General features: G+C 72.7%; 178 protein-coding genes, 2 tRNA genes, 4 pseudogenes and 1 riboswitch (1 of these 185 cut by a window edge). Of the genes and pseudogenes, 96 read left to right on the forward strand and 88 right to left on the reverse strand.

Annotated elements, in window-relative coordinates; all coding sequences use genetic code 11:
- Positions 1–395: 395 nt before the first annotated feature.
- A complete protein-coding gene (locus DEJ51_RS26010) occupies positions 396–1,736 on the forward strand; it encodes a transcriptional regulator (protein ID WP_150260028.1) in 1,341 nt (446 codons plus the stop codon).
- 397 nt (positions 1,737–2,133) lie between these two features.
- On the opposite strand, the gene DEJ51_RS26015 is transcribed toward DEJ51_RS26010, so the two are convergent.
- Entirely contained in the window at positions 2,134–3,663 is a 1,530-nt protein-coding gene (locus DEJ51_RS26015) for a helix-turn-helix domain-containing protein (RefSeq protein ID WP_150260029.1), read from the reverse strand.
- A 70-nt stretch (positions 3,664–3,733) separates the two neighbouring features.
- The gene (locus tag DEJ51_RS26020; protein ID WP_150260030.1) at positions 3,734–4,219 is read right to left on the reverse strand and encodes a MarR family winged helix-turn-helix transcriptional regulator; all 486 of its coding nucleotides are present in this window, start codon (positions 4,217–4,219) and stop codon (positions 3,734–3,736) included.
- A gap of 95 nt (positions 4,220–4,314) precedes the next feature.
- On the opposite strand from DEJ51_RS26020, the gene DEJ51_RS26025 reads away from it, so the two are divergent.
- Complete coding sequence (locus DEJ51_RS26025; protein ID WP_150260031.1) at positions 4,315–5,199, forward strand: haloalkane dehalogenase; 885 nt, start codon at positions 4,315–4,317, stop codon at positions 5,197–5,199.
- Positions 5,200–5,356: 157 nt separating this feature from the next.
- Here the strand turns inward: DEJ51_RS26025 and DEJ51_RS26030 are convergent, their stop codons facing one another.
- On the reverse strand, positions 5,357–7,276 hold the full coding sequence (locus DEJ51_RS26030) for an amidohydrolase (RefSeq protein ID WP_223835967.1): 1,920 nt from the start codon (positions 7,274–7,276) through the stop codon (positions 5,357–5,359).
- A 92-nt stretch (positions 7,277–7,368) separates the two neighbouring features.
- Here DEJ51_RS26030 and DEJ51_RS26035 point away from each other — a divergent pair, with 92 nt between their 5' ends.
- From DEJ51_RS26035 to DEJ51_RS26055, 5 genes are all read left to right on the forward strand, one after another.
- Entirely contained in the window at positions 7,369–8,490 is a 1,122-nt protein-coding gene (locus tag DEJ51_RS26035; protein ID WP_150260032.1) for a LacI family DNA-binding transcriptional regulator, read from the forward strand.
- 155 nt (positions 8,491–8,645) lie between these two features.
- Positions 8,646–11,360, forward strand: coding sequence for an aconitate hydratase AcnA (acnA, locus tag DEJ51_RS26040; protein WP_150262156.1), 2,715 nt, complete (start codon positions 8,646–8,648; stop codon positions 11,358–11,360).
- 300 nt (positions 11,361–11,660) lie between these two features.
- Positions 11,661–13,088, forward strand: a complete 1,428-nt coding sequence (ngcE, locus tag DEJ51_RS26045; RefSeq protein WP_411757352.1) for an N-acetylglucosamine/diacetylchitobiose ABC transporter substrate-binding protein — start codon at positions 11,661–11,663, stop codon at positions 13,086–13,088.
- Positions 13,089–13,107: 19 nt separating this feature from the next.
- On the forward strand, positions 13,108–14,052 hold the full coding sequence (locus DEJ51_RS26050) for a carbohydrate ABC transporter permease (protein WP_150260034.1): 945 nt from the start codon (positions 13,108–13,110) through the stop codon (positions 14,050–14,052).
- A 13-nt stretch (positions 14,053–14,065) separates the two neighbouring features.
- Positions 14,066–15,001: a carbohydrate ABC transporter permease gene (locus DEJ51_RS26055; RefSeq protein ID WP_150260035.1), complete on the forward strand. Its 936-nt coding sequence runs from the start codon at positions 14,066–14,068 to the stop codon at positions 14,999–15,001.
- Here the strand turns inward: DEJ51_RS26055 and DEJ51_RS26060 are convergent.
- Entirely contained in the window at positions 14,988–15,845 is an 858-nt protein-coding gene (locus DEJ51_RS26060) for a hypothetical protein (protein ID WP_150260036.1), read from the reverse strand. The genes DEJ51_RS26055 and DEJ51_RS26060 overlap by 14 nt on opposite strands.
- 123 nt (positions 15,846–15,968) lie before the next feature.
- Positions 15,969–18,716: a magnesium-translocating P-type ATPase gene (gene mgtA, locus DEJ51_RS26065; protein WP_150260037.1), complete on the reverse strand. Its 2,748-nt coding sequence runs from the start codon at positions 18,714–18,716 to the stop codon at positions 15,969–15,971.
- A gap of 595 nt (positions 18,717–19,311) precedes the next feature.
- On the opposite strand from mgtA, the gene DEJ51_RS26070 reads away from it, so the two are divergent.
- The 7 genes from DEJ51_RS26070 (at position 19,312) to DEJ51_RS26100 (ending at position 28,721) form a co-directional block, all read left to right on the forward strand.
- On the forward strand, positions 19,312–20,526 hold the full coding sequence (locus DEJ51_RS26070) for an ROK family transcriptional regulator (RefSeq protein WP_030008678.1): 1,215 nt from the start codon (positions 19,312–19,314) through the stop codon (positions 20,524–20,526).
- A gap of 117 nt (positions 20,527–20,643) precedes the next feature.
- Complete coding sequence (locus DEJ51_RS26075) at positions 20,644–21,756, forward strand: sugar ABC transporter substrate-binding protein (protein ID WP_190620642.1); 1,113 nt, start codon at positions 20,644–20,646, stop codon at positions 21,754–21,756.
- 159 nt (positions 21,757–21,915) lie between these two features.
- A complete protein-coding gene (locus DEJ51_RS26080) occupies positions 21,916–22,704 on the forward strand; it encodes an ATP-binding cassette domain-containing protein (protein WP_030036503.1) in 789 nt (262 codons plus the stop codon).
- Between the two features lie 26 nt (positions 22,705–22,730).
- Entirely contained in the window at positions 22,731–24,020 is a 1,290-nt protein-coding gene (locus DEJ51_RS26085; RefSeq protein ID WP_150262157.1) for a sugar ABC transporter permease, read from the forward strand.
- 263 nt (positions 24,021–24,283) lie between these two features.
- Complete coding sequence (gene dxs, locus DEJ51_RS26090) at positions 24,284–26,200, forward strand: 1-deoxy-D-xylulose-5-phosphate synthase (protein ID WP_150260039.1); 1,917 nt, start codon at positions 24,284–24,286, stop codon at positions 26,198–26,200.
- A gap of 123 nt (positions 26,201–26,323) precedes the next feature.
- A complete protein-coding gene (locus tag DEJ51_RS26095; RefSeq protein ID WP_150260040.1) occupies positions 26,324–27,823 on the forward strand; it encodes an amino acid permease in 1,500 nt (499 codons plus the stop codon).
- 88 nt (positions 27,824–27,911) lie between these two features.
- A complete protein-coding gene (locus DEJ51_RS26100; RefSeq protein ID WP_150260041.1) occupies positions 27,912–28,721 on the forward strand; it encodes a class I SAM-dependent methyltransferase in 810 nt (269 codons plus the stop codon).
- An 83-nt stretch (positions 28,722–28,804) separates the two neighbouring features.
- On the opposite strand, the gene DEJ51_RS26105 is transcribed toward DEJ51_RS26100, so the two are convergent.
- From DEJ51_RS26105 to DEJ51_RS26130, 6 genes are all read right to left on the reverse strand, one after another.
- On the reverse strand, positions 28,805–29,842 hold the full coding sequence (locus tag DEJ51_RS26105) for an LCP family protein (RefSeq protein ID WP_150260042.1): 1,038 nt from the start codon (positions 29,840–29,842) through the stop codon (positions 28,805–28,807).
- A gap of 91 nt (positions 29,843–29,933) precedes the next feature.
- Positions 29,934–32,072 carry a 3-hydroxyacyl-CoA dehydrogenase NAD-binding domain-containing protein gene (locus DEJ51_RS26110; protein WP_150260043.1) on the reverse strand — a complete coding sequence of 713 codons (2,139 nt, stop codon included), beginning with the start codon at positions 32,070–32,072 and terminating at the stop codon, positions 29,934–29,936.
- Positions 32,069–33,295, reverse strand: a complete 1,227-nt coding sequence (locus tag DEJ51_RS26115) for a thiolase family protein (RefSeq protein WP_125814944.1) — start codon at positions 33,293–33,295, stop codon at positions 32,069–32,071. Before DEJ51_RS26115 ends, DEJ51_RS26110 begins: the two co-directional genes overlap by 4 nt.
- Positions 33,296–33,516: 221 nt before the next feature.
- The gene (locus DEJ51_RS26120; protein ID WP_150260044.1) at positions 33,517–34,800 is read right to left on the reverse strand and encodes a ribonuclease D; all 1,284 of its coding nucleotides are present in this window, start codon (positions 34,798–34,800) and stop codon (positions 33,517–33,519) included.
- A 161-nt stretch (positions 34,801–34,961) separates the two neighbouring features.
- Positions 34,962–35,624, reverse strand: a complete 663-nt coding sequence (locus DEJ51_RS26125) for a helix-turn-helix transcriptional regulator (protein WP_007267191.1) — start codon at positions 35,622–35,624, stop codon at positions 34,962–34,964.
- Positions 35,625–35,897: 273 nt separating this feature from the next.
- On the reverse strand, positions 35,898–36,554 hold the full coding sequence (locus DEJ51_RS26130) for a DUF3000 domain-containing protein (protein ID WP_150260045.1): 657 nt from the start codon (positions 36,552–36,554) through the stop codon (positions 35,898–35,900).
- A 91-nt stretch (positions 36,555–36,645) separates the two neighbouring features.
- On the opposite strand from DEJ51_RS26130, the gene hemE reads away from it, so the two are divergent.
- Together hemE and DEJ51_RS26140 are read left to right on the forward strand one after the other, a co-directional pair.
- Positions 36,646–37,710 carry a uroporphyrinogen decarboxylase gene (hemE, locus tag DEJ51_RS26135; protein ID WP_150260046.1) on the forward strand — a complete coding sequence of 355 codons (1,065 nt, stop codon included), beginning with the start codon at positions 36,646–36,648 and terminating at the stop codon, positions 37,708–37,710.
- A 49-nt stretch (positions 37,711–37,759) separates the two neighbouring features.
- Entirely contained in the window at positions 37,760–38,983 is a 1,224-nt protein-coding gene (locus tag DEJ51_RS26140) for an NADAR family protein (protein ID WP_190620644.1), read from the forward strand.
- On the opposite strand, the gene DEJ51_RS26145 is transcribed toward DEJ51_RS26140, so the two are convergent.
- Positions 38,896–40,278 carry an FAD-dependent oxidoreductase gene (locus tag DEJ51_RS26145; protein ID WP_150260047.1) on the reverse strand — a complete coding sequence of 461 codons (1,383 nt, stop codon included), beginning with the start codon at positions 40,276–40,278 and terminating at the stop codon, positions 38,896–38,898. The two genes, DEJ51_RS26140 and DEJ51_RS26145, sit on opposite strands and share 88 nt — an antisense overlap.
- A gap of 59 nt (positions 40,279–40,337) precedes the next feature.
- Positions 40,338–41,333 (reverse strand): DUF4349 domain-containing protein, encoded by a 996-nt coding sequence (locus DEJ51_RS26150; RefSeq protein WP_150260048.1) that lies wholly within the window; start codon positions 41,331–41,333, stop codon positions 40,338–40,340.
- A 139-nt stretch (positions 41,334–41,472) separates the two neighbouring features.
- Here DEJ51_RS26150 and hemG point away from each other — a divergent pair, with 139 nt between their 5' ends.
- Positions 41,473–42,999 (forward strand): protoporphyrinogen oxidase, encoded by a 1,527-nt coding sequence (hemG, locus tag DEJ51_RS26155; protein ID WP_150260049.1) that lies wholly within the window; start codon positions 41,473–41,475, stop codon positions 42,997–42,999.
- Positions 43,000–43,003: 4 nt separating this feature from the next.
- Positions 43,004–43,717 carry a hydrogen peroxide-dependent heme synthase gene (gene hemQ / locus DEJ51_RS26160; protein WP_150260050.1) on the forward strand — a complete coding sequence of 238 codons (714 nt, stop codon included), beginning with the start codon at positions 43,004–43,006 and terminating at the stop codon, positions 43,715–43,717.
- Positions 43,718–43,847: 130 nt separating this feature from the next.
- Here hemQ and DEJ51_RS26165 read toward each other — a convergent pair whose 3' ends face one another.
- From DEJ51_RS26165 to DEJ51_RS26180, 4 genes are all read right to left on the reverse strand, one after another.
- On the reverse strand, positions 43,848–45,500 hold the full coding sequence (locus DEJ51_RS26165; RefSeq protein ID WP_150260051.1) for an alpha/beta hydrolase: 1,653 nt from the start codon (positions 45,498–45,500) through the stop codon (positions 43,848–43,850).
- 133 nt (positions 45,501–45,633) lie between these two features.
- Entirely contained in the window at positions 45,634–46,692 is a 1,059-nt protein-coding gene (locus DEJ51_RS26170) for a TIGR04222 domain-containing membrane protein (RefSeq protein WP_150260052.1), read from the reverse strand.
- Positions 46,689–48,011: a DUF692 domain-containing protein gene (locus DEJ51_RS26175; protein WP_150260053.1), complete on the reverse strand. Its 1,323-nt coding sequence runs from the start codon at positions 48,009–48,011 to the stop codon at positions 46,689–46,691. Before DEJ51_RS26175 ends, DEJ51_RS26170 begins: the two co-directional genes overlap by 4 nt.
- A 173-nt stretch (positions 48,012–48,184) precedes the next feature.
- Positions 48,185–48,937: an aminoacyl-tRNA hydrolase gene (locus DEJ51_RS26180; protein WP_150260054.1), complete on the reverse strand. Its 753-nt coding sequence runs from the start codon at positions 48,935–48,937 to the stop codon at positions 48,185–48,187.
- 71 nt (positions 48,938–49,008) lie between these two features.
- Between DEJ51_RS26180 and DEJ51_RS26185 the strand changes: the two genes are divergently transcribed.
- The 4 genes from DEJ51_RS26185 to DEJ51_RS26200 all read left to right on the forward strand — a co-directional run bounded on the left by DEJ51_RS26185 (position 49,009) and on the right by DEJ51_RS26200 (position 51,805).
- Positions 49,009–49,683 carry an AIM24 family protein gene (locus DEJ51_RS26185; protein WP_150260055.1) on the forward strand — a complete coding sequence of 225 codons (675 nt, stop codon included), beginning with the start codon at positions 49,009–49,011 and terminating at the stop codon, positions 49,681–49,683.
- On the forward strand, positions 49,680–50,489 hold the full coding sequence (locus DEJ51_RS26190) for an ATP-binding cassette domain-containing protein (RefSeq protein ID WP_150262158.1): 810 nt from the start codon (positions 49,680–49,682) through the stop codon (positions 50,487–50,489). Before DEJ51_RS26185 ends, DEJ51_RS26190 begins: the two co-directional genes overlap by 4 nt.
- Positions 50,486–51,136 (forward strand): ABC transporter, encoded by a 651-nt coding sequence (locus tag DEJ51_RS26195; RefSeq protein WP_150260056.1) that lies wholly within the window; start codon positions 50,486–50,488, stop codon positions 51,134–51,136. Before DEJ51_RS26190 ends, DEJ51_RS26195 begins: the two co-directional genes overlap by 4 nt.
- Before the next feature lie 168 nt (positions 51,137–51,304).
- Positions 51,305–51,805 (forward strand): hypothetical protein, encoded by a 501-nt coding sequence (locus DEJ51_RS26200; protein ID WP_150260057.1) that lies wholly within the window; start codon positions 51,305–51,307, stop codon positions 51,803–51,805.
- Between the two features lie 50 nt (positions 51,806–51,855).
- Here the strand turns inward: DEJ51_RS26200 and DEJ51_RS26205 are convergent, their stop codons facing one another.
- From DEJ51_RS26205 to DEJ51_RS26215, 3 genes are read right to left on the reverse strand one after another with little or no spacing between them, the layout of a single operon-like run.
- Positions 51,856–52,842 carry a hypothetical protein gene (locus tag DEJ51_RS26205; protein ID WP_150260058.1) on the reverse strand — a complete coding sequence of 329 codons (987 nt, stop codon included), beginning with the start codon at positions 52,840–52,842 and terminating at the stop codon, positions 51,856–51,858.
- Positions 52,839–54,125 carry an MFS transporter gene (locus tag DEJ51_RS26210; RefSeq protein WP_150260059.1) on the reverse strand — a complete coding sequence of 429 codons (1,287 nt, stop codon included), beginning with the start codon at positions 54,123–54,125 and terminating at the stop codon, positions 52,839–52,841. Before DEJ51_RS26210 ends, DEJ51_RS26205 begins: the two co-directional genes overlap by 4 nt.
- Complete coding sequence (locus DEJ51_RS26215; RefSeq protein WP_150260060.1) at positions 54,125–55,492, reverse strand: discoidin domain-containing protein; 1,368 nt, start codon at positions 55,490–55,492, stop codon at positions 54,125–54,127. Before DEJ51_RS26215 ends, DEJ51_RS26210 begins: the two co-directional genes overlap by 1 nt.
- Before the next feature lie 141 nt (positions 55,493–55,633).
- Here DEJ51_RS26215 and DEJ51_RS34655 point away from each other — a divergent pair, with 141 nt between their 5' ends.
- Both DEJ51_RS34655 and DEJ51_RS26220 read left to right on the forward strand, forming a co-directional pair.
- On the forward strand, positions 55,634–55,870 hold the full coding sequence (locus DEJ51_RS34655) for a hypothetical protein (RefSeq protein WP_190620646.1): 237 nt from the start codon (positions 55,634–55,636) through the stop codon (positions 55,868–55,870).
- 102 nt (positions 55,871–55,972) lie between these two features.
- Positions 55,973–56,845 carry an AraC family transcriptional regulator gene (locus DEJ51_RS26220; protein ID WP_150260061.1) on the forward strand — a complete coding sequence of 291 codons (873 nt, stop codon included), beginning with the start codon at positions 55,973–55,975 and terminating at the stop codon, positions 56,843–56,845.
- A gap of 22 nt (positions 56,846–56,867) precedes the next feature.
- Here DEJ51_RS26220 and DEJ51_RS26225 read toward each other — a convergent pair whose 3' ends face one another.
- The 4 genes from DEJ51_RS26225 to DEJ51_RS26240 all read right to left on the reverse strand — a co-directional run bounded on the left by DEJ51_RS26225 (position 56,868) and on the right by DEJ51_RS26240 (position 60,931).
- Entirely contained in the window at positions 56,868–57,773 is a 906-nt protein-coding gene (locus DEJ51_RS26225; protein WP_223835968.1) for a polysaccharide deacetylase family protein, read from the reverse strand.
- A gap of 59 nt (positions 57,774–57,832) precedes the next feature.
- A complete protein-coding gene (locus DEJ51_RS26230; RefSeq protein ID WP_150260062.1) occupies positions 57,833–58,918 on the reverse strand; it encodes a PPK2 family polyphosphate kinase in 1,086 nt (361 codons plus the stop codon).
- 64 nt (positions 58,919–58,982) lie between these two features.
- Positions 58,983–60,371, reverse strand: coding sequence for an alkaline phosphatase PhoX (locus DEJ51_RS26235; protein WP_150260063.1), 1,389 nt, complete (start codon positions 60,369–60,371; stop codon positions 58,983–58,985).
- Positions 60,371–60,931, reverse strand: coding sequence for a hypothetical protein (locus tag DEJ51_RS26240; RefSeq protein WP_150260064.1), 561 nt, complete (start codon positions 60,929–60,931; stop codon positions 60,371–60,373). Before DEJ51_RS26240 ends, DEJ51_RS26235 begins: the two co-directional genes overlap by 1 nt.
- 259 nt (positions 60,932–61,190) lie before the next feature.
- On the opposite strand from DEJ51_RS26240, the gene DEJ51_RS26245 reads away from it, so the two are divergent.
- A complete protein-coding gene (locus DEJ51_RS26245) occupies positions 61,191–62,504 on the forward strand; it encodes a cytochrome P450 family protein (protein WP_150260065.1) in 1,314 nt (437 codons plus the stop codon).
- 39 nt (positions 62,505–62,543) lie between these two features.
- Positions 62,544–63,719 (forward strand): amidohydrolase family protein, encoded by a 1,176-nt coding sequence (locus tag DEJ51_RS26250; RefSeq protein WP_150260066.1) that lies wholly within the window; start codon positions 62,544–62,546, stop codon positions 63,717–63,719.
- 76 nt (positions 63,720–63,795) lie between these two features.
- Here DEJ51_RS26250 and DEJ51_RS26255 read toward each other — a convergent pair whose 3' ends face one another.
- Together DEJ51_RS26255 and zapE are read right to left on the reverse strand one after the other, a co-directional pair.
- Entirely contained in the window at positions 63,796–64,221 is a 426-nt protein-coding gene (locus DEJ51_RS26255) for an OsmC family protein (RefSeq protein WP_150260067.1), read from the reverse strand.
- A 62-nt stretch (positions 64,222–64,283) separates the two neighbouring features.
- Positions 64,284–65,339 (reverse strand): cell division protein ZapE, encoded by a 1,056-nt coding sequence (gene zapE / locus DEJ51_RS26260; RefSeq protein WP_373038751.1) that lies wholly within the window; start codon positions 65,337–65,339, stop codon positions 64,284–64,286.
- 84 nt (positions 65,340–65,423) lie between these two features.
- Between zapE and DEJ51_RS26265 the strand changes: the two genes are divergently transcribed.
- The 4 genes from DEJ51_RS26265 (at position 65,424) to msrB (ending at position 68,712) form a co-directional block, all read left to right on the forward strand.
- Complete coding sequence (locus DEJ51_RS26265; protein WP_150260069.1) at positions 65,424–66,206, forward strand: pyrimidine reductase family protein; 783 nt, start codon at positions 65,424–65,426, stop codon at positions 66,204–66,206.
- Between the two features lie 148 nt (positions 66,207–66,354).
- Positions 66,355–66,822 carry an indole-3-glycerol phosphate synthase gene (locus DEJ51_RS26270; protein ID WP_150260070.1) on the forward strand — a complete coding sequence of 156 codons (468 nt, stop codon included), beginning with the start codon at positions 66,355–66,357 and terminating at the stop codon, positions 66,820–66,822.
- Positions 66,823–66,883: 61 nt separating this feature from the next.
- On the forward strand, positions 66,884–68,281 hold the full coding sequence (gene murC, locus DEJ51_RS26275) for a UDP-N-acetylmuramate--L-alanine ligase (protein ID WP_150260071.1): 1,398 nt from the start codon (positions 66,884–66,886) through the stop codon (positions 68,279–68,281).
- A 23-nt stretch (positions 68,282–68,304) separates the two neighbouring features.
- Positions 68,305–68,712: a peptide-methionine (R)-S-oxide reductase MsrB gene (gene msrB, locus DEJ51_RS26280; RefSeq protein ID WP_150260072.1), complete on the forward strand. Its 408-nt coding sequence runs from the start codon at positions 68,305–68,307 to the stop codon at positions 68,710–68,712.
- Positions 68,713–68,859: 147 nt separating this feature from the next.
- On the opposite strand, the gene DEJ51_RS26285 is transcribed toward msrB, so the two are convergent.
- The 3 genes from DEJ51_RS26285 to DEJ51_RS26295 form a co-directional block, all read right to left on the reverse strand.
- The gene (locus tag DEJ51_RS26285) at positions 68,860–69,300 is read right to left on the reverse strand and encodes a hypothetical protein (RefSeq protein WP_150260073.1); all 441 of its coding nucleotides are present in this window, start codon (positions 69,298–69,300) and stop codon (positions 68,860–68,862) included.
- 53 nt (positions 69,301–69,353) lie between these two features.
- Positions 69,354–69,426 (reverse strand) — tRNA-Ser (locus DEJ51_RS26290).
- 60 nt (positions 69,427–69,486) lie between these two features.
- The gene (locus DEJ51_RS26295) at positions 69,487–70,860 is read right to left on the reverse strand and encodes a hypothetical protein (protein ID WP_150260074.1); all 1,374 of its coding nucleotides are present in this window, start codon (positions 70,858–70,860) and stop codon (positions 69,487–69,489) included.
- 288 nt (positions 70,861–71,148) lie between these two features.
- Between DEJ51_RS26295 and DEJ51_RS26300 the strand changes: the two genes are divergently transcribed.
- The 6 genes from DEJ51_RS26300 (at position 71,149) to DEJ51_RS26325 (ending at position 76,754) form a co-directional block, all read left to right on the forward strand.
- Complete coding sequence (locus DEJ51_RS26300; RefSeq protein WP_223835969.1) at positions 71,149–73,464, forward strand: sensor histidine kinase; 2,316 nt, start codon at positions 71,149–71,151, stop codon at positions 73,462–73,464.
- Positions 73,461–73,877, forward strand: a complete 417-nt coding sequence (locus DEJ51_RS26305) for a roadblock/LC7 domain-containing protein (protein ID WP_150260076.1) — start codon at positions 73,461–73,463, stop codon at positions 73,875–73,877. Before DEJ51_RS26300 ends, DEJ51_RS26305 begins: the two co-directional genes overlap by 4 nt.
- Positions 73,877–74,260, forward strand: coding sequence for a DUF742 domain-containing protein (locus DEJ51_RS26310; protein WP_150260077.1), 384 nt, complete (start codon positions 73,877–73,879; stop codon positions 74,258–74,260). Before DEJ51_RS26305 ends, DEJ51_RS26310 begins: the two co-directional genes overlap by 1 nt.
- Complete coding sequence (locus DEJ51_RS26315; protein ID WP_150260078.1) at positions 74,247–74,846, forward strand: GTP-binding protein; 600 nt, start codon at positions 74,247–74,249, stop codon at positions 74,844–74,846. Before DEJ51_RS26310 ends, DEJ51_RS26315 begins: the two co-directional genes overlap by 14 nt.
- Before the next feature lie 80 nt (positions 74,847–74,926).
- Positions 74,927–76,408 carry a hypothetical protein gene (locus tag DEJ51_RS26320; RefSeq protein ID WP_150260079.1) on the forward strand — a complete coding sequence of 494 codons (1,482 nt, stop codon included), beginning with the start codon at positions 74,927–74,929 and terminating at the stop codon, positions 76,406–76,408.
- A 19-nt stretch (positions 76,409–76,427) separates the two neighbouring features.
- A complete protein-coding gene (locus tag DEJ51_RS26325; protein ID WP_150260080.1) occupies positions 76,428–76,754 on the forward strand; it encodes a hypothetical protein in 327 nt (108 codons plus the stop codon).
- Between the two features lie 9 nt (positions 76,755–76,763).
- Here DEJ51_RS26325 and DEJ51_RS26330 read toward each other — a convergent pair whose 3' ends face one another.
- The 8 genes from DEJ51_RS26330 to DEJ51_RS34660 are packed head-to-tail and all read right to left on the reverse strand — an operon-like array spanning position 76,764 to position 87,609.
- A complete protein-coding gene (locus DEJ51_RS26330) occupies positions 76,764–78,095 on the reverse strand; it encodes a protein kinase domain-containing protein (RefSeq protein ID WP_150260081.1) in 1,332 nt (443 codons plus the stop codon).
- Complete coding sequence (locus DEJ51_RS26335; protein WP_223835970.1) at positions 78,092–79,033, reverse strand: PP2C family serine/threonine-protein phosphatase; 942 nt, start codon at positions 79,031–79,033, stop codon at positions 78,092–78,094. The genes DEJ51_RS26330 and DEJ51_RS26335 overlap by 4 nt, the downstream gene beginning before the upstream one ends.
- Positions 79,030–79,692 (reverse strand): vWA domain-containing protein, encoded by a 663-nt coding sequence (locus DEJ51_RS26340; RefSeq protein ID WP_150262161.1) that lies wholly within the window; start codon positions 79,690–79,692, stop codon positions 79,030–79,032. The genes DEJ51_RS26335 and DEJ51_RS26340 overlap by 4 nt, the downstream gene beginning before the upstream one ends.
- A gap of 36 nt (positions 79,693–79,728) precedes the next feature.
- Complete coding sequence (locus tag DEJ51_RS35615; protein WP_263411717.1) at positions 79,729–79,857, reverse strand: hypothetical protein; 129 nt, start codon at positions 79,855–79,857, stop codon at positions 79,729–79,731.
- Positions 79,854–81,560, reverse strand: coding sequence for a TRAFAC clade GTPase domain-containing protein (locus DEJ51_RS26345; protein WP_190620648.1), 1,707 nt, complete (start codon positions 81,558–81,560; stop codon positions 79,854–79,856). Before DEJ51_RS26345 ends, DEJ51_RS35615 begins: the two co-directional genes overlap by 4 nt.
- A gap of 4 nt (positions 81,561–81,564) precedes the next feature.
- Complete coding sequence (locus DEJ51_RS26350) at positions 81,565–83,988, reverse strand: GTPase-associated protein 1-related protein (RefSeq protein WP_150260082.1); 2,424 nt, start codon at positions 83,986–83,988, stop codon at positions 81,565–81,567.
- Entirely contained in the window at positions 83,985–85,259 is a 1,275-nt protein-coding gene (locus DEJ51_RS26355; protein ID WP_150260083.1) for a TRAFAC clade GTPase domain-containing protein, read from the reverse strand. The genes DEJ51_RS26350 and DEJ51_RS26355 overlap by 4 nt, the downstream gene beginning before the upstream one ends.
- 1 nt (position 85,260) lies before the next feature.
- Positions 85,261–87,609, reverse strand: a complete 2,349-nt coding sequence (locus DEJ51_RS34660) for a hypothetical protein (RefSeq protein ID WP_190620650.1) — start codon at positions 87,607–87,609, stop codon at positions 85,261–85,263.
- 185 nt (positions 87,610–87,794) lie between these two features.
- Here DEJ51_RS34660 and DEJ51_RS26365 point away from each other — a divergent pair, with 185 nt between their 5' ends.
- The gene (locus DEJ51_RS26365; protein ID WP_150260084.1) at positions 87,795–89,855 is read left to right on the forward strand and encodes a phosphocholine-specific phospholipase C; all 2,061 of its coding nucleotides are present in this window, start codon (positions 87,795–87,797) and stop codon (positions 89,853–89,855) included.
- On the opposite strand, the gene DEJ51_RS26370 is transcribed toward DEJ51_RS26365, so the two are convergent.
- The gene (locus DEJ51_RS26370; RefSeq protein ID WP_150260085.1) at positions 89,842–90,546 is read right to left on the reverse strand and encodes a hypothetical protein; all 705 of its coding nucleotides are present in this window, start codon (positions 90,544–90,546) and stop codon (positions 89,842–89,844) included. The genes DEJ51_RS26365 and DEJ51_RS26370 overlap by 14 nt on opposite strands.
- Before the next feature lie 72 nt (positions 90,547–90,618).
- Between DEJ51_RS26370 and DEJ51_RS26375 the strand changes: the two genes are divergently transcribed.
- Positions 90,619–91,374, forward strand: coding sequence for an alpha/beta fold hydrolase (locus tag DEJ51_RS26375; protein WP_150260086.1), 756 nt, complete (start codon positions 90,619–90,621; stop codon positions 91,372–91,374).
- Positions 91,375–91,472: 98 nt separating this feature from the next.
- On the opposite strand, the gene DEJ51_RS26380 is transcribed toward DEJ51_RS26375, so the two are convergent.
- Positions 91,473–91,545, reverse strand: a tRNA-His gene (locus DEJ51_RS26380).
- A gap of 186 nt (positions 91,546–91,731) precedes the next feature.
- Between DEJ51_RS26380 and DEJ51_RS26385 the strand changes: the two genes are divergently transcribed.
- Positions 91,732–92,856 (forward strand): aminopeptidase P family protein, encoded by a 1,125-nt coding sequence (locus DEJ51_RS26385; RefSeq protein ID WP_150260087.1) that lies wholly within the window; start codon positions 91,732–91,734, stop codon positions 92,854–92,856.
- 3 nt (positions 92,857–92,859) lie between these two features.
- Here the strand turns inward: DEJ51_RS26385 and treZ are convergent, their stop codons facing one another.
- Positions 92,860–94,605 (reverse strand): malto-oligosyltrehalose trehalohydrolase, encoded by a 1,746-nt coding sequence (treZ, locus tag DEJ51_RS26390; protein ID WP_150260088.1) that lies wholly within the window; start codon positions 94,603–94,605, stop codon positions 92,860–92,862.
- A 110-nt stretch (positions 94,606–94,715) separates the two neighbouring features.
- Between treZ and DEJ51_RS26395 the strand changes: the two genes are divergently transcribed.
- Positions 94,716–95,279 carry a DUF1707 and FHA domain-containing protein gene (locus DEJ51_RS26395; RefSeq protein ID WP_150260089.1) on the forward strand — a complete coding sequence of 188 codons (564 nt, stop codon included), beginning with the start codon at positions 94,716–94,718 and terminating at the stop codon, positions 95,277–95,279.
- Between the two features lie 70 nt (positions 95,280–95,349).
- Here DEJ51_RS26395 and DEJ51_RS35870 read toward each other — a convergent pair whose 3' ends face one another.
- The 3 genes and pseudogenes from DEJ51_RS35870 to DEJ51_RS35875 form a co-directional block, all read right to left on the reverse strand.
- Positions 95,350–95,559 (reverse strand): DUF397 domain-containing protein, encoded by a 210-nt coding sequence (locus DEJ51_RS35870; RefSeq protein ID WP_411757353.1) that lies wholly within the window; start codon positions 95,557–95,559, stop codon positions 95,350–95,352.
- The gene (gene hemC / locus DEJ51_RS26405) at positions 95,477–96,421 is read right to left on the reverse strand and encodes a hydroxymethylbilane synthase (protein WP_150260091.1); all 945 of its coding nucleotides are present in this window, start codon (positions 96,419–96,421) and stop codon (positions 95,477–95,479) included. The genes DEJ51_RS35870 and hemC overlap by 83 nt, the downstream gene beginning before the upstream one ends.
- 123 nt (positions 96,422–96,544) lie before the next feature.
- Positions 96,545–96,681: pseudogene (locus tag DEJ51_RS35875) on the reverse strand (MerR family transcriptional regulator); the annotation flags it as partial.
- Positions 96,682–96,875: 194 nt separating this feature from the next.
- Between DEJ51_RS35875 and DEJ51_RS26415 the strand changes: the two are divergent.
- Positions 96,876–97,727: a 2OG-Fe(II) oxygenase gene (locus DEJ51_RS26415; RefSeq protein ID WP_150260092.1), complete on the forward strand. Its 852-nt coding sequence runs from the start codon at positions 96,876–96,878 to the stop codon at positions 97,725–97,727.
- 26 nt (positions 97,728–97,753) lie between these two features.
- On the opposite strand, the gene DEJ51_RS26420 is transcribed toward DEJ51_RS26415, so the two are convergent.
- Positions 97,754–99,058, reverse strand: a complete 1,305-nt coding sequence (locus tag DEJ51_RS26420; RefSeq protein ID WP_150262162.1) for a M14 family zinc carboxypeptidase — start codon at positions 99,056–99,058, stop codon at positions 97,754–97,756.
- A gap of 187 nt (positions 99,059–99,245) precedes the next feature.
- A pseudogene (lpdA, locus tag DEJ51_RS26425) lies at positions 99,246–100,657 on the reverse strand (dihydrolipoyl dehydrogenase).
- 84 nt (positions 100,658–100,741) lie between these two features.
- On the opposite strand from lpdA, the gene DEJ51_RS26430 reads away from it, so the two are divergent.
- The gene (locus DEJ51_RS26430; RefSeq protein WP_150260093.1) at positions 100,742–101,746 is read left to right on the forward strand and encodes a LysR family transcriptional regulator; all 1,005 of its coding nucleotides are present in this window, start codon (positions 100,742–100,744) and stop codon (positions 101,744–101,746) included.
- A 25-nt stretch (positions 101,747–101,771) separates the two neighbouring features.
- Here DEJ51_RS26430 and treY read toward each other — a convergent pair whose 3' ends face one another.
- Entirely contained in the window at positions 101,772–104,042 is a 2,271-nt protein-coding gene (gene treY / locus DEJ51_RS26435; RefSeq protein WP_150260094.1) for a malto-oligosyltrehalose synthase, read from the reverse strand.
- An 82-nt stretch (positions 104,043–104,124) separates the two neighbouring features.
- Here treY and DEJ51_RS26440 point away from each other — a divergent pair, with 82 nt between their 5' ends.
- On the forward strand, positions 104,125–105,417 hold the full coding sequence (locus DEJ51_RS26440) for an MFS transporter (RefSeq protein ID WP_150260095.1): 1,293 nt from the start codon (positions 104,125–104,127) through the stop codon (positions 105,415–105,417).
- A 90-nt stretch (positions 105,418–105,507) separates the two neighbouring features.
- Here the strand turns inward: DEJ51_RS26440 and glgX are convergent, their stop codons facing one another.
- Positions 105,508–107,622 (reverse strand): glycogen debranching protein GlgX, encoded by a 2,115-nt coding sequence (gene glgX / locus DEJ51_RS26445; RefSeq protein ID WP_150260096.1) that lies wholly within the window; start codon positions 107,620–107,622, stop codon positions 105,508–105,510.
- Between the two features lie 287 nt (positions 107,623–107,909).
- On the opposite strand from glgX, the gene DEJ51_RS26450 reads away from it, so the two are divergent.
- Entirely contained in the window at positions 107,910–109,187 is a 1,278-nt protein-coding gene (locus DEJ51_RS26450; protein ID WP_150260097.1) for an SAV2148 family HEPN domain-containing protein, read from the forward strand.
- Between the two features lie 121 nt (positions 109,188–109,308).
- A complete protein-coding gene (locus tag DEJ51_RS26455) occupies positions 109,309–110,049 on the forward strand; it encodes a 3'-5' exonuclease (RefSeq protein ID WP_411757354.1) in 741 nt (246 codons plus the stop codon).
- 334 nt (positions 110,050–110,383) lie between these two features.
- On the opposite strand, the gene DEJ51_RS26460 is transcribed toward DEJ51_RS26455, so the two are convergent.
- On the reverse strand, positions 110,384–111,247 hold the full coding sequence (locus tag DEJ51_RS26460; RefSeq protein ID WP_150260098.1) for an aminoglycoside phosphotransferase family protein: 864 nt from the start codon (positions 111,245–111,247) through the stop codon (positions 110,384–110,386).
- Positions 111,248–111,331: 84 nt separating this feature from the next.
- Here DEJ51_RS26460 and DEJ51_RS26465 point away from each other — a divergent pair, with 84 nt between their 5' ends.
- Entirely contained in the window at positions 111,332–113,500 is a 2,169-nt protein-coding gene (locus DEJ51_RS26465) for an FUSC family protein (RefSeq protein ID WP_150260099.1), read from the forward strand.
- 239 nt (positions 113,501–113,739) lie between these two features.
- Here the strand turns inward: DEJ51_RS26465 and DEJ51_RS35620 are convergent, their stop codons facing one another.
- Entirely contained in the window at positions 113,740–113,874 is a 135-nt protein-coding gene (locus DEJ51_RS35620) for a hypothetical protein (protein ID WP_263411718.1), read from the reverse strand.
- 177 nt (positions 113,875–114,051) lie between these two features.
- Between DEJ51_RS35620 and DEJ51_RS26470 the strand changes: the two genes are divergently transcribed.
- The gene (locus DEJ51_RS26470) at positions 114,052–116,070 is read left to right on the forward strand and encodes a helix-turn-helix domain-containing protein (RefSeq protein WP_150260100.1); all 2,019 of its coding nucleotides are present in this window, start codon (positions 114,052–114,054) and stop codon (positions 116,068–116,070) included.
- Positions 116,071–116,336: 266 nt separating this feature from the next.
- On the opposite strand, the gene DEJ51_RS26475 is transcribed toward DEJ51_RS26470, so the two are convergent.
- Positions 116,337–117,218 carry a GNAT family N-acetyltransferase gene (locus DEJ51_RS26475; RefSeq protein ID WP_150260101.1) on the reverse strand — a complete coding sequence of 294 codons (882 nt, stop codon included), beginning with the start codon at positions 117,216–117,218 and terminating at the stop codon, positions 116,337–116,339.
- 229 nt (positions 117,219–117,447) lie between these two features.
- Between DEJ51_RS26475 and mgt the strand changes: the two are divergent.
- The 7 genes and pseudogenes from mgt (at position 117,448) to DEJ51_RS26520 (ending at position 127,087) form a co-directional block, all read left to right on the forward strand.
- Positions 117,448–118,685, forward strand: a pseudogene (gene mgt, locus DEJ51_RS26480) (macrolide-inactivating glycosyltransferase).
- Between the two features lie 20 nt (positions 118,686–118,705).
- On the forward strand, positions 118,706–119,299 hold the full coding sequence (locus DEJ51_RS26485; protein ID WP_223835971.1) for a DUF1697 domain-containing protein: 594 nt from the start codon (positions 118,706–118,708) through the stop codon (positions 119,297–119,299).
- Between the two features lie 118 nt (positions 119,300–119,417).
- On the forward strand, positions 119,418–120,152 hold the full coding sequence (locus DEJ51_RS26490) for a DsbA family protein (protein ID WP_150260103.1): 735 nt from the start codon (positions 119,418–119,420) through the stop codon (positions 120,150–120,152).
- Between the two features lie 75 nt (positions 120,153–120,227).
- Complete coding sequence (locus DEJ51_RS26495) at positions 120,228–121,229, forward strand: ketopantoate reductase family protein (RefSeq protein ID WP_150260104.1); 1,002 nt, start codon at positions 120,228–120,230, stop codon at positions 121,227–121,229.
- Positions 121,230–122,560: 1,331 nt separating this feature from the next.
- Positions 122,561–123,391, forward strand: a complete 831-nt coding sequence (locus DEJ51_RS26510) for an FAD binding domain-containing protein (RefSeq protein ID WP_150260105.1) — start codon at positions 122,561–122,563, stop codon at positions 123,389–123,391.
- A complete protein-coding gene (locus DEJ51_RS26515; RefSeq protein WP_150260106.1) occupies positions 123,388–126,108 on the forward strand; it encodes a molybdopterin-dependent oxidoreductase in 2,721 nt (906 codons plus the stop codon). Before DEJ51_RS26510 ends, DEJ51_RS26515 begins: the two co-directional genes overlap by 4 nt.
- Before the next feature lie 4 nt (positions 126,109–126,112).
- Positions 126,113–127,087 carry an antibiotic biosynthesis monooxygenase gene (locus DEJ51_RS26520; RefSeq protein WP_150260107.1) on the forward strand — a complete coding sequence of 325 codons (975 nt, stop codon included), beginning with the start codon at positions 126,113–126,115 and terminating at the stop codon, positions 127,085–127,087.
- Between the two features lie 15 nt (positions 127,088–127,102).
- Here DEJ51_RS26520 and DEJ51_RS26525 read toward each other — a convergent pair whose 3' ends face one another.
- The 14 genes from DEJ51_RS26525 to DEJ51_RS26585 all read right to left on the reverse strand — a co-directional run bounded on the left by DEJ51_RS26525 (position 127,103) and on the right by DEJ51_RS26585 (position 140,791).
- Entirely contained in the window at positions 127,103–127,858 is a 756-nt protein-coding gene (locus DEJ51_RS26525; RefSeq protein ID WP_411757355.1) for a sirohydrochlorin chelatase, read from the reverse strand.
- Between the two features lie 5 nt (positions 127,859–127,863).
- Positions 127,864–128,760, reverse strand: a complete 897-nt coding sequence (locus DEJ51_RS26530; RefSeq protein ID WP_150260108.1) for an ABC transporter permease — start codon at positions 128,758–128,760, stop codon at positions 127,864–127,866.
- Positions 128,747–129,541, reverse strand: coding sequence for an ABC transporter ATP-binding protein (locus DEJ51_RS26535; RefSeq protein ID WP_150260109.1), 795 nt, complete (start codon positions 129,539–129,541; stop codon positions 128,747–128,749). The genes DEJ51_RS26530 and DEJ51_RS26535 overlap by 14 nt, the downstream gene beginning before the upstream one ends.
- 34 nt (positions 129,542–129,575) lie before the next feature.
- The gene (locus DEJ51_RS26540; RefSeq protein WP_150260110.1) at positions 129,576–130,694 is read right to left on the reverse strand and encodes an ABC transporter substrate-binding protein; all 1,119 of its coding nucleotides are present in this window, start codon (positions 130,692–130,694) and stop codon (positions 129,576–129,578) included.
- A gap of 214 nt (positions 130,695–130,908) precedes the next feature.
- Positions 130,909–132,258, reverse strand: a complete 1,350-nt coding sequence (locus tag DEJ51_RS26545; protein WP_150260111.1) for a sulfate adenylyltransferase subunit 1 — start codon at positions 132,256–132,258, stop codon at positions 130,909–130,911.
- A gap of 2 nt (positions 132,259–132,260) precedes the next feature.
- The gene (cysD, locus tag DEJ51_RS26550; RefSeq protein WP_150260112.1) at positions 132,261–133,199 is read right to left on the reverse strand and encodes a sulfate adenylyltransferase subunit CysD; all 939 of its coding nucleotides are present in this window, start codon (positions 133,197–133,199) and stop codon (positions 132,261–132,263) included.
- A complete protein-coding gene (gene cysC, locus DEJ51_RS26555; protein ID WP_054227921.1) occupies positions 133,196–133,741 on the reverse strand; it encodes an adenylyl-sulfate kinase in 546 nt (181 codons plus the stop codon). Before cysC ends, cysD begins: the two co-directional genes overlap by 4 nt.
- Before the next feature lie 38 nt (positions 133,742–133,779).
- A complete protein-coding gene (locus DEJ51_RS26560; protein ID WP_150260113.1) occupies positions 133,780–134,493 on the reverse strand; it encodes a phosphoadenylyl-sulfate reductase in 714 nt (237 codons plus the stop codon).
- The gene (locus DEJ51_RS35215; protein WP_150260114.1) at positions 134,490–134,687 is read right to left on the reverse strand and encodes a hypothetical protein; all 198 of its coding nucleotides are present in this window, start codon (positions 134,685–134,687) and stop codon (positions 134,490–134,492) included. The genes DEJ51_RS26560 and DEJ51_RS35215 overlap by 4 nt, the downstream gene beginning before the upstream one ends.
- Positions 134,684–136,390, reverse strand: a complete 1,707-nt coding sequence (locus tag DEJ51_RS26570) for a nitrite/sulfite reductase (protein ID WP_150260115.1) — start codon at positions 136,388–136,390, stop codon at positions 134,684–134,686. The genes DEJ51_RS35215 and DEJ51_RS26570 overlap by 4 nt, the downstream gene beginning before the upstream one ends.
- Before the next feature lie 217 nt (positions 136,391–136,607).
- On the reverse strand, positions 136,608–136,691 hold the full coding sequence (locus DEJ51_RS35760) for a putative leader peptide (RefSeq protein WP_312847410.1): 84 nt from the start codon (positions 136,689–136,691) through the stop codon (positions 136,608–136,610).
- 267 nt (positions 136,692–136,958) lie between these two features.
- Positions 136,959–137,522 (reverse strand): GNAT family N-acetyltransferase, encoded by a 564-nt coding sequence (locus tag DEJ51_RS26575; RefSeq protein WP_150260116.1) that lies wholly within the window; start codon positions 137,520–137,522, stop codon positions 136,959–136,961.
- 5 nt (positions 137,523–137,527) lie between these two features.
- On the reverse strand, positions 137,528–138,790 hold the full coding sequence (locus DEJ51_RS26580) for a GAF domain-containing protein (RefSeq protein ID WP_150262166.1): 1,263 nt from the start codon (positions 138,788–138,790) through the stop codon (positions 137,528–137,530).
- A 357-nt stretch (positions 138,791–139,147) separates the two neighbouring features.
- The gene (locus DEJ51_RS26585) at positions 139,148–140,791 is read right to left on the reverse strand and encodes an acyl-CoA dehydrogenase family protein (RefSeq protein ID WP_150260117.1); all 1,644 of its coding nucleotides are present in this window, start codon (positions 140,789–140,791) and stop codon (positions 139,148–139,150) included.
- A 17-nt stretch (positions 140,792–140,808) separates the two neighbouring features.
- Here DEJ51_RS26585 and DEJ51_RS26590 point away from each other — a divergent pair, with 17 nt between their 5' ends.
- On the forward strand, positions 140,809–141,924 hold the full coding sequence (locus DEJ51_RS26590) for a YihY/virulence factor BrkB family protein (RefSeq protein WP_150260118.1): 1,116 nt from the start codon (positions 140,809–140,811) through the stop codon (positions 141,922–141,924).
- Positions 141,925–141,949: 25 nt separating this feature from the next.
- Here the strand turns inward: DEJ51_RS26590 and DEJ51_RS26595 are convergent, their stop codons facing one another.
- A complete protein-coding gene (locus DEJ51_RS26595; RefSeq protein ID WP_223835972.1) occupies positions 141,950–142,783 on the reverse strand; it encodes a class I SAM-dependent methyltransferase in 834 nt (277 codons plus the stop codon).
- Between the two features lie 222 nt (positions 142,784–143,005).
- Here DEJ51_RS26595 and DEJ51_RS26600 point away from each other — a divergent pair, with 222 nt between their 5' ends.
- Positions 143,006–143,740: a helix-turn-helix domain-containing protein gene (locus tag DEJ51_RS26600; protein ID WP_150260119.1), complete on the forward strand. Its 735-nt coding sequence runs from the start codon at positions 143,006–143,008 to the stop codon at positions 143,738–143,740.
- Here DEJ51_RS26600 and DEJ51_RS26605 read toward each other — a convergent pair.
- Together DEJ51_RS26605 and DEJ51_RS26610 are read right to left on the reverse strand one after the other, a co-directional pair.
- Positions 143,671–144,072 (reverse strand): VOC family protein, encoded by a 402-nt coding sequence (locus tag DEJ51_RS26605; RefSeq protein ID WP_150260120.1) that lies wholly within the window; start codon positions 144,070–144,072, stop codon positions 143,671–143,673. The two genes, DEJ51_RS26600 and DEJ51_RS26605, sit on opposite strands and share 70 nt — an antisense overlap.
- A gap of 76 nt (positions 144,073–144,148) precedes the next feature.
- Positions 144,149–144,589 carry a hypothetical protein gene (locus DEJ51_RS26610; protein ID WP_223835973.1) on the reverse strand — a complete coding sequence of 147 codons (441 nt, stop codon included), beginning with the start codon at positions 144,587–144,589 and terminating at the stop codon, positions 144,149–144,151.
- A 175-nt stretch (positions 144,590–144,764) separates the two neighbouring features.
- Between DEJ51_RS26610 and DEJ51_RS26615 the strand changes: the two genes are divergently transcribed.
- The 4 genes from DEJ51_RS26615 to rsgA all read left to right on the forward strand — a co-directional run bounded on the left by DEJ51_RS26615 (position 144,765) and on the right by rsgA (position 148,926).
- Complete coding sequence (locus DEJ51_RS26615; RefSeq protein WP_150260121.1) at positions 144,765–146,042, forward strand: sensor histidine kinase; 1,278 nt, start codon at positions 144,765–144,767, stop codon at positions 146,040–146,042.
- Complete coding sequence (locus tag DEJ51_RS26620) at positions 146,030–146,686, forward strand: response regulator transcription factor (RefSeq protein WP_150260122.1); 657 nt, start codon at positions 146,030–146,032, stop codon at positions 146,684–146,686. Before DEJ51_RS26615 ends, DEJ51_RS26620 begins: the two co-directional genes overlap by 13 nt.
- On the forward strand, positions 146,683–147,522 hold the full coding sequence (locus DEJ51_RS26625) for a DUF4097 domain-containing protein (protein ID WP_150260123.1): 840 nt from the start codon (positions 146,683–146,685) through the stop codon (positions 147,520–147,522). Before DEJ51_RS26620 ends, DEJ51_RS26625 begins: the two co-directional genes overlap by 4 nt.
- A gap of 291 nt (positions 147,523–147,813) precedes the next feature.
- A complete protein-coding gene (rsgA, locus tag DEJ51_RS26630; RefSeq protein ID WP_150260124.1) occupies positions 147,814–148,926 on the forward strand; it encodes a ribosome small subunit-dependent GTPase A in 1,113 nt (370 codons plus the stop codon).
- Between the two features lie 67 nt (positions 148,927–148,993).
- On the opposite strand, the gene DEJ51_RS26635 is transcribed toward rsgA, so the two are convergent.
- Both DEJ51_RS26635 and DEJ51_RS26640 read right to left on the reverse strand, forming a co-directional pair.
- A complete protein-coding gene (locus tag DEJ51_RS26635) occupies positions 148,994–149,407 on the reverse strand; it encodes a hypothetical protein (RefSeq protein ID WP_150260125.1) in 414 nt (137 codons plus the stop codon).
- 233 nt (positions 149,408–149,640) lie between these two features.
- Positions 149,641–150,012 (reverse strand): PPOX class F420-dependent oxidoreductase, encoded by a 372-nt coding sequence (locus DEJ51_RS26640; protein ID WP_150260126.1) that lies wholly within the window; start codon positions 150,010–150,012, stop codon positions 149,641–149,643.
- Between the two features lie 276 nt (positions 150,013–150,288).
- Here DEJ51_RS26640 and DEJ51_RS26645 point away from each other — a divergent pair, with 276 nt between their 5' ends.
- Entirely contained in the window at positions 150,289–151,020 is a 732-nt protein-coding gene (locus DEJ51_RS26645; RefSeq protein ID WP_150260127.1) for a hypothetical protein, read from the forward strand.
- Positions 151,021–151,287: 267 nt separating this feature from the next.
- On the opposite strand, the gene DEJ51_RS34665 is transcribed toward DEJ51_RS26645, so the two are convergent.
- The 3 genes from DEJ51_RS34665 to DEJ51_RS26655 form a co-directional block, all read right to left on the reverse strand.
- Entirely contained in the window at positions 151,288–151,449 is a 162-nt protein-coding gene (locus DEJ51_RS34665) for a hypothetical protein (RefSeq protein ID WP_190620652.1), read from the reverse strand.
- A gap of 96 nt (positions 151,450–151,545) precedes the next feature.
- A complete protein-coding gene (locus tag DEJ51_RS26650; RefSeq protein ID WP_150260128.1) occupies positions 151,546–152,028 on the reverse strand; it encodes a DUF456 domain-containing protein in 483 nt (160 codons plus the stop codon).
- 24 nt (positions 152,029–152,052) lie between these two features.
- The gene (locus DEJ51_RS26655) at positions 152,053–153,030 is read right to left on the reverse strand and encodes a helix-turn-helix domain-containing protein (protein ID WP_150262169.1); all 978 of its coding nucleotides are present in this window, start codon (positions 153,028–153,030) and stop codon (positions 152,053–152,055) included.
- A gap of 198 nt (positions 153,031–153,228) precedes the next feature.
- Here DEJ51_RS26655 and DEJ51_RS26660 point away from each other — a divergent pair, with 198 nt between their 5' ends.
- Together DEJ51_RS26660 and DEJ51_RS26665 are read left to right on the forward strand one after the other, a co-directional pair.
- Positions 153,229–157,002, forward strand: coding sequence for a S8 family peptidase (locus DEJ51_RS26660; RefSeq protein WP_150260129.1), 3,774 nt, complete (start codon positions 153,229–153,231; stop codon positions 157,000–157,002).
- A gap of 102 nt (positions 157,003–157,104) precedes the next feature.
- Entirely contained in the window at positions 157,105–158,571 is a 1,467-nt protein-coding gene (locus tag DEJ51_RS26665) for a protein phosphatase 2C domain-containing protein (protein ID WP_150260130.1), read from the forward strand.
- Positions 158,572–158,728: 157 nt separating this feature from the next.
- Here the strand turns inward: DEJ51_RS26665 and DEJ51_RS26670 are convergent, their stop codons facing one another.
- A complete protein-coding gene (locus DEJ51_RS26670) occupies positions 158,729–158,932 on the reverse strand; it encodes a hypothetical protein (RefSeq protein WP_150260131.1) in 204 nt (67 codons plus the stop codon).
- 57 nt (positions 158,933–158,989) lie between these two features.
- Here DEJ51_RS26670 and DEJ51_RS35880 point away from each other — a divergent pair.
- A pseudogene (locus tag DEJ51_RS35880) lies at positions 158,990–159,529 on the forward strand (thiamine pyrophosphate-dependent enzyme); the annotation flags it as partial.
- Between the two features lie 387 nt (positions 159,530–159,916).
- Positions 159,917–160,297: an ATP-binding protein gene (locus DEJ51_RS35225; protein WP_411757402.1), complete on the forward strand. Its 381-nt coding sequence runs from the start codon at positions 159,917–159,919 to the stop codon at positions 160,295–160,297.
- Between the two features lie 46 nt (positions 160,298–160,343).
- Here the strand turns inward: DEJ51_RS35225 and DEJ51_RS26680 are convergent, their stop codons facing one another.
- Together DEJ51_RS26680 and DEJ51_RS26685 are read right to left on the reverse strand one after the other, a co-directional pair.
- Positions 160,344–161,399, reverse strand: a complete 1,056-nt coding sequence (locus DEJ51_RS26680) for a DUF2637 domain-containing protein (RefSeq protein ID WP_150260133.1) — start codon at positions 161,397–161,399, stop codon at positions 160,344–160,346.
- Positions 161,400–161,607: 208 nt separating this feature from the next.
- On the reverse strand, positions 161,608–162,468 hold the full coding sequence (locus DEJ51_RS26685) for a (2Fe-2S)-binding protein (RefSeq protein WP_150260134.1): 861 nt from the start codon (positions 162,466–162,468) through the stop codon (positions 161,608–161,610).
- Between the two features lie 138 nt (positions 162,469–162,606).
- Here DEJ51_RS26685 and DEJ51_RS26690 point away from each other — a divergent pair, with 138 nt between their 5' ends.
- Positions 162,607–163,272 (forward strand): GntR family transcriptional regulator, encoded by a 666-nt coding sequence (locus tag DEJ51_RS26690; RefSeq protein ID WP_223835974.1) that lies wholly within the window; start codon positions 162,607–162,609, stop codon positions 163,270–163,272.
- 174 nt (positions 163,273–163,446) lie between these two features.
- On the opposite strand, the gene DEJ51_RS26695 is transcribed toward DEJ51_RS26690, so the two are convergent.
- Positions 163,447–164,232 carry a hypothetical protein gene (locus tag DEJ51_RS26695; protein ID WP_190621010.1) on the reverse strand — a complete coding sequence of 262 codons (786 nt, stop codon included), beginning with the start codon at positions 164,230–164,232 and terminating at the stop codon, positions 163,447–163,449.
- Between the two features lie 181 nt (positions 164,233–164,413).
- The gene (locus tag DEJ51_RS26700; protein ID WP_150260136.1) at positions 164,414–166,093 is read right to left on the reverse strand and encodes a PucR family transcriptional regulator; all 1,680 of its coding nucleotides are present in this window, start codon (positions 166,091–166,093) and stop codon (positions 164,414–164,416) included.
- 253 nt (positions 166,094–166,346) lie between these two features.
- Here DEJ51_RS26700 and DEJ51_RS26705 point away from each other — a divergent pair, with 253 nt between their 5' ends.
- From DEJ51_RS26705 to DEJ51_RS26730, 6 genes are all read left to right on the forward strand, one after another.
- A complete protein-coding gene (locus tag DEJ51_RS26705; protein WP_150260137.1) occupies positions 166,347–167,243 on the forward strand; it encodes an FAD binding domain-containing protein in 897 nt (298 codons plus the stop codon).
- 2 nt (positions 167,244–167,245) lie between these two features.
- Positions 167,246–167,851 carry a (2Fe-2S)-binding protein gene (locus DEJ51_RS26710; protein WP_150260138.1) on the forward strand — a complete coding sequence of 202 codons (606 nt, stop codon included), beginning with the start codon at positions 167,246–167,248 and terminating at the stop codon, positions 167,849–167,851.
- Positions 167,852–167,853: 2 nt separating this feature from the next.
- Positions 167,854–170,256 (forward strand): xanthine dehydrogenase subunit D, encoded by a 2,403-nt coding sequence (gene pucD / locus DEJ51_RS26715; protein ID WP_150260139.1) that lies wholly within the window; start codon positions 167,854–167,856, stop codon positions 170,254–170,256.
- Between the two features lie 320 nt (positions 170,257–170,576).
- Positions 170,577–172,040: an NCS2 family permease gene (locus DEJ51_RS26720; protein WP_150260140.1), complete on the forward strand. Its 1,464-nt coding sequence runs from the start codon at positions 170,577–170,579 to the stop codon at positions 172,038–172,040.
- 103 nt (positions 172,041–172,143) lie between these two features.
- On the forward strand, positions 172,144–173,307 hold the full coding sequence (locus DEJ51_RS26725; protein ID WP_150260141.1) for an XdhC family protein: 1,164 nt from the start codon (positions 172,144–172,146) through the stop codon (positions 173,305–173,307).
- Between the two features lie 130 nt (positions 173,308–173,437).
- Positions 173,438–174,700 carry a YncE family protein gene (locus DEJ51_RS26730; RefSeq protein WP_150260142.1) on the forward strand — a complete coding sequence of 421 codons (1,263 nt, stop codon included), beginning with the start codon at positions 173,438–173,440 and terminating at the stop codon, positions 174,698–174,700.
- A gap of 74 nt (positions 174,701–174,774) precedes the next feature.
- On the opposite strand, the gene DEJ51_RS26735 is transcribed toward DEJ51_RS26730, so the two are convergent.
- Positions 174,775–175,242 carry an OsmC family protein gene (locus DEJ51_RS26735; protein ID WP_150260143.1) on the reverse strand — a complete coding sequence of 156 codons (468 nt, stop codon included), beginning with the start codon at positions 175,240–175,242 and terminating at the stop codon, positions 174,775–174,777.
- A gap of 242 nt (positions 175,243–175,484) precedes the next feature.
- Here DEJ51_RS26735 and DEJ51_RS26740 point away from each other — a divergent pair, with 242 nt between their 5' ends.
- A complete protein-coding gene (locus DEJ51_RS26740) occupies positions 175,485–176,726 on the forward strand; it encodes a GNAT family N-acetyltransferase (RefSeq protein ID WP_150260144.1) in 1,242 nt (413 codons plus the stop codon).
- Positions 176,727–176,792: 66 nt separating this feature from the next.
- On the opposite strand, the gene DEJ51_RS26745 is transcribed toward DEJ51_RS26740, so the two are convergent.
- Positions 176,793–179,009 (reverse strand): terpene synthase family protein, encoded by a 2,217-nt coding sequence (locus DEJ51_RS26745; protein ID WP_150260145.1) that lies wholly within the window; start codon positions 179,007–179,009, stop codon positions 176,793–176,795.
- Between the two features lie 230 nt (positions 179,010–179,239).
- On the reverse strand, positions 179,240–183,430 hold the full coding sequence (locus DEJ51_RS35625; RefSeq protein WP_150260146.1) for a ricin-type beta-trefoil lectin domain protein: 4,191 nt from the start codon (positions 183,428–183,430) through the stop codon (positions 179,240–179,242).
- A 530-nt stretch (positions 183,431–183,960) separates the two neighbouring features.
- Here DEJ51_RS35625 and DEJ51_RS26755 point away from each other — a divergent pair.
- The 3 genes from DEJ51_RS26755 to DEJ51_RS26765 all read left to right on the forward strand — a co-directional run bounded on the left by DEJ51_RS26755 (position 183,961) and on the right by DEJ51_RS26765 (position 192,924).
- Entirely contained in the window at positions 183,961–191,199 is a 7,239-nt protein-coding gene (locus DEJ51_RS26755; protein ID WP_150260147.1) for a polymorphic toxin-type HINT domain-containing protein, read from the forward strand.
- Between the two features lie 8 nt (positions 191,200–191,207).
- On the forward strand, positions 191,208–191,600 hold the full coding sequence (locus DEJ51_RS26760) for an Imm10 family immunity protein (RefSeq protein ID WP_223836221.1): 393 nt from the start codon (positions 191,208–191,210) through the stop codon (positions 191,598–191,600).
- A gap of 1,102 nt (positions 191,601–192,702) precedes the next feature.
- Positions 192,703–192,924: a hypothetical protein gene (locus tag DEJ51_RS26765; protein ID WP_030715088.1), complete on the forward strand. Its 222-nt coding sequence runs from the start codon at positions 192,703–192,705 to the stop codon at positions 192,922–192,924.
- Positions 192,925–193,033: 109 nt separating this feature from the next.
- On the opposite strand, the gene cobN is transcribed toward DEJ51_RS26765, so the two are convergent.
- Positions 193,034–196,651 carry a cobaltochelatase subunit CobN gene (cobN, locus tag DEJ51_RS26770; protein ID WP_150260149.1) on the reverse strand — a complete coding sequence of 1,206 codons (3,618 nt, stop codon included), beginning with the start codon at positions 196,649–196,651 and terminating at the stop codon, positions 193,034–193,036.
- Positions 196,652–196,706: 55 nt separating this feature from the next.
- A riboswitch (cobalamin riboswitch) is annotated at positions 196,707–196,790 on the reverse strand.
- A gap of 426 nt (positions 196,791–197,216) precedes the next feature.
- On the opposite strand from cobN, the gene cobG reads away from it, so the two are divergent.
- Genes cobG through DEJ51_RS26785 form a run of 3 tightly spaced genes read left to right on the forward strand, consistent with a single transcriptional unit; the run spans position 197,217 to position 200,658 of the window.
- Complete coding sequence (gene cobG, locus DEJ51_RS26775) at positions 197,217–198,512, forward strand: precorrin-3B synthase (protein WP_411757356.1); 1,296 nt, start codon at positions 197,217–197,219, stop codon at positions 198,510–198,512.
- Positions 198,509–199,156, forward strand: coding sequence for a precorrin-8X methylmutase (locus tag DEJ51_RS26780; RefSeq protein ID WP_150260150.1), 648 nt, complete (start codon positions 198,509–198,511; stop codon positions 199,154–199,156). Before cobG ends, DEJ51_RS26780 begins: the two co-directional genes overlap by 4 nt.
- Complete coding sequence (locus tag DEJ51_RS26785) at positions 199,153–200,658, forward strand: precorrin-2 C(20)-methyltransferase (RefSeq protein ID WP_150260151.1); 1,506 nt, start codon at positions 199,153–199,155, stop codon at positions 200,656–200,658. Before DEJ51_RS26780 ends, DEJ51_RS26785 begins: the two co-directional genes overlap by 4 nt.
- An 81-nt stretch (positions 200,659–200,739) precedes the next feature.
- Here the strand turns inward: DEJ51_RS26785 and DEJ51_RS26790 are convergent, their stop codons facing one another.
- The 6 genes from DEJ51_RS26790 to DEJ51_RS26815 all read right to left on the reverse strand — a co-directional run bounded on the left by DEJ51_RS26790 (position 200,740) and on the right by DEJ51_RS26815 (position 206,027).
- On the reverse strand, positions 200,740–201,321 hold the full coding sequence (locus DEJ51_RS26790) for a GNAT family N-acetyltransferase (RefSeq protein WP_150260152.1): 582 nt from the start codon (positions 201,319–201,321) through the stop codon (positions 200,740–200,742).
- A 75-nt stretch (positions 201,322–201,396) separates the two neighbouring features.
- Positions 201,397–202,176, reverse strand: coding sequence for a cobalt-precorrin-6A reductase (locus DEJ51_RS26795; RefSeq protein WP_150260153.1), 780 nt, complete (start codon positions 202,174–202,176; stop codon positions 201,397–201,399).
- Positions 202,166–202,915 (reverse strand): precorrin-4 C(11)-methyltransferase, encoded by a 750-nt coding sequence (gene cobM / locus DEJ51_RS26800; RefSeq protein ID WP_150260154.1) that lies wholly within the window; start codon positions 202,913–202,915, stop codon positions 202,166–202,168. Before cobM ends, DEJ51_RS26795 begins: the two co-directional genes overlap by 11 nt.
- On the reverse strand, positions 202,912–204,177 hold the full coding sequence (gene cbiE, locus DEJ51_RS26805; RefSeq protein ID WP_150262172.1) for a precorrin-6y C5,15-methyltransferase (decarboxylating) subunit CbiE: 1,266 nt from the start codon (positions 204,175–204,177) through the stop codon (positions 202,912–202,914). Before cbiE ends, cobM begins: the two co-directional genes overlap by 4 nt.
- 531 nt (positions 204,178–204,708) lie before the next feature.
- The gene (locus DEJ51_RS26810; RefSeq protein WP_150260155.1) at positions 204,709–204,960 is read right to left on the reverse strand and encodes a hypothetical protein; all 252 of its coding nucleotides are present in this window, start codon (positions 204,958–204,960) and stop codon (positions 204,709–204,711) included.
- Positions 204,961–205,061: 101 nt separating this feature from the next.
- On the reverse strand, positions 205,062–206,027 hold the full coding sequence (locus DEJ51_RS26815; protein WP_150260156.1) for a trypsin-like serine peptidase: 966 nt from the start codon (positions 206,025–206,027) through the stop codon (positions 205,062–205,064).
- Positions 206,028–206,254: 227 nt separating this feature from the next.
- Between DEJ51_RS26815 and DEJ51_RS26820 the strand changes: the two genes are divergently transcribed.
- From DEJ51_RS26820 to DEJ51_RS26835, 4 genes are read left to right on the forward strand one after another with little or no spacing between them, the layout of a single operon-like run.
- Positions 206,255–207,553, forward strand: a complete 1,299-nt coding sequence (locus tag DEJ51_RS26820; RefSeq protein ID WP_150260157.1) for a hypothetical protein — start codon at positions 206,255–206,257, stop codon at positions 207,551–207,553.
- Positions 207,550–209,664: a caspase family protein gene (locus DEJ51_RS26825; protein WP_150260158.1), complete on the forward strand. Its 2,115-nt coding sequence runs from the start codon at positions 207,550–207,552 to the stop codon at positions 209,662–209,664. Before DEJ51_RS26820 ends, DEJ51_RS26825 begins: the two co-directional genes overlap by 4 nt.
- 31 nt (positions 209,665–209,695) lie before the next feature.
- Positions 209,696–210,784 (forward strand): AAA family ATPase, encoded by a 1,089-nt coding sequence (locus DEJ51_RS26830; protein ID WP_150260159.1) that lies wholly within the window; start codon positions 209,696–209,698, stop codon positions 210,782–210,784.
- The gene (locus DEJ51_RS26835) at positions 210,781–214,380 is read left to right on the forward strand and encodes a pentapeptide repeat-containing protein (protein ID WP_150260160.1); all 3,600 of its coding nucleotides are present in this window, start codon (positions 210,781–210,783) and stop codon (positions 214,378–214,380) included. The genes DEJ51_RS26830 and DEJ51_RS26835 overlap by 4 nt, the downstream gene beginning before the upstream one ends.
- Before the next feature lie 15 nt (positions 214,381–214,395).
- Here the strand turns inward: DEJ51_RS26835 and DEJ51_RS26840 are convergent, their stop codons facing one another.
- Complete coding sequence (locus DEJ51_RS26840; protein ID WP_150260161.1) at positions 214,396–215,283, reverse strand: ion transporter; 888 nt, start codon at positions 215,281–215,283, stop codon at positions 214,396–214,398.
- Between the two features lie 326 nt (positions 215,284–215,609).
- Here DEJ51_RS26840 and DEJ51_RS26845 point away from each other — a divergent pair, with 326 nt between their 5' ends.
- From DEJ51_RS26845 to DEJ51_RS26905, 13 genes are all read left to right on the forward strand, one after another.
- Positions 215,610–216,209 carry an acyltransferase gene (locus DEJ51_RS26845; protein ID WP_150260162.1) on the forward strand — a complete coding sequence of 200 codons (600 nt, stop codon included), beginning with the start codon at positions 215,610–215,612 and terminating at the stop codon, positions 216,207–216,209.
- A gap of 431 nt (positions 216,210–216,640) precedes the next feature.
- The gene (locus DEJ51_RS26850) at positions 216,641–217,810 is read left to right on the forward strand and encodes a hypothetical protein (RefSeq protein ID WP_150260163.1); all 1,170 of its coding nucleotides are present in this window, start codon (positions 216,641–216,643) and stop codon (positions 217,808–217,810) included.
- Positions 217,807–218,577, forward strand: a complete 771-nt coding sequence (locus DEJ51_RS26855) for a WecB/TagA/CpsF family glycosyltransferase (protein ID WP_150260164.1) — start codon at positions 217,807–217,809, stop codon at positions 218,575–218,577. Before DEJ51_RS26850 ends, DEJ51_RS26855 begins: the two co-directional genes overlap by 4 nt.
- Positions 218,577–219,833, forward strand: a complete 1,257-nt coding sequence (locus tag DEJ51_RS26860) for a nucleotide sugar dehydrogenase (RefSeq protein ID WP_150260165.1) — start codon at positions 218,577–218,579, stop codon at positions 219,831–219,833. Before DEJ51_RS26855 ends, DEJ51_RS26860 begins: the two co-directional genes overlap by 1 nt.
- 4 nt (positions 219,834–219,837) lie before the next feature.
- A complete protein-coding gene (gene wecB, locus DEJ51_RS26865; RefSeq protein WP_150260166.1) occupies positions 219,838–220,980 on the forward strand; it encodes a non-hydrolyzing UDP-N-acetylglucosamine 2-epimerase in 1,143 nt (380 codons plus the stop codon).
- A 22-nt stretch (positions 220,981–221,002) separates the two neighbouring features.
- The gene (locus tag DEJ51_RS26870; protein WP_190620658.1) at positions 221,003–221,764 is read left to right on the forward strand and encodes a chain length determinant protein; all 762 of its coding nucleotides are present in this window, start codon (positions 221,003–221,005) and stop codon (positions 221,762–221,764) included.
- Positions 221,761–223,215: a lipopolysaccharide biosynthesis protein gene (locus DEJ51_RS26875; protein ID WP_223835975.1), complete on the forward strand. Its 1,455-nt coding sequence runs from the start codon at positions 221,761–221,763 to the stop codon at positions 223,213–223,215. Before DEJ51_RS26870 ends, DEJ51_RS26875 begins: the two co-directional genes overlap by 4 nt.
- Before the next feature lie 4 nt (positions 223,216–223,219).
- Complete coding sequence (locus DEJ51_RS34670) at positions 223,220–224,296, forward strand: hypothetical protein (RefSeq protein ID WP_190620660.1); 1,077 nt, start codon at positions 223,220–223,222, stop codon at positions 224,294–224,296.
- Positions 224,297–224,337: 41 nt separating this feature from the next.
- Positions 224,338–225,135 (forward strand): glycosyltransferase family 2 protein, encoded by a 798-nt coding sequence (locus DEJ51_RS26885; RefSeq protein ID WP_223835976.1) that lies wholly within the window; start codon positions 224,338–224,340, stop codon positions 225,133–225,135.
- Positions 225,136–225,200: 65 nt separating this feature from the next.
- On the forward strand, positions 225,201–226,388 hold the full coding sequence (locus DEJ51_RS26890) for an AAA family ATPase (protein WP_223835977.1): 1,188 nt from the start codon (positions 225,201–225,203) through the stop codon (positions 226,386–226,388).
- Entirely contained in the window at positions 226,385–226,879 is a 495-nt protein-coding gene (locus DEJ51_RS26895; protein WP_150260167.1) for a hypothetical protein, read from the forward strand. The genes DEJ51_RS26890 and DEJ51_RS26895 overlap by 4 nt, the downstream gene beginning before the upstream one ends.
- On the forward strand, positions 226,876–228,579 hold the full coding sequence (locus DEJ51_RS26900; RefSeq protein WP_150260168.1) for a hypothetical protein: 1,704 nt from the start codon (positions 226,876–226,878) through the stop codon (positions 228,577–228,579). The genes DEJ51_RS26895 and DEJ51_RS26900 overlap by 4 nt, the downstream gene beginning before the upstream one ends.
- Positions 228,576–230,686, forward strand: the 5' portion of a protein-coding gene (locus tag DEJ51_RS26905) for a bpX6 domain-containing protein (RefSeq protein WP_150260169.1). It continues 784 nt past the right edge of the window; only the first 2,111 of its 2,895 coding nucleotides appear in the window; it begins with the start codon at positions 228,576–228,578; its stop codon lies beyond the right edge, outside the window. Before DEJ51_RS26900 ends, DEJ51_RS26905 begins: the two co-directional genes overlap by 4 nt.

A 230,686-nucleotide genomic window follows, 5' to 3' on the forward strand; every position in this document is an offset into this window, starting at 1 on the left:
CCGGCGAGGACCAGGGCGACGACACCGACCGTGACGAAGACGACGTACACGAGGACGGCTAATCGCTGGCGCACCTCAGTGACGAAGCTCCTGCCCCCGGTGGCCGTGTCGGCGCAGTTCGACACCGGACCGGTCGGGGGATCCGGGAAGTCGGCTGGTCGGGGTCACGGTCGTGCTCCTGCCGTCGTCGTGGAAGACGGCTCTGCTCCCGGTAAGGGGGTGGCACAGGGGCAGAGCCGCCGGTCTTGGGGAGTTACTTGCGGAAATCGGCACGATTCAACGGCCGCTGCCGCACGCGGCGGAACGTTTCCAGGGGGTTTCGAGGCCGGAAGAAACCCCCGTTTCCCCGCAGGCGCGTAGCCTCGTCGCACGCCCTGAGGGGAAGGTGACTTCACGTGGACAACGCGCTGACGACGCACCCGTTGACGTACGTGCGGGAACGCAACGGGTGGGGGAAGGCCGAGCTGGCCCGGCTACTGTGCCGACGGGGAAGGCTGCTGGGGATTGCGCTGGCGACGAACCGGACGACGGTGTGGAAGTGGGAGAACGGGCAGGAGCCCGATGCGGACGCCCAGCACGTTCTTGCTGACCTGCTGGGTGTGGACCGGGGCCTGATCAAGTCGCTGGGCTGGCCGGGATGGCTGCCGGCGTGGGAGAAAACGAGCCTTCTCGCACCCTGGACCCGCGACGGTACCGTGTCGGTATTCGCCGAGCTGGTCAGGAGTGGACACATGGATCGACGGGGCTTCCTTTCCATCACAGGATCCGCGCTCGCGGGAGTCGCGGCGAACTGGGCCGCGGCACCTGAGGCGTTCGCGTCGGCCGTCGAAGGCGACCGCGTCACCGACGACATGGTCACCACCCTGGAAACCCGCGTCGCGACCCTGCGTACCCTCGATGACCAGATGGGCGGTGCGCGTCTACTGGAGCAGGCGACCGGCGACCTCTCCCTGATCACGAGCCTCCTCGAACACGGCACCTACACCAGCGCCGTCGAGCAGCGCCTGTACGGCATGGCGGCCCGCGTGTCCTACCTGGCCGGGTGGATGGCGTACGACAAGGGGCTCCGTTCGCTGGGCCAGCGCTACTACGTGGCGTCCTTGCGGAGTTCCCGTACCGCCGACGACACCGCGTTCGGGGCATTCATGCTCGCCGAGATGGGTGTGCACGTCTCCGACAGCGGCGACACCGCACAACGGGTCAACCTGATCGACACCGCCATCGACAACGCGCCCACCGCGCTCCCCCCGGCCGTTGCCTCGTACCTGCATCTGCACCATGCCGAGGCGCTCTCCCGCGACGGCCAGCATGAAGCCGCAGGGAAGGCACTGAACCGGGCCTACGACCGCTTCGGCGGGCACCAGGACGGCGATCAGCCCGACTGGCTCGCCTGGTACGGCGAGGCCCAGTTGAAGTCCACCGAGGGCAAGATCCTCCTCCGGTCCGGATTCCCGGAGCGAGCCACCACCGCTCTCGCGCTCTCCGTCGACCAGGCCGTCCCTCGCGACAAGGCCGTCCGGTCCGGCCGCCTGGCCACTGCCCGACTCGCCAGCCGCGACCTCGACGGCGCTCTTGACGCCGCCACCATCGGCCTTGCCCTCCTCGAAGGGAAGGTGCGCTCCGACCGCGCCCGCAGCAGGCTGACGAAGTTCAGCGGCTACCTCGAACCCCACGCCGACGCCCCCGCCGTCCGTGAATTCCGCGAACGCCTGCGCGCCCTTCCAGTAGCGGCCTGAACCGGATGAGCGCATTCGACTAGTGCGGGATTCCGGCCGTCATCACCGACGCCGACGTCTCGGACCCGAACGTGGTTGGCCCGAACACCGTGGAGGCGGTCTCCTCCTGCGACTCGTGTCGTTACCAGCGCCGGCGTTCCTGTCCGGGGCCTGGGCTTTTCTGGACAAGCGCGCATGAAAACACTGAGGCCCCATCGCTCTCCGTGAAGAGTGACGGGGCCTCGGTGGTGTGCTGCTGCGCACCTGGCGGAGCGTCAACCGAACGCCCTCGCGCAGCACGCTTCTTGCGCAAGGCGACGGAAGGCGTCGATGGGCTATGGAAGCTATTTCCGCAGGTCAGGGGCCTGTTTTCAAGGCTTAGAGTTATGCCCTGATTGATCCCTGTTTTTCCATGGGTCTAGATGTCGCGGAAGATCTCGATCTGGGCGCCCACCGAGTTGAGGCGCTCGGCCAGTTCCTCGTAGCCGCGGTTGATGACGTAGACGTTGCGCAGCACCGAGGTGCCCTCCGCCGCCATCATCGCCAGGAGGACCACCACCGCCGGGCGCAGGGCCGGCGGGCACATCATCTCCGCCGCGCGCCAGCGCGTGGGGCCCTCCACCAGGACGCGGTGGGGGTCGAGGAGCTGGAGGCGGCCGCCGAGGCGGTTCAGGTCCGTCAGGTAGATGGCCCGGTTGTCGTACACCCAGTCGTGGATCAGGGTCTGGCCCTGCGCCACGGCGGCGATGGCCGCGAAGAACGGCACGTTGTCGATGTTGAGCCCGGGGAACGGCATCGGGTGGATCTTGTCGATCGGGGCTTCGAGCTTCGAGGGGCGGACCGTGAGGTCGACCAGGCGGGTGCGGCCGTTGTCGGCGGTGTACTCCGCCGAGCGGTCGTGGTCCAGGCCCATCTCCTCCAGGACCGCGAGCTCGATCTCCATGAACTCGATCGGCACCCGGCGGATGGTGAGCTCCGACTCCGTGACGACCGCGGCGGCGAGCAGGCTCATCGCCTCGACCGGGTCCTCGGAGGGGGAGTAGTCCACGTCCACGTCGATGCTCGGGACACCGTGGACGGTGAGCGTGGTGGTGCCGACGCCGTCGACCCGGACGCCCAGGGCCTCCAGGAAGAAGCACAGGTCCTGGACCATGTAGTTGGAGGAGGCGTTGCGGATGACGGTCACGCCGTCGTGCCGGGCCGCGGCCAGCAGGGCGTTCTCGGTGACGGTGTCCCCGCGCTCGGTCAGCACGATCGGGCGGTCGGGGGAGATCCCGGGGACGACCTTCGCGTGGTAGATGCCCTCGGTCGCGGTGATGTCCAGGCCGAAGCGGCGCAGGGCGATCATGTGCGGCTCGATGGTGCGCGTGCCGAGGTCGCAGCCGCCCGCGTAGGGCAGACGGAACGTCTCCATCCGGTGCAGCAGCGGGCCCAGGAACATGATGATGCTCCGGGTCCGGCGGGCCGCGTCCGCGTCCATGGCCTCCATGTCGAGGCGGGCCGGCGGGATCAGCTCCAGGTCCACGCCGTCGTTGATCCAACGGGTGCGGACACCGATGGAGTTGAGGACCTCCAGGAGACGGTAGACCTCTTCGATGCGGGCCACTCGGCGCAGCACCGTACGGCCCTTGTTGAGCAACGAGGCGCAGAGCAGGGCGACACACGCGTTCTTGCTGGTCTTGACGTCGATGGCGCCGGACAGACGGCGGCCGCCCACCACGCGCAGGTGCATCGGGCCGGCGTAGCCCAGGGAGACGATCTCGCTGTCGAGCGCTTCGCCGATTCGGGCGATCATCTCAAGGCTGATGTTCTGGTTGCCGCGCTCGATCCGGTTCACTGCGCTCTGGCTGGTGCCGAGGGCGTCGGCGAGCTGACTCTGTGTCCAGCCCCGGTGCTGCCGGGCGTCACGGATGAGCCTGCCGATACGTACGAGGTAGTCGTCTGCCATGGGGGCACGCTATCTCAGATATGAGATGAACCCTCCGCCGGGTGCGGCAAATGGGTGAATTGAGTGGAACTTACCGTCCATCAGGCCTCACGGCCGGGTCTCCGTGCGCGTGATGGCCGACGATCCGGCCCAGCAGGGAGGTGAGCTGCTCCCGCTCCCCGGCGGACAGCGGAGCCAGCAGTTCGTCCTGGGCTGCGGCGAGGATCTGCTCCAGTCTGCGCAGCTGCCGCCGGCCGGGCGGTGTGAGGGTGATGACGTTTCGCCTGCGGTCCTCGGGGTCGGGGGTCCGCTCCACCAGTTCGCGTGCGGCGAGTTCGTTGATGACGGCGACCAGGTCGCTGCGGTGGATGCCGGTACGGGCGCTGAGGGTGGCCTGGCTCGCCGGACCGGACTCCTCCAGGGCGACCAGGGCCGCGTAGTGCCATTTGTGGGCATCTGCCCCGCTCAGGCCGTCGGTCACGATCCGCTGCGCCTGGGTGTTGGCCTGCCCCAGCAGTCGGCTGGGGAGTTCGCGCAGCCGTGCGGGGACGAGGGGGCCGTTCTCTTCCGGGGTCATGGAGCGATGTTACCCATTGCGTTAGTGGCACGAACGATATAGTTTCGTTTGCGTCACGAACGTTCGGTGCACCAACGATTACCGGAGGGGTTCCCATGCCCACGATCGACGTACTCGACTCGACGATGTACTACGAGGACCACGGAGCCGCCGGCACCCGGCCCGGCAGCGTCCCGTTCGTCTTCCTGCACGGCAACCCGACCTCCTCCCACCTCTGGCGGGGCGTCCTGCCCCGGATCGGGGGCGGTGTCCGGGTCCTGGCCCCGGACCTCATCGGGATGGGCCGCTCCGGAAAGCCGGGCGGCGAGTACCGCTTCGAGGACCACGCCCGCTACCTGGATGCGTGGTTCGACGCCCTCGGGCTCGACGAGGTGGTGCTGGTCGGCCAGGACTGGGGCGGGGCGCTCGCCTTCCACCGGGCCGCCCGCCACCCCGGGCGGGTCCGCGGCATCGCCTTCATGGAGACGATCGTGCGGCCGCTGGGCTGGGCGCAGTACCCGCCCGCCGCGCGGGCCCGGTTCGAGGCGATCCGCACCCCGGGCCTGGGGGAGGAGATGGTCCTGGACCGCAACATCTTCATCGAGGACAGCATCCGGCAGACGGTGCTGAACCCGATGAGCGAGGCGGACCACGCCGTCTACGCCGCCCCCTACCCGACCCCAGAGAGCAGGCGCCCCCTGCTGCGGTGGGCCCGCTCGCTGCCGATCGACGGCGATCCGGCCGACGTGCACGCCGTCGTCGAGAAGTACGACGCCTGGCTGTCCGACAGCCCGGACGTGCCCAAGCTGCTGCTCACCTTCGACGGCTCACCGGCCCTGATGACCGGCCCCGAGACGGTCGCCTGGTGCGAGGAGAACGTCTCGGCACTGGAGACCGAGTACTGCGGCCCGGCCGCCCACCTCTGCCCCGAGGACCGGCCCGAGGAGATCGCCGCCGCCCTCAACTCCTGGGCCGCCCGCCACGGCCTCGCGGCGGGCTGAGCCCCGCGGCGGCGAAGCGGCGGGCCGAGCCCGACAGCGGCCGCGCCCGACAGGACCGAGCCCCACAGCGCCGAGCCCGACAGACGCCGAACCCCACAGCGGCCGAACCCGACAGAGCCGAGCCCGACAGCGGCCGAGGCTGCCGCAGGCGCCCCGCTCAGTGCTTGCAGGCGTGGTGGCGCCCCCCGGCGTGCACCGTCGCGTACGAGGCCGGCCGCGGGCCCGAGGCGGCGCCCGCCACCCGCGCCGAGGCGGCCTTCCCCGACGCCGAGTCCGCGTCGTGCACCACCCGGCCGCCGACCAGGGTCATCCGTACCCCCGTCCCGCTGATGTCCGCCACAGGGCAGCGCGTCACGTCCCGGTCCAGCAGCACCAGGTCCGCCGCCCTGCCCGGTTCCACCGTGCCCGTGAGCTCCTCCTGGCGCAGTTGCCACGCCGTCCCCGACGTGTGCATCCGCAGGACCGAGTCCCGGCCGAGCCCCTCCAGTTCGCGGTACAGCGGCCCCTCCCCGAAGGCGCCCTGGCGGTCGACCGCGGTCCGCAGCTGGTTCCACACCTGGAGGGCGTCCACCGGCCAGTCGGAGCCGCCCGACAGCCGCGCCCCCGCCTTCTCCAGGCTGCGCGCCGGGTACATCCACCGGTGCCGCTCGGGCCCGATGTACGGAAGCAGTGCCTCCATCGTCCAGGTGTCCTTCGCCGCCCACTGGAGCTGCATGCACGCCGTGACTCCCAGCTGCGCGAAACGCCGCAGGTCGGCCGGGTCGACGAGCTGCAGGTGCGCCACCGCGTTGCGGGCGTCCCGCAGGCCCGTCACCCGCTTGGCGTACGCGTACCCGTCCAGAGCGGTGCGTACCGCACGGTCGCCGAGCCCGTGCGCGTGCATCTGCCAGCCCGCCCGGTTGAAGGCGGCGGCCAGCCGCCCGTAGTCCGCCGCGGAGGTGTAGAGCTCGCCCCGGTTGCCGGTCGGCCTGCCGTTGCCGTCGAGGTAGGGCTTCAGCAGCGCGGCGGTCTGCGCCGGATACTCGATCACCCCGTCCAGGAACACCTTGACCATCCCGAACCGCAGCCCCCGCACGCCCTCGAACTCCCGGCGCAGGCCGCGCGCGTACGCCAGTGACGCCGCCGGATCCTTGGTCTGCTCCGCCTCCAGCCGGATCGCCGGGACGATCCGCTGCGGCAGCCTGCCCGCCGCCGACAGGGCCTGGTAGAGCTCCAGTTCGTGCCGCCCCACCAGTGCGTCCATCATCGTCGTGACCCCGGAGGCGGCCGCCAGCTCCAGCACCTCGGCGCACGCCGCGACCAGGTCGGCCCGGGTGGGCTCCGGTACGTGCCGCCGGACCAGGGCCTGGGCGTCGTCCTTGAGGACGCCCGTCGGCCGTCCGTCCGCGCCCTTGACCACCTTGCCGCCGACCGGGTCGGGCGTCGCCGCCGTGATCCCGGCGATGTCCAGGGCCCGCTGGTTGGCCCACAGGTTGTGCCCGTCGCCGCCGACGAGGGCGATCGGCCGACGGGTCGGGAGCGCGTCCAGCATCGTGTGGTGGGGGGCGGTGCCCACGGGGAGCAGCCCGACCGGGTTCCAGTCCTCGACCACCAGCCAGCGGTCGGGTTCCGCGCCCGCGCCGCCCGTGTCGGCGAGGAAGCCGGTCAGGATCCCCTGGAGCTCGGCGAGGGTGGTCTCCGCGCCCTCCAGTGACGGGGACAGGGAGCGCTCGCCCGCGCCCAGCGGGTGGACGTGGCCGTCGTGGATGCCGCTCATGACCGTGTTGCCCCGGGCGTCGACGACCTCGGTGTCCCGGCCCACGTACCGGCGCAGCGCCGCGTTCGTCCCGGTGGCCAGGATCCTGCCGTCCCGGCCGACCGCGACGGCCTCGACGCGCGCCCGGGTGCCGGTCCCGGTGAACACCGAGGCGTCGTGGACCACCAGGGCCGCCGAACCGCGCCCGGTGGAGGAAGAGGCCGGGGGCGCCGGGGAGGCCGCGGCCGGGGAGGCCCCGAGCAGGCCCGCGGCCCCGGCGACTCCGGTGATCCCGGCGGCGGCGAGGAGTCCCCGGCGGGAAAGGTGCGAAGAAGACGTCATGCCCACTCCAAAGGTCGGTGTGGCCAGGACACTGTTTGATTAACCGCTTAACCAGAAGCCGCCTCCGGCGACGAAATCCGTACGATGGCCGCGTGCCAGAGCACCCACCCGCGCCGGGACCGACCCTCGCCGACATCGCGCGTGCCGCCGAGGTCTCCACCGCGACCGTCTCCCACGCGCTCAACGGCACCGGCCGCCTCGGCGAGTCCACCCGGCGCCGGGTCCGCGAGGTGGCGGGCGCGCTCGGCTACGGAGCCCGCCGCGGCCCGCGCACCCGCAGCCTCGGCGTCGCGGTCACCACCTACGCGGGGGACGCCTGGGACTTCGTCGGGATCGCCTACTTCTCCCGCCTGATCACCGCCGCGACCTCGGCGGCGCACGCGCACGGGTACGCCCTGACCACCCTGCCCGCCGACCGGGGCGCCGAGCCGCTGTGGCACACCCTCGCCGTGGACGGGATGCTGCTGCTCGACAGCCCCGCCGGCGACCCGGTGCTGCGGGCCCTGCGGGCGCGGGGCCTGCCGGTGGTCTTCGACGGACGGCCGCCCGACCCCTGGCCGGGGGACGTGTGGGTGGACAACGACCACACCTCCACCACCCGGGAGGTGCTCGACCACCTCGCCGCGTCCGGGGCCCGGCGGATAGCACTGCACTCGGGCTACGGCCGGGAGTTCTACACCGGGGCCGTCACCGCGGCCTACGAACAGTGGTGCGCCGAGCGCGGCCTGGCTCCGCTCCTGGTCCCCTTCGATCCGCAGGACACGGCGGGGCACGCCTTCGACGCCGCCTTCACCGGGCCGGACCGCCCGGACGCCGTGTACTGCGTGTACGACCCGGGAGGCCGGCAGGTGCTGGCGGCCGCCGCGCGCCACGGACTCCGCATACCCGGCGGACGCGGCGCACCCGACGTGCCCGGCACACCCGGCGCACCCGGCGCACCCGACGTGCCCGGCACACCTGGCGCACCCGGCGCGCCCGCGCGCTCAGGGCACGGCGCGGGTCTGCTGCTGGTCTGCGCGAGCGAGGATCCGGCGTACGGCGCGACCGAACCCGCCGTGACCACCGTCACTCTGAATCCGGAGCGGATCGCCGCTTCGGCGGTGTCCGTCCTGGTCAACCTGATCGAATCCGGGCATGCGGAATCGCCTGGTCAGCTGACGGTCCCGGCAGGACTGAGGGTGCGCGCCTCGTCCCTCCCCCCGGACATGTACTAGAGTTATCTCGACATCGAGATATCTGCCGAAGGCGTACCGCAGCCGCCCCCGCAGGTAAGGGTTACCTAACTTAGCCCTACCTTAGCGGATTGGCCAAGGGGCGTGGCGGCAGGATTGCGGTAATACGCGCGAATTCATGCATGAAGGAGACTGTCGTGTCGGCGAACAGCTTCGACGCCCGCAGCACGCTGCAGGTGGGCGACGAGTCGTACGAGATCTTCAAGCTGGACAAGGTCGAGGGCTCCGCCCGCCTTCCCTACAGCCTGAAGGTCCTGCTGGAGAACCTGCTTCGTACCGAGGACGGCGCGAACATCACCGCCGACCACATCCGGTCGCTCGGCAACTGGGACTCGCAGGCCCAGCCCAGCGAGGAGATCCAGTTCACGCCGGCCCGCGTGATCATGCAGGACTTCACCGGCGTCCCCTGCGTGGTGGACCTCGCCACCATGCGTGAGGCCGTCAAGGCCCTCGGCGGCGACCCGGCGAAGATCAACCCGCTCTCGCCCGCCGAGATGGTCATCGACCACTCGGTCATCGCCGACAAGTTCGGCACGAAGGACGCCTTCGCGCAGAACGTCGAGCTGGAGTACGGCCGCAACAAGGAGCGCTACCAGTTCCTGCGCTGGGGCCAGACCGCCTTCGACGACTTCAAGGTCGTCCCCCCGGGCACCGGCATCGTCCACCAGGTCAACATCGAGCACCTGGCCCGCACGGTCATGGTCCGAAACGGCCAGGCGTACCCCGACACCCTCGTCGGCACCGACTCGCACACGACCATGGTCAACGGCCTCGGCGTGCTGGGCTGGGGCGTCGGCGGCATCGAGGCCGAGGCCGCGATGCTCGGCCAGCCGGTCTCCATGCTGATCCCGCGCGTCGTCGGCTTCAAGCTGACCGGCGAGCTGCCGACCGGCACCACCGCCACCGACCTGGTGCTGACCATCACCGAGATGCTGCGCAAGCACGGCGTCGTCGGCAAGTTCGTCGAGTTCTACGGTGAGGGCGTCGCCGCCACCTCCCTCGCGAACCGCGCCACCATCGGCAACATGTCGCCGGAGTTCGGCTCCACCGCCGCGATCTTCCCGATCGACGACGAGACCCTGAAGTACCTGCGCCTGACCGGCCGCGACGCCCAGCAGGTCGCGCTCGTCGAGGCGTACGCCAAGGAGCAGGGCCTGTGGCTGGACCCGGCCGCCGAGCCGGACTTCTCCGAGAAGCTGGAGCTCGACCTCTCCACGGTCGTCCCCTCCATCGCCGGCCCGAAGCGCCCGCAGGACCGCATCGTCCTGGCCAACGCCGCCGAGCAGTTCGCCGTCGACGTACGCAACTACGTATCCGACGACGAGGAGGCCGGCAAGGAGTCCTTCCCGGCGTCCGACGCCCCGGCGTCCTCCAACGGTGTGCCCACCAAGCCCACCCTGGTGACCCTGGCCGACGGCACCTCCTTCGAGATCGACCACGGCGCCGTCACCGTGGCCGCGATCACCTCCTGCACCAACACCTCGAACCCCTACGTCATGGTCGCCGCGGCGCTCGTGGCCAAGAAGGCGGCCGAGAAGGGCCTGACCCGCAAGCCGTGGGTCAAGACCACCCTGGCCCCGGGCTCGAAGGTCGTCACCGACTACTTCGACAAGGCCGGCCTGACCCCGTACCTCGACAAGATGGGCTTCAACCTCGTCGGGTACGGCTGCACCACCTGCATCGGCAACTCCGGTCCGCTGGACGAGGAGATCTCGAAGGCGATCAACGAGGCCGACCTCGCGGTCACCTCGGTGCTCTCGGGCAACCGCAACTTCGAGGGCCGCATCAACCCCGACGTCAAGATGAACTACCTGGCCTCCCCGCCGCTGGTCGTCGCGTACGCCATCGCGGGCTCCATGAAGGTGGACATCACCAAGGACGCCCTGGGCACCGACACCGACGGCAAGCCGGTCTTCCTCGCGGACATCTGGCCCTCCGAGGCCGAGGTCAACGACGTCGTGGCGAACGCCATCGGCGAGGACATGTTCAGCAAGTCCTACCAGGACGTCTTCGCGGGCGACGCCCAGTGGCAGGCGCTGTCGATCCCGACGGGCAACACCTTCGAGTGGGACCCGCAGTCGACCTACGTCCGCAAGCCCCCCTACTTCGAGGGCATGACCATGGAGACCACCCCGGTCTCCGACATCGCCGGCGCGCGCGTGCTGGCGAAGCTGGGCGACTCGGTCACCACCGACCACATCTCCCCGGCCGGTGCGATCAAGGCCGACACCCCGGCCGGCAAGTACCTCACCGAGCACGGCGTCGAGCGCCGCGACTTCAACTCGTACGGTTCCCGCCGCGGCAACCACGAGGTCATGATCCGCGGTACCTTCGCCAACATCCGCCTGCGCAACCAGATCGCGCCGGGCACCGAGGGCGGCTTCACCCGCGACTTCACGGTCGACGGCGCGCCGGTCTCCTTCATCTACGACGCCTCGCAGAACTACCAGGCCGCCGGCATCCCGCTGGTCATCCTGGCGGGCAAGGAGTACGGCTCCGGCTCGTCCCGCGACTGGGCGGCCAAGGGCACCGCGCTGCTCGGCGTCAAGGCCGTCATCGCCGAGTCCTACGAGCGCATCCACCGCTCGAACCTGATCGGCATGGGCGTCCTCCCGCTGCAGTTCCCGGAGGGTGTCACCGCGGCCTCCCTGGGTCTGACCGGCGAGGAGACCTTCGCCTTCACCGGCGTGGAGGAGCTGAACAACGGCACCACCCCGCGCACGGTCAAGGTCACCACCGACACCGGTGTGGAGTTCGACGCGGTCGTCCGCATCGACACGCCGGGTGAGGCGGACTACTACCGCAACGGCGGCATCATGCAGTTCGTGCTCCGGAACCTCATCCGCGGCTGAGCCAGGCATCGGCGCCAAGAGGGCCGTATCCCCGTCAAAGGGGGTACGGCCCTTCCGCTTGTCCGGCGGCGTGTCCATGTGACGGACAGGTCTCAACTCGGAAAAACTGGTGGCCATAAATGTGCATGATCTTGCTCACACGAGCGGGAGTGGACTATACCTGTGCCCGTCCGGATCACCGCGAGACGAGTGGCTCCGGGCCGGGGGACGGGCGGGGACCTGTGGTGATGTCCGCATGCACGGCGACCACCGTGAATCTCCGGCCTCCTTCACACTTCTGACGAAGGCGAGGACATGAGCATGGGATCCACTGGTGAGGGCCTCGGACGCCGCGACCTGATCAAGCGCTCGGCCGCACTCGGACTGATCACGGTACCGACGATGAGCTTCCTGTCCGCCTGCGCCTCCGGCGGCGAGGAGACCTCCACGAAGGGCCCGGCCAAGGCGCCGGTGACCAAGGAGAACCCCTTCGGCGTCGGGAAGGGCGGCAAGCTGGACGTCGTCGTCTTCAAGGGCGGGTTCGGCGACGACTACGCGAAGGCCTGGGAGGCCGCCTTCGACAAGAAGTGGGGCACCACCAGCTCCCACCTGGGCACGCAGGAGATCACCGCCAAGCTCCAGCCGCGCTTCAACGGCGGCAACCCGCCGGACGTCGTGGACGACTCCGGCGCACAGCAGATCAAGCTGGACGTGCTCGCCAAGGGCAACCAGCTCGCCGACCTCACCGCCGTGCTCGACGCGCCCTCCCTCGACGACCCGAGCAAGAAGGTGCGCGACACCCTGGTCGAAGGCGCCTACGAACAAGGCCTGCAGGGCGGCAAGTTCGTCGTGCTGAAGTACGTCTACGCCGTGTTCGGGTTCTGGTACTCCGGCAAGCTCTTCAAGGAGAAGGGCTGGACGCCGCCGAAGACCTGGGACGAGTTCCTGGCCGTCTGCACCCAGGCCAAGGAGGCCGGCATCGGCGGCCTCGCCCACCAGGGCAAGTTTCCGTACTACATCAACGTCGTCATCATGGACCTGATCGCCAAGAAGGGCGGTCTGGAGGCCATGAAGGCGATCGACAACCTGGAGCCGAACGCCTTCGAGGGCAACCCGGCCGCCCTCGCCGCCGTCGAGGCGGTCTACGAGGTGGTCGAGAAGGGCCTGCTGATGCCGGGCACCAACGGCCTCACCCACACGGAGTCCCAGACCGCGTGGAACCAGTACAAGGCCGCCTTCATCCCCTCCGGCTCCTGGCTGGAGAACGAGCAGCTCAAGCAGACCCCGGAGGACTTCGACATGAAGTTCCTGCCGATGCCGCTGCTCGCCGACAGCAAGCTGCCCTTCGAGGCCGTCCGGGCCGGCGTCGACGAGCCCTTCATCGTCCCGGAGAAGGCCGCCAACAAGGCCGCGGGCCTGGAGTTCCTCCGCTCCATGCTGTCCCGCGAGTGGTCGACGATCTTCGCCCAGCAGGCCAACTCGCTCACCGTCGTCAAGGACGGCGTGGACCCGAGCGTCAAGCTGCGGCCGGGCACCCAGTCGGCGGTGGACGCGCTCAAGGCGGCGGGCGGCAACACCTTCAGCTACCGCTACCCCGACTGGTACAGCGAGATGGACAGCGAGATCCAGAACGCGTCCAATGAACTGATGGCCCAGCGGATCCAGCCGAAGGAGTGGATCAAGCGGGCCCAGGCCGCGGTGGACAAGGCCGCCAAGGACCCGAACGCCAAGAACAACAAGCGCGTCTGACATCGCGGGGACGGACACCATGAGCCAAGTAGCCCGGAGCAAGGGGCGGGCCGGTTTCATCACCGGCTTCCTCGTCGCGCCTCTCGCGCTGTACCTGACCTTCGTCATCTGGCCGTACGTACAGACGTTCGGCTACTCCTTCACCAACTGGAGCGGCCAGTCCCCGACGTTCGACTTCGTCGGCACGGACAACTACGCGACGTTGCTGAAGGACGAGGTCTTCCGCGGCGCCCTCTGGCACAACCTGCTGCTCCTGGTGTTCGTCCCGGTCGTCACCATCCTGCTCGCCCTCTTCTTCGCCTTCATGGTGAACGCGGGAGGGCGCAGCGGGGCCGGCGGGGTGCGGGGCGTCGGCGGATCACGCGTCTACAAGGTCGTCTACTTCTTCCCGCAGGTGCTCTCCCTCGCCATCCTCTCCGTGCTCTTCGGCGCGATCTACCGCAGCGACGAGGGCGGCCTGCTCAACGGCTTCCTCACCAGGATCGGCCTGATCGACGCGCAGCACCCGGTCGAATGGCTCAACGAGCCCGACTTCGTCCTGTGGGCCCTGCTGTTCGTGGTCGTCTGGCACGGGGTCGGCTTCTACCTCGTCCTGTTCTCGGCGGCCATGCAGTCCGTACCCAAGGACATCTACGAGGCGGCGCTGCTCGACGGCGCCGGGCGCGCCCAGACCTTCTTCAAGGTCACGCTGCCCCTGCTGTGGGACTCCGTGCAGACCTCCGCGGTCTACCTGGGCATCGCCGCGATGGACATGTTCGTGCTGGTGTCGACCATGACCTCCGGTCAGTTCGGCGGCGGACCCGACCACCACAGCGAGGTCATGTCGACGGTGCTGATGCGCAACTTCCTCTACTTCGGCAAGAGCGGTTACGCCTGCGCCATGGGCGTGGTCATGCTCGCCCTGACCATGATCCTCTCCATCGTCACGCTGCGCGCCACCCGCCGCGAGCGCATCGAGTTCTGAGCGGAGTTCCACGATGGCTGCACAGACCACAGTGATCAAGGCTCCGGGTGAGGACGCCGCGGAGCGGACGGGCGGCTCCGGCCGTCCGGGGGAGCGGCGCAAGCGGGACTCCGAGGGCATGGTGCTCAACGTCTTCTCGCACGGCTTCCTCATCCTCTGGGCGATAATGATCGTCCTGCCCCTGATCTGGCTCGCGCTCGGCTCCTTCAAGACGGACGCGCAGATCGGCGGCTCGGCCCTGAGCTGGCCCGGCAACTGGCACTTCGACGCCTTCGGCCGGGCCTGGGAGAAGGGCATCGGCGGCTACTTCGCCAACACCCTCATCGTGCTGGTGTTCTCGGTCCCGCTGACGATGCTGCTCGGCTCGATGGCCGCGTACGTTCTGGCCCGCTACCCCTTCACGGGCAACAGGGTCATCTACTACTTCTTCGTCAGCGGGGCGATGTTCCCGGTGTTCCTGGCGCTCGTACCGCTGTTCTTCATGGTCAAGCGCTTCGACATGCTGAACACCTATCAGGGCCTGATCCTGGTGTACGTCGCCTACTCGATGCCGTTCACCGTCTTCTTCATGCACTCCTTCTTCCGGACGCTGCCCACGGCGATACACGAGGCGGCGGTCATCGACGGGGCCTCCGACACCCGGATCTTCTTCCAGGTGATGCTGCCCATGGCCAAGCCCGGCCTGATCAGCGTCGGGATCTTCAACGTCCTGGGCCAGTGGAACCAGTACATCCTGCCCGCCGTGCTGATGCAGCCGCAGACGAGCGGCGAGCCGGAGCGCTACATGCTCACGCAGGGGCTCATCCAGCTCCAGTACCAGATGGGCTACGAGACGGACCTGCCGGTGCTGTTCGCCGGCGCCACCATCGCGATCATCCCCATGCTGGCGGTCTACCTCTCCTTCCAGCGGCAGATCCAGGCGGGTCTCACCTCGGCTACCTTGAAGTAGAGCCCCGGGGCCAGGAGCCGTCGGGGGCCTTGTCCAGCCTGAAGAGCGTTCCGGAATCCGGGTCGCCGATGCGCTGGAGGATCCGGGGCTCCTCGGCGGTGCCGCCGACGTCCCACACGGGCAAGGTGCACCCGGGGATGTCGACGCGGACCTTCTGCGTCCAGACGTCCCGGCCGCCCTCGTAGACCCAGGTCCCGGAGCCCGAGCAGCCCGGGAACGTGCCGGTGACCCGGCCGTCCGAGGTGAAGACCAGGTCGTGGCCCATGCGGTCGTTCCAGAGGCCGATCATGGTCTGCGGTTCGATGGCCGGCGGCTCGTACGCGGGCAGCAGACCGACGGCCAGCCCGAGCGCGCCGAACAGCCCCGTCCCCACCACCGCACCCGTGCCCCACCGCGCCACCCGCCCCAGCAGCCGGTCGTCCCGGGGCAGGGCGATCAGCGCGCCCGCCGAGAGCGAGGCCGTGGCCGAGACCCAGAAGAGCAGCGTGGCCCGCGTCTGCGTGTCGTTGTACGCCGCGTAGCCGAAGACGGGCGGCGTCAGCAGGGCCGCCACGATCAGCGGCGCCGACCACCAGGCAGCGTGCCTGCCGAGCCATCGGCCGAGGAGGTCGGCCAGCGCGACCGCCGGCAGGACGAAGACCAGCGACAGCAGGAAGGAGATGACGCCGATGAGGGGCGCGGTGGCGACCAGGTCCGCCCCGATCTCGACCCAGTCCGGGCCCCTGTCGGGCGGCGGCTGCGTCTGCACGTACAGCACGACCACCACGACGGTCAGCGCGACCTCCAGGCATCCCACCAGTGTCGAGACCACGACGACCAGCCCGTACGAACGTTTCTGACGCACGCTCGATCCCCCCTCGTCGCACGACGGACGAACGCGCCGGCCCGGCCGGCGGCGTCCCGCGTCCATACTGCCAGCCGGGCTGAACGTGTTCAATTCATTCTTCGGGCCTCCTCCGGCGGGCCCCTACAGCCAGGTGCCGAAGCGGCGGACGTACCAGGTCTTCACGAGCTGGGTCAGCGTGCAGTACGCGAGCAGCACGCCGATCAGCCACGGGAAGTAGCCCGCCGGCAGGGCCACGAAGCCCAGCGCGGGAGCCAGCGGCGAGAAGGGCAGCCAGAGCCCCGTCAGGACCGCGAGGACGGTCGCCACCATCACCGGCCGGGAGGCGCGGGACTGGACGAAGGGGATCTTCCGGGTGCGGATCATGTGGACGATCAGGGTCTGGGAGAGCAGGCCCTCGACGAACCAGCCGGACTGGAAGAGGGACTGGCTCGCCTCGCTGTCCGCCGCGAAGACGTGCCACATGATCAGGAACATCGCGATGTCGAAGACCGAGCTGATCGGACCGATGGTGACCATGAAGCGGCCGATGCCCCTGGCGTCCCAGTTGCGGGGCTCGCGCAGGTACTCCTCGTCCATCCGGTCCCACGGGGTGGCCAGCTGCGCGAGGTCGTAGACCAGGTTCTGGACCAGCAGCATGATCGCGAGCATCGGCTGGAAGGGGATGAAGGCGCTCGCCACCAGGACCGAGAAGACGTTGCCGAAGTTCGACGACGCGGTCATCTTGATGTACTTGATCGTGTTGCCGAAGGTGGTCCGGCCCTGGACGACGCCCTGCTCCAGGACGGTCAGGTCCTTCTCCAGCAGGATGATGTCGGCCGACTCCTTGGCGATGTCCACGGCGGTGTCCACCGAGATGCCGACATCGGCGTCGCGCAGCGCGGCGGCGTCGTTGATGCCGTCGCCGAGGAACCCGACGGTGTGTCCGCCGGCCTGCAGGGCCCGGACGATCCGGGCCTTCTGGACCGGGTTGACCTTGGCGAAGACCGTCGTACGGGCGGCCAGCGCGCGCAGTTCGGTGTCGTCGAGGGCGTCGGTCCCGGGGCCGAGCACGACCTGTCCGACGTCGATGCCGACGTCGGCGCAGACCCGGGCGGCGACGAGCTCGTTGTCGCCGGTGACGACCTTGACCGCGATGCCCTTGTCGGCGAGGCCCGTCAGGGCCCGGGCGGCGTCGGCCTTCGGCGGGTCGAGGAAGGCGAGGAAGCCGACCAGCGTGAGACCGTCCTCGTCGGCGACCGTGTAGGTCTCGCGCGGGCTGTCCATCGTGCGGGTGGCGACGGCGAGGACCCGCAGGCCACGGCGGTTGTTGTCCTCGGCGATCCGGGTGACCTGCCGCCGCAGCTGCTCGGTCAGCTCGACCGTCCCCGAGCCTTCGGCCGGGTGGGCCCCCTGACCGCGGTCCCTCATGTGGGTGCACCGGTCCAGGACCTCCTCCACGGCGCCCTTGGTGATCATGATGTGCTCGTGGCGGCCGAAGTCGCCGACCACGGAGTTGCGGTCCAGGACCACGGACATCCGGCGCCGGGCGAAGTCGAAGGGGATCTCGTCGACCATCGAGAACCGTGCGTCGACGACAACCTCCTCGGCCTCGTCCACGCGGTCGATGACCGCCTGGTCCATCAGGTTCCGCAGGCCGGTCTGGAAACGCGAGTTGAGGTAGCCGTACTCCAGCACCTCGTCGTCCTCGTCCCCGTGCACGTCCAGGTAGCGGTCCAGGACGATCCGGTCCTCGGTGAGGGTGCCGGTCTTGTCCGTGCAGAGCACGTCCATCGCGCCCAGGTTCTGGATCGCGTCGAGCCGCTTGACGACGACCTTGCGCCGGGACATGGCGACCGCGCCGCGCGCCAGGTTGGCGGAGACCACCATCGGCAGCATCTCGGGGGTCAGCCCTACGGCGACGGCGACGCCGAAGAGGAAGGCCTCGTCCCAGTCGCCCTTGGTCAGGCCGTTGACCATGAAGACGACGGGGACCATGACCAGCATGAAGCGGATCAGCAGGAAGCTGACCTTGCGCACACCCGTGTCGAAGTTGGTCCGAGGGCGCTCACCGACGAGCGAGCCGGCCATCGAGCCGAAGTAGGTGTCGGCGCCGGTGGCGACCACGATCCCGGTGGCGGTGCCCGAGGTGACCGAGGTGCCCATCAGGGCCAGGTTGTCGGCGTCCACGGGGTCGGAGGTCTCCTGCTGGCCGAGGTCCGGCGCCCGCGTGTCGGCCTTGGCCACCGGCAGGGACTCGCCGGACAGCGCGGCCTGGCTGACGCCCAGGTCCTTGGCCGTGACGATCCGCAGGTCGGCCGGGATCAGGTCGCCGGCCGCCAGCCTGACCACGTCGCCCGGCACCACCTGGTCCATGGGCACCTCGAACGTGGTGGGCGCGCAGCCGCTGCCGGCCCGGCGCTGCACCGCGCAGGTGGTGGTGACGAGCTTCCTGAGCGCGTCGGCGGCGCGGCCCGAGCGGAACTCCTGCCAGAAGCGCAGCAGACCGCTGATCCCCACCATCACGGAGAGGATGACGACGCCCGGATCCCCGGGGTCCTGCCAGTACATGACCGCCGCCAGGAAGACCAGGACGGCGATGAACGGGTTCCCGTACGCCTTCACCAGCTGGAGGTACCAGCGGGGGGCGCGCTCGTGGGCGACGGTGTTGGAGCCGTGCCGCTCCAGGCGCAGCGCGGCTTCGGCGGCGGTGAGGCCGGCCGTGGAGGTGTCCACCTCCTGCAGGACCTGGACGCCCGGGCGGGCGCTGATCCCGGCGAGGCGCTCGCCGACGAGCCGGGTCCGGGCCTGGAGCTCGGCGGCCCTGCGCTCGCGGCGGGAGGGGCCCGGCGGTGCCAGCGTGGCCGGGGTACGGGGGGTGAGCATGGTCATGACGAATACCTCCCTCCACGGTGTCCGGGCAGCACGGAGCCGCGCGGTCACGTGGAGTGATCGGGGTGCGGCGTGCGGGGACCACGATGGGCCGCGGGCACGCCGACGGGCATGGATGACGCACGCCCGGCGGAGTTGGCAGGGCATGCGGAAGGAAGGGAGTGTGGAAGGAAGAACGCGCAGCAACGCGAGCGCGCACGGGCACAGCGGTCCACCGCTGCCGTGCGTACGCAGGGAAAGGTCAGCCGGTCACAAGGTCAGCCGACGAGAGCGCTGCAAGGACTTCGATCGGGACTCATCCCGAACACCTCCTTGCGCAGCGCGGTCATTACGAAACGCCCGATCCGGCCGGAAAGGCCACAGATGATCGGCGTCCCAGCGACCGTAACACGAACCAGGGAGCCGCTTCTCTCCCCCTTTAGGTCAGTAGCGGCCGTTTCATGCCGCGTCAGCCTCTTGACGTCTGGATGCGCAAAGGCTCGACTTAAGGTTCACAAGTTGGAGAGATGCCGGGGTCTCGGAGCGTGAAGCCGTGACGCGCCCCCGGCCGGGGGGCGACGGCTCGCCGTCGCTAATGGGCAGGAGTGGATGAGTCGTGCAGACTCCCGGATCGCAGTCGTCGCTGCACCGCGCGAATCTCGAACGGGTCGTGCGGGCGGTGCGGCTCGCGGGATCGCTGACCCAGGCGGAGATCGCCCGCGCCACCGGACTGTCGGCGGCCACGGTCTCCAACATCGTCCGGGAGCTGAAGGACGGCGGGACCGTCGAGGTCACCGACACCTCGGCCGGCGGCCGCCGGGCGCGCAGCGTCTCGCTCAGCGGGGACGCGGGGATCGTGATCGGCGTCGACTTCGGCCACACCCATCTGCGGGTGGCGGTGGGGAACCTGGCCCACCAGGTGCTCGCCGAGGAGTCCGAGCCCCTGGACGTCGACGCGTCCTGGGCGGACGGCTTCGACCGGGCGGAGGCCCTGGTCGGACGGCTGATCGCGGACATCGGCGTGGGGCTGGAGAAGGTGATCGGCGTCGGGCTCGGCGTGCCCGGCCCGATCGACGTGGAGTCCGGGACCCTGGGCTCGACCGCGATCCTGCCGGGCTGGGCGGGCATCAACCCCCGCCAGGAGCTCTCGCAGCGCCTCGGGGTGCCCGTGTACGTGGACAACGACGCGAACCTCGGCGCCCTCGGTGAACTCGTTTGGGGGAGCGGGCGGGGGGTGAAGGACCTGGCCTACATCAAGGTGGCCAGCGGCGTCGGCGCGGGCCTCGTGATCAACGGCCAGATCTACCGCGGACCCGGTGGCACGGCGGGGGAGATCGGGCACATCACCCTGGACGAATCGGGCCCGGTCTGCCGCTGCGGCAACCGCGGCTGCCTGGAGACCTTCGCGGCCGCCCGGTACGTGCTGCCGCTGCTCCAGGGCACGCACGGCCCGGAGTTGACGATGGAGCGGGTGGTCGAACTGGCCAGGGAGGGGGACCCGGGCTGCCGCCGGGTGATCACGGACGTGGGCCGGCACATCGGCAGCGGCGTGGCCAGTCTGTGCAACCTCCTGAACCCCAGCCGGGTGGTGCTGGGCGGCTCGCTGGCGGAGGCGGGCGAACTGGTCCTCGCCCCCATCCGCGAATCGGTGGGGAGGTACGCGATCCCCAGCGCGGCCCGGCAGTTGTCGGTGCTCACGGGCAACCTGGGCGGACGGGCCGAGGTCCTGGGCGCACTGGCGCTCGTCCTCAGCGAGATGGGCGATTCGACACTTTTGTCAGATCATGGAAGTGGAGTGCGAGCTCCAGCCGTCTTGTCTTCAGGTAGATAACGAATGGCACCGTTGTCATCTCGTTAAGAATTCACTCCTTGACGGCAAAACGCGGCCGGGGTTGACTCACATCCACCTCGGCCGCGCCGCTGCGGCCTCGTCAGGGAGGTTCAAGTAATGAACACGCGTATGCGCAGAGCCGCCGTAGCTGTCGCCGCTGGTGCCATGGCCGTTTCGCTCGCCGCCTGTGGCAGTGCGAAGGAGGCCGGCGACACGACGAAGGCGTCCTCCGGCGCTGCCAAGGGCGATGCGATCAAGGTCGGTCTGCTCCTGCCGGAGAACCAGACCGCGCGTTACGAGAAGTTCGACAAGCCGCTGATCGAGAAGAAGGTCGCCGAGCTCACCGGCGGCAAGGGCGAGGTCGTCTACGCCAACGCCAAGCAGGACGCGACCACGCAGAACTCCCAGGTCGACACGATGATCACCAACAAGGTGGACGTCCTGATCATCGACGCGGTGGACTCCAAGGCCATCGCCGGCTCGGTCAAGAAGGCCAAGGACGCCGGCATCCCGGTCGTCTCCTACGACCGCCTGGCCGAGGGCCCGATCGACGCGTACACCTCCTTCGACAACGAAGAGGTCGGCAAGGTCCAGGGCAAGGCCCTCCTGGAGGCGCTGGGCGACAAGGCCAAGGACGGCCAGATCGTCATGATGAACGGTTCGGTCACCGACCCGAACGCCAAGCTCTTCAAGTCCGGTGCGCACTCCGAGCTCGACGGCAAGGTGAACGTCGGCAAGGAGTACGACACCGTCGAGTGGAAGCCGGAGAACGCCAACACCAACATGGCGGCCGCGCTCTCCGCGCTCGGCAAGGACAAGGTCATCGGCGTCTACTCCGCCAACGACGGCATGGCCGGCGGCATCATCACCGCCCTCAAGGCCGCCGGCGTCTCCCCCCTGCCGCCGGTCACCGGCCAGGACGCCGAGCTCGCCGGTGTGCAGCGGATCGTCGCGGGTGAGCAGTTCATGAGCGTCTACAAGCCGTACGCCCCCGAGGCCGAGGCCGCGGCGAAGATGGCCGTCGCCCTCGCCAAGGGCGGCAAGCCCGAGGGCACCACGTCCACGGTCGACAGCCCGACCGCCAAGGGCGTCCCCTCGGTCCTGATCCCGGTCGTCTCGCTGACCAAGGCCAACATCAAGGACACCGTCGTCAAGGACGGCGTCTACTCGGTGGACGAGATCTGCACCGACAAGTACGCGGCGGCCTGCGCCGCGGCCGGCCTGAAGTAGCGGCCCCCGCCGCCTCTCCCCGAGGCGGCCCCACGTACCTGACCGGCGCCCCGCCCCTCTCTCCCCGCCACCCGGCGGGGCGCCGGGCAGAAACGTTCCCCCATTCGCCCCGCTCCTGCTCTTCTGCACGACATCCCCGCCGGTCAGGCGGCGAAGGAGATGGTTCATGTGTCCGCTGCGCCCGTGCTGGCGTTGCGAGGGGTCTCGAAGCGGTTCGGCGCCGTTCAGGCCCTGACCGACGTAGAACTCGAGATCCACTCCGGTGAAGTGGTCGCCCTGGTCGGCGACAACGGTGCCGGCAAGTCCACGCTGGTCAAGACGATCGCCGGCGTGCACCCCATCGATGACGGAGTCATCGAGTGGGAGGGGCGCCCGGTTTCCATCGGCAAGCCCCACGACGCCCAGAACCTGGGCATCGCGACGGTCTACCAGGACCTGGCGCTGTGCGACAACATCGATGTCGTCGGCAACCTCTTCCTCGGCCGGGAGCTCAAGAAGTTCGGCGTCCTCGACGAGGTGGAGATGGAGCGGCGCGCCCGCGAGCTCCTGACCACCCTGTCCATCCGGATCCCCAGCGTCCGGATTCCCATCGCGTCCCTGTCCGGCGGCCAGCGCCAGACCGTGGCGATCGCGCGTTCCATGCTGGGCGAGCCCCAGCTCGTCATCCTCGACGAGCCCACCGCCGCCCTCGGCGTCGAGCAGACCGCACAGGTCCTCGACCTGGTGGAGCGGCTGCGTGAGCGCGGCCACGCCGTCATCCTCATCAGCCACAACATGGCCGATGTGAAGGCCGTCGCCGACAAGGTGGCGGTTCTGCGGCTGGGCCGCAACAACGGTGTCTTCAACGTCGCCGACACCTCGCAGGAAGAGATCATCTCCGCCATCACCGGTGCCACGGACAACGCCGTGACCCGCCGGGCGGCCCGCACCTCGGAGGCCGGCAAGTGAGCACCCAGAACCCTGCCACCGGTCCACTGGACAAGGGCTCGGTCGACCAGCAGGAGCACGTCGACCCGGTCAACCCCGCGGCCGCGCACGACGCGATCCCGGCCGTGGACCCCCGCCTGCTCGTCCGCGAGGAGGGCCTCGCCGGGTACGTGGGCGAGTTCAAGCGCAAGATGAAGGCCGGCGACCTGGGCTCCCTCCCGGTCGTCATCGGCCTGATCGTCATCTGGTCGATCTTCCAGGGGCTGAACTCGAACTTCCTCTCCCCGGAGAACCTGACCAACATCGCGATCACGATGACCGGCACCGGCATGATCGCCATCGGCATCATCTTCGTGCTGCTGCTCGGTGAGATCGACCTCTCGGTCGGCTCGGTCAGCGGTGTGTCGGGTGCGATCGTCGCCGTCCTCGCCGTCACCCACGGCGTGAACGAATGGCTGGCCATCGTCGCGGCCGTCGTGGGAGGCGCCCTGATCGGCTGCATCCACGGCTTCTTCTTCGCCAAGGTCGGCGCCCCGGCCTTCGCCGTCACCCTGTCGGGCCTGCTCTTCTGGCTCGGCGCGATGCTGCAGATCCTCGGCAGCAACGGCACGATCAACATCGACTCCGACGGTGTGGTCGGCCAGCTGACCACGTACTTCTTCTCGGACGTGGCCGTCGCCTACGGTCTGGCCGCGCTCGCGGTGGCCGGCTACTTCCTCGCGGCCTTCCTCGACGCGAGGCGCCGTGAGGCGGCGGGGATGCCCTCGCGGCCCCTCACCGAGATCCTGCTGCGCACCGGCCTGCTCGCGCTGTGCGCCTTCGGTCCCGCCGTGCTGTTCAACCAGTACAAGGGCCTGCCGCTCGCGGTGGTGCTCTTCCTGCTGGCCCTGGTCGTCACGGACTTCCTGCTGCGCCGCACGACCTTCGGACGGAACGTCTTCGCACTGGGCGGCAGCGTCGAGGCCTCCCGCCGCGCGGGCATCAACGTCACCCGGATCCGCATCACCGTCTTCGCGATCTCCAGCACCTTCGCCGCCATCGGCGGCCTGTTCTGGGCCTCCAAGATCGCGGCGGCCAACCAGAGCGCCGGCGCCGGCGACCTGCTGATGAACGTCATCGCGGCGGCCGTCATCGGCGGCACCAGCCTCTTCGGCGGCCGGGGCCGGACCTGGAACGCCCTCCTCGGCGTCATGGTCATCGTCTCGATCCAGTACGGTCTGGCTCTGGAAGGCATCGCGACGCCGATCCAGTACATGATCACCGGCGCGGTGCTGCTGGCGACCGTGGTGATCGACTCGGTGACGCGCAAGACCCAGAAGACGGCCGGACGCGCCTGACCGTGCGTCCGACCGCCCGCCGGAGTGACCTCCGGCGGTAAGACCGGTCACAGTGCCCGGCGCCACTTCTCGTGGCGCCGGGCATCTGTGCGTGCATGTACGAGGTACTCATGTGCGGGTATACGCCCGTATGTGATGTGTGGCCGTCAGGTCGTGCGTACATGTATGACAAAGGTGTGACTCCCTCGGGACGGCCCGATGACCGTGCCCGGGGGCGGAACATTAGACTCGACAGACCAGCAAGCAACTGCAAGGAGGCACGGGTGCTGCTGACCCGCATCAAGGGACCGCGCGATCTGGACCGGCTCAGCCAGGAGGAGCTGATCCAGCTCGCGGCAGAGATCAGGTCCTTCCTCGTCGACGCCGTCTCCAAGACCGGCGGGCACCTCGGCCCCAACCTCGGCGTGGTCGAACTGACGATCGCCCTGCACCGGGTCTTCGAATCGCCCAAGGACAAGGTCCTCTTCGACACCGGCCACCAGGCCTACGTCCACAAGCTGCTCACGGGCCGCCAGGACTTCGCCGGCCTGCGCACCAAGAACGGCCTGTCCGGCTACCCCTCGCGCGCCGAGTCCGACCACGACGTGATCGAGAACTCGCACGCCTCCACCGTGCTCGGCTGGGCCGACGGCCTCGCCAAGGCCAACGAGGTGCTGGGCCGCGAGGACCACCACGTCGCCGCCGTCATCGGCGACGGCGCGCTGACCGGCGGCATGGCCTGGGAGGCGCTGAACAACATCGCCGCCGCCAAGGACCGCCCGCTGGTCATCGTCGTCAACGACAACGAGCGCTCCTACGGCCCCACCATCGGCGGCCTCGCGAACCACCTGGCGACCCTGCGCACCACGGACGGCTACGAGCGCTTCCTGGCCCGTGGCAAGGAGATCCTGGAGCGCACCCCGGTCGTCGGGAAGCCGCTCTTCGAGACCCTGCACGGCGCCAAGAAGGGCCTCAAGGACTTCATCGCCCCGCAGGGCATGTTCGAGGACCTCGGGCTCAAGTACATCGGGCCCATCGACGGCCACGACATCGAGGCCCTGGAGTCCGCCCTGCAGCGCGCCAAGCGCTTCAGCGGCCCGGTCATCGTGCACTGCCTCACCCAGAAGGGCCGGGGCTACACCCCGGCCCTGGAGCACGAGGCGGACCGTTTCCACGCCGTCGGCGTGATCCACCCGGACACCGGCCTGCCGGTCAAGACCGCCGCCGCCAGCTGGACCTCCGTCTTCGCCGACGAGATGGTCAAGATCGGCCACGAGCGCCCGGACATCGTCGGCATCACCGCGGCCATGCTCCACCCGGTCGGCCTCAACAAGTTCGCCGAGGCCTTCCCGGACCGCATCTACGACGTCGGCATCGCCGAGCAGCACGGCGCGACCTCCGCGGCCGGCCTCGCCACCGGCGGCGTCCACCCCGTCTTCGCGGTGTACGCCACCTTCCTCAACCGCGCCTTCGACCAGGTCCTGATGGACGTCGCCCTGCACAAGTGCGGCGTCACCTTCGTCCTGGACCGCGCCGGTGTCACCGGCGACGACGGCGCCTCCCACAACGGCATGTGGGACATGTCCATCCTGCAGGTCGTCCCCGGCCTGCGCCTCGCCGCACCGCGCGACGCCGAGCAGCTGCGCGCCCAGCTCCGCGAGGCCGTCGAGGTCAAGGACGCCCCGACCGTGGTCCGCTTCTCCAAGGGCGTCGTCGGCCCGGCCGTCCCGGCCGTCGGCCGGATCGGCGGCATGGACGTGCTGCGCGCCCCGGGCGCCGAGGTCACCCGGCCGGACGTACTCCTCGTCTCGGTCGGCGCACTCGCCCCGATGTGCCTGGAGATCGCCGATCTGCTGGACAAGCAGGGCATCTCCACGACCGTGGTCGACCCCCGCTGGGTCAAGCCCGTGGACGAGGCCCTGGCCCCGCTCGCGGACCGGCACCGCGTCGTCGTCACCGTCGAGGACAACGGCCGCGCCGGCGGCGTGGGCTCCGCCGTCTCGCAGGCCCTGCGCGACGCGGGTGTCGACGTACCGCTGCGCGACTTCGGCATCCCGCAGCGCTTCCTCGACCACGCCCTCCGCAAGGAGATCCTGGCGGAGATCGGCCTGACCGCGCCGGACATCGCCCGGCAGGTCACCGGCCTCGTCGCCAAGCTGGACGGCCGCTACGACAGCGAGCCGGCCGCCGCCGTCGACTAGTACGGAACTAGCCCACGCGCCGTTCGTAGATCGACGCGCGGTTGCACGTCACGGGCCGGGAGATCACTCTTGAAGGGTGGGCCTCCCGGCCCGTTCGTGCGTCGTCACCTCTCGGAGGCGTCGGTGAGCAATGATCTGAACAGCCCCTTCCGTACCAAGACGGTGGAGCAGTCCATCCGCGACACGGAGGAGCCGGAACACGCGCTCCGGAAGTCGCTTTCCGCCTGGGACCTCACGGTCTTCGGTGTGGGCGTCATCATCGGCACCGGCATCTTCGTCCTCACGGGCATCGCAGCCCGGAACAACGCCGGTCCCGCCACCGCCCTGGCCTTCGTGGCCGCAGGCATCGTCTGTGCCCTCGCGGCGCTCTGCTACGCCGAGTTCGCGTCCACCGTCCCGGTGGCCGGGTCGGCGTACACGTTCTCGTACGCCTCGATCGGCGAGCTGCCCGCCTGGATCATCGGCTGGGACCTGGTGCTCGAATTCGCACTGGGCACGGCCGTCGTCGCGGTCGGCTGGTCCGGGTACGTACGCCACCTCATGGACACCAACCTGGGCTGGACGCTGCCGACGTCCCTGTCCGGCCCCGATGCCGGCGGGCACTTCGACCTGCTGGCGTTCCTGCTGGTCCTGGTGCTGACGTGGATCCTGGTCGTCGGGACGAAGCTCTCGGCCCGCATCACCGCGGTCGTCGTCGCCATCAAGGTCACGGTCGTGCTGCTGGTCATCGTCGCGGGCCTGTTCTTCATCAAGGCCGACAACTACTCGCCCTTCATCCCGCCCGCCCAGCCACAGGCCGAAGGCGTCAGCGGCTGGCACTCGCCCCTGGTCCAGCTGCTCTTCGGCTACGAGCCCACGAACTTCGGCGTCATGGGCATCTTCACGGCGGCCTCGCTCATCTTCTTCGCCTTCATCGGCTTCGACGTGGTGGCGACGGCGGCCGAGGAGACCAAGAACCCCCAGCGGGACATGCCGCGCGGCATCCTCGGCTCGCTGCTGATCTGCACGGTGCTCTACGTCGCCGTGACCCTGGTGGTCACGGGCATGCAGAAGTACTCGGAGATGTCCCCGACCGCGCCGCTCGCCGAAGCGTTCAAATCGGTGAACCAGCCGTTCTTCTCGGGTGCCATCAGCCTCGGCGCGGCCGTCGGCCTGATCACCGTGTGCATGATCCTGCTGCTCGGCCAGACCCGCGTGTTCTTCGCGATGAGCCGTGACGGTCTGCTGCCGCGGGTCTTCTCCGTGACGCACCCGAAGTACCGCACCCCCTACCGGGCGACCCTGCTGCTCGGCGGGATCATCGCGGTCGTCGCGGGCTTCACCAGCCTGGAGACCCTGGCGGAACTGGTGAACATCGGTACCCTGTTCGCCTTCGTGGTGGTCGCCCTCGGCGTGATCGTCCTGCGCAAGACCCGCCCCGACCTGCACCGGTCCTTCCGCACCCCGTGGGTGCCGTTCATCCCGATCGTGTCGATCGCGGCCTCGCTGTGGCTGATGCTCAACCTGCCGGCCGAGACCTGGCTGCGCTTCGGCATCTGGATGGTCATCGGCGTCATCGTCTACTTCGCCTACGGCTACCGCAACAGCCGCCTGCACAAGGTCGGCCAGAACGCGGAGTTCTAGCGGGCCGCCGGTCCGCTGCGGCGAACCGGCGAGGGCCGTACGGGTCGCCCGTACGGCCCTCGCCACGTGAGGACACGGCAGGACACCCATGACGCACAGGGAAGAGCACCGGTTCGACGTGTGGACGGCCGGCGCAGACTACGAGCGGTACATGGGACGGTGGAGCCGCCCCGTCGCGGAACGGTTCACAGGCTGGCTCGGCCTCCCCGGCCGACTGCTGTGGCTCGACGTGGGATGCGGCACCGGCGGGCTGTCGGCGACGGTGGCCGCCCGCTGCCGGCCCCGTACGGTCCTGGCGGTCGACCGGTCGCCGGGTTACGCGGCCTGGGCCAGGTCCGCGGCCACGGCCGGGACGCACGTCGCCGTGGCGGACGCGACGGCCCTGCCGGTGCGCGACGGGGCCTGCGACGCGGTGGTCAGCGGGCTGACCCTGAACTTCCTGGAACCGCCCGCCGCGGCCGTCGCCGAGATGGTCCGCGCGGTCCGCCCGGGCGGCCCGGTCGCGGCGTACGTGTGGGACTACGCGGGAGGCATGGACCTGCTGCGGCTCTTCTGGGGCGCGGCCACCCTGGCGGACCCGTCCGCGGCGGCGCTGGACGAGCGCCGGCGTTTTCCCCTGTGCCGTCCGGAGGCGCTGAGCGCGCTGTGGACGGGGGCGGGCCTGGGCGACGTGTCGGTCGTCCCGATCGAGGTGCCCATGGTGTTCGCCGACTTCGCGGACCTGTGGGAGCCGTTCCTGCGGGGACAGGGCCCGGCTCCGGGATACCTCGCCGCCCTGCCCGCGGCCGAACGGGAGCGGGTACGGGACACGCTCAGGGCGGCCGTCCCGTGCGGGCCGGACGGATCGGTCACCCTCACGGCCCGGGCCTGGGCGGTGAGGGGGTGGCGTGCCGGGTGAGGCGTCCCGCGGCCGCCCCGGAGGGCGCGGGCCCGGGGCCCCCGCCCCGCTCGGCCCGTGCCCCCGTGCGGCCCCGGCCCGGTTCAGCCCTTGGCGGGAGAGTTCTTCGCCGAGGCCGGGACCTTCTGGTCGTTGCGCAGGGCCTCCCACAGCTGGGTCGCCTGCGGTTCGGCCACGATCACGCGGTTCGGGTCCACCTTGTCGTAGGCGACCGGGAGCATGATCGTCTCCATCGTGTCCGGGTCGACGCCCTTCATGCTCTGCGCGAAGTCGGACAGCGCGGTGAGCGAGGCCAGGTCGGAGTCGGTCGTCAGCGACTTGGTCCCGGCGTCCGCGAGCTTGTACAGCCGCGCCGGGTTGCCGAGGGCGTCCTGCTTCTTGATCTCGGACAGCATCGCCATCATGAACTGCTGCTGCAGGCCGATGCGGCCGAGGTCGCTGCCGTCGCCGTAGCCGTAGCGGGTACGGACGAACTTCAGCGAGTCGGTGCCGTTCAGCCGGTGCGTGCCCGCGTCCAGCTTCAGGCCGCCCTTGGCGCCGCTCATCGGCTTGTCCAGGGTGACGGTGACCCCGCCCAGGGCGTCCACCAGGCCCTTGAAGCCGGCGAAGTCGACCTCGACGAAGTGGTCCACGCGCACACCGGACATCTGCTCGACCGTGTTGACCACACAGGCCGGACCGGCGAGCGAGTACACGGAGTTGAACATGACCCGCTTGGCGGACGGCAGGGTCTTGCCCTTGCCGTCCTTGCACTCGGGCCGGGTGATCAGGGTGTCGCGGGGGATGCTCACCGCGGTCGCCTTGGCCCGGCCCTCGGGTATGTGCACCAGCATCGCGGTGTCCGAGCGGGCGCCGCTGACATCGCCGTGGTCGAGGTCGGCATTGGCCCCGGCGCGCGAGTCGGAGCCGAGCACCAGGACGTTCTGGGCGTTCGCGACGACCTTCGGGGGCCGGTTGTCGCCGATCGCCTGGTCCAGGTCGACGCTGTCGATGTTCGAGTTGAGGTGGCTGTACGTCCACCAGCCGACCCCGGCCGTGCCCAGGATCAGCACGGCGACCAGCAGCAGGGTGATCCGCAGAACGCGGCGGCGGCGCTTGGGCCGCGCGTGCTTTTCCGTCATGGGGGTGAATCTTAGACAGGTATTCGAACGGCGTTGGCCCGCCCCCCGGAAGGGGCGGGCCGAGCCGTCGAACAGCCCTCCGAGACCCGGACTAGGCCGGGACGCTCGCGAGGCCGGGGGCGAGGAACTTCTTGCCGTTCACGCGCTCCGAGACGCCCTCACGGTCCAGGTACGGCGTGATGCCGCCCAGGTGGAAGGGCCAGCCGGCGCCCGTGATGAGGCAGAGGTCGATGTCCTGGGCCTCGGCCACGACACCCTCCTCCAGCATCAGGCCGATCTCCTGCGCCACCGCGTCCAGGACGCGGTCGCGGACCTGCTCCTCGGTCAGGACGACATCGCCCTGCACGAGGAGGGCGGCGACCTCGGGGTCCAGCTCCGGCTTGAAGCCGTTCTCGGCGGAGTAGACGTAGAAGCCGCGCTTGCCGGCCTTGACGACGGCCGCCAGGTTCGGGGAGACGGTGAAGCGCTCCGGGAAGGCGCGGTTCAGGGTCTCGGACACGTGCAGACCGATGGCCGGGCCCACGAGCTCCAGCAGCACCAGCGGGGACATCGGCAGGCCGAGCGGCTCGATGGCCTTCTCCGCCGTGACGACCGGGGTGCCCTCGTCGATGACGTTCTGGATCTCGCCCATGAAGCGGGTCAGGATGCGGTTCACGACGAACGCCGGGGCGTCCTTGGTGAGGACCGCGGTCTTCTTCAGCTTCTTGGCGACACCGAAGGCCGTGGCCAGCGAGGCGTCGTCGGTCTGCTCACCGCGGACGATCTCCAGCAGCGGGAGGATCGCGACCGGGTTGAAGAAGTGGAAGCCGACCACGCGCTCCGGGTGCTGGAGCTTCGAGGCCATCTCCGACACCGACAGCGAGGAGGTGTTGGTGGCGAGGATCGCGTGCGCCGGGGCGACCGCCTCGACCTCCGCGAACACCTTCTGCTTGACGGACATCTCCTCGAACACGGCCTCGATGATGAAGTCCGCGTCCGCGAAGCCCTCGGCCTTGTCGAGCACACCGGTCACCAGGGCGGTCAGGCGGTTGGCCTTGTCCTGGTTGATGCGGCCCTTGCCGAGCAGCTTCTGGATCTCGGCGTGGACGTAGCCCACACCCTTGTCCACGCGCTCCTGGTCGATGTCGGTGAGGACCACCGGCACCTCCAGGCGGCGCAGGAACAGCAGCGCCAGCTGCGAGGCCATCAGGCCCGCGCCGACGACGCCGACCTTGGTGACCGGACGGGCCAGGGACTTGTCCGGGGCGCCGGCCGGGCGCTTGGCGCGCTTCTGGACCAGGTTGAAGGCATAGATGCCCGAGCGCAGCTCGCCGCCCATGATGAGGTCGGCCAGGGCCGTGTCCTCGGCGTCGAAGCCGGCCTGCAGGTCGCCGTCCTTGGCCGCGGCGATGATGTCCAGCGCGCGGTAGGCGGCCGGAGCGGCGCCGTGCACCTTGGAGTCCGCGATGAAGCGGCCCTTGGCGACGGCCGCGTCCCAGGCCTCACCGCGGTCGATCTCGTCGCGGACGACCTCGGTGGTGCCGTTCAGGACGTTCGCGGTCCACAGGAGCGACTGCTCCAGGAAGTCCGCGCCCTCGAACAGGGCGTCCGCGATGCCCAGGTCGAAGACCTGCTTGCCGCGCAGCTGCTTGTTCTGGTTGAGCGAGTTCTCGATGATCACCGAGACTGCGCGCTCGGCGCCGATCAGGTTCGGCAGCAGGGCGCAGCCGCCCCAGCCGGGAACCAGGCCGAGGAAGACCTCGGGCAGCGAGAAGGCCGGGATGGCCTTCGAGACGGTGCGGTAGGTGCAGTGCAGACCGACCTCGACGCCGCCGCCCATCGCCGCGCCGTTGTAGTACGCGAAGGTCGGGACCGCCAGCGCCGAGAGGCGCTTGAAGACGTCGTGGCCGCCCTTGCCGATGGCGAGCGCCTCGTCGTGGTTCTTCAGCAGCTCGACACCCTTGAGGTCGGCGCCGACCGCGAAGATGAACGGCTTGCCGGTGATGCCCGCGCCGACGATGGAGCCCGCGAGGGCCTCCTGCTCGACCTGGTCGATCGCCGCGTTCAGGTTGGCGAGGGACTGCGGGCCGAAGGTGGTCGGCTTGGTGTGGTCGAAGCCGTTGTCCAGCGTGACGAGCGCGAAGCGCCCGGCGCCGAACGGCAGGTCCAGGTGGCGGACGTGCGCGGACGTGACGACCTCGTCCGGGAACAGCTCGGCCGCGCCCTTCAGGAGCTCAGCGGTGGTGCTCACTTGGAGTCTCCCTCGGCGTTGAAGTTCGGGTTCTCCCAGATGACGGTCGCGCCCATGCCGAAGCCGACGCACATGGTGGTCAGGCCGTAGCGGACGTGCGGCTGCTCCTCGAACTGACGGGCCAGCTGCGTCATCAGGCGCACGCCGGAGGAGGCCAGCGGGTGACCGAAGGCGATGGCGCCGCCGTACTGGTTCACGCGGGCGTCGTCGTCGGCGATGCCGTAGTGCTCCAGGAACGCGAGGACCTGGACCGCGAAGGCCTCGTTGATCTCGAAGAGACCGATGTCGTCGATCGTCAGACCGGCCTGGGCCAGGGCCTTCTCGGTGGCCGGGATCGGGCCGTAGCCCATGACCTCGGGCTCGACACCCGCGAAGGAGTACGAGACCAGGCGCATCTTGACCGGGAGGTTGTTCTCCCGGGCGAAGTCCTCGGACGCGATGATCGCGGCGGTGGCACCGTCGTTGAGACCGGCGGCGTTGCCCGCGGTGACCCGGCCGTGCGTACGGAACGGGGTCTTCAGGCCGGCCAGGTTCTCCAGCGTGGTGCCCGGGCGCATCGGCTCGTCGGTGGTGACCAGGCCCCAGCCCGTCTCACCGGCCGCCTCGTTGGTGTTGCGCACCGAGATCGGGACCAGGTCCTGCTGGATCTTGCCGTCGGCGTACGCCTTGGCGGCCTTCTCCTGCGAGCGCACGGCGTACTCGTCGGCGCGGAGCTTGGTGATCGTCGGGTACCGGTCGTGCAGGTTCTCGGCGGTCATGCCCATGAACAGGGCGGACTCGTCGACCAGCTTCTCGGAGACGAAGCGCGGGTTCGGGTCGACGCCCTCGCCCATGGGGTGACGGCCCATGTGCTCGACACCGCCGGCGAGGGCGACGTCGTACGCACCGAAGGCGACACCGCCCGCGACGGCGGTCACGGCGGTCAGCGCGCCGGCGCACATGCGGTCGATGGAGTAGCCCGGTACGGACTGCGGGAGACCCGCGAGAATGCCGGCGGTACGGCCCAGCGTGAGGCCCTGGTCACCGATCTGCGTGGTCGCGGCGATCGCGACCTCGTCGATCTTCTTGGGGTCCAGGTCCGGGTTGCGGCGCAGCAGCTCCCGGATCGCCTTCACGACGAGGTCGTCGGCGCGGGTCTCGTGGTAGATGCCCTTCGGGCCCGCCTTGCCGAACGGGGTGCGGACGCCGTCGACGAAGACGACGTCCCTGACGGTACGAGGCACGTTGGCTCTCCTCCAGGTGCGGGGTGGCACTGCTGCGCGGGGGCGCGTTCGGCATACGTTGCTGAGCGCCCGCTCACCCGACCATGCTACTTGCGGGTAACCAATGTGCACACCCCCTCCCGGAGGAGCGGCGAAGGTCACACTCGGCCCGCGCCGCCGGGGCGGGCGACGCAAGAGCCCCCGGCCGGGGGCCGGGGGCTCTTGTGCTGCACGGGAGGGGGTCAGGCCGTGGCGGCCAGGGCCGTGACCAGCGCCGGGGTCACCAGTTCGATCTGCCAGGGCCGGGCACCGTAGCCGGCCAGAGCCTCGGCCACCGCGTCGGCGTGGAGCCGCTGCGGCGGCTCCCAGCACAGCCGGCGGACCGTGTCCGGGGTGATCAGGTTCTCCTGCGGCAGGTTGAGCTCCTCCGCGAGCGCCGAGACGGCGGTACGGGCCGCCGACAGCCGGGCCGCGGCCGCCGGGTCCTTGTCCACCCAGGAGCGCGGCGGCGGGGGACCGGCCGGGGTGGCCCCGGGCTGCGGCAGTTCGTTCTCGGGCAGGGCCTTCGCCCGGTCCACGGCGGCCATCCACTGGTCCAGCTGGCGCCGGCCCATCCGCTGTCCGTAGCCGGGCAGGGCGGACAGGGTGTGCACGTTGGCCGGCAGGGCGAGAGCGGCCTCGACGATCGCGGCGTCGCCCAGCACCTTGCCCGGCGACACGTCACGCCGCTGCGCGATCCGGTCCCGGGACTCCCACAGCTCCCGTACGACCGCCATCTGCCGGCGCCGGCGCACCTTGTGCATACCGGACGTACGGCGCCACGGGTCCTTGCGGGGCGGGGCGGGCGGGGCCGAGGCGATGGCGTCGAACTCCTGGCGGGCCCATTCGAGCTTGCCCTGCCGGTCCAGTTCCTTCTCCAGGGCGTCCCGCAGGTCCACCAGCAGCTCCACGTCCAGGGCCGCGTAGCGCAGCCACGGCTCGGGGAGCGGGCGGGTGGACCAGTCGACGGCGGAGTGGCCCTTCTCCAGCGCGTAGCCGAGCACGCTCTCGACCATCGCGCCGAGCCCGACCCGCGGGAAGCCGGCGAGGCGGCCGGCCAGCTCGGTGTCGAAGAGGGAGGTGGGCACCATGCCTATTTCGCGCAGGCACGGCAGGTCCTGGGTGGCGGCGTGCAGGATCCATTCGGTACCCGACAGGGCTTCGCCCAGTGCGGACAGGTCGGGGCAGCCCACCGGGTCGATCAGTGCGGATCCCGCACCCTCGCGGCGCAGCTGCACGAGGTAGGCGCGCTGGCCGTAGCGGTACCCGGAGGCACGTTCGGCGTCGACGGCGACGGGGCCGGTGCCCGCGGCGAAGGCCGCGACCACTTCGGCGAGGGCGTCCGCGTCGGCGACCACCGGAGGAATCCCCTCACGGGGCTCCAGCAAGGGAGTCGGCAGCCCACCGGGCGGAACAACGACGTCGTCCGGGGGGCCGCCCCCGGTGGTGGTGCGCAGGTCTGCTGCGGGATCTTGGGCGTCGGTCACCGGTCAAGGGTATCCGTGTATACGACGCGCCCGTCGCCGGAACGTTCCGTCGACGGGCGCGAGCGGTATGCGGGGAGTTTCCCCGGGGTGTTCCGGGGGTCTCCCGGCAGGTTCCCCGGCAGCGGCCCCCGAGGCGGATATCCGGGGGCTCCGGCCCGCGGTCAGTGGATGATCCCGGTACGCAGCGCCACCGCGACCATTCCGGCGCGGTCGCCGGTGCCCAGCTTGCGGGCGATCCGGGCGAGGTGGGACTTGACGGTCAGGGCGGACAGGCCCATCGAGACGCCGATGGCCTTGTTGGACTGGCCCTCCGCGACGAGGCGCAGGACCTCGACCTCGCGGCCGGAGAGCTCGCGGTAGCCGCCCGGGTGGCTCGGGGCACCCGGGGGGCGGCGGTGCATACGGGCGGCGGCGGCACCGATGGGGGCGGCGCCGGGCCGGGTGGGGAGCCCGATGTTGGTGCGCGTACCGGTGACGACGTAGCCCTTGACGCCGCCCGCGAGGGCGTTGCGCACGGCGCCGATGTCGTCGGCGGCGGACAGGGCCAGGCCGTTGGGCCAGCCGGCGGCCCGGGTCTCGGAGAGCAGGGTGAGACCGGAACCGTCGGGCAGGTGTACGTCGGCCACGCAGATGTCGCGCGGGCTGCCGACGCGGGGGCGGGCCTCCGCGATGGACGACGCCTCGATCACGTCACGTACTCCGAGGGCCCACAGATGGCGGGTCACGGTGGAGCGGACGCGCGGGTCGGCCACGACGACCATGGCCGTCGGCTTGTTCGGGCGGTAGGCGACCAGGCTTGCGGGCTGCTCGAGAAGAACGGACACCTAGGCCTCCTGGGGGAGTGGCGGGACGGCCGGCTCGGGGAAGGAAGCCGGTGCGAACCGTGCGGATGGTCTCCCACTCCTTCGGCACGTCACCCGCCCGGCTTTAGGGAATGATCACGATTTGGTGAGTAACAATTCGGGCAATTCGGACGCACGATCGATCATCGGTTGATCAGAAGCCCGCAAGAGACACCGTCTTTCGACCGTCCGACCCGTTCTTCGATCGGCCGTTCCGTGTCCCGCGCATCTTCCGGCGGCCGTCCGGCCCCGTGGCTACGGGTGGTGCGGACCGCGGCGCTGTGGCAGGGAGACCACACCCGTCGCCGAGTCCGTCGGCCCCACCGGCGGCAGCCCGGCGATCTGGCACAGCAGCTCGCACCACGCCGCCAGGTGCGCCGAGGTGTCCGGCACCCCGCCCACGCCCTCGCGCGGCGTCCACGAGGCCCTGATCTCGATCTGCGTCGCCGGGCGCCGCTCCGCGAGCCCGCCGAAGTAGTGCGAGCCCGCCATGGTCACGGTGCCGCTCGCCTCCCCGTACGCCAGACCGCGCGCCTCCAGCGCCCCGGTCAGCCAGGACCAGCACACCTCGGGCAGCAGCGGGTCCGCGGCCATCTCGGGCTCCAGCTCCGCGCGCACCAGCGTCACCAGCCGGAAGGTCCCCTGCCAGGCGTCGTGCCCGGACGGATCGTGGAGCAGGATCAGCCGGCCGTCGGCCAGGTCCTCCTCGCCGTCCACCACCGCGGCCTCCAGCGCGTAGGCGTGCGGCGCCAGTCTCTGCGGTGGTTTCGTGGGGTCGATCTCGATCCCCGGACGCAGCCGGGCCTTCTTCAAGCCGTCGACCGCCCGACGGAACGGGAGCGGGACGGAGCTCTCCTTCGCGCTGTCCGTACCCTCGGCGCCATCTGAAAATCGTCCCTGAGCCGCAGCCATGCGGGGAAGACTAGGCGGAACGAGCGCCCGCGCGCCGCAGGGACACCCTCGCCGGGTCGGACACTTCTTCATACGTGCGAAGATTTGGGTCGTGAGCGCCAACACCCGCCCCCAGGGCCAGCCGAGTCAGACGTACGATTCCGCCTTCCTGAAGGCGTGCCGGCGGGAGCCGGTGCCGCACACCCCGGTGTGGTTCATGCGGCAGGCGGGGCGCTCGCTGCCGGAGTACCGCAAGCTGCGCGAGGGCACGCAGATGCTGGAGTCCTGCATGCGGCCCGACCTGGTCACCGAGATCACGCTGCAGCCGGTGCGCCGCCACAACGTGGACGCGGCGATCTTCTTCTCCGACATCGTGGTCCCGCTCAAGGCCATCGGCGTCGACCTGGACATCAAGCCGGGCATCGGCCCGGTCGTCGCCCAGCCGATCCGCCGCCGCGAGGACCTCGCACAGCTGCGCGACCTCACCCCTGAGGACGTCTCGTACGTCACCGAGGCGATCGGCATGCTCACGGGTGAACTGGGCACCACGCCGTTGATCGGATTCGCGGGCGCGCCTTTCACCCTCGCGAGCTACCTGGTCGAGGGCGGCCCGTCCAAGAACCACGAGCACACCAAGGCCCTCATGTACGGGGACCCCAAGCTGTGGGCCGAGCTCCTGGACCGCCTCGCGGAGATCACCTCCGCCTTCCTGAAGGTCCAGATCGAGGCCGGCGCCTCCGCCGTCCAGCTCTTCGACTCCTGGGTCGGCGCCCTCGCCCCGGCGGACTACCGCCGCTCGGTGATGCCCGCCTCCGCGAAGGTCCTGGAGTCCGTCGCCTCCTACGGGGTCCCCCGGATCCACTTCGGCGTGGGCACCGGCGAGCTCCTCGGCCTCATGGGCGAGGCCGGCGCGGACGTCATGGGCGTCGACTACCGGGTCCCGCTCGACGAGGCCGTGCGCCGGGTCGGCCCCGGCAAGGCCCTCCAGGGCAACCTGGACCCGGCCGTGCTCTTCTCCACCCCGGAGGCCGTCGAGGCCAAGACGGACGAGGTCCTCGCGGCCGCCGCCGGCCTGGAGGGCCACGTCTTCAACCTGGGCCACGGCGTCCTCCCGACGACCGACCCGGACGCGCTGACCCGCCTGGTGGACTACGTCCACACCAAGACGGCCCGCTGACCGGAAAACCGCACCCGGCCAAGATCGGAACGTCGGTACCGTGCCCTGCATGACCTGGCACGGACCGACGTTTCGCATATCCGACGGAGAACACATCGACGGGTCCTGGTGCCTCGTCTGGCGCAGGCACGACCTGGCGCACGAGTACTTCGTCGAGCACCTCTTCGTCTACGCGGACGGCAGGATCACCCGCGGCCAGTACGACGCGACCGACCTGGCGGGGCTGGAGCGGCTGCTCGCCACGGGGAAACTCGCCCTGGAACCGCCGGAGGCGCGCGAGCGGCGCGACGGGCCGCCCGAGGAGTCCAAGTGGGACACCCGGTACCCCGAGCCGCGGACCGACGAGAGTTTCGTCCTGGAGGTCGCCGACGAGATCTGCCGGCTGGCGGGGCGGCCGACCACGGCCGACCGCTGCCGGGAGGCCGTCCGGGCCTACGTGCAGCAGCCGACGGAGGAGCGGCGGCTGCTGCTGCGGGAGGCCTACCTGGCGGTCCCCGCCCACCGGCGGGTCTACCTCCTCGGCGACATGGACCGCCAGGACCGGCCGCTGCGGATCCTCGTGACGGACCTCGGGCTCCGCGTCGACGGCGACGGTCCGGTGGCGACGGAGGAACTGCACCAGGGCGCCCGGGACTACTTCGGCGCCGTGGACGCGGCCGTCGAGCGGCAGGAGGAGCGGCTGGCCGTCCTGCACGCCGACGAACCCGCCGGAGCCCCGCAGCCCCCGGTCGTCCTCCACGAGGTCGTGCATCCGAACGGCCCGCCCGCCGAGCCCGGCCTGTTCGTCCTGCGCAACGACTACGGAGCCGCCGTCACGTACGGGGGCGAGACCTACCCCAGCGTGCTCCACGGGTACTGGGCCCTCTCCGCGGCCGAACCCGCCGACCACGACCGGATCCGCGCCTGCGCGACGGCGCGTGAGGCGCAGGACGCCGGCGGGCTCGCGAAGCGGCGTACGGACTGGCCGGGCGTGCGGCTCGCGGTCATGGCGGGGCTCCTGCGGGCCAAGTTCGAGCAGCACCCGCCGCTCGCCGAGATCCTGCTCGCCACGGGGGATGCCGGCATCCGCTACACCGGCATCTTCGAGGCCCCCTTCTGGCGCGCGGACGGCCCCCGCGGCGGCCGGGACTGGACGGGCCGGCTGCTGGAACTGGTCCGCTCCGAACTGCGGGCCGCGCAGAGCGGTCAGACGCCCGCGGAGCGGACTGCGGCGACCGCCTTGCGGGCCGCTACCAGGACCGGGTCCCAGACCGGGGAGAACGGCGGGGCGTAGCCCAGGTCGAGGGAGACCACCTGGTCCACCGTCATGCCCGCCGTGAGGGCGACCGCCGCGATGTCCACCCGCTTCGCCGCGCCCGCGCCGCCGACGATCTGGACCCCGAGGAGACGGCCCGTACGGCGTTCCGCCAGCATCTTCACCGTCATCTCCGCGGCCCCCGGGTAGTAGCCCGCCGTGTTGGTGGAGGTGATGGTGGCCGTCACGAAGCGCAGGCCCGCCTCCAGCGCGTCCCGCTCGCGCAGCCCCGTACGGGCGATCTCCAGGTCGCAGACCTTGCTCACCGCCGTCCCGACCACCCCGGGGAACGTCGCGTAACCGCCGCCCACGCCCGAGCCGATGACCTGGCCGTGCTTGTTGGCGTGGGTGCCCAGCGGGATGTGCCGGGTACGGCCCGCGACCAGGTCCAGGACCTCCACGCAGTCACCGCCCGACCAGATGTTCCCGTGGCCCCGGACCCGCATCGAGAGGTCCGTGAGGATGCCGCCCGAAGGGCCCAGCGGGAGGCCGGCCGCGCGGGCGAGCGCGGTGCGGGGCTCCACGCCGATGCCGAGCACGACCACGTCCGCCGCGTACTCCTCGCCCGCCGACGTGGCCACCGCCCGGGCCCGGCCCTCCTCGTCGGTGAGGATCCTCGTCACCTCGGCGCGGGAGACCGTACGGATCCCCATCCGGTTCATCGCGCTGTGCACCAGGCCGCCCATGTCCGGGTCCAGCGTGGCCATCGGCTGCTCGCCCCGGTGCAGGACGGTGACCTCGAAGCCCCGCGCCACCAGGGCCTCCGCCATCTCCACGCCGATGTAGCCCGCGCCCACCACCACGGCCCGGCGGCCCTCGGTGCGCCGCAGGGTGTCCATCAGGCGCTGGCCGTCGTCCAGGGTCTGGATGCCGTGGACCCCGTGCGCGCCGATGCCGGGGAGCCGGGGGCGGACCGGGCGGGCGCCCGTCGCCAGGACCAGCTTGTCGTACTCCGTCCAGGATTCGGACCCGGTGTCCAGATCACGGGCACGGACCCGGGACCCGGAAAGGTCGAGCTCCACGACCTCCGTGCGCGTGCGCAGATCGATGTCCCGGGCCCGGTGCTCCTCGGGGGTACGGGCGATCAGGTCGTCGCGTCCGGCGACCTGACCACCGACCCAGTACGGGATCCCGCACGCCGAGTACGAGGTGAAGTGCCCGCGCTCGAAGGCCACGATCTCCAGCTCCGCCGGGCCCCTCAGCCTGCGGGCCTGTGACGCGGCGGACATCCCCGCCGCGTCACCGCCCACCACCACCAGTCGTTCCGTCGCCATCGCCCGTACCGCCCCTTCACCACCGTCGGATGGTGAACACGCTACGGCCGAACGCGCGTTCAGTCCTGCACGTCGGCCCCGGCGTCCGGAGCCGTCCGCGCCGCCGGTACCGTCGCCCGCCACGGCACCGGGGCCGGCTTCGGCCGCGCCGGACGCCACCGCCGGTACAGCCGGAACAGCAGCAGCCCCGCCACGGCCGTCAGCGCGAACGGCAGCACCGCGCCCACCGCCACCGTCAGATAGCGCACCACCTTGGTGAAGACGTCCCAGCCCCCGCCCAGGGCCCCCAGGAAGGTGGGCTCCTTCTTCTTCTCCTTCTTCTCGGCCTCCGGCTTCGCGGCCGGCTCCGAGACCTCCAGCGTGATCGTGCCCAGCGAGGTCTGGTCCTTCAGGGCCGTCTGCTGCGCCAGCAGCGACTCCAGGTCGGACTGGCGGCGCGACAGCTCGCTCTCCAGCATCACCACCTCGCTCAGCGCCGAGGCCTTGCCCATCATCTCCCGCACCCGCGCCACGCTGGCCTGCTGCGAGGCGACGCGGCTGCCGATGTCGGCGACCTTCTCCGTGACGTCCTGCGCGTCGACCTTGCGGTGCAGGAGCTTCCCGCTGCCCTCCATGGCGCCCAGCACGGCGTCGTAGCGCTCGCCCGGCACCCGAAGGGTCACCGTCGAGGTCATCCGGCCGTCCTCGCCGCGCCTGGTGGACTCGTTGCCGACGTAGCCGCCCGCGTCGCCGGCGGCCGTGCGGGCCGCGGCGAGCGTCTTCTGGACGTCCGCCGTCTCGATGCCGAGCGTCGCCGTGCGGATGACGTTCGGGCGGACCACGGCCGGCGGCGCGGCGTTCTTGCCGGCCGAGGAGCCCGCGGCGCCCGCGGACGCGGCCGGCGCCGGGGCCGCGGCGGCGCCCTCCGGGGCCTTGCCGCCGGAGGCGGGCGCCACCGCCGCCTTGTCGCTCGCGGAGCCCTCGCCGCCCGCACCGCAGCCGGTGAGCGCGAGCGCGCCGGCCAGCGCGAGGGCGGCCAGGGCGGCCGCGGAACGGTGTCTGTCGAAACTGCGCATCGCTGTAAACCCCCGAGGATCGGCTGGTGTTGCCGGTTCGACGTCCAAAGTCCCGTCGCGGGTTTCGAATCCACGGTCCCGGGGTGATCCCGATGCGGTCACGGTCCGGCCTCGGAGATCGGTCTGAGACGATGTGTCCATGCACGAAGCGGACATGCGTACGGATCGGCCGGGCGACGCCCCCCGGTCCACCGGCTCCACCGGCTCCACCGGCACGCGCAGGCACGCCGTCGTCGTCGGCGGAGGCATCGCGGGCCTCGCGGCAGCCCACCGGCTGCTCGCCGAAGGCGTCCGCGTCACCCTGCTGGAGGCCGGACCCCGGCTCGGCGGCAAGCTGTACGCCGGTGAGCTCGCCGGAGCCCGCGTCGACCTCGGCGCCGAGTCCATGCTCGCCCGCCGCCCCGAAGCCGTCGCCCTGGCCGAGGCCGTGGGCCTCGGCGAGGCCGTGCAGGCGCCCGCCACCGCCACCGCCCACCTGTGGACCCGCGGCGCGCTGCGGCCGATGCCGCGCGGCCACGTCATGGGCGTCCCCGGCGACCTGGGCCCCCTCGCCGCCTCCGGGGTGCTCTCCGCCGAGGGTCTGGCACGCATCGAGGCCGAGCGGACGCTGCCGCCCACCGAGATCGGCGACGACGTCGCCGTCGGCGCGTACGTCGCGGCCCGCCTCGGCCGCGAGGTCGTCGACCGGCTGGTGGAGCCGCTGCTCGGCGGGGTCTACGCGGGCGACGCCTACCGCATCTCCATGCGCGCCGCCGTCCCCCAGCTCTTCGAGGCCGCCCGCACGCACGCCCTTCTGGGCGACGGCGTACGGGAACTGCAGCGCCGGGCGGAGGCCGCGCCCCAGCCGGCCGGCCCGGTCTTCGCCGGCATCGACGGCGGCATCGGACGGCTCCCGCTCGCGGTGGCCGACGCCTGCCGGGCGGCCGGGGCCCGGCTCGTCACCGGCACCCCCGTGCGCGAGGTCACCCGTACGCCCGACGGCTGGCGGGTGGTGGCCGGAAGCGGCGCCACCGAGCTCATCGAGGCGGACGCCGTGATCCTGGCCACCCCAGCCGGACCCGCCGCACGGCTGCTGGACGGGCTCGCCCCAGCCGCCGCCGCCGAGCTGCGCGAGGTCGAGTACGCCTCGATGGCCCTGGTCACGATGGCCTTCCGCCGTTCCGACCTGCCGGCGGCCGTCTCCGGCGGCGGCGCCAGCGGATTCCTCGTACCGCCCGTCGACGGCCGGACCATCAAGGCCTCCACCTTCTCCAGCAACAAGTGGGCCTGGGCCGGGACCGACCCCGACCTCTTCCTGCTGCGCACCTCGGTCGGCCGCTACGCCGACGAGAGCGACCTGCAGCGCGAGGACGGCGAGCTCGTCGACGTCTCCCTCGCCGACCTCGGCGAGGCCGTCGGCCTCACGGCCCGGCCGGTCGCCTCCACCGTCACCCGGTGGGACGGCGGACTGCCCCAGTACCCGGTCGGCCACCTCGGCCGGGTGGCCCGGATCCGCACCGCGGTCGCGGCCCTGCCGGGCCTCGCGGTGTGCGGAGCGGTCTACGACGGAGTGGGCATCCCGGCCTGTGTCGCGAGCGCGGGCAAGGCCGCGGACGCGGTGATCGCGGCGCTCGGTGCGCGTACGGCACCCCTGGCACCGACCACTGATCAGCGCACGGGACAATAGGCACATGACTGCACCAGAGAAGATTCCCAACGCGGGGAAGAAGGCGAAGGACCTCAACGAGGTCATCCGCTACACCCTGTGGTCCGTCTTCAAGCTGAAGGACGTCCTGCCCGAGGACCGCACCGGTTTCGCCGACGAGGTCCAGGAACTGTTCGACCAGCTGGCCGCCAAGGACATCACCGTCCGCGGCGCCTATGACGTCTCCGGCCTGCGCGCCGACGCCGACGTCATGATCTGGTGGCACGCCGAGACGGCGGACGAGCTGCAGACCGCCTACAACCTGTTCCGCCGCACCAAGCTGGGCCGCGCCCTGGAGCCGGTGTGGTCGAACATGGCCCTGCACCGCCCGGCCGAGTTCAACAAGTCGCACATCCCGGCCTTCCTGGCCGACGAGGTCGCGCGCGAGTACGTCAGCGTGTACCCCTTCGTGCGCAGTTACGACTGGTACCTGCTGCCCGACGAGGACCGCCGCCGCATGCTCGCCGACCACGGCAAGATGGCCCGCGGTTACCCGGACGTGCGCGCCAACACCGTCGCCTCCTTCTCGCTGGGCGACTACGAGTGGCTGCTCGCCTTCGAGGCGGACGAGCTGTACCGCATCGTCGACCTCATGCGTCACCTGCGCGCCTCCGAGGCCCGCATGCACGTCCGTGAAGAGGTGCCCTTCTACACCGGGCGCCGCAAGTCCGTCGCCGATCTGGTGGCCGGGCTCGCCTGATACCTCCCCTGGGGGGAAGGACCGGAGGACGACCACACCGTCAGGTGAGTTCCTCCGGTGGATCGGGAGGCTGGTCCGAAAGACGGCCCCTGCCCCCGAAACGACGCAGCCGGAGATCCCGCCCGGAAGTTCAGACGACTGGCGGCAGCAGTGCCCTGTGGGTACTCGCTGCCCGGTCGTCCAGCGACACCGGTGCGGGCTCCGGATGCGGCGCACATGTGACACGCCACCCCGGGGTGGCCCCCGTCAGCAGGTACCGCTCCACGTGACGGTCCACGCAGCCGTTGCGTCCGCCGGCCACTCCGTGGGAGCCGGCCCCCTTCTCCGTCACCAGCGAAGCCGCCGCGCCGAGCCGCCGCTGGAGTTCCAGCGCGCCCGCGTACGGGGTCGCCCCGTCCCGTTCCGCCGCGACCACCAGCGTCGGGGGCAGCAGCTCCGGCTGGGACCCGACCGCCACCGGCCGCTGCCGCTCGCGCACCGGCCAGGAGGCGCACGGCAGGTTCAGGAAGGCATTGGCCCAGGTCTCGAAGGGAGCCCTGCGCGCCAGCTCGGTGTGGTCGCGGTCCCAGGTCTCCCAGTCGGCGGGCCACGGGGAGTCGTTGCACAGCACCGCCGTGTACACCGCCGTCGCGTTCTCCGCCTCGGCCGCCGCTTCCGGGTCGGGGGAGGCCAGAGCGGTCAGCCGCGCCGGGTCGCCGCGCAGGAAGGCCGCGAGGGCCGCCGCCCGGTCCGGCCACACGTCGTCGTAGTAGGCGGCCTGGAGGTAGGCGGCCCGCAGTTCGCCCGTGCCGACGGTCCCGCCCGCAGGAGTACGGGCCACCGCCTCCCGGACGCGCGCGTAGCTCGCCTGCACGGCCGCCGGGGTGGCTCCGAGTCCGTACGTGGCGTGGTGCCGGGCCACCCAGGCGCGGAAGTCGTACCAGCGGCGCTCGAAGCCGGGCGACTGGTCGAGGTTGTTGCGGTACCAGACGCGGCGCGGATCGGGATCGACCGCCGAGTCCAGGACCATCCGGCGGACCCGGCCCGGGTGCAGGGTGGCGTACACGCCGCCCAGGTAGGTGCCGTACGAGGCGCCCATGAAGTTCAGCTTCCGCTCGCCGAGCGCGGCCCGCAGGACGTCCAGATCCCGGGCGTTGTTGAGCGTCGTGTAGTACGGCAGGGCCGCGCCGGCCCTGCGCGCGCAGCCGCGGGCGTAGGCCCGGGCGGCCGCGAGGCGCTGCCTCTTGTACGCCGGGGAGGGCCGGGCCGGGTCCTGGGTGGGTCCCGCGGCCCGGGTGGCGGGGTCCTGGCAGGACAGAGGGGCGGAACGGCCGACGCCGCGCGGGGCGTAGCCGACGAGGTCGTAGGCGGCGGCGATCCGCTCCCAGCCGGGGAGGCCGGCGAGGAGCGGGAAGTACATGCCGGAGGCCCCGGGGCCGCCGGGGTTCTGGACGAGCGCGCCCTGGCGGACGGCGCCGCGGGCGCCGGTGGCGCCGGCCCGGCTGACGGTGAGGGAGATCCGGGGGCCGTCGGGCCGGGCGTAGTCGAGCGGCACCCGCAGGGTGGCGCACTGGACCGGAGCGGGGAGGTCCTCGGCGTCGGGGCAGCGGCCGAAGGCGAGTCCGCCGCCTGCGGGCGCGGCCGCGGCCGCGGCACGGCGGGCGGTCAGGGCGGCACCGGCGGCCTCGGCGGCCGTACCGCCGAGGGGGCCGGGCGAGGCCGGCCGCGCGGCGTGGGCCGGAACGCAGAGGAGCAGGGAGAGCGCCGCCAGGGCGGCCGCCCGGCCCACGAGTTCCGTCCGCATGGCGGCCCCTTCCTCTCATCCGATGAACCGATGAGAGGCCGGGGCCGCGTACTTGTAAAGGATCACCGGCCGGTGTCGGCGCCGATGGCCCCGTTGCCGCCGGTTCCGCCCCCGGTTGCCGTACGCCCGCCGGTCAGGAGCTGCTGCCGCAGCTGGAGCTGGACGAACTGCCGCAGCTGGACGAGCTGCCGCAGCTGGAGCTCGACGAGCCGCCGCAGCTGGAGCCTGAAGAACCGCCGCAGCCCGAACCGGAAGAACCGCCGCAGCCGGAACCGCCTCCCGAGGAGCCACACCCCGAACCACCGCCGCAGCCGGAGCCGCCACTGCCGCCGCCGTCGCTTCCGGCGCACCAGACGATCGGCAGCACCTCGGCCCCCGCCCAGTGCGAGGAGCTGTCCGTGCCGTGGGAGCGGGTGCGCGACTGGGCCGCCGCCAGCCGGGTACCGCGCACGGCGGGCACCAACTGCTGTCGCAGATACGGGTCCCGCAGACCGCGGAGCCCGAACAGCGCGGTCTGCACGTGCGGGGTCCGGTCGTTCACGTGGGCGGAACGGATCGCGCGCAGCGCCCGCGCCCCGGCCCTGGTGACCCGGCTCCTGGCCCGGGCCGCGCAGACCAGGCCGGCCACGATGCCGCCCACCAGGACGACCGCCACCTTCGCGATGAACGGAACCCCGGAACCGGAATCCAGGGCGAGCCCCACGACGGTCAGCACCACCGACACCGGGAACAGCAGCAGCGCGCACACGACGGCCTGGACGATTCCCCAGCGGCGCAGGCGGCGCAGCCCGGATCCGGGCGGGGTGATCAGCCAGCGGTCGGCCAGCGCGCCCCCGATCTCCTGCACGGCCGGGTCGCACATGGCGCCGTAGCGCACCTGGTAGAGCCATCCCGAAGGCGCCCTCTGGTGAGCCTGGAGGACGGCCCGCTCGGCGGGGTCGACGGCCCGCGCCCCGGGGCGTACCTGGACGATGCCCGGACCGCCGGCCACCAGCCGGCCGTCGCCGAGCATGGAGACGAGCGCGGCGTCCACGACGGTGCCCGGCCCGCCCACCAGGAAGGCGGCCTCGGACAGGTCGTGCAGGGCGGGCGCGGATCCCGAGGACGAGGACCGGGCGCCGCGGAGCCCGACCATCAGCAGCAGCGAGGAGAGGACGACGGCGATCCAGATCGCCACGGCGAGGAGGTTCATGCCGCTCTCCCCGCCAGCGTCCGGGCCCAGCGCACGATCCGGCGGGGCGGCCTGGCCCCGGCCCGGTCCCGCCACCAGGTGGTGAGCCGGCGCCGCGCGGCCGGATCGGCCGGCAGGTCCCGGATCAGCAGGTCCTCGGCGAAGTCCAGCGCGTCCCGGCGGTATCCGGAAGTCATCGGACGGCTCTTGGCGTAGGAGAGGAAGGCCTCGCGGTACGGGTCCGGGCCGCCCAGGATCACGGGCAGCTCGGGAGCCACCTTCGCCACCACGTCGGCCCGCTTGGCGGCCAGCGCCCGGGCCTGCACGCGGATGCGCCGGCGGTCGAAGCCCTCGGGTACGGGGGTCCCGGCCACCAGCGCCGACAGCAGCGCGGCCTGACCGAGCGCCACCCGGGTCCGGACCGGCTCCTCGACCGGTCGCGGCCCGGTCCCGGGCCCGGCGGGGACCGTCTCCACGGGCGCGGACGGCGCGGCCGCTGCTGCGGGCACGGCAGGCGCGGCCGGTCCGGCCGTCAGCACCGCGCGGATCGCGGCCAGCTCGCCCGCGAGCTCGGCCTCCGGCGGGAAGTCGTCGTCCCGCTCCAGCAGGACGCCCGCCGGTTCCACCCGGGAACGCAGCTCGGCCAGCAGGTCGAGGACGACGGGCGGGACCGGGTGCGCGTGGGTGTCGTGCCAGACCCCGCCCCGTTCGACGCCGCCCGCCACGTGCACGTACGCCAGCGCCTCCAGCGGGATCGCGTCCAGCACGGCGGCCGGGTCCTCGCCCCGGTTGATCCGGTTGGTGTGCAGGTTGGCCACGTCGATGAGCAGCCGGACACCGGTCCGCTCGACGAGTTCCGTGAGGAACTGCCCTTCCGTCAGCTCCTCGCCCGGCCAGGAGAACAGCGCGGCGATGTTCTCCAGCGCCAGCGGGACCGGCAGGGAGTCCTGCGCGATCCGCACGTTCTCGCACAGCACGTCCAGCGCGTCGCGGGTGCGCGGCACGGGCAGCAGGTGCCCGGCCTCCAGCACCGGCGAGGAGGTACGTACGAACGCGATGTGCTCGGTGACGAGCGGCGCCCCCAGCGCCACCGCCCGCTCGCCGAGCGCCGCCAGCCTGGCCGGGTCGGGGCGGTCCGCGCCGCCGAGGCCGAGCGAGACCCCGTGCGGCACGACGCGGGTGCCCCGCTCGCGCAGCCGCAGCAGGGACTCGGGCAGGTGGCCCGGGCATACGTTCTCGGCCACCACCTCGACCCAGTCCAGGCCGGAAAGCCGCTCGACGGCGTCCGCGATCTCCGGCCGCCAGCCGATGCCCACCCCCAGGTGTGCCATGGGCTTCATGTCCCCTCGCCCCCTCTCTTCGTACCGTGTGCCGATGTCATGGCCCCGACGGAGTCGCGCCAATCGCAGGAGGGGACGTTCAGAGGAACATTTGAGGTTCCCGCCCGGACGGCGAAGCCCTCCGGGCGCTCCGGGCCGGGTCGGTCCGCTCCGGTCCGGTCCGGTCCGGTCCCTCAGAGCCTGGCGCGCAGCGCGGGATGGTCGGCGACCACCGTCGCGCTGCCCGGCGCGATCTCGGTGAATCCGGCGTCCCGGACCACCGGGAGCCCGCTCCCGCCCAGCTCCGCCCACCGCTCGCGCGGGGCCGTCCGTACCGCCAGCCGGAAACCGGAATCCTGCCAGGCGGTCCGCTCCGCCCGTGTCAGCTCCCACCACGCCAGCTGCGCCGCGTGCCCGGCCTGCGCCATGGCCTTGCCGGCCGACATGTCGAGGCCGGGGTTGAGCCACAGCACCGGCAGCCCCGGCTCCGCGGTCGCGGCGACCGGCTCCGGGTCGTCCAGGTCGGTGCCCGACACCTGCAGCTTGGCGAGTTCCTTGGGCCAGCCGTCGAGGGGCACCGGCGGGAAGACCCGCACCTGTGCGGCGTCCCCCTGCACGGTGACGCCCGGCAGGGTCTCCGCCTTGCGCCACTCCGCCCCGCGCGCCCGCCGGACCACCTTGCGGATCCGCGCGTCCTGCCAGTCGCGGACCGCCCGGGCCCACTCGCCCTCGCCGCGCGCCCGCTCGTCGGTGAGCAGCACCAGCACCGCGCGGGCCGCCGTCTCCAGGGCGTCCGTCCGGGCGGGCGGCTCGGCCTTCTCGATCCGCACCACCAGCGGCAGCACGAACTGCGGTGCCTCGTCGCGCAGTACGTGCTCCTGCCGGAAGGGGCTGTCCGCCCCGACCGCGGGGACGCCGGAGATGTGGTTCGTGTGCTGGCTGCTCATCCCGCCAAGGATGCCAGCCTCCGCCTTGAGGAGGATGCCCCGGGTGGGTGGCCCAGGTGAGGATCGAAGCCATGAAGAGTGATCTTTTTGCGTCCGGGAACCTGGCCCAGGCGGCCGTCGCCCCCGGTATGACCCTGCAGAACGCCAAGTCCGTGAAGTACGCGGTCGACGGCGAAATGCTGGCCCGGCAGGGCTCGATGGTCGCCTTCCGCGGCAACCTGCAGTTCGAGCGCAAGGGGCAGGGGATAGGCGGCATGCTCAAGCGCGCCGTGACGGGCGAGGGCCTCGCGCTCATGTCCGTACGCGGCCAGGGCGAGGCCTGGTTCGCCCACCGGGCGGACAACTGCTTCATCATCGACTTCGAGCCGGGCGACGCCCTCACCGTCAACGGCCGCAACGTGCTGTGCTTCGACCCGACCCTGTCCTACGAGATCAAGATGGTGAAGGGCGCCGGCATGACCGGCGGCGGCCTCTTCAACAGCCTCTTCACCGGGACCGGCAAGCTCGCCGTCGTCTGCGACGGCCACCCGATCATCATCCCGGTCACCGCCCAGGCCCCGGTCTACGTGGACACGGACGCGGTGGTCGGCTGGAGCGCCCGGCTGGAGACCGGCCTGCACCGGTCCCAGTCGGTCGGCTCGATGATCCGCGGCGGATCCGGGGAGGCCGTCCAGCTGAAGCTGAGCGGCGAGGGCTTCGTCATCGTCCGCCCGAGCGAGGCCACCGAGACGGCGGCCGCGCACTGAACCTGACCGATGTGGGCCGCCGCTACGGACGGCGCGGCCCCTGGGTGCTGCGCGGGATCACGCTCGAACTCCCGCGCGGCGCCCTCGTCCGCGTTGAAGGCGGCAACGGCGGCGGCAAGTCCACCCTGCTGCGGCTCGTCGCCGGGATCGAGGCCCCGACCGAGGGGCAGGTCGGGGGCCGCCCGCGGCACACCGGCTACGTGCCCGAACGCTTCCCGGCGGCGCTGCCGCTCACGCCCGCCGACTACCTGACCCACCTGGGCCGGGTGCACGGCCTCCCGCGCGCCGAGGCGGTCCGCCGCGCGGCCGGCGGGCTGGAGCGGTTCGGCGCCGCCGCGTACGCCCGCACCCCGATGGCCGAGCTGTCCAAGGGCAGCAGCCAGAAGGTCGCCGTCGCCCAGGCCCTGCTCGCCGAGCCGGGGCTGCTCGTCCTCGACGAGGCGTGGACCGGACTCGACGCGTCCGCCCGAGCGGAGCTGGACCGGGCCGTCCTCGAACGCACCGCCGCCGGAGGCACGGTGGTGTTCGTCGACCACGACCCCCGGCGGCTCGCGGGTGTGGCCGACGCCCACCACCGGCTCACGGGCGGGGCGCTCGTACCGGTGTCGGCAGCGGCCGGGCCCCGGGTGCGGATCCACGCCGTGGGCCCGCCCGGACGGGCACTGCCGCCCGAGCTCCGCGCTTCGCCGGCACCCGGCGGCGGAGTGCTGCTGACCGTGGACGCAGCACGCTCCGACGCGGTCCTGCGCGACCTGCTCACCGCCCGGCCGCCCTGGCACGTCCGTGCCGTGGAGGAACTCCCTTGACCGCTCTGCTCCGATACCACGGCGCCCTGCTGCTGCGCTCCCAGCGCTGGCTCGCGCCCCTGATCACCTACGCCGCCCTCGTGGCCGTCGGCATCCGGCCGGGCGACCCGGTGCCCGACTCCCTCGGTCTCGTGTCCGCCGGTCTGGTCCCGGTCACCGCCTGGCTGGTCCGGATCTGCGTGACCGTCGAACCCGACGCCGCCCGCGCCTGCACGGCAGCCGCCGCAGGTCCCGTACGCGTGCATGCGGCGGCCCTGCTCACCGCGTCGACCGGGGCGATGCTCGCCGGAGCCGCGGCCGCCGCCGTGGCCCTGCTGACCGGTGACCGCTCCGGCGAGGGCCTCGGCACGGCCGCTCTCGCCGGGGCCCTCGCGGTGGCGGCCTGCACGCTCACCGGCGCGGCCGTGGGCGCCCTGTGCAGCCGGCCCCTGGTCCGACGCCGGGGCCCCGGGATCGTCGCGGCCGCCCTCGGCTCCCTGCTCGCCCTGGTCCTCGCGGTCTCCCCGGCCCGCGCCGCGGTGTCCGCCCTGGTCGCGGCGGGCCGCTCGGGGACGGTGTCGCTGCCGCTGGCGGCCCTGACGGGCGCGCTCCTGCTGGCCGCCGCGGCGGGTGCGACGGCCTGCCTGACCGCCGCCCGCCGCAGCTAGCCTCTTCCGACCCGGGCCGGTGGGCCCATCCGAGGCCTCTCGCGGCTCCGAGGAGTGATGATATGTGACTTTCGGTGAACGCTCGTTCGTGGGCGGGAATGTCCGTTCCCGTAGATGCGGCCGCTCCGTGCATGCGACGGACGGCCTCCCCTCCAGGAAAGGACGCACATGAGGAAGCTGGCTTGGGCCGCGCGGGGCATGTCGGTCGTATCGGGAGCGGTACTGCTCGGGGCGCTCATGGTCCCGTCCGCGGTCGCCGCCGACACACCGGGGAGCACCGCGTCCCCCAACAGCTCCATGACGGCGCAGGGCAAGAAGTGCGGTGCACGCGATGTCAGCTCCGCCGCTCCGGACTACACCAACTTCGACACCCCCGTCGTCTTCCGCGTCGCGACCGATGCGCAGGGCCACTCGTTCGTCAACGACAGCCGCAACGCGGGCGTGTGGATCAACCTCGGCCTTCTCGCCAACGCGCCGTCGTGCATCACCGACAGCGCGCTCTCGGTGACCGAGGCCAACCCGGGCATCCTCTACATCACCCTGCTCGCCGAGAACGGGGTGCTCCACGAGGCCCAGTGCACCACCAGTGACACGCCGTTCGCGCCGTCGAACCTCGTGGCGGCCTGCGGCCCCGGGTTCTCGATCCTCCCGAACACCCCCGTCGTCTGAAGCGAGTCATGACCGAGGGTGTCCTGCTGCCCGCGGGCAGCAGAACACCCTCAGCCCACCCGGACAGGGGAGGAGCCGTTCGGGACGAGGAGGGCGGGCTCGCCCGTGCCGTCGGCCCGGGCCGACCAGATGTCGCCCGCGCGGCCGTCCTGGCCCGGCAGGGCGTAGGCCAGGGTCGCGTCGTCCAGCCACACGGCCTGGTCGTCGACGCTGCGCGGCTCGGCCAGGGGGTGCTCGCGCAGGGTCGCCAGGTCGAGGACGTACAGCCGCCAGGGGGCCCGGGGGTCGTCGGAGACCTTCTTCTTGAAGGCGGCGCGGGTGCCGTCCGGCGACAGCGAGGGGCACTCGGCGTTCTCCCGCAGCGCCTTCGCGGACCAGGCGCGCAGATCGCCCTCGACGAGGTGGGTGGCGCCCCGGGTGGAGACGGTGGCGTAGAAGCGGTTGTCGTCGGCGGCGAAGGTCACGCCCCAGTAGTTGACGTCCGGGTCGTGGTGGCGGGCCCCGCCGAGGGTGAGCGGGATCTGCTCGACCGACTTGACCAGATAGCCGGTACGCAGGTCCAGGATCGCCGTCCGGGTCGAGAACGCGGCGGTGTTGTAGGAGTCGCCCGTGGTGAAGGTGGTCCAGGACAGGACCTGGCCCGAGGGCGAGACGCGGGCCCGGTTCGGGATACCGGGCACCGTCACCTTGCGGACCTCCCGCAGGCGCCGGTCGAGTACGAGGGCCTCGGTACGGGCCGGGACCCCGGGCAGTTTCCGCAGGCACAGGGCGTGGCTCCCGGCGGTGTGGAAGCGGTCGCAGGACGGGCCGCCGGTCACCCGCGGCAGGCCCGGGCCGTCCTGGCGGGCGATCCGCCCGCCCGCCGTGTCCCGGAAGTAGAGGCCCGGCGCCTCGACGGTGAAGGAGGCGTCCGCCTGCTGCCCGGGCGGTCGTTCGCGGTGCCGGGCGTGCAGTACGTAGCCCAGTGAGCCGCCCGCGAGCAGCAGGACCGCGGTGACGACGAGGGCGAGGCGCAGCCGGGGGGACGGCGGGTTCACGGGGCCTCCGGGACGGGCGGGATCGGCGGGGCGGCCGGGCTGGGCAGGGGAGCGGCGGGCAGGATGCGCGCGGCGGCCGCGAGGGCCCCCGCCAGTGCGAGGGCAGCGGCCCAGAGGGCGGGCCGCTGCCCCCAGAGGGTCCACGCCGCCCCGAACCCGGCGGCGCCCAGCAGCCGGGCCAGCGCCTGGCCGGTCTGCAGCACCGCGAGCCCGCCCGCCCGGCCGGCCGCGGGCAGCGCGGGAGCGGCGAGCGCCATCAGGACCCCGTCGGTGGCGGCGTAGAAGACGCCCAGCAGGGCGAGCACCCCCACGACGGTCGGCGCGCACACGGGGGCGAGCAGCAGGGCGTACGCGCCGAGCAGGGCGCCGTGCCCGAGCAGGAAGGCCGTCCGGCGGCCGGTCCGGTCGGCGATCCGGCCCAGCGGGACGGCGAGCAGCAGGTAGACGGCGGCGGCCCCGAGCGGCAGCAGGGTGAACAGGGCGGGCGGCAGGTCCAGTCCGCGCAGGAGCAGCAGGTAGAGGAAGGCGTCGCCGATGGTGGTGGCGCCGAGCAGGGCCGAGGCGCAGAGCACGCGGCGGAACGCGCGGTCGCGCAGGACGGGCGGGCGCGGCGGGCGGGGCCCGGCCGGGACGGCGGCGGGGAGAGCGGCCGCGGGGCCGGGCGCCGCCGGGACGTACAGGGCGAGCAGCAGCACACCGAGCAGGCCGGTGCAGAAACTGACGGCGAACACCGCGTCGTAGGCGTCGGCGGTGGCCCACAGCACGGCGAACGCGGCGAGCGGCCCGAGCAGCGCGCCCGTGGTGTCCATCGCGCGGTGCACGCCGAAGTACCGGCCGAGGCTCTCCGGGGGCCCGCTGAGGGAGATCAGGGCGTCGCGCGGGGCGGTGCGGATGCCCTTGCCCAGCCGGTCGGCGGCGAGCGCGGCGGCGATCCCGCCCGCGCTGCCCCCGGCGAGGAGCAGTCCGAGCCGGGAGAGCGCGGAGAGCAGGTAGCCGGCGCCGGCGACCCGCTTGTGGTGGCCGCGCCGGTCGGCGAGCCGGCCGCCGAGCAGCCGGACGAGGGCGGTGGCTCCGTTGAACATCCCGTCCAGGAAGCCGAACTGGAGGGGCGTCAGGCCCAGGCCCAGGACGAGGTAGAGCGGCAGTACGGCCGTGACCATCTCGGAGGAGATGTCGGTGACGAGGCTGACCGTGCCGAGCGCGAGGACGGCGGCGGGGACGCGCCGCCGGACCCCTGGGAGGCGGGGCGGCGCGTCCGGGCGGCCGTTGGCGGCCAGGTACATCAGTGGCAGCTGTACTTGGGGCTGGTGTCCTTGACCTGGCCGTCGGTGGCCACGTAGGTCCACCCGTAGCCGGAGTCGGTGAAGTCCAGCTTCACCACGCCGTACGGTCCGCTGATCCGCTTCTGGCTGTTGGGCTGGACCTCCTCGATCGGATAGGGCTCGGCACCGCCCATCCCGCCGACGATCTCCACGATCCCGTCGGCGGTCGCCCGGCCCTCGGGGTCCTGCGGGGCGAACCGCTCGTAGTGGTGGTCGTGCCCGTTCAGGACCAGGTCGGCCCGGGCGGCGTAGAGGATCTTCCACACCGGCTTGGAGACGGGGTCGTTGCCGTGCCCGCCGGACGAGTACAGCGGGTGGTGCCAGTAGGCGGCGACGCACGGCCTGGTGTTGGCGGCGAGATCGGCCTTCAGCCAGTTGATCTGGGCGGCCTGGTCGAAGGAGTTGGAGTCGAGGGCGACGAAGTGCCAGTTGCCCTCGTCGAAGCTGTAGTAGCTCTTGCCCTGCGGGTAGGCGATGGCGCCGAAGTACGACTTGTACCCGGCGAGCGGGCCGGCCGGGTCGTACGTCTCGTGGTTGCCGGGGACCGGGCGGGTCTTGGCCTTGAAGGCGCCCCAGCTCTTGTCGTAGTAGGCGCGGTAGTCGGAGAGCCGGGCGTCGTCGTACTGGTTGTCGCCCATCGTCAGATAGAACTTCGGGTCGATCCGCTGGGCGAGCGCGGCCGTCTTCGGGTGCGCGCAGCCGCTGTCGGAGGCCGTGCACTGCGCGGCGATGTCACCGGCGGCGACGACCGTGAAGGAGCCGCCCGGCGGCGGCCCGTCCCCGGCGGTGCCGTACACCTCGGCCTCGAAGAGCGAGTAGCCGTACGAGGTGCCGCGCGCGGTGCCCTGGACGCGCAGGTAGCGGCCCTTGCCGGACAGGCCGGTCCAGTCGTCGACGCCACCGTTGCCGGCGCTCTCGCTGGCGAGCGTGGTCCAGGCGGCGCCGTCGGCGGAGACCTCGACGCGGTACGCCCGGGCGTAGGCGGCCTCCCAGGTGAGCCGTACCCGCGAGACGGTGGCGCCGGCGCCGAGATCGACCCGGAGCCACTGCGGGTCCTTGCCCTCGGCGCTGGCCCAGCGGGTCGCCGGGTCGCCGTCGAAGGCGTTCTTCGCCCCGAGCGAGGAGGACTCGGCCGAGGACGCGGTGGCGGGCCTGCCGCGGGATATGAGGGGGTCGGCGGCGGCCCCGGCCCGTCCGGGCCACGCGAGGAGCAGCCCGCCGACGAGGGTGAGCGCGGCGAGGCCGGCGAGGGTGGTCAGGAGGAGGGTGCGAGGTCCGGGGCGTAACCGTGGGGGGTGAGCGGAGGTGTTCAGGCGGTTCGGTCGCATACCTGGAACTCCCTGCCTTGAGGGGTGGCGAGAGCGGGACACTGGCGCGGGGCGCCGCCCGGGACACTAACAGGAAGGAAAGTTTCCTACCAGTGCTCCTGCAGTGATTGTCCGCGAGCCGCCCGCCGGTAGGCTCGACGCATGGACCAGCCGCAGGAGCCCGAGACGCAGGGGCCCGAGACGCAGGGGCCCGAGACGCAGGAGACCCCGCCCTATTGCGCCGCGCCCGCCGCCCCGGCCGGCCGGGTGCCGGGACCGCCGTACGCGGACTGCCTGGAGTGCGGGAAGCCCACCGAGTACGGGGTCGCCACCCCGGGCGTGGTGCTGTGTCCGGTGTGCGAGTGGCAGGAGGCCCAGCGCACCGCCTGCTCCGGCTGAGCCGTGTGCGCCGGACCACCCGACCGGAGAGGGCACAGGATGTCGGGTGCGCCGGCCCCGGTCCTGCCTACCGTCGGTGGTGGAAAAGGAAGGAGGCCGGGGTTGCTGGATCGGCTGAATCAGGCCATGGAGCACATCGAGGACCACCTCGACGGGCAGATCGAGGTGTCCGTGCTGGCCGGGATCACCCTCACGTCGGAGTACCACTTCCGCCGGCTGTTCTCGTCACTGGCGGGGATGCCGCTGTCGGAGTACGTCCGGCGCCGGCGGCTGACCGTCGCGGGGGCGGAGGTGCTGGCGGGGGAACCGACCCTGCTGGAGATCGCCGTCCGCTACGGCTACACCTCGGGGGAGGCCTTCGCCCGGGCGTTCCGCGCCGTGCACGGCGTCGGTCCCGGCGAGGCCAGGCGGTCCGGCGCGGCTCTGATCTCGCAGCCCCGGCTGTCCTTCCGCCTCACCGTCGAAGGGAACAGCACCATGCGGTACCGCATCGTGGAGAAGGAAGCATTCCGGGTCGTCGGCAGGAAGGCCCGCGTCCCCCTCGTGTACCGGGGCGTCAACCAGCACATCGCCGAGCACGTGCGCAGCATTCCCCCGGAGACGATGCTGCGCATCGCCGCCCTCTCGGACCAGGACCCGGACGGGGTGGTGTCGGCGACCGTGCGCCTGTCCGACGGCTTCGAGGAGGGCGGCGAGCTGGACTACTACCACGCCGTGATCACCGGTGCGGCCGAGCCGCCCGGGGACCTGGACGTGCTCGACTGCCCGGCCGGGACCTGGGCCGTCTTCGAGAACACCGGGCCGTTCCCGCAGGCGTTGCAGGAGATGTGGGGCGACGTCGCCGCCCGGTGGATCCCGTCCAACCCGTACGAGTACCGTCCGGGCCCGGAGATCCTGCGCACCCGCCCGTCGCAGGACGACCCGGCGTGCTCCCGGGCGCAGCTGTGGATCCCGGTCACCCGCACCTCGCCCTGACCGCCGCGCCGCGCGGGCCGGGCTACCTGCCGATCAGCTCGGAGACCTTCACGAACCGGTAGCCGCGCTTGCGCAGTTCGGGGACGATCTTCCGGACGGCCTCCTCGGTGACCGGGGCGGCGCTGCGGGTGCAGTGCATGACCACCACGGAGCCCGGCTTCACCCCGGAGAGCACCTGCTCGGCCACCGCGTCCGGGTCCTTCGCGAAGGCGTCGCCGCTGACCACGTCCCACTGGACGGCCGTGACCTTGGCCGTGGACAGGGCCCGCAGTGCCTGGTCGTCGTAGCAGCCGCCGGGGAAGCGGAAGTACGGGACGGTGTTGACCGCGCCCGCCTGCCGGAAGGCGGCGAAGGCCCGGTCCACGTCGGCGCGGGCGGCCGCGGCGTCGAGCGCGGGCAGCCCGTAGCAGGGGGACTTGAAGGCGTGGTGGCTGTACGAGTGGTTCGCGATCTCGAAGTTGGGGTCGGTGCCGATCGACTTGGCCTGGTCCGGGTACTCCTCGGCCCAGCGGCCCGTCATGAAGATGGTCGAGGGCACCTTGAGGGTGCGCAGGGCCGAGATCAGCGCGGGGTTGTCGAAGTGTTCCCCGTCCGCGGCACGCGGCCCCTGGTCGGAGGTCATGTCGGCGTCGAAGGTCAGCGCCACGGTCTTGTCCGTCTGCTGCTTCGCCCGTTCGAAGACCGGGGTCAGACCGTTCGGGCCCGGCGCCATGGTCGGGGGCTTGGCGGGGGCACCGGCCTGCGGGGACGCGGCGGGAGGTCCGGAGGCGGCGGCGGAGGCGGCGGCGCTCGCCGAGGCTGCGGGGGTGCCCATACGGGCCTCGCGGCCGGCGTCCGGCGCGCCGGCGCCGCCCCCGCACCCCGCGAGGGCGGCGCCGAGCACCGCCGTGGCGGCTGCGGCAGCTACTTTTCGTACGGAATTGGTCACGCACGCAAACTATATGACTAACTGATGAGAAGAATGAACGACAGGCGGTCGGGCGGAACTCACCCCTCCAGCAGCCTCCTGCGGCACTCCTCGACATCGAAGTCCCCCTTCGGATACTGCGGATCGATCTCCTCCAGGTGCTCCCGCAGCAGCGTGCTGATGGCCCAGTTGCGGTACCACTTGCGGTTCGCCGGCACCACGTACCAGGGCGCCGCGTCGGTGGAACAGCGCTCCAGCGCCACCTCGTACGCCTCCTGGTACGCGGGCCACGCGCCCCGCTCCTCGATGTCGCCCACGTTGAACTTCCAGTGCTTGTCCGGGTCGTCCAGCCGCTGCAGGAGCCGGGTCCGCTGCTCCTCGTAGCCGATGTGGAGGAAGACCTTCACCACGGTCACGCCGTCGTCCGCGAGGGCCTTCTCGAACCGGTTGATCTGGGCGTACCGGGTGCGCACCCGGTGGGGCGGCACCAGCGCGCGGACCCGGGCGATGAGCACGTCCTCGTAGTGGGACCGGTCGAAGATGCCGATCTCGCCCGGCCGGGGGAGCTCCCGCTTGATCCGCCAGAGGAAGGGGTGCTCCAGCTCCTCCGCGGTGGGCGCCTTGAAGGCCTTGATCCGGCAGCCGGAGGGGTTGAACAGGCCGATCACGTGCTTGAGGGTGCCGCCCTTGCCGCTGGTGTCCATGCCCTGGAGGACCAGGAGCAGCCGGCGGCGGTCACCGGCGGTGCTCGCCGCGTAGAGCCGTTCCTGGAGCGCGCCGAGCGGCTGCGCCAGCGCGGCGGTGGCCTCCGCGCCGGCCGCCTTCCCGGCGGGGCCGCCGGGGGTCGAGGACGGGTCGAGGCTGCCGAGGTCCGGCCGTTCGCCCGGGGTCACGCGCAGCAGCTCCCGCAGCGGCCGGGCCCCGGAGCCGTCGGCCCCGGGGCGCTTCGCGGGCCTCCCGCGCTTCGCGCCCTTCCCGGGTTTCGCGTCCTTCCCGGGTTTCGGGTCCTTCGTGCCCTTCCCGGGCTTCGGGTCCTTCGCGCCCTTCGCGTCCTTCCGGGGCTTCGCGCCCTTCGGGTCCTTCCCGGGTGCGGCGTCCTGCGCCCGCTTCTCCCGCCGCTTCCCGGGCTTCGCCGCTTTCCGCTTCTCGTCCTGCTTCCCGGCCATCGCTGACCACCCCAATCCCGTCGGTTCCGTCCGATCCTCCGGCAGACCGGACGGGAGCGCGAGATCAGTGCCAGGGCCCCGTCACCGCGAACGTGGTCCCCGGCGCGTAGGCGTTCACGTACATCGTCCGGCCGTCGGGGGAGAAGGTGACCCCGGCGAACTCCCCCCACTCCGGGGCCCCCGGCCCTCCGACGTCCTGGGCGTTGCGGGCCATCGGATAGACCTCCCCGCCCTCCGTCACGCCGAAGACGTACTGCGCGCCGCCGCCGTCCTCGCACACCATCAGTCCGCCGTCCGGTGCCAGGCAGATGTTGTCGGGGGAGTCCCCGGGCAGCGCGATGTCCGAAGCCGCCCCGAAACGCACGTCCAGGCGGATGGTGGAGCGCCGGGGGTCGTGGAACCACACCTGCCCGTGATGGTCCGCGGGCGCGCCCTCGCCGCTGCGGGCGAAGCTGGACACGAAGTGCACCCCGCCGTCGCCCCAGTAGCAGCCCTCCAGCTTCTGCGCGTGGGTGATCCCGCCCGGCCCGAAGTCCTGGAGCCGGATCGGCGTCCCGGCCGCCGATGGGTCGGGTACGGGCACCCACTCCACCGGGAACACCGCCCCGGGCTCGTCCACCACCGCCAGGTCCGCGAGCCCCGGCACCCGCATCGCCTCCAGCCGGCCCCCGGCCCGCAGCGAGCCGAGCCCGCCCAGCGGCCGCTCGGGCAGGAACCGGTAGAACAGCCCGAACGGCCGGACGAAGGCGTCCTCGGTCTCGTACACGACCCCGCGGTAGGGGTCCACGGCGACGGCCTCGTGCGCGAAGCGGCCCATCGCGGTGAGCGGGACCGCGCCCGAGCGGTACGGGTCGGCCGGGTCCACCTCGAAGACGTAGCCGTGGTCGCGCGTGTAGCCGGAGGTGCCCGCGCGGTCCTCGGTCTCCTCGCAGCTCAGCCAGGTGTTCCAGGGCGTACGGCCGCCCGCGCAGTTGACGGCGGTGCCGGCGAGGGCGACGCGCTCGCCCGAGACCTGCCCGGCGGCGTCCAGTTCCAGGGCGGTGCAGCCGCCGAGGGCCTGGGGGTCGTAGGTCAGTCCCGGGACGGCGGGGACGCGCAGCGCCGCGGTGGTGCGGTTCTCGTGGTTGCGTACGAGACGCACGCGGCCGCCGCCGGCCTCGAAGGCGGCCATGCCGTCGCAGTTGGCGGGCACGGGCCCCTCGCCGGAGCGCAGCGGCTCGCCGGCCCGCGAGAGCACCTGGTACGTGAACCCGGCGGGCAGGTCGAGCAGCCCGCGCGGATCGGCCACGAGCGGCCCGTACCCGTGGCCGGTGCGGGGAGTCCGCGGGGCCCGGGCGGCGGCCCGGGAGCCGGCGCCGGCGAACAGCGCGCCGAGCGCCCCGCTGAAGACGATCCCGCCAGCGGCGAGCAGGCCGCGCCGGGTCACGGGCCCGCGCGGCTCCCCGGGCGGCATCAGAGCGACGGCTTGGGGCGGGTGGTGCCGGGCAGGCAGGTCACCGCCCGGTTGAAGGTCTCGAACAGGCCGCCGGGGTTCTTCTTCCAGAGCCACAGGTGCAGGGCGTAGTGCACCGGCTGACCCGGGAAGTTGCCCGGCTTGGGGCCCTTGAAGGCGGTGCCGAACATCGTGGGGCGGTCGTCGTCCGTCGTCAGCTTCTGGTCGCGGTCGTAGAGCAGCCACTGGACCGCGACGAGCCGTTTGCCGCCGCGCCCGTCGTCCTCGTAGAACAGCGCGGCGGGCTTGGCCGGGTCGAGCGAGTTGTCGTACTTGTGGTTGAAGTGCGGGTAACCGAGCGCGCCCGTGCCCGCCTTGTCGACGACGCAGTACTGGTCGGGCTTGTAGCCGTCCGCCACGGCGTTGGCGTGCACCTGATACCTGGCGGTCGCCGCGTACGTGCGGGCCAGGTCGGCCCCGGCCCGGCCGGTGCCCGTGTCCGCGGCGGCGAGGGGAGCGGTCACGGCCCCCAGGGTGAGCGAGGCGGCTGCGGTGAGGGCCAGGGCGAGACTGCGGGCCATGCGCGGGGCTCCTTGTGACGGGCTGGCTGGGGCACCTGCAGCCCTTCCCCGGGCCGCCCGGCCCGCCACACACTCGGCCCGGACGGGCGACCGCCGATCGGCTGACGGGCGGCCGGACGCGCACCCGGACGCGCACCCGGACCCGCCCCGCCCCCCGCCGCCCCCGGCTCACCCGATCGGGAGGGCGCCGTTTCGCGACGCATCCGCACGGGGAACCGGTGTTGTCCCCAGCAGGCGAGCGCGACGGAGGGTACGGACCATGGCGCAGCAGGATGCGGCACCGGACGGCGGCGGAGAGCTGCACGACATCGTGTCGGCCGTGTCCCGGGGCGCGCCCGAGTACCGGCAGTGCCCCCACCCGATGTACGCCGCCCTGCGCGAGCAGGCCCCCGTGTGCCGGCTGACCCCTCCCCACGGGATCGAGACGTACCTCATCACCCGTCACGACGACGCCCGCGAAGCGCTGTCGGACCCCCGCTTCAGCAAGAACATGCACGGCGCCATCGACACCTACCACGCCGTGTACGGCAGCTTCTTCGACGCGCTCGACGACAACGTGCTCTTCTCGGACCCGCCCCGGCACACGCGGCTGCGCCGCGTCCTGCGCAGCGCCTTCACCCCCCGCCGGGTGGAGCAGATGCGCCCGCGGATCACCGAGATCGCCGAGGACATCCTCCACGAGTGCCGGGAGGCGGGCACGGTCGACCTCATGGCCTCGTTCGCGTTCCCGCTGCCCGTCGCGGTCCTGTGCGAACTGATGGGCATTCCGCAGGAGGACCGCCCGGAGATCCTGGAGCAGTTCGCGGTCGTGACCCGCTCGCGGTTCGACCCCAGCAGGAAGGCCGAGCTGAAGGCGGCCGAGGAGCGCCTGCAGCACCGGCTGGAGCGGCTCATCGCGGACACGCGCGCACACCCGTCGGACTCCTTCCTCAGCGACCTCCTGCAGGGGGAGGAACAGCTGGACGACCCCGAGCTGGTCGCGTCGCTGTGGGTGCTGTTCTTCGCCGGCCACAAGACCACCGCCTACCAGATCGGCAATTCCGTCCTCAACCTGCTGCTCCACCCCGGTCAGGCGGCGTTGCTGCGCGAGGACCCCGCGCTCGTGCCGCGGGCGGTCGAGGAGATGCTGCGCTTCGAGGGGTCGGTGGAGACGTCGACCTTCCGGTACGCGGCGCGGGACGCCGAGATCCGGGGCACGCCGATCCCCGAGGGCTCCCTCGTGCAGATCGCGATCTCCGCGGCCAACCGGGACCCCGGGAAGTTCGACCTCCCCGACGAGCTGGACGTGACGCGCGAGGGACTCCAGGGCACCCACCTGGGCTTCGGGCACGGGACCCACTACTGCCTGGGGGCTCCCCTGGCGCGGCTCGAACTCGAGATCGCGCTCGCCACCCTGCTGCGGGAGTTCCCGGACATGGAGCTCGCGGACCCGCAGGAGACCGGCAGGGCGTGGCTCAAGGGCCCGGTGCCGGCGTTCCGGGGGCTCGAACACCTCCGGCTGGTCCTGGAGCCGTCCCGCCCCGGCGCGGATCCGGGCGAGGCGTCCCTGGCCTCCGTGGCCTCCGGCAGGTAACCCAGACCCGACGGGCGGTGGATCGGCATGACGGATTCCATGAGTACCTCCGCGCTGCGCCTCCTGGGGACGCCGGCGGACGAACTGCGCATCGCCGCGGTGGGCACCAGCGAGGTCATCCGGGTCGCGCGGGGCGCCGCCGCGCCGGGTACGGACGCGGCACGCGCGGTCCAACCGAAGATCGACGTGCACCATCACTTCTGCGCGCCGCAGTGGCGCGACTGGGCCGCGCACCACGAACTGATCCACCCGGATCGGCTGCCCCCGTGGTCCCGGCTCGGCACCGAGGCGGCGATCCGCTTCATGGACGACGTGGGCATCACGACCGCCGTCCTCAAGCCGATGCTGCCGGCGCGCTACCGGTCTTCGGCGCAGCTGCGCGAGGCGATCAACATCACGCTGCAGTCGATGATCGAGGTGGCGCAGTCGCACCCGGGACGGTTCTCGTACTACGTGCCGCTGTTCCTGGACGACCCGGACGCCTCGTCCTGGGCCGTACGCCGCGGACTCGGGCAGCTCGGGGCCGTCGGGGTGAACGTGACGGCCAACTACGGGGGCGTCTACCTCGGCGATCCGTCCTACGACCGGCTGTTCCACGAGCTGAACGAGTTCTCCGCCGTGGTGGACACCCACCCGCACAACCTTCCGGACGGCCCGTGCGGCCCACCCGCCGGGTCCGGCCCCCCGTCCGGTCCGCCCGCCGGGCCCGGTGCGTCAGGTCCGCCGTCCGGGCCCGGGGCGGCGGGTCCGCCCGGTGGGTCGACGGTCCCGGGGATCCCGAACTTCATGTGCGACTTCCTGCTGGACACGACACGCGCCGCCGTGAACATGATCAGCCACAGGACCCTGGACCGCTTCCCGGACATCTCCGTCGTCCTGCCGCACGCCGGAGGCTTCCTGCCGTACATCGCCACGCGCCTGCAGGCCCTCGGACGGTTCTGCGAACCGCGTGTCGAGCCCGCCGCCGTCCGTGACCACCTGAGCCGCTTCTACTACGACACGGCCGGCCCCATGGCGCCCGCCGCGACCTTGCTGGAGCACGTCCCGGCCGACCACGTCCTCTTCGGCACGGACTGGCCCGCGGCTCCCGCCGACACGGTCACGGACCTGGCGCTCCCCGCTCTCGAAGCCGACCCGGCCTTCACCCCGGAGCAGCTGCGGGGGATCTACCACGACAACGCGATGCGCCTGATCCCGCAGCTGGCGACCGCCTGACGGGGGCACTGCCGGTACGGGAAGGGGGCGCGGGCCGCACGTGCGGCCCGCGCCCCCTTCGCGCGGTCGGCGCCGATCAGGCGAGCTTGGCGCTCAGGGTGATCGTCGTACCGGTCAGTGCCTGGCTCACCGGGCAGTTCTTCTTGGCGTCCTCGGCGGCGGCGACGAAGCCGTCGTTGTCCAGCCCGGGGACCTCGCCCTCCACGCTGAGGTGGATGCCGGTGATGCCCTCACCGGGCTGGAAGGTGACGTCGGCCTTGGTCTCCAGCCGGGTGGGCGGGGTGCCCGCGCCCGCGAGGCCGTGGGACAGCGCCATCGAGAAGCAGCTGGAGTGGGCGGCGGCGATCAGCTCTTCCGGGCTGGTCTTGCCGTTCGCGGCCTCGGCACGGGAAGGCCAGGAGACGTCGAAGGTGCCCTTGCCGGAGGAGTCCAGGGTCACCTGCCCCTTGCCCTCCAGCAGGTTGCCTTCCCAGACGGTGTGCGCGTGACGCGTGGTGGCCATGGTGATCCCTTCGAAGATGTGGGAAACGGCCGGGTTCCCGAAGGGACCCGGCGTCCCCAAACCTACTGGGAGACCAGGGGCTTCGCGTCACGCGCCAGGGCGGTGAGCCGCGATATGGCGCGGAAGTACTTCTTCCGGTAGCCGCCGTTCAACATGTCCTCACTGAACAGCCTGTCGAAGGGGACCCCGGAGGCCAGCACCGGGATCTCGCGGTCGTACAGGCGGTCGGCCAGTACCACCAGCCGCAGCGCCGTCGACTGGTCCGGCACCGGGCCGACGTCGGTCAGGCAGACCGCCGTGAGGCCGTCGGTCAGCGCGCCGTAGCGGCTGGGGTGCACCCGGGCCAGGTGTTCGAGCAGGCCGGGGAAGTCGTCCAGGCTCGCGCCCTCGGTGGCGTACGCGGCCTTGGTGACCTGTTCGTCCGAGAACGGCGCCGGAGCTTCCGGCAGACCGCGGTGGCGGTAGTCCTGGCCGTCGATCCGCAGCGGCCGGAAGTGCGCCGACAGCCCCTGGATCTCGCGCAGGAAGTCGGCGGCGGCGAAGCGGCCCTCGCCGAGCTTGCCGGGGAGGGTGTTGGAGGTGGCGGCCAGGGCCACGCCCTGCTCGACGAGACGGCTGAGCAGCGAGGACACCAGCACGGTGTCGCCCGGGTCGTCCAGCTCGAACTCGTCGATGCACAGGAGCCGGTGTCCGCCGAGGGTCTGCACGGTCTGCTGGAAGCCCAGCGCGCCCACCAGGTTGGTCAGCTCCACGAAGGTGCCGAAGGCCTTGAGCGCGGGCTCGGCCGGGGTGGCGTGCCACAGGGAGGCCAGCAGGTGGGTCTTGCCGACGCCGTAGCCGCCGTCGAGGTAGACCCCGCGCGGGGCGGCGGGGGCGGCCGGCTTCTTCGAGAACCAGCGCTTCTTGCCGGCACCGCTGGCGTGCGCGCCGCCGAGCCCTGCGGCGAAGCCGCTCAGCACGGTGACGGCCTCGGACTGGCTGGGCTGGGTCGGGTCCGGGTTGTACGTGTCGAAGCGCACCGAGTCGAACCGCGGCGGCGGCACCATCTCGGCCACCAGCCGTTCGGCGGGCACCCGCGGCTCGCGCGCGCAGAGGGCCTGGGGCCCCGCGTCGGCTATGGGGGGCCGGCCCGAGGTGTAACCGGAGGTGGAGAGAGATGTCGACACAGCTCTCAACTCTACGGGGCGTGGCACACTGCACCGATGCGACGCCTGTTCCCTGTGACCGATCAGACATCCGCCCCGCCCCAGGACCGGGCCGACCGGGAGTGGACGCTCGACGAGCTGGCGGAGGCTTACGCGTACCCCGCGCTGAAGGCGGACGGCCACTGGCTCCGGGCCAACATGGTCTCGACCCTGGACGGGGGCGCCCAGCACGAGGGCCGCTCGCAGCCCATCTCCGGCGAGACCGACATGCGGATCTTCGGCACCCTGCGCGCCCTGGCCGACGTGGTGGTCGTCGGCGCGGAAACGGTTCGCCAGGAGGGCTACCGGCCGGCCCGCGCCCGGGAGGCCTTCGCCGCCCGCCGCGCCGCCTCCGGACAGGGCCCGGCCCCCGCCATCGCGGTGGTCACCGCCAGCCTGGACCTGGACTTCTCGCTGCCCCTGTTCACCTCCCCGCTGGTGCCCACCCTGGTGGTCACCGGGGCCGCCGCGCCCGCCGACCGGGTGGCCGAGGCCGCGCGGGCCGGGGCCGAGGTCGTGGTGGCCGGGGACGGCGCGGGCGTGGACCCCGCCCGGGTGGTGCGCGAGCTCGCCGCGCGCGGGCTGCGCCGCCAGCTCACCGAGGGCGGGCCCCGGCTCCTGGGCCAGTTCGTGGCCGCCGACGCGCTGGACGAGCTGTGCCTGACGATCTCCCCGATGCTCGTGGCGGGAGGCGCCCAGCGGATCGCAGGAGGCCCCTCCGTCACGGTTCCGCACCGGCTCGCGCCCGCCTGCGTACTGGAAGAGGCCGGGTTCCTCTTCACGAGCTACCGTCGGATCTGACAAGACGCGGAATTTGTCGTTCCGCTTTGCTTCCGCTGGGCACATAACTGGGCAGGTATGACTGCACAGGGCCCCGTGCGACAGCGGGGCAGGATGGTTTCCGCAGGGGTCGGCCGGCCGGCCTCGGCCCATGAAGGAGAGGGCGTCCGTGTTCACGAGCGTATTGATGATCGAGCAGCCGCTGACCGGAGTGGACGTGGACTTCGTCACCAACCTGCACGGGGACGACGCCGTCTCCTTCATCGTGCTCATGCAACCCCGGGGCGACCAGGACCGACTGCTGCGCGCCATCGACGACGTGGCGCTCGGCGAGCTCCCCGAGGCCATCCGGGAGGGTGACGAACCGGAGGGGGAGGACGCCCTCGGCCCCGCCGCGCACGCCCTCGCGCACTCCCTGAACGCGCTGCGGGCCAAGGGCGCCAAGGCCGTCGGGCAGATCGTCGAGGACCATCCCCTCGACAAGCTGAAGTCCGTCGTCGACGAGCACGACGCCGACGAGGTGATCGTCCTGACCGCCCCGCACTTCGTGGAGGAGTTCTTCCACCGGGACTGGGCCTCGCGCGCCCGCCACAAGGTCGGCGTTCCCGTGCTCAAGCTCTTCGCCCACAACGAATAGGCTTGGGGCCAGTCAGAGCCTCACGCGCACCCGCAAGAAACACGATCCTGGAGCGACCTGAATGAAGCCCGGCCTGCCGACCGCCATGGAACGGCCCCACTTCATCGGCATCGGCGGCGCCGGCATGTCCGGCATCGCGAAGATCCTGGCCCAGCGCGGAGCGCGGGTGGCCGGCAGCGACAGCCGCGGTGACTCCGAGACCGCCGAGGCGCTGCGCGCCCACGGCGCCACGGTCCACGGCGGGCACGCGGCCGGGAACCTCGCCGCCGAATCCACCTGCGTGGTCGTCTCCAGCGCGATCCGCGCCGACAACCCCGAGCTGGCCCGCGCCGCCGAGCTGGGCATCCCCGTCGTGCACCGTTCCGACGCGCTGGCCGCCCTGATGGACGGGCTGCGGCCGATCGCCGTCGCCGGCACCCACGGCAAGACCACCACCACCTCGATGCTGGCGGTGTCCCTCTCGGCCCTGGGCCTGGACCCCTCCTACGCCATCGGCGGCGACCTGGACGCCCCCGGCTCCAACGCCCACCACGGCGAGGGCGACATCTTCGTCGCCGAGGCGGACGAGAGCGACCGCACCTTCCACAAGTACACCCCGCAGGTCGCGATCATCCTCAACGCGGAGCTCGACCACCACGCGAACTACGCCTCCATCGAGGAGATCTACGAGTCCTTCGAGACCTTCGTCGGCAAGATCGTGCCCGGCGGCACCCTCGTCGTCGCCCACGGCCAGGAGGGCGCCGCCGAGATCGCCCGCCGGGTCGCAGGCCGGGAGGGCCTCACCGTCGTCACGTACGGCGAGGAGGAGGGCGCCGACGTCCGCATCACCAAGATCGCCCCGCGCGGTCTGACCAGCGAGGTCACCGTGGTCCTGGACGGCCGGATGCTCACCTTCACCGTCTCGGTCCCCGGCCGCCACTACGCGCACAACGCCGTCGCGGCCCTCGCCGCGGGCGTGGCGCTCGGCATCCCGGCGCACAACCTGGCGAGCGCGCTCGGCAAGTACACCGGGGTCAAGCGCCGGCTCCAGCTCAAGGGCGAGGCCGCGGGCGTCCAGGTGATCGACTCGTACGCGCACCACCCCACCGAGATGACCGCCGACCTGGAGGCCATCCGCGGAGCCGCCGGCGACTCCCGGATCCTGGTCGTCTTCCAGCCGCACCTCTTCTCCCGCACCCAGGAGCTCGGCAAGGAGATGGGCGAGTCCCTGGCCCTCGCCGACGCCTCCCTGGTCCTGGACATCTACCCGGCCCGCGAGGACCCGATCCCCGGCGTCACCAGCGAGCTGATCATCGAGGCCGCCCGGGCCGCGGGGGCCGACGTCACCGCCGAGCACGACAAGGCGGCCGTCGCCGACGCCATCGCGGGAATGGCCAAGCCCGGTGATCTCGTTCTCACCATGGGCGCGGGCGACGTCACGGACCTCGGTCCGGCCATCCTCGCCCGGCTGTCGAGCTGAAGGTACGAGGGAGCGGGAGAGTCATGTCCTACGAGGTCGAGAAGACGGACGAGCAGTGGCAGGCGGAGCTGACCCCGTCCGAGTACCAGGTACTGCGCCTGGCGGGCACCGAGCCGGCCTTCCGCGGTGAATACACGGACACCAAGACCGAGGGCGTCTACTCCTGCCGCGGCTGCGGGTCCGAGCTGTTCCGCTCGTCGGAGAAGTTCGAGTCGCACTGCGGCTGGCCGTCCTTCTTCGACCCGAAGGACACCGAAGCGGTCGAACTGATCGCGGACACCTCGCACGGGATGGTCCGCACGGAGGTCCGCTGTGCGAAGTGCGGCTCCCACCTGGGCCACGTCTTCGAGGGCGAGGGCTACCCGACCCCGACGGACCAGCGGTACTGCATCAACAGCATCTCCCTGCGCCTGACCCCGGCGGAGGGCTGACCGGCACACGCGCCGACGGGGCCCCGCGCCCCGGGAGGCCCTGGGCCCCGGACCCGGACGGGTTCCGGGGCCCTCGTGCACCCGCACCCGCACCCGTACCCGCACCCGCACGCCCGGCCCGGTGGGACCCTCACCGTGCGTGCGGGGTCAGACGACGACCCGGACTGCGTCCGGCTTGGGGAAGGGCATCCGCAGCCAGCCCGCCGGCCAGCCGCCGTCGTAGGAGTCCCCGGCTTCGACGAAGAGGAGACGGGGGAAGCGCCACAGCCACCACCGCTCCTCGCCACCACGGTCGGGCCACTCGATCGTCGCCGCGCGGAACCGCTCGTCGAGCTCGTCGAGCCTCGGCTGCCGGGCCGACCGGACGTCCGGGGGCAGCAGGGGCCAGACGCGGGCCAGGACGGTCCGGCACCAGATCTCGTAGTCGAAGTCGTCGAGGCACCATGCGTAGCCCTCCTCCACGCCCGCCACCTGCTCGCCCCAGTAGTCGAGCAGCGCGGAGAACGTGCGGGGCTGCCCGCCGTCCCAGCAGTCGGCGTCGGCCGCGACCATGGCCGCGTGCACGTCCGCCTCCTCGTGCGTGGTCATGAGCATCCCGTCCAGGCGTCCGGGCCGGTGAGGGCGGAAGGGGGAAGTGAGGGCGGCGAGGGCAGGATTCGAACCTACGTCCACCCGGAAGTCGAGCCGGGCGCTCCTCCGCAGAGCTTCCTCGCCGCCGCCCCGATCATCCGCACGCGGTGACGTCCCGGTCAACGGGATTTCGTGGCCCGTGAGTCACAGCCATTCCTCGGCGGCCGCGCGCCGGTCCCGGCCCGAGAAGAGTCCCGCCGACCGCATCGCGCTCGCCATCAACGGGTCGGCGACGGCCACGCCGTGCACCAGTTCCGGGGTGCGCCGGAAGCCGACGGCCACCGCCGCCGGCCGGGGCGCCGTCCAGCCGCCCGCCACCGGGTCCACGCCGTACCGTGCGCAGGCCGCCTCGACCTGCCGGCGCGTGCATTCCTTCTCGCCCCGCAGGACCTCCCAGGGCCGGGGCAGGTCCGCCCACACGTACGTGTCGGGGTGCAGCCCGCCGCCGCTCCTGCGGTGCCAGGCGGCCACGTCGGCCGCCATCAGCCGCGGCACCTTGCCCGGGCAGACCCGGTCCAGGACCTCCTCCTGGCCCAGCTCGGTCATCAGGGCGAACCAGTGCGCGCGGGCGGTGGCCCAGGCCTGCGCGGCCTGGTTCCACGTCGAGGAGTCGTCGCCCCGCCGCACCACCATGCTCGCGGCCTCGAAGCCGGAGCGGTTCCACGCGTCCTCCAGCAGCTCGGCCACCTCGCGCAGGAAGCGGTTCCACCGCACCAGCAGCCGGATCAGCTCCTGGTCGGACAGGTGCCCGAGCACCTCGGCGGTCGGGTGGACGTGCGCCACGGCGTACCAGTTCGTCCGCTCCGGAGCCGCCCGCAGCCGCCGCAGCAGCGCGTCGGCGACCTCGTCGTAGGGCCGGCGCTGGCTGCCGTTGGTGAAGACGCTGCGCATGTGGGCGCGGGCGGTGAGGTAGGCGATGAAGGCCGCGGTGTCGGGGTCCGCGGAGAACAGTTCGTACGGCAGCGTGCGCGCGAGCGCGCCCTTGCCGGTCATGGTGACCTCGCGGCGGCGCTGTTCGTGGAGCAGCCGGGCCAGCTTCGCCTCCATCCGCCGCAGCAGCCGGAACCGCTTGTTGTACTGACGCCCGGACAGCTCGCCGAGCCCGGCCTCGGCCCGCTCCGCCCTGTTCAGCCGGTCCAGGCCGAAGTCGTTCTCCCCGTACTGCCGGTGGATCTCCTCGCCGGCCCGGCGGACGACCGCCTCGATCGCGGCGGGATCGTCCCCGGCTTCCCGGGGCAGCCCGTCGACGGACGCGAACAGCTCCGTGGCACGGGCGAGCTGGCGCTGCGCGCCGACGGGCGCGGCGAAACCCTCCCGCATGGAGGTGTAGCCGTGCCAGAGCCTGCGGAGGGAGTGCTGTGCGGCCTTCTCCAGGGCCTCGGTGGTGGTGGGATCGAGAGCGACCTGACGGGCGTGGAACAGATCCTGGATCAGCTGGGCGATGTCCTCGGGGCGTTTGCGGAGCTCAAGCGAGGCGTGCAACTCGCGGACCAGCTGCTCGGCGTGGTGCGACGGCATGGGCCCCACCCTGCCACCGGACACCCGCGACCTCCACCGGTTAACCGGCGGCCGGAACACAACAGGGCGGCCTTGGTGTCGGGTACGTCGCGGTTCGATTCCGATCCGATCTCTGGCCTGCGATGATTTCCCGGAACTAGCACGCTTCGGGCTCGGAAGACACCTATCCGAAACTCCGCCATGTCTGGTTATGATCGGCCTCCCGCCGTCCCCCGCTCGCGAGGACCGATGTCTCCCATAGAACCCGAAGGCATACGACGGCAGTCGACGACCCGTCGGCGGCGTACCGTGCGTCTGCGCACCCTGCTGATCTGGCTGGCGGTGGTCCCCACCGTTGCGATGGGCACCCAAGTGGCGGTGACCGCGGAGCGGTTGCTGGCCCAGTCGGAGAAGCTGCGGTCCGACGTGGCGGCCGCCGAAGAGGTCGGTGCCCCGCTCTACACGCTCATGGTCGACATGCAGGCCGAGCGGACGGCGACGGCCGCCCGGTGGACGGACACCGACGGGGCGGAGGGCGAACTGCGCGTCCGCCGCGAGGCCACGGACCTGGCCGCGGCCGAGTTCCGCCGGCTGGCGGTCGATCCCTCGCGGTCCTTCGCGGAAGTGACCCGGCAACTGGAGAAGCTGGCCGACTACCGGCAGCGCGCGGACACCCGCAGTGGCGCCGCCGACAGCACCCTCGCCTACTACTCCGAGGTGATCGGCAAGGTCATCCAGGTGTACCAGCAGGAGTTCAGCCACGCCGAGGACGCCGAACTCGCCCAGGCGAGCCGTCCCGTGGTGTCGATGCTCCAGGCCACCGAGATGGTGGCGCGCGAGGACACCGTCCTGGCCCTGGCCGGGCCGTCCGGCGAGCTGAGCTTCGTCGGCTACGACCAGTTCGTCAGCGCCCTGGGCGCCCAGCGGTACCTGCACGAGGCGCTGATCGTGCCGAACCTGACGGCCCGGGACCAGCGGTTCTACGAGCGCGTCATCGGCTCCTCGGACTGGCAGACCAAGACGCGCATCGAGAGCGCCGTCCTCTCCGGGCACAAGGACATCGTCTCGGGCATCCGGCTGCCGGCCGACGTCAACGGCTGGTCCTCCGCGCACGCCAACTTCTCCGTGCAGATGACCACCCTCAACATCGACCTGGCCCGCTCGGTGCTCGCCCGCGGCGAGGCCAAGGCCGCGGAACTGCAGACCGAGGTCGCCTGGCTGATCGGGGGCAGCGCCGGAGGGCTGCTGGCCGTCGTGGTCGTGGTGGTCCTCACCACCCGGTCGGTGCTCCGCCGCCTGCACGACCTGCACGAGCGCACGGTGACCGTCGCCGAGGAGACCCTCCCGGACGTCGTCTCCCGGCTCCGGCGCGGCCAGAGCGTGGGCCCCGAGGCCCTCCCGGCCGTCACCGGGGACCGGGACGAGGTCGGGCGCATCAGCGACGCCTTCGCCCGCGCCGTCGCGGTGTCCGTCGACGGACACCGCGAGCTCGCCGCCGAGCGCCACGGCTTCGGCCTGTTCGCCTCGGGCATCGCCTCGCGCACCGGAAACCTGGTCAGCCGCCAGCTGAGCCTCACCGAGGACCTCCAGGACACCTTCGGCCACGACGAGGCGCTGCTCGCCGAGCTGATGCGGGCCGACCAGCTGACGGTCGGCATGCGGCGGCAGATCGAGAACCTCCTCATCCTCGCGGGCGGTGAGGTCCCCGACCCGCACACCGAGCCCATGCGCGTCGCCGACCTGCTGCGCGAAGCGGCCGCGGAGGTGGAGGACTTCCGGCGCATCGAGCGGCAGGCCCTGGACGAGACCAGCGTCGAACCGAGCGCGATCAGCCAGATCAGCCACCTGCTCGCGGAACTGCTGGACAACGCCACCCGGTTCTCCCCGCCGAAGTCGAAGGTCGTCATCCGCGCCGAGCTGGTGACGGACGGGCTGTCCGTCGAGATCGAGGACCGCGGGCCGCGGGTGAGCCCGGAGCGCTACGAGGAGATGAACGGGCGCCTGCACGAGGCCCCGCCGTACTCCGTGCTGGCCCAGAACGCGCACCGCCTCGGCCTCTTCGTGGTCGGGCACCTCGCCGACCAGCTCGGCGCGACGGTCACCCTGCGCCGCTCGGTGTACGGGGGCACCTCCGCGGTGGTGATCCTGCCCGGGCAGCTGCTGGTGGCGACCGGCGCGCAGGCCCCGCGCGAGATCGAGCCGCAGGCCCGGGTCCTGGAACTGCTCCCGGCCCCGGCCGTCACGGAGCCGGCCCCGCCCGCGGTGCACGAGCCCGAGCCCTCCCCGGATTCCGAGCCCGAGCCCGCCGAGGCCCCGGCCCCGGAGCCCGAGCCGGTCGTGCACACGAGCGCCGGGCTGCCGAGCCGCCGTGTGAAGGCACCCGCGGCCGTGCCCACGTCCGCGGCCGTGCCCGCGCCCGTGCCCGCACTCGTACCCGCAGGCCGCCCGGCCCTCCCGGAGCGCGTCCCGCAGACGCACATCGCCGAACAGCTGCGCGAGCCCCGCGCGCAGGAAAGCGTCGTCCGGCCCGACACCGCGACACCCGAAGAGGTGGCCGATGCCTGGGCGGACTACGAACAGGGGACCCAGACAGTGGAAGAAGAGCTCCGACGGGAACAGCCATGACCACCTCATCGAACACCGCGGCATCCAACGACGCGATCTACAGCGTCCTCGACAACAACCTGAGCAGGATCGCCGGCGTCCAGGGAGCCGTCCTGCTCTCCAACGACGGCATCAAGCTCAGCGCCTACCTGCTGGACGAGCCCCAGGCCGAGCGCATGGCGGCGGCGGCCTCCGGGATCGCCTCCACGATGAAGGCGATATCCCGGGAGATCGACGGCGGCCGTGTCATCCGGCAACTGGTCGAGATGGACGACCGGTACCTCTGCATCGTCGGATGCGGCGAGGGCAGCACGCTCATCGTGGTGACCTCCCGCAAGGCCCGCCTCGGGGAGCTGGGCGGCGAGGCCGTACGGACCGCCCAGGCCCTCGGCGAGTGGCTGGGCACCCCCGAGCGCGGCCAGCCGTCCGCGTAATGCCGCAGGACGAGCCACAGCCACGGCCACCACAGCCCGCAGGCCGCCGCCGGACGCGGCTGTACGCCCTCACCGACGGGCGTACGGCCGCCGAGCACACCGTCCTCACCATGGACACCACGATCACGGCGGCGGCCGACGGCGAGGTGGACGGGACGCTGCCCACCGAGTGGCAGGAGATCCTCGCCATGTGCGCGCCGCCGGGCGGGCGGGCGGTCGCCGAGATCGCGGCGCGGATGCACATCCGCCTCACCCCGATGACGCTGCTCCTGGGCGAACTCGCCGACCGCGGGCTGATCCACCACCGGCCGCCCCTGGCGGTCGCCGACACCACCGACGTCCATCTGCTCCAGAGAATCAGGGACAGCCTTGCCCGGATATGACACGACCGCCCCGCAGGAACCGGCCCCGGTCAAGATCCTCGTCGCCGGTGGGTTCGGGGTCGGGAAGACGACCCTCGTGGAGACGATCTCCGAGATCGAACCGCTGCGTACCGAGGAGCGGCTGACGTCCGCCGGAATCGGCGTCGACGACCTCGACGGCATCGAGTCCAAGACGGTGACCACCGTGGCGATGGACTTCGGCCGGCTCACCCTCACCGACGCCGGTGTGGTCCTCTACCTGTTCGGCACGCCCGGCCAGGAACGCTTCTGGTTCATGTGGGACGACCTGCTGAACGGGGCGCTCGGAGCGATCGTGCTGGTCGACACCCGGCGCCTCGACCGGAGCTTCCCGGCCGTGGACTTCTTCGAGAGCCGCGGACTGCCCTTCGTGGTCGGTGCGAACTGCTTCCACGGCGAACAGCCCTACACCGCCGAGGAGATCGCAGCGGCCCTGCACCTGCGCGATCCGAACACGCCCGTCCTCATGCTGGACGCCCGCTCGCGTACGGACGTCCGCGCCTCCCTGCTCGCGCTGCTCGACCTGCTCATCGTCAGGGCGCAGGCCCCGGCGGTCGCCGGCCGCTGAGCCCCGACCGGCCCAACCCCGGGACAGCCCGCATCCGTTTACATAGGGTGAGACGACACGGCCACGGGGGAGGACGCGACATGGCAGCACGCCCATTACCGGTGCTCGCGCAGTACCGGGACGACGCGGTGACCCGGCTGCTGTGCGCGGGAGCACACCTCGACGAGGGCTTCGCCCGCGAGGTGGACGTGGAACTCACGGGGGACCGGCTGCGTGCCACCGGGCTCTCGCTCGGCGTCGACCTGGTGGCCCTGGCCCGTCACGCGCGAGCCTCCGTACGGCGGATCGACCGGCGTGACCGGCGCCTGGCCGCACTTTGCGCGGCCGGCGTGTGGGTGGCGGTACCGGCCGCGCTGTACGGCCTGGTCGCGGGCCTGTCCGCCCTCTCCCTCGGAGCCGGCGCCGGGCTCGTCCTCGCGTACGCGACCGCCTGGGTCCTGGTCCGCCAGGCCGAGAACGAGGCCCGTACGGCGGCGCTCGGCGTCGAGCACGGTGCGGCGCGGCCCAAGGACCTCGCACCGGACGTCGGGGCGGAGGCGGAGGGCCGGCTGCTGGAGCAGAAGCGGGCCAACGTGGTCCCGTACGCGTCGGGGGCCGAGCGCACCAACCCGTTCGTCGGCAGCGGCTCGAAGATCAAGGAAATGGTCTGGCAGCCCATCGACGTCAGCCGGCCCGCCGAGGACCCGGCGGGCGGCGGCAAACTGGCCGTCAAACCCTTCGACGCCGTCGACCTGCACAGCTTCGTCGCCCGCGAGATGGAGCACATAGCCGGGCTGAAGGGCCTGCGGGCCCGCAACCGGCTCTACGTGATAGGCGATCACGTCCCCTACGTCGGCCCCGACCTGCTCCCCGACCGGCTGAGCCGCCCACGCGCCCACATCCCCAAGCAGCTGGTGCAGGCCGGCGTGGTGCAGCCGGGCGCCGGCATGCGCACCTATCTCAGCCTGGAACGCACCGGCGAGGGCGGCCGCGTCATCGTCTCCATGCACCTGCGGGCCCGCCTCCAGCACCCCAGCCTCACCTGGGAGGTGGCGGCGTACGGAATCCCTCCGCTCCAGTCCCGCTTCTACCGGGTGCACACCCTGCCCCTGGGGGGCTGGGAGCGCTGGTGGAGCCTGTTCTCCGTCACCACCGCCACGACCGGATCGGCGCTGCTCGGCGCCCCCGGCCGGCTGGTCCGGCGGGCCTCGGCGCGCCGCGAGTGGGCCCGGTCGCTGGAGAGACTGCGCCGTGACATCGGCCGGCGGCACCTGCGCTTCGACTACGGGGCCGTGGACAGCCTGCGCGAGCGGGTCGCCGACTGGGACCAGCTGGGCTTCTCCGAACGGACGGACTCCCAGGACTTCCTGCAGCGCCTCCAGCAGGGCGTACTGATAGCGACCGAACGGTTCCTGAAGGACCACAACGTCGACACCAGCTCCTACGACCAGGCGCAGCAGGTGATCAACACCCACACCTACACGTTCCAGGGCGACATCCACTCCAGCAACATCGGCGCGCACGGCACCGTCAACCAGGGCGGCAAGGCGCAGCCTTCGGGGAAGCCGGCCGGGCAGCCCTGAGCGACCACGAGGAGAACGCGTGAGCACCTACAACTTCCACGGGAACGTCTCCGGCACCAACAACATCGGGGACCACGGCACGATCAACGTCGGGCAGCAGGACACCGCCGGCCAGACCCTGCGGCTGGCCGCAGAACTCGCACTGTGGCTGCGGGCGCAGGGGGCCGCGCCGGAGCGGATCGACGCGGCCCAGGCCCTGCACGCCGAACTGGACCGGGCCGGGCAGGAGGGGCGCGCCGCCGAACCGGGCCTGATCCGGCGGTCGCTGGAAACCGTCACCCTCGGCCTGGGCGCGGGCACCACCGGCCTGGCCCTCGCCCAGGAGATCAGCCGGCTGCTGGGCTGACGGGCCGTCTCACCTCGCCCGTACGACGGCCCGCGCGCCGCCGAAGTCCAGTTCCAGCCCCGAACGCAGCGGCACGGTCTGCCCGGGGGCGATCTCCTGCGTGCTGCCGTCCGCGCGGGTCCCCGTCCACGCCGACGCGGAACGGTTGGCCAGCCCGAACTTCCCCGGCCGCTGCGGATGTTCGGTCAGCTGCGCCACCAGTGTGCCGTCGCCGTAGTCGTGCCGGGCCGGCTCGGGCGCCAGGTGGTGCGCCTGGACCCGCGAGGACCGGTGCAGCAGGATGTGGTGCTCGGTGCGCGGCGGAGGCGTGGTCAGCACCAGCCGGGGCGGCAGCACCAGGGCGTTCCCGCAGCTCCAGCAGGTGCCCGGAGTGGCCGACCGGGGTTCGGTCATGTTCTGCTTCCCGCAGTGGGCGCAGTCCACGACCGCGTCCAGGACCGCCCGCAGCGCGTCGCGCCACTGCGACTCCCGCACCCGGGCCGTCGGGTCGTGCAGGCCCCGTGTGAAGTTCCTGGTGAACAGGGCGCGCAGGGAGTCGGGCACCACCGCCCAGGTGGCCAGCACCGTGGCGTGCTCCACCGGGTCGGGGGCGTTGGAGCCGTCCTGCGGGTCGAAGAGGAACAGCGGGTCCTTCCCGTACAGCTTGCGCTCGGCGGCCTCGTCGAAACACCGGATGGCCAACTCCCGCCTGCCCATCAGCGGATGATGGTTCATCAGCAGCATGAACAGCAGCACGGACAGGGAGTGCAGATCGCTCTGGGTGCCCGGGGAGAACCCGGGCTCGCCGCGCACCAGCTCGGGCGCCATGAACGCCATGGTCCCCGAGATGCCCGTGCTGTCGCCCTCGACCACCGCGTTGTCGTTGTCGCAGACCAGCACCTCGCCGGTGGCCGGGTCGAAGAGCAGGTTCCCCCAGGAGATGTCCCGGTAGGCGATCCCCCGCGAGTGCAGCGCCTGGTACGCCTCCACCGTGTACAGGCAGGCGGTGAGCAGGGCGCGGACCGTGGTCCGCAGCTTACGGCGGAAGAGCAGCGGCAGGCCCTTGAACCTCTCCGGGCGGATGTCCATCAGGTAGCCGAAGCCACCGCGCCCATCGCCCACGAAGTCCCGGGGCCACAGGAAGCGGTCGTCGTCGAAGCCCCGGTCCACCAGCTGGCGGACGATGTCCTCCTGCTCCCGCGTCGCGCAGGCCGGGTAGTACCACTTGAGGGCCTGGTCGCCGGCCGGGGTGCGCACCCGGTAGACCTCCCCCTGGCCACCGGCGCCGAGCAGGTCGAAGACCTCCACCGGCAGGCCGCTCTCGGCCGTCAGCCGGGTACCGCTGTCGAGCATGCCGCTCATTCGTCACTCCTGTACGGGTCTGTCATGTCGGCCGGGTCGGCGGCGCCGACGCCGTCGGGCGGCTCCCCGCCGGTTCCGGTCAGGGCCGTGTCGGCGTGCCAGGCCGCCACCAGGGTGGTGTCGTCCCCCGAGTGCCGGGAGGCCTTGGCCAGCCATTCCGGCAGGACGGCCCGGACGCACTCCGGGCCCTCCTCCGACAGCCGGTCGTCCAGCCCGGCCATGAACTGCCGGAAGCCGGTGTCCGAGGCGAAGCTCTTGGACAGCCCGTCGGTGGAGAGCGACACCAGCCGCGGTGCCCGCGCGGGGGCGGTCACCGGCGCCCAGTGCGTACGGACCCGCAGCCAGGCCTGCGGGGAGCACAGGGACTCCGTCTCGTCGCCGAGATCCGCCTCGTCCGGCGCGAGCGGTACGGTCACCCGGCCGTCGTCGGTCACCACGGTCAGCTCACCGTCCCCGAGCTGCCAGGCCGCGAAGACCCGGGGGGTCAGCACGGCGCCGACGAGCGTGCTCCCGTACAGCACCAGCTTGTCCGCCGGGGACTGCCCCGGCTCCCCGGGCGAGCTGCTGCGCTCCCAGTGCCCGAGCGCCTTCTCCTGCCAGGCGCTGACCAGTTGGCGCGGCAGCGTGTACTGCGCGTAGTTCATCAGCCAGGCCAGGCTCGGTGGCCGCGTACCGCCCCGGGGCTCGGCGAGCGCGGCGAACAGCCGGGCCTGCTGGACGAACAGGTCCACGGCGAACCGGGACCCGAAATGACTGCGCGCGTGCACCGCCGATCCGTGGCCGTCGGCCACCGCCATGATCAGGGGCCGTGCGGCGGTGCCGAGGCCCTCCGCGTCGTGGTGGTCCTGGTTGCGTGCCTTGTTCACGCCCTGGACGCTGCCCTGGATCGTGTCCCAGAGCGGCAGCGGTCCGTGGATCATCCGCACGGGCTCGCTCACCACACGTCGTCATCGTCGTCGGCGAGCACGGGCGGGGCGTACGGAGGCTGCTTCACGGTCGCGTCCCCGAAACCCGCCACCGGCTGGGAGGCCGCCTTCACCGCGGCCGTGGAGGCCCAGCGGATCGCCGCCGCCAGCTGCTTGGGGCTGTTCGCGTCGAGCGGCTGGAGCTCGGGATTGCCCAGGAACTCCTGGAGCACGTTGCGGTCGGCGTCCGCGCCGATCGCGATGGCCACCCGGACCGCCTTGCGGCCCCAGGGGGTCGCGTCCACCGCTCGCAGCCCCGCCTTCCAGTCGTCCGTCGGCACCCCGTCGGAGACCAGGGCCAGCACCGGCTTCAGGGCCCGCTGCGGCATGGGCGGGGTGTCCAGTTCGCGCGCGACGAGCTGCAGGGCCTCGCCGAGGTTGGTCATACCGTCCACCTGTACGTCCTGCCAGGTGAACTGCTCCACCGGCACCGGGTCCTTGTGGTGCCAGCGGGCCGTCGTGGAGAACGTCATCGTGCGCAGCAGCAGCTGTGCCGCCGGGTTGTCCTGCGCGACGGACAGCATCTCCGGAACGGCTTCTCTGATCGCGTAGTTGAGCTGGCCGATCTTCTCGCCCTGCATCGAGTACGAGCAGTCGATCAGCCAGATGAAATGGACGGGCCGGTTCGCCATCGGCCCGCCGGGGATGTCACTCACCGCGTGTCTCCTTCAACTTCTCGTCCATAGCGGGATGTACCGCACCAGCGCCGCCACCGCGGCGGCCGCCGTCATCACGACCGCCGTCACGAACAGGACCGCCATCATGCGTCGGCCCCGCTTGATCTGCGGTGTCATCATGGGGTGTTGCTCCTCTCCTCGCCGGTCGCGGCCCGCGATTCCCGCGACTTCCGTGCTGCCTGCGAGTCCTGTGCTGCCTGCGGCGCCCGGGTGTCCTGACCGGTGCGCGGACCCGGCAGGTCCGGCCCGTCCGGCTGCTTCCGCCGGTCCTGCAGGAGCCCTCCGACACGCAGCCCGGTCCGCGACAGCAGCCACAGCACCGGCTCCGCCGCCCGCCGCCGCTCGCTGTCCAGGGCGCCCGCACCGGTCGCGGCGTGGGCGCTGACCACCCAGTACCGGGCCGCCGCGAAGTCGTGCCCGAGGGCCCGGACCAGTTCGTCCAGCCCGATTCCGGCCAGCCACGCCTCGACCGGTTCCGCGGGCCTGGGCAGCGAGTCCAGCTGGTCGAGGACGTCCCGTTTGGTCACCACCGCGGCCACGGGGAGGCGCCCGCGACGGCCACCGAGCCCCTGCAGCTCGCCGGTGAACCCCGCGTACGTCTCCACCGGGCCGAGGTCGGCCGGCCGGGCGGCCCGCGCCCGTTCGGTGTCGCCCGCGCGCAGGGCACGGCGTACGACGGGAGCGGCGAGCACGTCGGTCACCAGCAGGACCCCGTCGGCGTGCGCGAGGTAGCCCTGGCCGCGGGTCGTGTCGGCGTCCCTGAGGGACTCGCCCATCGGGTCGTACAGGTAGAGCAGCCGGCGCCGGCGGCCGTGCCCGACCAGCAGCATCAGGGCGCGCGGCTGCCCGCCCTGGGTCTTGAGGGTCCACCCGGTGTGGTTCAGCTGCTGCCCCAGGGTGTTGGCCTCGCGGAGGTCGTCGGGGGAGGCGTACTCGACCGTCAGCCGGGACTCGTGCGACCAGGACCGCAGCCCGTCGAGCATGGCCGCCAGCAGCATCGTCTTCCCGGCCGACGTGCCCCCGATCAGCGGCAGGTGCACGACCCGGGTGGTGCCGACGGCCGGCGGCAGGCCCCGGTCGCAGTGCGGGCACCGGGCGGAGAGTCCGCGCCGCCCGGCCAGGAGGGTGCTCGGCAGGGCCTTGCCGCAGCGGCAGACGTGCCGCAGGGCGCCGAAGGCGCCGGGCCGCAGCTCGCGGTGGGCGGCGCCGCAGCCCGGGCAGAGGTGCACGGCCAGCGGGAACGGCCGGTAGCAGCCGGGGTAGGGGCACTTCATCCGGATGCCCAGGCCCAGCTTCCACAGCCGGTCGGCGGTCCGCCCGGCCGCGACGGCCGCCAGCGCGGCGAGTGCCACCAGCAGGATCTGGACGGCGAAGAACAGCGCGACACCCGCCAGCAGGACCGACGCGAGCAGCGCGGACAGCAGAGCGGCCAGCGCCGTCCCGGGAGCGATGAGCCGCAGCAGCAGCCGGCCGAACCCGTTGTCCGCGAGCTCGCCGGTCTGCCCGTTGCGGCCGCGCAGCAGGCGGCGGCGCACCACCTCGCCCAGCCAGTGCCGGGTCAGCAGGTACCAGACGGTCAGGGCGGCGGCCTGGCCGGCGAAGGCGGCGTCCCGCCACATCTGCCCGGCCCAGTACGCCGGCCGGGCCGGTTCGGGCCCCGTGTACCGGACGATCCGCAGGTCCGGCGGGTCGGTCCGGAAAGCCGCCCAGGCGGCCGACAGCGCCAGCGCCAGGAACCGCCACAGCCCGTACCCGAGGCACACCGCGACCCCGATCGCCCCGGTGAGCGCGGCGAGGACCCGCACGATCAGCTCAGGATCCACGAGATCAGCCCCCGTTCCCGTCACCGCCGGAGCGGCGGCCCGCGAAGCGTTCGCGCAGGCGGCCGAAGGCACCCGGCCGCTGCCAGGAACGGAACTCGTCCGCCCAGCGCCCGCCCAGGCGGGCCAGCGACCGCTCCAGCCCGGCCAGCTCCTCCGCCGTGAGACTCCGTACGGCCGGCCGCAGCACCCCGTCGAGCAGGTCCGTGCGGGTCTCCTGCCATGCGGCGCCCGCCTGCGGCTGGGAGGACCACACCGTGAAGCAGTCCGCGGCATAGCCCGGATCCAGCCGCAGCCGGTCACGGACCGCCGGTGTGCGCGCCGCCGCCCGGTAGGCGGCCAGCAGCTCCGCGTCGTTGCTCTCGACCAGCGCCCGCAGCTCGCTGTCCGGCCGGTCCCCGGCCAGCAGCCGCACGCACAGGGCCGCGTACGCGCCGTCCCGCGGGCCGGGCTCGGGATCCAGCGACCCCAGGTCCAGCGCCTGGCGGACCCAGCCCCCGCCGGCCGGCCCCGACCGCAGGTTCCGGGCCAGCTCCAGCAGCAGCAGCGACGGCCGCAGCCGGGCCGGGATCTCCTCCTGGAACTGCCCGAGGAGCTCCGGAGCCAGCTCCTCGGCCCCGCCGTCCCCGGCCGGGGCCCGCACGGCCGCCTGGACGAGCAGCTCCCAGGTCCCGGCCTCCCGGTGGACCTTCGCCCCGGTCGCCATCAGCACCATCCCGGCCTCGCCCGCCTCCGGCGGGTCCCCCTCCCACACCAGCCGCATGGCGGTCCGCAGGACCAGCGGTTCCGCGTACAGCGAGACGCCCGAACGGGCCAGCAGGGCGTTCAGCGCGCCGACCCGGTCCGGTGCGGCCGCGGCCGTCGCCGCGGCCCCGGCGCACATCCGCAGGTGCGGCGTCGCGTCGGCCGCGGCCGGCCGCAGCGCGGTCCGCTCGAACAGCCGCCGTCCGGCCGCCGGATCGCCCGCCGCGAGCGAGTCCAGCCGGTCGAGTACGAGGGTACGCAGCGCGGGCAGTTCGGCCAGCGCGGCCCGCACCGCAGCCCCGTACGCCCGCTCCGGATCGGTGAGCAGCGCGAGCGCCAGCTGCCGGGCCGTACCGGGCAGCAGGTCGCCCACGTCCACCCCGAGCACCGACGCCACCCGCAACAGCCCGGCGGAGTGCCCCGGTTCGCCGGCCAGGGAGCCCAGCGCCGCCCGCAGCCCCGGTTCCAGCTCCGCCGCGAGCCGGCCGCGGACGGCCGCGCCGAGGGCGCCCGCCGTCGGCAGGGCCGCGGGCGGCGCGCCGGTCCGGACCGCCTCGGTCAGGGTCAGGGCCACCAGCGGCTCGCACGCCGCGGGCGGGGCCCAGCCGTCCAGGGCCGCGAGCAGCCGCCCGGCCGCGGCGACCTCCGCGGGGTCCCGGTCACCCGCCGGCCAGCCCAGCGCCAGGGCCAGCGCCTGCAGACGCCCGAGGTCCAGCGCGTCGCGGTGCCCGGCGGCCCAGTCGGCGGCCGCGGCCCGGCCGGGGGAGGGCAGGGCGATGTCCGCGGCCAGGGCGAGCGCGGCCAGCGGGCCCGCGTCGTAGGGCCCGGCGGCCAGCCTCCGTACCGCGGCGACCAGATCCTGGCGCTGCGCCCGCCAGACGCGTGCGGCGGTGTCCGCCCACACGTCCGGCTCCCCGGCGGCGGTGGGGGCGGCGGCCCGCGTGGCGTCGTAGACCCGGTAGCGGTGCTCCTGCCCGGCGAGGCCGGGTCCGTCCTCGGGCATCACCCCGATGATCCGCTGCCGGGCGAGCTGCGGCCGCCGGGTGTAGGTGGTGAAGGTGAGCCACTGCCCCCGCTGGTGCGGCAGCACACTGCACGCCAGCATGATCCAGCGGGCCACGGCCTCGCTGTCCGCCTCGACCAGCACGACCTGCGGGGCGTCCGGGTCCTCGGCGAGCCGGCGCACGTCGGAGAAGAACGCGGCCAGCCACGGCGCACGGTCCGCGACGAACGCGGCCAGCGCGGCCCGGTCCAGCCGTCCCGGCGCGGGTACCGCGGCCAGCGCGGGGGCGCCGCCCTCCGGGGTCGCGGCGGCCCACTGCGGCGAGCCCCAGGCGGTGATCGGCAGCTCGCCCACGGCCGGGCCGGAACCGGCGGGCTGCGGCAGGTGCACCGCGTGGGCGTGGAAGTTGCCCCAGCGGCCGCTGTAGTCGGCCCCGGTGTACACCGAGCGCGCCAGCAGCCGGCTGCCGTCGGCCAGCACGTTCAGGCTGAGCGCCTGCGGGAAGGCTGCCAGCTCCTGCGGACCCGGGCGCGGCGGCGCGTCCCGGGGCGGCTCGTAGCCGATCAGCTGCTCCGCCTCGCGCAGCAGGGCGGCCGGCACCCCGGGGCTGACGGCCGTGAACCGGAATCCGGAGCCGTCGGGGCCGGGCGGCGCCGAGGTGTAGTGCAGCTGGGCGAGATTCATGAGGTCCCCCCGGAACCGGTACGGGCACCCGGGCCGGCCGCGACACCGGTGCGCGGCAGCAGCCCGCCCAGCCCCAGCAGCCACAGCAGCGGATCCTCCACGCGCAGCGGCCGCGGACCCGACTTCGGGGCGTCGGCCGGGGCGTGCGCGGGCGGCGGCGAGCCGAGCGCCGAGAGCCCGAACAGCGACAGCCGGGCGAAGTCCCGCTCCAGCTGCCGGAGCAGCGCCCCCGAGTCCCAGCCGTCGAGCAGCGAGCGCATCTCCTCGTGCACCGCCCGCCGGTCCTCCTCGTCGAGCGCGCCGGCGTCGTGGCCCGCGTTGCGCAGCAGCGGCGAATGCGGCTCCAGCAGCGGCACCAGCGAGTCCGTCTTGGTCACGGCCACCGCCACCGGAGTGGTGACCCGGCCGCGTGAGGAACCCCGGCCGTGCGCCCGCAGCTGCGCCGCGAGGTCGGCGGCGATCTGCTGCGGCGGGGTCTCGATGACGGGCAGCGGCGGCCCGTCGTCCACCGGGAGCCGGTCGCGCACCGCCCGCATCTGCAGCGGGTCCACGAGCAGGATGATCCCGTCGGCGGCCGCCAGGTAGTGCGTGTAGCGGTCCATGGCCTCGGCGCTGCCGAGGTCCTCGCCCGCCGCGTCGAAGAACACCAGCGCGGTGTGCCGGCTGCCGTCCCCGCGCAGCCGGCGCCGCAGGGGCAGGCTCAGCCGGTACAGCAGCGGGTCGTTGAAGCCGAGGGCCGCCGGTCTGGTGGCCTCCGGCAGGCGCAGCCGGTCGTAGAGGTCCTCGGCCAGCTCGCGGTCCCGGCGCTGGGTCTCGCCGCCCATCGCGGTCACCGAGGCCCCGTACGCCCGGCCCACCCGGCCCCGCAGCTCGTTGAGCAGGACCGAGACGTAGGTGCTCTTGCCGGAGGCCTTGGGTCCGAGCAGGGCGATGATGCGGGTGTCCTGGTCGCAGTAGTCGCTCGGGAAGTCGCTGTGGCAGCGCCGGCAGACGCGGACCGGGGTGGACCCGCCGCAGGCGGGGCAGTCCGCACGGGATCCGCCCCCGTTCGGCGTCAGGCGTGGCCCGAGGCCGCGCCGGGCCGTGAAGACCGGGCCGCGCATCTTCAGTGCGGGAGGCACGCTCGGGCCCATGAAATCGGCCCACACGGTGTCGAGTTCGGCGCTGCAGGGCTTCGCGCCGCGCACGCCCGTGGCGGACATCTGGCAGCGGTAGGGCAGCCTGGCTGCCGGGGACCGGTCGAAGCAGTAGGGGCAGACGACGGAGGTCATGTCAGCGGACCACCAGGGAGAGGAGAGGGGGCTCTTCGAGCCGGACGGAGGCGGCTGCGCCGCCGATGAGGAAACCGCGCAGGGCGTACGGACGGCCGGGTGCGACGGCGGTGTCGACCGGGCGCTCCACCGTGCCCGTGCCCGTCCCGGTGCCCGCGGCCGCGGCCGCGAGTTCGGCCCCGGTCACCCGGCACACGGCCGTCCCGCCGGACGGGCCGTCCGGACGCCGGGGGTTGCGGCCGCCGTCCCCCCGGGCCACGAGGACGAAGCCGGGCAGGTCCTGGCCGGCCGCACCGCCCGGAGCCCGTACGGTGACCCGCAGCACGGCGGGCCCGCGGCGCAGGCCGCGCCGGGCGCCGGGCACCAGCTCGTAGGCGATGGCCACGTCGGCCGGCAGTGCGGCCCGTGCGTCGCCCCCGGCCGAGGCGAGCACGGAACGGACGCTGCGCGGTGCGGCGTGGGCCTCGACGGACAGTGCGGCCGGGGTGACCCGCAGCCGCAGGCCCTCGCGCAGGAACACGCTGCGGGCCACGGCGAATTCGGTGCGGCGGCCGTCCTGGGTGACGGCGCCGGTGACGGTGCCTGCGGTGCCGGGCCAGTCGAAGCCGACCTCGACCAGGTCGGGCGCGGCCCGCCGCAGCGCGAGTCCGGCCACCGGCAGGGGGGCCTCGACCAGGACGCAGGGTCCGGCGAGGGCCCGGGCGCCCAGCACGGACACGGAGCAGACGGTGGTGAGCGATCCCGGGGGCGGGTGCCCGACGGAGCCCGGCCCGCTCCCGCCCGGACCCGTCCGGCCGGGTCCTGCCCAGTCCAGCGGCGGCGGCAGTTCGGCCGCCGCCAGTTCGGCCCGCTCGGCGGGAGCGGCACCGGCGGGCCACTCCACCAGCCGCACCTCGGCCCCGTCGCCGCCGGTCGGGCGGAACTCCACGCCGCCCGCCTCCCGGGCCAGGGCCGTCAGGGTGAGTACGGGCTGCGGCCAGGCGTGCACGGTGACCGGGACGGTCACGGCCGCGGACAGCGTCCCGTGGCCGGTACGGCCCGCCGGGACGTACCGGGCCCGCACCGCCAGCTCGTACGTCCCCGGCGGCAGCCCCTCCGCGCGCAGGGTCTCCCGCCGGTCCGCCCCGTCCGCCCCGTCCGCCCGGTTCTCCCGGTCCGCCCCGTCCGCCCGCGCGGCCGGGGACACCGGTACCCGGCCCTGCGGCCCGGTCAGCGTCGCCTCGCACCGGGACGCACCCGCCGGCGCCGTCCACGAGGCCTCGATCCATCCGTTGCCGTCGACGGCGGCCGCCTGCGTCACCGCCGGGGCGACCGACAGCGGGGCCGCCACCAGCGGCGGCCCGTCGACGGTGCCGTCGGCCCGCAGCGGCAGCGCGACGTGGCGGATCTCCTCGCCGATGCCGGCGCCGCGGTCCACGAGCACGCCCCCGGCCGGCCGGCCCGGCACCTCGGCGAGCGGCGCGCCGGCCGGCTCCCCGCGGGTGAGCCGCACCACCCGCCAGCGGGTGTCCCCGAAGTCCCCGGACGGCCAGCGCAGTTCGACGCCCCCCGGGACGAGGGAGGACACCATCGGGGCGGGGTCCCCGGGATCGGGCCGGTAGGTGCGGACCAGCCCGCGCACCGCGCGCGGGCAGTCGCCCGCCAGCGCCGCGGCCTCCTCGTAGTGGAGGGCGGCCCGTTCCGGATCCTCCTGCTCCTCGGCCCGCCGGGCCACCGCGAGCTCGGTGTCGGCGGCCGTCACCCGGGCGGCCAGCCCGGCGAGGAGGTCCGCCAGCGGCCGGTCCTCACCCGCGGGCGGCAGCAGGGCGGCCCGGCGGGCGGCGGAGCGGATCCGGTGCTCCCGCACGTCGTCGAGCAGGCCCTCGGCGGCGGCCCGCTGTCCCGCGTCCAGCGGAGCCCGCCGGGCGGCCGCGCGGACCAGGGCCCCGGCCTCGGCCGGATCGACCCCCAGGCCGGCGGCGGTGGCGGGCAGCCGCCCCTCGGGATGGTCCTGGAGCAGGTGGGTGAGCTGGTAGAGCAGGATCCGGCGCAGGGCGGCCGGATCCTCCTCCTGGATCGCGGCCAGCCGTTCGAGCAGCCAGACGGCACCCGGTTCCGGCCGGTCCCGGCGCAGTGACCGCAGTACGCCGGCGCCCACGTGGCGGCGCCGGCCGGTCCCGGTGACGGCGAAGATCCCGTCGAGCACCCGTAAACGGCCGCCGGGCGGGACCCATAACTCGCCCAAGTGGCCCAATCCGACGGCCTGTTGCGCGGCGAGCAGTTCCCCGTACGCTCCCACGAGCGGCGACAGCGGCAGGCCGAGGAGCGCGTGGGGCAGCCCGATGGCATGCCCGAACTCGCTCCCGGCCATCCGCTCTGCGCCCCCCGTGCAGTGTGTGGGAGGTCATTTCAGCAGATACGCAGGCCGTTCGGGAGCTCTTTTCGTTCTCCAGGTGTACGGCGCAGTGTCACGAGGTGATCTCCGGCCGGTACCCCGGGACCGCTGTCCTTGGGGCGCCCCTCGACCCCCCCCTCACCCGCAGAGGTCGTCACCCCATGGCAGAACTCAACCGTCGCAGGTTCCTGCAGATAGCCGGTGGCACCGCCGCCCTCACGATGCTGAACGACAGCATCGCGCGGGCCGCCGCCATCCCGGCGCAAGGCGCCACCGGAACGATCCAGGACATCGAGCACGTCGTCGTCCTGATGCAGGAGAACCGGTCCTTCGACCACTACTTCGGCGCGATGAAGGGCGTACGGGGCTTCGGCGACCCGCGGCCGGTCCTCCAGGACAACGGCAAGCCGGTCTTCCACCAGTCGAACGGCACGAAGGACATCCTGCCCTTCAACCCGCAGATCCAGGACCTCGGCATGCAGTTCCTGGAGGGCCTCAACCACGACTGGGCCGGCGGCCACCAGGCGTACAACAACGGCAAGTACGACAAGTGGGTCCCGGCCAAGACGGCCACGACCATGTCCTACATGACCCGGAACGACATCCCGTTCCACTACGCCCTCGCCGACGCCTTCACGGTGTGCGACGCCTACCACTGCTCGTTCATCGGCGCCACGGACCCGAACCGCTACTACATGTGGACGGGCCACACGGGCAACGACGGGACCGGCGGCGGCCCGGTCCTCGGCAACCAGGAGGCCGGCTACGGCTGGAAGACCTACCCCGAGCGGCTGGAGTCCGCCGGGGTCTCCTGGAAGGTCTACCAGGACATCAGCGACGGCCTGAACGCGGCCGGTTCGTGGGGCTGGATCAACGACGCCTTCCGCGGCAACTACGGCGACAACTCGCTGCTGTACTTCAACACCTACCGCAACGCCCAGCCCGGCAGCGCCCTGTACGAGAAGGCCCGCACCGGCACGAACGTCAAGGCCGGCGACGGCTACTTCGACCGGCTGCGCGCGGACGTCGTGGGCGGCAGGCTGCCCCAGGTCTCCTGGATCGCCGCCCCCGAGGCGTTCAGCGAGCACTCGAACTGGCCGACGAACTTCGGCGCCTGGTACATCTCCCAGGTCCTGGACGCACTGACCGCGAACCCGGCGGTCTGGGCCAAGACCGCCCTGTTCATCACCTACGACGAGAACGACGGCTTCTTCGACCACGTGGTCCCGCCGTACCCGCCGGCCTCCTCCGCCTGGGGCCTGTCCACGGCCGACGTGTCGAAGGACCTCTACGCCGGGGGCGGCGGTTACGCGGCCGGACCGTACGGGCTCGGCCCGCGCGTCCCGATGATCGTGGTCTCCCCGTGGAGCAAGGGCGGTTACGTCTGCTCCGAGACCTTCGACCACACCTCGGTGATCCGCTTCATGGAGAAGCGCTTCGGCGTGCAGGAGCCCAACATCTCGCCCTGGCGCCGCGCCGTCTGCGGCGACCTGACCTCGGCCTTCGACTTCACCCGGGCCGACGCCGCGCCCGCCGCGCTGCCGTCCACGGCCGGGTACGTCCCGCCGGACAAGGACCGCCACCCCTCCTACCACCCGACCCCGCCGGCGACCGGCACCCTGCCCCGGCAGGAAGCCGGCTCCAAGCCGACCCGCGCACTCGGCTACAGCCCCTACGTGGACGGCGCCCGCACCACCTCCACCGGCAAGTTCACCCTCACCTTCGCCTCCGGACCGACCCTGGGCGCCCACTTCCACAGCACCTCGGGCAACCGTACGGACGGCCCCTGGCCCTACACGGTCGAGGCGGGCAAGACGCTGTCGGACACCTGGTCCACCAGCAGCTCCACCGGCAACCAGATCAACCTCACGGTGTGGGGGCCGAACGGCTTCCTGCGCACCTGGAAGGGCCCGGCGAAGAAGGCCGGCCCCGAGGTCACGGCCCGCCACCAGGCGGCCACCGGCAACCTCACGCTGACCCTGACCAACTCCGGGACGGCGGCCGTCAACCTCACGGTGACCAACACCTACGGCGGCGCCGCCCCGATCCTCAGGGTGGCGGCCGGTGCGACGGTGACCCACACGGTCGACCTCGCCGCCTCGGGCCGCTGGTACGACGTGGCGGTCGTCTCCGACGCCGACGCCACCTTCCTGCGCCGTTTCGCCGGACACGTGGAGACCGGTGCCCCGGGCATCTCGGACCCGGCTATCAAGACCGTCTGATCCGGTCCTCCGGTGCGCGCAGCAGCCGCCGTTCCAGGACCGGGAGGTCCGCCGGGCGGTGGCTGCGGGCGTACCGCAGCAGGATGTCCCGCGCGGTGTCGGGCACCCGGCGCCGCTTCGGGTGCCGGGTGGTGAACTCCTCGCTCGCGAAGAACCGCACGGCCCCTTCCAGGCCGGCCCGGTCCGTCTCCCGTACACCCCAGGCGAGTCGCTCCGTCGTGGTCCCGGCGAGCAGCCGTCCGGGGGCCCGGTCCGCGAGGAGCCACGCCGCGTCCCGGGGCTCTCGGCGTACGGCGCCCAGCCAGCCGAACACCGTGCCCGGCGGCACCCCGACCGGAGCCTGCGGCTCCGCCTCGCCCGCGGCCAGGGCCCGGGCGTACTCCCGCAGCTCCGCGGGCGCCGCGGCCACCCACCGTGCGCGGTGCCGGGCGGGGATGCCGTCGGGGGACAGCGGGTCGAGCAGGCGGCTCGCCTCCGGGCTGTGGTGATCCGCGCGCAGGCCCTCCTGGCACATGCAGTCGAAGGTGTCGTCGACGGGGTGGTCGTCGACCGGCCGCCTGGCCGCCGCCACCGCGTCGATCTCGGCCGGATCGCTGATCAGGTACGTCGTGGGGTGGTGCGGGTGGCGTGCTCCGTCGGGCCGCGAGAAGTCCCCGATGGTCAGGGGGCGCGGGCGTGATGTCGGGTTCACGGTGTGATGGTAGATCCGGTGGGCAGAACCCTCGGCGTCGGTCCTTTTCGCCACGTCACCGAGGGAGAACGCATGGCCATCGCCCACCGCAGGATCGGTACCGGACCCGTCCGCGTCATCGTGCTGCACGACTGGTTCGGCACCTCCGCGCACTGGGGTTCCGTACTGGACCACCTGGACCCGGAGGGCTTCAGCTACGTCTTCCTCGACTACCGCGGCTACGGAGACCGCCGCGACGTCCCCGGCCGCCACACCCTGGCCGAGATCGCCGACGACGTCCTCGAACTCGCCGACCAGCTCGGCTGGGACACCTTCTCCCTCCTCGGCCACTCCATGGGCGGCAAAGCCGTCCAGCAGGTCCTCGTCCGCGCCCCCGAGCGGGTGGAGAAGCTGATCGGGCTCGCTCCGGTCCCGGCCGCGCCCTACGCGATGGACGACGCGACCCACGCCCTCTTCCACGGCGCCGCCACCGACCCCGACAAGCGCCGGACCATCCTCGACCTGGTCACGGGCAACCGGGTGAGCCGCCACTGGCTCGACGGGATGGTCGCCCACTCGCTGGCCGTCTCCCGCCCCGAGGCCTTCGCCGGCTACCTCGCCAGCTGGCAGCCGCTCGACCTGTCCGCCGCGGTGAAGGGCAACACCGTCCCGGTGCTGGTCCTCGTCGGTGAGTACGACCTCGCGATCACCGCGGATGTGATGAGGGACACCTGGCAGGCCTCCTACCCGGACTGCCGGGTCGTGACGATCCCGGGCTCCGGCCACTACCCGCCGCACGAGACCCCGGTGGCCTTCGTCACCGAGGTGGAGGCCTTCCTGCGGATCTAGGGGGTGTCCGCAAAGTACCCCGGCCGGACCAGCGGGGGCCGGGCACACGAAAAATCCCGTGGGGTACGAGGAGACCTCGTACCCCACGGGATCGACAGGGTGAGTGACGGGACTTGAACCCGCGGCCACCTGGACCACAACCAGGTGCTCTACCAGCTGAGCTACACCCACCACGAAGGGCGGCGGAACCGCCCGTTCGATGTGCAAGCACAGCATAGCCGATCAGAGGGGTGGTTCCGCGACGCCTTATCGGGCGGCGGCCCCCCGGCTGGTGCACCGCAGGGAGCTCCTCTCCCCGGCCGGCCCGACCGGCGTGGCCGCTGCCCCCGCCGCGCCGTGCACGGCAGGATCACCCGTATGACACGTGAACCCGCACCCTTCACGGCCGATGACTACGCCGCCCGGATGGCCGCCGCCGCCCGGACCGCCTCCGACGCGGGACTCGCCGGACTGCTGATCGCTCCAGGGCCCGACCTCACGCACCTCACGGGCTACCGGCCCACCGCCGAGACCGAGCGGCTGACCCTGCTCGTCCTGGCCGCCGGACAGGACCCGGTGCTCATCGTGCCCGCGCTGGAGGCCCCCGACGCGCAGCAGGCCCCGGGTGCCGCCGCACTGACCCTGCGGGACTGGGCCGACGGGAAGAACCCGTACGCCGTCGCGGCCCCGCTGCTGGACTTCCGCGGGCGTTTCGGGGTGAGCGACAACACCTGGGCGCTGCACCTCCTGGGCCTCCAGCGGGAACTGCCCAACAGCTCCTACGCACCGCTCACGGACTGTCTGCCCATGCTCCGCGCGGTCAAGGACGAGCGGGAGCTGGAACGGCTGGCCGCGGCGGGGGCCGCCGCCGACGCCGCCTACGCGCAGATCCTCCACCTCCCCTTCGCCGACCGCCGGGAGACCGACGTGGCCGAGGACCTCGCCGGCCTGCTGCGCGCGCACGGCCACTCCCAGGTCGACTTCACGGTCGTCGGCTCGGGCCCCAACGGTGCCAACCCGCACCACGAGGCCGGCGAGCGCGTCATCCGCCACGGCGACATGGTGGTCCTCGACTTCGGCGGCCTGCGGCACGGCTACGGCTCCGACATCTCCCGCACCGTGCACGTCGGCGAGCCCACCGCCGAGGAGCAGCGGGTCCACGACGTCGTCCGCGAGGCCCAGCAGGCAGGCGTGGCCGCGGTCCGGCCGGGGGTCGCCTGCCAGGAGATCGACCGGGCCGCCCGCGCCGTGATCACCGAGTTCGGCTACGGAGACCGCTTCATCCACCGCACCGGCCACGGCATCGGCGTGACCACCCACGAGCCCCCGTACATGGTCGAGGGCGAGGAGCAGCCGCTGGTCCCCGGCATGTGTTTCTCGGTGGAGCCGGGCGTCTACCTGCCGGGCCGGTTCGGCGTCCGCATCGAGGACATCGTGACCGTCACCGAGGACGGCGGGCGCCGCCTGAACAACGCCCCGCGCGAGCTGGCCGTCGTGGAGTGAGCGTCACGGCGCCAGGACGACCGCCGTCTCGCCCGGTACGTGGATCCGCCCGTCGGGCCCCGGGTGGTCGACCGGCTCCCAGCAGGCGAGCACCCGTACCCCGTTGCGGCCCAGCGCGATGGTCACCGGGTCCGGGGAGAGGTTCACGGCCACCCGGACGTCGCCCCGCCGGAAGGTGAGCCAGCGGCGCTCCTCGTCGTGGGCGACCCGGACCGCAGCCAGGTCCGGGTCGCGCAGGTCGTGATGGGTGCGCCGGAGCGAGACCAGGGTGCGGTACCAGTCCAGCAGGCGGGCGTGGAGGGCCTGTTCGGGTTCAGCCCAGTCCAGGCAGGAGCGGTCCCGAGTGGCCGGGTCCTGCGGGTCCGGGACCTCCTCGGCCTTCCAGCCGTGCGCCGCGAACTCCCGACGCCGCCCGGACCGTACCGCCTCGGCGAGGCCGGGGTCCTGGTGGTCGGTGAAGTACTGCCAGGGCGTCCTGGCCCCCCACTCCTCGCCCATGAACAGCATCGGCACGAACGGACCGGTCAGGGCCACGGTCGCGGCGCACGCCAGCAGCCCGGGGGAGAGCGAGGCGGAAAGCCGGTCGCCGAGCGCCCGGTTGCCGATCTGGTCGTGGGTCTGGGTGTAGCCGAGGAACCGGTGGGCGGGGGTCCGCCGGTGGTCCACCGGGCGGCCGTGGGTGCGGCCGCGGAAGGAGGACCAGGTCCCGTCGTGGAAGAAGACCCGGGTCATGGTCTTGGCGAGGGCGGCGAGCGGGGCCGCGGCGAAGTCCGCGTAGTACGCCTGGGACTCGCCCGTCAGCGCGCAGTGCAGGGCGTGGTGGAAGTCGTCGTTCCACTGGGCGTGCAGACCCAGGCCGCCGACGGCGCGCGGGGTGGTGGTGCGCGGGTCGCAGCGGTCGGACTCGGCGATCAGGAACAGCGGGCGGCCGGTGTCCGCCGCCAGGTCGTCGACGGCCGCGGACAGTTCCTCCAGGAAGGTCAGCGCCCGGTCGTCGGCCAGCGCGTGCACGGCGTCGAGCCGCAGCCCGTCGATCCCGTAGTCGCGCAGCCAGGCCAGCGCGCTGCCGAGCAGATAGGCGCGTACCTCGTCGGAGCCGGCGGCGTCCAGGTTCACCGCGGAGCCCCACGGGGTGTGGTGGGTGTCGGTGAAGTACGGTCCGAAGGCAGGCAGATGGTTGCCGGACGGGCCGAGGTGGTTGTGGACCACGTCCAGCACCACGCCCAGCCCGGCCTCGTGCGCGGCGGCCGTGAAGCGGGCCAGGCCGGCCGGGCCGCCGTACGGCTCGTGCACCGCCCAGGGCGCGACCCCGTCGTACCCCCAGCCGTGCCGGCCGGAGAAGGAACAGACCGGCATCAGCTCGACGTGCGTGACGCCGAGGGAGGTGAGGTGCCCGAGCCGGGCGGCGGCCGCGTCGAAGGTCCCCTCGGGGGTGAAGGTGCCGATGTGCAGCTCGTACAGGACCGCGTCCTGGAGCCGGACGTGCGGCGGCCGGGCCGGCCCCCGGGCGAGGGCCTCCAGGTCGACCACCGCCGACAGGCCGTCGGGCCCGTCGGGCAGCCGGCGCCCGCGCGGGTCCGGCCGCGGGCCTTCGCCGTCGAGCAGGAACCCGTAGCGGCTCCCGTCGGCGGCCGGGGCCTCGGCGGTCCACCAGCCGTCCCGGTCCGGATCGCGCGCCAGGTCGTACGTGGCCCCGTCGAGCAGCATGGCGACGTGACCTGTCAGTGGTGCCCACACCTCGAACTGCACGGACGGTCCCCTCGTCGTCGGCGGTGTCCAGCATGCGTATCGTGCCCATCATTCCGGGCGCGGTGGGGGAGTTCTGGACACTCCGCCCCCGACGGGCCGACAATCACCCTGTGACGTCCAGTTTCGAGATTCCCGCCTTCCCCGCGCCACGGCTCTCCGACGCCGAGCGCGACCGGGCGCTGGGCCAGCTCAGGGAGGGCGCGGCCCTCGGCAAGCTGTCCCACGACACCTTCCTGCGCCGGATGGAACTCGCCCTGGTCGCCCGCCGCTCCGAGGACCTCGCCGCGCTCACGGCCGACCTCCACTCCCGGGAGCCGTCCGAAAGCCCCTGGACCCGTCGGCTCTTCGGCTGGGTCGGCCGGGCCTCGGCGGTGTCCCTCGGGGTCCGGCGGGCCTGGCACGCCGAGCGCCTGCCCAAGCTGCTGCTGCCGCATCCGAGCGCGGTGGTCCTGCGGATCGGCCGCGACCCCGGCAACGGGCTGCGGCTCAGCCACGAGACGGTCTCCCGGGCGCACGCGGAGCTCAGGCTGCAGGCCGGGGCGTGGGTGCTCAGGGACCTCGGCTCCACCAACGGGACCACGGTCAACGGGCACCGGGTGACCGGCTCCGCGGTGGTCCGTGACGGCGACCAGGTCAGCTTCGGGAACATGACCTTCCGGCTCTCGTCGAGCTGAGGACGACGCCCCGCGTCCGCCGAGGGTGCCCCGCCGGCCGGGCGCCGCGAGCGGACCCGCAGGATGACGGTCATGTGGCGAACGCTGCCGCGGCAAAGTCCAGGGTCGGACCGTCAGGGTTCTTCGAGTCCCTTACCGGGACCGTCCCTGGCGACGCTGCAGGACGGGTCGCCACCGAGGCGACATCGCCCGTCAGCTCACCTGGCTGCGAGACCAGCCCGCACCGCGTCAAGGATCGAGTGTGCGCCCCGGTCGATGAGTTCCGCGGCCAGGGCTGCACCCAGCTTGTCCGGCTCGGCAGACGGACCGGTCAGCGTCCCCGAAATCTGCTCGGTACCGTCCAGTGAACTGACCTGACCGAACAACCTGAGAGTTCCGTCCGGCAGGGTCTCGCCGTACGCGCCCACGGGGACGCTGCACCCGCCGTGCAGCTCGGCAAGCAGGGTGCGTTCCGCCCTGATCTCCGCGTCAACGGCTGCGTTGCCGACCGTGGACAGGATCTCGCGCAAGTGGGCCGAGGACTCGTCCGTCCGAACCTGAATGCCCAAAGCGCCCTGTCCGGGGCTCGGCGGAAAGAGGTCGAGCGGCAGCATCTCGCCGATCGCACCGTCGAGTCCGAGCCGGCGGAGTCCCGCAGCGGCGAGCACCACCGCGTCCAGCCCTTCCGTTTCGATCTTCCTGAGCCGGGGCGGGACGTTGCCCCGGATGGGGACGATCACAAGGTCGGGACGCACCGCGAGCAGCTGCGCGATACGCCGAGGGGAACCCGTTCCGACCTTCGCCCCCTTCCGTAGTCCGGCGAGGGTCGAGCCGCACAGTGCATCGCGCACGTCCTCGCGTCCCGGCGGGGGCAACAACGTGAGCCCGCTCGGGTTCGCCGTGGGAAGGTCCTTCAGCGAATGGACGATCACGTCCACGTCACCGCGCAGCAGTGCTGCCTCCTGCTCGGTGCTGAATGCCGACCCGCCACTGACCGCGGATACGCTCGACAGGAGCGACTTGCGGTCCTTGTCGCCCCCCTCCAGAATCACGCGGTGCGTGAACGTGGTGTCCGGGAACCGCTCGCGGAGCGGGCGCAGGTACTCACGCACTTGAGCCTTGGCAAGGTTGCTCGCGCGCGAGCCGACGAGGTACTGAACCACGGTGACCAACTCTCCCAGCCTGACAGGGTGTCATCAGGCTACGGTTCCGCGCTGCGTGCTCATGCAGACAGAGGGCCGGCTCAGCATGCCGGCACGATCCGCTTCTACGACCGTCCCGGAGCATCGGCCGGAGGCGAGGTCGCCCCCGAGGCTTCGCACCGCCCGCCGCCCGCCGCCCGCCGCTCGGCCCGCGGACCGACCCGCGTCCACACCGACATCGCACGACGCACACGTTCCGCCAGATGGGCCTCCGGTCGGCGCCTGACGCCACGTGAGGGTCAAGAGCCGCACGCGAGACGCCCCGGTGGAAGCCTCCCCGTCCGGTTCCGCTTCCCGGCGACCGGCCCGCCGGTCGGTCCGTGTCGGGCCGTCGGCGCGGGCGCGCACCGCGCACTCCTGTGCGCCCCCTCGTGCTCCTTCGGCGCGGACGGCCGCCACCGTACGGTTCCGGGCTATGAGCGGATACACGATGGAACCGGCCACGCCGATGGAAATCAGCCCCCGCGTACTGCCGCCCTCCGACCGGTGGTCCCCCGCGCTCGTGGTACCGGCGCCGGTCTGCCGTTTCGAGAACTTCCTGGGCGCGGAGCGCGCCGCCGCCCTGCTGGACTACGCGATATCCCGGGAGGAGGACTTCACGGCGGGGACCGTCCTGGACCCCCTGACCGGACAGGTGTCCCGCAAGGGGCGGGACTCGCTGGTCCTTCCCGTGACCAGCGAGGTGTTCAGCGCACACCTGGCCGACTGCCTGCCGCTCGTCCAGGAGGTCCTCGGTCACCGGGCCCCGCTCGCACAGTCGCTGACCGTCCTGACGGCACACGGTGAAGGCGGCCACTTCGGCATCCACACGGACGCCTCACGCGTCCGGGACGTGGGAACCGCGCTGTCCGCCGTGTACTACCTGCACCGCACGCCGCGCGGCTTCGGCGGCGGCCGGCTCCGCCTGTACGACACCGTGGTGGAGGACGGCAGGGCGCGGCCGGGGGAGTCCTACCGCACGATCGAGCCCGAGCACGACACCATCGCCTTCTTCCCCTCCGGCGCCTTCCACGAGGTCGTGCCGTCCACCTGCCCGAGCGGGCGGTTCCCGGACCACCGGTTCACCCTCACGACGTGGATCTCCGCCGCGGCGCCCCCCGTGGCCCCGGACGCCCGCCGGCCGTACGTCTGGCAGTGGCTGGCGGACGCGGCCGAAGGCACCCGCCCTCTCCACGACGCCGCCGAGGACCACGACGGAGCCAGGCCGGTGGCGCTGCCGCCGCCCGGCCCCGACACCCGCCTGGGGCCGACCGGGAAGCGGGCCTGACCCCGGCCCCGCCCGGCCCCGCCCGCTCAGCCCGCCCGCTGGTCCCGGCCGGCCGCGACGAGGCGGTCGTAGGCGGCCAGGACCGTGCGGGACTGGTGTTCCACCTGGGTGGCCACCGGGACCCAGCGGGCCCCGAAACACGCCGCGAAGTCCTCGCACCACCCGGTGACCAGCCGGTCCAGCCCGGGTGCCGCGGGATGCCCCTGGGCCCGCAGGACCCGCAGCAGCATCGCGGCGGCCCGCAGCGACAGCCGGCGCCCGAAGGCGTCGATGCTGGCGATGTACGCCGCCGTGGCCTCCGCGGGCGCCCCGGCCGTCCACTCGGCGGCGATCCGGGGGATCAGCGCGAGCGTCCAGTCCACCGCGCGCAGCAGGGGCGCCGCGGCCGGGTCCTCGTACGAGGACGGACCCGGCCGTGCGTCGCCGTCCTTCCGGACCGTGGCGACGAGCGCGGCGTCCGTGACGAGCCGTTCGGCCAGCATCCGCAGGGCGCCGCGCGGGTCCGGGTGCGGGGCCGGATCGTCCACCAGGTCGGAGGCCCACATGGGGACTTCGACGATGGCGGTCGTGCCGGCGTAGCGGTGGGCGTGGTACCAGGTGCTCAGCCGGGTGTCCTCCGGGTGGAAGGCCCCGGCCGCCTCGCTGCCCGGCTGCGGTATCACGAAGATCCCGGGTCCCGGGGAGGGCCAGCCGGCCGCGTCCGAGGCCCCGTTCTCCACCGGGATGCGCAGCTCGGCGGCCGATTCGGCGAACGGCTCGGCGAGGCCCGGTACGTCCCGGGTGAGCTGCACCCAGGAGCCGCCGAGGTCGGTGGCGTGCAGGGAGACCTGCAGGACGGGCCGCAGCTCGTCGATGAGCGCCAGCAGGGCCAGGGTCTCGGGCGGCAGCCGGTCCGGAGGCAGTAACGACGGGGCCCACTCGGGCTGTTCCGGGCCCGGCGGCCGGAAGAAGTTCCGGTGGTAGTCCAGCAGCGAGTACGGATGGGGAGTGCGGTGCAGGTCCGCGCCGTCCGGGTCGGCACAGAGCAGGAAGTGCCAGCCGCAGCCGGCCCGCGGCGCCGGGTCGTCCAGGACGCGCCGGGCGAGCGAGAGGGCGGTCGCGCCGCCGACGGGCTCGTTGGCGTGCGCCCCGGCGACGACGAGGACGTTGCGGTCGGTCCCGCGCGCGGCGCCGCCGGTCGCGGCGACGGACAGCACCCAGAGCGGCTGCCCGGCCCGGGAGGTGCCGGCCTGGCGGAGCCGGACCTCGCCGGGGTGTTCGTCCGCCAGAGCGCGGGCGGCGAGCCCGAGTTCCAGCGGTGTGGGGTAGCGCATGTCACGGAGGAGAGTCACAAGGGATGCCATGCCCGCAGGGCCCGCCGCCTACTGCTCCCCGGGCCCCGCAGTTGTCCGAATTCCGGATGAAACCCCTGGCCAAGGCCGGGGGCACGGTCCCGGCCGGGCCGGCCTCGGGGCGCGCCGGCACGTACGCCCCGGGGCGGCTCCTTAACCGGTCCCGCCCCGGTGAGGGCCCCGGGGGCTACTGCTGGTGCAGTCCGCGGCCCGCCAGGCTGAGGAAGGCCTCCCCGACGGCCTCCGAGAGCGTCGGATGGGGGTGGACGTGCCGTGCCACATCCGCCGGTTCCGCGTCCCAGCCCACGACGAGCTGGCTCTCCGCGATCATCTCCGACACGTGCGGCCCCACCAGGTGGACACCCAGCACCCGCCCGCCCCGCTCCGCGACCACCTTCACCGTGCCGCCCTGTCCGTGCACCATGCCCTTGGCCACGGCGGTCAGCGGCATCGTGTTCACCACCACGTCGTACGCCGCCTCGCGCGCCTGCGCCTCCGTCAGCCCGACGGCGGCGGTCTGCGGCGCCGAGTAGGTCACCCGCGGCACCGCCGCGTAGTCCACCGGCGGACTCGTCACCCCGCGAGGGTCTCCGCGACCAGCAGGCCCTCGGCGAAGGAGGCGTGCGCCAGCCCGAGCGACGGCGGCGGCAGCAGGTCGCCCACCACGTGGATCCCCGGGACGGCGCTCTCCAGCCGGGACCAGTCGGCCGGAGCCACGAACCCCCGCTCGTCGGTGGCCAGTCCGGCCGCCGCGAGGTCCAGGCCGTCGGTCACCGGCACCCGCCCGACGGCCACCAGCAGGCGCTCCGTCACGATCTCCCGCAGCTCCCCGCGCGCGGTGCGCACGGTGGCCCGCACACCGCCGGAGGGCAACCGCTCGGACCCCTCCAGCCGGGCACCGGTCTGCACGTCGATCCCGCGCTTCTTCAGGCCCCGCGCCAGATGGCGGGACACGTCCGCGTCCTCCAGCGGGACCAGCCGGTCCGCGGCCTCCACCAGCGTCACCTCGGCGCCCATGGAACGGTGGAAGGAGGCGTACTCCACCCCGATCGCCCCGCCGCCCAGCACCAGCACCGAAGCCGGCAGACCGGGCGCGAACAGCGCGTCGTCACTGGTCACCACCGTGTGGCCGTCGGGCTCCAGGCCGGGCAGGGTACGCGGCCGGGACCCGGTGGCCAGCACGATCCCCCGGGTGGCGGTGAACTCCCGGCCGTCATCGGTCCGTACGGACCGCGGTCCCGTCAACCGGGCGCCGCTGCGCACCACCCGCACCCCGGCGTGCTCCAAGTGTCCTTCCACGCCCTTGTGGTTGCGGGAGACGATGTCGTCCCGGGTGGCGGTCAGGGCCGCCCAGTCGACCGACTCCACACGGGCCCGGACCCCCCAGCGCTCACGCGCCTCGGCTATGCCGTCGACGAGTTCCGCCGCGTGCAGCATGGCCTTGCTGGGGATGCAGCCCCGGTGCAGGCAGGTTCCGCCGACCTTGTCGCGTTCCGCGAGCAGGACGCCCAGGCCCAGGGCCGAGGCGCGCAGGGCGGTGCTGTAGCCGCCCGTACCGCCGCCGATCACGATCACATCCACTGCGCTGTCGTTGGTCATGCCACCAGCGTCCACCGCCCGGTCGGGCCGAGTCCAAGGAAATGATCTTCTGAAGGTCATGCAGGATCTTTATGCTTCGAGTTCATGAGCCTGCGCCAGATGGAGTACTTCCTGGCCGTGGTGGAGGAGTCCTCCTTCACCCGCGCCGCGGACGGTCTGCACGTCACGCAGCCCGCCCTGTCCCACCAGGTCAAGGCCCTGGAACGGGCCGTGGGCGGCGCACTGCTGGAGCGGATGCCCCGCGGGGTCCGGCTCACCCCCATGGGCCGCGCCTTCCTGCCGCACGCACAACTCGCGGTCCGCAGCGCCCGGCAGGCCGAGCGGGCCGCCCGCGCCGCGGCCGGGGTGGCCGGCGGCGAACTGCACATCGCCACCGTGCACGCACTGGCCGTCGGCCTGCTGCCGGGCGTCGCCGCCCGCTGGCGGGCCCTGCATCCGGGGGTGTCCCTGGTGCTGCGGGAGTACGGCACCACGGAGGCCCTGGAGGAGCAGCTGGAACGGGGCGTCGCCGACCTCGCGGTGGGACCGGAGCCCGCGGGCTGGGCGGGGCCCCTGCTGCGGATCGACCGGGAGGAGCTCGTCATCGTCGTCCCCTTCGACGATCCGCTGGCCGGCCGGACCGCCGTCACCCTCACCGAACTAGCCCACCGCGACTGGATCCGCTGCGCGATGGAACCGCTGGTCGACGGTGTCCTCGTCCTCGACCGGGCGTGCGGGGCGCTCGGTTTCACCCCGCACACGGTGCTGCGTACGGAGCACACCTCGACGGCGGTGCGGATGGCGGCCGCCGGGGTGGGCGTCGTCATGGCCCCGGCCCACATGGTCCGCGGTGCCGTCGGCGAGGACTGCGTCCTGCTCTCCCTCGACCCGCCGTGGCACCGGCCCCTGGCGGTCTTCTCCCGGGTTCCGCTGACCGGTGCAGCGGCCGCCTTCGCGGAGCTGATCGGCGACCGGACCGCGCCGGGGCCCGGTTCCGGTCCGGGTCCTGGTTCGGGTCCGGGCCCTGGTTCAGGTCCTGGTCCGGGCTCTGGTCAAGGTCCTGGTCAAGGTCCTGGTCCTGGTCCTCGTCCTGACGGTCCGCCGCGCTGAGCGGTGGCGGCCCGGCCCGCGCGGATCACCCGCGCAGCCAGACTCCCACCGGGTGGCCGTCCAGCAGGGCGGCCACCTCGGCCGGACCGCTGTGCGACACCGCGGAGTCCGCGTGCGGGGACACGGGGGCCAGGCGGGTCCAGGTGCCGGGCGGCAGGTGCAGTCGGGTGTCCCGCCAGCCGCCGGACGCGGACAGCCGGTGGGAGAGCCGGGTGGCCGCCACCAGCAGCCCGGGGGCCCGCGTGAAGGCCAGCAGATGGCCGGCGGCCGGGCCCCGGGCGAGGACCGGCGCATAGCCCCGGAACAGCTCCGGCCGGGCCCGGCGCAGCCGCAGCAGGGTGGCCGTGAGCCCCAGCTTCTCCTCGGCCGGGTCGGCGGGGGCGGCCCCGCCGTCCAGCCGGGCCAGCGCCCGGCGGGGGAAGTGGGCGGGCCGCCGGTTGTCGGGGTCCACCAGGGCCCGGTACTCCGTCTCCGCACCCTGGTAGACCTCGGGGACCCCGGGCATCGCCAGGTGCAGCAGGGTCATGCCGAGGAGGTTCGCGCGGGCCGCCCCGGCCAGTTCCGCCGGGAGGTCGGGCGGGTCCCCGGCGTACCGGGCCACGCCCGCCTCGTACGCCTCGTCCGGCTCGGTCCAGCTGGTGTGCAGAGCGGCCTCGCGGACCGCCTTGAGCAGGGCGTCGGCCAGCCGGGGCCCGGCCTCGGGGACCCGGCCGAGCCCCAGTGCGGTCTGCCGGGCCACCCAGGCCAGCTGGGGGTCGGGCCCCTCGGGGCGTCCCATCAGCTCCGGGGCCTGGGACAGCGCCGCGATCCGGGCCCGGACGTCCGCGCTGCGCTTGGTGTCGTGCGTGGAAAGGACCGTCCCGGCCGCGGGCCATTCCCGGGCCAGGGCGGCACAGTACGCGTGGAACTCCGCCGCCGACACCGCCGGCCGGCCCGGCTCCCCGCCGACCTCGGTGGCCGACAGCAGGGGCGCGTACCGGTAGAAGGCCCGGTCCTCCAGGGACTTGGCGCGCAGGGCCGCCGAGGTCTGGGCGAAGCGGGCGGCGAAGGCCGGATCCCGCAGCAGCAGCTCCCGTACGGCGGCCACGGCGCCCTGACCGGCCACCGCGGCGGCCTGCTCCAGGGCGTGCGGCGGCAGGTCCGGCTCGCCGGGGTAGGGCCGGTAGACGGGGAAAGCGATCAGCAACTCCCTTACGGCTGAGCTCAGTTCCGGACCGGCCTGCCGTTCCAGGGCTCCCAGTTCGGCCGCCAGGTCGCCGGTCAGCACCTCCCGGGCGGACGCCCGGGCCGCCTCCGGCCAGTGGGGCAGCCCCGTGCTCTCCCCGTACCGGGCCGCCAGCTCGGCGACGCCCTCGGGGTCGGTGAACACCCCGTCCACCCGGTGCAGGGCGTCGTAGCCGGTGGTGCCCGCCACCGGCCAGCCCGACGGCAGCCGCTCCTCGCGGGCCAGGATCTTCTCGACCACCACCCAGCAGTCCTCGCCCGCGGCCGCCCGCAGCCGCCGCAGGTACTCCTCCGGGTCCGCCAGGCCGTCCACGTGGTCGATCCGCAGCCCCTGTGCGACCCCGTCCCGGACCAGCTCCAGGACCTTCGCATGGGTGGCCGTGAACACCTCGGGGTCCTCCACCCGGACCCCGATCAGCTCCGAAATCGTGAAGAAACGCCGGTAGTTGAGCGAGGTGCGCGCTTCGCGCCACCAGGCCGGCCGGTACCACTGCGCGGCGAGCAGCTCGGGCAGCGCCAGCCCCGCGGTCCCCTCCCGCAGCGGGAACTCCTGCTCCCCGTAGCGCAGCACCTCACCGTCGGCCCGCAGCTCGCACTCCTGCGCCGGCCCGGCCAGCACCGGCAGCAGCACCTGTCCGCCGCCCGCCTCCCAGTCGATGTCGAACCAGCGGGCGTACGGCGAGGCGGGGCCGTCGCGCAGCACCTCCCACAGGGGCCGGTTCAGCCGCAGCGGAGTCGGTACCGCCATGTGGTTGGGCACGATGTCGAGGACCAGCCCGAGCCCGTGCGCCCGTGCGGTCCCGGCCAGGGCCCGCAGGCCCGGCTCGCCGCCGAGCTCGGCCCGCACGCGGGAGTGGTCGGTGACGTCGTAGCCGTGCGTCGAGCCCGGCACCGCCTCCAGCACCGGGGAGAGGTGCAGGTGCGACACGCCGAGCGAGGCGATGTGGGGTACGGCCGCCCCGGCCGCCTCGAAGGTGAACTCCGGGCGCAGCTGGAGACGGTAGGTCGACGTCGGGGTGACGGGTGTCGGAACGTCAGATTCTGATTCGGGGGTCGCGTGCGGCTGGCTCATGAGAACGTACGTACCCAGCCTGCCGGATTCCGTGCCATGACCCAATGCATCCGAGTGACTGCGCCGGGTTAGTGTCGATCAAGTGGTTGGAACCGTCAGTACCTATGGAAAAGTCATCGCCCTGACCGGGCCCCTACTTCCGCTCGTCTCTTTCCTCGCCCGACTGCCCGTCGCGATGTCCCAGTTCGGCAGCTTCCTGCTGGTCGCCCGGACCAGCGGATCCCTCGCCACCGCGGGCCTGGTCGGCGGCGCCCTCTCCCTCGGGCAGGTCCTCTTCGGACCCGTCCTCGGCCGGCTCGCCGACCGCCACGGGCAGCGCCGCGTCGTCCTGGCCGCGGCCGCCGTCAACGCCGTGGCCACCGCGGCCCTGGTCGCCGGGGCGCTCACCCACCTGGCCACCGCCGCGCTCGCCGCGATCGGCGCCCTCACCGGCGCCTCCGTACCGCTGATCGGACCGCTCGCGCGCACCCGCTCGGTGGCCCTGGCGCACCGGGCCAGGTCCGACGAGAGCGTCGTCGGCGCCGTCCACGCGCTCGAAGGCACCCTCGACGAGATCTCCTTCGTCTTCGGACCCGCCCTCGTCGGACTCGCCGCCCTCCTCGCGCACCCGGCCGTCGCCCTCGCCGGAGCGGCCGCCCTCGTCGCCGTCTTCGGCACCGTCTACGCGCTGCATCCGACCGCCGCCGTCACGGCCGGGTCCCCCGCGCCGGACCGGGGCCCGGGAAGCCGGGTCAAGCCGCCCGGCGTGGTGCACGCCGTACGCGGCTCCCTCGCCCTCCAAGGGACGATGTTCGGCGCCTGCCAGGCCGGCATCACCGCGCTCACCATCGAGCTCGGCGTGCCGGACCAAGCCGCCGTCGTCTACTCCGCCATGGGCGTCGTCAGCGCGGTCGTCGGCATCTCCCTCGGCGCGCTGCCCACCCGCTTCGGGCTGCGGCTGCGCTGGCGGGTGGCGACCGGCGCGGCCCTGGTGCTCTCGGTGCCCCTGCTGTTCACGGACGGCCTGTGGCCGCTGTACGCCGTCGTCACCGTGCTGGGCGCCGCCTACGCACCCCACCTGATCACCGCGTTCGCCCTCACCGAACGGTCCGTGGAGCCGGCCGGGCTCTCCACCTCCATGGCCCTCGCCGCCAGCTGCCTGGTGGCCGGACAGGCCACCTCGCTCCTCGTCTGCGGACGCCTCGCCGAGGCGTACGGGCCCTCGGGGGCCTTCGCCGTGGCCGTCGGGGCGGCCGCGCTCTGCCTGGTCCTCGCCCTCGTCACCGAGGTGCCGGCCGCCCGGACGCACGCCGCCGCGGTGGACGTTCCGGGCCCGCGGACCGGCCCCTCCTCCCCGGCGGCGGACGAGGGCGCCCCCGCCTACGCGGAACGCTGAAGCAGCCTCCTGCGCCGGCCGCCGGCCGCCGGTCCCCGGGAGCCGGTCCCCGGGAGCCGGTCCCCGGGCGTCTGGTGCAGGAGCAGCGGCCTACGCCGGACGCTGGAGCACCACCAGGCACCGCCCCGTCAGCGCCACCCGGTCACCGGCCGCGAACTGCGGCCCGGTGCCGGGGGGCAGAACGTCCGCCCGCGCAGTGTCCACCACCAGCCGCCACTGCGCGCCGTGCCCCTCCGGAACGGTGAAGTCCTGCGACTCCGCCCCCGCGTTGAACATCAGCAGGAACGAGTCGTCGGTGATCCGCTCCCCGCGGGTGCCCGGCTCGGAGATCGCCTCCCCGTTAAGGAAGACGGTCAGCGCCTTCGCGTGCTGCGCCTGCCAGTCCCGCGCCCGCATCTCCTCCCCGTGCGGGGTGAACCACGCGATGTCGGACAGCTCGTCGTGCGTCCCCTCCACCGGCCGCCCGTGGAAGAACCGGCGCCGCCGGAAGACCGGGTGGTCGCGGCGCAGCCACACCATCCGCCGCGTGAACTCCAGCAGGGAAGGAGCCGGTTTGCCCGGCTCCGGCCAGCTCACCCAGCTCAGCTCGTTGTCCTGGCAGTAGGCGTTGTTGTTCCCCTGCTGGGTACGGCCGAACTCGTCGCCGTGGCTGAGCATCGGCACCCCCTGCGACAGCATCAGGGTGGCCGTGAAGTTGCGCATCTGGCGTTCGCGCAGCTCCAGGATCTCCGGATCCTCGGTCGGCCCCTCCACACCGCAGTTCCAGGACCGGTTGTGGGTCTCGCCGTCCCGATTGCCCTCCCGGTTGGCCTCGTTGTGCTTCTCGTCGTACGAGACCAGGTCGTTCAGGGTGAAACCGTCGTGGCAGGTGGTGAAGTTGATCGATGCCAGCGGGCGCCGGCCGTCGTCCTGGTAGAGGTCCGAGGAGCCCGTCAGCCGCCCCGCGAACTCCGCGAGCGTGCGCGGCTGCCCGCGCCACAGGTCCCGTACGGTGTCGCGGTACTTGCCGTTCCACTCGGTCCACAGCGGCGGGAAGTTGCCCACCTGGTAGCCGCCCTCGCCCAGGTCCCAGGGCTCCGCGATCAGCTTGACCTGGCTGACCACCGGATCCTGCTGGACCAGGTCGAAGAACGAGGACAGCCGGTCCACCTCGTGGAACTGGCGGGCCAGCGTCGCCGCCAGGTCGAACCGGAAGCCGTCCACGTGCATCTCGGTGACCCAGTAGCGCAGCGAGTCCATGATCAGCTGGAGCACGTGCGGGGAGCGCATCAGCAGCGAGTTGCCGGTGCCGGTGGTGTCCATGTAGTGCCGCGGATCGTCCGCCAGCCGGTAGTACGAGGCGTTGTCCAGCCCCCGGAAGGACAGCGTCGGCCCCAGGTGGTTCCCCTCGGCGGTGTGGTTGTAGACCACGTCCAGGATCACCTCGATCCCGGCCTCGTGCAGGGCCCGTACCGCCGACTTGAACTCCAGCACCTGCTGGCCGCGGTCGCCCGAAGCGTAGCCGTTGTGCGGGGCGAAGAAGCCGATGGTGTTGTAGCCCCAGTAGTTGCTCAGCCCGTCGTTGACCAGCCGGTGGTCGTTGACGAACTGGTGCACCGGCATCAGCTCCAGCGCCGTCACCCCGAGCTTGGTGAGGTGGCCGATCACCGCCGGGTGCGCCAGCGCCCCGTAGGTGCCGCGCAGCTCCTCGGGGAGGTCCGGATGGTGCATGGTCAGGCCCTTGACGTGGGCCTCGTACAGCACCGTGTGGTGGTACTCGTGGCGCGGCGGCCGGTCGTTGGCCCAGTCGAAGTACGGGTTCACCACGACCGAACTCATCGTGTGCGGGGCGGAGTCCAGGTCGTTGCGCGAGTCCGGCCGGCCGAAGTGGTAGCCGTACACCGCCTCGTTCCAGCTGACCCGGCCGCTGATGGCCCGCGCGTACGGGTCCAGCAGCAGCTTCGCCGCGTTGCAGCGCCGGCCTCGCTCGGGCTCGTACGGGCCGTGCACCCGGAACCCGTAGCGCTGGCCGGGCATGACCCCGGGCAGGTAGGCGTGGCGGACGAAGGCGTCCGTCTCACGCAGCTCCACGGCCGATTCCGACCCGTCGTCGTGGAGGAGGCACAGCTCGATGCGTCGGGCGGCCTCCGAGTAGACCGCGAAGTTGGTGCCGGCGCCGTCGTACGTGGCACCCAGCGGATACGCCTGTCCCGGCCAGACCTGCATAGATAACGACTCTTCCCTCATCGCCCGAAGATGTCCCGGCTGACCCGGCGTGGACCCAAGTCCCTGCCAGATCTTCCCCGAAAGAGGGGCCGCAAGCGCGGACTTGGCAGTGGTCCTACCGGGTGACCCGCAGAGCCGATATGCGGGTCAGCGGACTGTCTGCGCATCGGATAATGGGTCAACGGACAGCCCCCGTACGGGCCGTCGGGCTGCACCGGGCCATGCGCGCGGAGTACCCTTCCGTGATCACTGGAGACGGGCGTCCAGACGCAGAAGGCGGTGCACGGGTGAGCTCGGGAGGTCTGGAGCTGCCCCCTGGTGACAGCAGTCACGAGGGTGGCCCGGCGGACGCCCCAGGGGGTGTCCCCGGCGGGACACCCGCGGGGATCCCGGCCGGGGCGGTCTCCCTGGCGGGCGGACCGGCGGAGGCCGGGAACGCGGGGACCGGCGTGGAGCTGGACTGGGGCACGGAGGCCTGGAGCGAGGTCCGGACCCGGGCGCAGCGCGCCGGCCGTGCGTACATCTGGCTGAACCTCATCGAACAGCGGCTGCGCGCGGTGGTCGGGGCGGTGCTCCGGCCGATCTACGAACCGGTGCACGGCGCGGACGACTGGGTCGTCGCGGCCGCCGGACCCGCCGGACAGGAATGGGTGCAGCGGGCCGTGGCCGTGCGCGAGGTCAGCCGGCGCAAGGGCTACCTGCTCGACTCGGCCGACGACAACGTGCTGAGCTTCCTGACCCTGCCCCAGCTGCGGGAGCTGATGGTCCAGCACTGGCCCTGCTTCGAGCCGTACTTCGACGACCGGCGCGAGATCGAGCTGGCCCTGGACGAGCTGGAGGTCACCCGCAACGTCGTCTCCCGCAACCGGGCCCTGTCCCGGCCCGTGCTGGAGCAGGCGGAGCGGGCGTCGGCGCGCCTGCTGGAGGTACTGGGCGGGGTCTCCGGCAGCCCCTCCGCCGAACGGCTGCCGATCGACGCCGTCGAAGACCTGGTGGGGGACCGGTACGCGGACGTCATCTCGGTCCACCCCGACCGGGTGCGGCTGCAGCGCCAGCTCCCGGCCGAGGACCTCTTCGGGGGCGCGCGGCGGCTCGACGCCATCGGCATAGGGCTCAACCTGCTGGTCCAGAACTTCTCGGGCCGAAGACTCGTCCGGCTCACGGAGGCCGGCTGCCGGGTGCGGCTGCTGTTCCTGAACCCGGCGAGCAGTGCCGTCAAGCGGCGCGAGCGGGAACTGGGGCTGCGCAAGGGCGAGCTGAGCCGCTCGGTGGAGATGAACATCCTGCACGTCCGCCGGGTCCGGGCCGGTCTGCGGGATCCCTCGCGCTTCGAGATCCACGTCTTCGACGAGACCCCGCGCTTCACCGCCTACCTGGTGGAGGGCCAGTCCTCGGGCATCGCGGTGGTCCAGTCCTACCTGCGGCGGGCGCGCGGCATGGAGTCGCCCGTCCTGGTGCTGCGGGGCGGTGGACGGGGCGTACCGAAGGACGCGGAGCACGGGCTGTTCACGACGTACCGGGAAGAGTTCGAGTCGATGTGGGAGGACTCGCGGCCGGTGTCCTGACTCCGGGCCGGGCGGCCCCCGGCGCGCCCCGGCGGCCTGGCTGTCAGTGCCCCGTGGCAGGCTGAAACCCGTTGACCGAAGGTGTACGGGGGAGGGGCACGGGGTGGAGGACTGGCGCGGTATGGGGGACTGGCACGGCATGGCGGACTGGTACGGCGGCGTGCTGATCGGGTTCGACCTGGAGACGACCGGCACGGAGCCGGGGGAATCGCGGATCGTGACCGCGGCCCTGGTCGAGGTGCGGGCCGGGGCGGTACGAGAGCGACGCGGCTGGCTCGCGGACCCGGGGATACCGATCCCGGAGGAAGCCGCGGCGATCCACGGGATCAGCACGGAGCGCGCGGTCGCCGAGGGCCGCCCGGTGCGGGAGGTCGCGGACGAGGTCGCGGAGGCCCTGGTCGGCCACTGGCGCGCCGGCGCGGTGGTGGTCGCGTACAACGCGGCCTTCGACCTGACCCTGCTGACGGCCGAGTTGGCCCGGCACGGGCTGCCCTCCCTCGCCGACCGGCTCGGCGGGGCACAGACCGGGCCGGTGGTGGACCCGCTGACCATCGACCGGGCCGTGGACCGCTACCGGCGGGGCAAGCGGACCCTGGAGGCCGTCTGCGGGGTGTACGGGGTCACCCTCGACGACGCGCACGACGCCGGGGCGGACGCGCTGGCCGCGGTCCAGGTGGCCCGGGCGATAGCCGAGCGGCATCCGGAGGTGGCCGCGCTCACCCCGGCCGACCTGCACGCGCGGCAGAGCACCTGGCACGCGCGCTGGGCCCGGGACTTCCAGTCGTACCTGCGCCGCCAGGGCACCCCGGACGCGGTGATCGACGAGGCCTGGCCGCTGCGGGGCCTGGTCCCGGCCTACTAGGGGTTTCCGCAAAGTACCGCCTGCCCCGCGACGCCCGGCACCGCACCTCGCCGCGGCACCGCACCCGGCCGCGGCACCGCACCCGGCCGTGCGGCCGCCCGCATACGCGCCGCGCACGAACGCGCTTCCGCCCGGCCGGGCTCGGCCGGCAGGATCGCGAGGGGGACGGCCCGCGCCGTCCGGAGGCTGCGGGGCTGCGGGCGTGCCCGGGGCTCGCGACGGCCCTGCACTGCGCCCTGCCCCCGTGCACGAACGCGCCTCCGCCCTGCCCTGGCACGGCACCGGAGGCCGCGGGCTCCGCCGACACGATCCGGAGGAGACGGCCCGGGCGTGCCTAGAAGGCGTGCCACCGCGTTTCCCGGTCGCCCTCTCTGAGGGAGGCCACGCGGCGGCGGAACTCGGCCAGCGCCCTCGGGTTGACCGGGGCGTGCTGAGCGACCCAGGCACAGCTGGCCGTCTCCCGGGCGCCGCGCAGGACCGCGCAGCCCTCCCAATCGCGCACGTCCCACCCGTACGCCGTCACGAACGCCTCGTACTCCTCGGCGGACACGCCGTACCGGTCGCGGGAGAGCGCCATCACCACCAGGTCGTGCTCGCGCAGATCGGCCGACACGGTCTCCAGGTCGACCAGTGCCGGGCCGTCGGGGCCCACGTGGACGTTGCGCGGCAGGGCGTCGCCGTGTACCGGGCCCGGGGACAGCCGTGGGGTCAGGGCCGCCAGCTCAGCGGCGTAGGCGTCCCGGCGGGCCCGCAGATACTCCGCGTCGGCCGGGTCCACGGCATCCTGCGCCAGCCGCAGCCAGCGTTCGACCCCGCCCAGCAGGTCCCGCGCGGGCAGCGGGAACGGAGGAGCGGGCAGGGCGTGCACGAGGCGCAGCAGCGCCGCCAGATCCGCGGGCCCCGCGGGCCGCACCGCGTCCGGGAGCCGGTGCCACAGGGTCAGCGGGTGCCCGTCCACCAGCCGGGGCTTCGGCTCGGCCGCGCGGACCGCGGGAATCCCGGACGCGGCGAACCAGCCGGACACCGCGAGTTCCCGTTCGGCCCGCTCCAGCAGCGCCGCCTCCCGGCCCACCTTCACCACCAGGTCCCCGATGGCGAAGACCGCGTTCTCGCCGAGGGCGAGGAGGACCGCCGCCCCGGGCGCCGCCCCGGTCAGACCCGCCGCCACCAGTACGTTCCGCGCCCGTGCTTCGTCCATACCGCCGCTTTCGCCCTTCGCCGTGGATCCGCTGCCGCCCGTCAGTATGTGGTGGCTTCCGGCAGGTGGCCCGATCCTGGAGTCATGTGCGCCGAACATGACGGACGCGCCGACCGGGGCCAGGGCCCCTCGGTCGTGACGCGGCGCGCCCTGCGCACCACCCTGTCCGCGTGCGTCTCGTTCTTCGTCTGCCTGTACGCGCTGGACCGGCCGGTGGCCGCGACGTACGCGCTCTTCGCGGCCGTGTCGATGGCCGCCCTCTCCCACATCCCCGGCACCGGGCGCCAGCGGGCGGTCGTCATGGTCAAGGCGACCCCGGTGGCCTGGGTGCTGCTGACGATCGGCACCTACCTCGCGATCCGGACCTGGAGCGCCGTGGCCGGCATGCTCCTGATCGGCTTCGCCCTGGCCTTCGTGGCCGCGGCCGGTCCTCGCGCGGCGGGCGCGGCCCCGGGGTTGCAGCTGCTCTACATCCTGCCGTGCTTCCCGCCCTACGCGCCGGACACCCTGTGGGAACGGCTCGCGGGGGCCACCTTCGGCCTGCTTCTGCTGATCCTCGCCGAGCTCTTCCTGCTGCCCGAGGCACGCGGGCCGACCTACCGCCACCTGGCCGCCAGCGCGGCCGACACCGCCGCCCGGTGCGTCGCCGAGCTGGGCCGTGCCCCGTACACACTGTCCGCGGCCTCCGCGGAGACGGCCAGGGCGGCGGGCGAGTCGCTGCGGCCGTTCCGGATCGACGAGGCCGACCGGCCCGCCGGGCCTGGCCTGCGCGACCGCGCCCTGTCCCACATGGGCCTGGCCGCCCGCACGCTCCTCGCCCGCCTGGTGAACCTGCCCCCGGCGCCCCCGCCCCCGAGCCCGGTGCCGATGGAGCAGGAGACCGAGGTGCTGACCGCGGTCGGCCGGACCGTCACCGAGACCGCGGACCTGCTGGACGGCAGGTCCGACACGACCGAAGCGGCCGACGGCCTGCGGCGCGTACGGGAGCGGGTCACCGCCTCGGCGGCGCGGGAGGCGCCCACGACCGCACCGCGGGGCCGTCGGCGGGCGGCGGTGTTGGAGGTGGCGGACGCGGCCGTGGCCCTGGCGACGGCCGCCGAGCTGGCGGTACGGGGCCGGCACGCGCGGCTGCCCGAAGACGTCGACTCGGGCCGGTTCTGGTACGCGGGCAAGCGCGCGCCGCGTCTGTGGTGGCACCGGCTGGCGGGACACGCCGGGCCGCGTTCCGTGTACTTCCAGAACGCCGTCCGGATCAGCCTCGCGCTGGCGGCCGCCCGTACGGTCGCGGGTGTGGACTCCTTGCCCCACGGATTCTGGGCGATGCTGGCCGTTCTCAGCCTGACACGGACCACCGCCGCCCAGACCCGGGCGACCGTACGCGTGGCGATCACCGGCACCATGCTCGGCGCCCTGGCCACGGGGCTGCTGCTGGCTCTGATCGGCGGCCACACCACCGTCTACGCGATCGCCCTGCCGTTCGTGATGTTCACCGCGTTCCAGGTGGGGCCGGTCCGGGGCGTGGGCTGGGCCCAGGGCCTGTTCACCCTCACGGTGGCCTTCGTCTTCGCCCAGTTGGCGCCCGTGACCTGGCAGCTGGCCGAGGTCAGGATCCTGGACGTGATCATCGGCAGCCTGATCGGTGTGGTGTTCGGCGTGCTCGCCTGGCCGCGGGGGGCGCAGCGGGAGCTGCACCGGGCGGTCGCCCTGCTGCTGACGACGGAGGCCGAGACGGTCGAGCGCACGACGGCCGCCGTGTTGGAGGGAGGGCCGGGGCACGTCCCGGACGACCGACCGCTGCAGCACGCCCTGACCATGGCGGAGACCGCGTTCGCACAGCACCAGAGCGAGCCACGGACGACCGGGGAACCGACCACGGACTGGCAGGCGGCCATGATGTCGGGCCACCACGTGCTGTGGGGCTCCCGGCGGCTGTTCGTCCGCGGCGGCCCGGCCGTCGGGCCGGCGAACAGCGCCCGGCTGGACCACCGGGCGGCCGGGCTGGCCACTCGGATGCGCGAGGCGGCCGCGTGGGCGGGGGCGGGGGCCGGCGAGGACCCGGTAGCCGGGGATCCGCGGAGCGCGCCGCCCATGCCCGCCGGGCCCGCCGTGGACGGTCCGCCGGGGCTTTCCTCGCCGCGGTTCTTCGCCGCGCTCGCCTGGCTCAACTCCCTTGACGTCGACGTCGACCGGATGACGGCGGCGGACCACCCACCCGGCACTTCCGGCCCGGCCGGCTCGGCCGGTCGCTCCTGAGGCCACCGGGACGAATACGGCGGTGCCGGGGCCTTCGAGCCGCTCCACGGGAGTCGTTCCCCCGTCGCAGGCGAACGCGCGCATGCCTGCGGCTCGGGCTGCCTGAAGACCGCACCGGCCGTCCTCGGCCACGGAGCACGCCTCGGGCGCAGGCGGGGACGTGCGCGAGCGCGTCCAGGGCATCGGCGACGCCCTGGACGGGAGTGAGACGGCCGGCCCGGCTGACCGGGCCGGCCGTCTCACTCCTTGCGGGGGTCGTCGCCGCGGCCGGCTCGGTCGGCCTCGCGGCGGGCGCGCCGGACCTCGACCGCGATGGCCAGCGAGGCGCTGACGACGGTGAGGAAGTCGGCGGCGGCGGAGAGGAATTCGTTCATGTTCTGCCCTTCGGTCGGGTGGTTCGGCCACCGGGTGTCGCGGCCGATGGGCAGACGATGGACGGAAGTTGCTTTGTACGGACCTCTCGGGGCGGACAACGCAGGTAAGTTCCGGATGAACGGGCTGTTGTCCAGGACGGACCGGCCGAACAAGCTGGGCACCACGGGGGCGGATCGATGGCGGAGACGAACAAGCGCGGCCGCAAGTGGGCCCCCATCCGCCCCGTCAACACCCAGGCCGGCCAACTCGCGCAGTTCCTGCGCCACCACGTGGACGCCTCCGGCAAGACCCTCGCCGTGCTGGCAGGGGAGGTCGGGTACTCGAAGAGCCAGGTCAGCGCTCTGCTGGGCGGCCGGATCCCGCCCCGGCACTTCGTCATCGCGCTCATCTCCGCAACCGTGCCGGACCCGCTGAGTGAGCGCCGGCGGGCAGATGCCCTCCAGCTGTTGCACGATGCCGAGCACCCGCCCCGCACGTCCGCCCCCACGGTGCCGGCACGGACCGGCGCCGTTGCCCTCGCGCAGACGCAGGCCGATCAGATCCAGGTGTACGAGCGGCTCACGCGCGCGCTGGAACAGGAGGGCGAGCTGCGGCAGGCTGCGGAGAACTCGGCCCGCTTGATCTGGGTGCTGCTGGGCATGGTCCACCGGCTCGACGACCGGGTGCGCGTCCTGTCCGTGGAGCGCGACCGGCTCGCCGGACAGGTGGCGGGCGGGGTCGTGGAAGCCGCCGAGAAGAGGCTGGCGCGGGCGGAGGAGCAGAAGGCCAGGGCGGAGTCGGAGCTGGCGCGGGCGGAGGAGAAGAAGAAGCAGGCCGAAAGTCTCGCCGACCGGCTCCGGGACGAGATCGAGGCGCTCACCGACGAACTCGACCGGCTCCGCGGTGACGGACCCTCACCCCACGACGACCTCCCCCGCCAGGACGTCCGCTTGCACGAAAGGCCGACGGGCGATGCGGAGGCCGACGACATCGACACGGCCCTCGCCAGGGCCGCGGCGGTCAACGACGAGGACTCCGACACCATCGACCGGATCAGCACCGAGATCACCGGCGGTCCCGCCCTGGTCGAGACGGAGCTCCCCGGTGTCCCGGACAATCCCCCGACCAGCTCGGACGCGGCGAACAAACCGGCCGCACAGCTCAGGCAGGAGGCAGAAGCAGCCGCCGATCGCGGTGACGCCGCCGAAGCCGCGTCCCTCTACGGCGCCCTCGCCGCGATCACATCCGCCTACCTCGGTGCCCGGCACCCCGATACCCTCAAGCTTCGCGACGCCCACGCGCGCTGGACGGGTCAGAACGGCGATCCGGCCACTGCACGCGACCTCCACGCCGTACTCGTCACCGATCACACGCGCGTCCTCGGGCCCGATCACGAGCACACCCTGACCAGTCGCAACAACCACGCCCACTGGACGGGTGAGGCAGGTGACGCCACCACGGCACGCGACCTCCACGCCGCACTCGTTGGCGACCGCACGCGCGTCCTCGGGCCCGACCACCAGTACACGCTGATCAGCCGCAACGAGCATGCAGGCTGGACGGGTGATGCAGGCGATCCGGCCACTGCGCGCGACCTCTACGTCTTGCTCGTCGCCGACTGTGCCCGCGCCCTGGGGACCGATCATGAAGAAACCCTGGTCTGCCGCCACAACCGCGCCAGCTGGACGGGTAAGGCTGGCGATCCGGCCGGGGCCCGTGACCTCTTCGGCGTGGTCGTCGCCGACCGTGCCCGCGTCCTGGGGCCCGATCACGAAAGCACCCGGATCAGTCGCCACAACCACGCCTACTGGACGGGCAGGGCGCGCGATCCGGCCGGGGCGCGTGACCTCTGCAGCGCGCTGGTCGCTGACCGCATCCGTGTCCTGGGGTCTGACCACGAGGACACCCTGGACAGCCGCCACGACCATGCCTACTGGACGGGTGAGGCCGGTGATCCGGCCGGGGCGCGTGACCTCTTCAGCGCGCTGGTCGCCGACCGCATCCGTGTCCTGGGGCCTGACCACGAGGACACCCTGTACAGCCGCCACGAGCACGCCATCTGGACGGGTGAGGCCGGCGATCCGGCCGGGGCGCGTGACCTCTTCGGCGTGCTCGTCGCCGACCGTGTCCGTGTCCTGGGGCCCGGCCACGAGGACACCCTGAACAGCCGCTACAAGCACGTCCGGTGGGCAGACGAAGCGGACGGGACGGCCTGACCGCCCCCGCCGGCCGACGAGCTCGTCAGGCCCGGTTTCGATCGGGGGAGCAGGGACGGACCGGACGACGCGATGTCCGCGTCCGGTCCGTCCGGCCGCTGCTGGGCCGTCTCTTCCGGATCTTGCCGGGCCCGCGACGCCCGGCACCGCACCCAGCCGCGTTGTCGGGGCCGCCCGGGTACGTCCAGTACTCGGGCGGCCCTCCGCCTTGCCGGCCACGGCACCGGACGCCGCGGGCTCGGCCGACACGATCCGAAAGAGACGGCCTAGAGGTCGAGTTGGTACTGGTGTGTCGTGTGCGTCGGCGTGTATCCGAGACTCTCGTTGATCCGTCTCATGTGCGTGTTGCCGTCGGCGGTGTCGGTCAGGAGCCCGCCGAGGTTCGGGTAGTGCTCACGGGCGTGTCGGATCGACTCGGCCTTCATCCATCGGCCGAGGCCGTGACCGCGGTGTCCGGGCAGCACGCCGGTGCCGTAGTGCTGGCCCTCACCCCTGCCGTCGCCTGGGACGACCAGCTCGGTGAACCCGGCGATCGAGCCGTCCGAGGCGTCGACGGCAACGACGGTGTGCAGGTGGTCGCCGCGCTGTCCGACGGCCTTCGCCGCGGCGCGGACACGGTCCACGTCCCAGGTCACCGTGCCGTAGTCGGTGCCGTCCATGGGCATGTCGTCCATGGCGTGACGCGAGGCGGCGTACGTCTCGGCGAGGCCGTCGGGCACGGTTCCGTGCCATGACATCAGCCGGTAGCCGGCATGCGGACGACCGATGATGCGGGCGAGGGCGGTGGTGTCCGTGTCGGCCAGCGACAAGCGGCAGAACCTCAGCGTGAGGACCTTCCTGAAACCGCGTACCGGCAGGAACCGGTCACCTGGCGATCCGGCCTCGGCCTGCGCGATGACGCAGCGTCGGGCATCGGCTCGGGCGGCGGCCAGGGCGGCGTCGAGGAGCTGCGAGCCGACGTGCCGGCGTCGCTCCGCCGGGTGGACCTGGAGGGTCAGTTCGGCCAGGTGCTCCTGTCCGGGACTGTTGAACAGGCGCAGGAAGGCGGTTCCGACGGGGAGGGAACCGGCGTCGGACGCCAGCCATGCAAGACGCCGGCTGTTCGGGCCGTGAACGGGGTCGGTCAGTGGGGTGATGCGAGACGACAAGGTGTCTCCGTCGTGAGGAGGTGGCAAGGGTCAGTACGCGGACTCGACTGCTGGACGCTCCTGCGCATGTGCTCCACACCTCCTCGTCGACGGCGCCGGTCCCGAACCACATCGGACGGCGGTGAGAACGTAGCCGCTTCGCCGGTTCCTCGGCAAAGGGTTTCCGCAGCCACTCCTCGGCGGCCGCCCGGCCGGCGGGTCGGCCGGTCGGTCCCGCACTCAAAGCTAGTTGCACGAGACGTATCGTCTCGTTATGGTTCGAGCATGACCGCAGCCAAGCCCGCCCACATCGCCATGTTCTCCATCGCCGCCCACGGGCACGTCAACCCGAGCATCGAGGTGATCCGCGAACTCGTGGCCCGGGGCCACCGCGTCAGTTACGCCATCCCCGCCTCCTTCGCCGAGAAGGTCGCGGAGACCGGCGCCACGCCCGTGATCTACACCTCCACCCTCCCGACCGACGACGAGCCGGAAGCCTGGGGCACCGAGCTCATCGAAAACCTGGAGCCGTTCCTGAAGGACGCCGTCCAGGCGCTCCCGCAGCTCGCCGCCGCCTTCGAGGGCGACGAGCCGGACCTCGTACTCCACGACATCACCTCCTACCCGGCGCCCGTGCTCGCCCACCGCTGGGGCGTCCCGGCCGTGTCCCTCTCCCCGAACCTGGTCGCCTGGGACGGGTACGAGGAGGAAGTGGCCGAGCCGATGTTCGCCGAGCTGAAGGCCTCCGAGCGCGGCCAGGCGTACTACGCGGCCTTCGCGGCCTGGCTCACCGAGAACGGCCTCGGCCAGGACGTCGACCGCTTCCAGGGCCGCCCGCGGCGCAGCATCGTCCTCATTCCCCGGGCGCTCCAGCCGCACGCCGACCGGGTCGACGGCTCCGTGTACACCTTCGTCGGAGCCTGCCAGGGCGACCGCAGCGCCACCCAGGGCACCTGGCACCGCCCCCCGGCCGCCGAGGGCAGGAAGATCGTGCTCGTCTCGCTCGGATCCGCCTTCACCAAACAGCCGGCCTTCTACCGTTCCTGCATCGAGGCCTTCGCGGACCTGCCCGACTGGTATCTCGTCCTCCAGATCGGCAAGTTCACCGACGAGGCCGACCTGGGGCCGGTCCCCGCCAACGTCGAGGTACACCGCTGGGTTCCCCAGCTGGACATCCTGAGCCGGGCCGACGCCTTCATCACCCACGCGGGCGCCGGCGGCAGCCAGGAGGGGCTCGCCACCGCCACCCCGATGGTCGCCGTCCCGCAGGCCGTCGACCAGTTCGGCAACGCCGACATGCTCGTCTCGCTCGGCGTGGCCCGCCACGTCCCGATGGCGGAGGCCGACGCCGCGACCCTGCGCGAGGCGGTCCTCCAGCTGGTCGCCGACCCCGAGGTCGCCGCCCGGGCCCAGGCCGTCCGTGCGCAGATGGCGGCCGAGGGCGGCACGCGGCAGGCGGCCGACCTCATCGAGGCCGAATTGTCGTAGGCGGGTTCTAGGGTGCGCCCATGACGAACAGGGCGATGACGAAGAAGGCGATGGCGCAGCAGGCGACGACCGGGAAGTACGCGGCCCTGCTGCGCGGGATCAATGTCGGCGGGAACAAGAAGGTCCCGATGGCGGAGCTGCGGTCGCTGCTGGAAGGGCTCGGCCACGGCGACGTGCAGACGTATCTGCAGAGCGGCAACGCCGTCTTCAGCAGTACGCGGCAGGACCCGGCGGCCCTCGCCCGTGAGCTGGAGGCGGCCATCGAGGCCCACTTCGGCTTCCGCGTGGCGTGCCTGGTGCTGGGCGGCGCGTACCTGCGCGCAGTCGCCGAGGCCTGCCCGTTCCCGGCCGCGGAGCTGGCGGGCAAGCAGCTGCACGTCACCTTCTGCTCCGAACAGCCCGGCCCGGAGCGGTTCGCCGCGATCGACGGGGCGGCGTACCTCCCCGAGGAGTACCGGATCGGCGAGCGCGTCCTCTACCTCTACGTCCCCGAGGGCCTGGGCCGCTCCAAGCTCGCGGAGGCCCTGGCCAGGCCCGCCGTCGTCAAGGGCATCGACGTGACCACCCGCAACTGGAACACCGTCGTCAAGCTCGTGGAGCTGACCTCGGGCTGACCCCGGCCCGGCCTCGGCACTCGCGCACCTAAACAGGTGTGCGACTCGGGTCCGTGAACGTCTACAGTCCGGCTTGTTCGTCGGGAGGGGAAAGATGCGGAGCAGGACAGTCGGACGGATGACCGCCGCGGTCGCGTGGGGAGCGCTGGCGGTGGTCACGACCGGATGCGGGCAAGGGTCGTACGGGACCTCGTCGACCGGGGCCGCCGGGCCCGCGACGTACGCGGGGATCACGGATCTGCCGGAGGCCCTGGCGGCCGACGGCACGACGATCACGGTGGGGGACCCGCGCGCGAAGACGGTCGTCCGGCTCTACGAGGACCCCCGGTGCCCGGTCGTGGCCGACTTCGAGTCGACCGGCGCCAGGGCGATCCGTGCGCAGACCTTCAAACGCCAGGTGCGGACGGAGTACACCTTCGCCTCCTTCAAGGACGAGCGGCTCGGTGGTGACGGCTCCAAGCGTGCCGTCAACGCCCTGCGCGCCGCGCTGGACGGGCAGAAGTTCGCCGAGTACCACGCCGTGCTGATCGACAACCAGACGGCGGTCGAGGAGTCGGGCGGCTTCACCACGGAGCGTCTGCTCGCACTCGCCGAGCAGGTGCCCGGTCTGCGCGGCGAGGCCTTCGACACCGCGGTGTCCACGATGCGGTACCAGGGCTTCGTCACCGCGTCGCAGGCGGCGTACGAGCACACGGGTGACGATCCGGTCGGACCGGGTACCCCCTCCTTCGCGATCGACTCCAAGCTGGTCTCCGAGGAACTCCGGGGACTCTTCTTCGAGGAGCAACTCGCCGGGGACCTCCTGACCATGGTCCGGATGGATCCCGTCGGCTGGAAGAACCACCGCTCGTAGGGCGCGCCCCGCACGCACGGCAGTTCGCCTCGCCCCGACGGCGCCCCCGCGGGCCGGATGTGCCAGGCTCGTGGCATGCGTTACATCATCATCGGCGCCGGCGCGGTCGGCGCCACCATCGGCGGACGGCTCGCGGAGGCGGGCGGCGAGGTCGTACTCGTCGCCCGCGGCGCCCACGCGCAGGCCCTGCGGGCCGACGGACTGCGGCTCACGACGGCCGACGGGACCCGGGTGCACCGGCTGCCCGTCGTCACAGGACCGGACGAGTTGGGTGAACTGCGCCCCGACGACGTCCTGTTGCTGTCCGTGAAGACCCAGGACGCCGTCGCCGCGCTCGAAGTCTGGGGAGACGCGGAGGTCGCGGGCGGCGGAACGGCCGCGCAGCGGCTGCCCGTGCTGTGCGCGCAGAACGGCGTGGAGAGCGAGCGGCTGGCGCTACGGCGCTTCGCGCGCGTGTACGGGGTGTGCGTATGGCTGCCCGCCACCTTCCTGGAGCCGGGCGTGGTCTCGGCGCTGTGCGCGCCGCTGACCGGCGTCCTGCACGTGGGCCGGGCGGCGGGCGGCACGGACGCCGTGTCCCGGGCCATCGCGGCGGACCTCGGCAAGGCGGGCTTCGGGGCGCCGCCGACCGAGGACGTGATGCGGTGGAAGTACGCGAAGCTGCTGGGGAACCTGGGCAACGCGATCCAGGCGACGACCGGACCGGAGCCGGACCCGGCGAAGGCGGCGCTGCTCCTGCGGGCCGTCCGCGAGGGCAAGGCCGCCTTCGTCGCGGCGGGCATCCCCTACGCCTCGGACGCCGAGCAGGCGCTGGCGCGCGAGGACAAGGTGAACCAGCCGGCAGGCGTGCGCGGCGGCTCGTCCTGGCAGAGCCTCGCGCGGGGCACGGGCTCGGTGGAGGCGGACTACCTCAACGGGGAGATCTCCCTGCTGGGCCGACTGCACGGGGTGCCGACCCCGGTCAACGACGTCCTGCGGCAGGCGGCGAACATCTTCGCCCGGGAAGGCCTGCCGCCCGGCGCGATGTCCATCGAGGACCTGACGGCCCTCGCCGACGAGGCAACAGCCCGCGCCTGACGACCACCCCCGATGCCCACGCTGCCTGCGGCACCCACGGTGCCTGCGGCACCCGCTGTGCCTGCGGCACCCGCTGTGCCTGCGGCACCCGCTGTGCCTGCGGCACCCGCTGTGCCTGCGGCACCCGCTGTGCCTGCGGCACCCGCTGTGCCTGCGGCACCCGCTGTGCCTGCGGCACCCGCTGTGCCTGCGGCACCCGCTGTGCCTGCGGCACCCGCTGTGCCTGCGGCACCCGCTGTGCCTGCGGCACCCGCTGTGCGTGGGGCGCCCATCGCATCTGCCGCGCCCACGGAGGCCGTAGCACCTGCCCGCCCACCGCATCTACCGTGCCTGCGGTGTCCCGGCGCGCCCGCGGCGCCCGCCGCACCCACCGCGCCTGCGGCGCCCACGGCGACCGTGGAGCCCACCGGCATCTACCGTGCCTGCGGCGGCCACCGGCACCTACCGCCTCCACCGCACCCACCGCGCCTGCGGCGCCCACGGCGACCGTGGAGCCCACCGGCATCTACCGTGCCTGCGGCGGCCACCGGCACCTACCGCCTCCACCGCGCCCACCGCGCCTGCGGCGCCCACCGTGCCTGCGGCGCCCACCGCGCCCGCGGCGCCCACCGTGCCTGCGGCGCCCACCGCGCCCGCGGCGCCCACCGTGCCTGCGGCGCCCACCGTGCCTGCGGCGCCCACCGTGCCTGCGGCGCCCACCGTGCCTGCGGCGCCCACCGTGCCTGCGGCGCCCACCGTGCCTGCGGCGCCCACCGTGCCTGCGGCGCCCACCGTGCCTGCGGCGCCCACCGTGCCTGCGGCGCCCACCGTGCCTGCGGCGCCCACCGCGCGGCGCCCGCCGCACCCACCGCGCCTGCGGCGCCCACGGCGACCGTGGAGCCCACCGGCATCTACCGTGCCTGCGGCGCCCACGGCGACCGTGGAGCCCACCGGCATCTACCGTGCCTGCGGCGGCCACGGTGACCGTGGAGCCCACCGCGCCCGCGGCGCCCACCGGCATCTACCGCGCCCGCGGCGCCCACCGGCACCTGCCGCGCCCGCGGTGGCCGCGGTGGCCGTGGAGCCCACCGCGCCTGCAGTGCCGGCCGAGTCCGCCGCGCCGCGACCACGGCGGGCGGGGCCGGGGTGGTCGGGGATACGCTGAAAAGGAGTCTCTCCGTCCGCCGGTCCTCGTCGAAGTGCTCCGACCGCAGCGGCCGCACCGGACCCGGGCCCGGCCCGGCCCCGGGATCCGCCCCGGGTCACCGCGCCCCGCGCCCCGCGCGTACCGCGCACCGGTTCCCGGCGGGCGGTCCGTGACACGACCGCCGTCGTGAGGGAGATCGATCCCCGTGGACCTCAACACGATCACCGAAGTCGTCCGGCGCCCGCCGGCGGGCCGGCCGGGCGCGGACTGGCGCGAGGGCGACGCGTGGCTCGCGGGCGGGACCTGGCTGTTCTCCGCCGAGCAGCCGGACCTGCGCCGCCTCCTCGACCTCACCTCCCTGCGCTGGGCCCCCCTCGTGCCGAGCGACAAGGGCCTGGAGATCGGCGCGACCTGCACCGTCCGCGACCTGTACGCCTTCACGCCCCCGGCCGACTGGACCGCGGGCCCGCTCATCGCGACGGGCTGCGAGGCGTTCCTGTCCTCGTTCAAGGTCTGGAACGCGGCGACCGTCGGCGGCAACATCTGCATGTCGCTGCCGGCCGGCCCCATGATCACGATGACGGTCGCGCTGGAGGCCCGGTACGAGCTGTGGGCACCCGACGGGACCACGCGCACCGTCGACGCCCTCGACTTCGTGACCGGCGACCACCGGAACATCCTCACGCCAGGGGAACTCCTGCGGCGGGTCGAGATCCCGGCGCGCGCCCTGCGCAAACACGCCACACACCGCCGGTTCACGCTCACCCGCCTCGGCCGCTCGACGGTGTTCCTCATCGGCACGCGTACCCCCGGGCGCAGCGACCTCCTGCTCACCGTCACCGCCGGCACCACCCGGCCCGTGCGCATGGTGTTCGACACCATGCCCGACGCCCGGACCCTCCAGCAGAGCATCGACGTCATCCCGGCCGACGTCTGGTTCGACGATCCCAACGGAACCCCCGGATACCGCCGCCATCTCACGCGGCACTACGCCGAGGAGATCCGCCGTGAACTCTCCGCAGGGGGCACGTCATGACGTACCGGGTGAACGGTCGCACCTTCCACGAGGAACCGGCCCCCGGCCAGTGCCTGCGCACCTTCCTCCGCTCGCTCGGCCACCACGGCGTCAAGAAGGGCTGCGACGCGGGAGACTGCGGAGCGTGCACGGTGTGGCTGGACGGCAGCCCCGTGCACAGCTGCATCACCCCCGCCTTCCGCGCGGACGGCCGTGAGGTGACGACCATCGAGGGGCTGGGCTCACCCGGCGGTCTGCACCCGATGCAGCGGCAGTTCCGCGACGCCCCGGGGTTCCAGTGCGGCTTCTGCACCGCAGGAATGATCATGACTTCGGCCACCTTCACCGAGGCCCAGAAGGCAGACCTGCCCCGTGCGCTGAAGGGCAACCTCTGCCGCTGCACGGGCTACCGGGGGATCGAGGACGCCGTGCGGGGCGTCGTCGGCGTGGAGAGGGCCGCGCCGGGGAGAGCGGTCGGAGTGAGCGTCGGAGCACCCGCGGCCGACGACGTGGTGACCGGTCGCGCCGAGTTCACCATGGACACCCGCATGGACGGCATGCTGCACATCAAGGTGCTGCACTCGCCGCACGCCCACGCCCGGATCCTCTCGGTCGACAAGAGCGCCGCCCTCGCCGTTCCCGGGGTGCGACGGGTCTACACCTGGGAGGACGTCCCGCGCAGGGCCTTCACCACCGCGATCCACACCGACCACCTCGTCGACCCCGACGACACCTACATCCTCGACCACACCGTGCGCTTTGCCGGCCAGCGCGTCGTCGCCGTCCTGGCCGACACGCCCGGGGCCGCGGAGGAGGGCTGCCGGAAGGTCGTCGTCGAGTACGAGGTGCTGCCCGCGGTGTTCGACCCCGAAGAGGCCATGGCCGACGGGGCCCCGCAGATCCACGGCGCGGACGACCCCTTCGTCCGCGACCCCGTCCGCAACATCCTCCTCGAAATCCACTCGCACGTCGGCGACGTCGACGCCGGGTTCGCCGAGGCCGACGTGATCCACGAGGCGACGTACTCCTCCCCGCGCGTGCAGCACGCGCATCTGGAGACCCACGGCTCGATCGCCTGGATGGAGGACGGACGCCTCAACGTCCGCACCAGCTCGCAGTCGCCCTCCATCGCCAAGGTCAAGCTCGCCCACCTGTTCGCGCTGCGCCCCGACCAGCTCCGGGTGTTCTGCAAGCGCGTGGGCGGCGGCTTCGGCGGCAAACAGGAGGTCATCTCGGAGGACCTGGCCGCCCTGGGCGCGCTGGACACCGGGCAGCCCGTGTGCTTCGAGTACACCCGCGAGGAGGAGTTCACCACGGCCTCGCCACGGCATCCGATGACGCTCACCGTCAAACTCGGCGCGAAGGCGGACGGCACGCTCACGGCGTTCCAGGTCCGCAACGTGTCCAACACGGGCGCCTACGGCAACCACGGCGGCGAGACCCTGTTCGCGGGCGGCGCGGCCGTCATGATCTACCGCTGCCCCAACAAGAAGTACGACGCCTACTCCGTCTACACCAACACCGTTCCGAGCGGTGCGCTGCGCGGGTACGGGATGACGCAGCCGGCCTTCGCCGTGGAATCGGCCATGCACGAATTGGCCCTCGCCCTGCACATGGATCCGTTCGAACTGCGCCGCCGCAACATCGTGCGGCCGGGAGACCCGCTCGTCGCCATGCACGACGGTCCCGACGACGTGTTGTTCACCGAGGACGGCCTCGCGCACTGCATCGACCTGGTGGAACGTGCCCTGGCCCGGACGGCCGGCCAGGACCCGCACCTCGGCCCGGACTGGCTCGTCGGCGCGGGCGCCGCCGCCTCCCTGCACGAGACCGCGCCCCCGACCGAACACATCTCGGAGGCCTGGGTGACGCTCGGCGACGACCTCGTCTACGAGGTGGCCGTCGGCACGGTCGAGTTCGGCGAGGGCACCTCGACCGCCCACGTCCAGATCGCGGCGCAGCAGTTGGGCACCACCACGTCGAGGATCCGCCTGGTGCAGTCCGACACCGACCGCACCGGATTCGACACCGGGGCCTTCGCGAGCGCGGGTCTCTTCGTGGCGGGCAACGCGGTCCTGCGGGCGGCGGGAGCCGTGCGCGACCGCATCGTCGAATTCGCCGCCGCCCGGACGGGCATCCACCCCGTGATGTGCTCGATGGACGACGACGGCGTCATCTGCGGCGACCAGCGCGTGTCACTGGCCGAACTCGTCGCGACGGCGCGGTCCCGCGGCATCCGGTTCACCGCCGCCCGCAAGGCCTACGGATCGCCCCGCAGCGCCGTCTCCAACGCGCACGGGTTCCGGATAGCGGTCCACCGGATCACCGGTGAGATCCGTGTCCTGCACAGCGTCCAGGCGGTCGACGCGGGCGTCGTCATCAACCCCGCCCAGGTGCGGGGACAGGTGGAGGGTGCCGTCGCCCAGGGCATCGGCTTCGTCCTGACCGAGGTCTTCCGGCTCGACGCGCACGGCGTCATGGTCAACCCGAACCTCCGCAACTACCGCATTCCCACCTACGCCGACGTGCCGCGCACCGAGGTCCTCCTGGTGGACTCCGCGGACTCGGTCGGGCCGATGCGCTCGAAGGGGATGGCCGAATGCAGCATCAACCCGGTGGCCCCCGCCCTCGCCAACGCCCTCCAGGCCGCCACGGGGATCCGCTACCGGACGCTGCCGCTGACCCCGGACCGGATCTACAGCCGGCTCGGCGAGAAGCAGCCGCTCTCGAAGGCCTGAGCACATGAACACCGAGAACGATCACGCAGCGGACGCCGAGGCCACGGCGATCATCGCGCAGAAGGTGCTGCCCGGCCGGGAGCACGACTACGAGGAGTGGCAGCAGGGCGTCAACGCCGCCGCCTCCGCCTACGACGGGTACCTCGGCGTCGAGGTCTCCCCGCCGACGGCCCTCCAGCCCGAGTGGGTCATCGTCTACCGCTTCGACTCCGTACCCCACCTGCAGGCGTGGATCAACAGCTCCACCCGGCAGCAGCTCCTGGAAGTCGGTGACCGCTACCTCGACGGACCCGGAACCCAGCAGGTGGTCAGCGGCCACACCCCGGCGCACGACGCCTCGGTGACCGTGGTCATCACCCACCGCGTGCACCCGCAGCACGTCGAGGACTTCCTGGCGTGGCAACGCCGGATGACCGAAGAGGAGAGCCGGTTCGAAGGCTTTCGCGGAAGCGAGTTCTTCCCGCCCGTCGACGGCCTCCAGGAGGAGTGGACCACGCTGTACCGCTTCGACAACGCCCAGCACCTCGACGCCTGGCTGACGTCGGACCGCAGACGCAAGGTCCTCGCCGAGGGCAAGGACTTCGAGTTCGACCTCCGCACCGTCGACAACTCCTTCGGCAGCTGGTTCGCCTTCGAGGAGAACGGCCGGGAAGGCCCACCGCCCTCGGTCACCAAGACCGCGATCGCGGTCTGGGTCGGCCTCTACCCGACCGTCGTCCTGCTCGCGCTCGCCACGTCCCCGCTGAAGATGCCGCTGTGGCTCGGTCTGCTGGTCGGCAACCTGCTGTCGAGCTTCGTCATGAGCTTCGTGACCATGCCCTACTACGTGAACCCGCTGCTCAAACGGTGGTTGCGCCCGACGCCGGACGAACCGGCCACCAGGACCAACCTCATCGGCATCGGCATCGTCGTCGCCCTGCTCGCCTTCTGGGTGCTGGTCTTCTACCTGGTGACCACCCAGATCTGGAGCCTGCCCTGACCCCGGCGCCGAGGGCTACGCGGTCAGCGCCGGCCGCCGCGCGGGCGCCGTCGCGGCCGCGTCGAAGCGGCGCAGCAGCAGCCGGGCCAGTTCCGGGGCCGCGCCCAGGACGCCGGCGACGAGGTCCGCGCCCGCGGCCTGCGCGCCGGCCGCGATGCGGTCCGGGAGGCGGCCGGGGGCGATGACGTACGGGGCCACCGCCACCCGCTCGAAGCCCTCGGCGCGCAGGGCCCGTACGGCGTCCTCCGTACGGGGCAGAGCAGCGGAGGCGAACGCAGGCCGCACGGCACACCAACCGGTGCGCCGCCACTCCCGCGCGGTTTCAGCGATCACTGCGATCGCCTCCGGGTCCGTGGAGCCGGCGGACGCGAGCACCACGGCGGTGGTGGCGCGGTCCGCCGGGGTGAGGCCGGCCTCGGTGAGCCGGCGGTCCAGGGCCGTCAGCAGGAGCGGGGACGGTCCGAGGACGTCCGCCACCCGTACCGACAGCCCCGGCAGACGCGAGGCCGACTCGGCGAGCGCCGCCGGGATGTCGGACTTCGCGTGGAAGGCGCGGGTCAGCAGCAGCGGGAGCGCCACCACCTCCCGTGCGCCGGACAGGTAGAGCGAGGACAGGGCCTGCCCCACCGACGGGGTGTTGAAGTCCAGGAAGGCCGTCTCCACGCGCAGCCCGGGACGCAGCGCCCGTACGCGTCCCGTGAGGGCGTGCACGGTCGCCGCGTGCCGCGGATCGCGGCTGCCGTGGGCGATGACCAGGAGTGCGGGGGACACGGCGATCAGCTCTTCGCCAGCAGGCCGCGGCTGCGCAGCACCCACCGCTCGACCGGGCTGAAGATCAGCAGGTCGATGGCGATGCCGACCACCAGGATCAGGATGATCGCGAGGAACACGCCCGGCAGGTCGATGTTGTTGCGGCCGTTCTCCAGCAGCTGGCCCAGGCCCAGGCCCAGGTCGGGGGAGGAGGCGATGATCTCGGCGGCCATCAGCGAGCGCCAGGAGAAGGCCCAGCCCTGCTTGAGACCGGCCAGGTAGCCGGGCAGCGCGGCCGGCATGACGATGTGCCGGGCCCCGCGCAGGCCCGTGGCCCCCAGGGTGCGGCCGGCCCGCAGGTACAGCGGCGGGATCTGGTCGATGCCGGAGACGAGGCCGTTGGCGATGGACGGGACGGCGCCCAGGAGGATCACCGTGTACATCATCGCGTCGTTCAGGCCGAACCACAGGACGGCCGGCGGCACCCAGGCCACCGACGGCAGCGACTGCAGGCCCTGCAGGATCGGGCCGATCGCGGCGCGGACGAACTTCACCCGGGCGACCAGCAGTCCGAGCGGCGTACCGATGGCCAGGGCCAGCAGGAAGCCGAGCAGACCACGGGAGACGCTGGTCCAGATGACCTCCAGCAGCGTGCCCTTGAGCCACATGTCGGACAGGCTGTTCCACACCGCGGACGGCGCGGGCAGCTTGGTCTCCTCGGTGACGTGCGCCGCGACGAGGACCTGCCAGACCACGAGCACCAGGCTCACGGCCAGGACCGGCGGGAGGACCTTCTTGACGAGGATCTCGCGGACCGGGGTGCGGTGGGTCTGCACGGCGTCCAGGGCGTCGAGACCCGCCTCCAGACCGGCCAGGTCGTCGCTCCTGCCCGTGGCCTTCGAAGTGATGTCAGTGCTGGCCATGGCGGCGGATCTCCCCACGCAGGTGTTCAGTGATCTCCAGGGACAGCTCGGCGACGTCCGCGTCCTCGATGCGGCGCGGCTGCGGGATGTCCACGGTCCATTCCTTCGCGACCCGGCCGGGCCGGGAGGAGAGCAGGACCACGCGCTGGGCGAGGCGGACGGCCTCGCGCACGTTGTGGGTGACGAACAGGACGGACAGTCCCGTCTCCGCCCAGATGCGGGTGAGCTCGCCGTGCAGCACGTCCCGGGTGATGGCGTCGAGCGCGGCGAACGGCTCGTCCATCAGCAGCAGCCGGCTGTCCTGGGCCAGCGCCCGGGCCAGGGCCACGCGCTGGCGCATGCCGCCGGACAGTTCGTGCACGCGCTTGCCGTACGCGCCGCCCAGGCGGACCAGCTCCAGCAGCCGCTCGGCCTCCGGACGGCGGTCGGCCTTGGCCACCCCGCGCAGGCGCAGGGCGAGTTCGATGTTCTTGCCCGCGGTCAGCCACGGGAAGAGGGCGTGCTCCTGGAACATGAGCGCCGGACGGCCGCCGGGGGTCTCGATGGACCCCGCGGACGGCTTGTCCAGACCCGCGACCAGGTTCAGCAGCGTGGACTTGCCACACCCCGAGGCACCCAGGATGGTGACGAACTCGCCGGGAGCGACATCGAGGCTGACGTCGTCCAGGACGAGCTGCGATCCGGCCGGGCCGGAGAAGGACTTCGAGACGTGCTCGATGCGGGCGGCGTGCGTGCGCTCCAGGGCGGAGCCCTCGGCAGCCTTGGCAAGCGTGGTGGCCATGGTCGTCACCTCCTGGGATTGCTGGATTGCGGGATTACTTGACGCCGAGACCGGCGTCGGAGACCTCGGGCTTGCCGGCGGCCTTCAGCACCTTGTTCAGGAGCGTCAGGTCGTAGATGCCGGCCAGGTCGGGCTCCTCGATGAGCTTGGCCTTGACCGCCCACTCCGACTGCGTCTTCAGCGTCCCGGCCAGCGGGTCGTCGGTGATCGCGATGCTCGGCCACGCCGGGTCGATGATCTTGGCGTCGAGCGGCTTGCCGCTGTCCGCCTCCAGCTTGGCGTTGGCGGAGGCCTTCGCCTTGTCCTGGTTGGCGTGGATCCACTCGTTGGTCTTCACCGTGCCGCGCAGTACGGCCTCGACCACGTCCGGGTGCTCCTTGAGGAACTTCTGCGACACGACGATGTTCGTGATCACGAACTTCTTGTCGGGCCACAGGGCGGTCTCGTCGAGGAGGACGGAACCGCCGTCGGAGACGAGCTTGGACGCCGTGGGCTCCGGCACCCAGGCGCCGTCGATCGAGCCCTGCTTGAAGGCGTCTGGGGTCACCTTGTTGTCCGTACGGACGACGGAGACGTCACCCTTGCCGGACTCCGGGTCGACCTTCCAGCCCTTCTCGGAGATCCAGTTGAGGAACGCGACGTCCTGCGTGTTCCCCTTCTGCGGGGTGGCGATCTTCTTGCCCTTGAGGTCGTCCAGGGTCTTGATCTTGTCCGGGTTCACGACGAGCTTGACGCCGCCGGAGGCGGAACCGGAGATGATGCGGAGGTTCGAGCCCTTGGACTTCACGTAGCCGTTGATCGACGGCGAGGGGCCGATGAAACCGATGTCGAGAGAGCCGCCGTTGAGGGCTTCGATCTCGGACGGGCCGGCGTTGAAGGACTGCGGCTTGATCTTGGTGCCGTTCAGTTCCTTCTCGATCAGGCCTTCCTGGAGCCCGACCAGCGCGGTGGCGTGCGTCAGGTTCGGGAAGTACCCGATGCGGACCTCGGAGGCGGAGAGCTTCTTGCCGGCGTCCGCCGCGTCGGCGGCCTTCGGCTGGTCCTTCGCGGCTTCCGAGCCGTAGCCGCAGGAAGCGAGCGCACCGATCAGGAGCGGCAGGGCGGCGGCGGCGACGATGCCGCGGCGGAGGGTGGTGCTGGCGGTGGCAGGCACGGGAGGGCTTCCTCTCGTGACGGCGTCATCTCATGACGCGCGTCTTCGTTTGCGTGGCGATGGCGGGTACGGCTGGTGGGGGGTGTGGGCGCGCATGCGGTGCGCGTACGTCATCGCGCACATCGCGCCACCCCTCCCTGGCCGCTGCCGAGGACGCCGCTGCCTACGCGGCCGCCCTCCTTCGCGAAGGTGGAGTAGATGTCGAGGAGCATAATCAGAAGTCCCAGCCTTCCTCGTCGGCCTGGGCGGTCGTCTCGGCCTTGGAGGCGAAGGACTCGCCCGCCATGCCCGCCGCCAGGGTGGTTCCGTCGGCCGGGTCGATCAGCAGGAAGGACCCGGTGCGGCGCGAGTCGGCGTACGCGTCGAGCGCGAGCGGCTCGGCGGTTCGGACGACGACGCGGCCGATGTCGTTGGCCACCAGCTGCCCGGGGCTCGGGTGCTGGGACAGGTCGTCCAGGGTCAGCCGCGAGGGGATCTCCTTGACGATCGCCTTGACCGTGCGCGTCGTGTGCTTGATCAGCACCCGGGCGCCGACGGCCAGCGGCTGGTCGGCCACGTGGCAGACCGTCGCCTCGACGTCCTGAGTGGTGGCCGGCGCGTTCGCGGACGGCGCGATCAGGTCGCCGCGCGAGATGTCGATGTCGTCCTTCAGACGCAGCGTCACCGACTGCGGGGCCCAGGCGATGTCGACGCTCTCGCCGAGCGCGTCGATGCCCTCGATGACCGAGGTCCGGCCGGACGGCAGGACGGTCACCGCCTCGCCGACGCGCAGGACGCCGGAGGCGATCTGGCCCGCGTAGCCGCGGTAGTCGGGGTGCTCGGCGGACTGCGGACGGATCACGTACTGCACCGGGAAACGCGCCGGGCAGGCCGTGAGGTCGTGGCTGACCGGGACGTTCTCCAGGTGCTCCAGCACGGTGGGGCCGCCGTACCAGTCCATGTTCGCGGACGGCTCCACCACGTTGTCACCGGCCAGGGCCGAGATCGGGATCGCGGTGATCTCCGGGACGCCCAGGTCGGAGGCGTACGCGGTGAACTCCTCGGCGATGGCGGCGAAGACGGATTCCTGGTAGCCGACGAGGTCCATCTTGTTGACGGCGAGGACCACGTGCGGGACGCGCAGGAGTGCGGCGACGGCCGCGTGCCGGCGGGTCTGTTCGATGACGCCGTTGCGGGCGTCGACGAGGACCACGGCCAGGTCGGCGGTGGAGGCGCCGGTGACCATGTTCCGGGTGTACTGCACGTGCCCGGGGGTGTCGGCGAGGATGAACCGGCGGCGTGCGGTGGCGAAGTAGCGGTAGGCGACGTCGATGGTGATGCCCTGTTCCCGCTCGGCCCGCAGGCCGTCGGTGAGCAGTGCGAGGTCGGGGGCGTCCTGGCCGCGCTGGGCGGAGACGGCCTCGACGGCCTCCATCTGGTCGGTCAGGACCGACTTGGAGTCGTGGAGCAGGCGGCCCACCAGGGTGGACTTGCCGTCGTCGACGGAGCCGGCGGTCGCGAAGCGCAGCAGGGTGGTGGCCGCGAGGTCGTCGAGTCCGGCGACCTGTTCGGTGGTGCTGGTCATGTCTAGAAGTACCCTTCGCGCTTGCGGTCTTCCATCGCGGCTTCGGACATCTTGTCGTCGGCGCGGGTCGCGCCCCGTTCGGTGAGGCGGGAGACGGCGATCTCGGCGATCACGGCGTCGAGTGTGGTGGCGTCGGAGTCGACGGCGCCGGTGCAGGACATGTCGCCGACGGTGCGGTAGCGGATGAGACGTGTTTCGGGTGTCTCGTTCTCCTTGGGGCCGCCCCATTCGCCGGCTGTGAGCCACATGCCGTTGCGCTGGAAGACCTCGCGCTGGTGGGCGAAGTAGATCTCCGGGAGTTCGATGCCCTCGCGGGCGATGTACTGCCAGACGTCCAGTTCGGTCCAGTTGGAGAGGGGGAAGACGCGGACGTGTTCGCCGGGGGCGTGGCGGCCGTTGTAGAGCTGCCAGAGTTCGGGGCGCTGGCGGCGCGGGTCCCACTGGGAGAACTCGTCGCGGAGGGAGAACACGCGTTCCTTGGCGCGGGCCTTCTCCTCGTCGCGGCGGCCGCCGCCGAAGACGGCGTCGAACTTCAGCTGCTGGATCGCCTCCGTGAGGGGGACGGTCTGCAGGGGGTTGCGGGTGCCGTCGGGGCGCTCGCGCAGCTTGCCGGCGTCGATGTAGTCCTGGACGGAGGCCACGTGCAGGCGCAGCCCGTGCTGGGCGACGGTGCGGTCGCGGTAGTCGAGGACTTCGGGGAAGTTGTGCCCGGTGTCGACGTGCAGCAGCGTGAACGGCACCGGCGCCGGCGCGAACGCCTTGAGCGCCAGGTGCAGCATGACGATGGAGTCCTTGCCGCCGGAGAACAGGATCACCGGCTTCTCGAACTCGCCCGCCACCTCACGGAAGATGTGCACGGCCTCCGACTCAAGGGCGTCGAGGTGCGACAGCGCGTACGGCGCGTCCGTCTCGTCGTGGACGTGTGCGACGGTCGTCGTCATGCCAGACCCCTCTCGGTGAGCAGCGCGTGCAGGGCCGAGGCCGACTCCTGCACGGTCTGCGTGTGCGACTCGATGCGGAGGTCCGGGGACTCCGGTGCCTCGTACGGGTCGTCGACCCCGGTCAGACCGGAGATCTCGCCCGCCGCCTGCTTGGCGTACAGGCCCTTGACGTCACGTTCCGAGCAGACCTCGACCGGGGTGGCCACGTGGACCTCCAGGTACGAGGTGCCCTCGGCGGCGTGCCGCTTGCGGACGGCCTCCCGGCTGTCCGCGAACGGTGCGATCACCGGCACCAGCGCCTTGACCCCGTTGCTCGCGAGGAGCTCGGCGACGAAGCCGATCCGCTGCACGTTGGTGTGGCGGTCCTCGCGGGTGAAGCCCAGCCCCGCGGAGAGGAACTCGCGGATCTCGTCCCCGTCGAGCACCTCCACCCGGTGGCCCTCGCCGCGCAGCCGCTCGGCCAGCGCGTAGGCGATGGTGGTCTTGCCCGCGCTCGGCAGCCCGGTCAGCCACACGGTGGCGCCCTGGTCGCTCACGCTCATCTGCTCTGTCTCCGTAAGTTCTTCGCCGGTCGTCGTCATCAGCCGTGCAGTCCGCACTCGGTCTTGCCCGACCCGGCCCACCGGCCGGCCCGCGCGTCCTCGCCCTCGGCGACGCGCCGGGTGCACGGGGCGCAGCCGACGGAGGTGTAACCGTCCATCAGCAGCGGGTTGGTCAGTACGCCGAACTCCGCGGCGTACGCCTCCACGTCGTCCTGGGTCCAGCGGGCGATCGGGGAGACCTTGACCTTCTGCCGCTTCTCGTCCCAGCCGACCACCGGGGTGTTCGCCCGGGTCGGGGACTCGTCGCGGCGCAGGCCCGTCGCCCACGCGGTGTACGCCGTCAGGCCCTCTTCCAGCGGCTTGACCTTGCGCAGCGCGCAGCACAGGTCCGGGTCGCGGTCGTGCAGCTTCGGCCCGTACTCGGCGTCCTGCTCGGCGACGCTCTGACGCGGGGTCAGCGTGATGACGTTGACGTCCATCACGGCCTCGACCGCGTCACGGGTGCCGATGGTCTCCTCGAAGTGGTAACCCGTGTCGAGGAAGACCACGTCCACGCCGGGCCGGACCCGCGAGGCGAGGTGGGCGACGACCGCGTCCTCCATGGAGGAGGTCACGGCGAACGACGTGCCGAAGGTGTCGACCGCCCAGCGCAGGATGTCCAGCGCGGAGGCGTCCTCCAGGTCCCGGCCCGCCTGCTCGGCCAGCGCCTTGAGTTCTTCGGCCGTGAGACGCGCGTCTTGAGTGGTGGTCATATACCGTCCCCTCCCGCTGATCCCGCTGATCCCGCTGAATCCGACTGGACGCCCCGGGACAGCAGCCCGAGGTACTTCAGCTGGAAGGCCCGGTTGCAGGCCCTGCATTCCCACGCGCCGTGACCCGTCTCGTTGGGAAACAGGTCCTCGTCGCCGCAGTAGGGGCAGTAGAACGGTGCGGCGCGCTCGCTCACGAGAGGCTCTTCTCGTCCGCCCGGGCGACCCACGCCGCGAAGCGCTCGCCGTCCTCGCGCTGCTCCTCGTAGTGCCTGACGACCCGCTCGACGTAGTCGGGCAGACCGGCCGAGGTGACCTTCAGACCGCGGACCTTGCGGCCGAAGCCGGCCTCCAGGCCCAGGGCGCCGCCCAGGTGGACCTGGTACCCCTCGACCTGGTTGCCGTCGTCGTCCAGGACCAGCTGCCCCTTGAGACCGATGTCCGCCACCTGGATACGGGCGCAGGCGTTCGGGCAGCCGTTGATGTTGATGGTGAGCGGCTCGGCGAAGTCCGGCAGGCGGCGCTCCAACTCGTCGATCAGCGAGGCGCCGCGCGCCTTGGTCTCGACGATGGCCAGCTTGCAGAACTCGATGCCGGTGCAGGCCATCGTGCCGCGGCGGAACGGGGACGGCTTGACCCGCAGGTCCAGCGCCTCCAGGGCCTCGACCACCGAGTCGACCTGGTCGGCCTCGATGTCGAGCACGATCATCTTCTGCTCGGCGGTGGTGCGCAGCCGGCCCGAGCCGTGCTGTGCGGCCACGTCCGCGATCTTGGTCAGGGTGGCACCGTCCACGCGGCCCACGCGGGGCGCGAAGCCGACGTAGAACCTGCCGTCCTGCTGCTGGTGGACGCCGACGTGGTCGCGCCACTGGCCGGTGGGCTGCTCGGGCGCCGGGCCGTCGGTCAGCTTCCGGTTCAGGTACTCGTCCTCCAGGACCTGGCGGAACTTGGCCGGACCCCAGTCGGCGACGAGGAACTTCAGACGGGCGCGGTTGCGCAGCCGGCGGTAGCCGTAGTCGCGGAAGATCGAGATGACGCCCTCGTAGACGTCCGGGACCTCGTCGAGCGAGACCCAGGTGCCCAGGCGCACACCCAGCTTGGGGTTGGTGGACAGACCGCCGCCGACCCAGACGTCGAAGCCGGGACCGTGCTCGGGGTGGTTCACGCCCACGAACGCGATGTCGTTGATCTCGTGCGCCACGTCGAGCAGCGGCGAGCCGGAGACCGCGGACTTGAACTTGCGGGGCAGGTTCGAGAAGTCCTTGTTGCCGACGATCCGGCGGTAGATCTCGTCGATGGCGGGGGTGCCGTCGATGATCTCGTCCAGGGCGATGCCGGCGACGGGCGAACCGAGGATGACGCGGGGCGTGTCACCGCAGGCCTCGGTGGTGGACAGGCCCACGGCCTCCAGCCGGCGCCAGATCTCCGGGACGTCCTCGATCCGGATCCAGTGGTACTGCACGTTCTGGCGGTCGGTGAGGTCGGCGGTGCCGCGCGCGAACTCCTCCGAGATCTCGCCGATCACGCGGAGCTGCTCGGTGGTCAGCCGGCCGCCGTCGATACGGACGCGCAGCATGAAGTACTCGTCGTCCAGCTCCTCCGGCTCCAGGATCGCGGTCTTGCCGCCGTCGATCCCGGGCTTGCGCTGGGTGTAGAGGCCCCACCAGCGCATCCGGCCACGGAGGTCGTTGGGGTCGATCGAGTCGAAGCCACGCTTGGAGTAGATCGTCTCAATGCGTGTCCGCACGTTGAGACCGTCGTCGTCCTTCTTGAACTGCTCGTTGCCGTTGAGGGGCGTGTGGTGCCCGACGGCCCACTGGCCCTCGCCGCGGTGACGGCCGGTCTTGCGGCGCGCGGCGGCTGCGGGTGCGGCTGCGGGCGTTTCGGGGGTGGCGGCCATGGCGGTACGTCCTTCTTCGGCGGCTCGATGCGAGGGCAGGGGGAGGCTTCGGCGCTCCCCTGCGGGCTCGGCGACTCCGAGCGCGGGTGTGGCTGATTCCCGCTCCGCGCCGGGGTTGCCGGCGGGCAGGGCGGTACTACGGCCTCAGGGGGCTAGCGGGTGGTCGGCGCGTCCGCGGCGGCGGGGACGACGGCGACGTGCGGCGTGGCTGGTTCCGTCAGCGCGCCGGACAGATGGCGCTGGACATGCGGCCGAGGTCGACGTGCCGCCGACTCACCAAGGCAATTCCAGCTCCATTCATGGCGGAAGCGTGTCATGTGCCGATTGGAGGAGTCCACTAGTGTCCGCGATTCGGACGAACTCGTCTCGAATGGCGGGATGAAGTGACGGGGGTCACCTCATGAGGCCGGCTCCGCGGGCCCGGAGGGGCTGGAATCAGGCCCCTCCGGCGTTCGAGAGCGGGGGTGCGGGGGCGCCGCCCCGGCGGCGGCGCCGCCCCGGCGGGCTCGGCTCTGTCGTCCGGCGGGCTCGGCCGGTCGTCCGGCGGGCTCGGCCGGCCCCGGAGGGGTTACGCGCCGGGCCAGGGGCCGGGGGTCGGGGTCTCCACCTTGGACTCCGTCTCCGTCTTGAAGACCTTGAAGCCGCGCCGCTCGTAGTTGCTCATCGCCGTCGGGCCGTCCTGGCTGCAGGTGTGCACCCACACCCGCCGGGTCGGCTCACGTTCCGGCCAGCGCTCCGCGAGGGACCACGCGCGGGCGACGCCCACCGACAGCAGGTGACCGCCGATGCGGCGGCCGCGGAAGTCGGGGAGGAGACCGAAGTACATGATCTCCACCACGCCGTCGTCCTGCGGGTCGAGCTCCACGTACCCGGCCGGCGTGCCCCGGTCGTACGCGACCCAGGTCTCCACTCCCGGCCGGTCCAGCTGCTCCACCCACTGCGCGCGGGTCAGGGAGAGCCGGTCCGTCCAGTGGATGTCGCCGCCCACGGAGGCGTACAGGAAGCGGCTGAACTCGGGTGAGGGGACCTCCGCCCGTGCGACGGATATCTCCGGACCCGCCGGAGCCGCCGGGACGAGGTCCGCCGGAGAGGTCATCTCCAGCGACCAGGTGGTGAGAGTGATGGTGCTCATGCAGCTCAGGGAACCATGCCGGACCCCGTCCGGCCCAGGCGGGCCCGGACCACCACGGGCGCGGTCGAGTGCGGGAGCAGCGCGGCCGGGTCCCCGGGGCGGACCACCTCCACCTCCACGTCCTCCGTGAACCGGTACGGCCGGTGGGTCAGCAGACCCCCGAGGTGGCGGCGTACCCGGGAGAGCTCCGCGCGGACCGTCACCGTGCGCGTCGGATCCCCGAACAGCTCCCCGGCCAGCTCCGCCGCCGAGCGCCCCCGCGGGCTCTCCGCCAGCAGGAACAGCAGCTCCGCGTGGCGCGGGCTCAGCTCCTGCGACCAGCTCCCGGACGGCCCGTACACCGTCGCCGACCCGTGTCCCGTCCGGCTGAGGTCCAGGACGATCCGGGTCGCCGGCGCGCCGGGCCGGTCCTCGGCGACCCGCAGCAGCCAGCCCCCGGGCAGCGGCTCCACCACGCACTCCCCGAGCCGCGGCACCCACACCCGGCCCGGCCCGAAGGCCTTCGGCAGCGGGATCCGTTCCGCCGGGGCCAGGCCCGTCACTGCCGCCGTCCAGCCGTTCGGGTCCACGGCCAGCGCCCGCCCCGGCAGCCGGGCCAGCAGCGGGGCCGCCACCATCCGCAGCCGCTCCAGCGACTCCAGGTGCCGCAGCCGCAGCTCCCGCTCCGCGAGCCGGGCCACCGAGCTGACCCACGCCAGCGTCGCCGGGTGCATGGTGGCCAGCGGGCCGCTGACGTCGACGACGCCCAGCAGCCGCCCGTCGCGCGGGTCCCGTACGGGCGCCCCGGCGCAGGTCCAGTCGTGGTGGCTGGAGACGAAGTGCTCGGCGGAGAACACCTGCACCGGCCGCCGGGCCACCAGGGCGGTGCCCACCCCGTTCGTGCCGACCACGGCCTCGTCCCAGTCGGCCCCGACCGCGAAACCGAGCCGGTCCGCCTTGCGCAGGATCGAGGAGTGCCCCTCCCGCCACAGCAGCCGTCCGTCCGCGTCGGCGACGACCATGATGTGCAGGGCCTCGTCCAGGGCGGGCAGCAGCCCCTCGCGCAGCACCGGCAGGACCTCCCGCAGCGGCGACACGTGCCGCCGCTCCTCGGTCTCGGCGGGCGACAGCATCCGCGAGCGGGCGTCCCGGTCCGGGTGCACCCCGCCGGCCAGCATCCGGCGCCAGGACTCCGCGATCTCCGGCCGGGGGGCGGCCGGCGGCCGGTCCCCGGCCAGCGCCGCCGCCCGCACGCCCTTGAGCAGCCGGGCCGCGGCCCGCGCGTCCATGGCCGAGATGCGGGCCACATCGACCGTGCTGCCTGTGGTGTCGGCCACCGGAACCTCCCCGAACGAACAGGACGTACGACGCGAGCCGCCCGGGCGGCACGCACGCGCCGCTTCCCCGGGCACCCCGGGGGACGGCTGCCGACTCAAAGGTTGCAACGGTATGCAACCCTCGCCAAGTCCCGGTCGGCCGACCGAAACTGTCCGGACGCCGCCGAGCGGCGTGCCGGCTCCTCCTCGGGGCTTCGGATCAGGGGTGGTGTCGAGTCGGCGCGGCGCCACCCCTGTACCCGGTGATGGGCCCGGATCGCGGCAGGGAGCGGTTTGGGGACCGCCATGGAGCCCGACGGGGGCTCTGTCCTAGCCCGCGATCCGCGCCCGTTCCACCACCGCCCGCAGGTCCAGGCTGTGCGGCAGCGTGCCGAAGGCCGTGCCCCAGTCACCGCCCAGCCGCGAGGCGCAGAAGGCGTCCGCGACCTCCGGCGGAGCCCACCGGACCAGCAGCGATCCCTGGAGCACCAGCGCCATGCGCTCGACGACCCGGCGGGCCCGTGCCTCGATCCCCTCCAGATCGGCGAGATCCGTCAGCAGGTCCTTGATGGCCGAATCCAGCCGGTGGTCCGCGCCCCGGGCCAGACCGACCTCCTGGAGGAAGGCGTTCAGGGCCTGCGGCTCGCGCTGGAGGGCCCGCAGTACGTCCAGAGCCTGCACGTTGCCCGAGCCCTCCCAGATGGAGTTCAGCGGGGATTCCCGCAGCAGTCTGGGCAGCCCCGACTCCTCTACGTAGCCGTTGCCCCCCAGACATTCCAGGGCCTCCGCCACCATCGGCGTACAGCGCTTGGTCACCCAGTACTTGGCGGCGGGCACGGCGAGGCGCAGGAAGGCCTTCTCCTGCTCCGTACCGGCGTCGTTGGCGGCCGCGAGGCGCAGGGTCAAGGTAGTGGCGGCCTCCGACTCCAGGGCGAGGTCGGCAAGCACGTTGCGCATCAGCGGCTGGTCGATGAGCGGTGCTCCGAAAGCAGAGCGGTGCTCCGCGTGGTGCACGGCCTGCGTCAGGGCCTGCCGCATCAGCGAAGCCGAGCCGATGACGCAGTCCAGCCGGGTCGCCGCGACCATCTCGATGATGGTCCGCACCCCGCGGCCCTCCTCGCCGACCCGCCGCGCCCAGGTCCCGTCGAACTCCACCTCGCTCGACGCGTTCGACTTGTTGCCCAGCTTGTCCTTCAGCCGCTGGATCGCGAACACGTTGCGCGTCCCGTCCGGCAGCACCCGCGGCACCAGGAAGCACGTCAGCCCGCCCGGAGCCTGTGCCAGCACCAGGAAGCCGTCGCACATCGGCGCCGAGCAGAACCACTTGTGCCCGGTCAGCAGGTACTCGCCGGACGCGTCCAGCGGCACCGCGGCCGTCGTGTTCGCCCGTACGTCGCTGCCGCCCTGCTTCTCCGTCATCCCCATGCCGAAGAGCACACCCCGCTTCTCGGCGGCCGGCCGCAGCCCCTGCTCGTACACGTGCGAGGTCAGCCGCGGCTCCCATTCGGCGGCGAGCACCGGATCGGTGCGCAGCGCAGGCACGGCGGCGTGGGTCATCGAGATCGGGCAACCGTGCCCCGCCTCGGCCTGCGACCAGACGAAGAAACCGGCGGCCCGGCGCAGATGCCCGGCCGGGCGCCCCCAGGCGTCGGTGAGCCCGGAGGTCACGGCGTGCCCGAGCAGCCGGTGCCAGGCCGGGTGGAAGTCGACCTCGTCGATCCGGTTCCCGTACCGGTCGTGCGTCCGCAGCCTGGGCGGATTCTCGTTCGACTGTGCACCCCATTCCTGGGCCTGCGCGGAACCGGCCGCCCGCCCGAGGTCCGTGAGCTCCTGCCTTACCTCGCCGAGGAGTTCGGGATCCGCGGACGCGAGGTGACGCTCGACGCCCTCGGTGAGGGCCCGATCGCCGCCGTAGACGTCGTACCCCACCAGGGGCGGGGCCTGGTTGCTGACTGTGTGGGTGGTGGCTGCCATGCGGATACCGTAAGGACGTGCAGCCAGCAAAAGAAACACCCGAGCGGATCCCAGGACGGCTCCACCGGGCCCGCGCCCTCTACCGCAACGTCTCGATGCGGAAGATGGGCTGGCTGCTGCTGAAAGACACCGTCAACTCGTGCATCGAGTACCGGATCCTCGGGCTCGCGGCCGAGGCGGCGTTCTTCACGCTGCTGTCGCTGCCCCCGCTCTTCCTGGGCCTGCTGGGTCTGCTCGGCTACGTGGACGGCTGGACGGACACCCGCACGGTCGAAAGCATCGAGGAGAACATCCTGGCGGCGGTCGGCACGGTCCTGTCCGACCGGGGCGTCAACGACATCGCCAGACCCCTGCTGGACGACGTCACGCGCAGTGGCCGCCCCGACCTGATCTCGCTCGGTTTCGCCTTCGCCCTCTGGTCGGGATCGCGCGCCGTCAACGTCTTCATCGACACCATCACCGTGATGTACGGGCTCGACGGCCAGCGCGGCATCGTCAAGACCCGGCTGCTGGCCTTCCTGCTCTACGTCATCGCCCTGCTGATCGGCGCGATCGTGCTGCCGCTGATGGTGGTCGGGCCCGACGCGGTCGTCCGGCTGGTGCCCTGGGGCACCGAAGTGATCGCCGTCCTGTACTGGCCGACCGTGACCCTGCTGTCCATCGCCTTCCTCACGACGCTCTACCACGTGTCCGTGCCCGTGCGCTCGCCGTGGATCGAGGACGTGCCCGGGGCGCTGGTGGCCCTCGCCATGTGGGTGCTGGGCTCGTTCCTGCTGCGGATCTACCTCACCAACACGGTGGAGGGGCCGACGATCTACGGATCACTGGCCGCCCCCGTGGCCGTGCTCCTGTGGATCGGCATCTCGGCCTTCGCGGTGCTGGTCGGGGCCGCCGTCAACGCCGCGATCGACCGGGTCTGGCCTTCCGTGGCCACGGCGGCGGCGCGCGAGGCGAACGAGCGGGCCCGGGAGGCGGAGGCCGCCCAGCTGATCGCGCGGGCCGCCGCCTGGCGGGCGATGGCGGAGGGCGAGTCGGAGGACGACGAGGACGACGGGATGCCGTCGGAGTTCCCGGAGCGGTGGTCGAAGTTCCTGCCGCCCGAGGACTACCACTCCCGGCTGCGCAAGCACTGACGGGCCGGACGGCGGCGGGGAAACGCTACGCCGGGCCCTTCACCCCCCAGGCGGTGAGCAGGCCGGGGGAGAGCGCGGCGCAGTCCGGCGAGTCGAGATAGCGGATCGCGGCGTCGATCGTCGCGTCGTCGACCAGCCCGGTTGCCGTCATCGGCCCCCGCGCGCGTTCCCACGTACCGGCCCAGAACCGGCTGATGGGGCTGCCGGGCAGCAGCGGGGGGACCAGGATCTCGGCCCCCACGGACCGCAGACCGGCCTCCCGCAGGTGCCCGGGATAGTCCGGCACCCAGGAGACGTCGGTGCCCAGGGTCTCCCCGAGCCCCTGCCACATCGCCCGCATCACCCGGCCGTACGTGGTGTCCGGCTTCGCGGGGGTGGTCAGGTCGACGGCGTCGCCGAGGACCAGGACACCGCCCGGGGCGACCAGGGAGGCGAGCTTGCCGATCATCCGCGGCCAGTTCCGCAGGTGCATCAGCACGAACCGGGCGTGCACCAGCTGGAAGCGGCCCGGGCTGAAGTCCAGGGCCGTGACGTCCGCCTCCAGCGGGGTGAGCCCGGGCGCCGGGTGCGCGCGCAGGAAGGCCGTGTCCCGGTCGACGGCGAGCACCTCCGAGACGCCGGCCCGGTCCAGGAGGAGCCGGGCGACCGTACCCGTTCCCGCGCCGACGTCCAGACAGCGCCAGCCGGGACCTGCGCCCAGCGCGCGCAGCCGGGCCAGGGTGAAGTCGTCGTAGGCGAGCGCGCCGAGGTCGATGCGGTCGTCCTCGCCCGCCAGCTCGGGGCGGAACACCGCCTCGCCGTAGCGGCCGCCGGCCGTCCCGTCGGGGCGCGGCGGCGGGTCGTCGTCGGGCAGATTCACGTCCGGACCTCTTCACGGGGCGGGAAAGGGGATGCCGCGCATGCGTCGGATGCGGCGGGGGTGGCGCGGATGCGTCGGGGGTGGCAGATGCGTCGGGGGTGGCGGATGTGGCCCGCATCGGCCGCATCCGCCACCCCACCGATCCTCCACCGGCTCCCTCCCGCCCCACCGAGGCGCGCCGGGCCTGATCCGAAAGAGACGCCCGGTCCCTAACCTGGAGTGGTGTACGAGGAAGCGGTGTCCGCGGCCGTCCCCGGAGCCGTGCTGTGGCGCGCCACCGCGAGCGGCCAGGTGGTGCTGCCCGACGGCTGCATGGACCTGCTGTGGGCCGACGGGCGGCTGCTGGTGGCCGGACCCGACACCGGGCCGCATCCGGCCGGGGAGGTCCCGGGCGGCGCCTTCGCCGGGATCCGGCTCGCGCCCGGCACCGCGCCCGCGCTGATCGGCGTACCCGCGCACGCCCTGCGGGACCGGCGCGTCGAGCTCGCCGACCTGTGGCCCGCCCGCACGGTGCGCCGGGCGTCCGGGCTGGTCGAGGCGTACGGGGACGCGCGCGCGGGACTCGAAGCACTGGCCCGCACCCGCGCCGCCGAGGCCGGGGCGCCCGACCCGCTGGCCGCAGAGGTCGTGGCCCGCCTCCGGGCGGGGGAGGCGGTGGCCGCGATCGCCCGCGCGGCCGGCATCGGGGAGCGGCAGCTGCACCGGCGCTCGCTCGACGCCTTCGGGTACGGCCCCCGCACGCTCGGCCGCATCCTGCGGCTGCGCCGCGCCCTGGCGCTGGCCCGCGCGGGCCGGCCGTTCGCCGAGGTGGCCTGCCTCGCCGGGTACGCCGACCAGGCGCATCTCTCCCGCGAGGTGCGGACGCTGGCCGGGACGACCCTGCGGGCCTACGCCGCCGGGGCCGACGGGGCGAAGAGCGAGACCCCGCAGCCGTCCGGGTCCAGGACGACGGCGTAGCGCTGCCCCCAGAAGGCGTCCCAGGGCTTCAGGTGCCCGGTGTGCCCGGCGGCGGTCAGCTCCGCGTACAGCGCGTCCACCTCGGCGGGGGAGTCGCACCGGAAGGCGAGGTCCCGGCGGCCGTCGCCGGTGGGCGGGGTCCACGACGGGTCGAAGGAGCGGACGGTGTCCTCCGTGTCCCACGCGATCCGCAGGCCGCCGGGCAGGACGGCTTCCACATGCGGCTCGGAGTCCGCCCCGGCCGGGACGTCCAGGCCCAGACGGCGGTAGAAGGCGAGCGAGGCGGCCATGTCGGAGACCACCATGCCGATCAGGTCGAGTCGAGGAGTCATACCGGCAGGCTAGGCGCGCTCCGGGCGCCCGTCTTGAACGCATCGGACACCGGCCGGGCCGTGTCCCACGCCGGCATCAGCGCGGCCGGCGCGCCGCCACCACCGCGCAGGCGGCCGCCAACGGCAGCTCCGCGCCCACCGCCAGCAGGAGCGCCGTCCCCTGACCGCCGGTCCCGGCCGAGGTCGTGACGTCGAACCAGGCGTCCATCACCAGCAGTGCGGCCGTCGCCGCCGCGACCGGGGACGCCCGCGGATCGTGTCTGCGCAGCAGCGCCCCGGTGCCGGTCAGCCCGGCGGCCAGCATCAGGTCGAGGCCGATCCACGCCGTGGACCAGTGGGAGACCTCGGCGGTCCGCGGCATCGTCTTCGCCAGCACCACCACCCACGGCAGCGACACCAGTCCGGCGCCGGTCAGTACGGTGGCCGTCCGCGGAGCGCGGGGCGTGCGGCCGGTGCGGGACGTGCCGGCGCTGCGTGCGATGCGCCAGGCACGGGCCTGAGGGGCGACGAAGGCCATGACGAGGGTCTCCTTCCGGCCCGGCGGTCCGTCCCCCGGGCACCCCACCAGCCTCGTCGGTCGGGCCCCCGGGATCAGTAGCCCCTTGATCCGGATCGGGGGTGGCACCAGGTACACCCCGGTACGGGTGCCCGCGTGATGGCAGGTCCCTGACCAGGGCGATTACCGTACGGGCATGGCAATTCGCGGGGGAGCGCCGAGGCATGCGTACACCTGGATCACGGCGCACGCGCCGTGGTCGGCATGGGCCTGGCGCAACACGACCTTCACCGCGGCCGCGATCCCGGCCGCCCTGCCCGTGCTGCTCGGCCTCACCGCCACCGTCACGGCGCCCGGCCCCGGCAGGCTCCCGCCACTCCTGGTCCTGCTGCTCGGCCCGCTCCTGACCCGGCTCCAACGCAGCCGGTTCCGGACCCTGCTCGGCCTCGACGTGCCCCGGGCCGAACGGGAGGGAGGCCGGTTCAGTCCGCTCGCGGCGGCGCGGTGGCTGCGCTCCGAGGCGGCCTGGCGCCAGTACGGCTACCACCTGCTGGTCAGCCCGCTCGCCGCCGTCGCCGGCGCGCTGGTGGTGCTCGCCTGGGCCTTCGGGGCCGCCGCCACATGCGTCTACGGCTGGATCTGGATCCTGCCCACCGACACCCGAACTCCCGCCTGGAGCACGGACTGTGACGCCGTCACCGTCGGCGGCGTCCTGCTGCTGCTCCTCGCGCCCTGGCTCGCCGCGCTCATCGCCCGGCTGGACTCCGTCGCCGCGGCCTCCCTCCTCGGCCCCAACCGGGCCCGCGAACTGGAGCGGCGGGTCGAGGACCTCGCGGAGAGCCGCGCCGGGGTGTTGGACGCCGCCGACCTCGAACGCCGCCGGATCGAACGGGACCTGCACGACGGAGCCCAGCAGCGCCTGGTCGCCCTCGCCATGAACCTCGGCATCGCCCGCGCCACCCTCACCGACCTGCCGGCCGAGGCCAAGGCCGTCATCGACGAGGCGCACCGCGGGGCGAAGGAAGCCATCGAGGAACTGAACAACCTGGTACGGGGCCTGCATCCGGCCGTACTGGAGGACCGCGGGCTCGACGCCGCGCTCTCCGGGATCGCGGCCCGGGCCCCGTTCCCCGTCGAACTGACCGTGGACATCGCGCAGCGGCCCGGGGCCACCGTCGAGGCCGTCGCCTACTTCGTGGTCTCCGAGACCCTGGCCAACGTCGCCAAGCACGCCCGGGCGGCACACTGCCGGGTGCACGCCGAACGAGTCCCGGCGGCCGGCGGGCCCGCCCACGGCGAGGCGCTGCTGCGGATCACCGTCACCGACGACGGGGTGGGCGGCGCCGATCCCGCCCGCGGTACCGGCCTGGTGGGGCTGCGCAAACGCGTGGGGTCCGTCGACGGGACCATCATGATCGAAAGCCCCCTCGGGGGTCCGACCGTCATCACCGTGGAGCTGCCGTGCGGGCTGTGATCGCCGAGGACTCCGTCCTGCTGCGCATAGGACTCGTCAAAGTACTCGAAATGGCCGGATTCGAGGTGGTCGCCGAGACCAGCGACGCCGAAGGGCTGCTCGCCGCCGTCGAGGCACACCGCCCCGAACTGGCCCTGGTGGACGTGCGGATGCCGCCCGGATTCACCGACGAGGGCGTCCGGGCCGCCCTGATGATCCGCCAGGAGAGCCCCGGCACGGCCGTGCTGCTGCTCTCGCAGTACGTGGAGGAACGCTACGCCGCCGATCTGCTCGCCACCCAGACCCGCGCCGGCGTCGGATACCTGCTCAAGCAACGGGTCGCCGATGTGGAGGAGTTCATCGACGCCCTGCGCCGCGTCGCCTCGGGCGGCACCGCGCTCGACCCGCAGGTCGTCGCCCAGCTCCTGCTGCGCCGCGGCGGCGGCCCCGACCCCTTGGCCCGGCTCACCCCGCGCGAGCGGGAGGTGCTGGCCCTGATGGCCGAGGGCCGCTCCAACGCCGGGATCGCCGCCGAACTCGTCGTGAGCGAGAGCGCGGTGGCCAAACACATCAACAGCATCTTCGCCAAGCTCGACCTGCCGCAGGCCGACGGGGACCACCGCCGCGTCCTCGCGGTCCTGCGCTTCCTGGACGGCACGCCGTGACCCCGGCCGACGGGCCCCGCCGCGGACACCGCCAGGCCTGGATCACCGCCACCCTGCTCAGCGCCGTCCTCGTGGTGGTGCCGGCCACCTGGCTGGTGTGGTCCTGGGGGAACGGCAGCGCCCGGAGCGGGACCCTGAGCGGCGGCAGCGACGGCCGCCCGGTGACCGCGCTGGAGATCGTGGGCGGCGACGCGGACGTCACCGTCACCCCCCGGGCGGACCACGAGGTCGGCTACCGGGCCACGGCCGACGGGTCCTTCAAGGCTCCCACCATCGAACAGAGCCGGCTCGGCGACACCCTGCGGCTGACCCCGCACTGCCCCGGCGAGGGCTTCTGGCGGGCCGTCGGATCCGGCTGCTCGGTCCGGCTGGCGGTGACCGTACCCGTGGACGTTCCGGTCAAGGTGACGACCCGTTCCGGCCGGATCGCGCTCAGCGGACTCGGCGGCACCGTCGACACGGAGGCCGACTCCGGCCGGATCGAGATCGTCGGGCTGCGCGGCACCCTGCGCGCCAAGGTCGGCTCGGGCTACCTGCACGCCACCGGACTCGCCTCGGCCCGGGCCGAGATCCGGGTCGGCTCGGGCCGGGCCGTCGCCACCTTCCTCACCCCGCCCGAGGAGGTGACGGCCCGCGTCGGCTCCGGCCGCCTGGCCCTCACCGTGCCCGAGGCCACCCGCTTCCAGGTCCGCTGCCAGGCCGGAGCCGGCCGCTGCGAGGTGCCGGACGCCCTGCGCGACGCCACGTCGCCCCGCAGCCTGGACATCGAGGCGGGCGTCGGGCGCGCCCGGGCGGCGTACCCGGACGGACCCTGGTCGGCCCCGGGCGACTCGTAGCCCCGCCGCGCGGCTCCCCGTGTTCCCGCAGCCGGGGCGGCGCGTTTAATCGCTGGCGCCGTCCCAGGGGCAGGGCTATGGTTTCCCTTGTTCCGGGCGCGGCCGTGTGTCGTTCCCGGGTGAACGGTGTTGGTACGTAGAGAAGAAGCAGGAGGTGAGGACATTGATGACTGTCACGGTGACGGGCGCTGCCCGCATTCAGGAGTTCATCATCGATTCCACCCCTGTGGCCTCCGGCTGACACCCACACGTCTTCCACGCTCGCCGGGGCCGCCCTTCGAAGGGTTTCCCTTGTTCCACGCTTCGCTCAACCTGTCCTCCACCACCGCTGCCCCGATCCTCGCCTCCTACGGGTGGGACGAGGGCTGGGAGGCCGAGTTCGCCCCGTACGCCGAACAGGGCCTCCTGCCCGGTCGCGTCGTACGCGTCGACCGGGGCCAGTGCGATGTCCTGACCGCGGACGGCATCGTCCGTGCCGACACCGCCTTCGTCACCCCGCACGACCCGCTCCGGGTCATCTGCACAGGGGACTGGGCCGCCGTCGAGGCGGCCGGCACTCCCCGCTACGTGAAGGCGTACCTGCCGCGCCGGACCGCCTTCGTACGGTCCACCTCCTCCCAGCGGTCCGAGGGGCAGATCCTCGCCGCCAACGTCGACCACGCCATCATCGCGGTCTCCCTCGCCGTCGAGCTGGACCTCGGGCGCATCGAGCGCTTCCTGGCCCTGGCCTGGGAGTCGGGGGCGCAGCCGCTGGTCGTCCTCACCAAGGCGGACCTGGTCCCGGACGCGGCGACGCTCGGGCACCTCGTCCAGGACGTGGAGGCCACCGCGCCGGGCGTCCAGGTGCTGACCGTCTCCTCCCTCACGGGGGAGGGCACGGACGTGCTCGCCGCGATCGTCGGCGACGGCACCAGCGTGCTGCTCGGCATCTCGGGTGCCGGCAAGTCCACCCTGGCCAACGCGCTGCTCGGCGCCGAGGTCATGGAGGTGCAGGCGGCCCGGGAGGTAGACGGCAAGGGCCGGCACACCACCACCACGCGCAACCTGCTCGCCCTGCCGGGCGGTGGCGTCCTGATCGACACCCCCGGACTGCGCGGGGTCGGGCTCTGGGACGCCGAGACCGGTGTCGGCCAGGTCTTCTCGGAGATCGAGGAGTACGCGGAGCAGTGCCGCTTCCACGACTGCGCGCACGTGGCGGAGCCGGGGTGCGCGGTGCTGGCCGCACTGGACTCCGGTGAGCTGACGGACCGCCGTCTGGAGAGCTACCGCAAGCTCCTGAGGGAGAACCAGCGGATCGTCGCCAAGACGGACGCCCGGCTGCGGTCGGAGATCCGCCGCGACTGGCGCCTGAAGTCGGCGGAGGGCCGGAGCAATTACGCCGCGAAGCGGGGCGGCCGGATCTGAGGCGCGGCCGGGGCGAGCCGCCGGCAGCCGGGCCCCCGGACCCGCCCCGCCGCTCCCGGGACGGCCCTCATCGTGCGCCGTGGGTGATCCGCCGGAGCGGCGACAGGGCGTACCCGGCCGTCACGTACCCCACGGCTGCCGACAGCGGGACGAGAGCGGCCAGGACGAGCGCGGTGGACGCCACCAGCGAGTCCTGGGGCTGCTGCCGCGAGGGGGCCGGACAGGTCGCCGGCGCCGGGCCTCTGTCCGGCGTCGGCCCGTTGTCCGGCGTCGGCGACCTGTCCTGCGTCGTCCCGCTGCCCGGCGACTCGGTGCAGCCGGCGGGCGCGAGGACGATCGCGGACTCCGAGCGCAGTTCGAGGACCGGATCGTTGCCCCTGCCGACGGCCTGCACCGCGAGCAGGTGGACCGTGGCCAGCAGAGCCGTCCCGGTCACCATGAACACCCCGCCGTAGAGGCAGCTGAGACGCAGGCGGGTCACGGATCGCCGCCGCGGCGCCCCGGCCTGCGCGGCCGCGGAATCGGAACGTCCCGCGGCATCCGCGACGACGCGGCCCCTGGTCCGGATCGGCACCGGTACTACTCCCCCTTCACGGCGTCACGAGCCCCGAACCCCCACTGTCGCCCCCTCGCCCCTAAGCAGAGCGTCAGCAACGGGCCCGTACGGGGGACACACGGCCACCCGCGCACCACAGACACACGCTCCCGGGGCGGTCAGAGCCCCCACGTGTGGACACGTTCCGGGTGGATCCGGATCACCTCCGGGCTGAAGTGGGGGCCCAGCTCGTGCGGGCCCGTCTCCAGCGTGGCGCGGCCCCGGATCTCGATGCCGCGCACCCGCCAGGGGCGGGTGCTCACCAGGTCGTCCACGACCAGGGAGAGCCGGGGGTTTCCGTGCAGGTTGCGCCACTTCTTCGTGGTGCCCATCGCCATTCCGCCCACCAGGATCGTTCCGTCCTCCTGCGGGAAGAAGCCCACCGGGTTCGCCTGCGGCTGCCCGGAGGCGTCCACCGTGGCCAGGCGGCCCAGGTGCTGGGAACGCAGATACGCCAGTTCAGCCGCGCTGAACCCCTTGAAGTCCGTCATGCCGTCCAGCCTCGCAGCCGCTGCCGGGCCCCGCATCGGGCCGCGGACCTAGGACGTGTCCGGCTGTGGCGCCGGGCCCGGGGGTCCGGTACGGGGCCTTCGGCGGCTATCGTCCGTCCCGTGTGGCCAGGCCGGGGCATGCGTTCCGCTGAACGGATGCTGTCGTCAGGCAGCAGGGCATCCGCAGGGATCACAGCGGGCCCGTCCTGCGTTGAACCGTCGTGCGGTGCGCTCTGCGCAAGCGCACCGCACTGTCCATGGGATGAGGAGGATCCGATGCACGCCGCCGAGGAGCATCGACAGGAGCTGGACTCGGTCAGCATCCTGAACGCGAAGAGGACGCTGCTCCAGCTGCTCGGGCGGGCGGGGGTCCGCGCCGACGATGCGGAGGGCCTGATCGCCCTGGTCGAGGCGGGCGCCCTCGCCGAAGCGTGCGAGGAGCTCGGCACGCTCGGGGAGTCCGTACCGGGGGACAAGGGCGAACCGTACGAGTCGGGCTGGCTGGACGGTGCCAAGGCCGTCACCGACGAGCTCGGCGGCATCGCCGCACGGGCGCTGCGGCACACCGTGGACCCGGGCGGAACGACCGCCGCCGCGGACCCCCGTCCGCCGGTCCGGCGGATGGAGGTGGAGCGGGCCAAGGTCGCCGTCACCCCCCTCTACCTCGCTTTCACCGACGCCTCCGACCTCGACCCCGAGGTCACCGAGGAGGTGCTCAGCGCCGTCCTCGGCACGATGACCCCCTGGCAGCGGGCCGGGTACGCCGCGCGGCTGGCGGGTTTCGCCACGGAGCACCGGGCCCGCCTGGAGCGGCTGTACGCGCAGTACGGGCCCGGCAGCGCCACCGCCATCCACGGCCGCTACTCCCTGCTGCACTCCGCGACCAGCGTCGCCGTGCTGGAGCGGCTCGCCACGTCGGCGGCAGCGCTGCGCGAGGAGTGGGACTCCGCCGAGCTGCCACCTGCCTGGCTGGACGGTCCGACGGCCGCCTGGGACGCGGCGGGCTGACCCGCCGCACACGCCGTCAGCGGGCACGGCCCCGGCCGTGCCCGACCTTCCCCCGGGCCCCGCGGGCCCGGCAGGATCCGGAAGGGACGGTCGAGGGACGGCCTGGGCCGTCTCTTTCGGATCTTGTCGGCCGAGCCCGCGGCGTCCGGTGCCGTGCATGGCAAGGCGGAGGAGCGCGCCGTGTACTGGACGTACTCGGGCGCCCCGACAACGCGGCCAGGTGCGGTGCCGGGCGTCGCGGGCCCGGCAAGATCCGAAAGAGGCGGCCTAGTCGCGCGGGCTCCCGCAGCCGGTGCAGCACTCGCCGGGCCCGTCGGTGGCCAGGCGACCGCACGCGTCGCAGACGAGGTGCAGGAGGCAGGCCGGCTCACCGGCGTCCGGCGGCTGCGGGGCGGGGGAGGCCGGCTCCTCCGGAACGGACGTACCCATGGCGGCTCCACGACCGGTCGGGTCGGTCAGGGGCTGAGAGCGTATCCCCCGACCGCGCGGGCCGCACCCGGGACCTCGTGCCCGTCCCGCGGGCGCCTACTGCGCCAGCACCATTCCCAGCCACGCCCCCACCACCATCAGGCAGGCGAACAGCTCCACCAGCACGCTCGTCCCCACCGCCCGCATCACCGCCCGTACCGACGCCAGAGCCTCGCCGTGGGTGCCCAGGCGGAGCCGCTCGCACAGGTAGATGCCGCCGACGAAACCCGGTACGGCCCCCACCACCGGGATCAGGACGAAGCCCAGGACCGCTCCGGCCCCCGCGAGCACCACCATCCGCGTCGTGATGCCCAGCCCCCGCACATGCCGGGGCGGCAGCAGCCACTTCACCACCTGCACCACCAGCAGCAGGGCCGTCGCCGCGACCAGCAGGGACCAGGCCGACGCCGAGCGCACGTGCAGCGCCCACCACAGCAGCCCCGCCCACACCAGCCAGGTGCCCGGCACACCCGGGATCAGCACACCGACCACCCCGAGCAGCAGCACCAGCCCCACCAGCAGCAGCTGAGGCAGATCCATGCGCTCAGCCTGACCGACCAGCGGCTATCGGGCCACCCAGCCCCGCTCGTACGCGTGCCAGCCCAGCTGCAGCCGTGTCGTCACCCCGGACAGCTCCATCAGCCCCTTGACCCGCCGCTGCACCGTCCGCAGCCCCAGCTCCAGGTGCTTGGCCACGCTCGCGTCGGTCATGCCCGCCAGCAGCAGCGACAGGATCTCCAGGTCCGTGGCGTCGGGGCCGCCGCCGGCCTCCTCCGCCGAACCGGCCGCCCCCAGCCGCAGCGGCAGCGACTCCCGCCACACCGCCTCGAACAGGCCGGTCAGGGACTCCAGCAGCCCCGACGCGTGCACCACCAGCGCCGCCGGCTCGGCCCCCCGGGCCGTCAGCGGGACCATGGCCAGCGTCCGGTCCGCGATCACCAGCTTCGTCGGGACCTGCGCCGTCACCCGGATCCGCTCGCCGCGCGCCAGCGCCGTCGACGCCTCCCGGATCCCGCTCGGCAGGGTCAGCACCTCCCGCTCGATGACCACCCGGTAGTCGACCCCGCGTACGGAGGCCCGGTCCTCCGCCTCGTTGTCCGTCCCCGTCACCACCTGCGGCCGGCCGGTGACCAGCGCGCAGACCTCCTTCTCCGCGCCCAGCTGGATCTGGTGGAAGCGGTGCGCCACCGCGCTCGCGCCCTGCACCACCTCCACCAGGTCGTGCACCGCGGGCTCGGTCGCCTCCGCCCGGTACTCCTCGGCCAGCAGCGCCGCCGCCAGCTCGGCCTGCTCCAGCTCGTGCCGCTGCTGGGTCAGCAGCGCGCCGAGGGCCACCCCCGGCGGGGCCGCCACCCAGCGTCCGGGCCGCGCCGACGACTGAGCCGCCAGCCCGTGCCGCTCCAGGTGGCGCAGCGCCCGTTCGGTGTGCGGCACCGGCAGCGTGAGCCGGTGCGCGAGGTCGGGTACCTCCGCGGCCCCCAGCGCGACCAGTGCGCGGTACGCCGACTCCTGGCCCTCGTCCAGGCCTATGGCACCCAGCAACCCGTCCACCCACCTCTCGACACGCGCCTGGCGGGAAGCGGCCACGGCGCGAACCCGCCGCGGACATCATCGCCGCACCCGGTGCCACTCTGCCAAGGTGACGCCACCGCAGCACCAACATCCGCCGGTCAGAAGCCATTTACGCGGCGCTTTCGCCGTGCAACGCGGCAGTTGGCCGGAATTCACCTGGGGAGAGCGATGCGTCCGATATCGCGTACGGCACTCGGAGCGGCCGCCGCGGCCGTCCTGGCCGCCACCGCCATCGGCCCGACGGCGGCACAGCCGTCCGACGGAGCGCCCGGAGCGGGGAAGAGACCGCTCGTCGGCGGCCAGGCGGCCGGAGAGCAGCCCACGGCCCCCGTCACGGTGACCCTGGTCACCGGCGACCGGATCCTGGTGTCCACCGACACGGCCGGCCGCACCGCCGCCACCGCGATGCCGCGCGCGGACGGCTCGCAGCCGCTCGTACAGACCCGGCAGTCGGGCAAGGACCTGTACGTGTACCCCGAGGGCGCGGTCAAGGCCCTCGCCGAAGGCAAGGCCGACCCCGAACTCTTCAACGTCACCGGCCTCGTCCGGCAGGGCTACGACGACGCGCACACTCGGAAGCTGCCGCTCATCGCGGTTTACGACGGATCCGTGAACGTGGCGCGCAGCGCCCCGCCCACGCCCCGCGGCGCCGACCGCTCCCGCGTCCTCGGCTCCATCGGCGCCGTCGCCCTCGCCGCCGACAAGGAGCAGGCCGCCGCCTTCTGGTCGGACGTCACCGGTACGGATCCCCGCGCCCGCTCCGTGGCGGGCGGGCTGAAGAAGCTGTGGCTGGACGGCAAGGTCCAGGCGAACCTGGAGCGTTCGACGAAGCAGGTGGCCGCCACCGCCGCCTGGGCCGCCGGATACGACGGCAAGGGCACCAAGGTCGCCGTCCTGGACACCGGAACGGACCTGGACCACCCCGACCTCCGGGGCCGGGTCCTTGCCTCGGAGAACTTCACCGACTCCGACACCGACGCCGACCGGCAGGGCCACGGCACCCACACCATCTCCACCGTCGGAGGTTCCGGCGCCGAGAGCGGCGGCGCCAGGAAGGGCGTTGCCCCCGCCGCCGGACTGCTCAGCGGCAAGGTCCTGAACGACGGCGGCTACGGCCTCGATTCATGGATCATCGCGGGCATGGAATGGGCCGTCGAGTCCAGGGCCGACGTGGTCTCCATGAGTCTCGGCGACCCCTCGCGGACCGCCTGCGACGATCCGCTCGCCGCCGCCGCCGAACGGCTCTCCCGGCAGGGCCCGCTCTTCGTCGTCGCCGCGGGCAACTCCGGCCCCGGCAACAACACGGTCTCCTCGCCCGGTTGCGCCGCCTCCGTCCTGACCGTCGGCGCCGTCGACCGTGACGACACCACCGCCGCCTTCTCCAGCCGCGGACCGGCCGGACTCCAGCACACCCTCAAGCCCGAGATCGCCGCCCCCGGCGTCGGGATCTCCGCAGCCGCCGCGGGCGGCCGGGGCGTGTACGCCTACCAGTCCATGTCCGGCACCTCGATGGCCACCCCGCACGTCGCGGGCGCCGCCGCCATCGTCAAGCAGCGCCACCCCGACTGGACCGGGCAGCAGATCAAGGCCGCCCTCGTCGGCTCGGCCGCCACCGCCGTCCCAGGGGACGTACGGGAGACCGGCGGCGGCCGCCTGGACGTGAAAGCGGCGATCGACACCACCGTCACCGGTGCGCCCGCCGTCCAGGGCGGCACCTACAGCTGGCCGCAGGACCGGAGCGACCGCACCGCCGTCGAGGTCCCGTACACCAACCTCGGCAAGAGCCCCGTCACCCTGAGCCTGGCCGTGGAGAAGGTCACCGGCAACGACGGCTCGCCCGTCCGCAGCCGGGTGGCCCGCCTGGAGCGGCGTACGGTGACCGTCCCGGCCGGCGCCACCACCAGGGTGCCGCTCGCCCTCGATCCGGCGGCGGAACTGGAACGCTCCCAGTACGGGGACGTCACCGGCCGCGTCGTCGCCACCGCCGACGGCGTGCACGTCTCCACCCCGTTCTCGCTCTACGTCGAGCCGGAGACGGTGACCCTGCGCGTCAAGCTCGTCGACCGTGCGGGCGAGCCGGCCTCCGGTCCCTCCTCGCTGGACGTGATCGGCACCGACGACGCCACCGGCGAGCGCCGGTTCAACGAAGGCGCCACGGACCAGGTCTACCGGGTGCGTCCGGGCGCGTACTTCCTCTCCGCCTTCGTGGCCACCCCCGACGGGGGCGAGGGCGCCGGGCTGACCGACTCCCTCACCTACCTCGGCCGCCCCCAGGTCGAACTGAAGAAGGACACCACCGTCGTCCTGGACGCCCGTAGGGCCGGACGCCTGGACATCGCCACCGACCGGCCGGCCGAGGCCCGCAACACCACCCTCGGATTCGCCCGCAGCTGGGACGACGTCTGGCTGCACGCGGGCACCGCCACGGGCGGCCGGACCATCCGCGGCTTCTACGCCTCCGTCGAAGGCCGCGCGAAGGACGGCGACTTCGAGTTCGCGTCCTACTGGCGGGCGGCCGCGCCGCTCGTCTCGGAGCTGAAGGCCGTCGGCGGTCCGGTCCTGCACCCGATCACCGCGTCCACCGGCAGCGACAACCTGGACGGAACGGGCAGCGCGCCCCTCGTCGACGCCGGCTCGGGAAGCCCCGGGGAACTCGCCGCGGCGGGTGCCAGGGGCGCGGTCGTCCTCGTGAAGACCGCAGACGGCGCACTGTACGAGGTCGCGCAGAACGCGCGGGCCGCCGGAGCCACGGCCGTCCTCGCCCACCGCGACGCCCCCGGCCGCTGGACGGGTTTCACCGGGTACACGGGCGGCGCGCTGCCCGCGCTGACCATCGAGGCCGCCGAGGCGCGGGCGCTGCTGGCCAGGCTCGCGACCGGCAAGGTCACGCTGTCCTGGAAGGCCGAGTCGCAGAGCCCGTACGTCTACTCCCTCGCCCTCCCCGCGACCGGTGAGGTCAAGAGCGGCGGCCGCACCCACCGGGTGCGGGACCGCGACCTCGGACAGACCGTGTCCACCTACAACTCCATGGGAGTGGCGGCCGACTTCATTGACATAGCCGGGGCCTACCGGCCGATCGGATCCGCCGTGTACTTCGGCGGGATCGAGACCGTCGCGGCTCCGGGCACGCGCACCGAGTACCACTCCGCCGGGGACACCGCCTGGGACCAGCTGCTCTCCTCCAGCTTCCCCTGGGGCGAGTTCATGGTCGGTGAGCAGCGCACCTACGCCAAGGGGCAGCGCGACGGCGCCACTTGGTACGACGGCGTCATCGGCCCGGTCGCACCGCGCGACCTCACGGGCAGGGAGACCCTGGCCGCCGAACGGCAGGGCGGCCTGATCGGATTCGCCCCCGCCATGTGGGGCGACAGCCGCCACGCGGCGCAGCCGGGCTCCTTCGGCGACGTCGGCTCGCTCGTGCTCCGGCGGGACGGCGAGGTCCTCGGGGAGAGCGGGTACCCGTTCGGGGTCTTCGAGGTGCCCGCCGAGAAGGGCCGTTACGAACTCACCCAGTCCATCGAGAAGATCGGCTCGCCCGCCCGGGTCTGGCAGCGTTCCACCGCCGTACGGACCACCTGGGGCTTCTCCTCCGAGCTCGACGCGTCGGCGTACTCGCAGGGGCTGGCGATCCTCTTCCCGCGGTACACGGCCCCACTCGACGGGATGAAGACGATCGCGGCTGCGGACGGCCAGAGCATCGCGCTGGCCGTCACCGGGCACGCCGGGTACACGCCCGGGGCACTGAAGTCGGCGCAGCTGTCGTACTCCTACGACGGCGAGAACTGGACGCAGGCGAAGGTGACCGAGCGGGGCGGCCGGTGGAGCGCGGTCGTCGACCACGCCGGGGCCTCCGGCAAGGCCGTGTCGCTGAAGGCCGAACTGACCGACGCGAAGGGCGCCACGGTCACCCAGACCGTCGTACGGGCATACGACATGCGCTGATGCGTACGGCCTGAACGGGAGGGGCTCACCGGACGGCGGTCCGGTGAGCCCTTTTCGCGCATTCGGCGTTTTCCGTCCCCATGGGGGGCCGAGAATGAAGCCATGAGTCAGCAGGGCGCGGACGACTGGTGGCAGAAGCTCTACGAGGGCCCCGACGCGGGAGCCGAACCCGACCCGGGGGACACCCTGGACAACCGGTTCCGCTCGGCGGCGGGCGTGACGGCGGACCCGGCCCCGGGCGTCCCGGCACCGGCCCCCGGCGTCCCGACCCCGGGCCCGGCCAAGGGCGTTGAGGGTCCGGCACCGGCCACGGGCCCGCCATCGGCACCGGCCACGAGCCCGGCATCGGCACCGGCCCCGGGTCTCGCACCGGATCCGGGCCCGCCGGAGCCCCCGCGCGCACCGGAGCCACTGCTCCCCGGCCCCCGGCAGGGGGAGCCGGTGCCGACCCCTACCCTGCCCACCCTCCCCCCGCCGCGGGATCCCCGGGCGGGGGACGCCACCGGGTACGCGCTCGGGGGCGTGGACGTACCACCGGTGCGCGGGCCCGAGCTGCCGGTGCGGCACCCGCAGACGCCGGGCCCGGAGGCCTGGTCCGACCCCGCCCGACAGCCGCAGCCGACGCCTCCGGCCGGAGCCGCCCCCGAAACCGCGCCGGAACCCGCGCCCGCGCCCGAGCGGGGCCCCGGGCCCGTGGCGGCCGGACCGGAGACCACCCGGCCCGAGGTCTCCCACCTGGGAGATCGCGCCCCCACCTACGCCGCCGAACCGGGCGCCCTCCCACCCGCCGACCCGGCCGCGGTCGACGGGCTGACCCCGGACACGGTCCTGGAAGGGGCCCGCTACGGCACCTACACCCTGCGCGCCGCCTCGCTGCGCGGGGACTCCGCCCGCTACCGCGGCGAGGCCCGCCGCGACTTCCTGCTCACCGCCCGCTTCGGCAGCGGCGACGACGCGCTGGTCCTGGTGGCCCTCGCGGGCGGCGACCGGGCCGCCCCCGGGGCCGCCGAGGCCGCCGCCGAACTGTGCCGCACCGTCGCGGCCGCCGTCGGGCGCAGCCAGGAGCGGCTGGCCGAGGACATCCGCGCCGGACGCCGCGACGCCCTGCGCTCGGGCCTGCAGCGACTCACCGACCGGGGCTACGGGCGACTGCGGGCCCGCGCCGCCGAACGGGGGCTCGACGAGCCCGCGTACACCGCCGGGCTGCGCGGGCTGCTGCTCCCCGTGGACCCGCAGTGCCGGACCCGGGTGTGCTTCGGCGCCGGTGCGGGCGGGCTGTTCCGCCTCCGCTCGGGGCAGTGGCAGGACCTGGAACCCGCCGGCCCGGCCGAGGAGGCGGAGGGCGGGTTCCGCTTCCGTGCGGCCGTGGCCCGGCCGGGGGACACCCTGCTCCTGTGCTCCGGAGGCCTGGCGGATCCGATGCGGGAGGAGGCCGCCCTGCCGGCGGAGCTCGCCGCCCGCTGGGCCGGTCAGGAGCCGCCGGGCCTCGCGGCCTTCCTCGCGGACACCCAGCTCCGCCTCAAGGGGTACGCCGATGACCGCACCGCCGCCGCGGTCTGGGAGGCGTGACCGGCGCGGCCGTGGTCGGATGGGAGACGTACGTGTCCCGGTGCCACCTCGGAGACGTACGTGTCCCGGTGCCACCGTGACGGTGCGGCGTGCCCGCGCGGGAGCGCCCCGCGGCGCGTGGCCGCGGGGCACCCCGTCGGGTGTGGCGCGATGGCGTTCAGTCGACCATCTGCCCGTCCTTCGTGCCGCCCTGGCAGTACATTCCCACGACCTTTCCGCCGGCGTCCGTGCACTCACCAGGGGTGAGGCTCTCGGTGACGGCGGTGTTGGGGGCGGCCACGGCGGCGGCCGCACCGGTGAGGCCGAGTCCGGCGAGGGCTGCCGTGGCGATGACGGCGGCGAGAATTCGTCGCATGCGCATGTGCTTTCCCTTTCACGATCAACTCGGATGGGGCACTACTCAGCTTGATCTTCACCCATGTGGGTGGCGCGCTGGATTACTCCATTCGGGTGGCATCCGGAGCTGGCCCGAGGGCCGTGCTCGCATGCATGTGCGCAGGTGGGAGCGGTACGACGACCTGCCCGGCACGGACTTCCCGTACGACGCCTCCCTGCCCGGCGAGGACGCCGTTTTCACCGCCGGCACCGGCATGTGCAATGCGGGGGTCGCGCGCTATCTTTCCCGAACGGTGAAGAGCGCCCCCGGCCGCTCCGGGCTCCGCCGGCCGACGGCGCCCGCTTCACCGGCCGTGACCGTCAAGTGCCGACGACGCCGGGCGACGGCGGCCTCTCGGTGGCGAGGGGAGATTCCCTCACCCTGGTGCAGTACGGCCTGCCCGTCAAAGTGGTCCTCTTCGACAACTCATGCCTCACCATGGCCGAGTGGAGGCGGTCGGTTTCCGGCCGCTTGTCCACGGGGCGGCGGACCAGGACCTGGGATGCGCCGTCACCGTGCGCGTGGTGCCGTGGGTTCGGGGTACGCGCGCCGACGCTCCAGCAGCTCACAGGGGTTGTGGAGAACGCTTCGCGGCATCGGGCGACCGCTCCGGCGGGCGGGGAGACGGCCCCCGGCGCCTTGTCGGTTCCTCCGAAGGCCGGTGCCGTGACGGTGACCGGTTTTGCACGGCCCGCCGACAGGACCGGGCGGGGCACAGGGGCGGCCCCGTATACGAATGGCTCGATCCGGCCTCCGTGGCGCGCCGGCCCGCAACCCCGCAGGAGTGCGGAACCGCCCGGAGGGCATGCATCCCGTAGACCTGTTCGAGAGCAAGGACACGGGAGGGACATCGCCGTGCGGGTGGGGGCGAAGAACGGGAAGCTGTGGGGGAGAGGGAGGCCGGTTCCACGTGAGCCGTCCACGGGCGAGGACGCGGAAGCGGTGGACACGCTCCGGATCACCCGGAGCCTGCGCCGGGCCGACCTGAAGGCCGTGGGCGAAGTCCGCAAGGCGCTCAGGGAGTTGATGCGCCACCGGTGCCATACCGACGCCGCGGAGGTGGCCGAGCTCCTGATCACCGAGCTCGTCACCAACGCGCTCGTCCACACCGACCGGGGGGCCGAGGTGCACGCCAGTCTCGCCGCCGCCCGCTTACGGGTGGAGGTCCGGGACTACGCCGCACGCCGTCCCCGGCCGTACGTACCGACCGCCGACGACGGTACGCATGGCCGGGGACTCGTGCTGGTACAGGCGCTCGCCGACGACTGGGGCGTGGACGCGCTCGCCCTGGGCAGCGGCAAGGTGGTGTGGTTCGAGCTCGACGCACGACGTGACGCAGGGCCCGCCTGAACAGGCGGGCCCCACGGGGTTCCCCGTGTCCCACGGACCCGGTCGGTCAGCCGAACTGCTGCTCCAGGTCCTTCAGTTTGCGCTCCAGCGAGTCCAACCGGGGAATGGTCTGGGTGTCGTCCTCGGCGGTGAGGTCCACCGTCCGGGGGCCGGTCACGTCAAGGGATTCGGTGGGGTTGACGGCCTGCAGGGAGGGCCGGCGTCGCAAGGGCAGCTGTCCTTCCGGTATGGCCGGCTCCGCGCCGACCGGCGCGGAGCCCGCTCCCTGCGTCAGTTCCGGGAGCTCGACCTGACGGCCGCGTGAACGCCCGAACGCCCGGTTCTGGCGGCCCAGCGCCTTGATGCGCGCCCGGTCCAGCCGGTTCTGATCGCGCCTGCGGTGCCGGTCCTGCTCCCGCTCCTTCTTGTCCTCGCGCACCTCGTCCACGGCCTCGTCGAGGGTGCGTACCCCCTCCAGCAGCATGAGCGACCAGGCGCCGAAGGTCTCCCGGGGGGCCCGCAGCCAGCGGACCATCCGGATCTGGGGCAACGGCCGCGGGATCAGGCCCTGTTCGCGCAGCGCCGCCCGGCGGGTCTGCTTGAGGGCGCGGTCGAAGAGCACGGCCGCCGAGAGCGACATCCCCGCGAAGAACTGCGGGGCCCCGTCGTGGCCCAGACCCCGGGGGGCGTGCACCCAGTTGAACCACGCGGCCGCACCCGCGAACAGCCAGACGAGCATGCGTGAGCCGAGGGCCGCGTCACCGTGGCTGGCCTCGCGCACGGCGAGCACCGAGCAGAACATCGCGGCGCCGTCGAGCCCGAAGGGGACCAGGTACTCCCAGCCTCCGGAGAGGTTGAGGTTCTGCCGGCCGAAGCCGACCAGCCCGTGGAAGGAGAGTGCGGCGGCGACCGCCGCGCAGCAGAAGAGCAGAACGTACGAAGCGGTCCCGTAGACGGCTTCCTTGCGCCGCCGCCGTTCCTCGCTGCGCTCCCAGCTGTCGTCGGCCGCGGCCTTCTCGCTCTCGCGCTTGCCACGGGCCAGTACCGCAACTGCCGCAAGTACGCCCAGGATCAGCAGGCTGCCGGGCAGCAGCCAGTCCAGCGATATGTCGGTCAGTCTCATGCGGATGTCCCTTGCCTCGCGTATGCGGCCATGCGGCCGTACGGCTTTCCGGGCGCCATAGTGGCGTAGCGGGTGAGCCGTGCACGCGGGTTTCGGGGCAAGTGGACGCCATCGGGGGGCGGGGCCCGCCGGATAGGGTGTTGTGAGTCGAACTGGAGCCCGTGTGGCCTGAGTTGCGTTCGAATACAGTCAGTCGTACGGGGTGGGTTCAGGCGGCGGTCGCCACGAGGCGGGTGATGCGGTCGGCGTCACAGGTCCGGGGGCAGGTGACACAGGTGTCCTCGGGGCGGATGGTGTAGAAGAAGCAGCACCCGGCCCGGTCCCGGGTGGGCAGCTCCTCGCCGGCGGGTCCGGTGAGCGTACGGAACCCGGCGCCCCCGGTGTAGGGGGCCGTGGATCCCGGCAGGAGGGCCTCCAGCTCGGCCATGGCCCGCTCCTCCTCGCCGAGCAGGTTGCCGAGGTACCAGAGGCTCTCGACGACCTCGTCGGTCACCATGCCCCACAGGGCGCGGCGGCCGCGCCGCATGCGCGGGCCGAAACCTTCCAGCAGCGGTCCGAGGTGCTGGGCCACCGCAGCCCGCACCTCCGCGCGCAGCGCCTCCTCGTCGGGCACGACACGGGCCCCCGGGAGTGCGGCCGCCGGATCGTCCGGCAGGCAGGCGAACTCCCCGACGCGCACGCTGAGACGGCCGAGGGTCCGGTGGAAGGCCACGTCGGCGACCGGGAACCGCGGGACCCGCCGGTGCAGGAACCACGGGAGGGTGATCAGCAGGCAGGCCGGCCACGCGTACCGGTGCAGCCCGAAGCCCGCGATCACATCGGGCCGGGCCTGGGTTCCGTAGTCCCTCAGGACCTGGGCGTTGTCCCAGGCGAGGAAGGCGTCCAGGGCCGGTCCGCCGGCGGCGAGCTCGTCCGCGCCGACCCATCCCGCACCGCGGGGGAGGGGCTCGTCAGCGGTTCGCTCGATCACCCGCAGTCCGCCGTACGCCTCGGCCAGCCTGGCGTACGCATCCGTCACCGCAGAGCCGGGCGGGGCGGATGTGACGGCCGGGAAGGTCGTGACGGTCATGGCGGGCCACCGAATCACAGAATCACACGATCGTTAACAGGTAAGCCTTACCTTACTCGATCTGGAGCGATCCGTACCCTACCGACGCGTACGACGTCACTTATTCTCGGGAGAGGTCGAAATCCGGAGGAGGACCGAGTGCACGAGACGGCCCGCGCCCGGGTACCGGCACAAAGGCGGAAGGTGTTGCGCCATTCGGTGCGAGGCCAGGTGCTCGACGCGCTGCGCGCGGCCCTGATCGACGGGGACCTGGTGCCGGGGGAGATCTACTCGGGTCCGGCCCTGGGGGAGCGCTTCGGTGTCTCCGCGACCCCCGTGCGCGAGGCGATGCAGCAGCTGGCCGTGGAAGGCGCGGTGGAGTGCCTGCCCAACCGGGGCTTCCGGGTGCTCGCCCGCACGCCCCGGGAGAGCGCCGAGCTGGCCGAGGTACGCGCACTGCTGGAGGTCCCGGTGATGCTCCGGCTGGCCCGTACGGAGCCCCCGGAGGCCTGGGAGGCCCTGCGCCCGGCCGCGGAGGCGACGGTCGAGGCCGCGGCCGCCGGTGACCTGCCCGGGTACGCGGAGGCGGACCGGGACTTCCACCGGGCGGTGCTGCGGCTGGCCGGCAACGACCAGCTGGTGCAGGTCGCGGAGGAGCTCCACCGCCGGGCGCAGTGGCCCCTGCCGGGCGCTCCGCGGGTCCGGCGGGCCGACCTCGTCGCCGATGCGGCGGAGCACTCGGCGCTGCTGGAAGCGCTGATCGCGCGGGACCTGCCGGTGGTGGAAGCCCTGGTCCGCGAACACTTCGCAGGCTCCCCCGCCTGACCGGGGCGCCGCCCCGGCCCCCGCGCCTCAAACGCCGGCGGGGCTGGAGGCGGGGGTGCCGCCCCGGGCCCCGTGCCTCACGCGCCGGCGGGGGTGGAGGCCGCGGTGCCGCCTGGGCCCCGCACCTCACGCGTCGGCGGGGCTGGAGCTGCCGTCGGCGCGGGGGGCCGGAAGCTACGCCGCTGGCGAAGGGGTCGGGTCCGCGTGGTGGAGCTGGTCCGCCAGCCAGGTGGGGATGCCGCCCAGCAGATGGAACAGGCGGCGGGCCTCGGCGCGGAGCCGGGTGGCCTCCGGTTCCGGTTCTGCCTCGGCCAGCGCCGCCAGCGCCGGGGCCGTGCCGATCAGGAACCCCAGGTCCTCCCGGATGCGCAGGGACTCCGCGAAGCCCTTGCGGGCCTCGGCCACCTCCCCGTCCCGCAGGGCCAGCGCGGCCAGATGCCGCCAGGTGAAGGACAGCAGCAGGGTGTCCCCGTGCGCCTGGGCCCCCTCGTGGGCCCGGTGGTACGCCGGCCGGGCCGACTGCGGGGCGTCCGCCAGGTGCTCCGCGACGAGCCCGCGCCGGAAGTCCAGCAGCGGGCGGGTCCGGGACTCCGGGGACAGCAGGGCCGCGGCCCGGCCCAGCGCGGAGCGGGCCTCGTCGGCCCGGTCGCGTACGCCGAGCACGGTGGCGGCGTACGCCAGCTGGCCCCGTTCGCACGCGGCCGCGCCCCGGTCGTCGTCGTCCTGGGACACCGCCTCGGCGACCCGCAGCGCGTCCTCGGCCTCGGCCCAGCCCTGCCCGGTGAACAGGCACCGCTCCACCAGCAGTGCGGTCCGCTGCACGGCGGCTCCGGCGCTGCCGGCCCTGCCGATGTGCGGCGTCAGCAGCGCTGCCGCATCGGTCCAACAGCCGCGCGAGCGCAGCCGCCATATCGCCCGCTGGAGGGGGTCGTCTCCTCCGCTTGTTCCGGCACCCGACATGGCGGTGTCCGCCACATTGCCCTCCCCAAAGCAAGCAAGCAGCACATCATTGAGCCCTGGGGCGAAATGAGAGCACGGATGCACGGCATCGGCCAAGGGGTTGGGTGAAGCTTTTCACAAAGTCCGGACGGATCATCAGCCGCCCCGTGGCCGAACCCCTGCGGCCGCGGGGCGGATCTTCTCAGCTCATCCGCAGTGCCAGGAAGAAGTCGAGCTTGTCCTCCAGCCGGGACAGGTCCCGCGCCGTCAACTGCTCGATCCGTCCGACGCGGTAGCGCAGCGTGTTGACGTGCAGGTGCAGCCGCGTCGCGCAGCGGGTCCACGAACCGTCGCAGTCCAGGAACGCCTCCAGCGTCGGGATCAGCTCCGCGCGGTGGCGCCGGTCGTAGTCCCGCAGCGGGTCCAGCAGCCGGGCCGTGAAGGCGCGGCGGACGTCGTCCGGGACGAACGGCAGCAGCAGCACGTGCGAGGCCAGCTCGTGATGGCCCGCCGCACAGACCCGGCCCGGGCGTGCCGCGGCCACCCGGCGGGCGTGCCGGGCCTCCTCCAGTGCCCCGCGCAGCCCCTCGGCGGAGTGCACGGCCGCGCTGACGCCCAGCGTGAGCCGGCCGTCGTCGGCCAGACCGGCGGCCAGCGGGTCCCGTACGGCCGCGAGCAGCTCGTCGGCGTGCAGGGCCGAATCCGGACCCTTGTCCTCCCCGGCGTCCCCGGCGAGCGAGGGCAGCGGGACCAGGGCGATGGCCTCGTCACCCGCATGGGCCACCGCGATCCGGTCCGAGGGTTCGGGCCCCGAGACGGACGGGTCGACGAGGATCTCCTCCAGCAGCGACTGGGCCACCGGGCCGCCGGGGATGTCCATGCCCTCCCAGTCCACCCGGGCCACGACGACCTGCCAGTGCGGGGCGGCGCCCAGCCCGGGCAGCAGCACCGGGGCCGCGACCCGCAGGCGGGCGGCGATCTCGGCGGGCGGGGCACCCGTCTGGACCAGTTCGAGGACCTCCTGTGCGAGACGGCGCCGCACGGTGCGGGCCGCGTCGCGCCGGTCCCGCTCCACCGCGATCAGCTGGGTGACGCCCTGGAGCAGGTCCAGGCGCTCGGCGGGCCAGTCGCCGGCGTCCGCCTCGACGGCCAGCAGCCAGTCCGAGAGCACGGTCTCGCGCACGTCACGGGCCCCGGGACCGGCGACCCCGCGCCCGTGTCCCCTGATCGGGAAGAGCGAGTAGGTAATACCCTGGATGGAGATCCGATGCGGCCCCCTGCGGCCCGTCCGGACCGCCGCAAGGTGCTCGCCCGCCAGTGCTGCGCACACGCCCGGCGCCAGCGGCTCACCCGCCCCGGCGATCTGCCGGCCGGTGGGGGACAGCACCCAGGCCCGGAGGTCGAGGTCGGTGGTGAGCAGATCGAGCACCACGTCGGGGCCGCCGCCGGCCGGACCCGAGGTCATCAGCCGGCGGTGGCGGTCCACGACGGCCGCGAGGTCTCCCGCGCGCTCGCCCGAGACCTGCCTGACGACGTACTCGGTGATCGTGGCGAATGCAACGTCCTCGTTCACGGCGAACAGCGGCAGCCGGTTGCGCACACAGGCCGAAACAAGATCATCGGGAATGGCCTGCAGCTCCGCCTCGCCCGCGGCGAGCCCGGCGACGCCCGCGCTCGCCAGGATTCGTACGAATGGCTCGGAGTCGGCTGAATTTCGTCTCCAGGCCAGGCCGGTCAGGACGAGTTCACCCCCCGACAGGTACCGGCTGGGATCCCTCAGGTCGGTCGTCATGACCCCGCGGACCGTCCGGTCGAGTTCACCCTCGCCGCCGAGCAGCCGCAGCCCCAGCGCCTCGGTTTCCAGCAGTGCGCGCAGCCGCATGATGTCGCCGCCGATCTGTCTCGAATGTTGCCGTTGGAAATCGGGCAGGTCGTCGCATCCTGCCTTTCATACGAATCTACAAGACGGGGGAGGTCGTCAGCCAACTCCTTCATGGTTTCAGTGACTGCACCGGGGGGCGAGCGGCTTGTGTACTGGGTCCACACCGCGTTAACAGCACGTGAACGACCAGTCGAGGACTCTCGGGCCTCCTGGCTTGAAGTAAACGACACGATGAAGAAGAAGAGAGCCGCTCATGGACTTCCTTCGCCCCGCCAGCTGGGAGGAGGCGCTCGCCGCCAAGGCGGCGTTCCCCTCGGCCGTGCCGATCGCCGGTGGCACCGACGTGATGGTCGAGATCAACTTCGACCACCGCCGGCCGGAATACCTCCTGGACCTGAACCGCATCGGTCTGCTGCGGGAGTGGGAGGTCGGCGAGGACGTGGTCCGTCTGGGCGCCTCCGTCCCCTACACCCAGATCATGGAGAACCTCCGCACGGAGCTCCCGGGTCTCGCGCTCGCCTCGCACACGGTCGCGTCCCCGCAGATCCGCAACCGCGGCGGTGTCGGCGGCAACCTCGGTTGTGCCTCGCCGGCCGGCGACTCCCACCCCGCACTGCTCGCGGCGGGTGCCGAGGTCGAAGTCGAGTCCGTACGCGGCTCCCGTCTCATCCCGATCGACGCGTTCTACACGGGTGTGAAGCGCAACGCGCTCGCCGCGGACGAGCTCATCAAGTCCGTTCACATCAAGAAGGCGGACGGCCCCCAGCAGTACTCCAAGGTCGGTTCCCGCAACGCGATGGTCATCGCGGTGTGCGCGTTCGGTCTGGCGCTGCACCCGCAGACCCGCACGGTCCGTACCGGCATCGGTTCGGCCGCGCCGACCCCGATCCGGGCGAAGGCCGCCGAGGAGTTCCTGAACGCCGCGCTCGAAGAGGGCGGCTTCTGGGAGTCCGGCAAGGTCATCACCCCGTCGATCGCCAAGCAGTTCGGTGACCTCGCCTCCGGCGCGGCCAACCCGATCGACGACGTCCGCGGCACGGCGAAGTACCGCCGTCACGCGGTCGGCATCATGGCTCGCCGCCAGCTCGTCTGGACCTGGGAGCAGTACCGCGGTACCGGCAACGGCCGCTCGCTTGAAGGGGCTGCGTAATCATGCGCGTCAATTTCACGGTCAACGGCCGTCAGCAGGAAGCCGACGACGTGTGGGAGGGCGAGTCCCTTCTCTACGTCCTGCGTGAGCGCCTGGGCCTGCCGGGTTCCAAGAACGCCTGTGAGCAGGGCGAGTGCGGTTCCTGCACCGTCCGCCTCGACGGTGTGCCGGTCTGTTCGTGCCTGGTGGCCGCCGGTCAGGTCGAGGGCCGCGACGTCGTGACCGTCGAGGGTCTGGCGGAGTTCGCCAAGCAGCGCGACGAGCACGGGCACGGCGGTGCCTGCGGCACCGGCGGCGGCTGCGGCAGCAAGGGCGTGTCCCTGGACGTCGCCAAGCAGTGGCAGGCCAGGCCCGCCGACTCGCAGACCGGTGAGGGTGCTCCGCTCTCCACCGTCCAGCAGGCGTTCATCGATGCCGGCGCCGTCCAGTGCGGTTTCTGCACCCCGGGCCTGCTGATCCAGGCGGACGCGCTCCTGGAGGAGAACTCCTCCCCCTCCGACCAGGACATCCGTGAGGCCCTGTCCGGCAATCTCTGCCGCTGCACGGGCTACGAGAAGATCCTCGACGCGGTCCGCCTCGCGGCCGCCCGTCAGGGAGAGGCGGTCTGACCATGGCGCACAACACCCGCACCGTGCCGGCCGGTACGCCGACCAACGTCACCCAGAAGCACACCAAGGGCGGCATCGGCGAATCGATTCTCCGCCCGGACGGCACCCTCAAGGTCACCGGCGAGTTCGCGTACTCCTCGGACATGTGGCACGAGGACATGCTCTGGGGCCAGACGCTGCGCAGCACCGTCGCCCACGCCGAGATCGTCTCCATCGACGTCTCCGAGGCCCTCGCCATGCCCGGCGTCTACTCGGTGCTGACGTACGACGACCTGCCGGCCGAGATGAAGAACTACGGCCTGGAGATCCAGGACACCCCGGTGCTCGCCGACGGCCGGGTGCGTCACCACGGTGAGCCGGTCGCCCTCGTGGCCGCCGACCACCCCGAGACCGCCCGCCGCGCGGCCGCCAAGATCAAGATCGACTACCGCGAGCTGCCGCTCGTCACCGACGAGGCCTCCGCCCTCGCCGCGGACGCGCCGCTGATCCACGAGGGCCGTACCGACCACCACATCGGCCACGTCCCGCACCCGAACATCGTGCACCGCCAGCCGATCATCCGCGGCAACGTGGAAGAGGCCCGCAAGCGCGCCGACGTCATCGTCGAGGGCGAGTACACCTTCGGCATGCAGGACCAGGCCTTCCTCGGCCCGGAGTCCGGTCTGGCCGTGCCCTCCGAGGACGGCGGCGTCGAGCTGTACGTCGCCACCCAGTGGCTGCACTCGGACCTCAAGCAGATCGCCCCGGTCCTCGGTCTCCCCGAGGAGAAGGTCCGCATGACGCTGTCGGGCGTCGGCGGTGCCTTCGGCGGCCGCGAGGACATCTCGATGCAGATCCACGCCTGCCTGCTGGCCCTGGCCACGAACAAGCCGGTGAAGATCGTCTACAACCGGTTCGAGTCCTTCTTCGGCCACGTGCACCGCCACCCGGCGAAGCTCTACTACGAGCACGGCGCCACCAAGGACGGCAAGCTCACGCACATGAAGTGCAAGATCGTCCTGGACGGCGGCGCGTACGCGTCCGCCTCCCCGGCGGTCGTGGGCAACGCCTCCTCCCTCTCGGTGGGTCCCTACGTCCTGGAGGACGTGGACATCGAGGCGATCGCGCTCTACACGAACAACCCGCCCTGCGGCGCGATGCGCGGCTTCGGCGCCGTCCAGGCCTGCTTCGCCTACGAGGCCCAGATGGACAAGCTCGCGGCGAAGCTGGGCATGGACCCGGTCGAGTTCCGCCAGCTGAACGCCATGGAGCAGGGCACGGTCATGCCCACCGGCCAGGTCGTGGACGCCCCGGCGCCGGTCGCCGAGCTGCTGCGCCGGGTCAAGGCCCGCCCGCTGCCGCCGGAGCGCCAGTGGGAGTCCGCCGGCGAGGGCGCGGACGTCCGCGCGCTGCCGGGCGGCCTCTCCAACACCACCCACGGTGAGGGCGTCGTCCGCGGCGTCGGCTACGCGGTCGGCATCAAGAACGTCGGCTTCTCCGAGGGCTTCGACGACTACTCCACCGCCCGCGTGCGCCTGGAGGTCATCAACGGCGAGCCCGTCGCGATGGTCCACACGGCCATGGCGGAGGTCGGCCAGGGCGGTATCACCGTCCACACGCAGATCGCCCGTACCGAGCTGGGCGTCACGCAGGTGACCATCCACCCGGCCGACACGCAGGTCGGCTCCGCCGGTTCCACGTCCGCCTCCCGGCAGACGTACATGACCGGCGGCGCGGTGAAGAACACCTGCGAGGCCGTCCGCGAGGCCCTGCTGGAGATCGGCCGACGCAAGAACGGCTCGTACCATCCGGCGTGGGCCACGGCCGAGCTGCTCCTCGAAGGCGGCAAGGTCGTCACCGACGGCGGCGAGGTCCTCGCGGACATCGCCGACATCCTGGGCGACGAGGCCATCGACCTCGAACTCGAGTTCCGGCACGCGCCGACCGAGCCCTTCGACCTGGTCACCGGCCAGGGCAACGGCCACGTCCAGTACACCTTCGCCGCGCACCGAGCGGTCGTCGAGGTGGACACCGAGCTCGGCCTGGTCAAGGTCGTCGAGCTGGCGACCGCGCAGGACGTCGGCAAGGCCCTCAACATGCTTTCCGTGGTCGGCCAGATCCAGGGTGGTACCACCCAGGGCCTGGGCGTCGCGATCATGGAAGAGATCATCGTGGACCCGAAGACCGCGAAGGTGCGCAACCCCTCCTTCACGGACTACCTGATCCCGACCATCCTCGACACCCCGACCATCCCGGTCGACGTCCTGGAGCTCGCCGACCCGAAGGCCCCCTACGGCCTGCGCGGTATGGGCGAGGCCCCGACCCTCTCGTCCACGCCGGCCGTCATCGCGGCGATCCGGCAGGCGACGGGTCTTGAGATCAACAAGACGCCGATCCGTCCGGAAGCCCTTACCGGGACCCTCTAGGACGGCGTGGTCCGGGGGCCGCGAGGCTCCCGGACCCCCTCAGACTCTCCGGGCGGTGTGCGTGGGAACGTCACACTTCACCGCATACCGCCCGGAGGAACCACGAAGCACCGCACCGCTCGCGGTCCCTTCACCTGGCAGTACCCCTGCAAGAACCCCCGTAGTACCAGCGGTCACCCCCGCACTACCCGCAGTACACGCAGTGAACATTCGCGTCGCCTCGGGCCGTCACCCCGGGTCGTGCAGCCAACGCAGCATCCCAAATCCCGCGTCTCCAATCTCCAAGCGGGTGCCCCTTTGAACCTTGGGAGTTAGGCACCATGACCCAGTCGTCAGTAGAGCCCAAGACCACCGCGGAGGAGGCCGGCGACGGCTCTCAGCCGCCCGCCGGACGGTCCTGGCTCGACCGCTATTTCCACATAACGCACAGAGGGTCCAACGTCGGCAACGAGGTCCGTGGCGGTATCACGACCTTCATGGCCATGGCGTACATCCTGCTGCTCAACCCCCTGCTCCTGTCGGGCAAGGACGTCGCCGGCACGGTGATGGACGGGTCGGCGATCATCACCGCCACCGCGTTCGCCGCCGCCGTCACGACGCTCCTCATGGGCTTCGTCGGCAAGGTGCCGCTCGCCCTCGCCGCCGGTCTCTCCGTGTCCGGCGTGCTGGCCTCGCAGGTGGCCCCCCAGATGACCTGGCCGCAGGCCATGGGCATGTGTGTGGTCTACGGTGTCGTGATCTGTCTCCTGGTCGTCACCGGCCTCCGAGAGATGATCATGAACGCGATCCCCCTCGCGCTCAAGCACGCCATCACCATGGGCATCGGTCTCTTCGTCGCCCTGATCGGCTTCGTCAAGGCCGGCTTCGTCGGCAAGGGCCCGGAGTTCGGTCCCCCCGTCCAGCTGGGTGCGGTCGGTGAGCTGTCCGGCTGGCCCGTGCTGCTCTTCTGCATCACCCTGGTCGCCATCTTCATGCTCCAGGCCCGCAAGGTGCCCGGCGCGATCCTGATCGGCATCGTCGGCGGTACCGTCCTGGCCGCGATCCTCAACGCCATCGTGGACATCGACCCGAAGGCCTGGAAGAACGGCCCGCCGGAGCTGGACGGCTCCGCGGTCTCGATGCCGAACTTCTCGCTCTTCGGTGACGTCTCCTTCGGCGGCTGGGGCGACGTCGGCTACATGACGGTCGGCATGATCGTCTTCACGCTGGTGCTCGCCGGCTTCTTCGACGCCATGGCCACCATCATCGGTGTCGGTACCGAGGCCAAGCTGGCCGACGACAAGGGCCGCATGCCGGGCCTGTCCAAGGCGCTCTTCATCGACGGCGCCGGTGGCGCCATCGGTGGCGTCGCGGGCGGCTCCGGCCAGACCGTGTTCGTCGAGTCCGCGACCGGCGTCGGCGAGGGTGCCCGTACGGGCCTCGCCTCCGTGGTCACCGGCCTGTTCTTCGCCGCCTGCCTCTTCTTCACCCCGCTCACGCAGATCGTCCCGGGTGAGGTCGCCTCCGCGGCCCTGGTCGTCATCGGCGCGATGATGATGCAGAACGCCCGCCACGTGGACTGGGCGGACAGCGCGACCGCGATCCCGGTCTTCCTGACCGTCGTGATCATGCCCTTCACGTACTCGATCACGGCCGGTGTCGCCGCCGGTGTGATCTCCTACGTCGCCATCAAGATCGCTCAGGGCAAGGCCCGGGAGATCGGCGGCTTCATGTGGGCACTGACCGCGATCTTCCTGGTGTTCTTCGCCCTGAACCCGATCGAGCACTGGCTCGGGGTCGGCTGACCCGGAACCATCTGATCAACACGTGACCGCACCTCCACGCATCCGATCCGCGCAACCGACGCGCGTATCCGATACTGGAACCGAACCTCCGAGGAGGCCTCCCATGCTGGACATCGCCGAAGAGCTGAACCGGTGGGTCGAGCAGGGGCGTGACTTCGCCGTCGCCACCGTCGTGGCGGTCGGCGGCAGCGCGCCCCGGCAGCCCGGGGCCGCTCTCGCCGTCGACAGCGAGGGCACGGCCATCGGCTCGGTCTCCGGCGGATGCGTGGAAGGTGCGGTGTACGAGCTGTGCCGGCAGGCGCTCGTGGACGGCGAGACCGTCCACGAGCGCTTCGGGTACAGCGACGACGATGCCTTCGCCGTAGGCCTGACCTGCGGCGGAATCATCGACATCCTGGTCACCCCGGTCCGCGTGGGTTCTCCCGTACGGGAGGTCTTCGCGGCCGGCCTGGCCGCCGCCGCCCGTGGCGAGGCCGGGGCGGTGGCCCGGATCGCGCAGGGCCCGGCCGAGCTCATGGGCCGCGCCGTGTTCGTCCGTACCGAAGGCGCCCACCAGGGCGGCTTCGGCGGGCACCCCGAGCTGGACCGCACCATCGCCGAGGAGGCCCGCGCCATGCTCGACGCCGGCCGGACCGGCGTGCTGGAGATCGGCGCCGACGGAAGGCTCTGCGGAGAGCCGCTGAGGGTGCTCGTCGAATCCAGCGTCCCGCCCCCGCGGATGATCGTCTTCGGCGCCATCGACTTCGCCTCCGCCCTCGTGCGGATCGGCAAGTTCCTCGGCTACCGGGTGACCGTGGCCGACGCGCGGCCCGTCTTCGCCACGAAGACCCGCTTCCCGGAAGCCGACGAGATCATCGTCGGCTGGCCCCACCGCTACCTGGAGGAGCAGTCCTCGGCGGGCCTCGTCGACAGCCGGACCGTCCTGTGCGTGCTCACCCACGACGCCAAGTTCGACGTCCCGCTCCTCGAACTGGCCCTCAGGCTGCCCGTCGCCTACGTCGGAGCCATGGGCTCGCGCCGCACCCACGAGGACCGCAACGAGCGGTTGCGCGAGGTCGGCGTGACCGAGCTCGAACTGGCCCGGCTGCGCTCCCCGATCGGCCTGGACCTCGGCGCCCGCTCCCCGGAGGAGACCGCGCTGTCCATCGCCGCCGAGATCGTCGCGAACCGCCGCGGCGGCACCGGCGCGGCCCTGACCGGCGCGCACATCCCGATCCACCCGGACGTCTCGCACACGATCCTCGACCGGATCGGTTCCGTCGCCTGAAGGCGTGACGGCCGAACGTGAAAAAAGGGCGTGCCCCGTAGGGGTTGCGCCCTTTCGCCGTTCCCCCTAGCTTACCCGCCGGTAATCGGAGGCACCCTCTCCATCCCTTCCCCGTACCGGAGTTGAGCGGATGTTGCGTACCGTGCGAACCCTGGGCCTGCTGGCCGCGGCCACCCTGCTCACCGCCTTCACCCCGCCCCCGGCCGGGCCCGCGTCCCCGGCCGCTTCGGCCGCTCCGGCCGGGGAACTGCGCGAGGTCCTCTTCGTCGGGAACAACTGGGAGGGGACCGCCGACGTCCTCGTCTCCACCGGCGATCTCGCCGCGGTCGGCCGGATCAACGTGGTCCCCGACAAGGCGGAGCGGCTGCGCGAGATCTACCTCAACCCCGTCAAGCTCGCCTTCTTCCTCGGCATCCGGGAGAGCGCGGGCGAGGGGCACGACCAGTTCGTCGACGACATGTACACCACCCCGGACGGCTCCGCGGTCGTCGTCTCCCGCCCCAGCTTCGCCGACGTCGTGTCCATCGACCTGGCCTCCGGACGCGTCAACTGGCGCTTCCCGGTGTCCGGGTACCGCTCCGACCACATGGCGGTCTCGCCGGACGGGACCCGCGTCGCCGTCTCGGCCTCCACCTCCAACACCGTGCACGTCCTGGACATCACCACCGGGCGGCAGGTCGGCTCCTTCGGCACCGGGGACAAACCGCACGAGAACACCTTCACCCGCGACGGCCGCTTCCTGTGGAACAGCTCCATCGGCGAGGTGAACACCGCCCTGGACGCGCCCTGGCTGGACTGGACCAAGGGCGACCGCAAGATCACCGTGGTCGACGCGCAGACCTTCCGCACGGTCCGGGTGATCGACATGCGGGAGCGGCTGGACGCCTTCGGCCGCCGCGACCTGTCCGACGCCGTACGCCCGGTGTCCTTCAGCCCCGACGAGTCGAAGCTCTACTTCCAGGTGTCCTTCTTCAACGGCTTCCTGGAGTACGACGTCCCCTCCGACCGGATCACCCGCCTCAAGACCCTCCCGATGAACCCGGCGACCAGCACCGACCGCACCACCTGGGTCAACGACTCGCGCCACCACGGGATGTCGATGAGCCCCGACGGAGCCAAGCTCTGCATCGCGGGAACTATGGACGACTACGCGACCGTCGTGGACCGGGCCACTCTCGCCGAAGGCCCGCTCGTGCCCGCCGCCAAGCCGTACTGGGCCACGGTCTCCGGCGACGGCAGCGCCTGCGTGATCTCCGAGAGCGGCGCCGACCGGGTCACGGCCATCGACTTCGCCACCGGCGCCAAGCGGGTGTCGGTCCCCGTCGGGGACCATCCGCAGCGCGTCCGGCTCGGCCACGTCCCGGCCGGCTGGAGCGGTCCCGCCGCCCGGTAGTCCATGTCGACCGGGTGCCCTGACCGACCGACCGGCCGGGGCGGGGAGCGGCGGGACCGGGTCGGCCCGGACGCTCAGCCCACCGTCACGGTCGGCTCGTACCGGACGGGGAAGTTCACCGAATTGGCGATGAAGCAGGCCCGGTGGGCCTCCTCGTGCAGTGCGATCGCCGCGTCCACCATCGACGCGTCGCCGACGGTGATCCGGGGGCGCACCACGGCCTCCGTGAACTGCCCGCTGTCCCCGGCCGTGCCCATCGTCCCGGCCGCCTCGTCGACGTACGAGGTGACCACCACGCCGCCCAGCGTGCAGAAGTGCAGGTAGGAGAGCATGTGGCACTGGGACAGGGCGGCGAGCAGCAGTTGCTCGGGGTTCCAGCGGGAGGCGTCTCCGTGGAAGGTCGGGTCGGAGCTGCCGAGAATCACCGGCAGTTCCCCGGCGGCCACCTCGTGGGCCCGCGAGTAGGCGCGGTAGTGACTCGTGCCGGTGCCGAGGTTTCCGGTCCAGGTCACGCGGGTGGTGTAGGAGTGCAGTCGGGCCATGGCGGCTGCTCCCTCTCTCGGGCACGGGGCGGGGCGGACGCGGGTGGGCGGACGCCCGGGACACGGCGGCGGCGTGGCCGGACCGTGCCGCGCGTCGACCTGGATCGTACGGCCCGCCGCTCCTGCCGGGCCGTCCCGCACCGCAGCCCGTCGTACCACTCGCCCGCCGGAGCGACCGGAAACCCATGACCGGCGGCCACTATGGGATGACCGGTCCGCGATGACCGATTAATCTCGCGATCATGGTGGACATCCGCGAGGTACCCGAGTCCGACATCGACCGCGCTCTGGAGCTCGCGTACCTGGTCTTCCACGACCGGCCCGAGAAGGAGGCCCGGGAGAGACACCACGCCCTGCTCGCGCGGTGCGACCGGATCGGCGCCTACGACGGCACGGTCCTGGCCGGCTTCATGGCCGCCTACGACTTCCGGCTTTCGGTGCCCGGGGCGGACCTGCCCTGCCCCGGGCTCACCTTCGTCGGCGTCGCCCCCACCCACCGCCGGCGCGGCGTGCTCACGGCCCTGATGGACGAGATGCTGCGGCGGACCGCCGCCGCGGGCAGCCCGCTCGCCGCCCTCTGGGCCTCCGAGGCCGCGATCTACGGCCGCTTCGGCTACGGCAGCGCCACCACCGCCGTCACCATCGAGATCGACTCCACCCGCCCGCTGGCCCTGCGCATCGACCCGGACCGGCGCCCGCTGAGGCTCGTCGACCCCGAGGAGGCCGTCGCCGTCGTCGGCCCCTTCCACGAGGCGGCCCGGGCCGCACGGGCCGGCCGCCCCACCCGCAGCGCGGAGCGCTGGTCCGAGGAGTGGCTGACCGAACAGGACGAGGAGGACGAGGAACTGAGCCCGCCGCGGATCATCGTCCTCGGAGAGCCGGACCAGCCGATCGCCGGGTACGTGCTCTACCGGACGAAGCCGGAGGGCGGCGCCGGTACCGCCCGGGTGCCGGGCGCGCCGGGCCTGGTCCGGGTCGACGAGCTGGAGGCCGACACCCCGGCGGTCGCCGCCGCGCTGTGGGAGTGCGTGGCCTCCCTGGACCTGACCGGAAGGGTCAGCGCGTGGGGCCGTCCGGTCGACGACCCGCTGCTGCACTTCGCCGCGGACCGGGACCAGGTGCGGATCACCGCCCAGTTCCCCGCGCTCTGGCTGCGCCTGGTCGACGTGGGCACCGCGCTGACGCGGCGGTCCTGGGCGGCGCCGGTGGAAGTGGTGCTGGAGGTGCACGACGTGCGGATGCCCGCCAACGCCGGGCGGTTCCGGCTGCGGGCCGGGCCGGGCGGCGCCACGTACGAGCACGCGGACTCCGCCGCCGACCTGGCCCTGGACGTGACCGAACTGGCGGCCTGCTACCTCGGCGGGACCCGGGTCGCGGAACTCGTCGCCGCCGGGCTCGTACGGGAGCACACGCCCGGCGCGGCGGCGGCGCTGGACGCGGCCCTGCGGACGCCGCTGCTGCCGCACACGGGCGACGAGTTCTGACGGCACGGCACGGCACGGCCGCGGCTGCGGCGGGGGCGGGCGGGCCGTCCGCCCCCGCCGACGCGATCAGGCGGGCAGTGAGATCCGGGCGGCGGACATGCCGAAGCCGGGCCCCAGGACGGCCGTGGACAGCCGGTCGGGCGGCGCCTGCAGGTCCTCCGGGCGGTAACGGCGGATCTGCTGATGCCAGTTGAGGATGCCCGCGTGCCAGTCCTTCAGCTCGCCCACGTACGCGTCCAGGGCCTGCCGGGCCTGCCGGCCGAGCTTCCAGTCGTCGTACAGCAGCGGCAGCTGGCTCGCCACGATGTGCTCGAACTCCTCGGTCCGCCGCGTCATCAGCTCGTGGCAGATGTGCAGGGCCTGCGGGTATCCGATGTCGAAGAAGTTCCGGGTGACCAGGATGTAGTTGTGGACCTCGCCCTCGACCTGCACCTCCTTCTGGTAGGAGTAGATGTCGTTGATCAGGCAGGCGGCGTCCGCGACCGCGTTCTCCAGGGAACGGATGGTCCCGGAGGCGTAGATCTCCTCGGGGATGCCGCGGCCCTGGTGCCCGAGCCTGCACAGGTACATCGTGAGGTGGCTGCCGAAGGTGCGGCGGCGCATCTCGGCGTAGTCCACCGGGTCCGGGATGCGGTTCTGGATCTGGTTGGCCACCTCCCACAGCCAGCTCTCCAGCATGCTCACCACGGTCGCCCGGAACTCGGCGCGCTGCGCGGCGGACATGGTGGCGGTGGTGCGCACCCACAGGTCGCCGAGCGCGCGCTCCATCGCGGTCACCGGCTCGGGCTGTCCGGCGTGGTCGTCCGTGAGCACGGCGATCAGGCGGGCGGTGGTCGCCTTGGCTGCCGGAAGGTTCCTGCCCTGGGCGAAGACCACCGGGTAGTAGTCGTCCCCGTACGTCCCCCAGGTCAGCCAGCAGGCGTTGAGGGCCAGCTGCTCCGGCGTCGCGTCGGGGTCGATCCCGGCCGAGCAGAGCGCGAAGTCGAAGCCCCGCAGCCGTTCCTCGGTCCAGATCGCCGAACCGGGGTCGCCGGGCTGCGGGTCGAGCAGACCCATCCGGCGGGACCAGGCCACGGACTCCTCGCGCGCGTGGGCCAGATGCGGGCTGAGGGCCAGCCGGTGCGGCATGTAGATGTCCGGGACGACGGACGGGCCGGTGTGCTCGAAGGGCACGTGGGTGAAGGAACGGCGTCGCAGCTCCAACGAGCGCCGGGTGAACACGGACCGCAGGTCGAGCGAGCCGGTGCCCGGGCCGGACGGCATGAAGGGCAGGGTCGCCGGGGCGGTGGGCCTGGCCTCCTTGTTCATGTAGCGGCTGGAGACCATGTGCCACTCGTGGCCGCCCGACTGCCAGTCCTGCAGGCCCTTCGTGTAGGCGAGGACGGCCGCGATCTCCGCCGGATCCAGCGCGTGGTCCGCGAAGAGCTGCGGGAGCTCGACGAGCGCGGTCTGCTCGAACTGCTGGAGGCGGGAGGTGAGCAGGTCGTTGGAGGCCTCGGCTGCCTCCTGGGTGGTGCAGCCCAGGAAGGTCTCCAACACCAGCACGGCATTGGAGAGTTCGCCCTCGTCGGCGACCTCGCGCTGGTAGGAGAAGATGTCGTTCCTGATGTGCACGGCGTCGGCGAAGGCGTCACGCAGCACGGCGAGCGGGCGCGAGTGCGCGACGCGCGCGGGGACCTCGGCGCAGACGTACTCGATCAGGCCGGCCGACCAGGGGGCGCCGCCCACCTTGCGCCGCATCTCGATGTACTCCAGCGGGTTCGCCACGCGCCCGATGTTGATGTTGGCGAGCTCCCACATGGACTCGTCGAGGAGGTTCTTCGTGGACAAGGCGAACCGTTCCCGCCAGTCCGCGGACATCGCGGGGACGGTCCGCGCCCAGAGGTCCGCGAGCCCGGCCTCCACCGGGTTGGTGGGCTCGGGGAAGCCGGCGGACAGGTCCATGGGCATGAAGGCGGCGAGCCGGTCGAGATACCGCTTGGCGCCGTCGCGGTCCTGCGAGCGCTTGAACATCTCCAGGAAGTGGTCGTCGAAGAAGAACACCCACACGTACCAGTCGGTGACCAGCGCCAGCGCGTCCCGGTCGCAGTCGGGGTGGGTGTACGAGCAGAGCAGCGCGTAGTCGTGCGAGTCGAGGTCGCTCTCCTCCCAGACACCGGAACCCTCCAGCATCCCGAAGGCGCGCGCCCACCGCTTGGTGTGGGCCCGCGCGTCCTCCAGGTGGGGGTTCAGTCGTGCCGGATAGGGCACGTAGAAATCCGGCAGTTGAAACGGCTGCGTCACGACGGGCTCGGCCTTTCGTCCATGGGTACGGGGACCCGGTTCCGGCCCGGCCCCCGCACGAGATCAGCAGTGCCCTACCCCTGGTGCTGGTGGGACAAGGGTGATTTCACTGCTTCAGGTGACGAACCGCCGCTTCCGGGACACGGCACCCCGCCGGGAGCTAGGGGGTGTCCACGACGGAGGCCGCCTCCCCGAACGGAAAGACGGCCTCTGCGCGGTGCGACGGGTGACTACGGAGCGGGAACGGGGAGGGGCGCCGTACCGAGGATCGGAACGGTCCAGCGCTGAGCCGGACTGGGATTGCAGTCCCAGAGCGCGAGCCGGGTGCCGGGGGTGGTGTTCAAGTTGGCGAGGTCGAGGCAGCGGCCGGAGGCGGGGTGGTAGATGCCGCCGTCGGCCCGGGGCAGGAACTGCTGGCTCCCGGCGCTGCCGTCACAGGTGCGGAGCTCGATGGGAGTGCTGTTGACGACACCGCCGTTGGCCGCGTTCAGGCACATGCCCTGGTTGCGGATGGTGCCGTCGTTGTGGATCTGGAACTGCTGGGCGGGAGTGCCGTTGCAGCCCGCGATCTGGATCTTGTTGCCGTCCTCCAGGCGGTTGTAGTCGTTGTCCACGCAGTTGGCGGCGGACTGGGTCAGCTGGATCGGCCCGGCCACCTGCGGGGCGGTGACGGGAGCGGCGTAGGGATAGACGGCCAGGTTGCTGATGCCGCCCTTGAAGTGGGCGGAGTAGGCCCCTTCATACTTGTAGCGGCCCAGCTGGAAGGCGCCGATCGGCGCCGGGCTGGTGGACGCTTTGTGGTGACCGGTGGCTGCCAGGGTGCCGTTGACGTACAGGCGCATCAGGCCCGTGGTGTGGTCGTAGACGGCGGTGAGCTGGGTCCAGGTGTTCAGGGAGACGGCGCCGAGGCTGCCTTCGTCGTTGGTCTCGTCGTACGGCCAGGCGTCCGCGTCGGCGTTGGCCAGCGCGAACTTCCACACCTTCTTCTGATGGTTGGCGAACAGGAGCAGCGAGCTGCTGCGATTGAGGTCCTGGCTGAGGACGACCCTGCCGAGCTCGTTGGCCTTCGCCCACGTGCTGATCGTGAAGCTCTTGCGGGTGTCGATCACAGAGCCGGTGGTACTGGCGTACGCGTCGCCCGCGTCACGGAAGGCGGCGTAGGTCGAGCTGCGGCCGCCGATGTTCTCCGGGGTGCCGGGGAAAGTGACGTTGGTCGTCGTGGCAGGGAAGTTGCCGACGGCGCTGGGAGTGGTGGTGCCGGTCTGTCCGGTCAGCTTCCACTGGGCCTTGGGCATGTTGAGGTTGCCCAGGACGATCGGCGTCGTGCCGACCCCGGTGACGGACGGGAACGGGGTGGCGTTGCCCGCGCCGTTGAAGCCGACCAGCTGCTGGTTGGTGTCGACGGTCCACAGGTCGGGGATGCCGTCACCGGTCAGGTCGCCGTCGGAGCCGACGCGGGGGTAGGTCTTCGGATCGATCTTGCCGGAGATCAGGCCGGCCGCCGGGTCGGTGAAGCCGGTGAGGTCCGGGGCCTGCGCGGTGCCCTTGACCGAGAAGGCGTGGAGAGTGCCGTCGGCCTTGGAACGGGCCCACAGGGTCGGGAAGTCGGTCCCCTGGGCGCGGCCGGGCGTGATGAGCTCGTAGCCGGCCCACTTGGTGTCGTTGGCGGACAGGAGGATCGCCTGCGGGGAGAGCGCGTTGGTGGTACCCGCGGTGCTCAGCCACAGCCGTCCGTTCTCGACGAACAGCAGGGACGTACGGGGCAGGCTCTGCGGGACGGGACCCGAGTCACCAGTGGTCGAACCGAACGCCGCGATCTGGGTCACCTGGGCCCAGTTGGTGGTTCCGTAGCCGTGTGCCGCGCAGTCGATCGTGGCACCGGCGGGGGTGGTACAGGTGGCCGGCTTCGCGACCGGGTTGGGCGCCTGTCCGTCGAACCGGCCGCTGTTGTCGTTGGTGTAGAGGTAGAGGTTCGCCTTGCCGGGCTCATGGGCGAAGAGGTCGTCGACGACCTTGCTGCCCAGGCTGCCCCGGTGGCTGATCTGGATGTTGTTCCAGTTGGCGGAGTTGCCGGGGGCCGCGTTGATGACCGCGTTGGGCGCGGCGTAGGGGTCCTGGCCGCCCGCGATCGTGCGGAGGTTCCCGGCGGTGTCGGGGAGCAGGACGTCGGGCTTGCGGTCGTTGTTGACGTCGCCGAACGCGGGCTTGCTCCCGTCGGGGTTCGACGGCGCGTAGAAGCTGTAGACGAACGGCTGGGACATGTTGCCCGCGTTGTCCTGCGTCTGGAGGTAGACGTAGTTGGTGCCCCACTGCGGCGGTGTGATCTTCACGGAGGCGCTGCCGCCGGTCATCTTGATCACGCCGGGGTCGGTGCACTTCCAGCCGGTGGCGGCCGCCTTGACGGGGTCCGTCGTCCAGCGGGCGCAGGCCAGACCGGAGGTCCGGGTGCCGGTCGCCGGGGCCGGGTCGGTACCGGTGAGGGTGAAGGTGCCCTCCTCGCCGGCGCGCTTGGGGTGGGCTCCGATGGTGCCGGAGGCGGGGAAGTCCGCGGAGGTGACGGCCGCGGTCGGCGGGGTGCGGTCGACGCGGAAGAAGCACATGTCGGTCGGGTTGCTGGTGAGCGTGCCGTCCGTGGCACGGGCCACCCAGCCGTACTGGTGGCCGTCGGTCAGCGCGCCGATGTCGACGGTGGCATCACCGTAGCTGCCGTTCCAGCCCGTGTCGCCGTAGTAGGTCTTGCCCCCGTCGTCGTCGTCCCAGTACTGGAAGCCTCCCCAGAGCTGCTGCCCGGTGGCCGAGTAGGTGGCCGTGGTCAGGGTGACGTTGTTGTTCGCGCCCACCCAACCCGGGTTGTCCCAGGGGTTGGTGGTGCCGGGAGTGCTGCAGTCGGCGTAGGAAGCGGTGTCCGCGAAACCGGGGGTGGGCCGGGTGCGAGGCCACCAGACCGTGGGCTGGATGTCGTACTCGACGACGATGCGCGGGGTGTTGTCGAACCGCTGGCGGTACAGCTTCTCGGTCTCGTTGTTGGGAGCGAGACCCACCGTGATGGTGGGCCACTTGTACTGGGCGGCGTTCTTCACCAGGTTCTTGACGTCGAAGGCGACGCCGCCTGACCCGGACATGGTGATCTCGGCGACCTTCTCACAGCCGCCCATGTGCGAGTCCTTGTCGCACGGCTGCTCCTTCCAGCTGGTCGGGTTGCCGATCGCCCTGGTGGAGTACAGACCCATCGGGGTCGGCGTGCTCGGGCTTGAGGAGGAGACCACATTCGCCTCGAACCGCGCGCTGAGGATCTCGGCGCCGTGGAGCCGCGTGTCGACGCCGATCTGGAAGTAGGCGCGGGTCCTGCCGATGCCCTCGCACCGGGGGTTGCCCACGAAGTAGCCGCAGTAGCCGGCCGCGGGCTTGTCCTGCCCGTACTGCGTCCCGTTGAACTCGTTCGTGTCCGGGTACGCCTCCTGGACCTGGGCCCAGGCCTGGTTGGCGTTGTTGAGGGTCGGGTTCCAGCCCGGATCGATGTACCACGGGCCGGTGCCCTGACCGAGCAGGGTGGTGTCGGGCACGAGCTGAATGCCGCCGCCGTCGACGGCCGTGGCGATCGGCTTCACCGCGGCGCCCTGGCCGGGGCCGTCGGGGCTCGACACGACCGAGGGGGCCAGCGGAATCTCCCCGGCCGGCGCGGACTGCTTGGCGAAGGCGCTCACCGGCTTCGCGCCCGAGCGGGCCGAGTCCCACATGACCGGGGTCGGGGCGCTGAAGCGGGCGTTGCCCTGGGCGTCCGCAGCCTTGAGGTTGCCGGCTCCGTCGGCGCTCACCGTCAGACCGTCGGCCTCGACGGGGAACCGCAGCTTCTTGAGGGCGGGATCGGCGGCGGCCTCGGGGGTACGGACGATCAGTACCTGGCGCCAGCCGCCGACGGGGGTGGCGGTGAGTTCGAGGTCCACGCCCGGCAGGACGGACGGGTACAGGGCGCTGTCACCGTCGAGGGCGGGCTTGGGCAGCGGGAAGGGTGCCTTGAGGGCGAGCTTCTTGCCGTCGGCGCTCGTCATGGTCGCCATCGGACCGGTTCCGCCGCCGGAGAAGCTGAGCCGTGAGGGGACCGCTGTCGGAGCCACGGTGCCGTCGGCCTCGGTCCGAAGGGTGGCGTCGACCTTCTGCCAGGCCCCGGAAGAGTTCTTCACTCTCTCCGGTTCCAGCGCGGTCTCCGTGGTGAACGTCCCGTCGGGAGTGGCGAACGTCTGAGAACTGGCGGTCGTCAGGGAGTCGATGAGGACCCGCTTGCCGCTGCTCTTGGCCTTGGCCTTGGCGGTGTCGATCGCGGTGTTCTGCGCGGAGGCGGGGCGGGTCGGCGGGGCGGGCCATGACGTATCGGCAGGTCCATGGCCACGGGCTTCGGCGGCGAACGCGGGAGGGGCGGTCAACAGACCTGCCCCCAGGGCGAATACGGCGGCGCCGGCCAGCGGAACGGTGAGCGCGCCCAGGGTTCGGCGTCTGCCGGACCCCCCTGGTCCGAAGTGACGTGAATGCAATGCAGGCCTCAAGGCGGAGGTCCTCGCTGTGAGCGGTTGATGAACAGAAGTCAGGGGGCACAGTTCCTTCTAATCTGCAAATTTGTCAACGGCTTGTGAGAGGAATGTGAAGGCCAGATGCCCGATTGGCGGCATGAAACGCCGTCTTGTTCATGGGTGACATTGGCCATGAGGAGAGATTCTTAAAATCTCCTTAGACTTCCAACGCCCGCGTCATGCCGTGGGCTTGAGCCGGGCCCCGTCGGGCCGGCCTTCTCCTGTACCAGTTTCCTGGGGGGATCCTGTTGTCTCATCGGAGTCGCTTTGCCATGCGCGGAACGCGTGGCAGAGCGCGGGTCGCGGCGGTCGCCGCGCTCGCAATTCTCTTCTCGGGCGCGGGACTTCCCGCCGTCCAGGCGGCTGACAAACCGCCGAAGGTGTGGGTGCCACCGAAGACGGCGCTACCCGGCACGAAGCCGGTCAAGGGGACTGACGCCAAGCCCGGCAAGGCCAAGGCGCCGGCCGGCAAGGCGTGGAAGCCCGCCCCGAAGTCGAAGGCCCCGGCCGGTACCAGCCGGATCGAGGTCGGCCCGAACTCCGCGTCGAAGCCCGCCGCCGGTGCCGGTGCGGTGAAGGCGGGCGACCTGCCCGTCTGGGTCGCACCCGGAAAGGACGCAAAGGCGAAGGCCTCGCTGTCCGCGGCGGCCGGTTCCGCATCCGCGCCCGCCACCGGTGCGGGCAGCCTCAGCGTCGAGGTCAAGGACGGCGCCAAGTCGCGCGCGGCCGGCGTGAACGGTGCGCTGATCACCCTCACCGAGCCTGCGGGCGTCGCCGCGACGGGCACGGTCGAGGTCGGCCTGGACGTGTCGGCCTGGGCCGCCAACGCCGGTGCCAACTGGGGCGACCGCGCCCGGCTGGTGCAGCTGCCCACCTGCGCCCTGACGACTCCGGGCGCCGCGGGCTGTACGACGCGTACCCCGGTCGCCTCGCACCGGGACGCCTCCGGGCGTCTGGTCGCCGAGGTCCAGGTCGCGAAGAGCGGCGCCGCTCCCTCCGTCCTGATGAAGCCGAAGCAGGGCACGCAGTCCGGGTCCTCCGCCGCAGCCCCGCAAGTGCTGGCCCCTCAGGGCGTGGCCCTTGCCGTGGAGCCGGGCCCGTCCGGCAACCTCGGTGACTATTCGGCGACTCCGCTCCTGCCGTCCGCCTCCTGGCAGGCCGGGGCGAACTCGGCGAACTTCACCTACGGCTACACGGCGGAGATCCCGTCGACGATCGCCGGCGCGGCACCGAGCGTCGTGCTCGGCTACGACTCCTCCTCGGTCGACGGCCGTACCGCGTCGACCAACGCCCAGTCGGGTCTCTTCGGCGAGGGCTGGGACTGGCACCCCGGCTCGATCTCGCGCTCGTACAAGGGCTGCAAGGACGCCGGAATCAAGGACTCGGGTGACGAGTGCTGGGCCGGAGACATCCTCTCGCTGTCGATGGCAGGCCACGCCGGGCAGATCGTCCGCGACGACAACACCTGCGTCTACCGCCTGCAGGGTGACGACGGCACGAAGATCGAACGGCTGACCGGCCAGCGCAACTCGGCCTGGAAGGGCGAGAGTTTCCGCGTCACCACGACCGACGGTACGCAGTACTACTTCGGTTCCAACCGCCTCCCGGGCGGTGACGGCACCGACCCGGAGGCCAAGTCGGTCTCCACGGTGCCGGTCTACTTCAACAGCGGCCAGGACAAGTGCCTCGGCGCCGACACTCCGGCCAACGGCACCCACCAGCAGCTGGGCTGGCAGTGGAACCTCGACTACGTCGTGGACCCGCACCAGAACCTGACCTCCTACCGCTACGAGCAGGAGGACAACTACTACGGGCGTGGCGGCGGCCAGAACAACGGCAACGGCACCCCGACCCTCTATCAGCGTGCCTCCTACCCGACCTGGATCGGATACGGCCAGCGCCTGCCCGACCAGATCGCGGCCAAGGGCAAGGCCAACACCGCCGCCCAGATCTGGTTCCGCCCTGCGGACCGCTGCTTCGAAACGGGCGACGCCTGTGACCCGACGAAGCGCAAGACCAATGCCACGGCCTGGGGCGACACCCCGGTCGACCAGGAGTGCGCGGCCACCGGCCAGTGCCTGAACCTGTCGCCGACCTTCTTCACCACCAAGCGGCTGAGGAAGATCGACACGGAGGTCCTGGGCACCGGCGGCTACCGCCCCATCGACTCCTACACGCTGAAGCAGCGCTTCGAGGCCCCGGGGGACGGAACCTCCCCGAGCCTGTGGCTGGAGTCCATCCAGCGGTCCGCCGTCAACTCGCGCACCCCGCTGACCGTTCCGCCGGTGCTGTTCGAGCCGCTGCAGATACCCAACCGCGTCGACGGCGTGGTCAAGCGCCCCGACGGCACGGAGGCCAGCACCTCCCGCTACAACCGGCCGCGCATCCAGACGATCACCACCGAGACCGGTGGCCGCATCAACGTGGTCTACAAGGCACCCGAGTGCTCGCGGATCAAGGGCACCATGCCCGCGGCCGACGACACCAACACCATGGCCTGCATGCCGGTCAAGTGGTACCTGCCCGGTCAGTCCTACCCGGACCCGGTCAACGACTGGTTCCACAAGGTCGTCGTCGAGTCCGTCACCCAGCAGGACATGGTCGCCGGCCAGGTCAGCACGGTGACCAACTACGAGTACGGCGGCGGTATCGCCTGGCACCGCAACGACTCCGAGTTCGCCGACCCCAAGACCCGTACGTGGGACCAGTTCCGCGGCTTCGCCACGGTCACCACCCGTACCGGTAACGGCAACGCGGCCGAGGCCCCGCGCACCAAGTCGGTGGCGACCTTCCTGCGCGGCATGGACGGCGACGTCCTCGCCAACGGCACCAAGCGCAGCGTGAACGTCCCGGACAGCCAGGGCGGCACCATCAAGGACGAGGACGTCCTGTCGGGCTTCGTCCGCCAGACCGAGACCTACGACCGCGACGGCGGCACCGTCGTCGGCGACGAGGTCTCCACCCCCTGGCTCGGCGCCGTCACCGCCACCCGTGCCCAGTCCGGCGGCATGCCCGCCATCACCGCCCGCGCACTGAACACCGGCAAGGTCGTCAGCCGGGCCAAGCTCGCGAGCGGTGCCTGGCGCACCACCGAGCGGACCTCCACCTACGACGACACGCTCTTCTCGCGGCCGCTCCAGGTCGACGACAAGGGCGACGTCTCCCGCACCGACCAGCGCATGTGCACCACCTTCGAGTACGCCACCGGCCCCGGCGGCGCACTCACGCAGCTCGCCTCCCGCACCCTGCTCCTGACGGGAGCGTGCGGCCAGACCCCGACCGCGGCCAACACGGTCGGCGACACCCGGACGTACTACGACGGCAAGCCGCTCGGCCAGACCGGGACGACCGCCGACCAGTCCGGCACGGAGGTGCTGGAGAAGTACGACGGCGCGGGCAAGCCGGTCTACCGGCTCAACATGACGGCGACGTACGACGCGTACGGCCGTCTCACCACCAGCACCAACAAGGTACGCAAGGACGGGGCCCACCCGGACGGCGCGGTCACCAAGACCGAGTACAAGGCGCTGCCCAACGCGCTGCCCTACGAGGTCACCCACACCAACCCGCTGGGCTGGAAGACCACCACCACGCTCGACACCGGCCGCTCGCTGCCGATGAAGACCACCGACGAGAACGGCCACGTTGCCGAGCGCGGCTACGACGCCCTCGGACGTGTCACCGTCATCTGGCAGCCCGGCCAGGACCGCAACGTCGACCCGGCGGTCCGCAAGTTCTCGTACTCCATGAACGGGACGAACGCGCCGACCACCGTTCTGAGCCAGGCGCTCATGAACGACGGCAAGTACATCAACAGCTACACGATCTACGACGGCCTCGGCCGCGTCCGTCAGACCCAGGCGCACACCCCGTCGGGCGCGGACGGGCGCATGATCACCGACGCGCTGTTCGACTCGCACGGCTGGCAGGTCAAGACCAGCGCGCCGTACTACAACAACGAGAAGCCTCCCGGCGGGGCGCTCTTCCTGCCCAACGGCGGGGTCAACCCGGACAGCAAGGTCCCGGCCCAGTCGGTCTCGGTCTTCGACGGCCTCGGTCGTACCACCGCCTCCGTGTTCCAGTCCTACGGGATCGAGCAGTGGCGCTCGAAGACCGAGTACCCGGGCGCGGACGAGGTCCGGAACATCCCGCCGGCCGGAGGCTACGCCACGGCGACGATCACCAACGGCCTGACGTCGGTGGTGCGCCAGTACAAGGGCAGCACGCCCACGGGTGACTACGACGCGACCACGTACGTCAGGAATACCCAGGGCCAGGAGCTGTCCCGCAAGGACTCCGCCGGCAACGAGTGGACCTTCGCGTACGACCTCCTGGGCCGCACGGTGAAGGCCACCGACCCCGATGCGGGTGTCGCCACCACTGTTTACGACGACAGCAAGAACCTCGTTTCCATCACTGACGCACGTGGAAAGAGCGCCACCACGGTCAGCGACCTTCTCGGCCGCACCACTGCGGTCTACGAGGGCACGGTCGTGGACCCGGCCAAGCAGGTCGGTGCCTTCACCTACGACACCAAGGCGCTCGGCAAGCCGGCGGCGAGCACCCGCTACACGGGCGGATCCGGTGGCGACGCGTACGTCACGGAGGTCACCGGCTACGACAGCGGCTACCGTCCCTCCGGCACCAGGGTCACGATTCCCGCCGTCGAGAAGGAGCTGCAGGGCACCTACGAGTCCAAGAACACCTACGACAAGTTCGGGAACCTCAAGACCACGAGCCTGCCGGCCATCACGAAGGCAGGCCTGGACGCGGAAACCCTGACCTACGGGATCAACTCCGTCGGCGGTTTCACCTCGCTCGACGGCGTCATCGGCTCCGTACGGACGCCGTACGTCGTGGACATGCGCTACGACCCCTATGGCATGGCCATCCGCACCACTCTCGGTGACACCGGGCGGCAGATCGTCTCGACCGTCGACTACGACGAGGCAACAGGCCGTCCCATCCGGACCACGTTGGACAAGCAGACCGCGGCCACGGCGAGCGTCGATGTCCTCGACTACACCTACAACCGGGTCGGCCAGCTGACCTCGATCAGCAACACGCAGGACGGCGCTGCCCGTGACCTGCAGTGCTTCACGACCGACTACCTCGGCCGGCTGACCCAGGCGTGGACCGACACCGGCACCACCACGACGGCTCCCCAACCGAGCGTGCGCGGTATCGGCGGCTGCTCCAACGCCACCGGGCCGAAGGCCGACGGGACGGGCAAGCCCAGCGTGGGCGGGCCCGCGCCGTACTGGCAGCAGTACGAGTACGACAAGATCGGTAACCGCACCAAGCTGGTGAAGAAGGACGTCACCGGCAACGCGGCCAAGGACACGACGGTCACCCAGACCTTCGGCGCCGGTCCCAACACCCCCTCCTCCGACCCGAAGACGGGCGGCGGCACGGGTGGTCCGCACGCGCTGATGACCTCCACGGAAACCACCGGCGCGGGCTCCAAGGTCACCTCGTACACGTACGACGCGACCGGTAACACCGCGTCCATCACCAGCACCCCGGGCACCAAGACCCTGACCTGGAACGACCAGGGCAAGCTCGACAAGATCACCGGAACCGGCGAGAGCGGTGGTACCAGCTACCTCTACGACACCGGCGGCAACCAGCTCATCCGGCGCGAGCCCGGAAAGACCACGTTCAACCTGGGCACCGACCAGATCACTCTGGACACCGCCACGAGCAAGGTCTCCAACGTCCGTACCTACGGTGCGCCCGGCGGCCTGTCGGTCACCCGCACCACCACGGCCGGCGCATCCACGCTCGCCTACCAGTCCTCGGACCACCACGGCACCAACGGCGTGCAGTTCGACGCCACGGACCTCACCCAGGTCCGCCGCCCCGCCGACCCGTTCGGCAACGAGCGTGGCACCCAGCCGACGCCGGGCACCTGGGCGGGAGACAAGGGCTTCGTCGGCGGCACCAAGGAGAAGTCGACCGGGCTCACCCTCCTGGGCGCCCGCGAGTACGACCCCACAACGGGCCGGTTCATCAGCCCGGACCCGATCATCGACGCGGGCGACCCACAACAGTGGAACGCGTACGCCTACTCCAACAACGACCCGTTCAACAAGTCCGACGCGACCGGCCTCAAGGTCTTCTGCGACAACTACTCCTCCTGCAGCGCCAATACCCACACCGGCAGAATCAACGATGAGGGCGCGACGGTAGGCAGTGGCAGTAACAGCAGTTCTGGCGGTGGTGGCAGTGGTAACGGTGGCAGCCCCAGTGGCCCACGTGGGGACATGGATGAGGCCAACCACGAGCTCAACAAGGCCAAGAAGAAGCGCGATGAACTGAAGCACGCTGTGATCGACCTGGTCCTCGACCTGATCGGTTACAACGACGCCCGTGACTGCTTCACCAAGGGCGACGTCATGGCGTGCATCAACACGGCACTCAACGCGGTCCCCTGGGGCAAGCTGGCCAAGGCCATCAAGATCGGCATCAAGGCCTTCAAGATCTACAAGGAGCTGAACAAGGCCTACGACGCGGTCAATGCCGCCGAACGCAAAGCCTCCAAGGCCATGGAGGCTTTCACGAGAGCCAAGAAGGCCGACGACGAAGCGGCGGCTGCAGCGGCCCAGGCGCGAAAGGCCGGGGACGAAAAGGCAGCGACCGAGACAGCATCCGACAGCGCAGGCACAGAGTCCAAGGCCGGCAGAGGCGATGCCGACGCCGAGACGGGCGGCGGAGGAGCGGAATCCCGCGCAGCCGACTCCGAGGCCGGAGCGTCCTGCCCCATCAAGCGCAACAGCTTCCCCACGGGTGCACATGTCCAGATGGCCGATGGCACGAGCAAGGCCATCGAGGATGTCCAGGTAGGCGACAAGGTCCTGGCCACGGATCCGCAGACCGGTGAGACCGAAGCAAAGACGGTCACGGCCACCATCACCACCCCCGACGACAAGGAGTTCACGGACCTCACCCTCACCGACGACGCGAACCCCCGCGGCCCGCCGGTCACCCTCACCTCCACCTCCCACCACCCGCACTGGAGCGAAACCCGCCGCCAGTGGCTCGACGCCGACGACTTCGCCGAGGGTGAGCAGCTCCGCCGGCCCGACGGCTCAACCCTGACGGTCCAGGCCACTCGGAATTACCCGCTCGCCGTCACCACGCACAACCTCACGGTCAACGACTTCCACACGTACTATGTGCTGGCAGGCGCTACACCGGTCCTCGTCCACAACTGTGGCGACGCTCCCGACGCCCCTGGGCATACCGCTGATGTCACTATCGAGGATGTGGATGGCAACGTCCGGTTGTCGTACTCCGTGCGCAGCGGGAACGCCTCTGGCCCGGAGAAGGCTCTGGGTGGCGGCTACAACACCGAAGCGGCGACACACACCGAGAATCGTGTTGGTCGAATGTCAGGAGCCTCTGCGGGTCGAAACCCCATACCGGGAGATCCGTACGCTGGAATCGTTCCGGTGGATAAGGGCGAGACTGTTCGACTGATGGGTCAGCGTTCCCCGTGCCCCCGATGCAAGGGGGCAATGAATCGAATGGTGAAGGAGCTAGAAGTCACCGTGGTCTATTCATGGGCAAGTCCATTGGGTGCTGGCGATTGGGTCGCCACCGGGGGCAAAAAAGGTAAATGATAGTGGAAATGATTTCCCGATCTTTCGGGTATGAAGAGGATGACGTCGACGAAGTCGTCGAGGCGGGATTCTCGGAAGGCGCCGATGGGGCCGGCTTCGTGTTGTCGGTTCAGCGGACCGCGTATGAGCCGGATGACCAGGATGTGGCGCTGGGTATGGATACGTACTGTCTCGTCAGCGGCGGCAGGTCTCACTACGGAGGGATGCTTCGCGCACGGCGCGACGGAGACTCGCTCCAGCTGAATTTCTCGCCAGCGGCATCTTCATCGCTTGGTATTCCAGCAGAGATCAGAGTCATTTTCGAAGGGCCCGTGGATAGCATTGCCGAGTTCTTCTCTGGGCTGCCGGGTATCTTGGCATGGGGGCGACCGGAAGAACGTCCGGAGCTTATAGGGTTCTAGGCTGACAAGGTTCCATGGATGAGAACCCTCCGCCGGTTCGGTAGTATTTCTGGCCGGAGATTCGGTTGGTTCTTTATGGGTGCGTATCCCCTCTGGCCGTGGGGTGTGCTCCAAGTCCACCCGGTTGGTCTTTGGGAAGCGTGCGCGCCCGTAATCCGGATAGTTGGTATTTCGTCTGAAGCCCCACCGAAAATTACTCTGGTGGGGCTTCACGCGTCTTGGCGGCAGTAGCTGAAGGAAACGTCAGCGGATGGACACTGCGAAGGGTGGGGGTTCGTCGTCGACGTCGGTCCGGCGGGGCAGCGCTTTACTGTTGTTGGCCCATTGTGGCGCGTAGTGAGTTGCGTCAACTGTGAGCACCTCGGTGATTTCGAGCGAGCAGTGAGAGGCCTCATTGGACAGGACTCCGGTGTGGCCTCTGGCCTTTTGGTGGTGGGGCGGACCGGGGCGCGGTGTGGGGCGGTCCGATGGAGGCCGCAGTCGCGGTGGCATGGAATCAGTGCGGCAACAGGCATCGGCATCGCACCGCGACGTCCTCCAGTGCTGGGCCGTCCTCGGGCTGGTAGCCACGGTCATCAAAGCGCTCGAAGACCCCAAGGTCGTTGGGAACCCCGCGTCGTGGTGCCGAGGCGGGAGAAGTGGGCGGGGCCTGTCATCGGAAGGGTGGAAGCGCCCGATAGGCCCCAGCATCCACGACGGGAACCGCTACACCTTGGACATGGGGTGCGCCCACATGCGAGCAGGGGACTTAACGGCTTGCCGAGGGCAAGCTGACCGGCTCGTGAAGTCGTCTCCCAGCGGCTGATGCTAGTGCTCAGCCGCCGAGACGATGCGGGGGCGGAGGTTTCTCGTTGGTCAATGCAGGCTCGCGGTGCAGCGTCGAATCTGACGTGCAGGCGGCGCGTCATCCAAGGAGTGTCCCGTAGGAGAAGCTGCCTTTGGGTGTTGCAGCGGTTGACGGTATGGAGCCTGGGGTGCCGTAGGGGCAGCTCAGTGTTGGCGGGATCGATGGCTGAGAGGTCGGGGTGTCGAGAGTGGATGAAATGTCCGATTAGGTTAGGTTTGCCCCGATATTCGTTTCGGGATTCCGAGAGGGACGCTCATGGCGATCGATCTGGACAAGGTGCTCGACAAGGCGTGGGCCGACAAGCCGCTCGCCGAGGTGCTCGCGGCTCCCGTCGCCGCGCTCAAGGGTGTCAGCGACGAGGACGGCAAGCTGCTGCACCAGGCGTTCGGGGTCAAGACCGTCGCCGACTTCGGGCAGCTGAAGTACGTGCGCTGGGCCCAGGCCCTCGTCGCGCTGAACCAGACCGTCAAGGCGTAGTCGTCCGACGGGTCCGCGTGCTCGGGGTGCGCGGGCCTGAACGAGGGAGGCCGTCCCCCTCACCCGGTGGCTGGGTGAGGGGGACGGCCTGTGTGCCGTTGCCGGAGGACTACTCCGACTCGCCCTCCAGGTTGCCCTCCGTGTCCAGGTAGACCTGGCGCAGGGATTCGAGGATCTGCGGGTCCGGCTTCTCCCACATGCCGCGCGACTCGGCCTCCAGCAGGCGCTCCGCGATGCCGTGCAGGGCCCAGGGGTTGGCCTCCTCCAGGAAGGCGCGGTTCGTCGGGTCCAGGACGTACGTCTCGGTGAGCTTGTCGTACATCCAGTCCGCGACCACGCCCGTCGTGGCGTCGTACCCGAAGAGGTAGTCCACCGTCGCCGCGAGCTCGAAGGCGCCCTTGTAGCCGTGGCGGCGCATCGCCTCGATCCACTTCGGGTTCACGACGCGGGCACGGAAGACACGGCTGGTCTCCTCGACCAGGGTGCGGGTCTTGACCGTCTCCGGGCGGGTGGAGTCACCGATGTACGCCTCGGGGGCGGTGCCGCGCAGCGCGCGGACCGTGGCCACCATGCCGCCGTGGTACTGGAAGTAGTCGTCCGAGTCCGCGATGTCGTGCTCGCGGGTGTCCGTGTTCTTCGCCGCGACCGTGATGCGCTTGTAGGCCGTCTCCATCTCGTCCCGGGCGGGGCGGCCCTCCAGGCCCCGGCCGTACGCGTAGCCGCCCCACACCGTGTAGACCTCCGCGAGGTCGGCGTCCGTACGCCAGTCGCGGGAGTCGATCAGCTGCAGGATGCCGGCCCCGTACGTGCCCGGGCGCGAGCCGAAGATACGGGTCGTCGCGCGCCGCTCGTCGCCGTGCTCGGCCAGGTCCGCCTGGGCGTGCGCCCGGACGTAGTTGTCCGCCGCGGGCTCGTCCAGCGAGGCCGCGAGGCGCACCGCGTCGTCCAGCAGGCCGATGACGTGCGGGAACGCGTCGCGGAAGAAGCCCGAGATGCGCAGCGTGACGTCGATGCGGGGGCGGCCCAGCTCGTCGAGCGGGATCGGCTCCAGGCCGGTGACGCGGCGCGAGGCCTCGTCCCAGACCGGGCGGACGCCCAGCAGGGAGAGGGCCTCCGCCACGTCGTCGCCCGACGTGCGCATCGCGCTCGTGCCCCACAGGGACAGACCGACCGAGGCCGGCCACTCGCCGTTGTCCGTGCGGTAGCGGGTGAGGAGGGACTCGGCCAGCGCCTGGCCCGTCTCCCACGCCAGGCGGGAGGGGACGGCCTTCGGGTCGACCGAATAGAAGTTGCGGCCCGTCGGCAGGACGTTGACCAGGCCGCGCAGCGGCGAGCCGGAGGGGCCCGCCGGGATGAAACGGCCGTCCAGGGCCGCGACCACGTGCGCGATCTCGTCCGTGGTGCCGGCCAGCCGCGGGACCACCTCGCGAGCGGCGAAGGACAGGACCGCCGCGACGTCCGCGGGGTGTTCGGCCGCGACCGAGGACACGGCGTCCAGGGACCAGTTCGCGTCCTCCATCGCCTGGACCAGGGCGCGCGCCTGGGCCTCGACCTCGTCCGCCGAGGTACGGGTGGCCTTCGACTCGTCCAGGCCGAGCGCCTCGCGCAGACCCGGCAGGGCCGTCGTACCGCCCCAGATCTGGCGGGCGCGCAGGATCGCGAGGACCAGGTTGACCCGGGACTCGCCGGTCGGCGCGCCGCCCAGGACGTGCAGACCGTCGCGGATCTGGGCGTCCTTGACCTCGCACAGCCAGCCGTCGACGTGCAGCAGGAAGTCGTCGAAGCCCTCGTCGTCGGGGCGCTCCTCCAGACCCAGGTCGTGGTGGAGCTTCGCGGCCTGGATCAGGGTCCAGATCTGGGCGCGGATGGCCGGCAGCTTCGCCGGGTCCATCGCGGAGATCTGGGCGTACTCGTCCAGGTGCTGCTCCAGGCGCGCGATGTCGCCGTACGACTCCGCGCGCGCCATCGGCGGCACCAGGTGGTCGACCAGGGTGGCGTGCACGCGGCGCTTGGCCTGCGTGCCCTCGCCCGGGTCGTTGACCAGGAACGGGTAGATGAGGGGCAGGTCGCCGAGGGCGGCGTCCGGCGCGCACGCCGCGGACAGGCCGGCGTTCTTGCCGGGCAGCCACTCCAGGTTGCCGTGCTTGCCCAGGTGGATCATCGCGTCGGCGCCGAAGCCGCCGTCCTCGGCGCGCGCCTGGATCCACCGGTACGCGGCCAGGTAGTGGTGCGACGGCGGCAGGTCCGGGTCGTGGTAGATCGCGATCGGGTTCTCGCCGAAACCACGCGGCGGCTGGATCAGGATCAGGAGGTTCCCGCGGCGGAGGGCCGCGAGCACGATGTCGCCCTCCGGGTTCGCGGAGCGGTCCACGAACATGTTGCCCGGGGCCTCGCCCCAGTGCTCGTTGACGCTGTCGCGCAGCTCGGCCGGAAGCTCGGCGAACCACCGCTTGTAGTCGGCGGCCGGGATCCGGACCGGGTTGCGGGCCAGCTGCTCCTCGGTCAGCCAGTCCTGGTCGTGGCCGCCGGCCTCGATCAGGGCGCGGATCAGCTCGTCGCCGTCGCCCGAGACCAGACCGGGGATCTCCTCGGCCGGCCCGAAGTCGTAGCCGCCGGCGACCAGGGTGCGCAGCAGCTCCACGGCGCTGGCCGGGGTGTCCAGGCCGACCGCGTTGCCGATGCGGGAGTGCTTGGTGGGGTACGCGGAGAGGACCAGCGCCACCTTCTTGTCGCGGCGGTCGATGTGCCGCAGCCGGGCGTGGCGTACGGCGATGCCCGCGACCCGGGCGGCCCGCTCGGGGTCGGCCACGTAGGCGGGCAGGCCGTCCTCGTCGAGCTCCTTGAAGGAGAACGGGACGGTGATCAGACGGCCGTCGAACTCGGGCACCGCGACCTGCGTGGCGGCGTCCAGCGGGGAGAGGCCCTCGTCGTTCTCCTCCCAGGCGGAGCGCGAACCGGTCAGGCACAGGGCCTGCAGGATCGGCACGCCGAGGCCGGCGAGCGCGCCCGCGTCCCAGGACTCGTCGTCACCGCCCGCCGAGGCGGTGGCGGGCTTGGTGCCGCCCGCCGCGAGGACGGTGGTGACGACCGCGTCGGCCGACTCCAGCGCGGCGATCAGCTCCGGCTCGGGGGTGCGCAGCGAGGAGACGAAGAGCGGGACCGCCTGGGCGTCGTGGGCCTCGATCGCGTCGCACAGGGCGTGGACGAAGGAGGTGTTCCCGCTCATCTGGTGGGCGCGGTAGTACAGCACGGCGACCCGGGGGCCCGTGGCGGTCCCGGGCGTGCGCTCCAGCGGGCCCCAGGTGGGGGCGGCGGCCGGGGGCTCGAAGCCGTGGCCGGTGAGGAGCACGGTGTCGGAGAGGAACCGGGCGAGCTGGTCCAGGTTGGCCGGTCCGCCGTGGGCGAGGTAGCCGTGTGCCTCGGCGGCGATGCCGATGGGGACCGTGGAGGCCTCCATGAGCTGGGCGTCCGGAGCCTGCTCGCCGGTCAGTACCACGACCGGGCGGGTCTGGCCCGGGGCCAGGAGCAGGTCGAGGCCGTCCTGCCAGGCGCGGAGGCCGCCGAGGAGGCGTACGACGACCAGGTCGGCCCCGTCGAGGAGGCCGGGGAGGTCGTCGAGGGGGAGACGGGAGGGGTTCGCGAACCGGTACGGGACGGGGCCGTCCGCCGTGTTCGCTGCGCGGGCGCTGAGCAGATCGGTGTCGGACGTCGACAGCAGCAGGATCATGCGGCGGCAGGCCTTCCTCGGGGTTTCCGCGCCCCGGGCAGTGTGAGGACAGCGGGAGTTCCTGACTCACCCCGGGCGCGGGATCGCTCCGCGGGGTTCACAGTGGCGGGACCGCGCCGGAATCGCACCGGGCTTCCTCCCATGTCGCCGTCCTCGGCGACGGCGGGCCGTGTGGTCCGCCGGAAGGTCATCTTAGGGGCGAGTGGCTCCCGCCGGGGTGGGCGGGGTGGCTCCGGCCGGGTGGCTCCCGCCGGGTGCTCCCGTGGGGGTGGGTGGGGTGGAGCGGGTGGCGTGCCGGTGCGGCGCCGCTGCCGGGGCTCTGCCCCGGGCCCCGCGCCTCAAACGCCGGCGAGGCTGCAGGGGCCGGGCGGGGCTGGAGGGGCGGGGCGGGGCTGGAGGGGCAGGGCCGGGTGGAGGGGTAGGGCGGGCTGCAGCGGCCGGGCGGGGCTGCAGGGGCGGGGCGGGGCCGAATGGGGGTGCTGGGTGGTGGCGGGGGCGAATGTCGCTGGTCGGGGTGGTGACGGACACAGGTCCGGGGGGCGCAATCGTGGGTATGCTCGCGGCCATGCCCCAGCCCCCTTCAGCCGCATCGCGGGACGAACCCGTCATACGGGACCGCGGTGACGCCTGCCCCGGCGCGCTGCGGCTGCACGCGGCGGACGACGGGTTTCTGGCGCGGGTCCGGCTGCCGGGCGGGCTGCTCACCGTACGGCAGGCCTCGGCGCTGGCACGCGCCGCCGACCGGTTCGGGGACGGACACCTGGAGCTGACCTCGCGCGGCAACGTGCAGCTGCGCGGACTGGCCGACGGGTGCGGCGCCGGGCTCGCGGAACTGCTCGACGGGGCCGGGCTGCTCCCCGCGCCGAGCCATGAGCGGGTGCGGAACATCGTGGCCACGCCGATGTCCGGCCTGGACGGACCGGGCCGGCCCGACGCGCTCGCCCGGGCCCTGGAGTTCGACCGGCTGCTGTGCGCGAGCCCCTGGGCGGCCGCGCTGTCCGGGCGGTTCCTGTTCGCATTCGACGACGGGCGCGGCGACGTGGCCGCGCTCGGCCCCGACGTGACCGTGCTCGGCCGTCCCGACGGCCGGGCGCTCGTCCGGCTCGGCCGGGCCGCCGACGCCGTGGAGCTGGCCGCGCCGGACGCCCCCCGGGCGGCGCTGCTGGCCGCCCGGTACTTCCTCGACGCCGCCGCCGAAGCCGGTACGCAGGCCTGGCGGGTGGCCGAACTTCCCGCCGAACACATCCTGGACGCGCGCGAGTTCGCTCGGCGGCTCGATGCCGCCGGCATCGCCTGCGTGACCGTCGGCGCCGTCGCATGGCCGTCCGCGGCTCCGCCCCGGCCGGGGCGGTCGGGCGGGTCCGACGGCCACGCCACCCTGTGCGTGCTGCCCCCGCTCGGCCGGCTCGACACCGCGCAGTGGCGGCTCCTGGCGCAGGCCGCGGACGAGGGGAACGGCGGGCTGCGGATCACCCCGTGGCGCAGCGTCGTCCTGCCCTCGGTGCCCCTGGACGCGCCTGCCCGCATCGAGGACGCCGGGCTGGTCGTCACCCCCGACGGCCCCTGGCAGTCCGTCACCGCCTGTACCGGGCGCCCGGGTTGCGCGAAGTCCCTCGCCGACGTACGCGCCGACGCGCGGGCCGTCGCCGACCGGGCGCGCGGTCCGCTGCCCGTGCACTGGTCCGGCTGCGAGCGCCGCTGCGGGCATCCGCGCGGCACCGCCTGGGTGGACCTGGTCGCCACCGGCTCCGGATACCGCCTCGCCGCGCCCGGCCGCCCCGTACGTGACGACGTACGGCCCTCCGAACTTGCCGCGGCACTCGCGGACGCCCGCACCGACCCCGACGTAGTGAAGAAATGAGCGAGTACACCGTGTTTGAGTACGAGAAGGACGGCGCGGCCATCTACCGCCAGTCCTTTGCCACGATCCGCGCCGAGGCGGACCTCTCCGGGCTGCCCGACACGGTCGCCCAGGTCGCGGTGCGCATGATCCACGCCTGCGGAATGACCGACCTCCCGCAGGACCTCGGGTACACCCCCGAGGTCGTGCTGCGCGCCCGCGCGGCGCTGGAGGCGGGCGCGCCGATCCTGTGCGACGTGCAGATGGTCGCCAGCGGTGTCACCCGTAAGCGGCTGCCCGCCGACAACGACGTGATCTGCACGCTCTCCGACCCGGCCGTACCGGAGCTCGCCGCGAAGATGGGCACCACGCGCAGCGCCGCCGCACTGGAGGTCTGGCGCGACCGCGGTCTGCTGGAAGGCTCGGTCATCGCCGTCGGCAACGCGCCGACCGCGCTGTTCCGGCTGCTGGAGATGATCGAGGAGGGTGCCCCGCGCCCCGCCGCCGTCATCGGGGTCCCGGTCGGCTTCATCGGCGCCGCCGAGTCCAAGGACGCCCTCGCCGCCCACCCCTCGGCGCTCGACCACCTGATCGTGCGCGGCCGGCGCGGCGGCAGCGCGATGGCCGCCGCCGCCCTCAACGCCATCGCGAGCGTGGCCGAATGAGCGCCGCGAGCGGCATCGCCAAGGGCCGGCTGTACGGGGTCGGGCTCGGCCCCGGCGACCCGTCGCTGATGACCCTGCGCGCCGTCGAGGTGATCGCCGAGGCCGATGTCGTGGCCTACCACAGTGCCCGCCACGGCCGTTCCATCGCCCGCTCGATCGCGGCGAAGCACCTGCGCGCCGACCACGTCGAGGAGCCGCTGGTCTACCCGGTCACCACCGAGACCACCGATCACCCCGGTGGCTACCAGGGGGCGATGGAGGAGTTCTACGAGGCCGCCGCCGCCCGGCTCGCCGCGCACCTGGACGCCGGCCGGACCGTCGCCGTGCTCGCGGAGGGCGACCCGCTCTTCTACGGCTCGTACATGCACATGCACAAGCGGCTCGCCGACCGGTACGAGGCCGAGGTCATTCCCGGCGTCACCTCCGTCAGCGCCGCCGCCGCCCGGCTCGGCACCCCGCTCGTCGAGGGCGAGGAGGTGCTGACGATCCTCCCCGGCACCCTGCCCGAGGAGGAGCTCACCGCCCGCCTCGCCGCCACCGACTCGGCGGTCGTGATGAAGCTCGGCCGGACCTTCCCGGCCGTGCGCGCCGCGATGGAGAACAGCGGCCGCCTCGCCGAGGCCCGCTACGTCGAGCGCGCCACGATGGAGGGCGAGCGCACCGGCCTGCTCGCCGACACCGCCGCCGACACCGTGCCGTACTTCGCCGTCGCCGTGGTCCCCAGCCGCATCGGCAACCCGGGCAGCGTGCCGTCGGGCCCCGGCGAGGTCGTCGTCGTGGGCACCGGCCCGGCCGGCCCGCTGTGGCTCACCCCCGAGACCCGGCGCGCGCTGGCCGACGCCGAGGTGCTGGTCGGCTACACCACCTACCTGGACCGGGTGCCCGTCAAGCCGGGCCAGATCCGGCACGGCTCCGACAACAAGGTGGAGTCGGAGCGCGCCGAGTTCGCCCTCGACCTCGCCCGGCGCGGCAAGCGCGTGGCCGTGGTCTCCGGCGGCGACCCCGGTGTCTTCGCGATGGCCACGGCGGTCCTGGAGGTGGCCGGGCAGGCGGAGTACAAGGACGTGCCCGTACGGGTCCTGCCGGGGGTGACCGCGGCCAACGCGGCGGCCGCCGCGGCCGGTGCCCCGCTCGGCCACGACTACGCCACCATCTCGCTCTCGGACCGGCTCAAGCCCTGGGAGGTCATCGCGGAGCGGCTGCGCGCGGCCGCCGCCGCCGACCTGGTCCTCGCCCTCTACAACCCCGGCTCGCGCAGCCGGACCTGGCAGGTGGCCCAGGCCCGGGAGCTGCTGCTGGAACTGCGCGCGCCCCAGACCCCGGTGGTCGTCGCGCGCGACGTGGGCGGCCCCGAGCAGTCGGTACGGATCGTCACGCTCGCCGAACTGGAGCCGTCCGAGGTCGACATGCGCACGATCCTGCTGGTCGGCTCCTCGCAGACGCAGGTCACGGAGCGGGCCGACGGCTCGCGGATCACCTGGACGCCGCGCCGCTACCCGTGACCGGGTGAGGCGAGGCGCAGCGGTACCCGGCGAAGGCCCGGTGCGACGAGCGCACCGGGCCTTCGCCCGTCCGGTTCCGCCTCAGCCGGTTCCGGCCGCCCCGCCTGCCGTTGCCGTGGCCGCTGCGGTCTCCGCGCCACGCTCCAGCCGGAAGAGCACGTTCGGACGCAGCGGTCCCTCGGGCGCGTCGGGGTCGTCGAAGTCGTCGGCCGGGTTCCGGGTCATCCCGATCTTCCGCATCACCGCCTGGGAGCGGTGGTTGCCGGCCGTGGTCACGGCGAGGATCTCGGGGAGCCCGAGCGTGTCGAAGCCGTGGGCCACCACCGCCCGCGCGGCCTCGGTGGCGTACCCCACCCCCCAGGAGGCCCGGGCGAGCCGCCAGCCGATCTCCACCCCGGTGAACGGCATGCCGTCGTCCACGTCGTCCATGCCCGCGAAGCCGATGAACTCACCCGTGGCCCGCACCTCCACGGCCCACCAGCCGTAGCCGCGCCGGTCGAAGGCGGCCCGGAACCGCACCATCGAGGCCTCGCTCTGCTCACGGGTGAGCGGGTCGCCGAGGTGCTCCCGCACCTCGGGATCGGCGTTCATCGCCGCCCAGGGATCGAGGTCGGAGTCCCGCCAGGGGCGCAGGACGAGGCGTTCGGTGTGCAGTACGGTCATGCCCTCCACCCAACGCGACCCCTCCCCGGCGGGCAACGCCTTTTCCCCGGGGCGGAACCGGAGCCCGCTACGGGCTCACACCCAGCCACCCAGCCAGTCCTGGACGGTCTCGACGGAGCCCGTCTCCGGTACGCCCTCCGGCATCGCCGGGCGGCGTACGACGAGCACCGGGATCCCGGCCTCGCGGGCCGCGGCGAGCTTGGGGGCGGTGGCCGAGCCGCCGCTGTCCTTGGTGACCAGGACGTCGATCCGGTGCCGGGCGATCAGCTCCCGCTCGCCGTCCAGGGTGAACGGGCCCCGGTCCAGGAGTACTTCGAGGAGCGGCGGGACCGGCGCGGCCGGCGGGTCCACCGAACGCACCAGGAACCAGGTGCCGGTCAGATGCGCGAAGGTGTGCAGGCCCATCCGGCCGGTGGTCAGGAACGCGCGGGAGCCGAGGCCCGGCAGCCGCTCGGCCGCCTCTTCGAGGGAGTCCACGAAGGTCCAGTCGTCGCCCGGCTGCGGCGTCCAGCCCGGGCGCCGCAGTGCCAGCAGCGGGACGCCCGTGAGGGCCGCCGCCCCGGCCGCGTGGAAGCTCATCCGCCCGGCGAAGGGATGGGTGGCGTCCACGACGTGCGTGACGTCGTGGACGACGATCCACGCCGCGAGCCCCTCGACGCCGCCGAACCCGCCGATACGGGTCTCGCCGGGCGGCAGCACGGGCGAGGCCACCCGGCCCGCGAGCGAGGTCGTCACACGGCACGAGGGGTCGGGAGCCAGCGCCTCCGCGAGCCGCCGGGCCTCCGTCGTGCCGCCCAGGACCAGGACGTGACGGGCCGGGCGGGGGCCCGGTCCGGCGGACGGTTCAGCAGACATGCCGGTCGCGCTCGGGCGAGTACAGGTGGCTGTCGCGGAACTGCTCGGCGCCGAGCGTGCGGCCCACCACGATGACGGCGGTGCGCACCAGTCCGTGCTCCTTCACCTGCGGGGCGATGTCGGCCAGCGTGCCGCGCAGGATCAGCTCGTCGGGGCGGGAGGCCATCGCCACGACCGCCACCGGGCACTCGGCCCCGTAGTGCGGCAGCAGCTCGTCGACGACCCGGTCCACGTAGCGGGTGGCCAGGTGCAGCACCAGCAGCGCGCCGCTCGCGCCCAGCGTGGCCAGGTCCTCGCCGGGCGGCATCGGGGTGGCCTGCTGGGCGATCCGGGTCAGGATCACCGTCTGCCCGACGGTGGGGACGGTCAGCTCCCGCTTGAGGGCGGCGGCGGCCGCGGCGAAGGCCGGGACGCCCGGGACGACCTCGTAGGGGATGCCGGCCGCGTCGAGGCGCCGCATCTGCTCCGCGACCGCGCTGAAGATCGACGGGTCGCCGGAGTGCAGCCGTGCCACGTCCTGGCCCGCCTCGTGGGCCCGTACGCACTCGGCGACGATCTCGTTCAGGTCGAGCTGCGAGGTGTCGACCAGGCGGGCGTCCGCCGGGCACTCGGCCAGGAGTTCGCGCGGGACGAGGCTGCCCGCGTACAGGCAGACGGGGGCGGCGGCCAGGGTCCGGGCACCGCGCACCGTGATCAGGTCGGCGGCGCCGGGGCCCGCACCGATGAAGTACACGGTCATGTTCGATCCTTCTCCTCGGTCCGCCCGGTCGGCCCGGTGGCCGTCCCGTCCGGCTTCGTCACTGACCACTGGGTGACCGGCATCGCCTGCCGCCAGCCCGTGAAACCCCCGACCGGCACGGCGTGCGCGACGGCGAGCTTCACCAGTTCGCCGCCGTGGCGCCGGTAGCGCTCGGCGAGCACCGCCTCCGACTCCAGGGTGACGGTGTTGACCACCAGTCGGCCGCCGGGGGCCAGCACGTCCCAGACCGCGTCCAGCAGCCCGGGCGCCGTCAGCCCGCCGCCGATGAAGACGGCGTCGGGGGCCGGCAGCCCGGCCAGGGCCTGCGGTGCGGCGCCGACTACCACGCGCAGGCCGGGCACACCGAGCGCCGCCGCGTTCCGGGCGATGCGCGCGGCCCGCTCCGGGACGCGCTCCACGGCCACCGCCCGGCACGAGGGGTGCGTACGCATCCACTCGATGCCGATGGAGCCGGAGCCGCCGCCGATGTCCCACAGCAGCTCGCCGGGGGCCGGGGCCAGCGCGCACAGGGTCGCGGCCCGCACGTGGCGCTTGGTGAGCTGCCCGTCGTGTTCGTACGCGGTGTCCGGGAGGCCCGGGGTCGCGCCGAGGCGCGGCGCGGCGTGGGCCGGGTCCCGGCGGCAGTCGAGCGCGACCACGTTCAGGGGGTCGCCGGGCGCGTGGTCCCAGCCGTCGGCCGTGCCCTCGTACGCGTCCTCGCGCTCGGACCCGAGCTGTTCCAGCACCCGAATCCGGCTCGGGCCGAAGCCCCGCTCCCGCAGCAGGGCGGCGATCTCGCCCGGGGACCCCGCTCCGGCGCTCAGCACCAGCACCCGGCGGCCTTCGTGGAGCGCGGCCGCCAGCCGGGCCACCGGGCGGCCCACCACCGTGACCACCTCGGTGTCCTCCACCGGCCAGCCGAGGCGGGCGCAGGCGTAGGAGACCGAGGAGGGGTGCGGGTGGACCCGCAGGGACCGCGGCCCGAGCTCCTCGGCGAGGGCGCGGCCGATCCCGTAGAACATCGGGTCACCGCTGGCCAGCACCGCGATCCGGCGGCCGGCGTGCTCGGCCATCAGCTTCGGCACGGCGGGCCGCAGCGGGCTCGGCCAGGCCACCCGCTCACCGGCGCACTCGGCGGCCGGCAGCAGGTCCAGCTGGCGCGGCCCGCCGATCAGCACCTCGGCCGAGGACAGGGCCGAGCGGCCGGCGGCGGTGAGCCCGGCCCAGCCGTCCGCGCCGAGGCCGACGACCGTCACGGGCATGGGGGGCGGCGGGGAGCTCACTGCGCGGTTCCTCGGGGACGGGAGGGGAAGGAGGGCGGACCCGCAGCCTACTGGCCTGCGGATCCGCGCCCCGCGCCGCCCTGCCGCCCCGCTGCCCCGGCCCGGCCCAGCCCCCGTACGGTGACGCCCACGGACCCCTCCTTCGGTAACCCTTGGCAACACGCCGTCCCGCGGGGGAGCCGCCCCGCCGGTGCCGGTGCCGGCGCCGGCGCCTGCGAGCGGTTCACGGGAGTCCCGTACGCGGCCCCGCGGCCCGGACGCCGCCAGCCTGCCGCCCCGCCGCCCCGCCGTCCCGCCCGCGCTGAGCGGATCGCGCGGGGCGCTCCCAAGTGGGCCCGCCCGCCCCCGGGTTGCCTCCGGGCGCCCCGGCGCGGGCCTGCCCCGAGCGCCCCCCGCGCAGCAGAATGTGCGGCATGAACGACGACGAGCCGGACAACCACCCAGAAACCCCCTGCCGTCACGACCGTTTCGACCGTCACGGCCGGGGACCGGTCCGGTCCGGGCGGCCTCTCAGGCGGGCTCGGGGCGCGGGGAGCGCCAGATGTGGCCGGGGAGCGGGCGGGCGGCCTCGGTGAGGTCGATCCCGCAGGTGCCGGACGGCCGGCGCCGGGCGGCCTCCGCGTGCGGGCCCATGACCAGGACTTCGACCACGGGCGCCGGGAGCGGAGCGGTCCCTCCGCGCTCCCGGCGCACCCCCAGCCGCCGCATGACGGCCCCGGACTTCTCCGCCCCGGCCGCGCCGATCTCCTCGGCGTGGGCCACCGGACACCCGGAAGAGACGGCCTGACGGCCTGACGCCGTGACCGGCGGGGCCCGCCAGGTGGCGAAGCCCGCCGCCCGGGAGCCCCCGAGCGACGGACCGGTCAGGACGCGACGGAGCGCTCGTACAGGGCGCGGACGCCGTCGCCGAAGCGGACGCAGTACGTGGTCTCCTCGTCCCCGCCCCCGTCGCGGCCGCCGATCACCCCGATCAGGGTGCTGCGGCCGGTCGTCACCGGGCCGCCGCTGGTGCCGTTGGGCACGTCCGCGCAGTCCAGGCGCACCTGTGTCGGTCCGGCGGGGACGGCGGTGTTCCGGCACTCCAGCGGCTGCTCGGCGTCGTTCGGATAGCCCATGAGCCGGGCCGGCGCCGGCAGTTCCGTACCGTAGTCCATGGTCAGGGCCCCGGTGACGTCCTCCAGCCGCTGCCCCGGATAGCCCGGCCGGCGCAGCCGCAGCAGGGCGACGTCGTGGTCGGGGTCCTGGTCCTGGGCCCAGCGGGGGTCCACGTCGATGCGGGTCGGTACCCAGATGCCGTACGGGGCCACACCGTCCCGGTAGCCGGGCGCGAAGGCGAGGTTGGTGCGGAAGCCGCCGCCGTACACGCAGTGTGCGGCGGTGGCGACGAGGTCGCCCCGCGGCGAGTGGACCACGACGGCCGAGCAGTGGTGGTCGGGGTCGCCGTCGCCGCCGGGGGAGAACAGCGCGCCGACGGCGGGCTCGGCCGGGGCGGGCCGGGCCTCCAGCGGATCGGAGGGCTGCCACCCGGCGTACCGCCAGTCCGCCGAGCTGCCGCCGCCGAAGGCCCTGCCGTCGGTCGGCGGCTCCGGGTCCTCCCGCACGATCCCGTCCAGCACCGCCGCCGCCGTCCGGTCGGCCCGCTCGGGGTCCTGCTGGTAGACGCCTCGCGCCGGATCGCCGTCCGAGCGGTTCGCCGCGATGCCGCGCAGCTCCCAGGCGACGTATCCGACGCCCGCGAGGACCACGGTGCACAGGAGGCCGACGACCATGGAGCCCCGCGGGGCGGCCCCGCCCCGCTGCCGTTCCCGTTCGCCGACCCTGCCCACCATGTGGTTCTCCCGCTCCAGACCCGTTCAGACTCTTCGTTCGATGGGGGAGTGGCGGCCCGGGTTCCGACGGGCGGACGTGTCCGTTCTCACAGCCCCGGCCCCGGTACCCCCGCCGACGGTGCCGAAATGGCCGTCGTGCGCCGAACTCGCCTTTCCATGGCCCCTGTTACCCCCGCCGGGCTATGGTGCCGGGTCGGGGGACGACTGCGCGAGGGGGCCGGGCTGCGATGCGTTTTGTCTTTGTCCACGGTACGGGGGTACGACGCGAGCGGCACGAGCGGCTGTTCGCCCTGGTCCGCGAGCGGCTGACGGGCAGATTCCACGGAGCGGCCGTCGAATCCTGCTACTGGGGCGACCGGTTCGGCGCGAGCCTCGGCGCGGGCGGCCGTTCGGTGCCGGGACGGCGCCCCGGTCCGCAGGGCGCACCCGACCCCGTGGACGCGGAGACGGCCGAGTGGGCGCTGCTGCTCGCCGACCCGCTGTGCGAGCTGCGGGTCCTGGCCGAGACGGGCTGGGCGGGCCCCGGCGGCCGGGGTGACTCCGACGACACGTACGACCAGGGCGACACGTACGACCAGGACGCCGGGTACGGCGACGCCTTCGCCATGCCCGGCGTACAGGCCGCCGGGAACCGGGTGCTCGCCCTGCTCGAAGGCCTGCCGCCCGCACCGCCGCCGACCGGGGACGAGCTCGGCGCCCTGCTGCACGGCACCGGCCTCGCCGCGGGCTTCGCCACCGCCCTGGACGCCGCCGCCGGTTCCGCCGAAGCGTCCCGGGCCGCGTCCCGCGCCGCCGGCGAGCCGCAGGCCCGCGAGCTGGCCACCACCCTCGCCCGGGCCGTGACCGCGGCGGCCCTCGCCGGCGCCGCCGACGAGGCCGACTGCACCGGCGCCGAACGCGACCGCCTCGTCGAACTGCTGACCGCCCGCCTCGGCGGCGACGGCCGGGTTCCCGGAGCCCGCGTGGCCGCCGTCCTCGGCCGGCTCGCCCTCCGGGTCACCACCCAGCCCCTCCTCGACGCCCGGCGCGGCTCCCTCACGGCCGGCGCCACCCCGGGGCTCGGCGACATCCTGCGCTACCAGGCCCGCGGCCACGAGCTGCGGGACTTCCTGCACGCCCGGATCACCGCCGGACCGGGTCCGACCGTCCTCATCGGCCACAGCCTCGGCGGGATCGCCCTGGTGGACCTCCTCTCCTTCGCCGCCGCCCGGGGCGAGGCCGTCCCCGGGGTCGAGCTGCTGGTCACCGTCGGCTCCCAGGCCCCGTTCCTCTACGAACTGGGCGCGCTCACCGCTCTGGAAACCGGCGCGAAACTCCCCTACGGCTTCCCGCGCTGGCTGAACGTCTACGACCGGCACGACGTGCTCTCCTATCTCGCCGCACCGGTCTTCCCCGGCGACGCACGCGTCAGCGACCACGAGGTCCGCAGCCGCCAGCCGTTCCCGGCCTGCCACAGCGCCTACTGGAAACAGGACTCCCTCTACGAGCGCATCGAACAGGCGGTGACCGGGGCGGAGACCGGGTGACTCCCGCCGACTTCCTGCCTGCGGCCCTGGGACCGCAGCGCACGTACGCGCTCGTCGCCGGGGTCGAGCGCTACGACATCAGCCACCGCTGGAACCTGCGCGGCCCGGCCCGCGACGCCCTGCGTTTCGCCCGGTGGCTGACCGGCCCCGCCGAGGTGCCGCCCGGCAACGTCCGGCTGCTGCTGTCCCCGCTCGACGATCCGGGCGCACTCGACTGGACGGACTCCCCGGCGATGACCGCCCTGCGCACCGCCTGCCGGCCGGCGACCGAGGAGAACGTGAAGTCGGCGCTGCTCGACGAACTCCCGCAGTGCGACGGCGACCTGCTCTGGATTTTCTGGGCCGGACACGGCTACCTGGGGCCGCGCCAGGAGCTGATGCTGCCCTGCTCCGACGCCCGCCCCAGCCAGATCAGGCACCTCAACCTCGACTCGGCGCTGCGCTGGTGGCGGACCGATCTCGTCAAGCAGCGCCGCTTCCCGCTCCAGGCCGCACTCGTGGACTCCTGCCGGGTCGACGCTCCCCGGGACACCCGCTGGAACTTCGGCAACACCGACTACGGCGGCGGCAGTTCGGTGCCGGGCCGGCGTCAGTTCCGGCTCTACGCCTCCCGGGAGGGCGAGGTCGCGCAGAACGACCCCGAGCGCGGAGCCGGCCGCTTCACCGAAGCCCTGCTCGGCGAACTGGGCGGACGCTCCGTACGGGAGAGCGTCAGCGGGCTGCCGGAAGCAGCCCTCAGCATCCACCGCGCCTTCCAGGAGCTGCGTGCGCGCGGTGAGGGCTGGCAGCTGCCGCAGTTCATCGTCGACCGGGACTGGGACGCCTGCTCGTTCCTCGACGACGGCCTGTCCCCGGCCGCCCTGCCCCGGGCCGCCAAGCTCGACCAGGCGGCCTGGGACGGGCTGGGCGAGCTCTTCGAGGGCCGCGAGCTGCCACGCTGCGCCTACGAGGCCTACGCCTGGGCGTTCAAGGCGGCCGGCTGCACCACCCCGGCGCACGGCGGCCTGCCGGGAGACGGCCTGCTGGAGGTGGTGCAGGACCTGGACGAGCGGCAGGGCGGGCCCGGAGGAATGCCCCTGGCGGTGCCCTTCGTACGGTTCCTCGCGGACCGGGCCGGTGCCGCGGGAGACGCACCGTGGGCGGCCCGGCTCGGAGACTGGGTACGGGCCACCCGCGAGCGGCTCGCCCTGCCGGTGCTGCCACCGCCGCCGCCTCCGGTGCGCCAGGTGGTCGTCCACGTCCGGCTGGAGACACCGCCGGGCGGGGAGCCGGGCTACCTGGCCCGGATGTGGCTGCGCGGCGAACGGACCCGGCACATATGGGAGTCGGAGGACGCTCCGCTCGCCCTGGACGGGGTACGGGAGGAGCTCGTGCGGCAACTCGCCCTGATCGGGGCCGCGTCGGAGGGCGGCGGCGAGGACGGCGGGACCGGCGGCGAGAGCGGCGGCGGGGCCGGACGGCGGGCGTACGCCGCGGTGGACCGCATCGACTTCCACGTGCCGTACGAGCTGCTCGACGCCGGCTTCGACCAGTGGCCGGTGCCCCGCGGCCCGGCCGGCCGGCACCGCGCCCTCGGCCTGCTCCACCAGGTGGTGGTGCGCTGCCCGCAGGAGCGGGCGGACACCCGGGCCGAGTGGCACGGCACCTGGCGCTGGCTGCACGCCCAGGGAGGTCGGCACGCCGACGCGGTCCGGGTGGTCACGGACGAGGAGGTCACCGACGCGCTCGGGATGGAGCTGGCCGCCCAGCCGCCGCCCGCCTGCGTCCTCGCGCACACCACGGCGGCCCCGCACGCCGGGCTGCTGGAGGCCGTCGTCGAAGGCGGGCTCCCGGTGGCGGTGTGGCGGCGCGGGGGCGGCCTGCCCGTGCCCGCCCTCCTCGACCTGCTGGCTCCGGCCGGGCCGGACGGCCGCCCCGATCCCGGCGCACTGGACGTACTGGCCCTGCCCGCACGCGTACGGGAGGTACGCCGGGCGGCCGCCGCAGCCGTCGCGGCCGCGGGTGCCGCCGGGGGAGCCGGTCGCGCCGGTCAACCCTCCACAGAGGGAGACCAGTTGGTGCTGCTGTGGGACGATCCCGACGACATGCCGGGCCTCCGGTCCCTGGCCTGACCCCGACCACCGACCGACGGCGGAACCGAAGATGGAGGCAGAGGCAGTGGCGAAGGACTGGTGGCTGTACCACGGGACCGGCGAGGGCGCGGACCGGCGTGCCCGCCTGGAGGCCGGAGTCCCGCCACCCTGGCGGGACTTCACCGGCACCCCCGACCCCGGATACGCTCCGCCCGGGTGCGCGGGAGCGGCCTGGGAGCGCACCTGGCGGCGCGGCGAGGGCTACGTACCCGACGAGCCGGAGAAGGACGTCGTCAACACGGCCCTGCACCTGCGCAGGCCGCTGCTCGTCACCGGTAAGCCGGGCGTCGGCAAGTCCACGCTCGCCCACAGCATCGCCGCCGACCTGAACCTGGGGCCCGTACTGCACTGGCCGATCACCAGCCGGACCGTACTGCGGGACGGGCTGTACCTGTACGACGCCATCGGCCGCCTCCAGGAGGCCGGGCTGGAGCAGCTGCGCACACCGGGCGCACGGCCCGACGCGGCCGTCCCCGTACCCGTACCCTCGCAGGACCCGCCCTCCGCCCCCTCGATCTCCCGCTATCTGCGCCTCGGGCCCCTCGGTACCGCCCTGCTCCCCCAGGACCGCCCCCGCGTGCTGCTCGTCGACGAGATCGACAAGAGCGACATCGACCTCCCCGGCGACCTCCTCACCGTCTTCGAGGACGGCGGCTTCCTGATCCCCGAACTCGCCCGCCTCGCCCAGGAGGACCCCACCGTCGCCATCGGCACCGACGACGACCCCGACGCGGCCGTCCGGATCACGCAGGGCCGCGTCCAGTGCCGCTACTTCCCCGTCGTCGTCCTCACCAGCAACGGCGAACGCGACTTCCCGCCCGCCTTCCTGCGCCGCTGCGTCCGCCTCCACCTGGAGCCGCCCGGGCCGGACAAGCTCGCCCGCATCGTGCGCCGCCGGCTCGGCGTCGACATCGAATCCGGAGAGGAGTACCAGGACCTCGTCCAGGCCTTCCTCGACCGTGGCGAGGACGGCGACCTGGCCACCGACCAGCTCCTCAACGCCATCCAGCTGCGCCTCGCCGGCGCCTGGTCCGCGCCCGCGGACCGCGAACGCTTCCTCGCCACCGTCATGCAGCACCTGACCGGGCCCACGGCGTGATCGAGAAGCTGCTCGCGGCCCTCGCCGACGGCGCCGACGGCAGCGCCCCGAACACCGGCATCGGGGCGGAGGAGATCGCCGACATCCTGTGGCTGGCGGCCCGGGTGGACCCGGGCCGCGCGGCCCGCCCGCCCGGTGCGCCCGGCGCGTTTGGCGCGGAGCCGCCGGGAGGGCAGCCTCCCCCCTCCGCCGCCCGTCCGCCCGGGCCCGGCCCGGCGCCGGAGACGGACGCCCGCGGCGGCGAACCGGCCGTCCAGCTCTTCCCGGCCGCCCGGCGCGACCCCGCCGGGAAGCCGGACGACGGCGGCGCCGAACGCCGGGGCTCACCCCTGCGACTGCCGCGCGCCGCCTCCCTCGACGACCCGCTCGCCCTGATGCGCTCCATGCGGCCCGTCGGGAGGCGCTCCATCGGCGGCCCGGGAGAGGAACTGGACGAGCAGCTCACCGTGGAACGCAGCATCGAACGGATGGTGACGACCCCGGTCCTGCGCCCCGCCGAGAGCCGCTGGCTGGACCTGGCCCTGGTCGTCGACACCCACCGCTCCATGCTGCTCTGGTCCGACCACGTGGACGAGCTCCGCCGCGTCCTGACCCGCAGCGGGGTCTTCCGCGACGTGCGTACCTGGCAGCTGACCGGCACCGGTCCCGGCGGCACCCCGAGGGTCACCCGCGGCCACGGCGGCCCGCCCCGCAACCCCCTGGAACTGGCCGACCCGGCGGGCCGCCGCCTGATCCTCGTACTCTCCGACACCGTGGCGGGCGGCTGGCGCGAGGCCCCGGTGCAGGGCATGCTCCGCCACTGGTGCGCGCACAACGCCGTCGCCGTACTGAACGTCCTGCCCGAACGGCTCTGGACGCGCGGCGCCGTCCGGCCCGTCCCCTACGCCGTCCGCGCCGACCGGCCGGCCGCCGCCACGCGTTCCTGGCAGCGGATCCCGGCGGCCCGCCGCGCCCGCGCCGGCCGCCGGGCCGCCGCACCGGCCGTCGTCCCGGTGGTCGGTGTCGCCTCCGGCAGCCTGGCCCGGCTGGTCCGGGTGGTCTCCGGGGACGGCCGGTGGCGGCGCCTCGCCTGCCTGCGCCTGGACCCGGAACCCGCCGCCGCGGGTGCCGCGGAGGATCAGGCCCCCGGTGGCCGCAGCGCCCTGGAGGTGGTGGAGGACTTCCGCGCGCACGCCTCCCCGACGGCCCAGCAGCTCGCCGCCCACCTGGCCGCCGTACCGCTGACCCTGCCGGTGATGACCCTGGTCCGGCGCTCCCTGCTGCGCGACTCGGAACACGGCCACCTCGCCGAAGTCGCCCTCGGCGGCCTCTTCGAGGCCTGGGAGGACGAACAGGACCCGGAGGAGACCGAGTTCGAGTTCCTGCCCGGGGTACGGGAGGTGCTGCTCGGCTCGCAGCTGCGCGGGGACGTGGCCGCCGTACGGGAGCTGGTGCGCCGCCGCGTCTGGGAGTTCGTGTCCCGCAACCGGCGTACCGGCCCGGACTTCTCCGCGACCCGGGTCACCACGGGAGGCGCGGGCCGCCGCCGCGTGGCGGAAGGAGCCCTGCCGTTCGCGACGCGGCCGCCCGCGGACCCGGGCCTGGCCGCCCGGGTCGTCCGGGTCCGCCACGACACGATGCCGGAGCCGCAGGAGGTCGGCACGCTGCTGACGCCGAGGCTGGTCCTGACGGTCGGGGACACGCTGCTGCCCGCGGGCGCGTCGGCCTGGGCACGCCCCGGTGACCGGGAGGTGCCCTGCCGCACGGTCTGGTGGGACGACGCGGTGCCCCGGATGCTGCTGCTGGAGGCCGACGAGGACCTGGTGGATCCGGCCGTCTGCGCCGAGCCGCTTTCCTGGCTGCCCGCGGACCACCCGTTGGCCCGGGTCCGGATCGACGGCCGCACGGATCAGGGGGACCCCGCCGCCCTGACGGGCGAAGTGGTCCCGCACGACGGTGACCTCAACGGCGAGATCGTGCGGCTGTCCACGGAGCCGGAGAGCTGGACGCACTACCGGGGCGGCCCGGTCTCCCGGGACGGCGCACTGGTCGGTGTGGTCCACACGGTCGCGCCCAACCGCCTGGTGTTCCTGCTGACGGACGCCCTGATGGAACAGCCGGGCTTCCGCGCCGTGCTGGAGGGCTCCCGGCGGGCGCAGGGGCCCGCCGCCGAGGCGGACGCGGTGGCCCGGGTGTGTCTGGCCGTACGGCCCGGAGCAGACGGCGCGTACCCGATCGGGAGCTCGCCCTACGCCGAGACGCGCGACATGCTCGTCGAGCTCATGTCGCGCGCCGGTGTCGGGGGGCGGCTGACCGGCGGCGAGGGGGACACGCCGTTCCTCGTCGCGCTGGACGCTCCGGGCGCCCACGCCCGGGCCGGCCGGCTCCTGTCCGCGCTGCGCGCCGTCATGACCGGCTACGGGGACCGGCGGACGGACGGTCTCCACCCCTCCCTGGCCGTGGCCGTGGGGACCGGGACGGCGGAGAGCGAGCGCCTGGTACGGCACCCGGTGATCGCCGATCTGCTGCGGCTGACCGTGCCCTCCGGGTCGCTCGTCCTCGCGCTCTCCCGCCGGCTCCACGATGATCTGGGCGGCCTGTTCGGCTTTCCCGCCCGGCTGCGGCTGGAGCGGGTGGGCGCCCCGGACGAGGGCTGGGTCTGCGCCGACGACCATCCCCCGACGGAAGTCCTCGGGCAGGTACTGACGGAGGCCGACGCGCTCCTGGACACGGCCGTCGGCTGGCCGACCTGCGGGCTCGATGCCTCGGAGGCCGAGCCGTGGACCTGCATCGGGATTCGGCTGCCCGGGTACGAACGGTGCCTGGCGCATCTGGGGGCCGAGGAACAGCGGGAGTACCTCGCCACCCTGGAGCCGGGTGCGCCGCTGGACTTCCGGGGCACCACCTTCGACCACGGTCTGCTCCCGCGCCTGCTCACGGCGCTGGAGTCCGGGACCCGGGGATCCGTGCGGCTCGGCCCGGCGTCCTTCGAGCGGGCGTACTTCGTGGACTCCTGGAACAGGGCGGACATCGAGTTCGTGGACCGTGCCTCCTTCGTCCGGACCGTTTTCGGGGGCCGGGCCGGTTTCACGGGAGCCACCTTCGGCGGGACGGTCTCCCTCGACGGCGCCGTGTTCCAGCACGTCGGTGACTTCGACCGGAGCCGCTTCCACCGCACCGCGACCTTCCGCCGGACGCGATTTCGCGGTGCGGCGGGATTCAAGGACGCGGAGTTCCTCGCCGACGTCTCCTTCGGCCGGGCCGTGCTGCAGGCCTCCGCGGACCTGAACGGGATGCGGGTGGCCGGGACGGCGGACTTCTCCCACGCCGTCTTCCGCGGCCTCGCCGGGATGAGCGCGACCGGTTTCGCGGGAGCCGTCTCCTTCGCGTCGGCGGTGTGGGAGCGCGGTCTCCTCTCCACCGGGGCGGTGTTCGAAGGCCCCGCTGACTTCGCGCATGCCGCGTTCCGCGGCCGGGTCCGTTTCGAGGGCGTCCTCTTCGAAGCGGACTCGATCGTCGGGCAGCTCTCCTCGGTCGCCCCGCCGGACCGCTGGGCCTGCGTCCGGCGCTCGGACGGGACCTGGGACATCCGGCTGCTCGACGCCGGGGACGGCTGAGGGTGCTCCCGAGCCTCAGGACCCGGTGTGCGAGGCCTCCAGCTGTCGTTCCGGCCTGCCGGCCGCGGCCGGCAGGCTCGCTTCGATCTCGTCCAGGGCCCGGCGGGCGGTGGCGATCCGTGCCCGGACGTCGGTGTCCGTGCCCGGCGCCGGGGCACGCTTCGCCTCGTCCTCCATCTCCCGTGCCTCGTCGAGGGAGTTGAGGACGACACCGATGAGTACGTTCACCAGTACGAAGGAGGCGAGCAGCGCGTAGGAGGCGTAGTAGACGATGCTCAGCCGGGAGATCTGCAGGCCCGCGCGGACCGCGTCGGTCAGACCGTCGAGCGTGGTCAGCAGGAACAGGGTGAGCATGGCCCGGCCCACCGAGCCGTAGTGCCCGGGGTCCGACTTCGCGAAGCACACCCATCCGACCATGGCGTACACGTACAGGACCAGCGCGCCGACGAACAGGAAGCTGGCGGTACCCGGCAGGCTGCGGCCGACGGCGATCAGCAGGATGCGCAGGTGGGGCAGGAAGCGGGCGGTGCGCAGGACCCGGGCCAGCCGCAGCAGCCGCAGCAGGGTGGTGTTCTCGCGGACGAGGGGGACGAAGGCGGACGCCACGACGGCGAGGTCGAAGAGGTTCCACGGGTCGCGGAAGAATGCTTTCGGCCGGTCGGCGCACGCGCCCACGCGCAGCAGCATCTCCAGGGTGAACAGGGCCAGGCAGCAGTTCTCCGCCGCCTGCAGCACGAGCCGGTGCTCCGCGGCGAGCCCGCTGTACGTCTCCACCCCCATCAACGCGGCGTTGAAGAGGATCGCGCAGAAGACGACCATCCCGAAGGCGGGGGCCTCCGTGGCCACCCGGCACCGGGCGGCCAGCTTCATCCGGCCGCGTCCGGCCGGCCTCGGGTCTGTCATCGTGCTCCTCGTACTCTCGTCTGCGCCGCGGGCGAAACGGCGGGCCACCCCTCTAACGCCGCAAGCCCGATCGGGTTTCACCCCTTTACGCCCTCCGGTGCACCCGGGCGTGGGCGGGAGCGCGCTTGCGCGCCCGAAGCGCCGCCTCGACCCCTCGCCCCGGGCGGCGGGGTCAAATGCGTTGCGTGAACAGTCGGTTGATCTGCGGGTGGGGCGACGCGTCGGCGCATATGCTCGCCTCGTACACCAGCACCTCGTACATCCGTACATCGTGCATCCGTGCACCCGTGCTTCCGCATGCCTCGCAGCCGATAGGGGACCGCGCCGTGAGTGTCCGAATCCAACCCTCCTCCCAGGTCGACGAGAGCGCCGAACTGGGCGAGGGGACCACGATCTGGGATCTGGCGCAGATCCGCGAGGAAGCCCGGCTCGGACGCGGGTGCATCGTGGGGCGCGGGGCGTACGTAGGGCCCGGTGTACGGATCGGCGACCATGTGAAGCTGCAGAACTACGCACTCGTCTACGAGCCCGCGGTCCTCGGCGACGGGGTCTTCATCGGTCCCGCGGCGGTGCTCACCAACGACTTCTACCCGCGCGCGGTCGACCCCGAGGGCCGGATCAAGCGCGACGGCGACTGGGAGGCCGCCGGGGTCGTGGTCGCCGAGGGGGCCTCGCTCGGGGCCCGTTCGGTGTGCGTGGCCGGGGTGCGCGTCGGACGCTGGGCGCTCGTCGCGGCCGGCGCCGTGGTCTCCAAGGACGTGCCGGACTTCGCGCTCGTCGCGGGCGTGCCGGCCCGGCGCATCGGCTGGGTGGGCCGGGCCGGGGTCCGCCTGGTGGAGCGCGAGGGGGAGCCGGGCACGTGGGAGTGTCCGCGCACCGGAGCGTTGCACGACGAGAAGGACGGCGCGCTCACCGAGCGGAGCTGACGGAATGTCGGCAATTTAGAGAACCGGCATTTCCTCAAAACCGCAATCAATGAACATCCGTGGGCATAACGTGTCCCTGCACACGGGATCTGAGCAGGCAACAGGCCATGTTCAGTGGGGGGTTGTGTACGACGAGGGCACCGGGGCAGTGCCATGGCCGGCGCGGGCACACCCGCACCTGCCGGCACTGCCGATCACGCGTGTCCCGGTCCGAGGCATCGCTGGGGGGATCCAGACGCGGCCTCAGGACGGTTCGTGCCGTCGGCGTGACATCGCCGCGGCACGGACGCCGTCATGCGCATTCCCCCTCCACGGAGTGACGACCGCCAGGTCCGTCCGAGGAGAAGATCAGAGGGGGTAGGTGTGTTGGAGCCGAACAGCTCGGACATACGGGGTGCGGGGAGCACCAGGGGATTCGGGGTGGGGACCCGATGAACACCACACGATTAGGAGCACTGGCCCAGGAGGACGGGGCGCTGCACGCCCTCGCCGAGCGGCTGCTCGCGCTGGCCGAGGCCGGACTTCCGCAGATGTACCTGCCGGAGGCCGAGACCTTCGTGTTCACCCGGGCCGGGGTCGTCTCGCCCGGGGGAACTCCCGTCCTGGAACAGCGCGGTACGAGCACCCGGTACGCGGCGATCACCGCGCTGGGAGCCCGCTTCCTGCCCGAGGACCGGCAGCGCCCGCTCTTCGGCGGACGCACCGCCGAGGAGTTCACGGGCGTGCTCGTGGAGCGGCTGCCCGGGGTGACCAACCTCGGCGACGCGGCACTCGTCGCCTGGGCCGCGGCGGACACCGGGCATCCCAAACTGTCCGACGCCCTCGACCGGGTGGCCGCGCTGGACGTGCCGGGGCGCCCGCAGTACACGGTCGAGGCGGCATGGGTGCTCTCCGCGCTCACCGCCGCGCGCGCCGTGCTCGACGTGGAGGAGCCGCTCGCCGCGGCCCGCGCAAGGCTGCTCGCGGCAAGGGTCGGCGACAGCCCGCTCTTCCCGCACGCCACCGGGCCCGGGCTGGTCCCCGGCTACCGGTCCCACGTGGCCTGTTTCGCCGACCAGACCTACCCGCTGCAGGCACTGGCCCGCCTGCACGCGAGCGGGGACGACCCGGAGGCCCTCGCGGCCGCCGACGCCTGTGCCGCCCGTATCTGCGCACTGCAGGGCGACGGCGGACAGTGGTGGTGGCACTACGACGCCCGCGAAGGCAGTGTGATCGAGGGCTACCCGGTCTACAGCGTGCACCAGCACGCGATGGCCCCGACCGCGCTGTTCGACCTGGCCGAGGCGGGAGGCACGGACTTCGGCGCGGCCATCCGCCGCGGCCTGCGCTGGATGGCCGACGTGCCCGAACTCGCGGACCCCACCGGGAACCCGCGGGAGCAGATGATCCGCGAGGACTTCGGCGTCACCTGGCGCAAGGTCTACCGCGGCGACCCGAAGAAGGCCGTCCGGGCCGCCCGCGGACTCACCACCCGGGTGGCCCCGCACGCACGGCTCGCCCCGCTCGACCGGATCTTCCGGCCCGGTGCGGTGGACCGCGAGTGCCGCCCGTACGAGTTCGGCTGGATGCTCTTCGCCTGGCTCGGAGGGACCCAGAGATGACACGACGACAGTCCCTCTTCGGCGTCCCGCTCGACCCGCTGACCATGGACGAGACCGTGCAGCGCTGCCTCGACGCGGTGCGGCGCGGAGAACAGATCGAGATCGGCATGGTCAACGCGGCCAAGCTGGTCAACATGCGGCGCGACCCCCTCCTCGCCGAGGCGGTCGCCGGCTGCGACCTGGTCCTGGCCGACGGCCAGGCCGTGGTCTGGGCCGGCCGGGTCCTGGGCGTCCGGCTGCCCGAACGGGTCGCGGGCATCGACCTGTTCATGCGCCTGCTGGCCGCCGCCGAGGTCGCGGACATCCCCGTCTACCTGCTCGGAGCCCAGGAGGAGGTCCTGGAGATGATGCTCGGGCAGATCTCCGCGCGCTTCCCGAAGCTGCGGGTGGCCGGCAGCCGCAACGGCTACTTCGGCGACGGCGACCAGGAGGCGATCGCCGACGCCATCGCCGACAGCCGCGCGCGGCTGCTGTTCCTCGGCATGACCTCGCCCAAGAAGGAGATCTTCACCGCCGGCTACGGCAAGCGCACCGGCGCGCACGTCGTCCACGGCGTCGGCGGCTCCTTCGACATCCTCGCCGGCATCACCAAACGGGCTCCCGTCGTCTGGCAGCGGATGGGACTCGAATGGTTCTACCGCACCCTCCAGGAACCGCGCCGCCTGGGCAAGCGCTACCTCACCACCAACGCTGCCTTCCTCCTCATGACGGTCCGGGAACTCATCCACCGCACACCGTCCACCGCTTCCGCGAACAGGAGTCACTGATGCGCGTCGTCGTCGTGGGACAGGGATACGTCGGACTGCCGCTGGCCATCCGCGCCGCCGAGGTCGGACACCAGGTGATCGGGTACGACGTCGACACCCGGCGGGTCAAGAGCCTCGCCGCCGGCGAGTCGTACGTGGAGGACGTCTCCTCCGAACGGCTGGCCCGCGCGCTGGCGCGCGGCACCTACCGGCCCAGCGAACTGGCCCGGGACTGCGGCGGCTTCGACGTCGCCGTCGTCACGGTCCCGACCCCCTTACAGGACGGAGCCCCCGACCTGCGCTACATCGAGGAGTCGGCGCACACCCTGGCCCGCTTCCTGCGGCCGGGTGCCACCGTCGTCCTGGAGTCCACCACCTACCCGGGCACCACCGAGGAGCTGTTCGCGCCGATCCTGGAGGACGGCTCCGGGCTCACCGCGGGCGAGGACTTCCACCTGGGCTACAGCCCCGAGCGCATCGACCCCGGCAACACCGTGTGGGGCTTCCAGCAGACCCCCAAGGTGGTCTCCGGAGTCGACGCCCGCTCACTGAAGGCCGTCGAGGCCTTCTACGGGGACCTCGTCGACACCACCGTGCCGGTGCGCTCCCCCAAGGAGGCCGAGCTGGCCAAACTGCTGGAGAACACCTTCCGCCACGTGAACATCGCCCTCGTCAACGAGATCGCGATGTTCGCCAAGCACCTGGACATCGACGTCTGGCAGGCCATCGAAGCGGCGTCCAGCAAGCCCTTCGGCTTCATGAAGTTCACCCCCGGACCGGGCGTCGGCGGACACTGCCTGCCCATCGACCCCTCGTACCTCAACTGGCGGGTGCAGCGCGAACTCGGCCAGAACTTCCGCTTCGTCGAACTCGCCAACGACATCAACAACCACATGCCCGAATACGTGACGCGCCGGGTGATCGACGCGCTCAACGCCAAGCGCCGCTCGGTCAACGGCTCCAAGATCCTGCTGCTGGGGCTCGCGTACAAGAAGAACACCGGCGACGCCCGCGAGTCGCCCGCCGTCCGCATCGCCCAGCTGCTCCTCGACATGGGAGCCAAGGTCCGCGCGGCCGACCCCCACGTCGTGGAGAGCATCAAGGTCGACGCCCGCCTGGTGCGGGTCGAACCGACCCGCAAGGAGCTGGCCGCCGCCGACGTGGTGGTCCTGCTCACCGACCACGACTCCTTCGACTACCAGCTGGTCACCGAGCACGCCTCCTACGTCCTCGACTGCCGCAACCGGGTCTCCGGACCCACCGTGGAGGTGCTCTGACCCCGTGACCAGGATCGTCTGCGTGGCCGGGGCCCGGCCCAACTACATGAAGATCAAACCGGTGATGGACGCACTGGAGCGCCGCGGCGCCGAGGTGATCCTCGTCCACACCGGGCAGCACTACGACGAGTCGATGAACGACGTCTTCTTCCGCGACCTCGGCATCCGCCCGCCCGACCGCTACCTGGGCGCCGGATCCGGCAGCCACGCCCAGCAGACCGGGCGGGTGATGGCCGCCTTCGAGCCGCTGATCGAAGAACTCCGACCGGACGCCGTCGTGGTGGTCGGGGACATCAACTCCACCCTGGCCTGCGCGCTGGTCACCGCGAAGGCCGGCCCCCTGCTGGCCCACGTGGAGGCCGGGCTGCGCAGCCGGGACTGGAGCATGCCCGAGGAGGTCAACCGGGTCGCCACCGACCGGCTCAGCGACTACCTGCTGGCCCCCTCGCCCGACGCCGCCGTGAACCTGCGGGCGGAGGGCTACCGGGAGGACCAGATACACGTCGTCGGCAACGTCATGATCGACACCCTGCTCGCCAACCTGGACCGGGCCCGCGAGTCGGACGTCCTGGACCGGTACGGGCTGATCCGCGGCGGATACGGCCTGGTCACCCTGCACCGGCCGGCCAACGTGGACGACTCCGGGGCGCTGCGCGGCCTGCTCAAGGCGCTGGGCGAGATCGCCGACCGCTGTCCGCTGCTGCTGCCCGTGCACCCGCGGGCCGCCGAGCGGCTGGCCGCACTGGGCGTGCCCGGAGGCATCCGGCTGGTCCCGGCCGCCGGGTACCTCGACTTCATCGCCCTGCAGGACTCCGCCCGCGTGGTCCTCACCGACTCCGGGGGCGTCCAGGAGGAGACCACCGCACTCGGGGTGCCCTGCGTGACCCTGCGGGAGAACACCGAACGGCCGATCACCGTGGAGGAGGGCACGAACGTGCTGGCGGGCACGGACCCGGAGCGCATCACGGCCACCGTGCACCGGGTCCTCGACGATCCGCCCGCACCGCGCTGCCCCGCTCTCTGGGACGGCCGGGCCAGCGAGCGCATCGCGGCGGTCCTGCTCGACGGACCGCCCGCGCACACCCGGCCGCGCCCCACCGACCTCGTGGCGGGCGGGGCGGCCACCGGACGACAGCACGCGCTGTAAACGCAATTCGAAGGGGAAGACCATGGATCTCGCGGAGATCTGGCGGGTCATGCGCAGACGCTGGTACGTCCTGCTGCCCGGGCTGCTGATCACGGCGGCACTCACCGCCGCCGTGTACCTGCTGGTCCCGGTGGAGTACCGGTCGCAGAGCACGGTGACCCTGCTGAACTCGAAGAAGGCCACGGTGGCCTTCGACGGCAACCCCTTCCTGAGCACCCAGGCCTCGCTCACCGGGATGGCCGACGGCCTGGCCCGCAACCTCAACTCCGACGACGCCAAGAAGGACCTCAAGTCCCTGGGCGTCACCGGAGTCCACGAGGCGAAGATCGCCGACAACGCGCTCGGCCCCTACATGTGGCTGAGCGTCGTCGGGACCGACCAGGCCGCCGTGCTGAAGTCGGACGAGATCCTCACGAAGTACGCCGAGAAGCGGCTGCTGGAGTTCCAGACCCAGCAGTCGGTGACCCCGGACGCCATGATCCGGATGGCCACGATCGTGCCTCCCCAGAAACCGGAGGCGCAGACCAAGGCCAGGCTCCAGTTCCTGATCATGGCGGGCGCGCTGGGCTTCGTACTCAGCCTGGTGGCCACCTTCTTCGTGGAGGCCCGGGGGCGCCGGGGAGCATCGCCCGGCAAGCACCGGCCCGCCCCCGGCGAGAGCGGTGACGGCGGCCGCAGCGGTGACGGCGCCGAAGCCGCAGACCCGACGGCCACCCTGCGCATGACCGTCGCCCACCCGGCCGGCTCCGGCGCGGCCGGCTCCCGTACGACGGGGTCACCGTGACCGGCCCCGCGGCGGACACCGCGAGCACCACCCCGGCGGCGGCGCCCTCACTCGGGCGCAAGGTCGGCTCCGCCGCCAAGTGGAGCCTGATCAACACCGTCGTCATGCGCCTCGGCAACTTCGCCACCGGCATCATCCTGGCCCGCTTCTTCCTGGGCCCCGAGGCCTGGGGCGTGTACGGGATCGCCCAGACCGTCCTGCTGGTCCTCCTATCCGCCAACGAACTCGGCGTCTCACTGGCGATCGTGCGCTGGGAGGGCGACCCGCGCCGCTTCGCCCCGACCGTCCTCACCCTCAGCGCCGCCTCCAGCTGCCTGCTGTACGCCGTGCTCTTCGCGGCCGCCCCCGCGGTGGCCGGGGTGCTCGGCTCGCCCGAGGCCTCCGGCGTGCTGCGGGTGATGTGCCTGTGCGTGGTCCTCGACGGACTCTCCCAGGTCCCCGCCGGCTTCCTCACCCGGGAGTTCGCGCAGGGCCGCCGGATGGCCGTCGACGCCCTCAACTTCGTCCTCAGCACCGCGGTGACCCTGCTGCTCGCCGTCGAAGGCTGGGGCGCCATGAGCTTCGCCTGGGGATCCGTCGTGGGCAACGTGGCCGCGCTCGTCGGGTGCTGCCTCGCCGCACCCGGCACCCTGAAGTTCGGCTGGGATCGGGAACAGGCCCGGGCGCTGCTGAAGTTCGGACTGCCGCTCGCCGGCGCCAGCATGCTGGCCCTCGGCGTGGTCAACGTGGACACCATGGTGGTGGGCTCGGCCCTCGACCCGCTGGCCCTCGGCTTCTACGTACTCGCCTTCAACATCTCCGGCTGGCCCGTGCGCATCATCTCCGAAGCCGCCCGCCGCGTCTCCTTCGCCGGCTTCTCCCGGCTGGCCGACTCGCCGCAGGCACTGGCCGCCGGCTTCGCCCGGGCCCTCGGCGTCGTGATGGCCGGCACCGTACCGATCTGCGTGCTGCTCGCCGCCCTCGCCGCCCCCGTCGTGGAGCTCGTCTACGGCGAACGCTGGCTGCCCGCCGCCCGGGCCCTGCCCTGGCTGATGGCGCTCGGCCTGGTCCGCATCGGCTGCGAACTCGCCTACGACTGCCTGGTGGCCATCGGCCGGCGCCGCTCGCTCATCGGCGTCCAGGGACTCTGGCTGATCATCCTGATCCCGGCCCTCGTGATCGGGGCCCACACCGGCGGGATCGTCGGTGTCGCCCAGGGCCACGTCCTGGTCGCCGGAGCCGTCGTGGTCCCGGTCTTCCTGCTCGCCCTGCACCGCGGCGGCATCCGGCTGGGCACCGTCGCCCGGTCCTGCGCCTGGCCGCTGCTCGGCGGCACGGTGATGGCCGCCGTACTCCTCCTGCTGGAGCGGTACCTGGGTGACGGCGTGCTCGCGCTCCTGGCGACCGGAGCAGCCGGCACCGCGAGCTACGTCCTGTGCGTCCTGCCCGGCCGCGCCTTACTCAAAGGGTAGAGCCGTGACACAGCACCGAAGGCGCCTGACGGCATGGCTGCTCGCCGGAGTGGTCCTCGCCGTCGTCCTGACCCTCTACCAGGCCGACCGGGCCGGCGTGAACGAGCACACGGCCGCTCCCGCCGCCACCGGGCCCGGGACCCCCTCCGCCCCGGCCCCGCCCACGCCCTCCGGCTCGCCGGCCACCTCCGGCACGCCCTCGCCGAGCGCCTCGCCGAGCCCCTCGCCGACCGTGAGCGAACCGCCGCCCACGACTCCCGCCTGCACCTCGCCCGGCACCTGCGGATTCCCCGACGCGCACACCACCGGCCCGCGGATCGAGCTGGAGCGGCACGACACCGGGAACATGTCCGTCAAGAAGGACGGCACGGTCATCAAGGGCTGGGACATCCGCGGGTCCCTCGACATCTACGCCAACGACGTCACCGTCATCGACAGCAGGATCACCTCGACCAACTGGTGGGGGATCAACCTGCGGCCCGGCTACAGCGGACTCAAGGTGCTGCACACCACGATCACCGCCGTGCCCGGCAAGGGTCCCGACAACGGAGGGGTCAACTACGCGGTCTCCAACATGGGCGGCAGCTCCATCGAGGTCGGCTGGTGCGACATCTCGGTGTTCGGCAACGCCCTGTCCATGGGGCAGGGCGACCTGCACGACAACTACGTCCACGACATCGTCGCCTTCCGCAACCAGGGCGGCGAATGGCAGCACACCGACGCCGTCATCAGCGGCGGCGGCAACAAGGGCCGGCTGACCATCCGCCGCAACACCCTGCTCAACTCCACCTCGGTGGACAAGGGCGCCACCGCGGCCGTGGGTCTGTTCGCCGACACCGGAGTGGTCTCCTCCGTCGTCGTCGACGGCAACTGGCTGGCCGGGGGAGCGTACGCCCTCTACGGAGGCGGCCCGGGTGCCACCGGCATCCAGGTCACGAACAACGTCTTCTCCACCCAGTACCACCCGGCCGCCGGGGCCTACGGCGCCGCCACCGCCTGGAACGCGGGCGGCGCGGGGAACGTGTGGAAGGGCAACCGCATGTCCGACGGCAGGCCCGTCGAACCCCCGCCCGCCTCCTGATCGCCCCTGGCCACCCCGACCACCGAGAGGACCGACGGGACATGATGCGCCGGATCGCCCGCGCCCCCTGGGAACTGCTCAAGCGCACCTTCGGCTGGCTGGTGCTCTTCGAAACCAGGAACAAGGTCCTCCTGGCCCCCTCCGCCCTGCGGCTGCGCCGCTTCGAGGACGCCGAGACCCAGCGCCTCGCCGCGGACCTGGGCGAGCCCCCGACCGCCCTGGTCGCCACCGTCATCCCCACCCACCGGCGCCCCGGGGCACTGCGCGCGGCGGTCCGCTCCGCGCTCGCCCAGACGGTCACCGACCAGGTGGTCGTCGTCGTCGACGACGGCGCGGGCGTGCCCGAACTGCCGTCGGACCCCCGCCTGTTCGCGGTGTCCCTGGCCCGCAACACGGCGACCGCCGGAGTCGTGCGCAACGTCGGGATCCGGCTGACCCGCTCGCGCTACGTGGCCTTCCTCGACGACGACAACCTCTGGGAGCCCGACCACCTGGAGCAGGCCCTGGCCGCGCTGGAGGCACCCGGCGGGCCCGACGCCGTCTACACCGCACTGCGCAGGGTGCTGCCCGACGGCACCGACCGGGACGTCCTGTCCGTGCCCTTCGACCGCCGCCGCGCCGCCCACGAGGCCTTCCTGGACACCAACGCCTTCGTGGCACGGCGCAACCGGTCCCTGTACTTCAGCCGGCTGCACCGCACCCCCGAGGTACTGCCCCGCGAGGACTGGGAACTGATCCGCCGCTACGGCCGCCGGCACGCGGTACGCCACCTGCCCCGCGCGACCGTCCGCTACCTGGTCAACCCGGAGAGCTTCTGGACCGCCTGGGACGGCTCGTAGGCCCCCGCGGCGGTGTGGAAACCCGCTGGTGGGCGCGGATTCGGGCCCCGTAGACTCCGGTGCTCGTGACCGAGACCAGCATCGCCGTGAACACCGTCCCCGCCCCGCCCGGCCCGTCCGCCCTCGCCGCGGACAGCGAGGTGGTCGGCGCAGCCGTGGCCGCCGCCGGCCGGGGCCTGATCGACCGCGAGACGGTCGCCGAGGTGGTCACGCTCTGCGCGGTCGCCGGTGAGCACCTCCTGGTCGTCGGCGCGCCGGGCACCGGCAAGTCCGAGGCCGTACGCCGTGTGGCCGGTCAGCTCGGTGGCCGCTACTTCGAGTACCTGCTCGGCCGGTTCACCGAACCGAACGAGCTGTTCGGCCCCGTCGACCTGCGCGGCCTGCGCGAGGGCCGGGTCGAGTTCGAGACCGCTGGGATGCTGCCCGAGGCCGAGATCGCCTTCCTGGACGAGGTGTTCCTCGGATCCACGGCCGTGCTCAACACCCTGCTCGGCCTGCTCAACGAACGGGTCTTCCGCCGCGGCCGCACCGTCCTCGACAGCCCGCTGCGGGTGTGCGTCGGCGCCGCCAACCACCTGCCCGACGACCCCGCCCTCGCGGCCTTCGCGGACCGCTTCCTCGCCCGCGTCTTCGTCGAACCGGTGGCCGACGCCCGGCTGGAGGAGCTGCTGGAGGCCGGCCGCCGCCCCGCGGACACCTCCGCGGGTCCGGGCGGCCCCGGCGGCCTGCTCGCCGCCGTCGACCGGCTCGCCGACGCCGCCCGCGCCTGCGACCTCGACGAGGTCACCCCGCTGCTCGGTACCGCGCTGCGCCGGCTGCGGGGTGCCGGAGTACCGGTCAGCGACCGCCGGGCGGTGCGCTCGCAGAAACTGGTCGCGGCCGCCGCCGTGCTGGACGGCCGGACCACCGCGTCCGCGCGCGACCTGTGGGTGCTGCCGCTGATCGCCCCCACCGCGGACACCCAGGCGCTGGCCCGCGACATCCTCGCCGACCTGGTCGACAAGGCCGCCAACCGCAGCCTCGCGCACGCCGCCGAAGAGCTGTCCCGCAGCACCGCCGCGCGTGCCGAGCGGCTGGTCCGCGCCGGCACGGCCCTGCTCGCGGAGCACCGTACCCTCCCCGAGGGACGTGACTCGCGCCTGCGGCTGGAAGCCGCGCTGCGGGAGATCGACGCGGGCTTCGAACCGGCCGACCTGCCGGTCGCGCTGGCCGGGATACGGGCCGAGCTGGTCGCGGCGGTCGTCCCCTCGTGACCGCCGCCCAGCCTGCCCCGCCCGCCCCCGCGCCGTCCTTCCCGCTCCGGTGGGAGCGCCGCGAGCCCCCGCTCGCGGCCGCCGCCGTCCTCGCGGTCGGCGACGCGGTGCCGGGCCTCGCCGCAGCCGCCCTGGAACGGATCCGTGACGGCGCCCGGCTCGGCGTGCTCGCCGACGACGGTCCGCGCCTGCCGGCCGCCGACCGCGCGCTGCTCGTCCTCGGCACGGAAGACGACCTGCCGTGGGCCGAAGGCGCCCGCTACCTGGGCCGCGACGCCGGCCTGCTGGTCCCCACCACCGCCCGGCCCGCGCCCGCCGCCGCACTCTGGCGCCAGGCCCTCGGCGCGACCGAGGGCCGGCTCTGCGTCCTCGTCCCGGGCCGTGCGCTGGTCGCCGATCCGCCCGCGCCGGTCACCTCCCCGGCCGCGCTGGACGCCTTCATCCGGCCGGAGGGCCCCGGCCCGAACGGAGCCGGGGGCGACACCCGATGACGACCACCCGCCTGCCCGCCGCCCTCGCCCCGTGGGCCGGCACCCTCTCGGCCGTCACCCCCCAACTCGCCGTCGCCTTCGGCCCGTTGCTGCGCCGCCTGGACGCCATGGTCGGCGAGCGCGAGCCCGTCGCCGACGTGCTCGGCGACCCCGACGGCCTCGGCGGCCTCGCCCGCTCCGGCCGCCCGGACCGGCTGCTGCCGTCCGAATGGCTGCTCGCCGACGAGCACCCGGAGGAGTTCCTGCGCCGCTACGTCGACGGCGAACTGCTCCACCTGGCCCCTGAGTTCCATACCCCGGCGGTCCGCGGCAGGATCGCCGCCCTGGTCGACACCGGCCCCACCCAGGCCGGCGCGGGCCGGCTGGTCCAGCTCGCCGCGCTCCTCGTCCTGCACCGGCGCGCGGCCGCGCGCGGCACCGAACTGGTCGTCGTCGTCCTCGGCGACCCGACCGGATGCCGGCTCACAGGAGACCTCACCGAGCTGCTGCCGGCCTGGCTGGCCGCACGGCGGCCGGCCGACCCGACGCCCTCGGACGTCCAGGACGCCCTGGCCGGCCTGGACGCCGCCGACCAGGCCTGGCTGCTGACCTCGCCACGCCTCGCCGACCAGCTCCCCGCGCGTACCGGAGTCCTGACGAGCGAACCCGCCCGCTGGTCCGCCGACGGCGCCGGGCACGTCGTCGTCCGGCTCGACGGAACGACCGCCGAACTCCCGCTGCCCGCGAGCGAGATCGCCGTACGAACGCTGCGCGGAGCGGAGTTCCGCCGGGCCGACCGCGGCACCGTCGCACAGCAGGCCGCAGACGCGGGGGAATCGGCCGGCTGGGCGCTGCCCGCCTTCACCACCGACGCCCGCACCCTGCTCGCCCGGGGCCGGCGGGCCACCACCCTGTTCGCCGCCAACCTGCCGAACAGCGACGCCCGCATCACCACCACCGTCCGGGCGCGCCGCCACGACCTGCCCGGGCCGGTGGTCGCCGCCGGCCGGATCGGCCGTCGCCTGATCGCCCTGTACGTCCGGGGCGGCGCGCTCGTCCCGTACGTCAGCGGCCGGCCGTTCGGCGAGCGCGGCGGGTACACCGCCGACCTCGCCGCCTTCGGGGCCGGCCCCGGAGGCGCCGTGCCGGAGGAACTGTTCGCCCGCCCGGTGCTGCCGCTGCTGCGCGACGGCACCGGCCTGCTGCTGCCGCTGGCCGGCCGCTGGTGGCGGATCGCCCCCGACGGCAGCGTCAGCGACGGCGGCGAGCTCGGCCGCGGAGCGCACGAGCGGCCGCACTTCAACCGGTTCCGCGAACCGCGGCTGCTCGACGGCCGACCGCTTCACGAGGCGGCCCGCGACGCCCGCCACTTCCTGCACGGCGGTGGTTCCCAGGCCTGGTCGCAGGACGGCCGGACCTGGCGGGTGCGGACCGGGCAGGGGGAGGAGAGCCGCATCTCCTTCCGCGAGAACGCCGACGTGATCGGCCTCGTCCACGACGAGAAGCAGCCCGTCCTGATCACCGTCAGCCGCAGCGGCCTCGTGGTGCGCGGCGTGCGCGCCGACGGGGTGCGGACCCTGACCCGCCTCTCCGGTGGCTCCGCCCCGCCGGCCGTGCACCCCTCCATGCCGCTGATCGCCGCCGAGACCCGGCCGGGCCGGATCGTGGTCGGCGACGCCAACACCGGCGGCATCCACTTCCTGATCGGGGGCACCGAGTGAGCGCCACCCAGGGCGCGGCGTTCCGCGCCACCGTCACGGCCACCGCGTTCGTCCTCGACGTGCCCGTGATCGGCCCGGCCGAGGCCGCCGAACGTGCCCTCGCCTCCTGGCAGGACGGCGCGGAACTGCGCCGGCTGCCCGACGGACGCTGGCTGTACATGCTGGCCGCACCCGTGGAGATCCGTGCCGACCGAGCCCCCGGACTGCCCGTCGTCCGGACGGACCGTGGCGCACACGCCGCCGTCGGAGCCGACGCCGGCGCCGCGGCTGCCGGACAGCTCGCGTTGGGCGCGGGCGGCGTGACGGCCGTCCACCGCATCGCCTCGCTCACCGACCTGGACCCGGCCGGGTGGCTCGACCTGTCCGGACTCACGCTCCACCGCCCGCGACCGGTCGGAGCCGCCGAGCCCGAGGCCGAACCCGTCGTGGAGTCCCTGCCGCAGCGACCGAGGACCGACCTGCGCGCGGCCGCGGGCATCCCGCCCAGGACGGAGCGGGCCCGCCGGCTCACCGAGGACGCCCCGGCCGGCCGCCGTAACCGGCCGGCGCCGTTCGCGGGGTGGCAGTGGCCGCGTACGCCGTCCGGGTCCGGCCCGCTCGCCTTCGCCGCCGTCGTCCTCCTGGTGGTGCTGCCCCTCCTCCTCGTCGTCGCGTCACAGGGCAGCGCCCTCCATGTCGGCGTGCTGCTGCTCGCGTTCGTCGTCGGCCCCGCGGTCGCCCGCTTCCGCACGGCCCACGGAGGTGCCGCGGCGGGCCCGGAAGGCTCCGCCACCGGAGCCGGTACCGGCGCTTCCGCCGCGCGACCGGAGCCCGGCCGGTCGCGCTCCCGCGCCCGCCGCCCGGTGTTCAAGGCTCTCCTGGCCCGTCTGACGATGCGTACGGCCGGCCCGCTGGTGCAGGGCCGGCACGCCCGCTACCTGCGTGAACTGACCACGGCGTTCGAGCAGCGCCGCTGGGAGGACGCCCTGCGCGACGCGATCCGGCTGACCGGCGGCCGGCCGTCCGAGCAGAAACCCTGGCTCGCCCTCGGCCTGCCCCGCCGCTACCAGGGCGCCCTGCGCCCCACGCCCGAGGCCGGGGGTTCCGGCGCCGCCTCCCCCCTCTCCGGCGCCACCGTCCACCAACACCTCACCGCGCTCTACCAGCGGGCCGCCGAGAGCCTGGAGCGCGAGGGCCGAATCGACGAGGCCGCGTTCGTCCTCGCCGACCTGCGTGACGCCCCGGCCGAGGCGGTCGCGCTGCTGCTCCGGCACCGCCGCATCCGACAGGCGGCCGAGCTGGCGGAGGGCCGCGACCTCGCCGCGGACCTCGTGGTCCGGCTCTGGTGGCAGGCCGGCGAACGCGAACGGGCCGTCCGGACGGCCTACCGGCGGGCCGCGTTCGCCCCTGCCGTGGAGCGCCTCGCGGCCGACGACCAGGCGTCCGCCCGTGAACTGCGCGCCGCCTGGGCCGAGCACCGCAGGGAGGCCGGCGACCGTCTGGGCGCCGCCGAGGTGCTCTGGGCGGACGAGGCGCTGCGCCCCTCGGCCGTCGCCGACCTGCGTGACGCGGTCGCGCTCGGCGGGCCGACCCGGAGCCGGGCGCTGCCGTACCTGCTGGCGCTCGGCGCCGGGGAGTCGACCAGGGCGCTCGCCCTGGCCGTCCTCGACAGCGACGGGGACCCGGCCACCACCGGACGGTCGGCGCTGGCCGCGGCACTGGCCGAACTCCCGGCCGCCGACCCGGCGGCGGACCGTGAACTCGCCACCGCGGCGGCCCGCGCGGTCGTCCGGGACGGCGGCTTCGGCGGCGCCCTCGCCGACCGCGAAGCGGGGGCCCGACACCAGAAGCTGCTGAAGCGGGCCGACCCGCTGGTCGCCGCCGACCTGGCCAAGCCGCACCGCGCGGCCCCCGTCGCGCACACCGCGGCGCACACCTCCGCAGACCGGCCCGGCACGCTGCCGGTGCTGGACGCGGCGCTGCTCGGCTCCGGCGCCGTCCTGGTCGCCTGCGGCCAGGCGGGCGTCCGGCTGCTCACCGCCGACGGCCGCACCAAGGCCCGCTGGGACGTGCCCGCCGCCCAGCTGGTACTCGCCGACCACGGCGGCGCGGCGCTGCTCTTGGCCGA

It is taken from the genome of Streptomyces venezuelae, assembly GCF_008642275.1.
Classification (GTDB): domain Bacteria; phylum Actinomycetota; class Actinomycetes; order Streptomycetales; family Streptomycetaceae; genus Streptomyces; species Streptomyces venezuelae_E.

What these genes read in the sequence shown, in the direction of transcription:
- DEJ51_RS26015 (WP_150260029.1), bottom strand. Translation starts at nt 3,663, where the DNA reads ATGGCAGACGACTACCTCGTACGTATCGGCAGGCTCATCCGTGACGCC.
- DEJ51_RS26020 (WP_150260030.1), bottom strand. Translation starts at nt 4,219, where the DNA reads ATGACCCCGGAAGAGAACGGCCCCCTCGTCCCCGCACGGCTGCGCGAA.
- DEJ51_RS26025 (WP_150260031.1), top strand. Translation starts at nt 4,315, where the DNA reads ATGCCCACGATCGACGTACTCGACTCGACGATGTACTACGAGGACCAC.
- DEJ51_RS26030 (WP_223835967.1), bottom strand. Translation starts at nt 7,276, where the DNA reads ATGACGTCTTCTTCGCACCTTTCCCGCCGGGGACTCCTCGCCGCCGCC.
- ngcE (WP_411757352.1), top strand. Translation starts at nt 11,661, where the DNA reads ATGGGATCCACTGGTGAGGGCCTCGGACGCCGCGACCTGATCAAGCGC.
- DEJ51_RS26050 (WP_150260034.1), top strand. Translation starts at nt 13,108, where the DNA reads ATGAGCCAAGTAGCCCGGAGCAAGGGGCGGGCCGGTTTCATCACCGGC.
- DEJ51_RS26055 (WP_150260035.1), top strand. Translation starts at nt 14,066, where the DNA reads ATGGCTGCACAGACCACAGTGATCAAGGCTCCGGGTGAGGACGCCGCG.
- mgtA (WP_150260037.1), bottom strand. Translation starts at nt 18,716, where the DNA reads ATGACCATGCTCACCCCCCGTACCCCGGCCACGCTGGCACCGCCGGGC.
- DEJ51_RS26075 (WP_190620642.1), top strand. Translation starts at nt 20,644, where the DNA reads ATGAACACGCGTATGCGCAGAGCCGCCGTAGCTGTCGCCGCTGGTGCC.
- DEJ51_RS26080 (WP_030036503.1), top strand. Translation starts at nt 21,916, where the DNA reads ATGGTTCATGTGTCCGCTGCGCCCGTGCTGGCGTTGCGAGGGGTCTCG.
- DEJ51_RS26100 (WP_150260041.1), top strand. Translation starts at nt 27,912, where the DNA reads ATGACGCACAGGGAAGAGCACCGGTTCGACGTGTGGACGGCCGGCGCA.
- DEJ51_RS26105 (WP_150260042.1), bottom strand. Translation starts at nt 29,842, where the DNA reads ATGACGGAAAAGCACGCGCGGCCCAAGCGCCGCCGCCGCGTTCTGCGG.
- DEJ51_RS26130 (WP_150260045.1), bottom strand. Translation starts at nt 36,554, where the DNA reads ATGGCTGCGGCTCAGGGACGATTTTCAGATGGCGCCGAGGGTACGGAC.
- DEJ51_RS26140 (WP_190620644.1), top strand. Translation starts at nt 37,760, where the DNA reads ATGACCTGGCACGGACCGACGTTTCGCATATCCGACGGAGAACACATC.
- DEJ51_RS26145 (WP_150260047.1), bottom strand. Translation starts at nt 40,278, where the DNA reads ATGGCGACGGAACGACTGGTGGTGGTGGGCGGTGACGCGGCGGGGATG.
- DEJ51_RS26150 (WP_150260048.1), bottom strand. Translation starts at nt 41,333, where the DNA reads ATGCGCAGTTTCGACAGACACCGTTCCGCGGCCGCCCTGGCCGCCCTC.
- hemG (WP_150260049.1), top strand. Translation starts at nt 41,473, where the DNA reads ATGCACGAAGCGGACATGCGTACGGATCGGCCGGGCGACGCCCCCCGG.
- hemQ (WP_150260050.1), top strand. Translation starts at nt 43,004, where the DNA reads ATGACTGCACCAGAGAAGATTCCCAACGCGGGGAAGAAGGCGAAGGAC.
- DEJ51_RS26165 (WP_150260051.1), bottom strand. Translation starts at nt 45,500, where the DNA reads ATGCGGACGGAACTCGTGGGCCGGGCGGCCGCCCTGGCGGCGCTCTCC.
- DEJ51_RS26170 (WP_150260052.1), bottom strand. Translation starts at nt 46,692, where the DNA reads ATGAACCTCCTCGCCGTGGCGATCTGGATCGCCGTCGTCCTCTCCTCG.
- DEJ51_RS26175 (WP_150260053.1), bottom strand. Translation starts at nt 48,011, where the DNA reads ATGAAGCCCATGGCACACCTGGGGGTGGGCATCGGCTGGCGGCCGGAG.
- DEJ51_RS26180 (WP_150260054.1), bottom strand. Translation starts at nt 48,937, where the DNA reads ATGAGCAGCCAGCACACGAACCACATCTCCGGCGTCCCCGCGGTCGGG.
- DEJ51_RS26185 (WP_150260055.1), top strand. Translation starts at nt 49,009, where the DNA reads ATGAAGAGTGATCTTTTTGCGTCCGGGAACCTGGCCCAGGCGGCCGTC.
- DEJ51_RS26200 (WP_150260057.1), top strand. Translation starts at nt 51,305, where the DNA reads ATGAGGAAGCTGGCTTGGGCCGCGCGGGGCATGTCGGTCGTATCGGGA.
- DEJ51_RS26210 (WP_150260059.1), bottom strand. Translation starts at nt 54,125, where the DNA reads ATGTACCTGGCCGCCAACGGCCGCCCGGACGCGCCGCCCCGCCTCCCA.
- DEJ51_RS26215 (WP_150260060.1), bottom strand. Translation starts at nt 55,492, where the DNA reads ATGCGACCGAACCGCCTGAACACCTCCGCTCACCCCCCACGGTTACGC.
- DEJ51_RS34655 (WP_190620646.1), top strand. Translation starts at nt 55,634, where the DNA reads ATGGACCAGCCGCAGGAGCCCGAGACGCAGGGGCCCGAGACGCAGGGG.
- DEJ51_RS26230 (WP_150260062.1), bottom strand. Translation starts at nt 58,918, where the DNA reads ATGGCCGGGAAGCAGGACGAGAAGCGGAAAGCGGCGAAGCCCGGGAAG.
- DEJ51_RS26235 (WP_150260063.1), bottom strand. Translation starts at nt 60,371, where the DNA reads ATGCCGCCCGGGGAGCCGCGCGGGCCCGTGACCCGGCGCGGCCTGCTC.
- DEJ51_RS26240 (WP_150260064.1), bottom strand. Translation starts at nt 60,931, where the DNA reads ATGGCCCGCAGTCTCGCCCTGGCCCTCACCGCAGCCGCCTCGCTCACC.
- DEJ51_RS26245 (WP_150260065.1), top strand. Translation starts at nt 61,191, where the DNA reads ATGGCGCAGCAGGATGCGGCACCGGACGGCGGCGGAGAGCTGCACGAC.
- DEJ51_RS26250 (WP_150260066.1), top strand. Translation starts at nt 62,544, where the DNA reads ATGAGTACCTCCGCGCTGCGCCTCCTGGGGACGCCGGCGGACGAACTG.
- DEJ51_RS26255 (WP_150260067.1), bottom strand. Translation starts at nt 64,221, where the DNA reads ATGGCCACCACGCGTCACGCGCACACCGTCTGGGAAGGCAACCTGCTG.
- DEJ51_RS26265 (WP_150260069.1), top strand. Translation starts at nt 65,424, where the DNA reads ATGCGACGCCTGTTCCCTGTGACCGATCAGACATCCGCCCCGCCCCAG.
- murC (WP_150260071.1), top strand. Translation starts at nt 66,884, where the DNA reads ATGAAGCCCGGCCTGCCGACCGCCATGGAACGGCCCCACTTCATCGGC.
- msrB (WP_150260072.1), top strand. Translation starts at nt 68,305, where the DNA reads ATGTCCTACGAGGTCGAGAAGACGGACGAGCAGTGGCAGGCGGAGCTG.
- DEJ51_RS26285 (WP_150260073.1), bottom strand. Translation starts at nt 69,300, where the DNA reads ATGACCACGCACGAGGAGGCGGACGTGCACGCGGCCATGGTCGCGGCC.
- DEJ51_RS26295 (WP_150260074.1), bottom strand. Translation starts at nt 70,860, where the DNA reads ATGCCGTCGCACCACGCCGAGCAGCTGGTCCGCGAGTTGCACGCCTCG.
- DEJ51_RS26305 (WP_150260076.1), top strand. Translation starts at nt 73,461, where the DNA reads ATGACCACCTCATCGAACACCGCGGCATCCAACGACGCGATCTACAGC.
- DEJ51_RS26310 (WP_150260077.1), top strand. Translation starts at nt 73,877, where the DNA reads ATGCCGCAGGACGAGCCACAGCCACGGCCACCACAGCCCGCAGGCCGC.
- DEJ51_RS26320 (WP_150260079.1), top strand. Translation starts at nt 74,927, where the DNA reads ATGGCAGCACGCCCATTACCGGTGCTCGCGCAGTACCGGGACGACGCG.
- DEJ51_RS26330 (WP_150260081.1), bottom strand. Translation starts at nt 78,095, where the DNA reads ATGAGCGGCATGCTCGACAGCGGTACCCGGCTGACGGCCGAGAGCGGC.
- DEJ51_RS26340 (WP_150262161.1), bottom strand. Translation starts at nt 79,692, where the DNA reads ATGGCGAACCGGCCCGTCCATTTCATCTGGCTGATCGACTGCTCGTAC.
- DEJ51_RS35615 (WP_263411717.1), bottom strand. Translation starts at nt 79,857, where the DNA reads ATGATGACACCGCAGATCAAGCGGGGCCGACGCATGATGGCGGTCCTG.
- DEJ51_RS26350 (WP_150260082.1), bottom strand. Translation starts at nt 83,988, where the DNA reads ATGAATCTCGCCCAGCTGCACTACACCTCGGCGCCGCCCGGCCCCGAC.
- DEJ51_RS26355 (WP_150260083.1), bottom strand. Translation starts at nt 85,259, where the DNA reads ATGACCTCCGTCGTCTGCCCCTACTGCTTCGACCGGTCCCCGGCAGCC.
- DEJ51_RS34660 (WP_190620650.1), bottom strand. Translation starts at nt 87,609, where the DNA reads ATGGCCGGGAGCGAGTTCGGGCATGCCATCGGGCTGCCCCACGCGCTC.
- DEJ51_RS26365 (WP_150260084.1), top strand. Translation starts at nt 87,795, where the DNA reads ATGGCAGAACTCAACCGTCGCAGGTTCCTGCAGATAGCCGGTGGCACC.
- DEJ51_RS26375 (WP_150260086.1), top strand. Translation starts at nt 90,619, where the DNA reads ATGGCCATCGCCCACCGCAGGATCGGTACCGGACCCGTCCGCGTCATC.
- DEJ51_RS26385 (WP_150260087.1), top strand. Translation starts at nt 91,732, where the DNA reads ATGACACGTGAACCCGCACCCTTCACGGCCGATGACTACGCCGCCCGG.
- DEJ51_RS26415 (WP_150260092.1), top strand. Translation starts at nt 96,876, where the DNA reads ATGAGCGGATACACGATGGAACCGGCCACGCCGATGGAAATCAGCCCC.
- DEJ51_RS26430 (WP_150260093.1), top strand. Translation starts at nt 100,742, where the DNA reads ATGAGCCTGCGCCAGATGGAGTACTTCCTGGCCGTGGTGGAGGAGTCC.
- treY (WP_150260094.1), bottom strand. Translation starts at nt 104,042, where the DNA reads ATGAGCCAGCCGCACGCGACCCCCGAATCAGAATCTGACGTTCCGACA.
- glgX (WP_150260096.1), bottom strand. Translation starts at nt 107,622, where the DNA reads ATGCAGGTCTGGCCGGGACAGGCGTATCCGCTGGGTGCCACGTACGAC.
- DEJ51_RS26455 (WP_411757354.1), top strand. Translation starts at nt 109,309, where the DNA reads ATGGGGGACTGGCACGGCATGGCGGACTGGTACGGCGGCGTGCTGATC.
- DEJ51_RS26460 (WP_150260098.1), bottom strand. Translation starts at nt 111,247, where the DNA reads ATGGACGAAGCACGGGCGCGGAACGTACTGGTGGCGGCGGGTCTGACC.
- DEJ51_RS26465 (WP_150260099.1), top strand. Translation starts at nt 111,332, where the DNA reads ATGTGCGCCGAACATGACGGACGCGCCGACCGGGGCCAGGGCCCCTCG.
- DEJ51_RS35620 (WP_263411718.1), bottom strand. Translation starts at nt 113,874, where the DNA reads ATGAACGAATTCCTCTCCGCCGCCGCCGACTTCCTCACCGTCGTCAGC.
- DEJ51_RS26470 (WP_150260100.1), top strand. Translation starts at nt 114,052, where the DNA reads ATGGCGGAGACGAACAAGCGCGGCCGCAAGTGGGCCCCCATCCGCCCC.
- DEJ51_RS26485 (WP_223835971.1), top strand. Translation starts at nt 118,706, where the DNA reads ATGACGAACAGGGCGATGACGAAGAAGGCGATGGCGCAGCAGGCGACG.
- DEJ51_RS26490 (WP_150260103.1), top strand. Translation starts at nt 119,418, where the DNA reads ATGACCGCCGCGGTCGCGTGGGGAGCGCTGGCGGTGGTCACGACCGGA.
- DEJ51_RS26495 (WP_150260104.1), top strand. Translation starts at nt 120,228, where the DNA reads ATGCGTTACATCATCATCGGCGCCGGCGCGGTCGGCGCCACCATCGGC.
- DEJ51_RS26515 (WP_150260106.1), top strand. Translation starts at nt 123,388, where the DNA reads ATGACGTACCGGGTGAACGGTCGCACCTTCCACGAGGAACCGGCCCCC.
- DEJ51_RS26520 (WP_150260107.1), top strand. Translation starts at nt 126,113, where the DNA reads ATGAACACCGAGAACGATCACGCAGCGGACGCCGAGGCCACGGCGATC.
- DEJ51_RS26530 (WP_150260108.1), bottom strand. Translation starts at nt 128,760, where the DNA reads ATGGCCAGCACTGACATCACTTCGAAGGCCACGGGCAGGAGCGACGAC.
- DEJ51_RS26535 (WP_150260109.1), bottom strand. Translation starts at nt 129,541, where the DNA reads ATGGCCACCACGCTTGCCAAGGCTGCCGAGGGCTCCGCCCTGGAGCGC.
- DEJ51_RS26545 (WP_150260111.1), bottom strand. Translation starts at nt 132,258, where the DNA reads ATGACCAGCACCACCGAACAGGTCGCCGGACTCGACGACCTCGCGGCC.
- cysD (WP_150260112.1), bottom strand. Translation starts at nt 133,199, where the DNA reads ATGACGACGACCGTCGCACACGTCCACGACGAGACGGACGCGCCGTAC.
- cysC (WP_054227921.1), bottom strand. Translation starts at nt 133,741, where the DNA reads ATGAGCGTGAGCGACCAGGGCGCCACCGTGTGGCTGACCGGGCTGCCG.
- DEJ51_RS26560 (WP_150260113.1), bottom strand. Translation starts at nt 134,493, where the DNA reads ATGACCACCACTCAAGACGCGCGTCTCACGGCCGAAGAACTCAAGGCG.
- DEJ51_RS26570 (WP_150260115.1), bottom strand. Translation starts at nt 136,390, where the DNA reads ATGGCCGCCACCCCCGAAACGCCCGCAGCCGCACCCGCAGCCGCCGCG.
- DEJ51_RS35760 (WP_312847410.1), bottom strand. Translation starts at nt 136,691, where the DNA reads ATGAATGGAGCTGGAATTGCCTTGGTGAGTCGGCGGCACGTCGACCTC.
- DEJ51_RS26575 (WP_150260116.1), bottom strand. Translation starts at nt 137,522, where the DNA reads ATGAGCACCATCACTCTCACCACCTGGTCGCTGGAGATGACCTCTCCG.
- DEJ51_RS26580 (WP_150262166.1), bottom strand. Translation starts at nt 138,790, where the DNA reads ATGGACGCGCGGGCCGCGGCCCGGCTGCTCAAGGGCGTGCGGGCGGCG.
- DEJ51_RS26585 (WP_150260117.1), bottom strand. Translation starts at nt 140,791, where the DNA reads ATGGCAGCCACCACCCACACAGTCAGCAACCAGGCCCCGCCCCTGGTG.
- DEJ51_RS26605 (WP_150260120.1), bottom strand. Translation starts at nt 144,072, where the DNA reads ATGACTCCTCGACTCGACCTGATCGGCATGGTGGTCTCCGACATGGCC.
- DEJ51_RS26610 (WP_223835973.1), bottom strand. Translation starts at nt 144,589, where the DNA reads ATGGCCTTCGTCGCCCCTCAGGCCCGTGCCTGGCGCATCGCACGCAGC.
- DEJ51_RS26615 (WP_150260121.1), top strand. Translation starts at nt 144,765, where the DNA reads ATGGCAATTCGCGGGGGAGCGCCGAGGCATGCGTACACCTGGATCACG.
- DEJ51_RS26640 (WP_150260126.1), bottom strand. Translation starts at nt 150,012, where the DNA reads ATGACGGACTTCAAGGGGTTCAGCGCGGCTGAACTGGCGTATCTGCGT.
- DEJ51_RS26645 (WP_150260127.1), top strand. Translation starts at nt 150,289, where the DNA reads ATGCACGCCGCCGAGGAGCATCGACAGGAGCTGGACTCGGTCAGCATC.
- DEJ51_RS34665 (WP_190620652.1), bottom strand. Translation starts at nt 151,449, where the DNA reads ATGGGTACGTCCGTTCCGGAGGAGCCGGCCTCCCCCGCCCCGCAGCCG.
- DEJ51_RS26650 (WP_150260128.1), bottom strand. Translation starts at nt 152,028, where the DNA reads ATGGATCTGCCTCAGCTGCTGCTGGTGGGGCTGGTGCTGCTGCTCGGG.
- DEJ51_RS26660 (WP_150260129.1), top strand. Translation starts at nt 153,229, where the DNA reads ATGCGTCCGATATCGCGTACGGCACTCGGAGCGGCCGCCGCGGCCGTC.
- DEJ51_RS26665 (WP_150260130.1), top strand. Translation starts at nt 157,105, where the DNA reads ATGAGTCAGCAGGGCGCGGACGACTGGTGGCAGAAGCTCTACGAGGGC.
- DEJ51_RS26670 (WP_150260131.1), bottom strand. Translation starts at nt 158,932, where the DNA reads ATGCGCATGCGACGAATTCTCGCCGCCGTCATCGCCACGGCAGCCCTC.
- DEJ51_RS26680 (WP_150260133.1), bottom strand. Translation starts at nt 161,399, where the DNA reads ATGAGACTGACCGACATATCGCTGGACTGGCTGCTGCCCGGCAGCCTG.
- DEJ51_RS26685 (WP_150260134.1), bottom strand. Translation starts at nt 162,468, where the DNA reads ATGACCGTCACGACCTTCCCGGCCGTCACATCCGCCCCGCCCGGCTCT.
- DEJ51_RS26695 (WP_190621010.1), bottom strand. Translation starts at nt 164,232, where the DNA reads ATGTCGGGTGCCGGAACAAGCGGAGGAGACGACCCCCTCCAGCGGGCG.
- DEJ51_RS26700 (WP_150260136.1), bottom strand. Translation starts at nt 166,093, where the DNA reads ATGCGGCTGCGCGCACTGCTGGAAACCGAGGCGCTGGGGCTGCGGCTG.
- DEJ51_RS26705 (WP_150260137.1), top strand. Translation starts at nt 166,347, where the DNA reads ATGGACTTCCTTCGCCCCGCCAGCTGGGAGGAGGCGCTCGCCGCCAAG.
- DEJ51_RS26710 (WP_150260138.1), top strand. Translation starts at nt 167,246, where the DNA reads ATGCGCGTCAATTTCACGGTCAACGGCCGTCAGCAGGAAGCCGACGAC.
- pucD (WP_150260139.1), top strand. Translation starts at nt 167,854, where the DNA reads ATGGCGCACAACACCCGCACCGTGCCGGCCGGTACGCCGACCAACGTC.
- DEJ51_RS26720 (WP_150260140.1), top strand. Translation starts at nt 170,577, where the DNA reads ATGACCCAGTCGTCAGTAGAGCCCAAGACCACCGCGGAGGAGGCCGGC.
- DEJ51_RS26725 (WP_150260141.1), top strand. Translation starts at nt 172,144, where the DNA reads ATGCTGGACATCGCCGAAGAGCTGAACCGGTGGGTCGAGCAGGGGCGT.
- DEJ51_RS26730 (WP_150260142.1), top strand. Translation starts at nt 173,438, where the DNA reads ATGTTGCGTACCGTGCGAACCCTGGGCCTGCTGGCCGCGGCCACCCTG.
- DEJ51_RS26735 (WP_150260143.1), bottom strand. Translation starts at nt 175,242, where the DNA reads ATGGCCCGACTGCACTCCTACACCACCCGCGTGACCTGGACCGGAAAC.
- DEJ51_RS26740 (WP_150260144.1), top strand. Translation starts at nt 175,485, where the DNA reads ATGGTGGACATCCGCGAGGTACCCGAGTCCGACATCGACCGCGCTCTG.
- DEJ51_RS26760 (WP_223836221.1), top strand. Translation starts at nt 191,208, where the DNA reads ATGATTTCCCGATCTTTCGGGTATGAAGAGGATGACGTCGACGAAGTC.
- DEJ51_RS26765 (WP_030715088.1), top strand. Translation starts at nt 192,703, where the DNA reads ATGGCGATCGATCTGGACAAGGTGCTCGACAAGGCGTGGGCCGACAAG.
- cobN (WP_150260149.1), bottom strand. Translation starts at nt 196,651, where the DNA reads ATGATCCTGCTGCTGTCGACGTCCGACACCGATCTGCTCAGCGCCCGC.
- cobG (WP_411757356.1), top strand. Translation starts at nt 197,217, where the DNA reads ATGCCCCAGCCCCCTTCAGCCGCATCGCGGGACGAACCCGTCATACGG.
- DEJ51_RS26780 (WP_150260150.1), top strand. Translation starts at nt 198,509, where the DNA reads ATGAGCGAGTACACCGTGTTTGAGTACGAGAAGGACGGCGCGGCCATC.
- DEJ51_RS26785 (WP_150260151.1), top strand. Translation starts at nt 199,153, where the DNA reads ATGAGCGCCGCGAGCGGCATCGCCAAGGGCCGGCTGTACGGGGTCGGG.
- DEJ51_RS26790 (WP_150260152.1), bottom strand. Translation starts at nt 201,321, where the DNA reads ATGACCGTACTGCACACCGAACGCCTCGTCCTGCGCCCCTGGCGGGAC.
- DEJ51_RS26795 (WP_150260153.1), bottom strand. Translation starts at nt 202,176, where the DNA reads ATGTCTGCTGAACCGTCCGCCGGACCGGGCCCCCGCCCGGCCCGTCAC.
- cobM (WP_150260154.1), bottom strand. Translation starts at nt 202,915, where the DNA reads ATGACCGTGTACTTCATCGGTGCGGGCCCCGGCGCCGCCGACCTGATC.
- cbiE (WP_150262172.1), bottom strand. Translation starts at nt 204,177, where the DNA reads ATGCCCGTGACGGTCGTCGGCCTCGGCGCGGACGGCTGGGCCGGGCTC.
- DEJ51_RS26815 (WP_150260156.1), bottom strand. Translation starts at nt 206,027, where the DNA reads ATGGTGGGCAGGGTCGGCGAACGGGAACGGCAGCGGGGCGGGGCCGCC.
- DEJ51_RS26820 (WP_150260157.1), top strand. Translation starts at nt 206,255, where the DNA reads ATGCGTTTTGTCTTTGTCCACGGTACGGGGGTACGACGCGAGCGGCAC.
- DEJ51_RS26830 (WP_150260159.1), top strand. Translation starts at nt 209,696, where the DNA reads ATGGAGGCAGAGGCAGTGGCGAAGGACTGGTGGCTGTACCACGGGACC.
- DEJ51_RS26840 (WP_150260161.1), bottom strand. Translation starts at nt 215,283, where the DNA reads ATGACAGACCCGAGGCCGGCCGGACGCGGCCGGATGAAGCTGGCCGCC.
- DEJ51_RS26850 (WP_150260163.1), top strand. Translation starts at nt 216,641, where the DNA reads ATGAACACCACACGATTAGGAGCACTGGCCCAGGAGGACGGGGCGCTG.
- DEJ51_RS26855 (WP_150260164.1), top strand. Translation starts at nt 217,807, where the DNA reads ATGACACGACGACAGTCCCTCTTCGGCGTCCCGCTCGACCCGCTGACC.
- DEJ51_RS26860 (WP_150260165.1), top strand. Translation starts at nt 218,577, where the DNA reads ATGCGCGTCGTCGTCGTGGGACAGGGATACGTCGGACTGCCGCTGGCC.
- DEJ51_RS26870 (WP_190620658.1), top strand. Translation starts at nt 221,003, where the DNA reads ATGGATCTCGCGGAGATCTGGCGGGTCATGCGCAGACGCTGGTACGTC.
- DEJ51_RS26885 (WP_223835976.1), top strand. Translation starts at nt 224,338, where the DNA reads ATGATGCGCCGGATCGCCCGCGCCCCCTGGGAACTGCTCAAGCGCACC.
- DEJ51_RS26900 (WP_150260168.1), top strand. Translation starts at nt 226,876, where the DNA reads ATGACGACCACCCGCCTGCCCGCCGCCCTCGCCCCGTGGGCCGGCACC.